At 33.0% G+C, this 230686-nt stretch carries 200 protein-coding genes, 6 tRNA genes, 2 pseudogenes and 1 riboswitch (2 of these 209 cut by a window edge); of the genes and pseudogenes, 124 read left to right on the forward strand and 84 right to left on the reverse strand.

What is annotated here, in order from left to right:
* The 4 genes in view from MYRA21_RS11745 to MYRA21_RS11760 are tightly spaced (at most 3 nt apart) and all read right to left on the reverse strand, a layout consistent with a single transcriptional unit that may run on beyond the window.
* Positions 1–654: the 5' portion of a hypothetical protein gene (locus MYRA21_RS11745; RefSeq protein WP_039329119.1), read on the reverse strand. It extends 552 nt beyond the left edge of the window; 654 of the gene's 1206 nt are visible here — the first part of the coding sequence; it begins with the start codon at positions 652–654; the stop codon falls past the left edge of the window.
* 1 nt (position 655) lies between these two features.
* Positions 656–1483, reverse strand: coding sequence for a DUF4129 domain-containing protein (locus MYRA21_RS11750; RefSeq protein WP_039329121.1), 828 nt, complete (start codon positions 1481–1483; stop codon positions 656–658).
* Positions 1483–2403: a hypothetical protein gene (locus MYRA21_RS11755; protein ID WP_025125461.1), complete on the reverse strand. Its 921-nt coding sequence runs from the start codon at positions 2401–2403 to the stop codon at positions 1483–1485. Before MYRA21_RS11755 ends, MYRA21_RS11750 begins: the two co-directional genes overlap by 1 nt.
* A 3-nt stretch (positions 2404–2406) precedes the next feature.
* Positions 2407–3372: a stage II sporulation protein M gene (locus MYRA21_RS11760; RefSeq protein WP_039329125.1), complete on the reverse strand. Its 966-nt coding sequence runs from the start codon at positions 3370–3372 to the stop codon at positions 2407–2409.
* A gap of 17 nt (positions 3373–3389) precedes the next feature.
* Between MYRA21_RS11760 and MYRA21_RS11765 the strand changes: the two genes are divergently transcribed.
* Together MYRA21_RS11765 and MYRA21_RS11770 are read left to right on the forward strand one after the other, a co-directional pair.
* Positions 3390–4127: an RDD family protein gene (locus MYRA21_RS11765; protein ID WP_016649653.1), complete on the forward strand. Its 738-nt coding sequence runs from the start codon at positions 3390–3392 to the stop codon at positions 4125–4127.
* Positions 4128–4149: 22 nt separating this feature from the next.
* A complete protein-coding gene (locus MYRA21_RS11770; RefSeq protein ID WP_006259425.1) occupies positions 4150–4758 on the forward strand; it encodes a trimeric intracellular cation channel family protein in 609 nt (202 codons plus the stop codon).
* Positions 4759–5233: 475 nt separating this feature from the next.
* Here the strand turns inward: MYRA21_RS11770 and MYRA21_RS11775 are convergent, their stop codons facing one another.
* The 5 genes from MYRA21_RS11775 to MYRA21_RS11795 all read right to left on the reverse strand — a co-directional run bounded on the left by MYRA21_RS11775 (position 5234) and on the right by MYRA21_RS11795 (position 9575).
* The gene (locus MYRA21_RS11775) at positions 5234–6922 is read right to left on the reverse strand and encodes a hypothetical protein (RefSeq protein WP_039329127.1); all 1689 of its coding nucleotides are present in this window, start codon (positions 6920–6922) and stop codon (positions 5234–5236) included.
* Positions 6923–7175: 253 nt separating this feature from the next.
* Positions 7176–7700 carry a mechanosensitive ion channel domain-containing protein gene (locus MYRA21_RS11780; protein WP_006263195.1) on the reverse strand — a complete coding sequence of 175 codons (525 nt, stop codon included), beginning with the start codon at positions 7698–7700 and terminating at the stop codon, positions 7176–7178.
* A gap of 2 nt (positions 7701–7702) precedes the next feature.
* Positions 7703–8290: a Maf family nucleotide pyrophosphatase gene (locus tag MYRA21_RS11785; RefSeq protein ID WP_006263196.1), complete on the reverse strand. Its 588-nt coding sequence runs from the start codon at positions 8288–8290 to the stop codon at positions 7703–7705.
* An 8-nt stretch (positions 8291–8298) separates the two neighbouring features.
* Positions 8299–8826, reverse strand: a complete 528-nt coding sequence (locus MYRA21_RS11790) for an HAD family hydrolase (protein WP_006263197.1) — start codon at positions 8824–8826, stop codon at positions 8299–8301.
* Positions 8826–9575, reverse strand: a complete 750-nt coding sequence (locus tag MYRA21_RS11795; protein ID WP_006263198.1) for a Rossmann-like and DUF2520 domain-containing protein — start codon at positions 9573–9575, stop codon at positions 8826–8828. The genes MYRA21_RS11790 and MYRA21_RS11795 overlap by 1 nt, the downstream gene beginning before the upstream one ends.
* Positions 9576–9633: 58 nt before the next feature.
* Between MYRA21_RS11795 and MYRA21_RS11800 the strand changes: the two genes are divergently transcribed.
* From MYRA21_RS11800 to MYRA21_RS11845, 10 genes are all read left to right on the forward strand, one after another.
* Positions 9634–10023 carry a group III truncated hemoglobin gene (locus tag MYRA21_RS11800; RefSeq protein ID WP_006259418.1) on the forward strand — a complete coding sequence of 130 codons (390 nt, stop codon included), beginning with the start codon at positions 9634–9636 and terminating at the stop codon, positions 10021–10023.
* Between the two features lie 146 nt (positions 10024–10169).
* On the forward strand, positions 10170–10790 hold the full coding sequence (locus MYRA21_RS11805; protein WP_006263199.1) for an alpha-ketoglutarate-dependent dioxygenase AlkB: 621 nt from the start codon (positions 10170–10172) through the stop codon (positions 10788–10790).
* A complete protein-coding gene (locus tag MYRA21_RS11810) occupies positions 10790–11359 on the forward strand; it encodes a Crp/Fnr family transcriptional regulator (RefSeq protein WP_006263200.1) in 570 nt (189 codons plus the stop codon). Before MYRA21_RS11805 ends, MYRA21_RS11810 begins: the two co-directional genes overlap by 1 nt.
* Before the next feature lie 65 nt (positions 11360–11424).
* Positions 11425–12369, forward strand: coding sequence for an alpha/beta hydrolase (locus MYRA21_RS11815; protein WP_006263202.1), 945 nt, complete (start codon positions 11425–11427; stop codon positions 12367–12369).
* A gap of 27 nt (positions 12370–12396) precedes the next feature.
* On the forward strand, positions 12397–12972 hold the full coding sequence (locus MYRA21_RS11820; RefSeq protein ID WP_006263203.1) for a Crp/Fnr family transcriptional regulator: 576 nt from the start codon (positions 12397–12399) through the stop codon (positions 12970–12972).
* A gap of 69 nt (positions 12973–13041) precedes the next feature.
* Positions 13042–13473 (forward strand): carboxymuconolactone decarboxylase family protein, encoded by a 432-nt coding sequence (locus tag MYRA21_RS11825; protein WP_006259413.1) that lies wholly within the window; start codon positions 13042–13044, stop codon positions 13471–13473.
* A 319-nt stretch (positions 13474–13792) separates the two neighbouring features.
* On the forward strand, positions 13793–14317 hold the full coding sequence (locus MYRA21_RS11830) for a hypothetical protein (RefSeq protein ID WP_006259412.1): 525 nt from the start codon (positions 13793–13795) through the stop codon (positions 14315–14317).
* Between the two features lie 106 nt (positions 14318–14423).
* Positions 14424–15146 carry a DUF4397 domain-containing protein gene (locus MYRA21_RS11835; RefSeq protein WP_039329130.1) on the forward strand — a complete coding sequence of 241 codons (723 nt, stop codon included), beginning with the start codon at positions 14424–14426 and terminating at the stop codon, positions 15144–15146.
* 145 nt (positions 15147–15291) lie between these two features.
* Entirely contained in the window at positions 15292–15888 is a 597-nt protein-coding gene (locus MYRA21_RS11840; protein WP_039329132.1) for a PH domain-containing protein, read from the forward strand.
* On the forward strand, positions 15881–17401 hold the full coding sequence (locus MYRA21_RS11845; RefSeq protein ID WP_039329134.1) for a PH domain-containing protein: 1521 nt from the start codon (positions 15881–15883) through the stop codon (positions 17399–17401). Before MYRA21_RS11840 ends, MYRA21_RS11845 begins: the two co-directional genes overlap by 8 nt.
* Positions 17402–17444: 43 nt before the next feature.
* Here MYRA21_RS11845 and MYRA21_RS11850 read toward each other — a convergent pair whose 3' ends face one another.
* Both MYRA21_RS11850 and MYRA21_RS11855 read right to left on the reverse strand, forming a co-directional pair.
* Positions 17445–18017, reverse strand: coding sequence for a Crp/Fnr family transcriptional regulator (locus MYRA21_RS11850; protein ID WP_006259408.1), 573 nt, complete (start codon positions 18015–18017; stop codon positions 17445–17447).
* Positions 18018–18408: 391 nt separating this feature from the next.
* Positions 18409–20490, reverse strand: a complete 2082-nt coding sequence (locus tag MYRA21_RS11855) for an LTA synthase family protein (protein WP_039329136.1) — start codon at positions 20488–20490, stop codon at positions 18409–18411.
* A gap of 315 nt (positions 20491–20805) precedes the next feature.
* Between MYRA21_RS11855 and bioB the strand changes: the two genes are divergently transcribed.
* The 3 genes from bioB to MYRA21_RS11870 all read left to right on the forward strand — a co-directional run bounded on the left by bioB (position 20806) and on the right by MYRA21_RS11870 (position 23830).
* A complete protein-coding gene (gene bioB / locus MYRA21_RS11860) occupies positions 20806–21780 on the forward strand; it encodes a biotin synthase BioB (RefSeq protein WP_006259406.1) in 975 nt (324 codons plus the stop codon).
* Between the two features lie 1079 nt (positions 21781–22859).
* Entirely contained in the window at positions 22860–23303 is a 444-nt protein-coding gene (locus MYRA21_RS11865; RefSeq protein WP_006263210.1) for a hypothetical protein, read from the forward strand.
* A gap of 254 nt (positions 23304–23557) precedes the next feature.
* Positions 23558–23830: a TM2 domain-containing protein gene (locus tag MYRA21_RS11870; RefSeq protein ID WP_006263211.1), complete on the forward strand. Its 273-nt coding sequence runs from the start codon at positions 23558–23560 to the stop codon at positions 23828–23830.
* 28 nt (positions 23831–23858) lie between these two features.
* Here the strand turns inward: MYRA21_RS11870 and MYRA21_RS11875 are convergent, their stop codons facing one another.
* Positions 23859–25085: an MFS transporter gene (locus MYRA21_RS11875; RefSeq protein WP_039329139.1), complete on the reverse strand. Its 1227-nt coding sequence runs from the start codon at positions 25083–25085 to the stop codon at positions 23859–23861.
* 89 nt (positions 25086–25174) lie between these two features.
* Between MYRA21_RS11875 and MYRA21_RS11880 the strand changes: the two genes are divergently transcribed.
* The 5 genes from MYRA21_RS11880 (at position 25175) to MYRA21_RS11900 (ending at position 29979) form a co-directional block, all read left to right on the forward strand.
* Complete coding sequence (locus MYRA21_RS11880; protein ID WP_006263213.1) at positions 25175–26068, forward strand: LysR substrate-binding domain-containing protein; 894 nt, start codon at positions 25175–25177, stop codon at positions 26066–26068.
* A gap of 309 nt (positions 26069–26377) precedes the next feature.
* Positions 26378–27328, forward strand: coding sequence for an ABC transporter permease (locus MYRA21_RS11885; RefSeq protein ID WP_006259399.1), 951 nt, complete (start codon positions 26378–26380; stop codon positions 27326–27328).
* Positions 27321–28268, forward strand: coding sequence for an iron chelate uptake ABC transporter family permease subunit (locus MYRA21_RS11890; protein WP_006259398.1), 948 nt, complete (start codon positions 27321–27323; stop codon positions 28266–28268). The genes MYRA21_RS11885 and MYRA21_RS11890 overlap by 8 nt, the downstream gene beginning before the upstream one ends.
* Positions 28265–29023 (forward strand): ABC transporter ATP-binding protein, encoded by a 759-nt coding sequence (locus tag MYRA21_RS11895; RefSeq protein WP_006259395.1) that lies wholly within the window; start codon positions 28265–28267, stop codon positions 29021–29023. The genes MYRA21_RS11890 and MYRA21_RS11895 overlap by 4 nt, the downstream gene beginning before the upstream one ends.
* 20 nt (positions 29024–29043) lie before the next feature.
* Entirely contained in the window at positions 29044–29979 is a 936-nt protein-coding gene (locus MYRA21_RS11900) for a siderophore ABC transporter substrate-binding protein (RefSeq protein WP_039329140.1), read from the forward strand.
* Between the two features lie 192 nt (positions 29980–30171).
* Here MYRA21_RS11900 and MYRA21_RS11905 read toward each other — a convergent pair whose 3' ends face one another.
* Complete coding sequence (locus MYRA21_RS11905) at positions 30172–30597, reverse strand: acyl-CoA thioesterase (RefSeq protein WP_006259391.1); 426 nt, start codon at positions 30595–30597, stop codon at positions 30172–30174.
* A gap of 167 nt (positions 30598–30764) precedes the next feature.
* Positions 30765–30910, reverse strand: a riboswitch (cobalamin riboswitch).
* A 541-nt stretch (positions 30911–31451) separates the two neighbouring features.
* On the opposite strand from MYRA21_RS11905, the gene MYRA21_RS11910 reads away from it, so the two are divergent.
* Positions 31452–32432: an IS30 family transposase gene (locus MYRA21_RS11910; protein ID WP_039328002.1), complete on the forward strand. Its 981-nt coding sequence runs from the start codon at positions 31452–31454 to the stop codon at positions 32430–32432.
* 123 nt (positions 32433–32555) lie between these two features.
* Positions 32556–32879, forward strand: coding sequence for a Bor family protein (locus MYRA21_RS11915; protein ID WP_039329141.1), 324 nt, complete (start codon positions 32556–32558; stop codon positions 32877–32879).
* A 248-nt stretch (positions 32880–33127) separates the two neighbouring features.
* Here the strand turns inward: MYRA21_RS11915 and MYRA21_RS11920 are convergent, their stop codons facing one another.
* Positions 33128–33778 (reverse strand): DUF6266 family protein, encoded by a 651-nt coding sequence (locus MYRA21_RS11920; protein ID WP_006265023.1) that lies wholly within the window; start codon positions 33776–33778, stop codon positions 33128–33130.
* 607 nt (positions 33779–34385) lie between these two features.
* Here MYRA21_RS11920 and MYRA21_RS11925 point away from each other — a divergent pair.
* The 5 genes from MYRA21_RS11925 to MYRA21_RS11945 all read left to right on the forward strand — a co-directional run bounded on the left by MYRA21_RS11925 (position 34386) and on the right by MYRA21_RS11945 (position 42131).
* Complete coding sequence (locus MYRA21_RS11925; protein ID WP_039329142.1) at positions 34386–36371, forward strand: thiamine pyrophosphate-dependent enzyme; 1986 nt, start codon at positions 34386–34388, stop codon at positions 36369–36371.
* Positions 36372–36404: 33 nt separating this feature from the next.
* A complete protein-coding gene (locus MYRA21_RS11930) occupies positions 36405–37358 on the forward strand; it encodes a phosphoribosylaminoimidazolesuccinocarboxamide synthase (protein ID WP_039329143.1) in 954 nt (317 codons plus the stop codon).
* A gap of 10 nt (positions 37359–37368) precedes the next feature.
* A complete protein-coding gene (locus tag MYRA21_RS11935; protein ID WP_006263219.1) occupies positions 37369–38004 on the forward strand; it encodes a nitroreductase family protein in 636 nt (211 codons plus the stop codon).
* Positions 38005–38230: 226 nt separating this feature from the next.
* The gene (locus tag MYRA21_RS11940; RefSeq protein WP_039329144.1) at positions 38231–40627 is read left to right on the forward strand and encodes a thiamine pyrophosphate-dependent enzyme; all 2397 of its coding nucleotides are present in this window, start codon (positions 38231–38233) and stop codon (positions 40625–40627) included.
* A 238-nt stretch (positions 40628–40865) separates the two neighbouring features.
* On the forward strand, positions 40866–42131 hold the full coding sequence (locus MYRA21_RS11945) for an aminotransferase class I/II-fold pyridoxal phosphate-dependent enzyme (RefSeq protein ID WP_006259382.1): 1266 nt from the start codon (positions 40866–40868) through the stop codon (positions 42129–42131).
* A 61-nt stretch (positions 42132–42192) separates the two neighbouring features.
* On the opposite strand, the gene punC is transcribed toward MYRA21_RS11945, so the two are convergent.
* The 4 genes from punC to MYRA21_RS11965 form a co-directional block, all read right to left on the reverse strand.
* The gene (gene punC / locus MYRA21_RS11950) at positions 42193–43368 is read right to left on the reverse strand and encodes a purine nucleoside transporter PunC (protein WP_016649634.1); all 1176 of its coding nucleotides are present in this window, start codon (positions 43366–43368) and stop codon (positions 42193–42195) included.
* A 181-nt stretch (positions 43369–43549) separates the two neighbouring features.
* The gene (locus MYRA21_RS11955; protein ID WP_039329146.1) at positions 43550–44212 is read right to left on the reverse strand and encodes a CatA-like O-acetyltransferase; all 663 of its coding nucleotides are present in this window, start codon (positions 44210–44212) and stop codon (positions 43550–43552) included.
* A 6-nt stretch (positions 44213–44218) separates the two neighbouring features.
* The gene (locus MYRA21_RS11960; RefSeq protein ID WP_006259379.1) at positions 44219–44998 is read right to left on the reverse strand and encodes an enhanced serine sensitivity protein SseB; all 780 of its coding nucleotides are present in this window, start codon (positions 44996–44998) and stop codon (positions 44219–44221) included.
* A gap of 117 nt (positions 44999–45115) precedes the next feature.
* Positions 45116–46207 carry a M42 family metallopeptidase gene (locus tag MYRA21_RS11965; protein ID WP_006259378.1) on the reverse strand — a complete coding sequence of 364 codons (1092 nt, stop codon included), beginning with the start codon at positions 46205–46207 and terminating at the stop codon, positions 45116–45118.
* Positions 46208–46288: 81 nt separating this feature from the next.
* On the opposite strand from MYRA21_RS11965, the gene MYRA21_RS11970 reads away from it, so the two are divergent.
* The 5 genes from MYRA21_RS11970 to MYRA21_RS11990 all read left to right on the forward strand — a co-directional run bounded on the left by MYRA21_RS11970 (position 46289) and on the right by MYRA21_RS11990 (position 51349).
* Complete coding sequence (locus MYRA21_RS11970) at positions 46289–46984, forward strand: DUF4294 domain-containing protein (RefSeq protein WP_039329148.1); 696 nt, start codon at positions 46289–46291, stop codon at positions 46982–46984.
* A 47-nt stretch (positions 46985–47031) separates the two neighbouring features.
* Positions 47032–48117: a DNA polymerase III subunit gamma/tau gene (gene dnaX / locus MYRA21_RS11975; protein ID WP_006265032.1), complete on the forward strand. Its 1086-nt coding sequence runs from the start codon at positions 47032–47034 to the stop codon at positions 48115–48117.
* 71 nt (positions 48118–48188) lie between these two features.
* Positions 48189–48920, forward strand: a complete 732-nt coding sequence (locus MYRA21_RS11980; RefSeq protein ID WP_006259375.1) for a hypothetical protein — start codon at positions 48189–48191, stop codon at positions 48918–48920.
* Between the two features lie 40 nt (positions 48921–48960).
* On the forward strand, positions 48961–49791 hold the full coding sequence (locus MYRA21_RS11985) for a S1 RNA-binding domain-containing protein (RefSeq protein ID WP_006259374.1): 831 nt from the start codon (positions 48961–48963) through the stop codon (positions 49789–49791).
* Between the two features lie 649 nt (positions 49792–50440).
* On the forward strand, positions 50441–51349 hold the full coding sequence (locus MYRA21_RS11990) for a YafY family protein (protein ID WP_039329150.1): 909 nt from the start codon (positions 50441–50443) through the stop codon (positions 51347–51349).
* A gap of 199 nt (positions 51350–51548) precedes the next feature.
* Here the strand turns inward: MYRA21_RS11990 and MYRA21_RS11995 are convergent, their stop codons facing one another.
* Positions 51549–52925: a RagB/SusD family nutrient uptake outer membrane protein gene (locus tag MYRA21_RS11995; protein WP_235279903.1), complete on the reverse strand. Its 1377-nt coding sequence runs from the start codon at positions 52923–52925 to the stop codon at positions 51549–51551.
* A 10-nt stretch (positions 52926–52935) separates the two neighbouring features.
* A pseudogene (locus tag MYRA21_RS12000) lies at positions 52936–55191 on the reverse strand (SusC/RagA family TonB-linked outer membrane protein); the annotation flags it as partial.
* A gap of 3 nt (positions 55192–55194) precedes the next feature.
* On the opposite strand from MYRA21_RS12000, the pseudogene MYRA21_RS12005 reads away from it, so the two are divergent.
* From MYRA21_RS12005 to MYRA21_RS12015, 3 genes and pseudogenes are all read left to right on the forward strand, one after another.
* Positions 55195–55809 (forward strand): annotated as a pseudogene (locus MYRA21_RS12005) (relaxase/mobilization nuclease domain-containing protein); the annotation flags it as partial.
* Positions 55810–55811: 2 nt separating this feature from the next.
* A complete protein-coding gene (locus MYRA21_RS12010) occupies positions 55812–56159 on the forward strand; it encodes a hypothetical protein (RefSeq protein WP_039329155.1) in 348 nt (115 codons plus the stop codon).
* 114 nt (positions 56160–56273) lie between these two features.
* A complete protein-coding gene (locus MYRA21_RS12015; RefSeq protein ID WP_039329157.1) occupies positions 56274–56669 on the forward strand; it encodes a helix-turn-helix domain-containing protein in 396 nt (131 codons plus the stop codon).
* 255 nt (positions 56670–56924) lie between these two features.
* On the opposite strand, the gene MYRA21_RS12020 is transcribed toward MYRA21_RS12015, so the two are convergent.
* The 3 genes from MYRA21_RS12020 to MYRA21_RS12030 form a co-directional block, all read right to left on the reverse strand.
* Positions 56925–57467, reverse strand: a complete 543-nt coding sequence (locus MYRA21_RS12020; RefSeq protein ID WP_039329159.1) for a hypothetical protein — start codon at positions 57465–57467, stop codon at positions 56925–56927.
* Positions 57468–57469: 2 nt separating this feature from the next.
* The gene (locus tag MYRA21_RS12025) at positions 57470–58000 is read right to left on the reverse strand and encodes a hypothetical protein (protein WP_039329161.1); all 531 of its coding nucleotides are present in this window, start codon (positions 57998–58000) and stop codon (positions 57470–57472) included.
* An 81-nt stretch (positions 58001–58081) separates the two neighbouring features.
* Positions 58082–58741, reverse strand: coding sequence for a hypothetical protein (locus MYRA21_RS12030; RefSeq protein ID WP_039329163.1), 660 nt, complete (start codon positions 58739–58741; stop codon positions 58082–58084).
* A gap of 142 nt (positions 58742–58883) precedes the next feature.
* Here MYRA21_RS12030 and MYRA21_RS12035 point away from each other — a divergent pair, with 142 nt between their 5' ends.
* The 5 genes from MYRA21_RS12035 (at position 58884) to MYRA21_RS12055 (ending at position 63928) form a co-directional block, all read left to right on the forward strand.
* Positions 58884–60554 (forward strand): hypothetical protein, encoded by a 1671-nt coding sequence (locus tag MYRA21_RS12035; protein ID WP_039329164.1) that lies wholly within the window; start codon positions 58884–58886, stop codon positions 60552–60554.
* Between the two features lie 184 nt (positions 60555–60738).
* Positions 60739–61209: a RadC family protein gene (locus tag MYRA21_RS12040; protein ID WP_039329167.1), complete on the forward strand. Its 471-nt coding sequence runs from the start codon at positions 60739–60741 to the stop codon at positions 61207–61209.
* Positions 61210–61678: 469 nt separating this feature from the next.
* Positions 61679–61966 carry a hypothetical protein gene (locus MYRA21_RS12045; RefSeq protein ID WP_006258245.1) on the forward strand — a complete coding sequence of 96 codons (288 nt, stop codon included), beginning with the start codon at positions 61679–61681 and terminating at the stop codon, positions 61964–61966.
* A complete protein-coding gene (gene tnpB, locus MYRA21_RS12050) occupies positions 61966–62304 on the forward strand; it encodes an IS66 family insertion sequence element accessory protein TnpB (protein WP_081316899.1) in 339 nt (112 codons plus the stop codon). Before MYRA21_RS12045 ends, tnpB (MYRA21_RS12050) begins: the two co-directional genes overlap by 1 nt.
* Positions 62305–62353: 49 nt before the next feature.
* Positions 62354–63928, forward strand: a complete 1575-nt coding sequence (locus MYRA21_RS12055; RefSeq protein ID WP_039329170.1) for an IS66 family transposase — start codon at positions 62354–62356, stop codon at positions 63926–63928.
* Between the two features lie 319 nt (positions 63929–64247).
* Here the strand turns inward: MYRA21_RS12055 and MYRA21_RS12060 are convergent, their stop codons facing one another.
* The 3 genes from MYRA21_RS12060 to MYRA21_RS12070 all read right to left on the reverse strand — a co-directional run bounded on the left by MYRA21_RS12060 (position 64248) and on the right by MYRA21_RS12070 (position 68627).
* Positions 64248–66488 (reverse strand): DUF262 domain-containing protein, encoded by a 2241-nt coding sequence (locus MYRA21_RS12060; protein WP_039329172.1) that lies wholly within the window; start codon positions 66486–66488, stop codon positions 64248–64250.
* Positions 66478–68307 carry a DUF262 domain-containing protein gene (locus MYRA21_RS12065; RefSeq protein WP_039329174.1) on the reverse strand — a complete coding sequence of 610 codons (1830 nt, stop codon included), beginning with the start codon at positions 68305–68307 and terminating at the stop codon, positions 66478–66480. Before MYRA21_RS12065 ends, MYRA21_RS12060 begins: the two co-directional genes overlap by 11 nt.
* A gap of 235 nt (positions 68308–68542) precedes the next feature.
* A tRNA-Ser gene (locus MYRA21_RS12070) sits at positions 68543–68627 on the reverse strand.
* A 497-nt stretch (positions 68628–69124) separates the two neighbouring features.
* On the opposite strand from MYRA21_RS12070, the gene thrS reads away from it, so the two are divergent.
* The 5 genes from thrS to MYRA21_RS12095 all read left to right on the forward strand — a co-directional run bounded on the left by thrS (position 69125) and on the right by MYRA21_RS12095 (position 73015).
* On the forward strand, positions 69125–71077 hold the full coding sequence (gene thrS / locus MYRA21_RS12075; RefSeq protein ID WP_006259290.1) for a threonine--tRNA ligase: 1953 nt from the start codon (positions 69125–69127) through the stop codon (positions 71075–71077).
* Positions 71078–71122: 45 nt separating this feature from the next.
* Positions 71123–71677: a translation initiation factor IF-3 gene (gene infC / locus MYRA21_RS12080; RefSeq protein ID WP_198032310.1), complete on the forward strand. Its 555-nt coding sequence runs from the start codon at positions 71123–71125 to the stop codon at positions 71675–71677.
* A 54-nt stretch (positions 71678–71731) separates the two neighbouring features.
* On the forward strand, positions 71732–71929 hold the full coding sequence (gene rpmI / locus MYRA21_RS12085; protein ID WP_016361612.1) for a 50S ribosomal protein L35: 198 nt from the start codon (positions 71732–71734) through the stop codon (positions 71927–71929).
* 105 nt (positions 71930–72034) lie between these two features.
* Positions 72035–72379 carry a 50S ribosomal protein L20 gene (rplT, locus tag MYRA21_RS12090; RefSeq protein ID WP_006259287.1) on the forward strand — a complete coding sequence of 115 codons (345 nt, stop codon included), beginning with the start codon at positions 72035–72037 and terminating at the stop codon, positions 72377–72379.
* 114 nt (positions 72380–72493) lie between these two features.
* Complete coding sequence (locus tag MYRA21_RS12095) at positions 72494–73015, forward strand: class IV adenylate cyclase (RefSeq protein ID WP_039329179.1); 522 nt, start codon at positions 72494–72496, stop codon at positions 73013–73015.
* A 91-nt stretch (positions 73016–73106) separates the two neighbouring features.
* On the opposite strand, the gene MYRA21_RS12100 is transcribed toward MYRA21_RS12095, so the two are convergent.
* Positions 73107–73796, reverse strand: coding sequence for a cell division ATP-binding protein FtsE (locus MYRA21_RS12100; protein ID WP_006259285.1), 690 nt, complete (start codon positions 73794–73796; stop codon positions 73107–73109).
* Positions 73797–74244: 448 nt separating this feature from the next.
* On the opposite strand from MYRA21_RS12100, the gene MYRA21_RS12105 reads away from it, so the two are divergent.
* The 8 genes from MYRA21_RS12105 (at position 74245) to secDF (ending at position 87221) form a co-directional block, all read left to right on the forward strand.
* On the forward strand, positions 74245–74589 hold the full coding sequence (locus tag MYRA21_RS12105) for a CidA/LrgA family protein (RefSeq protein ID WP_006263275.1): 345 nt from the start codon (positions 74245–74247) through the stop codon (positions 74587–74589).
* On the forward strand, positions 74586–75284 hold the full coding sequence (locus MYRA21_RS12110) for an LrgB family protein (RefSeq protein ID WP_016649605.1): 699 nt from the start codon (positions 74586–74588) through the stop codon (positions 75282–75284). Before MYRA21_RS12105 ends, MYRA21_RS12110 begins: the two co-directional genes overlap by 4 nt.
* 271 nt (positions 75285–75555) lie before the next feature.
* A complete protein-coding gene (locus tag MYRA21_RS12115) occupies positions 75556–78579 on the forward strand; it encodes a tetratricopeptide repeat protein (RefSeq protein ID WP_016649604.1) in 3024 nt (1007 codons plus the stop codon).
* A 22-nt stretch (positions 78580–78601) separates the two neighbouring features.
* Positions 78602–80365 (forward strand): TonB-dependent receptor, encoded by a 1764-nt coding sequence (locus tag MYRA21_RS12120; RefSeq protein WP_016649603.1) that lies wholly within the window; start codon positions 78602–78604, stop codon positions 80363–80365.
* A gap of 169 nt (positions 80366–80534) precedes the next feature.
* Complete coding sequence (locus MYRA21_RS12125) at positions 80535–80987, forward strand: hypothetical protein (RefSeq protein WP_006259280.1); 453 nt, start codon at positions 80535–80537, stop codon at positions 80985–80987.
* A gap of 153 nt (positions 80988–81140) precedes the next feature.
* Complete coding sequence (gene gyrB / locus MYRA21_RS12130) at positions 81141–83081, forward strand: DNA topoisomerase (ATP-hydrolyzing) subunit B (RefSeq protein ID WP_006259279.1); 1941 nt, start codon at positions 81141–81143, stop codon at positions 83079–83081.
* A 76-nt stretch (positions 83082–83157) separates the two neighbouring features.
* On the forward strand, positions 83158–84087 hold the full coding sequence (locus MYRA21_RS12135; RefSeq protein WP_006259278.1) for a malate dehydrogenase: 930 nt from the start codon (positions 83158–83160) through the stop codon (positions 84085–84087).
* A gap of 143 nt (positions 84088–84230) precedes the next feature.
* Positions 84231–87221, forward strand: coding sequence for a protein translocase subunit SecDF (gene secDF / locus MYRA21_RS12140; RefSeq protein WP_039329182.1), 2991 nt, complete (start codon positions 84231–84233; stop codon positions 87219–87221).
* Between the two features lie 110 nt (positions 87222–87331).
* On the opposite strand, the gene MYRA21_RS12145 is transcribed toward secDF, so the two are convergent.
* Positions 87332–89464 (reverse strand): class I SAM-dependent methyltransferase, encoded by a 2133-nt coding sequence (locus MYRA21_RS12145; protein WP_006263281.1) that lies wholly within the window; start codon positions 89462–89464, stop codon positions 87332–87334.
* A gap of 213 nt (positions 89465–89677) precedes the next feature.
* On the opposite strand from MYRA21_RS12145, the gene MYRA21_RS12150 reads away from it, so the two are divergent.
* Positions 89678–89866 carry a DUF4177 domain-containing protein gene (locus MYRA21_RS12150; protein ID WP_006260888.1) on the forward strand — a complete coding sequence of 63 codons (189 nt, stop codon included), beginning with the start codon at positions 89678–89680 and terminating at the stop codon, positions 89864–89866.
* Positions 89867–89907: 41 nt separating this feature from the next.
* On the opposite strand, the gene lgt is transcribed toward MYRA21_RS12150, so the two are convergent.
* The 8 genes from lgt to MYRA21_RS12190 form a co-directional block, all read right to left on the reverse strand.
* Complete coding sequence (gene lgt / locus MYRA21_RS12155; protein ID WP_006259274.1) at positions 89908–90840, reverse strand: prolipoprotein diacylglyceryl transferase; 933 nt, start codon at positions 90838–90840, stop codon at positions 89908–89910.
* A gap of 161 nt (positions 90841–91001) precedes the next feature.
* Positions 91002–91226: a membrane protein insertion efficiency factor YidD gene (gene yidD, locus MYRA21_RS12160; RefSeq protein WP_006259273.1), complete on the reverse strand. Its 225-nt coding sequence runs from the start codon at positions 91224–91226 to the stop codon at positions 91002–91004.
* Positions 91227–91425: 199 nt separating this feature from the next.
* The gene (gene cysS / locus MYRA21_RS12165; RefSeq protein WP_006263282.1) at positions 91426–92904 is read right to left on the reverse strand and encodes a cysteine--tRNA ligase; all 1479 of its coding nucleotides are present in this window, start codon (positions 92902–92904) and stop codon (positions 91426–91428) included.
* 17 nt (positions 92905–92921) lie between these two features.
* Positions 92922–93593, reverse strand: a complete 672-nt coding sequence (gene folE / locus MYRA21_RS12170; RefSeq protein WP_006259271.1) for a GTP cyclohydrolase I FolE — start codon at positions 93591–93593, stop codon at positions 92922–92924.
* Between the two features lie 660 nt (positions 93594–94253).
* The gene (locus tag MYRA21_RS12175; RefSeq protein ID WP_039329185.1) at positions 94254–95300 is read right to left on the reverse strand and encodes a DUF6266 family protein; all 1047 of its coding nucleotides are present in this window, start codon (positions 95298–95300) and stop codon (positions 94254–94256) included.
* A gap of 918 nt (positions 95301–96218) precedes the next feature.
* Entirely contained in the window at positions 96219–104588 is an 8370-nt protein-coding gene (locus tag MYRA21_RS12180) for a T9SS type A sorting domain-containing protein (RefSeq protein WP_144246096.1), read from the reverse strand.
* A 71-nt stretch (positions 104589–104659) separates the two neighbouring features.
* Positions 104660–105070 carry a hypothetical protein gene (locus MYRA21_RS12185; protein ID WP_144246097.1) on the reverse strand — a complete coding sequence of 137 codons (411 nt, stop codon included), beginning with the start codon at positions 105068–105070 and terminating at the stop codon, positions 104660–104662.
* Positions 105071–105341: 271 nt separating this feature from the next.
* Positions 105342–105809, reverse strand: a complete 468-nt coding sequence (locus tag MYRA21_RS12190) for a hypothetical protein (protein WP_006259265.1) — start codon at positions 105807–105809, stop codon at positions 105342–105344.
* A 303-nt stretch (positions 105810–106112) separates the two neighbouring features.
* Between MYRA21_RS12190 and MYRA21_RS12195 the strand changes: the two genes are divergently transcribed.
* A complete protein-coding gene (locus tag MYRA21_RS12195) occupies positions 106113–106649 on the forward strand; it encodes a chromate transporter (protein ID WP_006263287.1) in 537 nt (178 codons plus the stop codon).
* 3 nt (positions 106650–106652) lie between these two features.
* Positions 106653–107201, forward strand: a complete 549-nt coding sequence (locus MYRA21_RS12200; RefSeq protein ID WP_006259263.1) for a chromate transporter — start codon at positions 106653–106655, stop codon at positions 107199–107201.
* Between the two features lie 15 nt (positions 107202–107216).
* On the opposite strand, the gene MYRA21_RS12205 is transcribed toward MYRA21_RS12200, so the two are convergent.
* Genes MYRA21_RS12205 through MYRA21_RS12220 form a run of 4 tightly spaced genes read right to left on the reverse strand, consistent with a single transcriptional unit; the run spans position 107217 to position 113969 of the window.
* Complete coding sequence (locus tag MYRA21_RS12205; protein WP_006259262.1) at positions 107217–108350, reverse strand: cytochrome-c peroxidase; 1134 nt, start codon at positions 108348–108350, stop codon at positions 107217–107219.
* On the reverse strand, positions 108350–109837 hold the full coding sequence (locus MYRA21_RS12210) for a DUF6850 family outer membrane beta-barrel protein (protein WP_006259261.1): 1488 nt from the start codon (positions 109835–109837) through the stop codon (positions 108350–108352). Before MYRA21_RS12210 ends, MYRA21_RS12205 begins: the two co-directional genes overlap by 1 nt.
* 4 nt (positions 109838–109841) lie before the next feature.
* Positions 109842–111233 (reverse strand): DUF4876 domain-containing protein, encoded by a 1392-nt coding sequence (locus MYRA21_RS12215; protein WP_006259260.1) that lies wholly within the window; start codon positions 111231–111233, stop codon positions 109842–109844.
* Positions 111234–111239: 6 nt separating this feature from the next.
* Complete coding sequence (locus MYRA21_RS12220) at positions 111240–113969, reverse strand: TonB-dependent receptor (RefSeq protein ID WP_006259259.1); 2730 nt, start codon at positions 113967–113969, stop codon at positions 111240–111242.
* Positions 113970–114409: 440 nt separating this feature from the next.
* Here MYRA21_RS12220 and hmpA point away from each other — a divergent pair, with 440 nt between their 5' ends.
* The 5 genes from hmpA (at position 114410) to MYRA21_RS12245 (ending at position 118429) form a co-directional block, all read left to right on the forward strand.
* Positions 114410–115615, forward strand: a complete 1206-nt coding sequence (hmpA, locus tag MYRA21_RS12225) for an NO-inducible flavohemoprotein (protein ID WP_006259258.1) — start codon at positions 114410–114412, stop codon at positions 115613–115615.
* Between the two features lie 157 nt (positions 115616–115772).
* The gene (locus tag MYRA21_RS12230) at positions 115773–116372 is read left to right on the forward strand and encodes a Crp/Fnr family transcriptional regulator (RefSeq protein ID WP_016649591.1); all 600 of its coding nucleotides are present in this window, start codon (positions 115773–115775) and stop codon (positions 116370–116372) included.
* A 189-nt stretch (positions 116373–116561) separates the two neighbouring features.
* A complete protein-coding gene (locus tag MYRA21_RS18660) occupies positions 116562–116825 on the forward strand; it encodes an AraC family transcriptional regulator (protein ID WP_051130910.1) in 264 nt (87 codons plus the stop codon).
* A 323-nt stretch (positions 116826–117148) separates the two neighbouring features.
* Positions 117149–117955 (forward strand): PhzF family phenazine biosynthesis protein, encoded by an 807-nt coding sequence (locus MYRA21_RS12240; RefSeq protein WP_016649589.1) that lies wholly within the window; start codon positions 117149–117151, stop codon positions 117953–117955.
* A gap of 12 nt (positions 117956–117967) precedes the next feature.
* Complete coding sequence (locus MYRA21_RS12245; protein ID WP_016649588.1) at positions 117968–118429, forward strand: N-acetyltransferase; 462 nt, start codon at positions 117968–117970, stop codon at positions 118427–118429.
* Here the strand turns inward: MYRA21_RS12245 and MYRA21_RS12250 are convergent, their stop codons facing one another.
* Positions 118430–119083 (reverse strand): hypothetical protein, encoded by a 654-nt coding sequence (locus tag MYRA21_RS12250; protein WP_230493105.1) that lies wholly within the window; start codon positions 119081–119083, stop codon positions 118430–118432.
* A 601-nt stretch (positions 119084–119684) separates the two neighbouring features.
* Between MYRA21_RS12250 and MYRA21_RS12255 the strand changes: the two genes are divergently transcribed.
* The 7 genes from MYRA21_RS12255 (at position 119685) to MYRA21_RS12260 (ending at position 122235) form a co-directional block, all read left to right on the forward strand.
* Positions 119685–120809, forward strand: a complete 1125-nt coding sequence (locus MYRA21_RS12255) for a DegT/DnrJ/EryC1/StrS aminotransferase family protein (RefSeq protein ID WP_006259252.1) — start codon at positions 119685–119687, stop codon at positions 120807–120809.
* 20 nt (positions 120810–120829) lie between these two features.
* A tRNA-Cys gene (locus MYRA21_RS19045) sits at positions 120830–120900 on the forward strand.
* Between the two features lie 22 nt (positions 120901–120922).
* Positions 120923–120993 (forward strand) — tRNA-Cys (locus MYRA21_RS19050).
* 22 nt (positions 120994–121015) lie between these two features.
* A tRNA-Cys gene (locus MYRA21_RS19055) sits at positions 121016–121086 on the forward strand.
* A 22-nt stretch (positions 121087–121108) separates the two neighbouring features.
* Positions 121109–121179 (forward strand) — tRNA-Cys (locus MYRA21_RS19060).
* A 22-nt stretch (positions 121180–121201) separates the two neighbouring features.
* Positions 121202–121272: transfer RNA gene (locus MYRA21_RS19065), tRNA-Cys, on the forward strand.
* 294 nt (positions 121273–121566) lie between these two features.
* Complete coding sequence (locus MYRA21_RS12260; RefSeq protein WP_006259251.1) at positions 121567–122235, forward strand: phosphatidylserine decarboxylase family protein; 669 nt, start codon at positions 121567–121569, stop codon at positions 122233–122235.
* Here MYRA21_RS12260 and chrA read toward each other — a convergent pair.
* The 3 genes from chrA to MYRA21_RS12275 all read right to left on the reverse strand — a co-directional run bounded on the left by chrA (position 122232) and on the right by MYRA21_RS12275 (position 125687).
* The gene (chrA, locus tag MYRA21_RS12265; protein WP_006259250.1) at positions 122232–123371 is read right to left on the reverse strand and encodes a chromate efflux transporter; all 1140 of its coding nucleotides are present in this window, start codon (positions 123369–123371) and stop codon (positions 122232–122234) included. The two genes, MYRA21_RS12260 and chrA, sit on opposite strands and share 4 nt — an antisense overlap.
* Positions 123372–123450: 79 nt before the next feature.
* Positions 123451–124239, reverse strand: a complete 789-nt coding sequence (locus tag MYRA21_RS12270) for a helix-turn-helix domain-containing protein (protein ID WP_006259249.1) — start codon at positions 124237–124239, stop codon at positions 123451–123453.
* An 89-nt stretch (positions 124240–124328) separates the two neighbouring features.
* Complete coding sequence (locus MYRA21_RS12275) at positions 124329–125687, reverse strand: hydroxymethylglutaryl-CoA synthase family protein (protein WP_006259248.1); 1359 nt, start codon at positions 125685–125687, stop codon at positions 124329–124331.
* Positions 125688–125861: 174 nt separating this feature from the next.
* On the opposite strand from MYRA21_RS12275, the gene MYRA21_RS12280 reads away from it, so the two are divergent.
* Positions 125862–127595 (forward strand): SWIM zinc finger domain-containing protein, encoded by a 1734-nt coding sequence (locus MYRA21_RS12280; protein WP_006259247.1) that lies wholly within the window; start codon positions 125862–125864, stop codon positions 127593–127595.
* A gap of 65 nt (positions 127596–127660) precedes the next feature.
* Positions 127661–128569 (forward strand): 23S rRNA (adenine(1618)-N(6))-methyltransferase RlmF, encoded by a 909-nt coding sequence (gene rlmF / locus MYRA21_RS12285; RefSeq protein WP_006259246.1) that lies wholly within the window; start codon positions 127661–127663, stop codon positions 128567–128569.
* A 35-nt stretch (positions 128570–128604) separates the two neighbouring features.
* Here rlmF and MYRA21_RS12290 read toward each other — a convergent pair whose 3' ends face one another.
* On the reverse strand, positions 128605–129168 hold the full coding sequence (locus MYRA21_RS12290) for an NADAR family protein (RefSeq protein ID WP_006259245.1): 564 nt from the start codon (positions 129166–129168) through the stop codon (positions 128605–128607).
* Positions 129169–129310: 142 nt separating this feature from the next.
* Here MYRA21_RS12290 and MYRA21_RS12295 point away from each other — a divergent pair, with 142 nt between their 5' ends.
* The 7 genes from MYRA21_RS12295 to MYRA21_RS12325 all read left to right on the forward strand — a co-directional run bounded on the left by MYRA21_RS12295 (position 129311) and on the right by MYRA21_RS12325 (position 135913).
* Positions 129311–129619, forward strand: a complete 309-nt coding sequence (locus MYRA21_RS12295; protein ID WP_006259244.1) for a DUF4377 domain-containing protein — start codon at positions 129311–129313, stop codon at positions 129617–129619.
* Between the two features lie 178 nt (positions 129620–129797).
* Positions 129798–131447, forward strand: a complete 1650-nt coding sequence (locus tag MYRA21_RS12300; protein WP_039329196.1) for a mechanosensitive ion channel family protein — start codon at positions 129798–129800, stop codon at positions 131445–131447.
* A gap of 128 nt (positions 131448–131575) precedes the next feature.
* Positions 131576–132703: an FAD-dependent monooxygenase gene (locus MYRA21_RS12305; protein WP_235279905.1), complete on the forward strand. Its 1128-nt coding sequence runs from the start codon at positions 131576–131578 to the stop codon at positions 132701–132703.
* 281 nt (positions 132704–132984) lie between these two features.
* Complete coding sequence (locus MYRA21_RS19340) at positions 132985–133203, forward strand: topoisomerase C-terminal repeat-containing protein (RefSeq protein WP_006263299.1); 219 nt, start codon at positions 132985–132987, stop codon at positions 133201–133203.
* A gap of 138 nt (positions 133204–133341) precedes the next feature.
* Positions 133342–134163 carry a helix-turn-helix domain-containing protein gene (locus MYRA21_RS12315; RefSeq protein WP_039329200.1) on the forward strand — a complete coding sequence of 274 codons (822 nt, stop codon included), beginning with the start codon at positions 133342–133344 and terminating at the stop codon, positions 134161–134163.
* A gap of 95 nt (positions 134164–134258) precedes the next feature.
* Positions 134259–134825: a sugar O-acetyltransferase gene (locus MYRA21_RS12320; RefSeq protein WP_039329202.1), complete on the forward strand. Its 567-nt coding sequence runs from the start codon at positions 134259–134261 to the stop codon at positions 134823–134825.
* A gap of 29 nt (positions 134826–134854) precedes the next feature.
* Positions 134855–135913: an NAD(P)-dependent alcohol dehydrogenase gene (locus MYRA21_RS12325; protein WP_039329204.1), complete on the forward strand. Its 1059-nt coding sequence runs from the start codon at positions 134855–134857 to the stop codon at positions 135911–135913.
* A 525-nt stretch (positions 135914–136438) separates the two neighbouring features.
* Here MYRA21_RS12325 and MYRA21_RS18945 read toward each other — a convergent pair.
* Together MYRA21_RS18945 and MYRA21_RS19175 are read right to left on the reverse strand one after the other, a co-directional pair.
* Entirely contained in the window at positions 136439–137302 is an 864-nt protein-coding gene (locus MYRA21_RS18945; RefSeq protein ID WP_200888303.1) for an IS3 family transposase, read from the reverse strand.
* A gap of 14 nt (positions 137303–137316) precedes the next feature.
* A complete protein-coding gene (locus tag MYRA21_RS19175) occupies positions 137317–137583 on the reverse strand; it encodes a transposase (RefSeq protein ID WP_006261795.1) in 267 nt (88 codons plus the stop codon).
* A gap of 127 nt (positions 137584–137710) precedes the next feature.
* Between MYRA21_RS19175 and MYRA21_RS12340 the strand changes: the two genes are divergently transcribed.
* Positions 137711–138055 carry a GIY-YIG nuclease family protein gene (locus tag MYRA21_RS12340; protein WP_235279907.1) on the forward strand — a complete coding sequence of 115 codons (345 nt, stop codon included), beginning with the start codon at positions 137711–137713 and terminating at the stop codon, positions 138053–138055.
* Between the two features lie 144 nt (positions 138056–138199).
* On the opposite strand, the gene MYRA21_RS12345 is transcribed toward MYRA21_RS12340, so the two are convergent.
* The 6 genes from MYRA21_RS12345 to MYRA21_RS12370 form a co-directional block, all read right to left on the reverse strand.
* A complete protein-coding gene (locus MYRA21_RS12345) occupies positions 138200–139285 on the reverse strand; it encodes a hypothetical protein (RefSeq protein ID WP_039329206.1) in 1086 nt (361 codons plus the stop codon).
* On the reverse strand, positions 139285–141180 hold the full coding sequence (locus MYRA21_RS12350) for a class I SAM-dependent DNA methyltransferase (RefSeq protein ID WP_039329208.1): 1896 nt from the start codon (positions 141178–141180) through the stop codon (positions 139285–139287). The genes MYRA21_RS12345 and MYRA21_RS12350 overlap by 1 nt, the downstream gene beginning before the upstream one ends.
* 3 nt (positions 141181–141183) lie before the next feature.
* Positions 141184–141894, reverse strand: a complete 711-nt coding sequence (locus MYRA21_RS12355) for a hypothetical protein (protein WP_039329209.1) — start codon at positions 141892–141894, stop codon at positions 141184–141186.
* A gap of 3 nt (positions 141895–141897) precedes the next feature.
* Positions 141898–142950, reverse strand: a complete 1053-nt coding sequence (locus MYRA21_RS12360; RefSeq protein ID WP_039329211.1) for a hypothetical protein — start codon at positions 142948–142950, stop codon at positions 141898–141900.
* Positions 142940–145282: a sensor histidine kinase gene (locus MYRA21_RS12365; protein ID WP_039329213.1), complete on the reverse strand. Its 2343-nt coding sequence runs from the start codon at positions 145280–145282 to the stop codon at positions 142940–142942. Before MYRA21_RS12365 ends, MYRA21_RS12360 begins: the two co-directional genes overlap by 11 nt.
* Positions 145283–145373: 91 nt before the next feature.
* Complete coding sequence (locus MYRA21_RS12370; protein WP_039329214.1) at positions 145374–145661, reverse strand: helix-turn-helix domain-containing protein; 288 nt, start codon at positions 145659–145661, stop codon at positions 145374–145376.
* A gap of 327 nt (positions 145662–145988) precedes the next feature.
* On the opposite strand from MYRA21_RS12370, the gene MYRA21_RS12375 reads away from it, so the two are divergent.
* Positions 145989–146189, forward strand: a complete 201-nt coding sequence (locus MYRA21_RS12375) for a hypothetical protein (RefSeq protein WP_039329216.1) — start codon at positions 145989–145991, stop codon at positions 146187–146189.
* Positions 146190–146216: 27 nt separating this feature from the next.
* Here the strand turns inward: MYRA21_RS12375 and MYRA21_RS12380 are convergent, their stop codons facing one another.
* From MYRA21_RS12380 to mnmE, 7 genes are all read right to left on the reverse strand, one after another.
* A complete protein-coding gene (locus MYRA21_RS12380; protein ID WP_039329218.1) occupies positions 146217–146822 on the reverse strand; it encodes a BfmA/BtgA family mobilization protein in 606 nt (201 codons plus the stop codon).
* A gap of 266 nt (positions 146823–147088) precedes the next feature.
* The gene (locus tag MYRA21_RS12385) at positions 147089–147937 is read right to left on the reverse strand and encodes a toprim domain-containing protein (protein ID WP_039329220.1); all 849 of its coding nucleotides are present in this window, start codon (positions 147935–147937) and stop codon (positions 147089–147091) included.
* A gap of 203 nt (positions 147938–148140) precedes the next feature.
* On the reverse strand, positions 148141–149379 hold the full coding sequence (locus MYRA21_RS12390) for a primase-helicase family protein (protein ID WP_039329222.1): 1239 nt from the start codon (positions 149377–149379) through the stop codon (positions 148141–148143).
* Between the two features lie 102 nt (positions 149380–149481).
* Positions 149482–149772 (reverse strand): AlpA family transcriptional regulator, encoded by a 291-nt coding sequence (locus tag MYRA21_RS12395; RefSeq protein ID WP_039329224.1) that lies wholly within the window; start codon positions 149770–149772, stop codon positions 149482–149484.
* A 90-nt stretch (positions 149773–149862) separates the two neighbouring features.
* Positions 149863–150636, reverse strand: coding sequence for a hypothetical protein (locus MYRA21_RS12400; protein ID WP_039329225.1), 774 nt, complete (start codon positions 150634–150636; stop codon positions 149863–149865).
* Positions 150637–150640: 4 nt separating this feature from the next.
* Positions 150641–151768, reverse strand: a complete 1128-nt coding sequence (locus MYRA21_RS12405; protein WP_039329227.1) for a site-specific integrase — start codon at positions 151766–151768, stop codon at positions 150641–150643.
* A gap of 149 nt (positions 151769–151917) precedes the next feature.
* Complete coding sequence (gene mnmE, locus MYRA21_RS12410; protein WP_006259236.1) at positions 151918–153309, reverse strand: tRNA uridine-5-carboxymethylaminomethyl(34) synthesis GTPase MnmE; 1392 nt, start codon at positions 153307–153309, stop codon at positions 151918–151920.
* Positions 153310–153628: 319 nt separating this feature from the next.
* Between mnmE and MYRA21_RS12415 the strand changes: the two genes are divergently transcribed.
* The 3 genes from MYRA21_RS12415 (at position 153629) to MYRA21_RS12425 (ending at position 156509) form a co-directional block, all read left to right on the forward strand.
* Positions 153629–154462: a universal stress protein gene (locus MYRA21_RS12415; protein ID WP_006259235.1), complete on the forward strand. Its 834-nt coding sequence runs from the start codon at positions 153629–153631 to the stop codon at positions 154460–154462.
* A gap of 996 nt (positions 154463–155458) precedes the next feature.
* Entirely contained in the window at positions 155459–155728 is a 270-nt protein-coding gene (locus MYRA21_RS12420; protein WP_225581900.1) for a hypothetical protein, read from the forward strand.
* Positions 155712–156509, forward strand: a complete 798-nt coding sequence (locus MYRA21_RS12425) for a HEAT repeat domain-containing protein (RefSeq protein WP_039329230.1) — start codon at positions 155712–155714, stop codon at positions 156507–156509. Before MYRA21_RS12420 ends, MYRA21_RS12425 begins: the two co-directional genes overlap by 17 nt.
* A 10-nt stretch (positions 156510–156519) precedes the next feature.
* Here MYRA21_RS12425 and MYRA21_RS12430 read toward each other — a convergent pair whose 3' ends face one another.
* From MYRA21_RS12430 to MYRA21_RS12440, 3 genes are read right to left on the reverse strand one after another with little or no spacing between them, the layout of a single operon-like run.
* On the reverse strand, positions 156520–158037 hold the full coding sequence (locus MYRA21_RS12430; protein ID WP_039328444.1) for an IS66 family transposase: 1518 nt from the start codon (positions 158035–158037) through the stop codon (positions 156520–156522).
* Positions 158038–158086: 49 nt separating this feature from the next.
* The gene (gene tnpB, locus MYRA21_RS12435) at positions 158087–158425 is read right to left on the reverse strand and encodes an IS66 family insertion sequence element accessory protein TnpB (protein WP_082013829.1); all 339 of its coding nucleotides are present in this window, start codon (positions 158423–158425) and stop codon (positions 158087–158089) included.
* Positions 158425–158712, reverse strand: a complete 288-nt coding sequence (locus tag MYRA21_RS12440; protein WP_039328445.1) for a hypothetical protein — start codon at positions 158710–158712, stop codon at positions 158425–158427. Before MYRA21_RS12440 ends, tnpB (MYRA21_RS12435) begins: the two co-directional genes overlap by 1 nt.
* Positions 158713–158986: 274 nt before the next feature.
* On the opposite strand from MYRA21_RS12440, the gene MYRA21_RS12445 reads away from it, so the two are divergent.
* The 6 genes from MYRA21_RS12445 to MYRA21_RS12470 all read left to right on the forward strand — a co-directional run bounded on the left by MYRA21_RS12445 (position 158987) and on the right by MYRA21_RS12470 (position 168109).
* A complete protein-coding gene (locus MYRA21_RS12445; protein ID WP_039329232.1) occupies positions 158987–160435 on the forward strand; it encodes a glycosyltransferase in 1449 nt (482 codons plus the stop codon).
* Between the two features lie 12 nt (positions 160436–160447).
* Positions 160448–163237 (forward strand): YaiO family outer membrane beta-barrel protein, encoded by a 2790-nt coding sequence (locus tag MYRA21_RS12450; RefSeq protein WP_039329234.1) that lies wholly within the window; start codon positions 160448–160450, stop codon positions 163235–163237.
* Complete coding sequence (locus MYRA21_RS12455) at positions 163224–165377, forward strand: DUF4838 domain-containing protein (protein ID WP_006263357.1); 2154 nt, start codon at positions 163224–163226, stop codon at positions 165375–165377. The genes MYRA21_RS12450 and MYRA21_RS12455 overlap by 14 nt, the downstream gene beginning before the upstream one ends.
* A 6-nt stretch (positions 165378–165383) precedes the next feature.
* A complete protein-coding gene (locus MYRA21_RS12460) occupies positions 165384–165893 on the forward strand; it encodes a DUF1573 domain-containing protein (RefSeq protein WP_006259229.1) in 510 nt (169 codons plus the stop codon).
* 8 nt (positions 165894–165901) lie between these two features.
* Complete coding sequence (galE, locus tag MYRA21_RS12465; protein ID WP_039329237.1) at positions 165902–166909, forward strand: UDP-glucose 4-epimerase GalE; 1008 nt, start codon at positions 165902–165904, stop codon at positions 166907–166909.
* Between the two features lie 447 nt (positions 166910–167356).
* Positions 167357–168109 carry an AraC family transcriptional regulator gene (locus MYRA21_RS12470; protein ID WP_039329239.1) on the forward strand — a complete coding sequence of 251 codons (753 nt, stop codon included), beginning with the start codon at positions 167357–167359 and terminating at the stop codon, positions 168107–168109.
* A gap of 573 nt (positions 168110–168682) precedes the next feature.
* Here MYRA21_RS12470 and MYRA21_RS12475 read toward each other — a convergent pair.
* From MYRA21_RS12475 to MYRA21_RS12485, 3 genes are all read right to left on the reverse strand, one after another.
* Positions 168683–169330, reverse strand: a complete 648-nt coding sequence (locus tag MYRA21_RS12475) for a hypothetical protein (RefSeq protein WP_039329241.1) — start codon at positions 169328–169330, stop codon at positions 168683–168685.
* 2 nt (positions 169331–169332) lie between these two features.
* Positions 169333–170442 (reverse strand): enoyl-CoA hydratase/isomerase family protein, encoded by a 1110-nt coding sequence (locus MYRA21_RS12480; RefSeq protein WP_039329243.1) that lies wholly within the window; start codon positions 170440–170442, stop codon positions 169333–169335.
* A gap of 210 nt (positions 170443–170652) precedes the next feature.
* Entirely contained in the window at positions 170653–171693 is a 1041-nt protein-coding gene (locus tag MYRA21_RS12485) for a DUF6266 family protein (RefSeq protein ID WP_039330428.1), read from the reverse strand.
* Positions 171694–172485: 792 nt separating this feature from the next.
* Here MYRA21_RS12485 and MYRA21_RS12490 point away from each other — a divergent pair.
* Positions 172486–173394 (forward strand): DUF6268 family outer membrane beta-barrel protein, encoded by a 909-nt coding sequence (locus MYRA21_RS12490; protein ID WP_006259223.1) that lies wholly within the window; start codon positions 172486–172488, stop codon positions 173392–173394.
* Positions 173395–173533: 139 nt separating this feature from the next.
* Here MYRA21_RS12490 and MYRA21_RS19465 read toward each other — a convergent pair whose 3' ends face one another.
* The 4 genes from MYRA21_RS19465 to MYRA21_RS12500 form a co-directional block, all read right to left on the reverse strand.
* Entirely contained in the window at positions 173534–173662 is a 129-nt protein-coding gene (locus MYRA21_RS19465) for a hypothetical protein (RefSeq protein WP_006259222.1), read from the reverse strand.
* The gene (locus tag MYRA21_RS19345) at positions 173640–173762 is read right to left on the reverse strand and encodes a type II toxin-antitoxin system ParD family antitoxin (protein ID WP_230456718.1); all 123 of its coding nucleotides are present in this window, start codon (positions 173760–173762) and stop codon (positions 173640–173642) included. The genes MYRA21_RS19465 and MYRA21_RS19345 overlap by 23 nt, the downstream gene beginning before the upstream one ends.
* A gap of 178 nt (positions 173763–173940) precedes the next feature.
* The gene (locus MYRA21_RS12495) at positions 173941–174684 is read right to left on the reverse strand and encodes a LytTR family DNA-binding domain-containing protein (protein WP_006259221.1); all 744 of its coding nucleotides are present in this window, start codon (positions 174682–174684) and stop codon (positions 173941–173943) included.
* Positions 174675–175742 carry a sensor histidine kinase gene (locus MYRA21_RS12500; protein WP_006259220.1) on the reverse strand — a complete coding sequence of 356 codons (1068 nt, stop codon included), beginning with the start codon at positions 175740–175742 and terminating at the stop codon, positions 174675–174677. Before MYRA21_RS12500 ends, MYRA21_RS12495 begins: the two co-directional genes overlap by 10 nt.
* Before the next feature lie 817 nt (positions 175743–176559).
* Here MYRA21_RS12500 and MYRA21_RS12505 point away from each other — a divergent pair.
* Positions 176560–177024: a copper resistance protein NlpE gene (locus MYRA21_RS12505; RefSeq protein WP_006259219.1), complete on the forward strand. Its 465-nt coding sequence runs from the start codon at positions 176560–176562 to the stop codon at positions 177022–177024.
* A 535-nt stretch (positions 177025–177559) separates the two neighbouring features.
* Here the strand turns inward: MYRA21_RS12505 and MYRA21_RS12515 are convergent.
* The 7 genes from MYRA21_RS12515 to tsaD form a co-directional block, all read right to left on the reverse strand.
* Positions 177560–177853 carry a hypothetical protein gene (locus MYRA21_RS12515; RefSeq protein WP_235279910.1) on the reverse strand — a complete coding sequence of 98 codons (294 nt, stop codon included), beginning with the start codon at positions 177851–177853 and terminating at the stop codon, positions 177560–177562.
* Positions 177854–178000, reverse strand: a complete 147-nt coding sequence (locus tag MYRA21_RS19350) for a hypothetical protein (protein ID WP_235279912.1) — start codon at positions 177998–178000, stop codon at positions 177854–177856.
* Positions 178001–178288: 288 nt separating this feature from the next.
* Positions 178289–178867, reverse strand: coding sequence for a hypothetical protein (locus tag MYRA21_RS12520; protein WP_039329246.1), 579 nt, complete (start codon positions 178865–178867; stop codon positions 178289–178291).
* 331 nt (positions 178868–179198) lie between these two features.
* Positions 179199–180377 (reverse strand): class I SAM-dependent methyltransferase, encoded by a 1179-nt coding sequence (locus tag MYRA21_RS12525; RefSeq protein ID WP_006259214.1) that lies wholly within the window; start codon positions 180375–180377, stop codon positions 179199–179201.
* Positions 180378–181469, reverse strand: a complete 1092-nt coding sequence (locus MYRA21_RS12530; RefSeq protein ID WP_006259213.1) for an AI-2E family transporter — start codon at positions 181467–181469, stop codon at positions 180378–180380.
* An 11-nt stretch (positions 181470–181480) separates the two neighbouring features.
* Entirely contained in the window at positions 181481–182185 is a 705-nt protein-coding gene (locus MYRA21_RS12535) for a 16S rRNA (uracil(1498)-N(3))-methyltransferase (RefSeq protein WP_006259212.1), read from the reverse strand.
* Between the two features lie 9 nt (positions 182186–182194).
* Positions 182195–183217, reverse strand: coding sequence for a tRNA (adenosine(37)-N6)-threonylcarbamoyltransferase complex transferase subunit TsaD (tsaD, locus tag MYRA21_RS12540; RefSeq protein WP_006259211.1), 1023 nt, complete (start codon positions 183215–183217; stop codon positions 182195–182197).
* Positions 183218–183410: 193 nt separating this feature from the next.
* Between tsaD and MYRA21_RS12545 the strand changes: the two genes are divergently transcribed.
* The 6 genes from MYRA21_RS12545 (at position 183411) to MYRA21_RS12570 (ending at position 192898) form a co-directional block, all read left to right on the forward strand.
* Positions 183411–187856 (forward strand): translocation/assembly module TamB domain-containing protein, encoded by a 4446-nt coding sequence (locus MYRA21_RS12545; RefSeq protein WP_235279914.1) that lies wholly within the window; start codon positions 183411–183413, stop codon positions 187854–187856.
* Positions 187857–187927: 71 nt separating this feature from the next.
* Positions 187928–188914 (forward strand): 6-phosphofructokinase, encoded by a 987-nt coding sequence (gene pfkA, locus MYRA21_RS12550; protein WP_006259209.1) that lies wholly within the window; start codon positions 187928–187930, stop codon positions 188912–188914.
* A gap of 26 nt (positions 188915–188940) precedes the next feature.
* Positions 188941–189942, forward strand: coding sequence for a type I glyceraldehyde-3-phosphate dehydrogenase (gap, locus tag MYRA21_RS12555; RefSeq protein ID WP_006259208.1), 1002 nt, complete (start codon positions 188941–188943; stop codon positions 189940–189942).
* 13 nt (positions 189943–189955) lie between these two features.
* Positions 189956–190801 (forward strand): BadF/BadG/BcrA/BcrD ATPase family protein, encoded by an 846-nt coding sequence (locus MYRA21_RS12560; protein WP_006259207.1) that lies wholly within the window; start codon positions 189956–189958, stop codon positions 190799–190801.
* A gap of 8 nt (positions 190802–190809) precedes the next feature.
* Positions 190810–191184, forward strand: coding sequence for a methylglyoxal synthase (locus tag MYRA21_RS12565; RefSeq protein ID WP_006259206.1), 375 nt, complete (start codon positions 190810–190812; stop codon positions 191182–191184).
* A gap of 658 nt (positions 191185–191842) precedes the next feature.
* Positions 191843–192898: a linear amide C-N hydrolase gene (locus tag MYRA21_RS12570; RefSeq protein WP_006260977.1), complete on the forward strand. Its 1056-nt coding sequence runs from the start codon at positions 191843–191845 to the stop codon at positions 192896–192898.
* 75 nt (positions 192899–192973) lie between these two features.
* On the opposite strand, the gene MYRA21_RS12575 is transcribed toward MYRA21_RS12570, so the two are convergent.
* Positions 192974–193354 (reverse strand): RidA family protein, encoded by a 381-nt coding sequence (locus tag MYRA21_RS12575; protein ID WP_006259204.1) that lies wholly within the window; start codon positions 193352–193354, stop codon positions 192974–192976.
* Positions 193355–193414: 60 nt separating this feature from the next.
* On the reverse strand, positions 193415–196114 hold the full coding sequence (locus MYRA21_RS12580) for a putative LPS assembly protein LptD (protein WP_039329251.1): 2700 nt from the start codon (positions 196112–196114) through the stop codon (positions 193415–193417).
* Positions 196115–196235: 121 nt separating this feature from the next.
* On the opposite strand from MYRA21_RS12580, the gene MYRA21_RS12585 reads away from it, so the two are divergent.
* From MYRA21_RS12585 to MYRA21_RS12620, 8 genes are all read left to right on the forward strand, one after another.
* Positions 196236–197381 (forward strand): N-acetylmuramoyl-L-alanine amidase, encoded by a 1146-nt coding sequence (locus MYRA21_RS12585; RefSeq protein WP_006259202.1) that lies wholly within the window; start codon positions 196236–196238, stop codon positions 197379–197381.
* Positions 197382–197437: 56 nt separating this feature from the next.
* Positions 197438–198403, forward strand: a complete 966-nt coding sequence (locus tag MYRA21_RS12590) for an MlaD family protein (protein WP_006259201.1) — start codon at positions 197438–197440, stop codon at positions 198401–198403.
* Between the two features lie 65 nt (positions 198404–198468).
* Entirely contained in the window at positions 198469–199794 is a 1326-nt protein-coding gene (locus tag MYRA21_RS12595; protein WP_006259200.1) for a (Fe-S)-binding protein, read from the forward strand.
* A 51-nt stretch (positions 199795–199845) separates the two neighbouring features.
* On the forward strand, positions 199846–200637 hold the full coding sequence (locus MYRA21_RS12600) for a (Fe-S)-binding protein (protein ID WP_006259199.1): 792 nt from the start codon (positions 199846–199848) through the stop codon (positions 200635–200637).
* Between the two features lie 3 nt (positions 200638–200640).
* Positions 200641–201126 carry a hypothetical protein gene (locus MYRA21_RS12605; RefSeq protein ID WP_006260980.1) on the forward strand — a complete coding sequence of 162 codons (486 nt, stop codon included), beginning with the start codon at positions 200641–200643 and terminating at the stop codon, positions 201124–201126.
* An 85-nt stretch (positions 201127–201211) separates the two neighbouring features.
* Positions 201212–204082, forward strand: a complete 2871-nt coding sequence (locus MYRA21_RS12610) for a glycoside hydrolase family 3 N-terminal domain-containing protein (RefSeq protein WP_039329255.1) — start codon at positions 201212–201214, stop codon at positions 204080–204082.
* Between the two features lie 278 nt (positions 204083–204360).
* On the forward strand, positions 204361–206721 hold the full coding sequence (locus MYRA21_RS12615; protein WP_006265115.1) for a TonB-dependent receptor: 2361 nt from the start codon (positions 204361–204363) through the stop codon (positions 206719–206721).
* A gap of 9 nt (positions 206722–206730) precedes the next feature.
* A complete protein-coding gene (locus MYRA21_RS12620; protein WP_006265116.1) occupies positions 206731–207933 on the forward strand; it encodes a hypothetical protein in 1203 nt (400 codons plus the stop codon).
* A gap of 93 nt (positions 207934–208026) precedes the next feature.
* On the opposite strand, the gene MYRA21_RS12625 is transcribed toward MYRA21_RS12620, so the two are convergent.
* Positions 208027–208803, reverse strand: coding sequence for a hypothetical protein (locus tag MYRA21_RS12625; RefSeq protein ID WP_039329257.1), 777 nt, complete (start codon positions 208801–208803; stop codon positions 208027–208029).
* 226 nt (positions 208804–209029) lie between these two features.
* On the opposite strand from MYRA21_RS12625, the gene MYRA21_RS12630 reads away from it, so the two are divergent.
* Positions 209030–209650 carry a hypothetical protein gene (locus MYRA21_RS12630; protein WP_039329259.1) on the forward strand — a complete coding sequence of 207 codons (621 nt, stop codon included), beginning with the start codon at positions 209030–209032 and terminating at the stop codon, positions 209648–209650.
* A 31-nt stretch (positions 209651–209681) separates the two neighbouring features.
* Here MYRA21_RS12630 and MYRA21_RS12635 read toward each other — a convergent pair whose 3' ends face one another.
* Positions 209682–210269, reverse strand: a complete 588-nt coding sequence (locus MYRA21_RS12635; protein ID WP_039329261.1) for a thioredoxin family protein — start codon at positions 210267–210269, stop codon at positions 209682–209684.
* A gap of 94 nt (positions 210270–210363) precedes the next feature.
* Here MYRA21_RS12635 and MYRA21_RS12640 point away from each other — a divergent pair, with 94 nt between their 5' ends.
* From MYRA21_RS12640 to MYRA21_RS12665, 6 genes are all read left to right on the forward strand, one after another.
* Positions 210364–210948: a Crp/Fnr family transcriptional regulator gene (locus MYRA21_RS12640; protein ID WP_025125607.1), complete on the forward strand. Its 585-nt coding sequence runs from the start codon at positions 210364–210366 to the stop codon at positions 210946–210948.
* Between the two features lie 61 nt (positions 210949–211009).
* Positions 211010–212035, forward strand: a complete 1026-nt coding sequence (locus MYRA21_RS12645) for a saccharopine dehydrogenase NADP-binding domain-containing protein (protein WP_039329262.1) — start codon at positions 211010–211012, stop codon at positions 212033–212035.
* Positions 212035–212613 (forward strand): NAD(P)H-dependent oxidoreductase, encoded by a 579-nt coding sequence (locus MYRA21_RS12650; protein ID WP_006260988.1) that lies wholly within the window; start codon positions 212035–212037, stop codon positions 212611–212613. The genes MYRA21_RS12645 and MYRA21_RS12650 overlap by 1 nt, the downstream gene beginning before the upstream one ends.
* A gap of 207 nt (positions 212614–212820) precedes the next feature.
* Complete coding sequence (locus MYRA21_RS12655) at positions 212821–213126, forward strand: co-chaperone YbbN (protein ID WP_006260989.1); 306 nt, start codon at positions 212821–212823, stop codon at positions 213124–213126.
* Positions 213127–213143: 17 nt separating this feature from the next.
* Positions 213144–213644 (forward strand): DUF2938 domain-containing protein, encoded by a 501-nt coding sequence (locus tag MYRA21_RS12660; RefSeq protein WP_039329265.1) that lies wholly within the window; start codon positions 213144–213146, stop codon positions 213642–213644.
* A 15-nt stretch (positions 213645–213659) separates the two neighbouring features.
* Positions 213660–214616: a helix-turn-helix domain-containing protein gene (locus tag MYRA21_RS12665; RefSeq protein ID WP_039329267.1), complete on the forward strand. Its 957-nt coding sequence runs from the start codon at positions 213660–213662 to the stop codon at positions 214614–214616.
* Positions 214617–214683: 67 nt separating this feature from the next.
* Here the strand turns inward: MYRA21_RS12665 and MYRA21_RS12670 are convergent, their stop codons facing one another.
* Positions 214684–214923, reverse strand: coding sequence for a hypothetical protein (locus MYRA21_RS12670; protein WP_230486150.1), 240 nt, complete (start codon positions 214921–214923; stop codon positions 214684–214686).
* Between the two features lie 292 nt (positions 214924–215215).
* Here MYRA21_RS12670 and MYRA21_RS12675 point away from each other — a divergent pair, with 292 nt between their 5' ends.
* Positions 215216–216052, forward strand: a complete 837-nt coding sequence (locus MYRA21_RS12675) for a methylated-DNA--[protein]-cysteine S-methyltransferase (RefSeq protein WP_016649558.1) — start codon at positions 215216–215218, stop codon at positions 216050–216052.
* Between the two features lie 757 nt (positions 216053–216809).
* On the opposite strand, the gene MYRA21_RS12680 is transcribed toward MYRA21_RS12675, so the two are convergent.
* Positions 216810–217175, reverse strand: coding sequence for a DoxX family protein (locus MYRA21_RS12680; protein WP_006259183.1), 366 nt, complete (start codon positions 217173–217175; stop codon positions 216810–216812).
* Between the two features lie 165 nt (positions 217176–217340).
* On the opposite strand from MYRA21_RS12680, the gene MYRA21_RS12685 reads away from it, so the two are divergent.
* Together MYRA21_RS12685 and MYRA21_RS12690 are read left to right on the forward strand one after the other, a co-directional pair.
* Positions 217341–217706 (forward strand): helix-turn-helix domain-containing protein, encoded by a 366-nt coding sequence (locus tag MYRA21_RS12685; protein ID WP_006259182.1) that lies wholly within the window; start codon positions 217341–217343, stop codon positions 217704–217706.
* A gap of 111 nt (positions 217707–217817) precedes the next feature.
* Positions 217818–218330, forward strand: coding sequence for a hypothetical protein (locus MYRA21_RS12690; RefSeq protein WP_039329270.1), 513 nt, complete (start codon positions 217818–217820; stop codon positions 218328–218330).
* 67 nt (positions 218331–218397) lie between these two features.
* On the opposite strand, the gene MYRA21_RS12695 is transcribed toward MYRA21_RS12690, so the two are convergent.
* Positions 218398–218895: a GNAT family N-acetyltransferase gene (locus MYRA21_RS12695; RefSeq protein WP_006259180.1), complete on the reverse strand. Its 498-nt coding sequence runs from the start codon at positions 218893–218895 to the stop codon at positions 218398–218400.
* 155 nt (positions 218896–219050) lie between these two features.
* Here MYRA21_RS12695 and MYRA21_RS12700 point away from each other — a divergent pair, with 155 nt between their 5' ends.
* The 10 genes from MYRA21_RS12700 to MYRA21_RS12745 form a co-directional block, all read left to right on the forward strand.
* Complete coding sequence (locus tag MYRA21_RS12700; RefSeq protein ID WP_036474227.1) at positions 219051–219518, forward strand: YbaK/EbsC family protein; 468 nt, start codon at positions 219051–219053, stop codon at positions 219516–219518.
* A 147-nt stretch (positions 219519–219665) separates the two neighbouring features.
* Positions 219666–220079, forward strand: a complete 414-nt coding sequence (locus tag MYRA21_RS12705; protein WP_016649555.1) for a hypothetical protein — start codon at positions 219666–219668, stop codon at positions 220077–220079.
* An 85-nt stretch (positions 220080–220164) separates the two neighbouring features.
* The gene (locus tag MYRA21_RS12710) at positions 220165–221556 is read left to right on the forward strand and encodes a TolC family protein (RefSeq protein WP_016649554.1); all 1392 of its coding nucleotides are present in this window, start codon (positions 220165–220167) and stop codon (positions 221554–221556) included.
* A gap of 6 nt (positions 221557–221562) precedes the next feature.
* Positions 221563–224721, forward strand: a complete 3159-nt coding sequence (locus MYRA21_RS12715) for an efflux RND transporter permease subunit (protein ID WP_016649553.1) — start codon at positions 221563–221565, stop codon at positions 224719–224721.
* A 5-nt stretch (positions 224722–224726) separates the two neighbouring features.
* Positions 224727–225818 carry an efflux RND transporter periplasmic adaptor subunit gene (locus MYRA21_RS12720; protein WP_039329273.1) on the forward strand — a complete coding sequence of 364 codons (1092 nt, stop codon included), beginning with the start codon at positions 224727–224729 and terminating at the stop codon, positions 225816–225818.
* A 14-nt stretch (positions 225819–225832) separates the two neighbouring features.
* Entirely contained in the window at positions 225833–226303 is a 471-nt protein-coding gene (locus tag MYRA21_RS12725; protein WP_016649551.1) for a hypothetical protein, read from the forward strand.
* Between the two features lie 138 nt (positions 226304–226441).
* Positions 226442–227017, forward strand: coding sequence for a helix-turn-helix domain-containing protein (locus MYRA21_RS12730; RefSeq protein WP_006263402.1), 576 nt, complete (start codon positions 226442–226444; stop codon positions 227015–227017).
* A gap of 953 nt (positions 227018–227970) precedes the next feature.
* Entirely contained in the window at positions 227971–228603 is a 633-nt protein-coding gene (locus MYRA21_RS12735; RefSeq protein ID WP_006259172.1) for a helix-turn-helix domain-containing protein, read from the forward strand.
* Positions 228604–228939: 336 nt separating this feature from the next.
* Entirely contained in the window at positions 228940–230412 is a 1473-nt protein-coding gene (locus tag MYRA21_RS12740) for an aminoacyl-histidine dipeptidase (protein ID WP_006259171.1), read from the forward strand.
* A 149-nt stretch (positions 230413–230561) separates the two neighbouring features.
* A protein-coding gene (locus tag MYRA21_RS12745) for an aspartyl protease family protein (RefSeq protein WP_039329277.1) crosses the window boundary here: on the forward strand, positions 230562–230686 show its start. It continues 1060 nt past the right edge of the window; only the first 125 of its 1185 coding nucleotides appear in the window; it begins with the start codon at positions 230562–230564; its stop codon lies off the right edge, out of view.

Here is a 230686-nt window from a genome sequence, read left to right on the forward strand (position 1 = left end):
ATAGTTTGTAAATGCAATAGGTTGAAGTCCTAATATAAGTTGACCTGATCCCTCTTTATAACGAATGAGGTTAGGATATTTGACTCCTTTATACTTTAAGTATCCTAGCACTTCTACTTTTGTACGTAGAGAATCTGGAATATCGAAGTAGTTTGTATTTAAGTCTTTTAACTGAAACGAATAGGTAGAAATATTCGGATTAGCCAATGTCACTGACACCTTATCCTGATCTAATAATTCTTCTCTTAACGTATATTGTAGATAGTCTGTCTCTATCCCCTCTATTAACCCATCTATATTATCTTGAAAGATAACAGCAGTGTTTCCCTTTGCGATATAGTGATGTAGATTTACTCTAGCGAAAGAGTCTATATACCCATAGTTCTTTAAAGAGAACAGTGTGTTAGTGTGTATACTATCATACTTTTTATCTTTAAAGAAGTCATAGACATTTCCAGTGATTCTGATTACACTATCATTAGGAAACACTTTGTCTATTTCCTGATCTAGTATATATGTCCCAAAGGGAATTTTATGTGTATTATCTAAAGTTTCGCGCCAATCTATCGGATCTACTTTATTAGACTCTATAAAATAAACAAAGCCCATAATCACGATAAAAAGGAACAACATTGTTTTTGTTGATTTACTCATTTTAGCTTTGTTTTAGTATAGTGTCAAATGACTGTTTTGCACGGTTAAACTCAGATTCTTCTATTTCAAATTCTCCATACCATATATTGTTATATAGATAAGAAAGATACCTAAAATCCTCTTTTAGTTTACTATCTTTTATTTCGTTTTGATAGTCAGAGTTCGTTTTTTCGATATGCCATTCGATCTCCTCTTTTTCTTGTAATCTCTGTAGTAGCCATAGGTAATAGTAACGAATACTTAAACGGTATTGTTGCTCCGCAATGGTCTTGTTTAATAGAGAAGGGAAGTCCACTACTTTAAGGTTTAACTCAATTTCATCGACCTGTATCTCCATCTTTTTAGCGCTCTTCTTGAATAGCCAATAGGCATCTTTCTGAATAACAGCTCTTATGATATAATAAATTAAAAGAAAGATAACTAGTATCCCTGCTATTCTATAAAAAACTTGTAAACGGCTACTTGTTTCATAGTCAATATCAAATTGTCTAAAGAAGTCAGTTAGTTGCTGATTTAACCATCGCTTGAAGCGCTTCCAGATAGAGTCTTTGTTAAGTTCTTCTTTATAATCGAAGTCAGGATCTTTCTTGTATTTCTTTTTATAATCTGTCTCAAATTTAGTAGGTACTATATCTGTACTCGTCTCTTCTAAGTACGGAAGTACATTGACAGGCTTAGCCTTGATAACTCCAGCTTCATGAGCAGTCGCAGAGCTGTCTTCTTCATCTTGTGAAGACTCTACATTAGATACAATAGTATCCTGCTCTACCTGCCCAAAATGAGGAGTAGCAAATGATAAAAATAATAGTATAAATAAGAATCTCTTCATTAGTTTTTTCCAATCATATCAATGTCTGCATGAGACTGTGTATTTTCTTTTTGCTCTCTGATGCTGTAGTAAACTAATCCTTGATTAATCAACATTATATTATTCATCACAAAAGATACTAGGGTACTCAAGATAATTATACCGATGAGCATTAGTTTAAAACCTTGTGTCTCTTCTAGATCATAAGAACTTTTTTCACTGAATATTGTTCCTCCATAGAACATGATTTGAGTGATAATGTTTAGCGTCATTGTAACGATTTGTATTACTAGATATACTAAGAAAGTGTTCCCTATGATAATCCAGAATTTACTTTTCAGCATATAGTAAGCTGTTTGATAAGACTCATAGATTCCACTTCTATTGGTCACATATTCATAATAAGCCAAGTTTATCCATGAAGCAACAGCAGGCATCATAATCAGTAAAAGGGGAATCCCTATTAATAAAAAGATTAAAACAGCCGCGATAGAGAAAGCAATTATAATTAAGGGAAATATAGTAAAAAAAGAAGCAAGTGCGAAACCAAGTAATCTCCAAATATCCTTTTTTAGAGGATTAATCACATGCTTTATATCTTGGTAATCCTTAGGGTGTTCTACCATCGCTTTTAGATAGTATGCAGGATATGACATAGCTATAATACTTATAAGAATAGTAACAACCGCCGCTACTAAGATAATTAAGAAGAATAGCCCTGCGTTATTGTCTATAAATGCATCTATTGCTGAATTTTTTGCACTACTAGATGCTGCAAATACCATATCAAATAAAAAGTAAGTACATACAAATAAGACTAGTAATAATATACCACATAGGGTAAAGTAATTTTTGAAGAATGGTTTTCCTTCTATTTTAAAGAATGAAATCGTATCATTCATTAAGTCACTAAAATCTCTTTTTTTAAAAACAACAAACATAGATTATAATTTAATAAGTTTTGAATACACTCTTCTCGGATAGATGAAGAAGTAATAAATAATGATAGAGAATGTACCTAGTATAATAATATAGTTTAGAACATCAGGCATCTCTTTAGCATAGCGCGTTATAAAGCCCTCTATAAAAGCAGCTGTGATAACGAATGGTACCATCGCTAAGAATATTTTAAATCCATTCTTAAACCCTCGAATAAAGGAGTTTTTTCTCGAGAAGGTCTTAGGAAATAGAAGACTTCCCCCAAATACAAAGCCTGCAAATGCCTCAATGATAATCCCTGTAATCTCTATAGCACCGTGTAACCATATTCCTCTAAAGCTATCCATAAAAGCATTTTCTTTGATAAACATATATTGGAATGCCCCTACCATAATACCGTTATAGAGTAGATAGAATAGTGTACCTAATCCAGCGAAGATTCCGTATATAAAAAATTGTAGAGACACATATAGATTGTTAAACGCTATACCTATAAAGCTTCCCCAGTTACTACCAGACTTATAGATACCCATCGCGTCATCATTCTGTATATTATCTAATGTTAGATTAACATAATGATCTCCTAATATTAAACGAATAAACTCTAAATCATAATGAGCAGAAACAAAACCGATACCTACAATAATCAGAAAGGTTAGTACAGAAAAGTAAAGATAATTTCGATTTTCATGCACAACTAGAGGAACTTCTGTCTTAAAGAAATAAATAAGTCTATTTTCTTCAATACGTTTTGTTTTGTAAATTTTTTGATAAGTTTGCGCTGCTAAAATATTGAGATATTGTGTAACTTTACTCTTGGGATAATAAGTTTGCGCATAGGATAAATCATTCATTAACTGAATGTACATATCGGCCAAGTAATCAGGTTTATGAATTGAGTTAGAATATATTGTATGTTCATATTCAATCCATTTTTCTTTATTATATTTGATAAAAGCGACTTCTCTCATTTAAAAGCAGATAATTTATGGCTAATTTAACAATAAATACAACACAAAATATCAAAATAGAATTTAAAACTGCATCTATTGGTGAAAGAATGATTGCTTCTATTTTAGATCTTATTTTTAAGGGATTGTATTTGATTCTGATTTTTTATATTGTAAGTCAACTAAGAATAGTTAATGCTTTTATAGATGAGTGGTCTAAAATCGCGGTTATGATTCTCATCGCTTCTCCTGCTTTGTTTTATACTCTATTTTTTGAGACGATTATGCAGGGAGCTACTCCTGGTAAGAAGATTATGAGGCTTAAGGTGATTAAGATAGACGGGTATGAAGCTTCTGTAGTAGACTATGCTAGCCGTTGGGTAATGAGATTAGTAGATTTTTGGATAGGTTCAGCAGCAGTTGGTTTGATTACTATTATATGTACAGATAAGAGTCAGCGATTAGGTGATATTTTAGCAGGTACAGCAGTGATATCTGTTAAAGAAAGATTACTTTTGTCATCCACTATTTTTCAGGAAGTAGAGGAGGAGTACACCCCATTATTTGCGCAGGTGTTAAGTTTGACAGATAAAGATGTTTATATTATAAAAGAAGCTTTAACTACTTTTAAAGCAAATAGAGATCACGAGTTATTACAGAAGCTAGTCGTTAAACTTAAGAGCGTACTAGGTATAGGTGAGCTGAAGACACTCTCTGATCAGGAGTTTATAGAAACCGTATTAAAAGACTACAATTATTTAACAGCTAAGGTTTAGCGCATTATTTTTATACTATTTAATGTTTAATTTTTTCGATATTTTAGATTTGCTCGGAACATTAGCTTTTGCAATTTCGGGAGCATTAGCAGGGCGCGAAAGAAGGTTAGACCTGTTTGGGATGACTATTTTAGCATTCGCGACAGCTATTGGAGGAGGGACTATCAGAGATATGATGATCGGATGGACACCTGTGATGTGGCTTACTAATCTTAGCTATTTTTATGTAACCTTATTAGGGGTAGCTATGGCTATTGTGTTCTATAAGAAGTTTAACTTCTTGCGTTATTCTCTTTTCCTATTTGATACCATAGGTATCGCTGTGTTCACACTAATCGGTATAGAGAAAGGGATGACAGTAGGCTTACACCCGATTATCTGTGTTACCTTAGGTACGATTACTGCTTGTTTTGGAGGGGTTATTCGCGATATTTTAGCGAATAAGATTCCACTTATTTTTAAACAAGAGATCTATGCCACAGCATGTATCCTTGGAGGTTTAGTTTATTATTTACTAAACTATTTTGAGCTGAGTAAGGATATCTTATACGTAGGTACAGCAGGTATTATTATTCTGATTAGAGTATTAGCTGTGAAGTATAAGTGGAGTTTGCCATTTGCGAATGTGTAAGCTTGCTTTCTTAGAATAAATAACTAAAGAAAGAATATAAAGTGTATAGTACATATCATGATGTAGTATACACTTTTTTTTATTGAGTATATTAGCGATGAGTAAACAGGGATAAATGTACTAGACTAGAAGGCTTCATATTAGTAATAGTGTATTGTAGAACAATCTGTTAATTATGATATAGTCAATAGTGAATCAATATAATTTAGTTAAGTTCGGTAGTTCGAATTTTGTCTTACTCTGGGAGCATTCTTGTTCTTGTTTCCCTTGATTTGAGTCCGTAGTGAGTCCGTTATGAGTCCGTAGTGAGTCCGTTAAATCAAGTAAAATAACGGACACAATATAGACTTATAGCATTATCATATAGTTTTTATACAAAACGAGACTAGAATATCATACGTACTTCAGTGCAATAGAGCGCTAATCCGAATCTTTGGATGATATGCGTTAGAAACTAAGTGTGGTTAATCTAATGCTAAGATAAAACATGAGATCTATTATGATTAGAAAATAGTTTACTAATTAGGTTAGCGATAGGTACTAATATAAGGATAGTAGCTAACCCAATAGTGTTATACCATAGATAATGAATAGGAGTAGTGATGTATAGGGTAATAATAGTGATTTGAGTTAGTAAAATGGTGTAAAACAAAGCTTTATTATTGTTTTTAAAGTACATGGTCACTAGTAAAATACCAAGTAGAGTTCCTGAAAACAGAGAAGAGTACGCCCATAGTATTTGGATAAGATTTAAAAATACGGGAATATTATATACTATAATCAGAGCAAGGATAATAATAATAAGCGTAATGATATCATGATATCTTTTGTTATCTGGATGAGGCAGAGCACTTGACTTGGTCTGAGATAACAGTTTTTTTGTTTTTTTTGATAGCCAATTTATTTCGTGAAATCCTATCGAAAGTAAACAGATAAAAAATAAAGCCATGATAACACCTGCTATCCCTGTGGGTACATGAAAGTTGATGAAGTGAAGAAGTATAAAGTCAGAATCATTCACTTCTACATTATGATTCGCCTTTTTAATTAATTTTTTTGCTTCTAGTTGAAGTTTATTTGCATTTTCTGTTAAGCTTAGTATTTGATCTTTTAGTATTTGATTACTATAGTTCTGATAGATTTGCCCACTATATAAGAAGCTAGCTTCTTTCTTTAAGTTCAATATTTTTTGATACTCTTGTTTGATTTGATCGTATTGTTCAGCATATTCAGATTGATAGACTGTGTGCACGTTATGAGGGTTATAATGTAAAGGTGCATCGTTAAACTGGTAAAATGTAAATAACACACACCCTGTCAATAGAATAAAGAAATGAAAAGGGACATTGAATAACCCATTGATAATCAATCCATCCTTAGTCTTATCAGAGTATTTACTCTGTCTATATATCTGTAGAATCTTTGTATCTATAGATAATAGGGCGACGAATAGTATAGTACCATTTACTAAACATTTAAGCAAGTCAAACTTATCTTTTAGAGCAAGATCGCTATCGATCACAGTAAGTTTATCAAAAGAGGCGGTGAAGCTTAATGTATCTTCTAGATACATACCTTCTGGTAGTTTGTATAATATGGTCAGAAAGATGATAGTCGTTATTATAATGGCGTATAATAACTGGTTTCGTCTAGGGAATAAATTGGTTTTGTTTTTAAAAAGAATGTTCAGAACGATAAAAATTGCACTTATGATTAAGAGTAAGATTTTGAAATCTATTTTTAATAAAATAGAGAGTATCATAGCCGTAGCATAGAATGTAATAGTAAGAACAAGTAATCTTAGGATTAGATAAATAATGCTGGTTAAGTAATAGACTCTTTTATTAGACTTCGCCTTGATGTATTCAAATGCGCTTTTAGTATTGTGTTTTTTGTATTTTGGGATAATTAAGAATATAACTATAAATACAGCTAAGGGAATACCTAGATACAGCTGTAGGAATGTCATTCCCTGTGAATAAGCTTGTCCTGGAAGAGAGATAAAAGTGTATATAAAAGATTGTACCGCTATAATCTTGAAACCATAGTGTAGTGTTGACTTTTCGTAAATAGAGTTGTTATCTGCTTTATTAAGTTTAAAGTGCTTAATGGTGATAACGATAAATAAAATTAGTATAAAAATACTCCAATCAATTGCATTCATTTCAACGAAATTAAGAAGGGATAAATAACAAATGATATTGTGGTACTGGCCTTTATATAGCTAGAATAGAATCTATGATCTTCTATAAAGAGTACAGTATAGATAAGTGTTTGTGTTCTGAAGTAGTTTTATTGATTAGTTTTAACTTTATAAAAAAAAGACTAGTAAAACCTATAAATAGGTTAACTAGCCTTTCTTCTACTACCATTTGACTATTTAAACCGAAATGGTAAATACAAAATTTGTGCCACTATTATATTGTAGGATTGTCTATATCCTCTTTTTTATTGACTATAACAATTCCCTTTTGTAATAATAAACTGTTAGGATAAGAGATCTTCTCGTTCTCTGTAGTGAGTAATATAGTACAGAATGCTTTGATATCAATGATTTTAGCTTCTATAGGGAAATCTTTGTCTTGTAATCTGATGGTATCTCCTATTCTAAATGGAAATGAGAAGAATAATAAGATTCCTGCTGTGATATTACTTAATAAAGACCACTGAGCGAACATCGCTACCCCTATTACTGTAAATACAGATGTAAGTGTAACCATAAAATTCTCTGGTTGAACTCCCCAAATCGTTAGTACGAGAATTAAAAAAATAACCGATAAAAGTGTATTAAATAATCTGATAATCAGTAGTACTCGGCTATCTTTACGCTGCTCTTTAGTAGAGAAAGATCGGATGATATATCCTATTAACTTTCTACAAGGAATATATAGAACTAATGTAATTACAGTTGCTATAATTTCTGTGTAATATTCTTTTAGCATATTTAGTTTTTAATGAATTTTAGTAATTCCTCTACAAGTTCTTTAGTAGGTAAGCCTACTATATTAGTATAAGAACCATCTATTTTATCTATGCCTACTAATCCTATCCATTCTTGTATACCATAAGCCCCAGCCTTGTCATAAGGTTTGTATTGGTCTATATAGAAATAAAGGGCTTCATCAGATAGATCAGAGAAACTCACTTTAGTAATACAGTGGAATACACTTACGCTCTCCTTGCTCTTTAAACATACAGAACTGATTACTTCATGCTCATGACCACATAAGCTCTTTAGCATGGTATAGGCTTCATCTCTATTTTCAGGTTTGCCTAGTGAAGTATGATTATTCCACACAGTAGTATCACTGGTAATGATGATTTCGTTATCGTGTAATATTTCTATAGCATCAGCCTTTGCTTTTGCAATATAGTCAGTGATTTGTTCTCTTACCAACTCTTCAGGATAAGACTCATCTATATCCGAAGCTCGGACTGTAAAAGAGAACCCTAAGTCCGTTAAATATTGTTTACGTCTAGGGGAGTTAGATCCTAGTACGATGTTATAATCCTTAAATAGCTTATTAAGCATAATATTTATTAGTCAAATTTAGCGTTAAAGTGTTGAAACCACTTTTGTTGTGTTTTCATGACTTGTTCGATCACATCTCTAACAGCCCCTCTGCCACCGTTAAGATGAGAGATATACTTAGAGATTCTTTTTATTTCTGGTGCAGCGTCCTGTGGAGCAGTAGGCAGTGCTACTTCTTGCATGATATGATAGTCTGGTATATCATCTCCCATGTATAATACGTTATCAGGATTGATATTATTAGCTGCTATATATTCTTTAAATACTTTTACTTTATCAGGTACCCCTAAGTAGATGTCTTTCACACCAAGGTTAGCAAACCTCGTACGCACACCTTCATTACTACCTCCTGAGATAATACATACATTATATCCATTTTCGATAGCAGCTTTCATCGCATATCCATCTCTAATGTACATATCTCTTAGTAAATTTCCTTCTTGTGTTACGTGAACAGTACCATCTGTTAATACACCATCTACATCAAATATGAACGTAGTGATGTCATTCATTATCTCTTTAAAATGTTTAGACATTAGTTATTTTGTATTGAATTAGTTATGAGTTGATATATTTCTTTTTTTATAGGGTCATTTAGCGCTTCTAGATGACGGTCTATAGTTCCTTGATCATTACGTGCAGCTGGTCCTGTCTGTGCTTCTCTAGGCGATAAGGTCTGTACCTTAGTCGCTGTCTCTAAGATAAGAGGCTTTAGAATGTCAAAGGGCACCATATTCTCTTTACAAATATCTTCACCTAGTTTAAAAAGATGATTGGTGAAGTTGTTTACAAATACTGCTGCTAGGTGTATAGACTGTCTCTGGTCAGTAGAGATTTTATATACTCTTTCAGAAAAAGATAAAGCTAACTTTTCTAAAAGTTCAAAATCTTGTTTGTTACTAGCTTCGATACAATAAGGGATAAGGCTGAAATCAACCTCCTTATCGATAGAGAAAGTCTGTAGCATATAGAAGACTCCTTTTCTACTTGTGGTAGCAATAGAGTTCATCGGCATTGTCCCAGAAGTATGAACCACAAAGGCATCTTTTAAAGGGATGGTAGAGGATACTTCTTCTATAGCATCATCACTAACAGCAATGATAAAAATATCTGCAGGTTTTAGCTCATTGATATCTGAAATAATTTGATTGTGAGAGACTAAGTCCTTAACTTTGTTAGGAGTTCGTGCATACACTTGTTGTAAACAAATATTGTCGTGTTCTAAAAAGTTTAGTATCAAGTGATGAGCAACTTTGCCAGAACCTAAAATGGATATTGTAATCATAGCAGTAAAGTTTAGCATTTATTTGTAAACAGATAGTGTGTAAAAATAATAATTTGTAATGAGAAAAGATATAGAAAACATAGAAGATATTAAGGTATTAGTAGATACCTTTTATGGAAGAGTACAGGAGAATGAGTTTATCGGCCCTATTTTTAATAGTAAACTAGAGGGGAGATGGCCTGAGCATTTAGAGAAAATGTACGCCTTCTGGCAAACTATTCTATTAGAAGAGTATACATATAGAGGAAAACCTTTTCCTCCTCATGCACAGCTACCTGTAGAAGGCGAGCATTTTGAAGAATGGAAGAGAATCTTTAATGGTACGGTGGATGAACTATATGAAGGAAAAATAGCTGATGAAGCGAAGTGGCGAGCAGAGCGTATGGCTGCGATGTTCTTAAGTAAAATAGAATACTTTAGAGAAGCAGGGATGAAGCCATTGGAGTAAAGAAGAATATAGTGTTATCATAAAACGGGGTTGCTTTGAATAGTAACTCCGTTTTTTTGTTAGTATCATATTGCTTTAATTTATCGCATTACTTTTTTTATTCTGTGTTAGATAATCTATAAACTTGTAGTATTAAATCAGTGCTTATGGATTTGTTTAGTGATTATAGTCAGGAGTTTACGAATATTCTTCCTTATGATGGAGAAGTAGATTACTATGGTATCGTATTTAATAAAGAGCAGTGTGACTATTATTACAATCAACTTTTGACTCATGTAGCTTGGCAATGTGATCAAGCTATCATCTTTGGGAAGAAAGTAACTACTAAGCGCAAAGTGGCTTGGTATGGCGATATTCCATTTAGTTATACTTATTCAAATATTACTAAGACTGCCTTGGTTTGGACGGAAGAGTTATTAGCATTAAAGAAAATAGTAGAAGAGAGGACAGGGGAGACTTATAATTCATGTCTTTTAAATTTATATCACACAGGAGAAGAGGGAATGGCGTGGCATAGCGATGGAGAGAAGGATTTAAAAAAACATGGAGCTATAGCTTCTCTGAGCTTTGGAGCAGTTCGTAAATTTGCTTTTAAACACAAAGAGAATGGTGTGAAAATAGATGTTATTTTGGATAATGGAAGCCTATTAGTAATGAAAGGGACTACTCAAGAAAATTGGCTACATAGATTACCTCCTACAAAAGTGGTTCATACTCCACGTATTAATCTTACCTTTAGAACCATCGAAATAAAAGAGTCTGTCTGATGAGAAAGGAGTCATTTAGTATACTGTCTAATGTGATAAAACAAGACTTGTGGAAGTCATTATCACTATTAGTACAAGAGCAGGTATTAGAAAATAAAGAAATGCTAATCTGCGAAGGAGAGGTAGCTGATAAGATAGTGTGGATAAAAAAGGGTGTTTTACGTTCTTATTTTCTATTAGAAAGTGGAGAAGAGCGTACATACTGTATCACCTTCGACGAAAGTATGATGACAGCGATGACTTCCTTTATATCAGGACAACCATCTAAAGAGAATATACAGTCTATAGGCAAAACAGAATTATATGTCCTCTATAAAGCAGATGTAGATAAACTATGTGTAGATAGTATAGTATGGACAAACTTCTTTAAACAGTTATTAGAAGAGCAGTTTATGGAATTAGAAGAAAAACTCTTCGATATCCAACGTCTAGATGCTAAAGATAGGTACCTGAAGTTACTTCAGAACTATCCTCACTATATTCAACAGATACCTGGTATATACTTAGCTTCATTTTTAAATATTACCCCAAGGCATTTGAGTAGAATACGCAAGGAAGTGAATTTATAGACCTATGTCCTCTAGGATGTGGTAAAAAGACAAGACTTTTGTTCTTTACAGTAATCATTTAAGATATGAATATAGATAAAGAACTATTAATAGCACTGTCTTTAAGTGCTTGGACACAGATACCTTATGATTCTCTTTTAGAGTCTAATCCTCAACAAATACGCATCACAGAAGAACGATTAATGCTAGAGGAGGGAGCTATAACTATACCTCATGATATCAGTGTATATAATCAAGTAATTTCTACAGCATATAATACTTCTCTTAAAATAAGAATATATAAGCCAAGAGAAATAGATAAACCCTTGCCTGTAGTCTTGTTCTTACATGGAGGAGCTTTTATTTTTGGAAGTCCAGAGCAGTATGATTTTCAGTTGCTAGATCTAGTGAGAGAGGCGCAGGTGATTATAGTATCTGTTGATTATCGATTAGCGCCAGAGCATCCTTTTCCGGCTGCTTTAGAAGATAGTGTAAGTGCTCTAGAATGGTGTTATAGCAATATAGAAGCAATAGGAGGAAATAAACAGAATATCAGTGTGATGGGAAGTAGTGCAGGGGGCACAATAGCTCTATCTCTTTTACACTTAAATAGAGATAGTAATATTATCCCTATAAGCAATGCTCTCATCCTATATCCTCCTACATCAGATGAGCTGAATACTCCTTCTATGCAGACTTATGCTCACGCACCTATGCAATCTAAGAAAAGTGCAACTTATATGTGGAAACATTATTTGTCAGGGGATAAGAATAAGTGGAGGGAATATGCAGTGCCTAATAAGATGCAGAACTACCAATCACTACCGTCTATGACAATGGTACTAGCAGAATATGATCCTCTAATAGATGAAGCAAAAGAGTATGTGACTTCTGTAGAGAGCAATGGAGGAAAAGTCACAGTCTTAGAAGTAAAAGGTGCTGTGCATACTTTTGATTTCTTTGAGTGTAAACTAACAGATGATTTTACAAAGTATAAGATAACGTATTATAAACAATTACACTTGAAGTAATTATCTTTGTTTTATAACTTATATTCAATGAACAAACTTATACAACATATCGAAAAATTCGTAGGGACTTTATCAGTACCTGAAGCAGATTCTATTTTATCTTATTTTGAGCTGATCAAGGTCAAAAAGAAAGAGATTCTTTTAGAAGCAGATATGCTTTGTGATAAGTTATTCTTTGTGGAAGTAGGGTGCTTGAGAAGTTATTATATGAAGAGTAATGGTGTAGAACAAACTATTGATTTTGCTATAGAGAATTGGTGGTTAACGGATAATATGGCTTTTGAACAGCATACGAATAGTAACTTCTATATTCAAGCAGTAGAGCAGTCAGAAGTAATCGTGATTACTAGAGAACAATTTGTTTTACTATTAGAGAAACACCCAATTATGGAGAAGTACTATAGACAAGTTTTTCAACGTGCATATGCTGCTGCTCAATATAGAGTGAAGTATTTGTACGAGTTTAGTAGAGAAGAGTTGTACTTCCACTTCGAAGAGAGATTTCCAGAGTTTATACAACGTATTCCTCAGTATTTAATGGCTTCTTATTTAGGGTTTAGCCCAGAGTATTTAAGTGAGATAAAGAAGAAGAGATTTTCTTAAACCTGTTTAAGTTTATTGATTAATCATAGCTTTAGATTTGTTGAAATTAAAAACAATAAAGTTACGATTATGAGAAAGACAATTTATGGTGTACAGCCTAAGGCGTATGAAGGAATGTTATTATTAGAAAAATACTTAAACGAATCAGAATTAACACCAATACATAAAGAGCTAATAAAGATTAGGGCATCTCAGTTAAATGGATGTGGGTACTGTTTAGATATTCATACACAAGACGCTTTAAAGCATGGAGAATCTGTTAGAAGATTATTAGTGTTAGCAGGGTGGCAAGAAACAGAGCTGTTTACAGAAGAAGAACGTGTGATTCTGGAGATGACTGAAGCGGTTACATTTATTCATCAAGGAGGAATTAGTGATACATTATATGCGCAAGCAGAAGAATTATTTGGTGAAGTGTATTTAGCGCAACTTATTATGTGCATGGTTACTATAAACGCATGGAATAGAATAGGTGTAGCTACTCATCTTAAAGCAAAATAGTAATTATAGAATAGAAGCGGGATAGTATATCCTGCTTTTTTATTATACAGAAGTATTTGTTTTTAGTCAAATATGCTTTCTTTTAGAGGGGAATAGAAAAAATAAATATCAAAAAAAGTAATATTGATTTACTTATTTAAGTATATCTATTTGATTAATAGAATGTTGATTCACTTCTGTTTTGTGGTTAAAAAAGAGGGATTATTTGTGAATAATTGTCGAAATATTCATAATTTTAGTAAAGACCTATTGAGAATAGGGAGTAGAGAGCGCAAAATTCTCTCATTACGTATTACCTAATTCATTAATATCTATTACTATGATAAAAGATTACTTGAATAAATTAGTAGGCATTCGCTTAAAAGGTAGAAAGAAAGAATTAATACTAGGTATAGTATTAGCTTATAATGATAAGTGGTTATTAACGAAGTGTAATTCGGTCGATTATATTATAGATGGGTATGAGTTGATAGCTGTGGATAAAATATCTACTATAGAGCGTGGAGAAAATATTGCTTTTATTGAAGAAGTACTGAAAGCAAAACATGTTGACTTTTATAGTAGCCCTATTCAGTTAAAAGACAATATTTTTGATACTTTAAAAGCTATTGGGAATAAATATGGTGCTTTTGGATTAGAATTTAAGGAAGAGGATTGTGTCTATGTAGGGAAGTATATGGATAGTGATGATAGTGAGTATTTTGCATTCGAAGAGTTATCTGCTTCAGGTGAATGGTTTGAGGAGATAGAGGAATTTAAGGTGTCTAAAATTTATAAGATTGACTTTGATGGAGACTATGTAGAGTCTTTATTATTGTATGCGAATAGAAAACTAAGTGAATAAGAGTATTAGAAAATTTTAATGGTAGTTCATACATAGACTTGCATGATTATTGCATGTCGTTATAAGTAATTAAAGATGATGAGAAACTAATTTAAAAAGATCTATTATGAAAAGAGTTTTAAGTTTATTGACAGTATTGCTTCTAAGTTTTGCAGTGTTTAGTTGTAGCAGTGATGACGATTATATTGATTTGTCAGAACATGCAGGTGGTTTTACTATGGTAAATGCCTATGAGAGTGAAGATGTGCTTATTTATGTTGCAGATGGTCGCCCTATTCAGAGTCCATATTATCCTCTGTTTTATCAGAGTGTAGGTTATGTGAATCTATGGCAAGGAAATAGATTAATAGACATCTATGGAGGTAATAAGGTCAAGCCAATTACTACAACTACGAAGAAGATAACTAGTGGGCAGTTTTATACTTCTTTTATAGGAGGGAACGAATCGAAGGTAATCCACTTTATAACAGAGGATAATGTTAAGAAAGCAACTCCTTTAAATGAAGTTAAGCAGTCAGGAGTTCGTTTCTTTAATTTGAGTTCGGATAATGTAGTAGCTACTGTTCAGTTTAATGATAAGACAGTAGTAAAAGAATTTGAAAATAGAGTTCAAGACAGTGAAACGACTGCTTTGAAAACACAGGAGTTTAACGCTTTAGATTCTAATACTTATGCTATTACGATTAAAGATAAGGATGGTAAGGTACTGGCAACTAGAAAAGATGTTGTGTTTAAACCTTCACAGTTTTATTCTATTATCTTGATTGGTGCAAAAGATAATGCGAAAAAGCCTTACTATATAGGTGTTGTAAATCAAGCTGTAAAGTAATAAAATAGTAACTTGTAATAAGAAGTCCTTTAAAGGTGTATTACTTTTAAAGGATTTTTTTTATGGATTGCATACAACAGTATCTCTTTTTAAATGATATATTTACTAGTAGAATCAATGTCTGTATAAACAGAAGGACAAGAGTATGAATAGTATGTTTGAAAATAAACAAATTGATATAGATACATTACCTCAAGTAGAGCAAGTAATGTTTAAAAACTTAGACTCTAGGTATCGAACAGTAGTTGGGGTAAGATTAATAATAATTTCTATTATTATCTTACTAATTGCTTTTACACCTTATATTTTTCAGTATTTGACGAGTGAGTCTTTGTTGAGTGAAACTTTACTATACTCACTTATGGGATTAGGAGTTGTATTGATTATTCTTATCTGTATTATCTCTATGAAGGGAGTAGCTATGAAAGGTTATGCACTACGTGAGCACGATATTATTTATAAAACAGGTATTATAAATAGAAATCAGACTGTTATCCCTTTTAATAGAGTCCAGCATGTAGGAGTATATGAAGGAGCCTTACTTCGAATGTTTAACTTATGTACGGTAGAGTTTTTTACTGCGGGAGGAGCTTTAGGTGATCTAAAAATCACAGGGATATCTAAAGAGGAGGGAGAGCGACTAAAAGCGTATGTTATACAGAAGATAACGAAGTCTCCTCAACAGGTTTTAAAGACTAATCTAGATATTGTAGAACACTCACAGGAATCTGTTCATGGATAAGAATAGTTTTTATCAACCTACTAGACAAGCTACAATAGGAATCATTGCTAACTTTCTGAATGCCTTACAGAAAATAGTAAGAGCTTTTGTTCCTCTTATAGTGCTATTTTTAGTGAATAAGCGCATAGAACTACCCATTAGTATCTGGGGGATTGTGATAGGAGGAAGTGTTTTAAGTCTTGGAATAGCGTATCTGAGTTATCGCAACTTCTTGTTTTATATTGATGAAGAAACTAATTCATTTATCATTCAAAAAGGGATTATCAATAAATCGAAAGTTACTATTCAACTAGAGAAAATACAGCAGGTGAATCTCAATCAGAGTTTTATTAATAAAATAATCAATGTGTACTCTGTAGAAATAGACTCTGCAGGTAGTAAAGATAAAGAAGCTACTATCCCTTCTATGGCTTTATCAGATGCTGATGCATTGAAACAGATACTGCTAAATTATAAGAATGAACAAGTAATAGACGATACTTCAACAGATACAATAGATAGAGAACAGAAGCTTATAGAGCAACAAAAAAACACAAAACAAATAAGTATACTTACACTTCTAAAAGTTGGTATTACTTCTAATTACTTATATACATTAGGGTTGATACTTGTATTCTTTAATATGGTGTATGATTCGATTGTGAGAAGCATCTCTATAGAAGAGTATATCGATAAAGAAGAGGTGACAAGCTATATAGAGGGAGGGATGTCTTTGGTCGCTTTTTTATATTTAATTGTGTTTTTAGTTATCACTGTGTTAGTAGTGAATGTGATCCGTACATTATTAAAATTCTGGGACTTTAAAGTTACATTTTCGAATAAGACTTTGTTATTATCTCATGGATTACTGTCTACTAGGAATACGATTATTAGGCCAGAACGAGTTCAAAAGGTTGAAATAGAACAGAATTATTTTCAGAAGTTATTTGATATCTGCAGTCTAAAGATAAGTCAGGTGGCAGGAGAAGAGGGAGATAATAAAAAGTCTGGGTTACAAATACCTGGTTGTTCTACTCAGGAGAGAGAAGACCTATTTAAAATAGTAATGTCTAAAGAAGAGAAAAAAGAGTATACTACTGTTCTAAAGTATAATTATAGATACCTAGGTTTTAGAGTATTCTTATTTATAGTTCTTCCTTTAGTCTTTTTAACCTTGTTTTTTAGATCAAATTTTAGTTCTGCTATGTTTATAGGAACAGTAGTGAGTTATAGTGTGATTATGCTACTAGCACTGTATAGACTTTATAGTGTAGGGAGGTTAAGAGTAAGTGAAGATTTTATAATGATAAGAAGGGGGATATGGGATATCTCTTATATTTATATAGAACCACATAAGGTACAGAAGATTGTCTTGTCTCAGTTATGGTGGCAACAGTCAGCAGATGTAGGTAGCTTAAAGCTTTATACTGCTGGAGGAACAGTGTCTTTTAGTACTACTCAGTATAGTGAGTTAGTGAAGTTAAGAGATAAATGGCTTTATCAGGTAGAATCATCAGCATTACACTGGATGTAATAAGTATAAAAAAACGAGGGAATACATACTATTCCCTCGTTTTTTATTCCTCTTCTTGTACTTTTTTTAAAGCACGGTTTAAGGTACGTGTAGTGATACCTAGATAAGAAGCCATATCTTCTTTAGAGATATGTACTTGTTCTTTCTCTTGTAGCTCTAACAGTTTTTCTAGTGCGTGTTCTACTGTATAAAGTTGTTGAAAAGAAGCTCTTTCACTAGTGTGAAATACTCTTAATGCTTCTACTTCGAGTAGGGTGTTATTAAAGGTTATATCTGTTTTTAATAAATGTTCAAATACGGATAGAGGAATGATATAAGCACTTACGGGTGTTATAGCTTCTACTGAGCATAGACAGTTTTTTTTACCAATAAACTCTATCTCTCCCATTATCTCTCCTGTACTTAAGAACTCAGGGATATATTCCTTACCATTTTCTTCTGTGATATAGCATTTAGTAATCCCTTCTTTAATAACAATAACCTTAGTAACAGGATCACCCTGATGTAGTAGAACTTCTTTAGGCTTATAAGGTTGCAATAAAATTTTGTCATTAAAAACATCAGTCTGTGCCAATGATTCAATGTATGATAGAAAGTCAATATTTATTCTTAACATTTTTTTATAGCATTAAGGACAAATGTCCTATGTGAGTTATACAATAATAGTGATTTTTGCAGTATCAAAATTAAGTATTAATACTTATTAATTTAAATGAATTAAGGAGTTTTATACTAAGATTAAGAAGAATGCTGTGCTAGTGTTTTCATTAATTAAATTTGATAAGTTTTTTTCAATTATATATTACAAAGTGATAAGTGTTTTTTAAAATTAAAACGGGAGAGCAAGGTAAGTGGTGTTTTCCCGTTTTCTTATGTAAATGTAGAATTGAATTATTTTAGAACAATTTTGTGTTGTTTATTTGTTGTAGACAGCATTCATATAAATAATTGTGTTACGTGTGTTTAAAAAAGCAGGGAGAGTAGTGTGCACTACTCTCCCTGCTTTTTTATTGATTATAACTCTTTGATTCTAGCTGTTTAGCTGTAAATTGATAAAATGAAATAGCTTCATCTACATACTTAGATTGTAATTCATCTAGTGTAGTAAGTGGAGTTATTAGATTATTTACTGCTTGAGTATTGAATGCATATTGTCTTACCTTCTGATTAGGACTAAGAATGGTTAATGTGTTGTCTCGGATATAGCCTAAATCTTGATATGTTGCTATAAAGGCTCTTGGTTTATAATCTGCTTGTAAAACATTAGTCCCAAAAAATTTAGAGTCATATTTAAAGTTAAGTATACCTAATAAGGTAGGCATGACATCTATCTGTGAGATCATTTGATCAAACTGTTGTGGAGCAAGCCCTTTAGGAGCATATATCATAGCAGGTATTCTATATTTATCTAAAGGTAGCTGTGTCTTACCCGCACTAGAAGCACAGTGGTCAGCTAAGATTACAAAGATGGTATTATCATACCATGGCTGTTGTTTAGCAAGTAAAAAGAATTCTTTAATAGCATAGTCAGTGTATCTAACTCCTTTATCTCTAGCACTAGTAAGGTCTGAGGTGTCTAATACTCCATCAGGATAAGTGAAGGGTCTATGATTACTTACAGTCATGATATGGTTAAAGAAAGGTTTGCCTTGCTGATATTCCTCATTCATTACTTCTATAGCTTTCTTAGCCATATCTCCATCAGCTACACCCCATACATTCTGAAAGGTAATCTGATCAGGTCTAAAATCACACTTATCTACAATGTTGTAATTATTGCCTTCGAAGAAGTCTTGCATATTGTCAAAATAAGCATCTCCTCCGTATAGGTACTTGACTGTGTATCCATTTTTAGCAAATACACTTCCTGTTGTAAACTTGTCTTTATTGTCTTTGCGCTTTACAACGCTTTCACCAGGAGAAGGTGGTATAGACATCGTTATAGCTTCTAGTCCACGTACAGTTCTGTTACCAGTAGCATATGTAGAGGTAAAGAATAAGCTTTTCATCGCTAGGCTGTCTAAGAAAGGAGTAAGTCTATTGGTATTGCCATAAAATTCCATAAAGTCCGCACTAAGACTCTCTATGCTTATGAGGACTACATTTTTTTTGATAGTTGTACTATCACTATTGATATGTCTAAGAAGTGAAGGAGCTCCGTTATATTGAGGGTAGAATTGTTTAATATTTTTAGCTAGTTCATCATCAGGCAGTGTATTGTAGAACTTAAAATAATCAATGACACTGTTATTAAAAGCTTGATAGAATTTAAAAACCCCATTACTTTCTAATTCTTCAGCGAATATATTATCTGTATTTAGAGGAGTCATTACCTTAGTAATAGCAGATAAAGAAATTCCAAATACAAGTAAATAAACAATACTAAGTATAACCTTATTTTTCAATGGAGCAAGATGTTCTATAACATACTCTGTTTTTTTGAAAATGTAATATGTAGTTAATAATGTGATTAAAGCGATGATGCTAAATAATGGAACCACTGGATAAGACTCCATAATATTACCAATGACCTCATTAGTATATACGAGATAATCAACTGCGATAAAGTTATATCTAACACCAAACTCATTCCAAAAAAAGAATTCACTCACTGTGTTTTGCACAAGGATTAATACGAAGATAAATAATGTAAGAGCATAACTTATTTTTCGAACGGTTGTTCTATGTTGAGGTAAGAAAAGACAGATGCCGAATAACACTGTTTTTATAGATAAGAAGGTAATAGCTATCTCAGGAAGTACATCGCCATATTCTGATATAATAGTTTTGCCAAAGGTAACCCATCCCCATAAACCTAATAGGATAGCGAATATGATATATCCATAGGGGTTATTATACTTCTGATTTGAAAAGAAAATAAAGTAGAGCCAAAATATAAAATATCCTATACTGAATATGAGAATATCACGGATAAAACCTAGCACAAATACAGATAATACTTCTCCTGAGGTAAAAGTAGAAGTGGTTATAGGGTGATTAATTAATACAATGCGGAGTACAAAATTCAGTAATAAGTAAAAATAAAGTAAGTATTTATACGGAATAAAGAATGATGGATTGTTTGACATAGTGATTGAGTTTTTTGTGTAATCTGTTTTGTGTTTTTCTCTATAACAATAAAGTAATATGTCTTATTGTGTTTTTAATGTTATTATTTTGATAATAATTGATTGAATGTGTGTTTATTTTTAATTTAACATGTTAATGATTTGCTTTAATTGGATTTAATATAATCATCTTGATGTTGTATATGAAATATAACGAGTATAGAGTGGTTGGTATAAAATTAGAAGTGGAATAGGTCTAAATCTAAAAGTGGACTAGTCTTTCCTTTTTCTTTCCTTCTATTTTTGAAATATCTATCATAAATAAACAAAGAGAAAATGGAAATTAGACACAACTGGACTAAAGCTGAGATTCAATCAATATATGATACTCCTTTATTAGAATTAATTCATCAAGCTTCTTTAGTACATCGTCAATATCACAATCCAGAGGAAGTACAAGTAAGTACTTTATTGTCTATTAAAACAGGAGGGTGTGTAGAGGATTGTTCTTACTGTGGACAGGCAGCTAGATATCATACAGATATAAAGGTACAGCGACTACTGCCTTTAGAGACTGTATTAGGCACTGCTAAAAAAGCAAAGGAAGCAGGGTCTTCTCGATTTTGTATGGCAGCTGCATGGAGAGAGGTAAGAGATAACAAAGACTTCGATAAAGTACTTGATATGGTTAAAGGTGTAAATGAAATGGGATTAGAAGTCTGTTGTACTTTAGGAATGTTAACAGAGGAACAAGCTAAAAGATTACAAGAGGCTGGCTTATATGCTTATAATCACAATTTAGACACCTCAGAAGATCACTATGACAAGGTTATCTCTACTCGTACATTTTCTAATCGTATTAATACTATTGATAATGTGCGCAAGGCAGGTATAACAGTATGTTCAGGAGGTATAATTGGTTTAGGAGAAAATGATGTAGATAGAATATCTATGTTGCATACCTTAGCTACTATGGATACACATCCAGAATCTGTACCTATTAATGCTTTAGTACGTGTAAAAGGGACACCTATGGAAGAAATGCCTAAAGTAGAAACTTGGGATATGATCAGAATGATTGCTACAGCTCGTATTGTGATGCCTACTACTATGGTGAGGTTAAGTGCTGGGCGTATAGAAATGTCTGATTATGAACAGGCAATGTGTTTTATGGCTGGAGCTAACTCAATGTTTTCAGGAGATAACGAAACATTATTAGTGACTCCTAATCCTAGTCTATCATCAGACCAAAGATTATTGAATAACTTAGGGTTGAAACCAATGCTATCTAAAAAAGAAGTAGAAGTATAAAAGATATTTTTATTTATAATATGTACTGAGAGTCTTAATCAATGTGATTAAGGCTCTTTTTGGTTAAAAAGTAGAATAATTGTTTAAAGTAGCTATTTAGGAATAGTTTTTGTCTGTAAAAATATTGATAATGTGTTTAGAGTATAGATAAGGTTTTATAAGTATTGAAAAGGGTTTTTTGAAATACTTAGGTGTTATATCGTGTTTTAGGTGAGATATGATGTATTTTATTGATGTAGAGTGAGTTATTGTGTTTGTAGATTCCAGAGCTAGTGACGGTGGGGACTGTTGTTTTGTAAGCTCTGGAATCTCTTTTTTAAAGCTAATACTCATGTCATGGCTTTTACTGTATTTGTATATTGCTAAGGTGTTTTATTAATGAGGTTTGAGATATTATAACGTTTTTGTTGATGTGATCTCTAGTTTTAATAAAAATAGTAGATGCCTTTTATGAAAAAAGAGGTATTAGGAGTTAAAAATAATTTGCGATATATAGTGGAAATAGAGGTCGAAAAGATATAAAAGTTAAAAAAACATATCAAAATGTAGAATTATAATCTTTTATGTCTTTAAAAAAGCAACAAAAAATTAAGGTAATTCTTGTTGTTATTTTTTATTGTATTTCTTATTATTCGTAATTTGTTTGTGGATATTAGTGTTAATAAGGTTAAAGTACTGTGTTTAGTTTGTTATATTATAAATGTTAACTTTTTGTATTGCTAAAAAAGTTTCTAATATTAGAATAAGATTAGGGTTATTCCATTAAGTTAGAAGTTAATATGTAGAATTTTTATGATTTATGTCATATTGATGCGAAAACTACGGTTATACATTTGTCTCAGAAAATAAAAGATAAGGTAACAATGTCGGAGTTACCTAGTATTTAAAAACGTTCTTTTTTAGTCTGTTTTTTATTATGTAAACTTAATTGTGTTTATTTTATTTACAGTGATTTTATATACCTGTAAAACGTCGAAAAGGGGAATGCAAGGCAGTTGATGTATTAATACCTCCAGAGGGAGAGGAGGTGTACACGGATTAAAAAAGATTATTATTAATTTTTTTTAATTATTTACATTATGAGACGATGTGCGCAAGTTTTAATTGGAGTTTTGATTATTGGTATGAGTTCATTATTAGCTAGTTGCAGTGCAGACGATAATAATAACTTAGAAATTGACAAAGCATTAAGTGTTAACAGTATTAATATTGAAAAAACATGGATTGTAGCTCATTTCGACTTCCAAGAAGGAGTGAGTAGAAGTCATAAAGAAAGATACCAAAAATCACTAATTGAAATTGATATCATGAAAGGTGGAAAGTACCAGGCAATTGACAAATACAGTTTAGAGGAATCTAAAGGAAATTGGGTACTAGAAGGTGAGATGATAAGTCTAGAAAATGATGCCGACGGAGAAGTGAAGAGATACAGAATCATTGATTTGAGTAGAGCAGAAGCTCTAGTTAGTCCAATTAATGTGAAAGAGATCTCACAAATGGAATTAGTGAGCTTTAAGAAATAGCTTCGGATAAGTTCACCTTATTGACAAAAGAGCAATCTATATTTTATAGGTTGCTTTTTTTATTGTATTGAAGTTTAAGTATTGGTGTTTTTTATTTTATTTTGAGAGTTAGTGGTTTTTGTAAAATAGTTATGTTAAGTAGCTGTTTTGTAGTAGTATTATTTGTGTTTGTTGTTTATATTTAAAATATTGTTATATTTTTCTTGTTTGTTCATTAAACAATTTTAATTTTGCAAAAAAAATAATATAAAAAGATGGAACAATTTACTACACAGAAAAGTGCAACTACACCTCCTCAAGAGAATAAGAAAGTAGTAGCTGGTATTTTAGGAATTTTATTACCTATTTTCGCTATCCATAAATTCTACTTAGGGTATACTAAAGAAGGTGTTATCCAATTAATCTTAGGATTAGTTACTTGTGGATTTGCTGGAATCATTGGACTTATTGAAGGAATTATCTATTTAACTAAAACAGATGAGGAGTTCTATAATACATACCAAGCAAACAAAAAAGGTTGGTTCTAATACATAGAAACATATAAACAAAAAGCCACTATTCAGTGGCTTTTTTCGTTTGTCTTGTACTTAGATAAGTCGCAAGAAGGGCTATTATAGTCATGCCTATAAGCGTATAGAAGAACCCATTCCAATTGCCTTTATTCACAAAGACTCCTGTAGAACTGCCTATAATACTTGAGCCTATATAATAAAAGAACCAATACAAGGCTGTAGCGGAACTTTTAGCTTCCTTACCTAGAGTTGTAACTACTCTGCTAGCGACGGTGTGTCCACTAAAGAATGAGATGGTGAAGAAAGTCAATCCTAATAGGATAATAACAAGATTGTCCATATACATACCTATTACACCTATTAACATTAACCCTAAAGCGATTAGGAGTATTTTACGAGATGAATATCTATCTGATAAAGATCCGGCAACCATATTACCAAAAATACCAAATGCGTACATTAAGAATATCATAGCGATAAGATAATGTGGTAAGTTATAAGGAGCTGATTCAAGTTTAAAACCTAAAAAGTTATATACACTTACGAACGCCCCCATTAGACAGATCGCGACGAGATACATAGCCATTATCTTATAGTTCTTAAATATAGACTTCATCTGTCGTAGTTTGTGTTTTATTTTTAGCTTTTTAGGAGTGAAGAATCTAGACTCTGGAAATAAGATATAAAAAGCAACGGCAATAACTACAGCGAGTATACCTATAGTAAATACTGCTGCTTGCCAACCAAGCCACCCAGATACTAATGCGGCAACAATTCTTCCAAACATTCCTCCAAAAGTATTTCCTGCCAAGTAAAAACTTATGGCTGTTCCGATGTACTTAGGGTCTATTTCTTCTGCTAAGTAGGCTAATGTCACTGCTGATACCCCAGATATGCACATTCCTTTTATAAAGTTAATATTGACTAAGATAGAAAAATCACTAGCCCATACAGATAAGAGGGTGAGCATCGTAGAGGTGACTAGAGAGAAGAGCATGATGTCTTTACGTGGATAACTATCTGCGATAAATGCAAAAAGTAATAGACCAATAGCCATACCTAAAGTACTAGCAGATACTAGATAGCTACTTTCAGAAGGTGTTACTTTAAAGTATTGTGTGATTTCAGATAATATAGGTTGGAAATTATATAATTGAGCGAATACAGAAACTCCTACTAAAAATATACTCCATTTAATCTTTTTGTACGTAGTGGTTCCTTTAACAGCTTTTATATGAACGACTTCTTCTGTATAGGTGGTGGTATTCATATTCTTTATTTTTTGTAAAGTTACGAGGAAGCTCTATATTAGTAAAACGGTATTTTTCTATTACATCAATCGGTAAAAACGATCAACTCATGGAACTAAGACAACTAAGGTATTTCTTAAAAGCAAAAGAATTACTCAATTTTACGGAAGCTTCTAAGCATTTATTTATTACACAGAGTACATTATCTCAACAAATAAAACAGTTAGAAGAAGAAATAGGCCAACCACTATTTGATAGAATAGGAAAGCGTATAGCACTGACAGAAGCAGGAGAGTTATTCTCTTTTTATGCTGAGAGAAGTATAAGAGCTGCAGAAGATGGAAAGCTCTTATTAGAGGATTTAGAGGGGCTAAAGACAGGAGTATTGCGTATAGGGCTTACGTGGGGACTAAAGTCTTTAGTTCTGTCTTCACTTACTCTTTTTACACAGACATATCCAGAAGTGAAGATAGAGGTGACATTTGGTACGACCAATGAGTTAATGCAGTATCTAGAGAAGCAGTATATTGATTTTGCTCTGACTTTTTTTGATGGAGCACATGAAGAGAATTTCATTTATAAGACTGTATTGATATCAGATATGGCTTTTATGGTTGCTAGAGATTCTGAATTAGCACTTCTAAAAGAGATTAGGCTAAAGGAGATAGAACAGTATAGACTAGCCTTGCCTGTACAGGGATTCAGTACACGTAACTTTTTAGACAGGGAGTTCGAAAAGTATAATATCCGACCTAATATCGCCATAGAGACTAATCAAACTTCTATGATTATTGACCTTGTCAAAAAAGGAGCTTATCAAACTGTTCTTACTTACGCAACTGTACATGGAGAAAAAGACCTTTATGCTATCCCGATTATAGATAGTGATATGAAGCGAGAAGCTGTTATTATTCAATTAAAAGACAGTTATCTCAAAAAGTCCGTGAGAGTATTTGTCGATTTATTAATGAATGAGAATAAAGATGAGTTAAACACATTATAACTGTATGTTTCAGCCTCTGTTTAGGTAATAAATGAGCTGTTATTTACCATGAAATAGAACTTAATGAGATTTATTTTAAAAAAGGCCGAATTGTGATTACTTTAATTTTAACGTTATAAAATTTAATTAATTAAAAAATGAAGAGTTAATACTTGTGTTTGTTTGATAAAATCCGTGTATACATTAGTATACCGATAATCTAACTAATTGAGTTTACATAAATTGATAAGTTTTTTTCTTTTGTTAGCCACTTTACTTTTTTATATTTGCGATTATTTAATTTGATTCTAAATAAAAACAAACGAGTAAATGATAAGAATATTATTAATTCTTATACTGATTATAGTTTCTTTCATCTCTGTATTTGTTGGCGTAAAAGATATATCTGTATTTGATATACACCGACTAGATCAGGATGAGATATTGGTTATGTTAGTAAGTAGATTACCCCGTATGATATCTGTATTAATAGCAGGTATTGGTATGAGTATTTCTGGATTGATTGTACAACAGATTTCTCTTAACAAATTTGTCTCACCGACTACGATGGGGACTTTAGACGCTTGTAAGATGGGAATATTATTTAGTATGATATTATTTCCAGGAGGAGGGATGGTCTATAAGATGATCTTATCATTTACAATAGCTTTATTAGCAAGTGTTATTTTCTTAAAGATCTCGAGTAAGATAAAAATGCGCAATATCATTTTTATTCCATTAGTAGGGATAGTTTTTGGAAATATCCTTAATGCGATATCTACGTTCTTTGCTTATAAAACGAACTTGGTTCAGAATATGGAAGGTTGGCTGATAGGAGACTTTTCATCTATTATCAAAGGGAACTATGAGATTTTATACTTAGGAGTTCCGATTGTGTTCTTGAGCTATTTATACGCTAATAAGTTTACTATCGTAGGTTTAGGAGAAGACACCGCGAGTAGTTTAGGATTAGACCATAAGAAGATTACTTATCTAGGATTGATATTTGTAGCTATTACTTCTACTGTAGTGGTTCTGACAGCAGGTGTGATTCCTTTTTTAGGATTGATTATTCCTAATATTGTGAGTTTGATGTTTGGAGATAATCTTAAGAAGACGATTAGTTATACAGCATTGATAGGAGCGATCTTTTTAATGGTATGTGATATAATAAGCAGAATGTTAATAGCACCTTATGAGATTCCGATAGGATTAACAGTAAGTATCATTGGTGGATTAATATTTTTAATACTAATATTTAAACGCGCTAAACATGTTTAAGAACAAGATTATTACAGTTTTAGCAGTTGTTTTATTATTATTCATTGCTATATATATGTTCACCTTTACGGGAACCAAATTAGATTATGTATTACCTAGAAGAGGATATAAGGTTATTGCGATGATTTTAATATCGTTTGCTATAGGGTATTCCTCTATTATATTTCAGACAATATCAGCTAATAGAATCTTGACACCTTCTATTATGGGGTTTGATTCATTCTATTTGTTGTTACAGTCTTTGCTAGTGTTTGCTTATGGAGATAGAACATTTCAGGTTCTTAATTCAGAAACCAACTTTGCGATATCTGTAGTATTAATGTTAGGATTCTCTTTAGTGATGTACTATTTAGTATTCAGAAGAGAGAGTAAGAGTATGTATTTATTACTATTAGTGGGACTGTTAATGGGAACACTGTTTAGGAGTTTCTCTTCTTTTATAGTAATGCTTATTGATCCTAATGAATTCTTAATCATACAGTCGGCAATGTTTGCTTCGTTTGATAAGATAAACCTAAATCTATTGACTATATCCGCTGTCTTATTAATAGCCTCTATGCTAGTGGGGATTAAATATTTTAGACAGTTAGATGTACTTAGTTTAGGTAGGGAGAATGCCATAAGTCTTGGGGTAGACTATCATAAAGTGATCAAAGCTAATTTGCTTATTATCTCTGTGATGGTAGCTATTTCTACAGCATTGGTAGGACCTATTACGTTTTTAGGAATATTAGTTGCCAATTTGACTTACGAGCTTGTGAAGAGCAGTAAGCATAGTTATATGGTACTAGCATGTTGTTTGCTAACAGCGGTTACTGTTGTAGGAGGACAATATCTAGTGGAGCATCTCTTTAATATGAGTACTACTATTAGTATTATTATCAATTTTGTAGGAGGGGTGTATTTTATTTATTTATTATTAAAAAGTAACAAAGGATGATAGAAGTAAAGAATGTATCTAAGACGTATGGTGAGAAGATGATTCTAAATGATGTGTCAGTTTCTTTTCCAAAAGGGAAAATCACATGTCTAGTAGGAGGGAACGGAACAGGTAAGAGTACTCTGTTATCTATTATTAGTCGTTTAGTCGCTAAAGACTCAGGACTTATCAATTTATTAGATCAAGATATTGTCAATTTTAAGAATAGAGATTTCGCAAAAAGATTATCAATCTTAAAACAAGCAAATCATCCTAATGTAAGGTTAACAGTTAAAGAGTTAGTGGAGTTTGGGCGCTTTCCACATTCTCAAGGTAGAATGAACGCTATCGATCATGAGAAGGTAGAGGAGAGTATTGCTTTTATGGGACTAACAGATATTCAAGAACAATACATAGATGAATTAAGTGGAGGACAGCGTCAACGTACTTTCTTAGCGATGGTGTTGGCTCAGGATACAGAGTATATTCTGTTAGACGAACCACTTAATAATTTAGATATGAAACACTCTGTCGAGATTATGAAGATTCTTCGAATTTTGGCAGATGATTATGGAAAGACCATAATTATTGTAGTGCACGACATTAATTATGCTTCTTCGTATGCAGACTATATTGCAGCAGTTAAAGATCATAAGATTATCCATTTCGGATTAACGGATGATATTATTCGCGAGGATATTATGAAAGAAGTTTTCGATATAGATATGACTATTGTAGATAACTGTAATAATAAGGTGTGTATATACTTTAAATAATTTTAACTAATCGAGTTGTTATGAGTAAATTTTTAATAAGCTGCGTGGCAGCTTCAGCTTTAATCTTTACGTCTTGTAAAGAAACGAAGACAGAGACTACAGAGGAGAATGTAGCAAAAGTGACAGTTGAGCACTTGTCAGGAACTACTGAAGTAAAAGAAAACCCTAAAAACACTGTTATTCTTAGTTATGGAATGATAGATACTTTTGAGGATTTAGGTATAGAATTTAAAGGAGCTCCTAAAGGTAATATGCCTGCTTACTTATCTAAGTATGCAGATGATGCTAACTTAGTAGATGTAGGTGGTATTAAAGAACCTAATATGGAAAAAATAAATGCAGCTGAACCAGAACTTATCATTATCGCAGCTCGTACTGCTGCTATGTATGATGAGTTTAGTAAAATAGCTCCTACTATTAATCTTGATATTGATATTAAAGATTATATGAATTCTTTTAAAGCTAGCCAACGTACAGTAGGTAAGTTGTTTGGTAAAGAAGAGTTGGTAGAGAAAGAGTTAAAAGTAATCGATGAGCGTGTGGCTAAGATTAACGAGACTACTGCTAAATCTGAGAAAAGAGGTTTAGTTGTGCTTGCTAACGAAGGACGTTTAAGTGCTTATGGAAAAGGATCTCGTTTCGGGATTATCCATGATGTATTCGGATTAAAACCTGCTGATCAAAACATCGAAGCTGCTACACATGGTCAAGCGATCTCTAATGAGTTCATTAAAGAATTAAACCCAGATTACATCTTCGTAATCGATAGAGGAGCTGCTATTAAGAGAGCTACTATGGGTAAAGAGGAGTTTGCTAATGCATTAGTAAAACAAACAAACGCATATAAAAATGATAAAATCATTTTCTTAAACCCAGAAATATGGTATTTATCAGGAGGAGGACTTAAGTCTATCAAAATGATGTTAGACGAAGTTGAGCAAGCAATTGCTGAATAATCTTTAATTTTTTTGCGATAAAAGCTATCTGAATAAGGTAGCTTTTATTGTGAAATAGTGTTGTGGCTTGAGCAAATTCTTGTTAGAAGACGCCAAGCGTGTGCTGTTTTTAGAATAGAAATCAAAACAGTGTGTATAAAAAAATCCCTAATGATTATTCGTTAGGGATTTTTTGTATGATATAAAGATTTACTATTCTTCTACTTCGTCAAATACAGGAACAGGGCGTTTGCTCTCATTGATCGCTACTAAAGTAAATGTACCAGTCATCGCTTTTTCTCTTCCTTCTCTGTACATACTTTCTACGAATACATCTACGCGTACATCTAGGCTCGTTCTTCCTACACGTACTACTGTCCCGATAAGCTCTACTAGTGTTCCTGCAGGGATAGGATGATTAAAATCAATCTTATCACTAGATACAGTTACAATAGGTTTACGACAGAAACGTGTAGCTGTCATGAATGCTATCTCATCCATAATGTACATTACCGCTCCACCGAACATGGTGTTGTGGTGATTAGTTTGTCCTGGGAATACAGCTTTAAATACGTGTGTTTCCGAATCCTTTATTTTTTTTTGGATACGTAACTCTCTGTTTGTTAATTGACCTTCCATATTGTTGTAATGATTCTTTTTTTGAGTTAGTTATTACTTTTAATATTCATAAATTATGGAATAGCTATTTTGGCTTTTAGTTGTTTAGTATACTATTCTTTCTAAAATGTCATAAGGGAAAGATATTAGTATAACTATGTTGCTTCAAATCGCGAAAGCAATACCATAATATTATACTTCTACTGTGTAGGTGATCTGACTTATAATTAGTTCTAATTACTTACAGTTGCGCGACAGCTCGTGAGTTTCACACGATTCCCCTGACAGAGTAGTTTATTCAATGTATAACCTTGCAAATATAAGTACTATAAATGGGAAATGATTAATCTAGTGTAAATCTTAGTTCATTTTTAACCCAGATTATGTATTTGGCATCTAAACGAATAGTTATTATACAAAACAGGTCTACATGAGTGATTTCACTTAGAGTAAGGTTATATCGCTAATGAAAGAACCAGGGGGCAGAATTGCTTTGTAGTATTGGGTTAATATGTAAGGTGATTCTGAGGGGGATAAAGCTTTTAGGGGGAGTTATTTGTTGTATTAATCAGTGTATATTTCGCCTTGATTTGTATGTAAAAAAAACTTATTTAGATCTAATTAGCGATACGTAATCTGATTTATAAAGTGAATAGCTTAAATTGACTATTTATGTCTTTATTTATTACAGTTCTAAATAGTAGTATTTTTAAATTACATTTCTGTTTTTAATATTTTTTATAAGTCTTAGATTCAACAAATAAATGCAACAGCATTTAAAAGAACAGCGGGGAACATTTGCCCCATGGGGCAAATGTTCCCCGCTGTTGGCGAAAAAAAACATCTACTTTTGAAGTTCCTACACAATCAAAAAGATGTCACATTTAACGTTAGAACAAAGATACAAAATAGAAGCATATAAAAATTTAGGTAGATCACTTAGTGAAATAGGTGATTATATAGGCAAAGACAGATCAGTTGTTAGCAGAGAGCTTAAACGTAATTCAGATGGTAGAAACGGTGTTTATAAAGCCGATCTTGCTCAAAAAAAGACAACACTTCGTCATAAAGAAAAACCTAAGCATAAACGCTTAAATAAAAGTGTCAAAGCAACCATTTTGTCGCTGCTCAATAAAGATTATAGCCCTGAACAAATAGTAGGAAGATGTAAAATAGAGAAGATAGAAATGGTTTCAGTAGAATGTATTTATCAGTTTATTTGGAAGGATAAAAAGCAAGGAGGAAAGCTTTATAAGCATCTACGAAATAAAGGGAAAAAATATCGTAAAAGAGGAAGCAATAAAGATAGTAGAGGGGTAATATCGAACAGATTAGATATAGATGAAAGACCTGGTATTGTTGACAAAAAAGAAAGAATAGGAGACTTAGAAATTGATTTGATAATAGGAAAAAATCATAATGGAGCCTTATTAACTATTAACGATAGAGCCACAGGGATTTTACTAATGGGGAAGGTTGAATCTAAACAAGCTCATGCGATAGAGGCTAAAACAATAGAGCTATTAAAGGATTACAAACCTCTTCTACATACAATCACTTCTGATAATGGAAAAGAGTTTGCAAACCATCAAAATATAGCTAATGCGTTACAGATTGCCTATTATTTTGCAAAACCTTATCACAGTTGGGAAAGAGGCGCTAATGAAAATTTAAATGGTTTAGTCAGACAATATTTCCCGAAAATGAGTAACTTCGATTTAATTACACAACAACAAATAGATAGAGTTGTAAATATTTTAAACAATAGACCAAGAAAGAGATTTGGTTTTAAATCGCCTAATGAAGTTTTTGCAGATAAATTAGACAAAATAGCAACTGTTGCATTTATAACTTGAATTCACGAGTTATTTATTTGATAATCTATATTATCTATGATATTGTTATAATACTGTCTCTCTATTTTTAATATACTTCAAGGGGTAGTATATTTAGAATCATTAAAAATAAGAATAGTAAAAATGAAGACAATTAAATTAGCCTTGATGGGTTGTGTAGTTGCAATAACTATGACATCTTGTTATACAGCAAAAGTAGCAGTAGGTGATACTGATCTAACAATGCCTGTGGTAGAAGTAAACAAAAAGAAGAATCATGCGCTTATAGCAGGTTTAATTCCTTTAAACAAAGGGTATAAAGGAAGTGAACTAGCAGATAAGAAAACGAACTATGTTGTGAAGACTCAAATGAGCTTTGTAGATGGTCTATTAGGATGTATTACTTTTGGTATTTACACTCCTACGACTACCACTATCTATGTACCTATGGAGGACTTTAAGAAATAGTTGTTGCTCTTAGAAGTATTAAAAAGGATTAGATAATCAGTAGGTTATCTAATCCTTTTTTTGTTTTAAGCGTTACATCAGTTATCATCATCAGATTATATAGTTCATTATTCTACCTAATGTACTATGAAATGAATCTGATAGATAATATAAAAGTTCTATTAGGTATAATAGCATAGTGTATCTACTTCATTTCTATCGGTTGTTTAGGCAGGAATGAAGTAGAGTACTACACTGTATCTGATCAGCTAATCTAGAGCTATTTCTTCGTGATATAAACTTGTGCTATTCAGTGTCTCTTCTTTGTTTTTCCACATTGTCCAGATATGGATTGTACCGTAAGTCCATTGTTCTTTCAGTGTGATCAGTCCTATTTTATCCATTCGTTGTCCTACCGTATCATAGATCTGAAATTCCTCTTCTTCATTGTGAAAGATTACGACGCTTAGCAGGTCAGATTCTGCTGTCATGCTGTTATAGCTATTGTCTTCCCATTCTAGTTTGATTTGCTTATCTTCTGTAAGTTGTATTTTATGGATATGTGCTACAGGAAGTGTTCCTATAGATACAGTGACTAGATTGAGTTGTAAGTACCCTCTATTGTCTTCATAGCCGATACCATGTCTGAGTAAAAACGAAGATTGTTGTTCTGTACCATTGATGAGTGATTTTTCACCTTGTCTCATTGGTGTGTATTGATTAATAAATCCTCTTATTTTGGCTAAAAAAGAAGATACAAGTGCCATTTTCTCCTGCTGTATCCGCTGTTTTTCTGAAAAAGGTTTAGTGCTTTTCCTCGCTTTAGATCGCCAGAAATAGCGACCTCGCCATCTTACGCCTATTACGGGACCTACCTTACCAGATACGCCACCTAACATTCCGTTCATTGCTTCTGCCATAATATTGATTTTTAAATGGTTGATTTACTTCTTGTAAAATTAAGATATCAGAAGGGTACTTTTCTTCTAGTTCACTTCTCGTCCATTTATTGAACCCTTGATGAAGCCAGTAAATACGTTTTTAGAGGCAAAAAAAGTTAAAAATACTTTGAATACTATCAGCATTTTATTTACATCTGTCTTTATTGAAAGTTGATTAGACATTTGAGTTTAGCTTATATTTCTATGGTATTGCTAGAGGGTTGCTAGAGGTATCCTTGCACATTCCTTCGAGAAAATGCCTCTCTAGGCAAGTAAACTGCAAGAAAACCCCTAGAATACTCCTAGAATCAGCAAGCGAGATGGTGTAGAGAATATGTCAGCACAAGTAGGATAGATGATTTTTTTAAATTTGTCATGTAAGATATTATGAAGTATAGAATGGTGGAGAGATTGCAATATCAGGGAATGAATTTGAGAGATTATACAGTAAGAATGTTTTAAAGTTTTTTGAAAGTAAGTATTGTTATGAGTTGTAAAAGTGATTATAGAATAATGTAATTACTTGTTTAGAATTAATTTGTTTAGTAGGGGCAAATGCTTATTTTTAGAGTCTATTAAACCAATTATGAAACAATTACATTACGATCGAAAAAACTTAACAGACCAAGAGTTACTTGGACTTTATAAAAAATTACTCAAACCTAGAATGGTAGAGGAAAAGATGCTTATCCTGATCAGACAGGGCAAAGTATCTAAATGGTTCTCCGGAATAGGGCAAGAGGCTATCAGTGTAGGAGTGACTGCTAGTTTAGAGCAGGACGAATACATTCTGCCTATGCACCGAAACTTAGGGGTGTTTACCTCTAGAGATATTCCTTTACACCGCTTGTTCTCTCAATGGCAAGGAAAGGCAAATGGGTTCACTAAGGGACGTGAGCGTTCTTTTCACTTCGGTACACAAGAATATCATATAGTGGGGATGATTTCTCACTTAGGTCCCCAGTTGGGTGTAGCAGATGGTATCGCTCTAGCGCATACCTTGAGAAATGAGAATAAGATAACAGCAGTATTTACAGGTGAAGGAGCTACTTCTGAAGGAGACTTCCACGAGGCGCTGAATATTGCTTCTGTGTGGGACTTACCTGTTCTTTTTGTAATCGAGAATAATGGTTATGGACTGTCGACTCCTACGAATGAGCAGTATAGATGTGAGCATCTAGCAGATCGTGCGATAGGATATGGGATGGAAAGTCATATTATAGATGGGAATAATATCTTAGAAGTATACCAGCGGATCAGTGCACTGGCACAATCTATGCGTGAGAATCCTCGTCCTGTATTGATAGAGTTCTTGACCTTTAGAATGCGTGGGCACGAAGAAGCTAGTGGTACAAAGTATGTGCCTCAAGAACTGATGGATATGTGGCAACTAAAAGACCCTGTGGAGAATTACAGAGCTTATCTAAAAGAAATAGGCGTACTGACAGATGCTTTAGACGAACAGATTAGAGAAGAGTTTAAACAAGAGATAGACAAGGACTGGAAGGCAACACAAGAAGAGCCTGCTATAGTAGCTGACTTGGTTACGGAGCTAAATGATATGTATGCTCCTTATCAGTATGAAGATATACAACCAACAGCAGAAGTAGCTAATATTCGACTGATAGATGCGATATCAGAAGGGTTAAAACAATCTTTTGAACGCCATGATAACTTAATCATCATGGGGCAAGATATTGCAGAATACGGAGGTGCATTTAAAGTAACAGATGGTTTCGTAGAGCAGTTTGGCAAAGGGCGTATTCGCAATACACCTATCTGTGAGAGCGCAGTAGTCTCTGCCGCGATGGGGTATTCTATCAATGGAGGAAAAGCGATTATGGAGATGCAGTTTGGCGATTTTGTATCTACTGGGTTTAATCCGATTGTAAACTATTTGGCAAAGATACATTACAGATGGAATGAGAAGGCAGATGTGGTCGTGCGTATGCCGTGTGGTGGTGGTACACAAGCAGGCCCATTCCACTCACAGACCAATGAAGCTTGGTTTACAAAAACACCAGGACTTAAGGTAGTGTACCCTGCTTTTCCGTATGATGCAAAAGGGCTAATGGCTACTGCTATTAATGACCCTAATCCTGTGATCTTCTTTGAGCACAAACTGTTGTATAGGAGTATTTATCAGGATGTACCTAAGGATTATTATACACTGCCGTTTGGAAAGGCGAGTGTGTTGAGAGAAGGGGCAGATGTGACCGTAGTGACCTTTGGAGCAGGAGTGCATTGGGCGATGGAAGTGCTAGACAAGCACCCTGATATTAAGGCTGATTTGATAGATTTACGAACTTTACAACCTTTAGATGAGGAAACTGTATTTAAATCAGTGAAAAAAACAAATAAAGTTATAATTTTGCAGGAAGATTCCTTATTCGGAGGAATTGCAAGTGATATGTCGGCGATGATTATGGAGAATTGTTTTGAAGACTTAGATGCACCTGTAAGAAGGGTAGCCAGTTTAGAGACAGCCATACCATTTGTGAAAGCTTTAGAAGATCAATATCTGCCTAAGGACAGATTTGAAACAGCGCTATTAGATTTGATAGCCTACTAGAATAGAAAAGAACTACACAACTATAACAAGAATATGAATAACACAATCACAAAAACGGGTTTTGAGTTTCCAAATCAAAAGTCAGTTTACCGCGGAAAAGTAAGAGAAGTTTATAATATAGCAGACGACTTATTAGTTATGGTTGCTACAGATAGATTATCGGCTTTTGACGTTATTATGCCTAAGGGAATTCCCTTTAAAGGACAAATCCTAAATCAGATAGCAACCAAGTTTATGGAGATGACAAGTGACATCGTTCCTAACTGGTTAGTAGCTACACCTGATCCTAATGTAGCGGTGGGGCATGTATGTGAGCCGTTTAAGGTGGAGATGGTGATCAGAGGTTATCTAGCTGGGCATGCTGCTCGTGAGTATGCAGAAGGAAAGAGAGTGTTATGCGGAGTGACTTTGCCAGAAGGGTTAAAAGAGAATGATCAATTGCCATCACCTATTATCACTCCATCTACTAAAGAAGATTTAGGAGCTCATGATGTAGATATCTCGAGAGAAGATATCTTGGCAAGAGGGATTGTCTCTGAAGAAGATTATTTGGTATTAGAGCAATACACATACGCACTGTATCAGAGAGGAAGTGAGATAGCAGCAGAGCGCGGTTTGATCTTAGTGGATACTAAATATGAATTTGGGAAGACTAAAGACGGAAAGATTGTGTTAATCGATGAGATACATACGCCAGATTCTTCTAGATACTTCTATGCAGAGGGCTATGAAGAAAGACAAGCAAAAGGGGAGGCTCAAAAGCAATTGTCTAAAGAGTTCGTCAGACAATGGTTAATCAGCAATGGCTTTCAAGGAAAAGAAGGACAGGCAATACCAGAGATGACGGATGAGTATATCAATAGTGTATCAGATAGATATATAGAGCTATATGAGAAGATTATAGGAGAACCATTTGTGAAGGCTGATATCTCTAATATTAATGAACGTATAGAGAATAATGTTTTAGCTTTTTTGGCTAAGAGATAATTAATAAATTATGGAGTTACTAAAGAGTTTACAGTGGCGTTATGCTACTAAGAAATATAATAGTTCAGTTAAGATAGCAGACGAAAAAGTAATGCAGATCATCGAGGCAGCTCGTATGGCACCTACTTCTTCTGGATTACAACCTTTCGAGATGATCTTAATCAAGAATCAAGAGTTAAAAGAGAAGCTATTACCTGTGATTATGAATCAAAGTCAGGTGGTGGATAGTTCACATGTTTTGGTTTTTGCCGCTTGGGATGCTTATACAGAAGAGCGCATTGATGCTGTGTTTGATAATGTAGAGAAGACGAGAGAGTTAGCTCCTGGTGCTATGAATGATTATAAAGGATTTATCAAAGGTAACTTTGCAGCAATGTCACAAGAGAAGCAAGCAGAGCATGCAGCTCGTCAGGCTTATATTGCTTTTGGTATGGCTATCGCAGCAGCAGCTGAGTTAAGAGTAGATGCTTCGCCTATGGAGGGCTTCTACAATGATCAGTTAGATGAGGCATTAGGTTTAGATAAGAAAGGACTGAAAAGTGTAACTATTTTAGCGATAGGAGAAAGAGATCATGAAAATGATTGGTTATTACCTATGAAGAAAGTACGTTTTGCACTAGAAGATATTTTAACAATTATCGAATAATAGATATCCCCTCTTGGTAGGGGATATTTTTTTATATGTGATTACGAAATTCATAATATCGTTTTGTTAAAAATACTTTAATTTTTACTTAGTGTAATTTTTTTACTGTTTTTTTGATTGATTATCAAAAGATGTATGTATTAATTCAATATAATGAAGAAGTATGTACTAGCTTTTTTAGTGATATTATTTTATATTCGTAACAAGTAAATTAGTGTATTTTACAATGAGTCAAAAAGAAACAAAAACGGCTCTTTCTTACGATGATTTTAAGAAAGAAGTAATTCAAGATTATAAGATTGCGAAACTAAGTAGAGAATGTAGTTTACTTGGTAGACGTGAAGTGCTTACAGGAAAAGCGAAGTTTGGAATTTTTGGAGATGGAAAAGAGGTGCCACAGCTTGCTATGGCGAAGGCTTTTCAGAATGGAGACTTTAGATCTGGATATTACCGCGATCAGACTTTTATGATGGCGATAGGACAATTGACAGTAGAACAATTTTTTGCAGGACTTTTTGGACATGCTGATTTAGAGAATGATCCGATGTCTGGAGGTCGTCAGATGGGAGGGCACTTCGCTACTCACAGCTTAGACGAGAACGGAAATTGGAAAAAATTAGTTGACCAAAAAAACTCAAGTGCAGATATATCACCTACAGCTGGGCAAATGCCTAGATTATTAGGATTAGCTCAAGCTTCTAAATTTTATAGAGAGTTTGCAGATGCTGATAAAGAAGGAAACTTCTCTGTAAATGGTAATGAGGTAGCATGGGGTACGATAGGTAATGCTTCTACTTCAGAAGGATTATTCTTCGAGACAATCAATGCTGCTGGGGTATTACAAGTACCTATGGTAATGAATGTATGGGATGACCAATACGGTATCTCTGTACACGCAAAATACCAAACTACAAAAGAGAATATCTCTGAGATATTAAAAGGATTCCAAAGAGATGAACACGGTAAAGGATATGAAATCCTACGTGTAAAAGGATGGGATTATGTAGCTTTAGTAGATACTTATAACCAAGCTTCTAAAATAGCTAGAGAAGAACACGTGCCTGTATTAGTACACGTACAAGAGTTAACTCAACCTCAAGGACACTCTACATCGGGTTCTCATGAGAGATATAAGAGCCCAGAGCGTTTAGCTTGGGAAGTAGAGCACGACTGTATCGTTCAGATGAGAAACTGGATGATTACTTCTGATATTGCTACTGCGGAAGAGTTAGATGAGCTAGATAAACAACTTAAAAAAGAAGTTTTAGAAGGCAAAAAAGCAGCTTGGAAAGCTTATGTAGATCCAATCATCGCTGAGCGTAATGAATTAGTAGCTTTATTAGGTACTGTAGCTGCATCTAGTGCAAATAGAGTATTTATAGAGAAAATGGCTAATGATTTAGCTGGTATTAAAGAGCCAATCAGAAGAGATGTAATCACTACAGCTCGTAAGGTACTGAGAATGGTGATTAAAGAATCAGGTAAAGGTGCATTAGTGCAGTATATCGATGATTTCTTCGCTAAGAACCAACCTAGATATAGCTCTCACCTAATGACGGGTACAGCTACAGCTATTGAAGAGGTACTGCCTACTTATGATGCAGATGCTACAGAAGTAGATGCTCGTGTAGTACTAAGAGATAACTTCGATACTATCTTAGAAAATCATAAAAATGTGATGATCTTCGGAGAGGATTCTGGTAATATCGGTGACGTAAACCAAGGATTAGAAGGACTTCAAGAGAAACATGGATTAAATAGAGTAACAGATACTGGTATTAGAGAGGCTACTATCTTAGGTCAAGGTATCGGTATGGCAATGCGTGGGCTAAGACCTATCGCTGAGATTCAGTACTTAGATTACTTATTATATGCTATCCAAATCATGAGTGATGATTTAGCTACTCTTCAATATAGAACAGTAGGTCGCCAAAAAGCTCCATTGATTGTTAGAACACGTGGTCATAGATTAGAAGGTATCTGGCATTCAGGATCTCCTATGGGGATGATTATAAATGCAATCAGAGGAATGCATGTATTAGTTCCAAGAGATATGACAAAAGCAGCAGGATTCTACAATACTTTATTAGAGAGTGATGAGCCTGCTTTATTAATCGAGTGTCTTAATGGATACCGCTTAAAAGAGAAAATGCCTAATAACTTAGGGCAGTTTAAAACTCCTATCGGTGTAGTAGAGACCATCAAAGAAGGAAAAGATATGACAATCGTATCTTATGGTTCTACCTTAAGAATTATAGAGCAAGCTGCAAAAGAGTTGTTAGAAGTAGGAATAGATGTTGAGATTATAGATGCTCAGTCTTTATTGCCATTTGACTTGAACCACGATATCGTGAAGAGTCTTGCTAAAACAAATCGCCTGTTAGTTATCGATGAAGATGTACCAGGTGGTGCTTCTGCTTATATCCTTCAAAAAGTGTTAGAAGAACAAAAAGGATACCGTCACTTAGATAGCGATCCTCAAACATTGACTTCTAAAGCACACAGACCTGCTTATGGTACAGACGGAGATTACTTCTCTAAGCCATCAGCAGAAGATGTTTTTGAAAAAGTTTATGCAATGATGAATGAGGTAAATCCTAATTTATACCCTGCATTATATTAAAAATATGAAGTAAAAACCTCCCATATTGGGAGGTTTTTATTTTAAAAACACTTTTCATTAGATGTTTTGTGAAAAAAATGGTCATTTTGTTCGCGTTTTTATATTGAGATATTATATGTAAAATGCATTTAATACTATCACAGTTAGAGGGGTTTCGGTTCAAATAGTTCCCTATTTATTATGAAAGCATACAAAATATCATTATTTTTGCAATTGTTTTTTTAAACATAGTTATATTATGGTAAACGATTTATTTGACAGAATACAGAAAAATAAAGGGCCTTTAGGAAAATGGGCATCTCAAGCGGAAGGATATTATGTGTTTCCTAAGCTAGAGGGACCTTTGTCAAATCGTATGATGTTTCATGGAAAAGAAGTTATTAACTGGAGTATCAATGATTATTTAGGTTTATCTAATCACCCAGAAGTTAGAAAAGTAGATGCTGAAGCAGCTGCTGAATATGGAGCAGCTTATCCAATGGGTGCTCGTATGATGTCTGGACATACTACAATGCACGAGCAATTACAAAATGAATTAGCAGCATTCGTACAAAAAGAAGCAGCTTATTTATTAAACTTTGGTTACCAAGGGATGGTTTCTATCATCGACGCTTTAGTAACGAAGAATGATGTAATCGTATACGATGTAGATTCTCACGCTTGTATTATTGATGGTGTTCGTTTACATATGGGTAAACGTTTTACTTATAAACACAATGATATCGAAAGTATCGAAAAGAACTTAGAGAGAGCAACTAAAATGGCTGAAACTACAGGTGGAGGTATCTTAGTGATCACTGAGGGGGTATTCGGTATGAGAGGTCAACAAGGTAAATTAAAAGAAATAGTAGCTCTTAAAGAGAAATACAACTTCCGTTTATTAGTTGATGATGCTCATGGATTCGGTACTCTAGGTGCTACAGGAGCAGGAGCAGGTGAGGAGCAAGGATGTCAAGATGGTATCGATGTGTACTTCTCTACTTTTGCTAAGTCTATGGCTTCTATCGGAGCTTTCGTAGCAGCAGATAAAGATATTATTGATTATTTAAAATATAATTTACGTTCTCAAATGTTCGCAAAATCATTACCAATGATTTTCACTAAAGGAGCATTAAAACGTTTAGAGCTTTTAAGAACTAATCCTGAGTTAAAAGCGAAGTTATGGGAGAATGTAAACTTACTTCAGAATGGATTAAAAGACAGAGGATTCAACATCGGTGATACAAATACTTGTGTTACTCCTGTGTACTTAGAAGGAAGTATTCCTGAGGCAATGGTTATGGTAAATGACTTGAGAGAGAACTATAATATTTTCTTATCAATCGTTGTTTATCCAGTTATTCCTAAAGGAATTATCTTATTGAGAATGATTCCTACAGCAACTCATACTAAAGAGGATATCGATGAGACATTAAAAGCTTATGAAGCTATCCGCGAGAAGTTAGAGAATGGTACTTACAAACAAATTGCAGAAGCAACTACTGTAGATGTATCTAACGCATAATATGTAGATAGAATATATAAAAAAAGGAACCTAAATATTTAGGTTCCTTTTTTTGTGTCTATTATTTTGAACTTTTTGTCAATCGGTAGGCTATGTATATTAATGGAATAGTTCCGGTCATAACTAATACAGTAGTAAATAGAGCATCTTCTGTAAATAGAGAAACTATGGAGCTGGCGATAAAACACATCCCTAACTGAATAGTGTTTTGCAGAGCAGCAGCTTTACCTGAGTTATTAGGATATAGCTTTAAAGCTTCTGAGACTACAATAGGGTATGATGCTCCATTGACAAAAGCCATTAAACAAAATGGGATTAATAAGGTCGTCAAGGTAGGAGTGGTAAATACTGCTAATGCAGTAAGTGAACTAATAGCAATAACAAATAATGCAATAAAGAAAGGCATTAATACATCTCCATTTACTCTAGAAGATAGTGTTCTGTATCCAAAACCACCTACTAAGAAGGCAATAGTCTGAGGTACGAAACTAAAGCCTATTTCGCTTTCATTGTATCCCATCTCTTTTAAGAAGAAAGGTGACCCTGTCAACCATGCAAAGAAAGCAGCAGAGCACAATGCATAGATAAGTACATTACCTACGTATTTTTTTGACTTAAGTATTTCGAAATAAGAAATACTCTTTGCTTCAACTTGTACTGTTTCTTCTACTTTCTTTTCTTCTTTTATAGTGAAAGTGTATAAAATCAGAAGAACAGATATGATCGCTAATGTGATAAAGATAGATCTCCATCCGAAATGATCTAATAAGTATACTCCTAATAAAGGCGCTAGAGCGGGTGATAGAGCTACTAAAGGCATAATAGATGCAAATACCTTATTCGTCTCGCTAGAAGGATATTTTTCTATAACTAAGGCTTGCCAGCTAACAGCAGCAGCACATACTCCGATAGCTTGTATTAGTCTTAATACGATAAAGACGATTACGCTATCTGTAAAGAAAATTGCTAAAGAGGAAATAGTGAATATACTAAGACCTATTATAATGGTTTTTGGTTTACCGACTTTGTCAGATATTGGTCCCCACATTAGTTGTGCGATAGCGTATCCAGCAAGGAATAAACTTAAGGTAGCGCTAATATTACTTTTAGTGGTGTCAAGATCAATACGCATCTTGTCAAATGCTGGTAAGTACATATCTGTTGCTAAAAACCCTATGATACTTAACCCTACTAGATATACTAAAAAGAAAAAACTATTCTTATGTTGTTGTGGCATATATTAAAAATTTTAGAATCGGCAAAAGTACACTAATTATATACGCGACAAGGGGGTTATTTGTCTAAGAAGGATAAATTAACAGAGACTATGAAGGGATTGATAGGGTAGTTGTTTGATAATGAGGTTTATTGAAGTAGGGAGGAAATAAAAAAAGGATTACCTCTTGTAGAGATAATCCTTATAATATCCAGTTTCTAGCATCGTTTGCAATATCTTGTATGTCTTGTAAGAACATGGAAGTGTGATATCCGTCTGCTATAGCATGATTGACGTAAATAGATAATGGTATTAAAACCTTATCATGCTCTTGATAATACTTGCCAAAACGAATAATTGGCTTTAAAAAATCAGAGTCATGAGAAGTATCTTGACTAATGCTCTCAAAGCTAATCCAGGGGACGCAAGAGATGGGAACAAAATTAGCAGGTAGACCTGCTTTTATCTTTATTCCTTTAACATCCTTGTACTTCTCGATATCAGAGATGATATTGTGGTGAAAAGCTTTAAAGTCATCAGCGTGTTCACTCCATAAATCAGAAAATGTTTTGTCATCTTCGTGAAAGAGGGTGTATTGTGGGGCTAAAAAATTCCATGTGCCTAGTTGACCTTCATGTATACAAGTGCGAAGCTCCTCACTGTTGTTAAGTGCTTTCATGATGATATATAAGAAGGTAGGAAAGAACTTGTATCCTTTACTTTTGTATAGACTGAATACTTCTGTAATTTCTATTTTAATACTTACCGTATATTTTGTCTTTAGAATATTTCGGTAATATTCATAGTAAGGAGTCCTGTTCCACGATTCTAAGTCGATAGGGGTGAATTTAGCTTCCTTTGTCATTGTTTGTTATTTTGTGTAGAAAGGAGTGGCGTGATTATAGAAATAATCGCTAAAGTTTCCATTCTTTTCTAACTTGATAATATCTATATATTCCTCTTTCGTTAAATGAGGTTTACAGAAGTTAGAGATTAAATCTGCTACTTCTTTAAAATCAGTTAATTCTTTAGCGCACTCTATCGCGAATACATAATGAGCATTTTTATCTAAGATCTCATTAAATGTCCAACCGATATAAGCTGCGTTAATAAGTTCGTGCTCAGAAAAGGCAGTTTTTAACTCTTCTAATAAAACAGTAGGTTCAGTCTCTGGTGCTCCTATTTTTACATTCATCTGAGCTTTTAATACAGGGCTACTTAAGGTGTTGAATATACTACCGTTCAGCATTTCTGCTATTTCTTCTACGACTAATTCTTTGTATACTTTAGAAAAAGGATTGACAATGATAGTAGCTCCTAGTGTCATTTCTAAGAAGTCATTTCCTCTTACTTTCATATAATCCATTTCTTGATGTATAGCACTAGCATCGTATATTCTATCTGGATGTGTAAATACAGGAATACAGTTGTTCTCAAAAGCAATAATAGGAGGTGTAGGATCCATGCTACCATCAGTCTTACCTTCTAAAGCTCCTTTTTCAACGAGCACATAAATATCATCTTTTAAGAAACGATTGTAAAATACAATTCTATATTCTGGATTAGTACCTGCTTGCTCAATGATTTGTGCAAGAGTTAAGTTTGTATTTAGTTTTGCAACTTTATTTTTGTTGCGATTGTAATTGGACATTATCTAAATGTATTTTTATTCAAAGATAGAGGATTTAATCATATTCCTTTGATTTGTTTGTATAAAATTGGTAGATAATTCATAAAAAATAAGGCAGCGAATGGCTGCCTTACTATGTTATTTAAAGTACGAAAAAGTTTCGTTATTCTCTATTTTAAGTAGTGTTTCGTAGATTAGTTTGATTGTGTTTTCAACATCATCTCTGTGAACCATCTCTACTGTAGTATGCATATATCTTAGAGGAAGAGAGATAAGTGCTGAAGCAACACCTCCATTGCTATAAGCAAAGGCATCTGTATCTGTACCTGTTACTCTGCTCATGGCATTGCGTTGGAAAGGAATATTGTTATACTCAGCTGTTTCTTCGATTAACTCTCTTAAGTTATTTTGGATAGCAGGAGCATATCCTACTACAGGACCTCTACCAATCTTATTATCCCCTTCGATATTCTTGTCTACCATCGGTGTATTAGAATCATGACAAACATCTGTTACGATAGCTACATTAGGTTTAATCGTTTGTGTGATCATTTCAGCACCTCTTAATCCTACTTCTTCTTGAACTGCGTTTACGATATAAAGTCCAAAAGGTAGTGCCTTGTTATTCTCCTTTAATAAACGAGCTACTTGTGCAATCATAAAACCACCCATTCTGTTGTCAATAGCACGACATACAAAACGATTATTGTTTAAGATAGTGAAAGTGTCAGGGTATGTAATCACACAACCTACATGTACTCCTAATGCTTCTACTTCAGCCTTAGAGTCACATCCTAGGTCAATAAAGTTTGTTTCTATTTTTGGAGATTCTTCTTTTCCAGCTCTATTTCTGATGTGTATAGCAGGCCATCCGAATACACCTTCTACAATTCCTTTTTTAGTATGGATATGTACTCGTTTAGAAGGGGCGATCATGTGATCACTACCACCATTTCTAACTACGTGAATAAAACCTTCTTCAGTGATATACTTAACGTACCAAGAGATTTCGTCAGCGTGTCCTTCTATCACAACTTTATAAGGAGCATCAGGATTGATTATTCCTACAGCAGTACCATAAGTGTCTGTAATAAAAGTGTCTACATAAGGTTTTAGATATTCCATCCAAGTCTTTTGGTTATTTGACTCATGTCCAGTAGGAGATGGGTTATTTAAATATGTTTCTAAAAAAGCTAGTGAACTGTCATCTAGAATTGTCTTTGTACTCATGATTTTATTTTTTTGCTAATTTACCTAATACTATTATTATTACTCAACAAAAAGAGATAATTTTGGAGTATAATTTAGGTTATGAAAAAGCTTTTAGTAATTAGTTTTGTGTTTTTTGTGCAATACCTTATTGCACAAGATAAAAAGCTAGTTGAAGTACCAGAGATACCGCATGAACTCATTATAGAAGGAGATACGATACAGGAATATACTATTCCTGAGATTTATATTGGGGTGGATATTAAAGACGAGAAGTATAGACGTGATATGATTATTCTGCGCAATAGATTGCGTAGAGTGTATCCTTATGCAAAGGCTACAGCAGAGAATCTAGTGATTCTGAATGCAAACCTAGATAAGATGACTAGTAATAGTGATAAGCGTAAGTATATAAAACGCTCTCAGAAATATCTAGAAGAACAGTTTACAGCGAGATTAAAGAAACTGTCTCGTAATGATGGAAAAGTGCTGATTAAACTTATTGATCGTCAGACAGGACAGACTGTATATAAATTAATTAAGGAGTTTAAAAGTGGTTGGAAGGCTTTTTGGTCTAATACTGCTGCTCGAACTTTTAGTTTAGACTTGAAATCGGAGTATCGTCCTGAACTTTATTTGGATGACTTTTATATAGAAGTACAGTTACAGTATTTGTTTTATACTTTTGAGTTAGAAAGCAGAGAACCTCATAGCCCTATTCATCTAAATGAACTTAGAAAACAGTGGTCAAATAAGATAGGTAAAGATGAGTTTTTCCCTGCTGAGTTAAGAGAATAATTTCTGTATTCTAAAAAATAAACTACCTTTGCGATAATAAGAGACCTATGGAACAATTTATCGTATCTGCCCGAAAATATAGACCCCAAACATTTAGAGATGTAGTAGGCCAACAAGCTATTACAAGTACTCTAGTTAATGCTATTGAGAGTAATCACTTAGCACAGGCTTTGTTGTTTACAGGACCTAGAGGAGTAGGTAAGACGACATGTGCTCGTATTTTAGCTAGAAAGATAAACCAAGAGGGATATGATGATCCGAATGAGGACTTTGCATTTAATGTATTTGAATTAGATGCTGCGTCTAATAACTCAGTGGATGATATCAGAAGTCTTATTGATCAAGTGCGTATACCACCACAGACTGGAAAGTATAAGGTGTATATTATAGATGAGGTGCATATGCTGTCTTCTGCAGCGTTTAATGCTTTCTTAAAAACATTAGAAGAACCACCTCGTCATGCTATTTTTATATTAGCAACTACCGAGAAGCATAAGATCATACCAACTATCTTATCTAGATGTCAGATATTTGATTTTAAACGAATCACTATTGCTGATGCGGCTAATCACTTAGCTGATGTTGCTAGAAGTCAAGGAATCAACTTTGAGGATGATGCCTTGCGTATTATAGCGCAGAAAGCTGATGGTGCTATGCGTGATGCATTATCTATATTTGATAGAGTTGTTTCTTATTGTGGTAGAAACTTAACAAGACAAGCTGTTGCTGAAAATCTTAATGTATTAGACTTTGAATATTATATTCGTATCACTGATTTTGTTTTACAGAATAATATTCCTGCATTATTACTAGCGTATAATGATATCTTATCTAAAGGATTTGATGGACATCATTTTGTTTCTGGACTGGCTTCTCATTTTAGAGATTTGATGGTTTGTAAAACACCTGAGACAATCAATCTATTAGAGATTGGAGATCATGGCAAACAATTGTTTTACAATCAGTCACAACAAACTTCAATGCCTTTCTTGTTACAAGCTATAGAGATAGCGAATGATTGTGATCTGAAGTATAAATCAAGTCAAAACCAGAGATTACTAGTAGAATTGTGTCTAATGCAGTTAGCGTCTTTATCTTTTGAAGGCGAAAAAAAAAAGATAAACAATTTATAATACCAGCTTTAGCGCTTAAAGAATTACTTCATAATAGACAATTTACAAGTAATTTAGATGAGTTAAATGCTTTGGCAAGTGTAAGTAAAAACACATCTGTACAAGAGGTAAATAGTATTCACCAATCAGCTCAAAACATACAAGTGCCTAATAATGTACCTGTAGTAGAGCAAGGTGGTTATGCTCAAAGTGTAAATAATCAATATGATAATACAGTTGCTCCTCAAGGAGCTCAAACTGTTGAGTCAAATCATCTAGTACAACCTCAGGCAAGTGAGTCATTAAATAATCAGTCACTCAATATAGAAAGTAATACTAATCCTATAGCAGAACAACCTAAAAGAGCTTCTGCCTTATCGTTGACTAGTATTCGAAACAGAAAAGAGTTGGCTTCGTCTCTAGAAAAAGTTGTAATTAACCCTGATGACTTACCTAAACAGGCTTTTACCTATGATCAGTTAATGGGAGAATGGAACTATTATATAGATCGTTTGACTAGAGCAGGATTAATGCTAATGGCTTCTTTAATGCGAATGGCTCAACCTACTTTGTATGAAGCTCGTATTGAATTAGAATTGCCAAATGAGGGTTCTAAATTGAGTTTTGAAGAGAATAAGTATGACTTGGTTAATTACCTTCGCAAAAAATTACAGAACTTTGCAATTGAATTAAATATTACTGTTAACGAAGAGATTAAGCTAGTTAAGAGAGTATTAGACTCAAAAGATAAGTACCAACATTTTATAGAAATTAATCCTGAAGTAGAGGTATTGAAGGACATTTTTGACTTAGAATTAAAGTAAAAGTGAACTTAAGTTCACAATATAAAAGATATACAAGAATATGATTAAAATAGGAGATGATAATAAATTAAAGGTTGCTCGTTTAGCGGGTATTGGACTTTATTTAACAGATGGTGAAACAGATATTCTTTTACCTAGTAAATACGAACCTGAGAATATTAGAGTTGGAGATGAGATGATTGTCTTTGTTTACTTAGATCAAGAAGAAAGACCAGTAGCTACTACTTTAGAGCCTAAAATATATGTAAATGAGTTTGCGTTATTAAAAGTAAGCTACATTAATGAATATGGAGCCTTTATGGATATGGGGTTAGAAAAGGACTTATTCGTTCCGTTTAGAGAACAAGCGCGTCCTATGAAAGAAGGGAATAGATATCTGATCTATATGTATCTTGATGATCAAAGTAAACGATTGGTAGGTTCTAGTAAATTAAAGCAGTTTGTCGATAATAAGGATATTACTGTAGAAGAAGGAGAAGAAGTAGAACTAGTTGTATCTCATATTACAGATTTAGGTATTAATGTAATTATCAATGAAAAACACGCTGGTCTTATGTATAAGAATGAAGTGTTTGAAGAGTTACACACAGGAGATCGTATCATAGGGTATATTAAATCTATTCGTCCTGATGGAAAAATAGACGTTAGTAGAAACAAATTAGGTTTTGATGGAGTAGTAGACAGTGCTACAATTATTATCAGAGAATTAGAGCACAACAGAGGATTCTTAGGGCTAAATGACAATAGTCATCCAGAAGACATCAAGACTGTTCTAAACATGAGTAAAAAGACCTTTAAAAAGGCAATAGGAACTCTTTATAAAGAGAAGAAGATAGAGATAAAAGAAGATGGTATTTATCTAGTGAGATAGTATCTGAGTGAGATAGTACAAGAGGGAGTCATGGGTAAAGTGGCTCCTTTTTTTGTACCTGTATATTGTGGCTAGTGGTTTCTTTACTCAATAAATTACTTGCTTTACTTTTTTTTAGATTATGAAGATTGGTAAATTAATATGTTTGTAATGTTCTTTTAGATGAGCGAATTGTTTTTTAATTAGGAGCGAACATTGTATAGAAGTATCATTACTATCAACCATACTTAGTATAGAGCATGTGTATTCTGAGTTGTATAACTTGTGATGCAATAGAATAACTATTTCTAGTATAGTGTTGGCTAGCTAAGAATTTAGAGTGTCCCCATAGCGTCTATATTTTAAATAGACGCTATTTTTTTAATAAAGGTGTAATCAAATAACCTTAGCATTATTTGATTTTTACTATTTATAAATGTGTCAAAACAGAAGCGAAGTAGCTGGTTATGAATAAATATTTCAACTCTTCTCAAATTGAGATTACGCAGCTTAACTAAGAAAAAAGACACTTTCACCCAATTTTTTAATACCTTCTATTATATAGGATTACTTTTGTATCCCAATTAGATAGTTTTTTTTATTAGAGAAAAAAGCTAATTTAGTTATTTATAAAAAACACAACTATCACTTAATTTTAATTGGGGTTAAAATGAAGAAATTACGCTATTATTTTTTGGTATTAAATTACCTGAATCAAAATCATTATCCTTCGCGGGAAAAGCTTTTAGAGTACTTAGCAAGTTATGATATTGATATTAGTGAACGTACACTGTATCGCGCACTTAGTGACTTGTCTACAGAGTTTGGGGTAGAGGTATCACTAGATAATGCTAAAAAAGGGTATTATATTGCTCCTAAATATTTAGCAAGAGCAAATCAAGTTTTATTACATTTAAAAGATCTGGTAACTACAGATATACTTAATTCGAGTAATGGGTCTAGGGCGTCAGCTTCTACTTATATCGATCCAGTATCTAAGAAAGGAGTATTGCCAATAGATACGATTAGAATGATCTATACAGCAATGACGAAAAATCAAAAAATATCTTTTACTTATACTAATCAGTCAGAAGGAGAGCCACATCGTGTGAAAATAGCACCTATACTGTTTAAAGAATTTGAAGATGCGTGGTATGTTGTTGCGTTAGAAGATAATGAGTACCATACTTACTTTTTAGATACTATATCAGATGTGATGATTGAGAACGAACGTTTTAAAGGATGCTCAGAGTCAGCTAGAACTAAGTTTAGTGAAATTATAGGCTTAAACTTTACCAATCAAGATGTTCACGAAGTAGTCCTTTCATTTGATAAGAGTCAAAGAGCTGTTTTAAATTCTTGCCCACTTCACTCATCTCAGGTAATTACAGAGAGTGTATGTGGAGAACGTATTTTAGCTACTTTATTAGTTAAACCAAATTATGAGTTGAAGCAACAAATCATGAAATTTGGTAAATATGTGAAAGTTGTTTCACCAGAAAGACTAAAGGAAGAAGTTATTGAAGAATTGCGTTTTGCTTTAGAGCAACACCAAGACGAATATATAAAAATACATTAGTTTGGGGGAATTAATGTAGAAGTTGTAACTGTATATGATAAGTTATTATTAAGTCAAAATATACAGATATAACGGTTAGTTTGTTTCGAAAACAATAGCAGGTGGGGGCCTGCTATTGTTGATTTATACTTTAGAGTATGAATCGAGGTTTATTGTAAATGAAAAAGGCTATTCTGTTTAAGAATAGCCTTTTTTAGTATTAGTATTTTAACGCTGGATTAGCTTGTACTTCTTTTTGTGGAATAGGTAGTTGATAGTATTCATCAAAAGCATTAATTATCGTGTTATCAGTATCTACTGCTAGATCACGTGAATCTCTTTCTAATGGTAAGCCTAATCTTTTTAAATCAAAATAGCGATGTCCTTCGAAGGATAATTCTAAGAAACGTTCTTGTAATACATCCTGTAGCGTCACAGTAGTAAAGTGAGTATTATCTTTAATTCTATTATCTCTAAGTGTATTAATATCATTAGTAGCACTGGTATTGTTACCTAGTTTTAGATATGCTTCTGCGCGTATAAGGTACATTTCACTGATGCGGAATACTTTGTAATCATTAATACGATCGTTGAATGCGCTACCATCATATTTACTGATGACTGCATCATCTTCTATACCGAAGAAGTGTTCATATCTTTGGTCATTTTCTGAGTCAAATTGATCTCTTAGCTTCTGTGAAGCATAGTACAATGTTTTACCATTGCTGAAGTCATACCAGAATATGTTGGGTCTAATGTTGTCATCATTGTTGCGCTTCAGTTTAAAAATAACCTCAGCATTAGAAGTGTCCTCCCATATTCCTTCAAACTCTTTTGCCGTTGCTAGTGGATATTTATTAATTAGCAGAGTACTATATCTTTCTGCTTTTGTATAGTCATGCGCATATAGTGCCACACGTGCAGTTAAAGCTAAGATAGCATCCTCACTTAAGCGAATAGAGGTATCTTTATTAATATACTGCTCTGCTTCCATTAGATCGCTATCTAGTTGTTTATAGAAGTTTTGTATTGTCTGTTTACCTGGCTTCTCATATACATCAGAACTCGTCTTATAGGGGGTTGTATAAGCTGTCATCCCTAAGTATTCAGATTGTCCAAACATACGGTGTAGTTCGAAGTGTATTAAAGCTCTTAGACCGTGTAATTCACTCTTTAGTTGCTTTAGTTTTTCTACTTCAGCCTCATTGTTAGTAGGTACTTTATGGATGTTTTCTAGTAGTCTGTTAATCTTGTACACGCTGTGGTAGTAATCTATCCATATCTGTTGTAGAAGGTCATCGTCTGCGCTAAAAGTCCATCGGTTAAGATTGACAGCATAAGAGTTTACCCCAGCATTGCCAGGAGCTAATTTACAATCATCCGCCATGATCGAACCGATTAAGGTATTGTATTCTAAGTTTAGCTCTGTATAAGCTCCTAGTACTCCAAACTCAAATTGCTTAACCGAACTGTAAATATGTTCTTCATTTACAGCATCTTTTGGGTCTATATCTAGCATACTATCACAACTCTGGAAACTAATAGCTCCTAATGCTAAGCATAGTATTGCACTTATTTTATATATGGTTGTTTTCATTGACATTGCTTTAAAAAATTACTTTTACACCTGCTGTGATGGTACGTGGTAATGGGTATTCATATTGGTACCAGTTATTGTCATCTTCAGGATCTTGTCCTTTGAAATTTGTCCAAGTCAATAGGTTTTGCCCTTGAGCGAATATATTGACCTCTTTTACTATTTTATTCCATTTACCGAAGTCTTTAAATCTATAGTTTACACTTAAGTTTCTAAGTTTTAAGTAATCTGCTTTTTGTAGCTCTCTATCAGTCATATAACGAGCGTATTTTGCACTAGGATTATCGCTGACATCACCAGGGTTTTGCCACATATCTAACATACTTGTAGACTGGTTATAGATACGGTAAGTTTGGTCTGCGGATGTTCTGTAAAACTCTCCTGTGTTAAGTCTATACATTCCTTTAATAAAAGAGAATAAGGCGCTTACTTCTAAGTTTTTGTATTTAAAGTTAGTTGTAAACCCTCCTTTGATAGCAGGGTCAAACCCTCCTTTAACTAATACAGCATTATCAGGATCATAAGTAGTCGTGATATTACCTTCTTTGTCATAATAGAGTGGAGCACCTGTTTGCTGATCTACACCAGCCCATTTCACCATATAGAAATGTCCTATTTGCTTGCCGACTTGATGGATAGAGTAGTCTTCTGTGATGATTTCATCCTCATCTCCTAGGCTCAAGATTTTATTCTTGTTATAAGCAAAGTTAACTCCTAAGTTAAAGGTGAAGTCTCCACTTTTTACCACATCTCCAGACAGTTTTAATTCAATACCACGGTTTCTGATTTTACCCATATTATCTGCTATGGATTCAAACCCCGATGTACTAGAAAGAGATCTATCTAAGAATAAATCACTCGTAATACGGTTATAGAAGTCTATTTCTCCAATTAATCTATTTTCAAATAAACCGAACTCTAACCCTAAGTCTAGAATCTTATTCATCTCCCAGTTGTACTGATTGTTCCCTGGTGTTATAGGGTTAAGGGCAGTACCTCCGTTGTATTGACCAGGGCCATAAAGACGGCGGTACCCGAAGTCACTAGCGAAGCCATTAGCATTACCTGTTAATCCATAGCTAGCTCTTAAACGTGCCATAGAGATAACATCTATATTCTGCATAAAGTCTTCTGTCTTCATATTCCAACTACCTCCCACAGCATAGAAGTACTTATATCTGTTATTACGAGGTACACGTGATGAACCATCTCTTCTTAAACTAGTAGACAACGTAAATCTGTTCTCGTATGAATATCTCACTAAAGCGACTTGAGAAAGTAACAAGTTCTCAGAAGCTCTACCTTCTATCTTAGGAATGAAGTCATTCTCAGGTGTACCTGGTGTGATACCACCTGCAGTATGGTCTAGCCCATCTATTAACCCATATCCTGTAAAGCCGTGATAGTTATACTTCTGTCTATTCATCTCCATTAAGGCTATCGCTTCTATCTCGTGTGCATCCCATCTGTATTTATAGTTAGCCCCGAAGTTAGCCATTAGCCCGATGTTAGTCTGATCACCTTGACTATACATTCCTTTACCACCTTCTTCTACTAGGTCTCCGAAGTACGTATCAGGTTTGATGATATGTGTATTACTTAGCTTAGTATAATCAACCCCTATTGTACTAGTAAGTTTAAAGTCATCTGTAATATCAAAAGCAAAGTTACCTGCTAATACACCTTTCTGCTGTTTTTCTCTTCGGCTAACATCGTTATACATTGCTAAAGCATTTGTACCAAATCTATTCGTACCAGGAGTAAGTTTTCCATCTTCATCATACGGATTCTCATAAGGTAACGCGAAGTACATAGAAGCTACAGGATTTGTCTCGCTTACATCAAAGTCAGACTCTGAAGTTTGACTATTAATATTCGCTAAGTTGATGAAGAAGTTAGTACTCAATCTACCAGACTTATGGTGAATATTACTATTCACATTGAACTTTTCTATACCTGAGTTGTATAATACACCATCTTGTTTGAAGTAGTTTAATGAAGTATAGTGTTGAGTCTTATCATCGCCCCCTTGGAAGCTTAAGTTATGAGATTGATTAATCCCTCTTCTCATTAACTTCTTTTTCCAATCAATATTAGTCTGTCTAATCTCAGCTAATCGTCTATCTCCTTCTATATAATCAACATCTGTCTTAGCTACCTGTACACCATTTACTGTCTTATAAGGGTTGTTTCTAGAATATGCCCATCCAGGTAAGTCTTGGTCTTGAAGCATTTCTTCGAACTGAAGACGTTGGTTCGTATTCATCCTTTTGTTCACACTGAAAAAGAGCACAAGCACATTCACATATTGGCTAACCGCATTGATGAAAAAGGAAAAACATTAAAGGATAATTATATCGGATTTCAAGCGCAACGCATCGCTCATGAGATAGCTTTAAAATATGGTTGGACTTCTATAAGACAAGAAAACGAAAACAAAAAAGAACAAGTAAAAGCTAATCAAAAGCAAGTAGCACAAGAGATTAAAAAAGCACATTATCTTGTTTTAAAAGAGCGTCCTAAAAGTTTACAGCAGTATATCGATATGATGCGTATGTATCAAATAGAAGTGAAACCGAGTGTAAACAAACAAGGCAATATTCAAGGGTATCGATTTATTCATTTACCCACAAGCACAAACTTAAAAGCAAGTGAAGTTGACCGTAATCTAAAACTAAGTGAACTGTTTGAAAATAACACTCCCAAACGTAGTGACGATTTATTTCACGCTGTCCTGTTCAAAGACCAAGACAAACAAATTTCATTTGAGAATTGGAACATCAATACTGTAAGCCTGTTTAGTTTTCTAAACTCCTACGGAAATTACTATGAAGACTATACTCCTGATATCACTAAAAAGAAAAAACGAACAATAAGACGATAGTTATGGCAAAGCAACAACCAACACTTACAGAACTCACTGAGCTACTCTTCCAACAAGTAGTTTACTTGCAAGAAACAATGAAGCAGAATATCGCTCAGCAAACTGAGCTTTCATACAAATTAAACAGTATTGAGGTTAAAGTAAACCTATCTGAGCTTAAAAAAGTAGAAGAGCAACAAACAGAACGGCTTGCTTCTTATCTTGATCACTTTTGTATTAGATTACAAGCAATTAATGAACAGCATTACAAGGTGAATAAGTCAATCAACTCGAAGAAGATTCTATACCTAATATTACTTAATATCTTCTTTTTCTTGGTTACTTGTTTGTGCATATACAAACTGAAATAGCAACATTGTTAGTTGAAGTATTTCAAATATTAGTTTTTTGTGTAACTTTACGATTCAATCTTTTTTAAATCAATGGCTTTATCTTTTGAGCCTTCTTAAACTAAGCTATTAATTATGGAACATAAAATACACCAAGGTAGAAATGTAAAGCGTTTTAGAGAAATGCTTGGAATCAAACAAGAGGTTCTTGCTTTTGATTTGGGTGAAGATTGGAATCAAAAGAAGATATCTGTATTGGAACAAAAAGAAGTAATTGATAATTCATTACTGCAACAGATTTCTAAGGTACTTAAGATACCTGTTGAAGCAATTGAGAATTTTGATGAACAGCAAGCTATTAATATAATATCAAGTACATTTAATGATATTAATTATAATCCTATTTTCAATAATAGTCCTATTGATGCAATTGTGAAGCTTCACGAAGAAAAGATTGCTTTGTATGAGCGTATGCTTAAAGAGAAAGAAGAAATGATGAATCGTTTAGAAAAGCTTATTCAAAGTAAGTAGGCATTAGATGATATCGTATATAATAGAAAAAAGGTAGAATTACTATAAAGGGTATTCTACCTTTTTCTTTTTTAGATAAATATTAATGTATCTCCGTTTAGTGTCATATTGATGATTTAGTATGGAAAAAGCAGTTCTTGAAAAATCATAAGTAACTAATATACAGCCTTTATAGAAAGTGCTTGTATACTATTTAATTTGATAAATATTAACTTACTTCTCTTTATTACATCAGACGGACATACATTTAAATATTTATTTATAAGTAGTTTTATCCCTTTGTTGAATGAGTTTACAAGCATCCAACATTTTATGAAAGTTCAGCATTGATACATTGCAACAATAGTCTTTATGATATAAACTATCAGCCATTGTAGCTAAAATTAAATCAAAGAATGATTTATTTACCTGTTCAATAGTAAATCGATTAAAGATATTCTCAAATACTATATAAGGATTCTTATATTCATCTTTATTCAAATATTTAATCCTCTTTAGTTCTTCATCAGATATTTCAGCAACAGTAAGCCCTTTTTTATAAAATTTCTTTGGTTTTAGATATATCCTATATCCTGCTTTAAATATGGATTGTAAAACAGTTGCATCATAGATAACCTCTGAGGCACTTATTTTATCATACATCTTATGACTTAAAGTATAGCAACAATAACTTCGTAACTGTTCTTGAAAATATTCAATATCTGCAAGTTCTCTAAGCCAATTGAATAGTTCGTATGGACATTTAACATTGTCTTTTGTCCAATAGTATGATTCTAATGAATGTTCTTGTTTTGCCATGACTACTCAGTTCTTTCGCAGATTAGCCAACATGCCTCAATCAATCTATTGACATTGATAAAAGAAATATTAATTTCTGTAGAAGGCGGTTCTATAAAATTACCAAGTGCAAACTCTACAATTTCAAACAAATCAATCTCTATATCTATTACTGATTGTTTTTCAAAAACATCCTCAAATACCATGTAAGGGTTTAAATACTCATCTAATGACAATGAACCCAAAAAAACTTTAGACTTAGCAACTGTTGATTTCTTTAATGGATTAAGAATATAATACTTATCTGAGTTACTTCGTATTTTATAACTACCGCGAACTACTGAACGTAGTATAGAATAAATTAAAAAAACGACATGAGGACTCTGTTGTTGATATATTTCGCTTTTATGAGTATAGACCATTAATTCGCTTAAATATTGTTTTAATTCAGAAGGAATTACAACTTCAAACAAACGAGATAACATATCATAAGGATTTTTAATAGGCTCTCTATACCATATATGAGCTTCTAAGGGAATTTTTACTTTTTTCATAATTCAGGTCTTTTAAAGTTTATATAAAAATACCTTCCCTTGTATTGGTAAACTATTCTATATCAAGGATAAAATATGCATTTAATAATCCTGAGTATTATCTTGGTCTGTATTTAGTTCAACAATACAAGTCATTAAATCAATAAATATGCGTATCATCCCAAACCAAATAATAACTTCCTTATTATATTGCATAATAGGATTATCATCAAGTACATTCTCCTTTTCTATCATAGATATATCTTGACTGGAAAACAAGTCAGTTATTGTCTTGTAATTCTCTTTACCGACTACAAGAATAACAAGATTGTAAATGTGAGCCATAAAATACTCGAAACCCATTATATTTATAATCTTTTCTATGGCATATATTCTAAAGCTATTTTTCTCTAATACTTCTTTTTCATGTTTTTTATAATCAACTAACTTACCCTCTTTGATTAGTTCAAAAGCACAACATATAAGTAATTGTAAAGCCATTAGTGTATTTACAACTTCAAACTCAAACTTACTAGTATCTTCGAATTCAACTTCCCGTTTTAAAAGTTTTTCAATCCCGTATTCTTCAATATATTTTGGGTAATTGTTGTAATGCTCCATTACAATTGGATTATTTAATACAAGTAAGATATTATCTATCATTTGCAATAAAACCATTTCATCTTCACTTATAATAGTCACCACATTAACTACTTGCTCTCGAGTGATTATAAGCCTTTTAATATTCTCTTTATTAGTCATAATAATATAATTTTAGGTTCATAAATTTGATCTCTTTACACAGGATAAACTATTCGTTTAGAAACTATAATATCCTTTATTCGAATAGATTACCGTAAATCAAGGTAAGACCTTGCAGTAGTTAACCTTAAATACTGTAATTATGAAATCAATCATTAACAACCTTTCAAGCTTGAAACTATCAAGCGAATTAAGATACGAACTTGAAGGTTTAATCGAAAAAAATTTAGTAGGGTTTATTTTTTATTCGCAGAAGAACTTGCTCAATCATCCTATTATTACTCTTTGTTTTTATGATGCTGATGAACTAAATAATATCCGTAGAAGCAAATGGATTACTAAGGGGATTAATCACTACCAAGCAAATATTTACTGTTTGTGTATCAAGGACTTTTATCAATCTGATTCTTTTCAGAATATAATGTATTCAACATTAAATTGCCAAAAAGAAAATCTCGTTTATGGTTCTTTACACGATAGTGAACCATTATTTAGTTTGCACCAATCTAAACAGAAAGAAAATGATTTTGAAAGCTTTATTTCTAAATGGTTTGCTAAGCATTACAAAAGAAACACTAAGTTTTTAAAGTCTTTAAAAAAGGAGCTGAAAGCTAATCACATAGATGAACAATCTGCTATACTTGGTATAAAGCAAGTGATACAAGATACTAAAGAAAGAGTTCAACCTATATTATCAGGGAGCATTCAGTGTAGTACTGCTTCTTTTCTAAATTTCGTATTTAGCCATTGCTCTACTGTTCAAGATGTTTTTAAACAAGACTTTGATTTTTATGCGAGAGATATGACTTCATTATTCAGAGAAGAGCTAAAACCAAAGAAAAATGCTGAACAGATAGAACCCTATGAAAAACCATTAGTAGGATATTTACTTAACATAGCTCAGGATTTTTTAGAAGCGATGTACGTAGAAATACCACATAGAATCCTCACTAAATATAAGCTCATGGTAAACAAGCAAAAGCTACTTTCTTTAAATAATCCCAATGAGATAACAGAAATACAAGAAGAACTTGAAGAACGGACAAGAAAAATACTTTTGAAGTATAAGAAAGTAGAGTCATTTTATCTAATAAAAAGACGAACTAACGATCAAGTACTCTTAAACTCTGATGATTCTACTTCTCATAAGCTACATTTACTATTACTAGCAAGTATTGAGACGTTGCACATTAATGAAGAGGGTAATATAAGACAATACGTTTCTTTTCATACTGAGGATTTAGTTGATGTAACCGTAATCCTGATTAAAAAATCAAATTGGTATTTGCATATACCTGTTTATCATTCTTTCTTTAAACAGAATATAACAGAGGATAAGCTATGGATTGGAAAGCCACTAATAGCAGAGAATCCAGATTTAGAAACGTTTCCACTAAATGAACTTAAATTAAAGTTTTGGGTAGAGTGCAAATCAATGCTTAAACCTATTGTGAAAAGACTCAGCTATCAAATAGAAGGCTGTCAGAGCGATGCAGATGTAATTTTCTATAAGTATGCCTTACAGCAACTTTCAATGGCTATACTCTTTGCTAAAATGGATTATATGCCACAAGTACACACTACAAGTTACCTATGGCGTTTAATTCAATGGTATGCTCCTGAATTAGGTCTTGTTATTGACTGTAATAAGGAGATAAAGGAAATGTTATTTGAGAATTATACATGTCTTAGAAATTATCCTAATATCAAATACCCAACGGTTAAATACACAGAAGAACAATGGAACAGAGTTTATTATTTCATTTGTAAGCTTTACGAGTGTGCTAAAGAATGTTATCAGATTAAAGATTAAGACACATTGATTATAGTTTTATTTTTATTAATAATTGCACAAAGTTAGGCAATGCCTAGCGGTTCGCTAGCAAGAAATTCCCCCATAAATGCTTGACTAAAGTCTGCGCTTTATTGCGTTGCTTCTTGCGCTTGCTAAGCCATTACCAATTGTGGCTCCATAATTAATTTAAAAATTTAATAGTATGGAAACTACAGTTTTAAACACAGAATGGCTTATTGCCTCAGAAGTAGAATTAATTTACAAATCAAAAGTAAAAGCTTCGCAGAGACCTCAGATTACATCTTCTTATAGTGCATATCAAATAGCATTAAAAGCATGGGATAGTAATAAGATTGAATTATTAGAACAGTTTAAAGTACTTATGCTTTCAAACAACAACAAAGTACTTGGAGTATTAGAAGTTTCCTCAGGAGGAATAACAGGTACAATAGTAGATTTGAGAATCATTTTCTCCGCTCTTTTAAAAGCGCATGCAGTGGGATTTTTGATTATACATAACCATCCGTCAGGAAAATTAGCACCAAGTGATGCTGATAGACAAATCACAAGAAAGATTAAAGAAGCAAGTAAAATACTTGATATTAATCTTTTAGATCATTTAATTATAACAGCAGAGAGTTACTACTCTTTTGCAGATGAAGGCATCTTATAAGGTGCCTTTGTTTTTTAAAAGAAGTAAAACTGTAAAGGTGCTTTTACAGTTTTACTTCGTTATTTTTTTATATGTCTAATTATTAATGTACAATTTAACACAAGTATTTATATAGATGCGTATGTACGTAAATAAATATCAAAGTAACAGTAAATGTTGCTGAACTACGACAGATAGAAAAAGAGCAACTACAACGATTCCAAAATGACTTTGAAGAGTTTCATCGAGAGATAACAAAAAATAATGAGGAGCTTTTAAAGGTTCATAAGGCTGTTAGCTCTAAAAGGTTGTTGTACTTGATACTGCTGAACATATTCTTAGTTTTGACAACAGGTTTTTCGATGTATTTAGCGGTTAAAAGTACTGTTGATAAATCGAGGTACGAGATTCTAGCTAATGTATGCACCCCAGCAAGTGCATGTTTCATAATATAATGTAAGGAAGTAAGTTTGCTTTAAATAATAAAGAGATGAGCAAACAAGAAATTATGTACTCTCATGTAGAGGATTGGCAAGCAAGTGGATTAACACAATCAAAGTATTGTGAAAGTGTTGGAATTAAGCTGGCGACATTTAGTTATTGGGTAGTAAAGTTTAAGAGTGAAACAGAGCAAGAAGGCTCAAGTAACTTTATAGCAATAGGTGAAACATCTAAAACCGACAGTAAAGAATACGAAATCGTGTATCCTAATGGAGTGAAGTTACGTTTAGAAACGAAAGATTTGGGTGAACTCTATTCATTAGTAAACCTTGTGTAATGTTTAGTCTGAGTAGTAGCCATCAATTCTACTTGTATAAATCAGCTTGTGATATGCGCAAGAGTTTCGATAGTCTATGTGGTCTTGTTCAAAACGAGCTTAATCAAGTCGCTCATAATGGAAGTGTCTACGTCTTTATCAATCGTCGATGTAATCAGATTAAACTCTTACACTGGGAAACAGGTGGTTTTGTGTTATATCACAAGCGATTAGAACAAGGTACTTTTGCTTTTCCTATTCATAATCGGACTCAAATCAGTTGGAGTGATTTGGTACTTATGATTGAAGGAATACAAGTGATAAAAAGTAGTCAAAAAAGGCGGTTTTCCATGAGATAAAACAGCCTTAATCCTTGTATAAATAAGGCTTTTGACGTATATTTACTTCATGGAAATAGACTTAGAAAACTTATCGAAACAAGAACTTTTGGCACTTTTAACCAAAGCCCAAAAGACTATTTCCAAACAAGAAAAAGTAAATACTAAGTTAGAGAAGAAAACTACTAGCTTAGAAGAAAAGACCTCTAAACTAGAAGAAAAAAATACAGAACTGGAATATCGTGTAAAGCTACTTGAGCGCATGAAGTTCGGTCAAAGCCGAGAACGTTTTGAGGATCCCAATCAAACTCAATTACCTTTAGATGTTGAACAAGCAGTCTTAGAGGAACAAGAAGAAGTAATCAAACAAGAGATTACCTACTCTCGTGAGAAAAAGAAACATCCAGGACGAGCTAAACTACCAGATCATTTACCCGTAGAAGAAATAGAAATACATCCTGAGGGAGATTTATCTGATATGATTTGCATTGGTAAAGAAACTACAGATGTGTTAGATTATGTTCCAGGTTACTTTAAAATCAAGCGTTACATCCGATATAAATACGCTACTAAAGATAAAGACAATACTAAAATTAGTATTGGCGATCTTCCAGAGCGAATTATAGATAAAGGAATCCCTTCAGAGGGATTATTATCCACAATACTTGTAGATAAATATGTTGACCACCTTCCTCTTTATAGACAAAAGCAACGCTTTTCAAGAGAAAATATCGATATAGCTTCTTCTACAATAGATGGTTGGGCTGCTCAAAGTATGGATGCTTTAAAACCACTATACCAAAAGCTGGTGATGGACATCAAAAATGAAGGTTATCTCCAAGTTGATGAAACCACCATCAAAGTCTTAGATGAGAAAAAGAAAGACAAAACTCATCTTGGCTACTATTGGGTGTATCATGCACCTATATCCAAGCTTGTAATGTTTAATTACAGTCCTACTCGTAGCGGTAGTGCTGCACTACCTATATTAAAAAACTTCAAAGGATATCTGCAAACTGATGGATTTAGCGGCTACCAAGCCTATGGAAATAAGTCAGATGTAACGCATCTTGCTTGTTGGGCACATGCTCGACGTGAATTTGAAAAAGCTTTAGATAACGATAGAAAAAGGGCGCAGCATGTACTAGTAGAAATACAGAAGTTATATGCTATAGAGAGAAAAGCTAAAGAACAAAACTTAGCTCCTGACCAAATCAAAGAACTTCGTCTAGATGAAAGTTTACCAATCATCAACAAGCTTGGTAAATATATGATTGCTCAGATGAATCTTACCTTACCTCAAAGTAGAATAGGTAAAGCTTTTGCGTACTCTCAAAAAAGATGGAGTAATCTAAGTGATTACTTACACAATGGAAACTTGCAGATAGACAATAATCTTGTTGAAAATGTAATCAGACCTGTAGCAATTGGTCGTAAAAACTATCTCTTTGCCGGTTCTCATGATGCAGCACAAAGAGCAGCTATGGCCTATACGTTTTTTGCTAACTGCAAAAAGCATGACATTAATCCATATCAATGGCTAAAGTATGTTCTTGAAAATATTCAATCCATCAACCACAAGAATATCGCTGACTTATATCCTCATAATTACAAGAAACTTATCCTGGATAATGTAGAAGAATAATTAGATCTCACAAGATGTACTTGCTCGGGTGCATACTAGCTAATGAAAAAGTTAAATTAATCAATCAATTAGAAAATGTAAATCAGTTTTTCATTGAAAATCCTAAAACAGCCAAGTTTTTCAAAGAGTGGAAAAAAAATGCATAAAATGCTAAACAAAGTTATTCTGTGAAATTTTTAGAGCAATAAGGGCTCAAAATTTCACAGAATAACTTTGTTGAATAGGTTCATTCTATTTAAAAAACACTTACTAATATTTGTAGGTTTTGTAGAACAGTAATGCTTTTACTAAAGCAAAGACTTTATTATAGGCTACATGGTTATTTTTTTTCAAATTCTTTTAGCATTAGTTCAAGTAGTTGTATTCTATCTTGCAAATCAATTTCATTACTATTTTGTGGTACTACATAATGTCCCTCGTTGTTAATTATCCCTTTTTCTTCTAACTCATCTAATAATGTATTTGCCCTTCTATCCGTCATACCATTTTCAATTAAAAAACCGTTTGGTAATGATGAAATCAATATCTTTTTACGGTTATATGAGAAAACAAGTTTTGCTCCATAATTTTCAAGATTGATGTTTTTAATTCTTTCTGAGTTTTTAATTTCGTAAAAAAATGGGTTCCAATGATGACCATTAAATTGTTTTTCTTTCATTTTCCAAATACAATAATCATTACCCTTCCAAAAAAAATAATATCCTTGATTGCAACTTTCTCTGAAAAATGAATATTTCATAAAGTAATATTTCCAATCTTTTGGGTTGTTAGAATAATTTGAAAGAGTTTCTTGAATTTTATGCTGAATTGAAATCGATTGATTGGCAATAAAAAAATCTAGACATTGTAAAACAACCTTTCTTGTCTTTTCGTAAAAATGTATTTTATTATAACCTGGAGTTGTTAGAAAATTTCTAATGACACGACTTTTATCACACATTAAGTTCTTCAATGTACCATCGTCTTGTGAATAGTCTCCAAAGCTCAATAAAAGATTGCTCTTGGTATTAAAATCTGAAATAATATCATCTTCGTCAAATAGTTCTAAAAATTTTTTAGCTCTATTTTTAAAGTTACTTTCCAAAGGAAACAAAGAAATACTACCTCTCAATATTTCACTATCTTCAAGTTTTTGTAGTGTTTCTCTATTTGTTGGTGATTGATTTAAATATTCCTTTTTGGATTTTTCTTCTTCAATTTGGTCAGTTTTAAATGTTTTGAAAATCTCCAAATCTCCATTTTTTATAAAATGTTCAGCTTCTTCAAAAACATTTCCTAAAACAGATTCACGAAGTTCATTTTCAGAGTTTACAACTAAGTTTCTTAAGGTTCTGATTTGTTCATTAAAACTGCTACTTGGTGTTTTAAGCTGTGTAAAACAACCTAATAACAAAATTTGTTCAGGTAAAGATAATCCTCTATAATCTGAATAGTGAAATAAGCAACGTCTTAAAAGATTTGTGTCTTTGTGTTGAAAAAATAATCTTGTCTTATGAATATCAAAGTTTTCTTTTTCAATATAGAACAAGTTATTCCAAAATGTAGGTTCTTGTTGTTCTTGATTACATATAGCGTCTAAGGTGTCAAACAGAAAATTTTGGTTTTCAATATCACTGTAGATAATTTTGAGCAAATCAGCAGATTCAACTGTATTTGTATATCGTCTATCATTTGAGTCTTTCAAATCTTTTTTGAAAGAAATAATTGAAGTAATAAAGTTGAAAAGATTAAGAAATGAATTATCAACTGTTAAAGCAATGTCCTCATTCTGGGATAATGACCCAAATTCAAAAATGATATGCCAAACTGTATCAATCCATATTCCATCAATTGATTCTTCAAAACGTTTTTTTTGTTTTGGTTCAGATATTATTTCAGCAAACCCTGCCTTAAAATATTCAAACTCCGTTAAAGGTTTTCCACGAGAATTCATTTTTATGTACAGATCGTCTGTTAAACCAACTTTCTCCATATCTAACTTGTAGAAATAAAATGGTGAGTTCTCGATTATTTTCCATACAGAATTTATATCTAAATTTCTATATCTTACCTCAATATCTTTTAATACAACAAGCATTGCCTGAATACTTGGGTCGAAATCCCAAGTTTCAAAATACCAAGGTTGATTTGTAATTTCCTCATTGATATGTTTATGTGAAAATTCGGGTTTAAAATGAATCAAATTTCTATAAAACTCTGTAGTACTGTGTCTTGTTTCATATAGAAAGTAAGAAAGAAAAGTTACATCTTCATCTGAAATATTTTCTTTTACTGAAACAAACCAATATAACAACCAAAGTGTAGTTAATCTTTGTTGCCCATCAATGGGTATAAAAGTTGTTTGATTATTAGTATCTTTTTCATTGAATCCATAAATAAAATCTAATTCAATCTCCATATCTGGATTGAACTGTTTTTTAGAAATAAAGTCAAATAAAATATCTAAAAAATCTTTTCTGATTCTATTGGTTTTTTTATCTGTTCGGCCTTGTGCATAATCTCGCTGGATAATTGGTATTTCAACCTTATTACGCAATATTTCAATATAATTAGTTCTCATTTTCTTCAACGATTTCAGGTTTGTATAGTTTTACACATTTACGAATTTCATTTAAGTAAGCATCTCGTTCGTCTTTAGTCCAAACAGAATAATGTTGACCATTTTCAGATGCGTAATACTTCAGAAAAATTCTTTTGGTAGCCAGTGGAATAAAAGCTCCAATTCTGTCCAATTCAATAAGTTTTCTACGTTTTACTTCAAAAACAGAATTGCTTAATGAAATGTTTTCAGTAAGTCCAAGCAATGCCATATTTTGAATTTTATGTAAATATTCATTTTCATTACTTTCATCAGACGGAATTAGTTTTAAAATCTTTTCACTTAACAGTTTAAAGCTTTCATATCTGTATGTTTTCTCGTCAATTGAATCAACCTCTGCAATAATCTTTTTTGCCCTTTCTTTATCAATTGCTACATTTAATAATATGTTAGAATGCGAACGAAGCCAATTAAACCATTCTTCTCTTTTATTTTCGTTTATTCCCTCAATATTTTGTGCGTGAATATGCTCTAAGCTTTTTGTAATGCTTTTATATATTTCAAAAGGGAAAAACTCATTACTATTTTTATTGGCTCTCGTCAGTTCAATATTGGTTAAAAGTAAAACTTTAATAATTTTATCATGGTCGCTTCTTTTGTCGTAACTCAAATCTTCCCAATTATCATCAATTCCATTTGAAATTAGTTGATCTATTTCTTTTTCAAAATTTAGTTTTGTGTTGTTTTTTTTGATTTGTATTAAATTGCCAATCGGTGTTCCTGTAGAAATGAGATATCCAATTTTATGATAAAAATTTTTGTTAGAATACCAATAAGCTAATGAACGGTAGATTTCTTCTACCTCAATCCATTTTCTCCAAAGTGAATCAGCAGTTTCATTTTCTTCAAAAAAGTGAATAAAGCTGAATAAAGGGTCTTTTTCATTAGGTTTTTTATTAGCAATAATGTCAAACAAATATTCAATTTTATTGCTATACTTATCTAGTTTTTCATTTGAAACAAAAGCCCAAAACTTTGGGTTGTTAAGTTGGTTTTCAATTTCATCCCAAATTTGTATTAATTGTGTTCTACGTTTAATTTTATCATCATTTGACATTTCATTAAAACTGTCAGAGTTAACAAATTTTGCTTTAATCAACTCAGCACTTGTAAGTGGTATTTTTCCACGGTTTAAACGAGTAAATAATTCTTCACTTTTTTGTTCTGTATCTTTTATTTCATACCAAATTACTTGTACACTCCATTCAGGAAGCTGATTTCCTCCTTTATCGTCTGTCAAGATACTTGGTAAAATGATTTTCAACATTTCATCTTTAACTTGCCTTGGTATTCCCTTATTTCCATCTTCAAACCATTCTTTAATACATTTATAAGCCTCGCTCATATAATATAAATCTGGTTTAGTATTATTAACTTGGTTTGATTCCAAAAATGTTTTGGATTCGAGTCTTGTTTTGTAATAAATAGAATATAAGTTATCGGGATATCCTTCGGATTTTAGATTGTTTTGAAGATACTCTAATGTTAAATAAGTAACAATTCGATGAAGAGTAGTTAAGCGTTGTTGTCCGTCAATAAGTTCAAAACCATGTATGTTATTTCCTTGTATGTCTTGCCAATCTGCTTTTCTTACGACTACTGGCTGTAAGCAATAGAATGTGTTTCTATTATTAGGTTCTTGTCTATATTCCCAAATGTCATTTAGCAACTGTAATACGTTTATTTTTGTCCATCTGTAACCTCTCTGGTACTCAGGAATATAAAAGTTATTCCCTAAAAGCTCAGTAATACTTAATGTTTTAATTTGATTCACCTTCATAATTATCAAATTTTATATTTTTATTGACATAAGTGAAAATATGTCATTTTTTGTCTTAATATTGTTTTTAATCCTACATAAGATATATTCTGTTTCATAAAAAAACAGATATACCTGTATTTCGTAATATCAAACTAATTTACATAAATAAAAGGCATAAAAAAACCCAATCTTACATTTTTGGGTGTAAAATTGGGTGTTATACTTATAATTACCTGATAATCAAGGTAAACTGCGGAGAAAGAGGGATTCGAACCCCCGGACCTGTTACAGTCAACGGTTTTCAAGACCGCCGCATTCGACCACTCTGCCATTTCTCCAGAGGTCTACATTACTTCCGTATTGCGAGTGCAAATATACTGCAAAGTCTGATGTTTGCAAGCGTTTTGAATGAAAAAAATAAGTTTTTTGAAGTGTGTTTTTGTAACTAATTTATTTTGAGTTGGTAATGAATGAAAAAAAGTGTATATTATTTGAGATAGATATAAATCTTGATGGTCAATTTTTAAATAAGAGAGGGAAGATGTGTGTCAGGATTGGTGTTAGTAGGATTGATGTCAATCTAAACAAATGTTTTAGATAGGGAAGAAGGAACTTTAGTCTGCTTTATAGATAGCTAAGATGAGTGATTGTTTTTGCTTAAAGGTATTAAGAGTAGCGCCGAAATAATGAGATTGATAAAGTATTCTTTTTTTAATGAGGTAAGTATTAGATGCACTTTATTATTTTACTGTTAAAAAAAATGAGTTAAGCAGTGCTAAATGTTGCGATTCTATGGTAAAACCCGTATATTTGCATTTTATTTTTTAAAATTATTATGATAAAAATTACATTACCAGACGGTTCAGTGAAAGAGTTTGCTTCAGGCATAACTCCTTTCGATGTTGCAAAAAGTATAAGCGAAGGTTTAGCTAGAAATATTATTTCTGCAAACTTCAATGGTACCACCATCGAAACCACGACATCTATGACCACGGATGGTAGTCTAGTTTTATATTCATGGAATGATGATGAAGGGAAAAAAGCTTTTTGGCACTCTACTTCACACGTAATGGCGCAAGCTTTACAAGATCTATACCCTGGAATCAAGTTAACAATAGGTCCAGCTATCGCTAATGGATTCTATTATGATGTAGATTTCATGGATTATAAAGTAACAGATGCTGACTTTAAGAAAATAGAGGATAAGGTTTTAGAGATAGCGCGTGGGAAGCATGATTTTACTATGCGTTCTGCTACTAAGGCTGAAGCTTTAGAGTTTTATAAAAAAGAAGAAAATCCTTATAAAGTTGAGTTAATAGAGAACCTAGCTGATGGTACGATTACTTTCTGTGATCATGATACTTTTACAGACTTATGTCGTGGAGGTCATATTCCTAATACAGGAATTATTAAGGCATTTAAGGTATTATCTATTGCTGGTGCATACTGGAGAGGAGATGAGAAGAATAAACAGTTAACTCGTGTTTATGGTATTTCATTCCCTAAACAAAAGGATTTAACTGAGTATTTAGCTTTATTAGAAGAAGCTAAAAAACGTGATCACCGTAAATTAGGTAAAGAATTAGAATTGTTTACATTCTCTCAAAAAGTAGGACAAGGGTTACCATTATGGTTGCCAAAAGGTGCTGCGTTAAGAGATAGATTAGAGCAGTTCTTGCGTAAAGCACAGAAGAAAGCTGGATATGAGCAAGTAGTTACTCCTCATATTGGACAAAAAGAATTATATGTTACTTCTGGGCACTATGCAAAATATGGAGCAGATAGTTTCCAACCAATTCATACTCCAGTAGAGGGAGAAGAGTTCTTGTTAAAACCAATGAACTGTCCTCACCACTGTGAGATTTATAATGCAAAACCATGGTCTTATAAAGATTTACCTAAGCGTTTTGCTGAGTTTGGAACAGTGTATCGTTATGAGCAATCAGGAGAATTACACGGATTAACTCGTGTAAGAGGGTTTACTCAAGATGATGCACATATTTTCTGTACACCAGAACAATTAGATGAAGAGTTTAAAAAAGTAATTGATTTAGTGTTATATGTATTCGGGTCGTTAGGATTTGAGAACTTTACAGCACAAGTATCAGTACGTGATTTAAGTAACCCTGATAAGTATATCGGTAGTGTAGAGAATTGGGAAAAAGCTGAGAATGCTATTATCAATGCAGCTAAAGATAAAGGACTTAATTATGTGATCGAGAGTGGAGAAGCTGCTTTCTATGGACCTAAATTAGACTTTATGGTAAAAGATGCATTAGGTAGAAGCTGGCAGTTAGGAACCATTCAGGTTGACTATAACTTACCAGAGCGATTTGAGTTAAGTTATAAAGGATCAGATAATGAGTTGCATCGTCCAGTGATGATCCACAGAGCACCATTTGGTTCTATGGAGCGTTTTATAGCGATACTTTTAGAGCATACAGGAGGTAATTTCCCACTATGGTTAATGCCAGAGCAGGCTATAATCCTGTCTTTGAGTGAGAAATATGAAAAATATGCCGAAAAAGTTTTAAATTTGCTAGAAAATAGCGAAATTCGCGCGCTGGTAGATAACCGTAATGAGACTATCGGTAAAAAGATTAGAGAAGCTGAAGTACAAAAATTCCCTTACATGTTAATTGTAGGAGAAGATGAAGAGAAAAACGGTACGATTTCTGTAAGAAGACACGGTGATTCTGGTAAATCTAATCAGACAATGAAGATAGAAGATTTTATCGCTCAAGTACAAGAAGAGGTAAATAGTTCTATTAAACAATTTGGAGAGTAAAAATAGTATAACGCTTGGTGAACAAGCACATAAAATTTTATAGCCATAGCAATAAGACAAAACAGAGGAAGAAATCCTCGCGAAGAAAAGAAAGATGCGCATAGAATTAATAATGCCATCCGCGTTCCTGAAGTTCGTCTTGTAGGAGACAACGTCGAAACAGGTGTATATAAACTTGCTGACGCAATGCGTTTAGCAGAGGAGTTAGAATTGGATTTAGTTGAGATTTCACCAAATGCTGAACCTCCTGTTTGTAAAATTACTGATTACAACAAATTCCTTTACGAACAGAAGAAGCGTGAAAAAATGCTAAAGGCTAAATCGACTCAAATCACTGTAAAAGAGATTCGTTTCGGTCCTCAAACAGATGAGCACGATTATGAGTTCAAAAAGAAGAATGCAATGAAATTCTTGAAAGAGGGTTCTAAGTTAAAAGCATTCGTATTCTTTAAAGGACGTTCGATTATTTATAAAGATCAAGGACAAATCTTATTATTAAGATTAGCTCAAGATCTTGAGGAATTCGGGAAAGTGGAAACTATGCCAGTTTTAGAGGGTAAACGTATGACTATGTTTATCGCACCTAAAAAGAAAAAATAGTATTTAAGTATATTAAGATAGTTAAGTAAGATAATCATTAATACCTAGGAAATAATGCCTAAAATGAAAACTAAATCTAGTGCTAAGAAACGTTTCAAGTTGACTGGTTCTGGAAAAATCAAAAGAAAACACGCTTTCAAAAGTCACATTTTGACTAAAAAATCTAAAAAGCGTAAATTAGCTTTAACACACTCTGGATTAGTGTCTAAAGCAGATACAAATAGTATCAAAGATCAATTAAGATTAATCTAATCTTAATTTCGGTTAAAATTATTTAATAACCCTGGAGTGGAGCAAATGAAAGTTTAGAAGTGTTTGAAACATAACCGCCCACTACAAAAAACACATTTTTAAGAAATGGCAAGATCAGTAAACTCAGTAGCTTCAAGAGCAAGAAGAAAAAGAATTTTGAAGCAAGCCAAAGGATTCTTTGGAAGACGTAAAAACGTTTGGACAGTAGCTAAAAACGCGGTAGAAAAAGCAATGGTATATGCTTACCGTGATAGAAAACAAAAGAAAAGAAACTTCCGTTCATTATGGATCATGCGTATCAACGCTGGTGCTAGATTACACGGAATGAGCTATTCTCAATTCATGGGTAAATTAAAAGCTAACAATATCGAATTGAACCGTAAAGTTCTTGCAGATTTAGCTATGAATCACCCAGAAGCTTTCGCAGCTATCGTTAATAAAGTAAAATAATAAACGTTTGTCAAATCTGATTTATCTTACTTAATATATTTAAAAGCCTTACTGTATGCAGTGAGGCTTTTTTATTTTAATCGGTTATATTTGCTAGAACCTAAAAAGAGATAGATGGAATTACAGAATGTGGAATTTAAAGCACGTGTAGCTGACTTAGATAGTATAGAAGATAAATTAAAAGGAGTAGAACTCATTCTAGATGGGGTATATAAGCAAGTGGATACTTATTATAACGTCCCTATTGGAAGAGTGAAGCTTCGTGAGTATGATGAGTATAGTTCTTTGATTTATTATAATCGTGTAAATGGGGAGGAAGCGAAGAGTTCGGATGTTATTTATTATAAACATGAGAAAGATGCTGCGTTAGGTGCAATATTAGAATTGCAGTTTGGTATAAAAGTAAAGGTATCTAAAGTGCGTAAGGTCTTAAAGTATAAGAACGTTAGTATTCACTTGGATCAAGTGGATGGATTGGGGTGTTTTGTGGAAGTAGAAGCTTGTAATATCGCAGTAGAAGAGGGTGTTGATTTAAAGCAACAATGTGATTATTTTTTTAATCTAATGGAGTTGACTAAAGAGGATTTAGTTGCGGTATCGTATAGTGATCTTATTCTTCAGTTGAATAAAAAATAGTAGTGACTTGTCTTTTACTTTTGATTTAAATGGAGTAGATTGAGTTAGGATAAAACAAAAAGACTATCAGCAATGATAGTCTTTTTGTATATTAATTTTGTGATGTTCTGTGTACTACTTCGAATAGGGTGCCATCGTCACATTTTAATGTTTTAGCAGGGAATTTTAATAACAAGGCATAATCATGTGTTACCATGATAATGGTTCTACCATTCTTATTAATTTTAAGTAGAAGTTCCATTACTTCAGCACTAGTCTGAGGGTCTAAGTTACCTGTTGGTTCATCAGCTAGGATTAGATCAGGATCATTTAGCAATGCTCTAGCTATAGCGATACGTTGTTGTTCCCCTCCTGATAGTTGGTGAGGCATTTTTTCGATATGTGCTAGCATATTTACATTGTCTAATACTTCGTGTATTTTTCTATCCATCGCTTCTTTTTCTGACCAACCAGTTGCTTTTAAAGCAAAGTGTAAGTTTCCATAGACTGTTCTGTCAGGAAGTAGTTTAAAGTCTTGGAATACGATTCCTAGAGATCTTCTTAGGTATGGAATATCTTTTTCTTTTAAGGTCTTCAAGTCATAGTCTACGATAGAGCCTTCGCCTACTTCCAAAGGAAGGTCTGCATACAGCGTTTTCATAAAGCTACTTTTACCTGCACCTGTCTTTCCGATTATATATAAAAATTCTCCCTTATTTACTTCTAAGTTAACATTAGAAAGTACTTTATGCTTGTTCTGGTAGATATCAACTCCTTGTAGGGATAAAACTGTTTTAGACATAATAATCGTGTATTTTGTGGTAAAAATACTAAGATAAACAATAATAAAGTATAGTTGAGCTGAAAATATCTATATCGAATGTCATTTTTAAGAAAAAAATAGATTGAGGTCTTATTGTGGAGTGTAAATAATGTAAAATAAACTGATGTAGTAAGTAGTTAAATCAAAAGGAGAGATCTGCTGTAGACCTCTCCTTTTGTTCTAACTAACCAATTTAATCTATATTTTATTTACATATTTTTCTTTTTGTTTACATGACAAAGTTGCTCTAATTTTTTGAATATAAGATTAAGTAAAAGTTACCAAAAAGCTAATTGATTGATTCTTTTTTATTGTTGAAGTGATGTCTTTAGGCTAGGTGTGTAGTTGTTAAATAATTTATATTTATCTGTTTTGTTTCTTTCATAGAGATTGTATTTAGTAATTTTGTGATAAATATTTAAACAAAATGAATTTAATTAAGCAGGTAGCAATCGTGATAGGTTGTCTAGCCTTTGGAGAGTTAGTGGTGTATCTCACAGGATTAAAATTACCATCAAGTATCATCGGTCTAATCACATTATGGACAATGTTAAAATTGAGGTGGGTAAAAGTAGAATCAATAGGTGGTATTACTAACTTCTTAATTAAAAACATGGGGATATTCTTTGTTCCGCCTTGTGTGGCTATGTTGAACTATTTCGGAATTCTTAGTCAGTCGATTGTACCTATTGTTGTGGCTACACTGGTAAGTACAGTGATAGTGATTTTTGTAACTGGATTTACTCATCAATTATTAAGAAGAAAGAAATGAGTTTTTTAGCCAATCCAACATTTTTATTATTCCTAACTTTAGCTTTATATGCTTTAGGAATAGCTTTGAGTGAAAAGAAAAAATGGATTATATTTAATCCTATTATCTTGTCTATGGTTGTCTTGATGGGGTATTTATATTTTTTAAAAATCCCTTACCAAAATTATGAAGAGGCAGGTAAGTATATTGATTTCTTTTTAAAGCCCTCTATTGTAGCGTTAGCAGTTCCTTTATATGTACAGTGGGAAAAAATTAAAAAACAGTTGTTGCCTATTTTAATTAGTCAATTAATAGGATGTGTTGTGGGGGTAGTGTCAGTAGTGATACTAGCTAAGATGACAGGCGCAGATCAAGAGATTATTTTATCACTAGCTCCTAAGTCAGTTAGTACACCTATAGCCTTAGAGATATCTAAGTCAGTTAATGGTATTCCGTCTGTAACTGCCGCTGCTGTTATGATAGCCGGGATATTTGGGAGTATGGTGGGATTTAAGGTGCTTAACCTTACTCGTATAAGTAATCCTATGTCACAAGGTATTGCTATGGGGACTTCTTCTCATGCAATGGGTACGATGAAGGCAATGGAGGTGAGTAATAAGTATGGAGCCTTCGCTAGTGTGGGGATGATTTTTAATGGAATTTTTACGGCTGTATTAGCTCCTATTATCTTAGGATTGTTATCCTCTTATTTGTAATAAAGACTTTTTTATATGATCCCAATTCTTTTGAATTGGGATTTTTTGTATCAAGGAGTGTTTCTTTATTATGTTTTTTGCTATTTTCTTGTGAAATGCGATTTATTAAATCTCAAAAAGATATAATTTATCATGTTTTTTTATTGCTATGGAAGAGGTGTAATTTCAATTTAAATATATTTTTGATAACAATTAGGGCAATATATTGCTGAAAAATAAGTTTAAAAGAGTATAAAATGATATATTTGACGTTATATAAATCTGAATGGAAATGCACAAAAATAATAGGTTAACTTTATTAACTCTTGCACTGGGGAGTATAACTGCAAGTGCTCAACAATCAGCTGCTTATGTAGAGAGATTGGCTGATTATAATCATGCTGTAGCATTGTATAATGAAGAACAATATTTAGCTGCGCAATTGTTATTCACGAAAGTAAAACAAGCTCATGTAGGCGAAAATACGGAGGTAGAGGCTGATTGTGCTTATTATATCGCGTATTGTGCTATTAAGTTGAATCAAGAAGGAGCTGAAGATAAGATAGATGAATTTGTGAAGAAGTACCCTACTAGTTCTAAGCAAAATCAGGCTTATGTAGAGGTTACAGATTATTATTTCAGCAAAGGAGATTTTCCTAAAGCCCTGCAGTATGCTGTAAAAGTGAAAGAAAACGCAATTACTAATGAGAAGAAGTTAGATCGTTTTAACTTTCAGAAGGGATATAGTTACTTCTATACAAAAAATAAAAAAGAAGCAGAACGCTATTTAAAGAAAGTAAATACTCGTGGAGAATGGGGGGAGCAAGCAACATATTATCTAGGATATATTGCTTATGACTCAGATAATTTTGACGATGCAAAAAAATTGTTTGACAAAGTAGAAACTAAGTCTTCTTACCAAGAGAAGATGGGGTACTATCAAGCAGACATGAGCTTTAAGACAGGAAACTTTCAAACGGCTATAGAACAAGGAACTTCTCAAATGACAAAAGCGACTCCTGAAGAGAAATCAGAGTTGTCTAAAATAGTTGGGGAGAGTTATTTTAACTTAAAGCAATATGATAAAGCGCTACCTCATTTATTAGCTTATCAAGGTAAAGGAGGAAAGTGGAGTAATACTGACTTCTATCAATTAGGGTACACTTATTATAAATCAAAAGATTATCCTAAGGCTATTGAGCAGTTTAATAAAATTATCAGTGGAGATAATGGTATTGCGCAGAATGCATATTACCACTTAGGGGAAAGTTACCTTCAAACACATAAAAAAACGCAAGCTCTAAATGCTTTTAAGAATGCTTCTGAAATGCGTTTTGACGCAGGTATCCAAGAAGACGCTTTCTTAAACTATGCAAAACTTAGTTATGATATCGGGAATGCTTATGAGAGTACACCTGCTGTATTAAATGCTTATATTAGTAAATATCCTAATTCGTCTTATCGCGGAGAGATAGAAGGTCTTTTAATCGACTCATATGTTTCTTCTAAAAACTATAAAGAGGCTTTAGTTCTATTAGAAAAGAATCGTTCTGTAGGAAATAAAGAGGTGTATCAACAAGTGACATTCTTGCGTGGTCAAGAATTGTTCAATGAAGGGAATTATAAGGAAGCATTAAGTCTTTTTGATAAATCTCTAGCAGAGAAGCAAAATTTAAAATATACTGCAAAGGCTCAATATTGGAAGGGAGAGACATTGTTTTACTTAAATGACTTTAACGAGTCTATCACTCAGTTCAAAGCATTTGATCAAAATATAGCGTCTAAGGGATTGTCTGAACGTAATAATTTGTATTATAATCTAGCGTATTCATACTTCAAATTGAAAGACTATGCTACAGCAGCGGATTATTTTAAAAAATACACAGATGAAAATCCTAAAGATGAGGCGCGTCGTCTAGATGCCTATCTAAGACAAGGAGATTGTAATTTTGTTACTGGGAAGTATTGGCCTGCGATGGAGGCTTATAATAAAGTTATTGAGGCAAATAAAGCTGATGTAGAATATGCACGTTTTCAAAAGGCAATTAGCTATGGATTCGTAGATCGTAATCCTCGTAAAATAGAAGACTTAACGAAGTTTGTGAAAGATTACCCAACTTCTAATTTGGCTGATGATGCTCAATATGAGATAGGGGTGACTTATGACGTTATGAATCAAAGTCAAAAGGCGTTAAGTGCTTTTGATAAGATGTTGAAAGATTATCCTACATCAAGTTATAAAGCAAGAGCTATCTTGAGACAAGGTTTGATTAACTATAACGACAATAAACCTGATCAAGCGTTAGCTAAATTTAAACAAGTAGTAAAAGAGTCTCCAGAATCTTCTGAGGCTATCGAAGCGGTTCAAAATGCACGACTAATCTATGTGGATAATGGAAAGGTAGATGAATATGCTGCATGGGTTAAAGGTCTTTCTTTTATCCAAGTAAGCGATGCTGAACTAGATAAAGATACTTATGAGTCGGCTGAAAAACAGTATATTCAAAATAATACACAATCGGCTATAGATGGATATGAGAAATACCTGAAAAGTTTTCCAACGGGACAGAAGGCGTTACAAGCTCATTTCTATTTAGGACAAATGTATTTTGCAGAGAATAATCTAGATAAGGCTACTGCTCATTATGAAGTAGTAATCTCTAAGGATAAGAATGAGTTTTCAGAGATTTCTCTTGCTCGTTTGGCTGAGATTTATTTGAAAAATAAAAATACTGCTAAGGCTATAACTACTTTAAAACGTTTAGATGCAGAGGCTGCACAAGAACAGAATGTAGTGTTCGCTAAGTCTAATCTAATGAAGTTGAGCTATGAGCAAAATAGCTATAGTGAAGCTCTTCAATATGCTGAAGCTGTATTAAAAATGGCTAAAACAGATAATAAAGTAAAAGGTGATGCACAAATAGTTATTGCTAGAACGGCTATGGCTACTAATGATGAAGCTAAAGCTAAGAAAGCTTATCAAGAGGTATTGAAGATAGCAAAAGGAGAGTTAGCTGCAGAGGCAATGTATTATGATGCTTACTTTAAGAATAAAGAGGCTAAGTATGAAGCGTCTAATGAGAGTGTACAGAAATTAGCAAAAGACTATTCAGGTTATAAGTATTATGGTGCTAAAGGATTAGTATTAATGGCAAAGAACTTCTATCAATTAAAAGATAGTTATCAGGCTACTTATATTTTAGAAAGCGTTACTAAGAACTTTACTGACTATCCAGATGTGGTAAAAGAAGCTAAAGATGAACTTCAAAAAATAACAGCGCAAGAGGCTAAACGAAACTCTTCGATTGCTCAATAATTTTAATATAGAAGATATTATAATGAACAATAAGAATATATATACGATATTATCTGTTTTAACTCTAGGGGGAATAGCAGGTTATGCTCAAGATAAAAATACGGAAGCAAGTAAATTAGGTACAGAGGTTGTTAATGTAGTAAGGGCTTATGATGCAACAATTTCGGATGCTTTTAAGGTTCGTACTACAGCTAATAATGACGATGAAACTACAGGTAATAAGAAAGATGTAATTTATACGATTAGTTCTTTTCCTGTAGCATCTACTTTTGTACCTGAGAAAGGAAAAGCAGCAGAAGTAGAAAGAACAAGTAGGCTGAAAAGCTTTAATAATTATGCTCTTTTTTCTGCAGGTAATTATACTAATCTGAATGGAGAGGTGTTCTTAAGTCAACACTTAAATAAGAATAGTTTTTTAGCAGGATATGCTAGTCACTTTTCTTCTCAAGGAGGGATTAAGAATTTACTTCTAGATGATAGTTTCTCTAATACAAAAGGAGGTTTGGTTTATGGTGGACAATTAAAGAATTTTGGTTGGACAGTAGAAGCAGGTGCTAGATACCAATTGAGTAATTATTATGGATTACCAACGAAACAAATCGACTTCAATCAAGGTGATATTTCTGGAATAGACGAATCTCAACACTATAAGAATGTTTTTGTAAATGGAGCTTTAGAGTTTAGAAATAGCCCTTTTACTGGATTGGATTTTAGATATGATTATTTTTGGGATGATTTTGGAACAGTAGAAAATCGTTTTAAGATTAGACCAAATGTAAAAACAGCTTTGGACTTTGGAGAATTGAATGTTGGGGTTGTTGTTGATTATGTAGGAACATCATATAAAAACTCATTTGTAGGGGAAACAACGAAGTATAATCATTTAAATCTTGGAGCTCAACCTAGTCTTACATTTAGAGATGACAACTATTCTGTACAAGTGGGAGTTGGTGTTTTCTTTAACAATGGAGAATTAGCTGGTAAATCAGAGAATAACTTTTATATCTATCCACAAGTTAAAGCATCTTATGATTTAGTTCCTGGATTATTAGTGACTTATGCAGGAATAGAGGGAGGGGTGCAACAAAACTCTTTTCAACAGTTTTCAGAAGAAAACCCTTTCATTTCCCCAGATATTCTAATTACGCCTACTGATAAGAAGTATGATATTTATCTTGGATTAAAAGGAAAATTAGATAATAATATCTCTTATAACATCAAGGGGTCTTACAAAAGAGAGAAAGACAAAGCGATGTTTTTGCACAATGAATATACTTTGAATAGAAGTAGAATACCATATATGTTTGGAAACTCATTTGGAGTGCAATATGGAGATGTTAAAACATTGAATTTATTTGGTGAATTGCGTTTTGACTTCGAAGAGAATGTTTCTATAGGAGTTCATGGAGAGTATAATAACTATAATACAAATTCTTTAGAAGCTTGGAATTTACCAAAAGTAAAAGCAGGAGCTGATTTTAAATTTGATTTTACAGAACAATGGTTTGCAGGTGTAGATGTGTTTTATGTAGGTAAGCGTAAAGATGTTTTTGTAATTGATTCTACTGGGCTTATAGGAGACTATAATACTTGGGAAGATCCATCAGTTGTAGAATTGAAAGATTATGTTGATTTAAATATGAAAGTAGGGTATAGGCCAACTAAAAATTGGACTCTATTCTTAAAAGCCAATAACTTATTTAATCAGAAATATAATCAATGGGATAACTTTAAGGTGCAAGGTGTACAGATTATGGGAGGAGCAATGTATAAATTCGATTTTTGAGATTTTGTAATCAGAAAAAAAGCTAAAAACTGATAATTTATGACTAAAATTCGCTAAAAGGTGCACAATACTGTTTTTTTTCATTGATTAATAACTTACTTTTGTCGTTACAAACAACAAAACATGTATTTTCTTTCGATTTCGCAAAGAAAGAAATTTTAAAGACGTAATGATGACATTAAAAAAGAAGTTAAAAACAATTTGTTTAGAACGGTTAAATGACAAGGTGGAAGCGTTGCAAGGAATTGTAGAAGATTTGACAATCGACGCGCAGAACGACGCCAAAAGTTCTGCAGGAGACAAACACGAGACAGGCTTGTCAATGATGCATTTAGAACAAGAAAACTTGAGTAAGAAGATTTTAGAAAACATAGCTATGCGAGATATAGTTGCTAAAATAGATGATGAAAAAGTGAGTTCTGTAGTAGAATTTGGAAGTTTAGTACAAGTAAATTCAGTGTATTTATTTTTCTCAGCAGCTTTGCCAAAAATTGTTTTAGACGACCGTTCTGTATTAGCCGTTTCTATGGATGCTCCAATCGCCAAGGAGTTATTAGGAAGAAAAGTACATGAGAGATTTACATTTAACAATTGTGAATTTACAATTCATGAATTAATGTAAAAGTCCTTTATAAAAAAGTATGAAACGCAGGTGTGAAAACATCTGCGTTTTTTTGTTTTTATTTGTGAGATATATGTATTTTAGGCTTGTTTAGAGTTGATAAAGTCTTTGATAATTGTTATATTTGTACGTTAGATATTTTAGATTATTATTATGAGCCAAGAAACAAATAAGAATAATTATTCAGCGGATAGCATTCAAGCTCTTGAGGGAATGGAACACGTAAGGATGCGTCCTTCGATGTATATTGGTGATGTAGGAGTAAGAGGATTACACCATTTAGTATATGAAGTGGTTGATAACTCAATTGATGAGGCTTTAGCTGGTTATTGTGATACAATAAGCGTTACTATAAACGAGGATAACTCTATTACTGTAGAAGATAATGGACGTGGTATCCCTGTGGACATCCACAAAAAAGAAGGAGTGTCTGCATTAGAAGTAGTAATGACAAAGATTGGTGCTGGAGGGAAGTTTGACAAGGATTCTTATAAGGTATCTGGAGGTCTTCACGGAGTAGGGGTATCGTGTGTGAACGCACTATCTGATTTGTTAAGAGCAACTGTTTATCGTGAAGGTAAAATTTACGAACAAGAATATTCGCGTGGTAAAGCTTTATTTCCAGTAAAAGTTATTGGTGAAACAGATAAACGAGGAACATCGGTTACATTTAAACCTGACCATACTATCTTTACACAGACTCTAGAGTTTTCTTATGATACTTTAGCTGGGCGTTTAAGAGAGTTATCTTTCTTGAATAAAGGATTAAAGATAACACTTACTGATAAAAGAGTAATTGAAGAAAATGGTGAGCCTAAACATGAAGTATTTTTTTCTAAAGAAGGATTAAAAGAGTTTATTAAATTTTTAGATGGTAGTCGTGTGCCGATTATTGAAGATGTAATCTCTATGGAACTTGACAAAGGAGAAATCCCTGTTGAAGTTGCATTAGTTTATAATGATACTTATGCAGAGAATATTTATTCTTATGTGAATAATATTAATACGCATGAGGGAGGAACACACCTACAAGGATTCCGTATGGGGCTTACTAGAACATTGAAGAAATATGCAGATGCTTCAGGAATGTTAGATAAGCTTAAGTTCGAAATTACAGGTGATGACTTTAGAGAAGGGTTGACTGCAATTGTCTCTGTGAAGGTAATGGAGCCTCAATTCGAAGGACAAACAAAGACAAAACTAGGAAATAGAGAGGTTGTATCCCCTGTGAGTCAGGCTGTAGCAGAAATGCTAGAGAACTACTTAGAGGAACATCCAAATGATGCTAAGATTATTGTTCAAAAGGTTATTTTAGCTGCTCAGGCTAGACATGCTGCTAAGAAAGCACGTGAGATGGTTCAACGTAAGACTGTTATGGTCGGTGGTGGACTACCTGGAAAGTTGTCTGATTGTTCTGAACAAGACGCTTCTAAATGTGAAGTATTCCTAGTGGAGGGAGATTCTGCGGGTGGTACAGCAAAACAAGGACGTGATCGTAACTTCCAAGCAATTCTGCCATTAAGAGGTAAGATTCTTAACGTAGAAAAAGCAATGGGGCACAAAGTATTCGAAAACGAAGAGATTAAGAATATCTTTACTGCTTTAGGTGTTACGATGGGAACAGAAGAGGATAGTAAAGCATTAAACCTTGAGAAATTACGTTATCATAAAGTAGTAATCATGTGTGATGCCGATGTGGACGGTAGCCACATCGCAACGTTGATTTTAACTTTCTTCTTCCGTTATATGAGAGGGTTAATAGAGAATGGATATGTTTATATTGCTACACCTCCATTATATATGGTTAAAAAAGGGCAACGTAAAGAATATGCATGGACAGATGAAGAACGTCTTGAGTTAATGGAGAAAATGGGAAGTGGATCAAGTGTTCAGCGTTATAAAGGTCTTGGAGAGATGAATGCTGAGCAATTATGGGATACTACAATGAATCCAGAACATAGAATTCTTAGACAAGTAACAATAGATAGTTTACAAGAAGCAGATAGAGTATTCTCTATGTTGATGGGAGACGAAGTTCCACCACGTAGAGATTTTATTGAGAAAAATGCTACTTATGCTAAAATTGATGCTTAGTATTTAAATATGTAAAATTATAAAGGTCAAGCATATTATATGCCTTGACCTTTTTTTAATAAAAAGATATAAAGTTATGAAAGTTACAATTATTGGAGCAGGAAATGTTGGGGCTACATGTGCTGACGTTATTGCTAATAGAAGAATCGCTAGTGAAGTAGTTTTAGTGGATATTGCAGAAGGATATGCAGAAGGTAAAGCAATGGATATCATGCAATGTGCAGCTAACTCTAAATTTGATACTATTGTTAAGGGAAGTACTAATGACTATAGTTTAACAGCTAATAGTGAGGTAGTAGTAGTTACTTCAGGAATTCCAAGAAAACCAGGGATGACTCGTGAGGAATTAATAGGTACTAATGCATCTGTAGTAAAATCGGTGATGGAAAGTGCTTTAAAATACTCTCCTAATGCTGTTTTTGTGATAGTGACTAACCCTCTTGATACAATGACTCTAGCAGCTTTAAAAATATCAGGATTAGATCGTAAGAAAGTAATAGGTATGGGAGGGGCTTTAGACTCTTCACGTTTTAAATATTTCTTATCTCAAAAACTAAACAAACCTGTTGGAGATATTGAAGGAATGGTTATTGGAGGACATGGGGATACTACAATGATTCCATTAATCAGATTAGCTACTTATAAAGGTATTCCTGTAAGTGAGATGTTGACAGCAGCAGAACAAGAAGAGGTGTGTAAATCAACAATGGTTGGTGGAGCTACTCTAACGAAGTTATTAGGAACTTCTGCATGGTATGCACCTGGAGCAGCTGTAGCTAACGTTGTGGATAGTATCTTAAATGATTTTAAGAAGTTAATCCCTTGTTCTGTATATTTACAAGGTGAATACGGGCAAGAAGGATTGTGTATAGGAGTTCCTTGTGTTATAGGAAAAGGAGGAATAGAAGAGATAGTAGAATTAAAATTAAATGAGCAAGAATCTCAGAAATTTGTAGATAGTGCAAATGCTGTTAGGGATACAAATAAGGAATTAACAATTGAATAGTAAAAGATTGTTTAATTGTTAAAATATATGTAATAGAAAAAAGCTCTTTTTGCTGATATTCTTAGTGAAAGAATTGCTTAATCATTGTCTATATCATATATTTGCTCGTTTTAAAAAAAGTAAATAATTAATTTTTAGTAATAATGCAAAACAAAGGACTCGTTAAATTTTTTGCAATTATCTTTGCATTGGTAAGTATTTACCAACTGTCATTTACCTTTGTTACCAACCATTATGAGGATAAAGCGAAAGCTTTTGCTGGTGGAGATTCGACAAAAGAATTACAATACCTTGATTCAATTGGTAACCAAACGGTATTTTTAGGACAAACATTCAATGAAGTGAGAGCTAAGCAAATCAATAAAGGATTAGACTTAGAAGGAGGTATTAATGTTACGTTGCAAATATCAATCAAAGACATTTTAAAAGGTTTAGCTAATAATTCAAAGAACGCTACGTTCAATAAAGCGTTAGCAGAAGCTGAATCACAAAGACAAGGTAATCAAAGTTACTTAGATGCTTTTTACACTGCTTTTGATAAAGAATCAAAAGGGAATGTAAAATTAGCAGCTGCAGATATTTTTGCAAACAGAAACTTAAGTGAGATTACTGTTGGAATGTCTGATAGCCAAGTAAAGTCTATCTTAGATAAAAAAGTAAAAGAATCTATAGAGAGTGCTTACCGTGTATTCAGAGAGCGTATCGACAAGTTCGGTGTTTCTCAGCCAAATATTCAAATGTTAGGGGATACAGGGCGTATCTTAGTTGAGCTTCCTGGAGCAAAAGACGTAGATCGTATTAAAAATTTATTACAAAGTACTGCTCAGTTAGAGTTTTGGGAAACTTATAAAGTAGATGAAATAGGAAACTATATCATGGCTGCTAATGAGTACTTAAAAACAACTGAAAAGCAAGCTAATCAAAAAGAGACTGTTACTGATAATACAACAACTAACTCAGATGTTGAAGCATTATTAGGTACTGTAGCAAAAGACTCTATGGGGAATGCAGCTAATAAAGAATTCAATCCTTTATTAGACTTATTCGCAATGGGTGGACAACAAGGAAGCCCAATCTTAGGATATTTCCAAACGAAAGATACAGTTAAAGTAAATGCTTATTTAAACAGAGCTGATGTACGTAACTTATTACCAGCAGATCAAAAATATGCTCGTTTTGCATGGGGTAAACCAAGTAAAAAAGCTCCTGATTTAGTTGAGTTATATGCTTTAAAAACAAATAGAGAAGGTATTCCTCCTTTAAGTGGAAGCGTTATTACTGGTGCTCAAGATGAGTATGATCAATTTAGCCGTCCTGTAGTAGGGATGACAATGAGTCCTAAGGGAGCTAAAGTATGGGAAGAGTTAACAGGAAAAGCTTATACAGAGCACTCTAATATTGCTATTGTATTAGATAATATCGTTTATTCAGCTCCAGGTGTTACTAGTGGACCTATCTCTGGTGGTAGATCATCTATCTCAGGGGACTTTACTGTTGCTGATGCGAAAGACTTAGCGAATATCTTACGTGCTGGTAAATTACCTGCAGGTGCAGATATCGTCCAATCTGAAATCGTAGGACCATCATTAGGGCAACAAGCTATTGATGCTGGTATGTTATCTGCTGTGGCTGGTTTAATTATTGTTGCTGCTTGGATGGCATTCTACTACGGTAGAGCTGGATGGTATGCAAATATTGCTTTATTAGCGAACTTATTATTCTTATTTGGTATCCTTGCTAGTTTAGGTGCTGTATTGACATTACCAGGTATTGCAGGTATCGTATTAACGATGGGTACTGCAGTGGATGCGAATATTATTATTTCTGAACGAGCAAAAGAATGTTTGCGCAAGGGAATGAATCTTGCAGATACGATTAAAGAATCTTATAGCTGGCATGGTGCTATGCGTCCGATTGTTGATGCAAACGTTACACATATCTTAACAGGGGTTATCTTATTCGCTTTTGGATCAGGACCTATTAAAGGATTTGCTACGACATTGTTAATCGGTATTGCTACTTCATTATTTACTTCAATCTTTATCGCTCGTATCTTTATGGATAGAGACGTTAAAGCTGGTAGAACTTTAGCATTCAGTACAAGTATTACTAAAAATTGGTTTACAAACTTCAACTTTGATTTCTTAAAAATGAAGAAAGCTACTTATGGTTTATCATTAATCATTGTAGTGGTTTCTTTTGCTTCATTTGCAATCAACGGATTTGACCAAGGAACTGACTTTGTAGGAGGTAGAACTTTCCAAGTTAAGTTTGATAAAGAAGTTACAGCTAACGAAGTAAGTGATAAGCTAGGAGAAGTATTTGGTGTAAATGTTGAAGCGAAAGTATTCGGAAATAAACAACAGTTAAAACTTACTACTAAATATAAAGTAGAAGAAGAAGGTGCTGCAGTAGACCAAGAAGTAAACGAGAAGTTATACGAAGGGTTAAAAGGGTACTATTCATCTCCTATGACTTATGAAGAGTTCGTTAATGCTACAGAAGGAAAAACATTAGGAGTTATCCAAGCTTCTAAAGTTGGACCAAGTATGGCAAAAGACGTTAAACAGAATGCATATTGGGCTGTATTAGGGTCTATGGCTGCTATCTTTATTTACTTAGTTATTTCTTTTAGAAAATGGCAGTATTCATTAGGAGCTATTGTTTCTGTTGCGCACGACGTTATCTTTGTATTAGGTATTTACTCATTAACATATAAGTTTATGCCTTGGCATATGGAGATTGACCAGCACTTCATCGCTGCGATCTTAACTGTTATTGGTTATTCTATGAATGATACCGTAATTGTATTTGACCGTGTACGTGAGTACATCGCTGGTAAAACAAAAGGTGATTTCAATAAGATCGTTAATGATTCAGTAAATACTACATTATCTAGAACTATTAATACTTCGCTTACTTTAATCCTAGTATTATTAATCATGTTCGTATTCGGAGGTGATTCAATCAGAGGATTTATCTTTGCGATGTTAATCGGTATTATTGTAGGTACTTATTCTTCATTATTCTTAGCTACTCCAGTATTAGTGGATACTATGCCAAGAAAAGATAAAGAAGAAATCGAAAGAAGACATAGAGAAGCTCAAGAGGAAATGTTAGTTGAGAAAAACTAATTCTATCTTAGAACTTGTATTTATAAAAAAAGCCACTCCGCAAGGAGTGGCTTTTTTATTTTAGGACTAGTCAATGAGTAGTGTTAATTAGGCTAGTAATCTAATCGTTATTATTGTTGACTATGATGTAAGCGACATAATGCTATTAAAAGATGAGCATCAACTATCTTGTCTAGGTTATTCATCAGGTCATTTATTTCTACCCAATGTAGTGTATCAGTAAGCTGGTCTAGATGGATAATATATGGATATACTTGTTCGGGTGTAATGCCTATAGTAGGAAAGTACTTTTCTCCTAACTTTGAATATCCAATTACATTGCTATTGCCAAACTTCAGGGTATTCAGATATTGTTCTAGGTCATAGTAGTTTCTAACCTCTTTAGATAGCCGAAATGCTGGTGCCGTTATAATCGTACTATTGTTAGTGAATATTTGTGGTACAGGAAGGCTTCTAGTTTCTAGACCTACATAAAGGGTACCATTGTTTTTAAATACAGGAAGAGTCACTACAGTATTAGTACTATAATGAGTAGGGGATACATATTCTAGTATCGCAGCGTCTTTATCAATACCTGTTGCTTCAAAAGAAGCTCTGTGTGTCTTTAAGAAACCAGCTTGACTGTCATTATGGATGTATTCTTTTGTATTTAACTGTAATAGTTTTTCTAAATCAGTTGCATGAATCTTCTCTACATTTTGTATAGCTGTTTTTTGTCCTAACCATTTAGGTAATGGTATAGCTAACTTTAAAAATAGATTATAGATATTCAATTCTAATCTAGCTTCTACTAATGCACCTGTTTGGGCAGTATTAAGGAGTTGTACAGCATCGTATTCATGTAAATAACCAGAATCTTTAAAACCTGAATACCCTTCGTTTAATGGAGTATTTAATGAAATAGGTGAGTGTAGTTCTATGAATATAGAAGTTACCTTTTCATTGATACCACCTGGAGAGGTGTAGTAATTTAGGGAAGTACAAGTAGTTTCATATTCCCCAAGTTTTATATTAAATCTGTTCTCTATTTCTGTTTTTATATTATCTGTTTCAGCTATTGCTAGCCCTTCGGGTATATAGCCACTATATTGTTTATTATCTAAGATAGAGCTATCTGTTTTGACATTAGCTAATGGACGAGGATATCCATGTTTTGCGATTACCTTTAAGCCACTATCACTATTTCTGTAAGGGATAATATCAATTACTTTATTTGGTCGTTTTACAATATCATATAACCTATTTGTGTTTATATTTTTAAAGGTAGATAAGGTTAAGAATGGTGTATTGTTTTTTGGTAAATGTCTAGTTAATTGTAACTGTTTTCCACCAGATACTTTTTCTCCTGCAATCAAATAATTTGTGGGAGGAAAGCCTATTTCTTCTCCTGCTAAGTTATAGATTGTAAACTGGTCTTCATAGCGATTATTAATGATCCATTGATTGTAGATAGGAGTAGATATAATGATTCGCAATCCTAATTCCTTAAAGATTGTTTCAAATTCTTGTTGTGTATAATATCCATACTCTTCTTGTAACTCAATGTCCCAATTCGCATAATAATCTTTGCGACGAATAAACTCTACTACATCAGTATAAAATGCATGAAATCGCCTTGTATTAGGTTTTAGAGGCTCTATTTCTTCAATCGGAAAACCTTTTTCTGTTGCTAATGATCTAGCCGTTTGAGAAAATTGAATGAACAACTCTGCATCACTAGGATTGTCCTCTTTAGCTAAAGTAGATAGCTCTAGTATAACCTCTTGTTGTTCTACTTTGACAAAATCGCGGATGACAAGCACTCCTTTATCTTTCAATAACTCTACTTGTCTGCGAAGTGTATTATATGCTCTGTTATTGTCATAGTCGTTATATGAAGTAATATGGTGAATGGCAGAACAATTAAAGAATCCACTAATTGTATTCTTTTCAAAAGTCAATAGTTTTTCGCCATCATCTTCTTGGAATGAGAGATTCGGAAGGTTATACGTTTCTTCAGCGATTTGAACCATTTTAGGATTGATATCAATACCTATTATTTGAAGGTTAGGAAATAGTTGAGCTAATATAGCTGTACTCGTCCCTGAGGCCATTCCTACATCTACTAAAACATTTCCCTCTTTGGCCTCAAAGAACACACTTGCAGAAGCCACCTTCTCGATAGCTATCGTGTCCATTGCTTCTAAATATTGCTGGTAGTCTTTTTTATTTCCTCTATCCTGAGTCGTATAGTTCTTATCCATTGAATGCCTTGTTTACATTCAGAAAAGTAGTGATTTTATCTGTGAAATCGTTCGTTAAAAAGAAAAGAATATCCAATAATATTGATGTTACTAACTAAAACATTTTTATCCTTAGTTAAAAATAGGGTACGTTAGAATCAGCCAAAACAATAGGAAATTATTTCCAGAGGTAATGTTTAATTGATTATCTTAGAATGAACTAATTACAATATTATGAAACGATTTGAATATAAAACAATTGAAGTAGTGACTAGTGGATTCTTTGCAAAAATGGAAATGAAGGAGACCGATGATACACTAAATGATCTAGGGAGTCAAGGATGGGAGCTAGTGTCTACAGCTCCTTGTATTATGGGGAGTACAACACAAAGGATCTATTATACTTTCAAGAGAGAAATATAAAAAAAAGAGAGCTAATCTAGATTGATTAGCTCTCTGTATATTTATGATTCGTATACTCTATTCTTGGCAGTAACCCATAAGTAAATCCCTACGATGATAAATGGAATACTTAACCATTGTCCTGTTGATAAAATATTGCCTAGTTGATCTTCAAAACCTCCTTGACTTTCTTTCATATATTCTACTATAAATCTTACCATCCACAGTAGTACTAAGAACACTCCAAAGATATAACCTAACTTTTTGCGTGCATCTGTCTTCCAATACATATAGTAAACAATAATGAACACAAGTATATATCCAAATGCCTCATAAAGTTGAGTAGGGTGTTTAGCTACCACTAGGTTTAAAGCTTCTGCAAACTGTGGATTATGAGCTATCGCGTCATAAGCTTGGTTATAATCAGGAATTCCTGTAATCTCCATTGCTTCTCTAGGTGAGAATTTATCTCTTAAAAATCGAATACCTAAAGCATTTGTAGTTTCATGTCCTATAATTTCTGAGTTAAAGAAGTTTCCTAAACGAACAAAAACTCCCCCTATTGCTACAGGGATAATTACTCTATCTAGTATCCAAAGTACAGGTTTTTGAATAATCTTTTTACTGTAAAAATACATAACAGTGATAATAGCAATAGCTGCACCATGACTTGCTAATCCACTAAAACCAACGATTTCAAACTTAGGAGTGAAACGCACTGGTGATATAATCTCAAATAAGTGATCTTTATAATAATCCCAATCGTAAAAGAATACATGCCCTAGACGAGCTCCTATTAAAGTTGCTAATACAGTATAGATAAATAATTTGTCTAGTTTCTCAACACTTAGTCCTTCGCGATCATATATCTTTTTCATTAAGAACCATCCTAAACCAAATGCGATTACAAACATAAGACTGTAATATCTCAGTTTAATAAATCCTAAATCTAACCCTTCTGACGGGTTCCAAATCATATGTAATGAATGTATCATAGTTTTTTATACTGTTAGATGATAAATGTATGAAATAATCTTTATTCTCAAAAGAGTAATTGTGGTTTACACCCAAGAGTACTTCATTGTTTTTTGTTTTCTATTTCAGTTACTAGCTCCCTGTTTTGTGTTCCTCAGTTCCTAGTTTACTTAAATAATAATTAAGGCACTGGATCATATCCTTTACCTCCCCATGGTCCACAACTAGCGATTCGCTTTATAGCTAACCAACCACCTTTAAAAAGTCCATGTTTTTTTAGTGCTTCTAAGGTGTATTGTGAGCAAGTAGGACTGTATCGACAAGCAGGAGGGAAGAATGGTGAAATAGCCAGCTGATAAAAACGGACTAATATTACAAATGGGAATATTAATATTTTCTTTAGCATAGTAACAGAAATATGAAAGTGTACAAATGTACGATGAGTTTAATTATAGTGCTAAAAGTAAGAAATTCTAGGTTAGAAATGAGTAGAAGGAATTAGTTTTAGCAAGACTATTTTATAATCACAAAAAATAAACTTAACTATTGTAGGTGAGGTATGTATAAAAAAAGAGGCTATTCATAGAATAACCTCTTTTGTGTATTTATAGAGAGAAAGAAGTACCTTCTTTACCATCTTTTAGTTGAATACCGATTTTAGCTAGTTCATCTCGAATGTGGTCTGACATTGCGAAATCTTTGTTTGCTCTAGCCTCGTTGCGCATTCCGATAAGCATATTGACTACACCTTCTAGTTTTTCGTTATTAGCACTTGCTGTTTCAGTGTTTTCTAAACCTAATACATCAAATACAAATGCGCTCATACTATTAATTAAAGTATCTAAATCTGTAGCCGAAATAGTCTCTTTATTATCCTTAATTAGGTTAATGAATTTAACTGCTTCAAATAAGTTTGCAATTAAAATCGGACTGTTAAAGTCGTCATTCATTGCATCATAGCACGATTGTCTCCATTTTGTGATATCAACAGAAGAGTTGCTAGAAGTTTTCAAATCTTTTAGAGATTTGATAGCTTCCATTAATCTTTGATATCCTCTTTCAGACGCTAAGATAGCATCATCAGAGAAGTCTAAGATACTTCTATAGTGCGCTTGTAAGATAAAGAATCTTGCTACAGCAGGAGCAAACCCTTTGCTAAGGATATTGTTCTCGCCAGAGAATAATTCATCAGGAAGAATATTATTCCCTGTAGATTTAGCCATTTTCTTACCGTTTAGAGTAAGCATATTAGCATGCATCCAGTAGTTTACAGGTGAGTTACCTGTAGAAGCTTCATTCTGTGCAATCTCACATTCGTGGTGAGGGAATTTTAAATCCATTCCACCTCCGTGTATATCGAAGTGTTTACCTAAGTATTTTGTACTCATAGCAGTACACTCTAGATGCCATCCAGGGAATCCATCTCCCCATGGTGAAGGCCATCTCATGATATGCTGAGGCTCTGCATTTTTCCAAAGTGCAAAGTCTAGTGGATTGCGCTTGTCAGATTGTCCATCTAAATCTCTTGTATTAGATAACATATCTTCTATCTTACGGCCACTTAATATTCCATAGTTATGAGACTGATTGTATTTCTCTACATCGAAGTACACAGATCCATTCACCTCATAAGCAAAACCATTGTTGATGATCGCTTGTATGATTTCTATTTGCTCAATGATATGCCCAGTAGCCGTTGGTTCAATGCTAGGAGGTAGGTTATTGAACTGTTTTAGAATATTGTGAAAGTTCAAAGTATATTTTTGAACAATCTCCATTGGTTCTATCTGCTCAATACGCGCTCTTTTAGCGATTTTATCTTCTCCTTCATCTACATCGTCTACCATATGTCCTACGTCAGTAATATTACGAACGTAACGCACAGCATATCCTAAGTGTTTTAAATAACGATATACCAAGTCAAAAGATATAAAAGTACGACAGTTCCCAAGGTGTACATAGTTGTAGACTGTTGGTCCACATACATACATACCCACTTTACCCTCATGGATAGGTTTGAAAACTTCTTTCTCTCCAGTGATGGAGTTGTACATTTTTAATTGCTGTTCTTGATATAAAGGCATAATATAATTTGTAATGTTTAGAACTTAGTCTCTAATTGGATATAGTTTAAGAACTCCTTACGAACGTTCTCATCTTGGAATTTTCCTCCGAACTCAGCAGTTACAGTACTACTTTCGATATCGCGGATTCCTCTTGAGTTTACACATAAGTGTTTTGCATCGATGATACATGCCACATCTTCTGTGTTTAATACACGTTTTAATTCATTTACAATCTGAATAGTTAAACGCTCTTGTACCTGAGGTCTCTTTGCATAAAAATCAACGATACGGTTCATCTTAGAAAGACCTACTACAGTACCATTAGATATATATGCTACGTGAGCACGCCCAACGATAGGTAGTAAGTGATGTTCACAAGTAGAATAAACTACAATGTTCTTTTCTACCAACATCTCGTTGTATTTATATTTATTGTCAAATGTAGAAGCACTTGGCTTTTTAGCAGGATTTAATCCTCCAAACATCTCTTTTACAAACATTTTAGCTACACGGTTAGGTGTACCCTTAAGACTGTCATCTGTTAAGTCTAATCCTAAAGTGTTAAGAATGTTTTCTACATCTTTTTTTATCAATTCTATTTTTTCGTCATCTGTGCGGTCAAATGCATCACTTCTAAGTGGAGTTGCATCACTAGATGCGATGTGGTTGTCTCCCATTTCGTCGTGAAACTTTTCGTCTGTATTCATTCTATTTCTTTTTAATACATATTGTTATAACTCGCTACAAATATAAATAATAATTATAGATAAACTCTGACACTTATTTATAAATAATCTACCTCTAAGTGCTGGAATTAGTTAAAGTTTGTCACTTCTGATTTTTAAGGAGTAGGTGAGGAGAGAGAATGTAAAACCTCTAGTAATAAAGAGTTCTAAATTAGAACAAGAAATCGAATCAATACAAAATCTAATTTATAGCAATTCAATATGATGTAACTTTAAAGATCATCAGTAAACCACTCTTCTTCTAAATCATCATCTTCATCATGTATTGTATTTCTATCCCTCCCAGCTTGTTTAGTTTATCCTCCCAGTTCATAAGTGACTTTATATATGTAAGTATGGTATAATTAGCGTCTGTTGATTTAGAAGATATTCGCTATTTAGACAATGTGTAAGTGCTTTTAACCCACATTACGCATTAGCCAAATACTACAAAGCAATTCTACTTCATAGTTCTTTCATTAGCTCTAAAACCATACTATAGTATGCTTTTATCACTAATTCAAACCTATTTTGTATAATTACTTTTCGTTTATATGTCTATTGCATAATCTGGGTTAAAATTATTATGATATATTCTGCTAGATTTAAAGAATAACGTGCTGTGAATTAACCTCTGGTATTTCACTCTCTCTGTTCCTTTTCAGCCTTTAGTGCTTCTAAGACAGACCGCGCTCCATACATCGTCGCTTCATCTGTATTATCTTTAGTAGAATACTCTCTTGACTTTATTTCTTTTATGATTTTCTTTCTGACTTGACGGATGAGCCCAGGTGGTAGTTCTTTTTTAGTTGTGGACTCTTCTTCCATAAGAGAGATAGAAGGTGAGGATTCACTTACACTATCCGTTATAGGTACAAGTGTTCCCTCGTTTCCAGTCTCCATGTTATCTGTTTCTCTGTTTTCAGTTTCTCTGTTTTCAGTTTCCTCATTTTCCGTTCCCTTGTTACTTGTTCCACGGTTCCCAGTTCCCTTGTTCCCTGTTCCTCGGTTCCCTGTTCCCTCATATCCAGCCCCCTCAATATCCATTTCTAATGTTCCATGAAAGCAACTTGTACTATGTACACTACCATCTTCTGCTTTCCACATACTCCACAGATAGACTTTCCCCTCTTGCCATTCCTTAGGTAAAGAGAAGTGAGTATATCTATCTTTGCGTTGCCCGATATTAGAGATGGTCGTGAATTTATCTAATTCTTCGTGATACGCCATAATCGTTAGTACGTCTGTATCTAGCGTCAGGGGATTGATCAGATGATTATCCCATTGTACTTTTAGCTTACCTGTTTTGAGTGTGCTGATTTTCTTAATCACAGCAGGAGCTAGGGTTCCAATAGAGAGCAGCACCTTGTCTATTTGTACATATTGCTCTCCTTCATGTATTGCGATGCCTTGTTTCATCAGTCTAGAAATCATTTGTTCTTTTCCTGTCATCCATTTCTCTCCGTTGTAGACCGCAGGGCAATGCGCATTGACAAAATCCTTGAACTTACTAGCGAAGGTAGAGACGAGACTCATCTTATTCCATTGTTTTAGCTGAGCCTCTGTCGCTTTTTTACTTGATTTTAGCGGCTTAGCGCGGAGTATATTTCTCCCTCTCCACAGTACGCCCACTACGGTTCCTACTTTTCCTACTACAGCACCTAATATTCCTTCTTTGATTTCTGCCATGATTATCTCGTTTTTTGGTTATTACAAGATATAAAATACTGATATATGATTATTTAACTGTTCAAACAATCGATAAAAGAAGTTGTCCTAATGTACATCACACTTTATAAAAATGAGGACATGAAATGAAGAATATCAAAGCGAATGATTTCGCCTTCTATAGAGCTTATTTTTAATGCTGTATGATCATATTAAGTTTTCATAAAAGAAGAGTAGAAGAAGTATAAAAGGAGTATTATTGGGCAAAAGTTGCTTTAACCCCGTTATTGTCCTAGTATTCTCCAACTATTGTCCAAGGAAAGGCTCTTGTAGTGTATTTTTACTGACCTTGTCAAGTAGTTGGTATAATTAGGATTTCTAATAAATAACTGATATACAACTTATAATGTTTTTGTGCAATTAAAAAAAATTAGAAAAAAGGAACCTTTTAGCAGGATTGGTTTTCTTCAAGAGGAGACAAGTGAAGGAAAGAAGAGAAATTAGAGAGGGTATTCTTATTTTTTGACTGTAATCAGAACGAAAAGAAGAAAAAGTGTTTTTAAGTTTTGGGGTAATTCTGTGAGGGTAGTGTATGTAATTATCTCACTAGTATTTCTCTATAGGATGAGATTCTTCGCAGGCTCAGAATGGACATTAGGAGTGGATGTATAGGATGGTATTCTTCGTAGACTCAGAATGATTACAACTGGAAATATTAATTGTTAATCATATAACACGGAACTACTAATCCGTTATCTATGTCATACTTACGATAGGAAGGGTCTCACAGGTAACTCTACAATCATGTAGGATGGGATTCTTCGCAAGCTCAGAATGACAAAAGAGGTGTAGTAGGATTTACTGAGATTATTAAAAAAAGAAAGGTTGAACTCAGTGATGAGATTCAACCTTTCGGAAGTATAAACAGAAAGTAAAAAATTATTTGATGATGAAGTTGATAATTTTCTTTTCGTTATTGATTAGAATAACTGCGATGTATTTACCACTTTGTAAATGTGGTGGGAGGTGAACACTGTTCTCTCGGTTGGGAAGTTCTGCCTCTAATACCTTGTTTCCTAGTATAGAATATATTTCTAGTCTAGCAGGACTAAAAGTGGTTCTATCCATATCAAAAACAATATTGATTATTTTGTTCTGATCTACTGGATTTGGGAACAGTTTGACCTTGTTTGTATTATTGATCTCTATAATTTGTTTACAGGTATAGACTTTTTCTCCTTTATCCGTTGTCAGTATTAAGTGATGTTTGACTTGATTATTGTTATTGATATCACTGTACGCCCCTGCTACATAATAGTTATTTGTACTCACTAGCATATCATCTCTATACCAATTAAATGAGGTGAAGTTAAAACCTCCGTTTGTGGCTGAGTTCATATTAATGACAAAAGAATTATCAGGCTTCATTATCGCTACTTTTTCGAAAGGTACGGGTCTGATTAGTTCTATTGTGTATTCTCTAGTGAGTGTCTGTGATTCAGATTTAACTGTTACAGGAATTGTAAACGTACCTGCATAATGTAATAAGTATTCCTCTTTTATGTTGTTAGTGATAAAAGCTCCTGCACTTAATTCATTAAACTCTATTCGAGCATATTTTTCTCCACAAGGCAAGATGTATGTTATCTTATTGGTTGGGTTTTTAAACACTTGTTCATTAATAGATAATTCAACTATATCAGCTGCTTCATCATCACTTCTGATGACCAAAGTTGCTGTTATTACATAAGGCATTGGAGCATAATTACTACTTCCTTCAATGGTCGCTTTTACTTGATATTTCCCTATTTCTGTATGTGTATTGTTTTCATAAGTCACTTTTAGAGGATGGGGTAAGTTTCCTGTCAAGGTAAGTGTTTTAGGTTGACCGTCATATACAAAAGCTTGGTTAGGAAATGAAATGAATTTGTGTATATCAAGTGGCTTGATTGTAAGATTAGCTGTGCGTTTGCTAGTAATATAATTATCGCCTTCTAGTGTAACACTAGCTTTGTAAATGCCTGCGTCTGTGTGAATATTATTTTCGTAAGTGGCAGTCACTCCTTTAGGCAGTTTTCCTTTGATTAAGATCTTCTGAGGTTTACCTGTATAATCCACTATAAGTTTGCTAAATGTGATATTAGTTAGTTTAGCTTTCTCTATTGTTAATTTGGCTGTTTTAGTACCAATAAGTATTGATTTATAATAGAAAGAAGCTTTTATACTATATTCTCCTGCGTTGTCATAGTAGTTTCTGTCATATTCTACATTGACTTCATTAGGAATATTGTATGCTTCTAGTTTATGAGAGTTACCATTGTAAGTAACTGATTTGTTCTCAAATATAACGTTGTCCAGCATTGGTAGAGTTTCGCCTTCGTGGCTTATGGCTAATATTGCCGTCATTGTATAAGGCATAGGAGTGTAGTTACTACTTCCTTCTAATGTGGCTGTAACTGTATAGTGTCCAATGTCTGTATGCGTATTGTTTTGATAAGTAATACGTAGCCCTTGAGGTATATGCCCTTCTATATTTAAAGATTTTGGCTGTCCATCATACTTGAACGATTGATTCTTTAAGCTCACTAATCTAGTCAGATCTGCTGGTCGAATGATCAATAGATTTGTACGAGTACTTGTGATATAATTGTCTCCTTCTAGTTTTACGGAAGCTTTATATTCTCCTGCATCAATGTGTTTATTGTTTTGATAGGTTGCTTTTACTCCTTGAGGTAACTCTCCTTCTAGTAGGAGCTGATGTGCTGTACCTGTATAATTAACTTCTTTTTTACTGAACTTTACACTAGTGATGGGAGCTTTCTCTATAGTAAGCGTTGCTCTTTTATGTCCTAATAAAATATCTTGATAATAGAAGTCTGCAGTGATGATATAAACACCTGAATTAGTAAAGGAGTTATCACTGTATTTTACAGTTACATCCTGAGGAAGGTTTGTAGCAATAATCTTGTAGGGTTGACCACTGTAAATAGCAACTATATCTTTAAAAATTATATTATCTAATGTAGGGAGTTCTTCCTGCTCTTCAGTAATCGATAATGTAGCAGACAGAGTATAAGGTATTGGTGTATAGTTATCACTACCACTAAGTATAGCTGTTACCATATGATTGCCTATTTCTGTATGCTTGTTGTTTTGATAAGTAAGCGTCAATTCTTGTGGTACTTCACCTGTAATGACTAATGACTTTGGTTTACCGTCATAAATAAATGATTTGCTTTTTAGCTTGACTAATTGAGTGATATCAGCAGGTAATATGACTAGCTCGTTTGATCTAGTACTTGTGATATAATTGTCTCCTTCTAATTTTACAGAAGCTTTATACGTACCTGCATTCTTATGAATATTGTTTTTATAAGTTGCTGTTACGCCTAAAGGCAGATCCCCTTCTAATAGTAACTCATGTTCCTTACCATCGTAGGTTACTTCTTTCTTACTAAATTTGACTCCAGTAATACGTGCTTTTTCGATAGTCAGTGTAGCTGATTTAGTGCCAAGTAGGATATTTTTGAAGTAGAATGATGCTATGATTTGATATGTACCTGTGTTTATGTACTCATTTTGGTTGTATTTTACAGTAACTAGATTAGGAAGGTTAGTCGCTTCTATAGCAATTACTTCACTAGTGTACGTTTCTGTTTTGTGTTCAAAAATCACTTTGTCTAAAGAAGGTAATTCTTCTTGTACTTTAGTAATTGATAAAGTCGCAGATACTCTATATGGCATTGGTGTATAATTACTACTACCACTTAGTGTGGCTGTGACAGTATGGTTACCTACTTCTGTGTGTGTATTGTTAGTATAAGTAAGTGTTAGTTCTTGTGGAACTTCACCTGATATTATAAGTGACTTTGGCTTACCATCATATATAAAGGATTTACTTTTTAGCTCGACAAGTTGAGTGATATCAGCAGGTAGTATGATGAGCTCATTTGATCTGGTACTTGTGATATAATTGTCTCCTTCTAATTTTACCGAAGCTTTATAAGTACCTGCATTCTTATGAATATTGTTTTTATAAGTTGCTGTTATACCTAGAGGTAGTTCTCCTTCTAGTAGAAGCTCATGTTCTTTGCCATCATAAGTTACTTCTTTCTTACTAAACTTCACTCCTGTAATACGTGCTTTCTCGATAGTCAGTGTAGCTGACTTAGTTCCTAGTAAGATGTCCTTGAAATAGAATGACGCTACTACTTGATATGTACCCGTGTTGATGTACTTATTTAGGTTGTATTTTACAGTTACTAAGTCAGGAAGATTAGTTGCTTCAATCGAGATTACTTCTCCAGTGTACGTTTCTGTTTTGTGTTCAAAAATCACTTTGTCTAAAGAAGGTAATTCTTCTTGTACTTTAGTAATTGATAAAGTCGCAGATACTCTATATGGCATTGGTGTATAATTACTACTACCACTTAGTGTGGCTGTGACAGTATGGTTACCTACTTCTGTGTGTGTATTGTTAGTATAAGTAAGTGTTAGTTCTTGTGGAACTTCACCTGATATTATAAGTGACTTTGGCTTACCATCATATATAAAGGATTTACTTTTTAGCTCGACAAGTTGAGTGATATCAGCAGGTAGTATGATGAGCTCATTTGATCTGGTACTTGTGATATAATTGTCTCCTTCTAATTTTACAGAAGCTTTATAAGTACCTGCATTCTTATGAATATTGTTTTTATAAGTTGCTGTTATACCTAGAGGTAGTTCTCCTTCTAGTAGAAGCTCATGTTCTTTGCCATCATAAGTTACTTCTTTCTTACTAAACTTGACTCCTGTGATACGTGCTTTCTCGATAGTCAGTGTAGCTGACTTAGTTCCTAGTAAGATGTCCTTGAAATAGAATGACGCTATGACTTGATAAACACCAGCATCAGTATACTGGTTCTTATCATAAGAGACTCTTACGTTATTTGTTAAATTAGTTGCTTCTATAGTAATTACTTCTCCAGTGTATGTTTCTGTTTTATGTTCAAAGATTACACTATCAAGAGAAGGTAATTCTTCTTGTGCTTCAGTAATCGATAATGTAGCAGACAGAGAGTAAGGCATCGGCGTATAATTACTACTACCACTTAGTGTGGCTGTGACAGTATGGTTACCTACTTCTGTGTGTGTATTGTTAGTATAAGTAAGTGTTAGTTCTTGTGGAACTTCACCTGATATTATAAGTGACTTTGGCTTACCATCATATATAAACGATTGGCTTTTTAGCTCGACAAGTTGAGTGATATCAGCTGGTAGTATGATGAGCTCATTTGATCTGGTACTTGAGATATAGTTGTCTCCTTCTAATTTTACAGATGCTTTATATGTACCTGCGTTAGTAGCTTTGTTGTTTTTATAGGTAGCAGTTACTCCTAGAGGTAGTTCTCCTTCTAATAGTAGTTCGTGTTCTTGACCATCGTAGATTACTTCTTTCTTACTAAATTTGACTCCCGTAATACGTGCTTTCTCGATAGTCAGTGTAGTAGACTTAGTTCCTAATAAAATGCCCTTGAAGTAGAATGAAGCTATTACTTGGTAAACACCAATGTCAGTATACTGGTTCTTATCATAAGAGACTCTTACGTTATTAGGAAGGTTAGTAGCTTCAATTGAGATTGTCTCTCCTGTATATGTTTCTGTTTTATGTTCAAAGATTACACCCTCTAAAGAAGGTAACTCTTCCTCTTTTTGTGTAATGGATAAAGTCGCAGACAGCGTATAAGGCATCGGAGTGTAGTTAGAGCTACCACTTAATGTTGCTGTTACTATGTGATTGCCTATTGCTGTATGTGTATTATTAGCATAAGTAAGTGTTAGTTCTTGAGGGACTTCGCCTGTAACAGCTAGTGACTTCGGTTTACCATCATATATAAACGACTGGCTTTTTAGCTCGACAAGTTGAGTGATATCAGCAGGAAGTATGATGAGCTCGTTTGATCTCGTACTTGTGATGTAATTGTCTCCTTCTAATTTTACCGAAGCTTTATAGATACCTGCATTAGTAGCCTTATTATTTTTATAAGTAGCGGTTACGCCTAGAGGCAATTCACCTTCTAATAGAAGTTCATGTTCTTGACCATTATAGGTTACTTCTTTCTTACTAAATTTCACTCTAGTGATACGTGCTTTTTCGATAGTCAGTGTAGCAGACTTAGTTCCTAGTAAGATGTCCTTGAAATAGAAGGAAGCTATTACTTGGTAAATACCAGCATCAGTATACTGGTTCTTATCATAAGAGACTCTTACGTTATTAGGAAGGTTAGTAGCTTCAATTGAGATTGTCTCTCCTGTATATGTTTCTGTTTTATGTTCAAAGATTACACCCTCTAAAGAAGGTAACTCTTCCTCTTTTTGTGTAATGGATAAAGTCGCAGACAGCGTATAAGGCATCGGAGTGTAGTTAGAGCTACCACTTAATGTTGCTGTTACTGTGTGGTTCCCTATTTCTGTATGTTTGTTGTTTTGATAAGTAAGTGTTAGTTCTTTAGGTACTTCACCTGTAAAGGTTAGCGATTTTGGCTTACCGTCATAGATAAATGATTGGCTTTTAAATTCCACTAATTGAGTTATATCAGCAGGTAGTATGATGAGCTCGTTTGACCTCGTACTTGTGATATAGTTATCTCCCTCTAATTTTACAGAAGCTTTATATGTACCTGCATTAGTCGCTCTGTTGTTTTTATAGGTAACAATTACTCCTTTAGGTAGTTCTCCTTCTAATAGCAGTTCGTGTTCTTTACCACCGTAGGTTACTTCTTTTTTACTAAACTTGACTCCCGTGATACGTGCTTTCTCGATAGTCAGTGTAGCTGACTTAGTTCCTAGTAAGATATTTTTAAAGTAGAATGAAGCTACTACTTGATAAACACCAGCATCAGTATATTGGTTCTTATCATAAGAAACTCTTACGTTATTTGGTAAATTAGTCGCTTCTATAGCAATTACTTCACCAGTATACGTTTCTGTTTTGTGTTCAAAGAATACATTATCAAGGGATGGTAGTTCTACTTGTTTTTTAGTAATTGATAGTGTAGCAGATAGGGTATAAGGCATCGGCGTATAGTTAGAGCTACCACTTAATGTTGCTGTGACAGTGTAATTGCCTATTTCTGTATGTTTGTTGTTTTGATAAGTAAGCGTTAGTTCTTGAGGTATTTCACCTGTAACAGCTAGTGACTTCGGTTTACCGTCATATATAAACGACTCACTTTTTAGTTCCACTAATTGAGTTATATCAGCAGGTAGTATGATGAGCTCGTTTGATCTGGTACTTGTGATATAATTGTCTCCTGTTAAGGTAACGGAAGCTTTATATGTACCTGCATCCTTATGAATATTGTTTTTATAAGTAACTGTTACGCCTAGAGGTAGTTCACCTTCTAGTAATAATTCGTGTTCTTTGCCATCATAGGTTACTTCTTTTTTACTAAATGTTACTCCAGTGATACGTGCTTTTTCGATCGTAAGAGTTGCTAATTTTGTTCCTAGTAAGATGTCTTTGAAGTAGAAGGAAGCGACTACTTGATAAACACCAGCATCAGTATATTGGTTCTTATCATAAGAGACTCTTACGTTATTTGGTAAATTAGTCGCTTCTATAGTAATTACTTCTCCAGTGTACGTCTCTGTTTTATGCTCAAAAATCACTTTGTCTAAAGAAGGTAATTCTTCCTCTTTCTTTGTAATTGATAAAGTTGCGGATAGGGTATAAGGCATCGGAGTGTAGTTAGAACTACCATCTAATGTCGCTGTTACTGTGTGGTTCCCTATTTCTGTATGTTTGTTGTTTTGATAACTAAGTGTTAGTTCTTGAGGGACTTCCCCTGATATAGTAAGTGACTTCGGTTTACCATCATATATAAAAGACTCACTTTTTAGCTCGACTAATTGAGTGATATCAGTAGGTAATATGATTAGCTCGTTTGATCTCGTACTTGAGATATAGTTGTCTCCTGTTAAGGTAACGGAAGCTTTATATATACCTGCGTTAGTAGCTTTATTATTTTTATAAGTAGCGGTTACCCCTAGAGGTAGTTCACCCTCTAATAATAGCTCGTGCTCTTTACCATCGTAGGTTACTTCTTTCTTGCTAAACTTCACTCCCGTAATACGTGCTTTTTCGATAGTTAGTGTAGCAGATTTAGTTCCTAATAAGATGTCTTTATAGTAGAATGAAGCGACTACTTGATAAACACCTGTATTGATGTACTCATTTTGGTTATATTTTACAGTAACTAAGTTTGGAAGGTTCGTTGCGTCAATCGAGATGACCTCTCCTGTATATGTTTCTGTTTTATGTTCAAAGATTACACTATCAAGAGATGGTAATTCTTCTTGTGCTTTAGTAATTGATAAAGTTGCAGATACTCTATATGGCATTGGTGTGTAGTTATCACTACCAGTAATAGTAGCTTCTATTTGATGGTTTCCTATAGCATTCTGTCCATTATTTTTATAGGATACTTTTAGTTCTTTAGGTAAAGGAGAGGTGATTTTTAAGAACCTAACAATCCCATCATATTTAAAAGTTTGACTTTTAAATTCAATAATTTGAGTTAAGTCAATTGGCGTTATTGTTAAAGTGTTTGTTCTAGTACTTGTAATATAATTTTCTCCTGTAAGTTTTACTGTTGCTTTGTAAGTACCAGCATTAGTGTGTTTGTTATTAGAGTAAATAGCAGTCACTCCATTAGGTAAATCTCCTTTTAGTAATAGAGTATGAGGTTCTCCATTATATAAAACAGATGTTTTATTAAAGGTAACTCCTGTAATTCTAGCCTTTTCGATTGTAAGAAAAGCTGTTTTGGTACCAAGGAGAATGTTTTTAAAATAGAAAGAAGCCTTTATTTGATAATGACCAACTTCTCGATAGTCATTTTTACTGTATTTTACAATAACATTATCAGGTAGATTATTAGCTAATATAGATATAGTTGATCCAGTGTATGGAGTGGTAAGGTTTTCAAAAGTAATATTTTCTATACCAGGAAGCTCTTCTGATACTTCCTCTTTAGTAATTGTTATAGTAGCTTTGAGTTCTAGAGGAATTGGTGTGTAATTTTTACTACCTGTTATTGTAGCAGTCACTAAGTGGGAGCCTATTTCTGATTGATTATTACCTTTATAAGATATATAAAGACCAGAAGGTAGTTTTTGATTTAGGAAAATAGACTTTGATTGTCCATCATAAACAAACATCTGACTAGTTAAGGTATATTTACTCGATATATCTATTGGGAGTATAGTAAGGGTGTTAGAACGAGTACTAGTAATGTGATTTTTTCCTGCTAGTCGAACGCTCATTTTATACACTCCTGCATTGGTATGAGAGTTATTTTGATAAGTAGCAGTGACTCCTTCAGGTAATTCTCCACTTATTTCAGAGAATGTTTAGAACCATCATATACAACTTCTTTTTTTCGTAAAGTAACACCTGTAATTCTAGCTTTGTCAATATTAAGCCTAGCGGATTTTGTTGTAATTAAAATATTGTTTTCATTGTAAAAGTAAGCTTTTACAATATATGAACCAGCATTAACGAAGCCATTTTTATCATACTTCACCGTTACATTATGAGGAACATTAGTTGGTTCATGATAAAATGTCTCTCCTGTATAGGTTACAGTTTTTTCTTTAAAAACGAAGTTATAATATTTGTAGTTAGAGTTATTTGTTTGGGAGATATGGGAGGAGGAATTATCAGATTTCGAATAGATATTACTATAATAACGTTGTGAAAAAACACATAATAGAGCACACAACAAGGGGAATAATTTTTTAACCATAGTAAACATGTATTAACTTAAATTATTATATAAAATATAGTATATCAGATGGATATATATAAATATACAGTCAGTGCCTACATGTTTAAAAGTTAATATATTAAGTTGTTGTTACGTCAAGGTTATCAGGAGGTAAATATTTGTTTGATTAATTGTATTAGAAGGTACTTTGTTTGTTTCTATTAATATTTAGTTTTTACGTGAAAGAGAATTATAAGATATAAGAGGTGATTTAAAGCAAAAAAGCGATGGAGATCTCCATCGCTTTTTTTTATTTCTTGGTAATTTCATTTTGTGTTTGTACTTCTTTAGCTTTCACTACTTCTTTAGCCTTTGTCCATTTAGAAGGGTCTTCTTTTAAGTCTAGGTAGTATTCATAGAGCATCTTAGTTAGTTCTACTTCTACGCGCTTACCTACGAAGTGTTTATTGGTACTGAAGTATCCATATATAATCCCGTCTTTCTTTACGATAGGAGGTTTATCTGCATGTATATTCCAGGGAGAGTAGCTACTGGTCTGGTCTCCATAGATGCCATATTTATTCCAAATTGACTTTTGGCTGTATAAGTTCCCATACGTTCCATAGGTATTCCATATAGAGTTAGCCTCTTTGGCATCACAGCTTAGGCAACCTAGATATTCTTCTTTACCATCATTGGTATATAACTCAAGCTTTTGGGCATAGGTGCCAACACTTAGTAGAATAAGAAATAGTATATAATGGAATTGTCTTTTCATGTGTTCTTTTGTTTGTCGGCAAATTACAAAAAATTTCAAAATAAGAAATGTCAAATTTTAGCAATATTCTTAAAAATGCTGTAAACTGTAATATTATTTTGATGAACGGCTTTTATGTTGTGTTTTTTACACTTTATACACAGGATTAGAAGGGATGTTGTTATTCGATTTTTAAGGTAATAAAAAGGAATTGTTGCTTAAATGAAGTGGTTTTTGGAAGGGATTTAGAACTGTTTTATTAGGTGAAAAAAGAGAGATTTTGTATATTGTAAGCTTTGTTTTGTATTAAAAAACTTCTTAATCATGCTTTTCAAATTATTTTATCTCTTTACTAAAATAGGACTTTTTACCATTGGTGGGGGGTATGCTGTGATTCCATTAATCGAAAAAGAAATAGTTTCTCGCGATTGGTTAACTCAGGACGAGTTTTATGAACTTCTAGCTATAACTGAGTCTCTTCCTGGTGTGTTTGCTACCAATATAGCCGCCTTAGTGGGGTTTAAGATTAACGGGGTAAAAGGGGGAGTAGTCGCAGCACTAGGCACTATATTAGCTCCCTTTACTATTATACTTCTCATAGCAGTTTTTTTTAGTCGATTTCAAGAAAATGTTTATGTGATAAAGGCGTTTAAAGCCCTCAGACCTGTAGTAGTAGCTCTCATCGCGGCACCGTGTTATACTGCTATTAAGGCTAATAATATGACAGCAAAGACGTTGATATTTCCCTTAGTAGCTCTAGGCATGATGTGGGGATTAGGTGTGTCTCCAATTTGGATTGTAATAGGGGGATGTGTAGGAGGAATTGTATATCATAGTATAAGAGAAAAAAGTAAAGCATAAGATATGATATTTTTAAAATTGTTTTGGGTATTCATAAAAATCGGTACTTTTGGGTTTGGTGGAGGATATGCTATGCTGTCTCTTATTCAAGAAGAAGTTGTAGAGAAGAATCAGTGGATCAGTAGAGGAGAGTTTACAGACCTTATAGCAGTTTCTCAGATGACACCTGGTCCTATAGGGATTAATTCGGCTACTTATGTTGGTTATAGTGCATTACATGGTGCGGGATATTCTCCTATGGTAGCTATACTCGGGTCTGTCATTGCTACTATTGCCCTTTGTCTACCTTCTTTTATGATGATTTGTTTGATTTCATATTTCTATTTAAAGTTTCGATCTAATAAGTATTTTTCATATGCCTTAATGGGGATTAAGCCATTGAGTATAGCTTTGATTGCCCTAGCAGCTGTATCACTAATAGATCGAGAGAGCTTCTCTGATTATTACAGTATAGGCTTATTTATTCTGGCTCTTATCTGTTCTATCAGGTTTAAGATACATCCTATCCTTATTCTTTTTGTTACAGCTGTCGTAGGGATATTGATTTATTGAGAGAATAAAATAAAATTATTTCTCAGGTAGTTTAGGCTTATCTATTAACATAGGTTTAGATGATAAGGCTTGTAAAAAAGCAATTATAGCAAGTTGTTCTTCTTTTGTTAGTCCTAACTTTTTAATTAAAGGGGATGTAATAGGAAATAATGAATCGTTTTTGTATTCTTCTCTTCTGTAAGGAGTGTTCATCCCAACATTATACATTCCAATCACACTCTCTATAGTAGGAAATATACCTTGATGAAACCAAGGGCCTGTATGTAAGACATTGCGAAGACCTGGTGTTTTCATTTTACCAACATCAGCAGCTTTATGAGTTACATTATATCTTCCTAAATCTTCTCTTTTCCTCTTATAAAAAGTAAAACCTTCATTGTGGTATTGTAAATCTGTAAAGTAAGGTCCATTATGACAATTAATACATCTAGCTTTGGTTCGAAATAGATGTAATCCATGTACTTGTTGATCAGATAAACTTTGATAATCCCCATTTACAAAGTTGTCAAAGGGTGTTGGGTTAGAAACAATAGTCTTTTGAAATAGAGCAATAGCATCCAATATTCTGTCTTTAGTGATAACGGTTGTACCATAGGTTTTCTTGAAGTGTTTTTGATATCCTTTTATAGTTGCTATTTTGACAGGCAAAGAGTCTATGTCTTGGAACATTTCGACATGGTTCTCAATAGACATCATCTGTTGTTCTTGTAAACTATTCGCTCTTCCATCCCAAAACAGTTCTTTTTGTATCCATACATTTTCTATAGTAGGAGTGTTTCTAGTTCCGACTAATCCTTCATGACCTATAGCTAAAGTTTCTTTATCTGCCCAATGTTCTGAATCTATATGGCAGGTAGCACAGGCTATTTTATTAGAAGAAGATAGTCTAGGGTCATAAAAAAGAAGTTTCCCTAACTCGACTTTATTTCTATCTTTTTTATCAATCAGAGGAGGAGATAGGAGAGCCCCTAGTTCTGTAAATACAGCTGTACTGTCAAGAGTAGGAGTTGGCCAAAGAGAAGCAGGACGCTCATAAGCATGACGCAACTCTTCAATAGAGTGGTAAGTAGAAGATGATGTGTCTAAACGATGAAAACTTAAGAATAAAATGGTCAGTAGTAGTGTAGCTAGATAGATAGCCTTATTCATTATAAATATAATTTTAAACTTAGATTAATACTGTTACGATCTCTGTCCTTTGATTTTAAAAAGTGACCTGAAATTGCAAAATATAAACTGTATTGGTTCAACAAGGTTCTATTGCCATAGCCTAATTCTCCTTGTACTCCCCAAGCATTATTATTGTAATAGTGATAATCAGGAATGATTACCTGATCTGTAAAATTAGTGTGTTGTGTATCAGGAATGGTTAAATCATTGGTTAGTTTGAATCTGTATAAAGGGGTAATATTAACTTGATAGAAATGTTTGTGTTGATTGAATATAGTGTTTAGTATTACCTTGTTTAATAATTGTTTCTCATCTCTATAGACACCGATAGCATAGTCTTTACGGACTGTAGAGTATAATGTGTGATCTAATCCTACTTGTAAATCTGTATCTTTCCAAAGATTAGAGAATGAACCTATAAATTGAGCATTGATATTGTAGTGATCTACTTTGTAATTTAACCCTTCTATTAGTCTCAAGTTTTTTCCATCATAGTTACTGTATTTTAGATTGACTTGATACTGATTTTGAACTGAAGAAGTATAAGTTAACATTCCTTGTAGAAGTAATTGCTCTTGTTTAAATCTATTTGTTATATCAAACCCTTGTTTATATTTATTAAGCTCTGCATTTTCGTCATAATAACTTTTTTGAGCTAATGCTGCTATTTTTATTTTTTCTCCAGAATATTGATATGCAAACTTGTAAGCATTTTCTTTTGCTTTTCGATCTAACAGAAGATTCTGATCGCTAAGAACAATATCTCCATACCCTAAACTGATATTAAGAAAGCGTTCTTTGTATTTGTTGCTACTTTTGTATTCATTGTTTTTATACATGATATTGTTTTCTTCTGTCATCTTTCCATAAGATAGACCAATACCGATAGCATGTTTATGAATATGCCAAGCTACATCTGCTTTATAACGGATAAAATAGTTAACTACATCTGGTCTAGGGTCATTGTTACCTGTAGTCCAATTGTAATCAAAGTCTAAACCGAACCCAATGAATAGTTTTTGTTTGACTAGTTCATAACTCATCATTGTATTGGCTAAATACTGTTGATTCTGAAAATTATTAGGGTGATTAGCATAGAAATAAAAGGGATTAAAGCCTTCTTTTTTTCTTCTAAGATCATTCGCTAAGTGGTTCTCAAATGTTTTGTCATAAGCAAAGTTGCCATATACTTTAAATCTATGAATATCTGTAAAGCCTTCTGCTGAGAACTTAAAGTCTTTACTATTTTCTGCTTCTTGACTTTTTCTGTAGTCACCTTTTGCCTTGTTGTAGTCTAAGGCTAACTTTCCAAATTCTTCTGTTTGATCATTTAAGAAAAGTATGTGTTTAGGGACATAAGCACGTTGATTCTTCTGAATATACCAAAGATCTAAGTACTCAGAATGATTCTGAGCACTTAAAATCTGGCTAAAAAGTAGACTTATAAAGATTGATAATTTTCTCATGGGATTAATTAGTAAAAGAGTCTTCTCCTTTAGATACTATTGGTTTTTCTATCACTACGAAATCTTCTGTAGAGTTATCAGTGTCTTGCAGTACACGACGACCATTCTTTAATTTATATCTCGTTTTTCTCAATAAAGATTGACTAGAGTAAGTTCCGTTTGGTACGAAAGTACTTCCTTTATCTACAGATTCAGGTACTTTACGTGGAGCTACACGACTGTCTTTAGAGTGTCTAACCTGTACTCCGTCAATAATGTATTCAACAGGAATTCTTAGGCACTGTGTTGAGTCATTCTTTTTAGGAGCTTTGACTGTAGGGAATGATTCTACTGCTATATCTTTTGGTAACTGTACTAGTAATATTCCATCATCAGTAGCAAAACGCATAGCTAAGTCACTATTTTGAGCTTTAATGACTTTCATTTTAGCAATACCTACAGTATTAAGGTTATAGCGATACTTCGCTTGTGTAATATCAATGCCATATTCTTTTTGTAAATAATCTAAAACATAAACATCAAAATCAGCCTTGCTTAAATCGACTGTCTTATTAGGATCTACAAACTCTGATGGCTTACCAATGACGAAGTTTTTAGTGTGGTCAATAGCTGTAGAAGCAATAATCATACTTTTACCTGGCTCTATTGGATATTGTGAACCTCCGCCTGGAAATTGAAGTACTTTTTTAGCATATACATAGTCCTTGTTTAAATCTCCTTTTCCTGTGTTTTCAGCTGCTTTTGTCCAATCGTATTGACGAGAAGGTAAGTAGCTTGAATCATCAGAACCTGTAGCTTGACTGTTAGTAGTATTGTGGAGCATTACTAATAATATTCCATCAGCATATAAGGTTTCGGTACTGTTATTATAGATTTCTAAAAATTGATCTCTATACCCGGAGCCATCTTGTAAACTAGAACCAGCGTAGAATATTTGTTTAAAGATTAGACCAGATTGACTAGTCTTGTTCATCTGTAATTCTATTTTGATTTCATTAGCATCAGTCACTGCTAGATTGTCAATATTAGCAGTGAAAGTAATAGAATCTTCTTCTATTTTTTCTTCATTGCTTTGAGAAGAGTCGATTAATTGATTATAGGCTTGTTTACTCATCGTTAGTTTAGCGATGATATTATAATTTCCTACTCTTAAGTTTGCTGTTGCAATACCTTGATTGTCTAGTGTTACTGTGTTTTTATTCCCATTAGCTCTATTGGTAAACTCTATTGTTGTACCTTCTAGAGGAATATTAAGATTGGTGTTTTCTTGTGATACTGAAGCGACAAATTTAACATTAAGAGTATTGGCAAAGTCACTAGAGTTGTCATCTTTACTACAGCTAATTGCGAATAGGGTGCAGACTACGGAGATGATTAAAAGTAAAGTATTTCTCATTTTGTTTTAAAATTTAATTGATATCGATCCTGTTATACTAAATGGAGCGTTATAGTTAATAATAGACCTTGTTCCATCAGATAACTTTTTTTCTTTGTTTATTCTGATATTAAAGAAGTTATAGGTGTTGATTCCTATTCTTATGTTTTTACGTATTTCTTTTGTGGCATTTAGATTAATGACATAAAATGTAGGTTGTTCATAGTTGCTACCAGCAGTAGAAATAGTCTGTTTAATATCTTCAGGAAGTTCTACTTGGATAGGTTGCATGGCAATGTCTAAATATTCATTAGCGTATTTCTGTTCTGTATTTAAGCTTTTTCTAAACCAAAAAATATCACTGTTCATCGTTACTATAAAACCTATTTTAGGAATGTGGTAAGTCAATCTTAGTTTGCTCATTAAGGATAGCGATTTAGTTTTTGCAGGATAAAAAACAGTGTAATACACTCCATAATCTTGTTTGTAGCTTTCTTCAGAGACTTCGTTATAAGTTGGGTTTTGATCATAATATTCACTATAAGAAAGACTATTAGACAAAGACAAATACATGTTTAAAGGTTTGATCTTTTGAGTAGCAATAGTCCAATCAAAACCATAAGATTTAGAGCGTACACTATTAGTCATATGACGTATACTATAGTTTGTTAAGGTTTTATAGTTTCCTGTAGCTTCATATTGAATAGTTTTTCCTTTCTCTAATTCTCCAATTATTTTGTATTCAGGTACATCGATTGGGAAGTATTCCTTTTTAACTCCAAAACCATTTTTATTATCCTTAAAATACCCAAAGAAGCTATTAGTTAAGAATTTATTACTAAAGGTATATCCCAATTCGAACTGTGTAGATTGAGACGGTTTAAGGTGATTGTTATTATTTTCTATTTTTACTGTTTTAACCAAGTATAAACTATTGTTGATATTAGAATCATCAAAGAAGTTTAGCAGCGGGAAGTCTAACCAGATTGGAGCAGGATAGCGGTGCGCTAGAGATGGTGCCTTAGTAGCTATTCCATATCCCATAGTAATCCTACTGCTAGGAGAAACCTGATATGCTAAGTTTATTCTAGGTTGATAACTAGCTTTGCTATTTTGTACATCCATACGGAATCCAAGATTCCCTTCTAATGGTTTATCGAATAAATACCATTTAAAGTTGTCCATAATGTAGGCTCCATAGTTAGCTTGACCTTCATTTTTTCTGAAATCATAAGGACGTTCGTTCTGGTTGTTATTTTGAAACCATCTAGGCTGATCAGCTTTATAAATAGTTCCTTTACCCAAGTTATCGTGATAGTTAATAGATACTCCTGCTGTGATTAAGTGTTCAAATTTATTTCCAAAAGCATCAGAGGAAATGTTTAAGGTAGATCCTAAACTAAGAGGTCTTCCTTGTATTTCTTCAATAGCAATATATCTACCATCTACATAATAGCCTTCATACACACCTGTAGTATCTCTGTTGGCTATAGGAAAAGGGCCTTTGTTTATTCTTTCTTGGTTGTAAGTATTACTTATTCCATAAGAACCATTAATATTGAGGTTAAGAGATTTAATAGCTCTAGAATTGAATTGTATATTCGTTCTATTAGACCATCTAAAGAACTCATCTGTTGCTTTTAGTTTTCGACTTTGTTGATCATCAGGATCTTCTCTAACACCGTCTAGTCGTTTGCTAAAGCTTAGACTTAAATTATTTTTGACACGTGGTGAGAATGATTTAGTCCAAAGAATACTTTGATTGATTCGATTATATTCTTTAATGTTATCTCTAGGGTCATTGTTACTTTTAGAGTAATTCATAGATAGGTTTAAAGCCCCCCATTTGTTAGGAAGTCCAAAACCTTTAGATAAGCTATATGAAGTGGCTCCTCTATTAATGTTAGTTGTAAAACTATAAGGTGTTTTCCCAGCTTGTTTATTGATGATAATAGCTCCGTCAGTTAATTCCCCATATTTAGCAGAGGCAACACCTTGTACCACTTCTATACTTTCAATATTTTCTACTGGAATTTCACGTAAGTCAACCCCTTGATAAGTAAGATTGGCAATACTACCTGTATTAGAAGAATTTGTTAATCCAAATTGATTTAAACTACGCGTTTGCATATTGGCATCGTTGGAGATAGTTACATCATCTACGATAATAGCTACTCCAAAAGAGTTGTTCATTTGCTGAAGTGTTCCTCCCGTTAATTTATCAAAGCTAGCGCCTCTAAGGTTTATGGTCTGTGCAGTATTTAGGTTTGGCGCCACTGTAGCATGACCAGGTAATGTATTTAATACATCTTTTAAACTGAATGCTTGTACTTCACTAATTTTCTCTTTGTCTATTACTATTGCTGAGTTCGATCCAGACTGTGCTTTAAGTATAGGTGCTGTTATATTAATCTCGTCTAGTGTAATAGATAAATCAACTAATAGAAAACGATTATTGTAAGTAGTAAAAGTTTTGAGGTCTTTAATGTAAATAGACTTCTTATTGGCGTAGTTAATACTGAATGGCTCAAAGTCTTTTTTAGTAGAAAAAGAGAATGTTCCTTGATTATTAGTGTAGTAAACTTCATTGTTATCTAATATAACAGTAGCGAATTCTAAAGGTTGATTATTAGAATCAACAACAGTTCCTTTAAATACTTTAGAACTCTGGGCGACACTATTTCCTGCTAGTAAAAGAAGAAATATGTAGATAAAGTGATGTGAGAGCGACTTTTCTACATTAGATAGTAGTTTCATTATTTGGACTTAATTTAAATAGTGATGCAAATGTATATATTATATCAGTATATAAAATTTAGTTAAATAGTAGGGTTGTGCGTCTTTTGGCTAATGTGTTGATAGTTAGTAGTATTATTTTTCTTAACTAATTTGAGTTATGAATAATTAATATATAGCTATTTAATTATAATGATTCTAAATAGAGTTATATTATTTAGAATTATTCTATTATATAGCTTTGTAAATTAAATAATTCATAAAAATGAAGCGCTATTGTCTTTTTATGTCAAATGAGCAGGGATTAGCCATCGATTATATTCTATTCATTCTTTAAATCTTCTCTACAAACTTTAATCTTAGGAGAAAAAGAATAAACTCTATTTCTTATGACTGCAGTCATAAAATGCGTAGTAGGTAAGCTTCTATATTTGGCTGTAACATTATAAAACAACGAAGACATGTTAACAGGTGAGCAAAAACAATTAATCTTGGCAACAGTACCTTTGCTAAGAGAGAAGGGATTAGAACTAACAAAACATTTTTACTTGAGAATGTTCGAATATCACCCAGAATTAAAGAATGTATTTAATATGGGGAATCAACGTGCTGGCAAACAACAGATGGCTTTAGCGATGGCAGTACTTGGCTATGCAGAAAATATTTCACAGCCAGAGCGATTAATGCCTGTAGTTGATCTAATAGGGCATAAGCACGCCAGCTTATCAATACAGCCAGAACAGTATGAAATAGTAGGAACTCATCTACTAGCGTCTATAAAAGAGGTACTAGGTGAAGCAGCGACAGAAGATATCGTACAAGCCTGGGCAGTGGCTTATCAACAATTAGCAGATATCATGATAGGACACGAACATAAGATTTATCAAGCTAAGGAGAATGAAGCGAATAACTGGATAGGGTGGAAAGCATTCACTGTGAAGAGTAAGGTAGTAGAGTCTGGAGAGATTACTTCCTTTTATTTGGTACCAGCAGATGGGAGTGCTGTTGTACAGCATCAACCAGGACAATATATCAGTATTAAAGTCTTTTTAGAACGAATAGGCCTAGAGCAGATCAGACAATATTCTATATCATGTGCTCCTAATAACGAGTACTATAGAATATCTATCAAACGCGAACTAGGAAAAGAGATCGATATGAATGGTATGATTAGTAATCATCTGCATGACCATATTAATGAAGGAGATACTGTAGAAATTAGTTCTCCGTCAGGAAACTTTGTGCTAAAGGAGAACCAGAGAGATAAAGTGTTTATCAGTGGAGGAATAGGGCAGACGCCTTTATTATCAATGCTAGAGGCATTAGAATTAAGTGGAGTGGTAAATCACAATATTGTGTGGATTCACGGGTGTAGAAATCAAGAGGTACAGGCATTTAGAAATAAACTAAGCTATATTACGAATAACTGTTCTCAGGTGAAGCCAATCTTCTTTTACGACAGTCTAGATCAGGTGGCTGAAGATATAGAAACTTATCAAGGAGTTGTTGATTTATCTACGATTAAGGGATATGAGTTTACGAATGAAGCAGATTACTATTTATGTGGACCACATCCTTTCTTAGAGAAGCAACTTCGTGATTTAAAAGCTCTAAATATCAGTGCAGATCAGATCTTCTATGAAGAGTTTACACCAGCATCTGTTTAACTCGAAATAGTTAATTGACAATATTGGATGTAAGTCTATATTTTTTTAAGCGAAAATACTAAGTGTATTTTCGCTTTTTTTTAGCGTTTGCATCTATAGTTTATTAGTAGCTTTGGATATCAATATAAGTATATAAGGTAGATATTTAAAAGGCAATATGATTACGATAGAACTGTTAATGCAATATGGAGCTGAAATAAGAGAAGTGAAGAAGAATGAAATTATCTTTCAAGAAGGGAATTACCCTAGTCATTATTATCAAGTTGTGTCAGGCAAGGTAAAGATGAATAACTTTAGTGCTGATGGGAGAGAGTTTATACAGAATATTTTTACATCTGGACAGAGCTTCGGAGAGCCACCTCTATTTATAGAAGAGCGTTATCCTGCCAATGCAATAGCCGTGAGCAATGCGAAGATTATTCAATTGCCTAAAGGTGATTTTTATGAAATGATGAGACAAAATAATGAGGTGTCTTTAGCTATGAATAAGAGTTTGTCTAGACGCTTATATTATAAGTCTATTATGGCACCTGATATCGCTTCACAAGATCCTGATAATCGTATTATGACACTGCTAAACTATCTAAAGTCTCATCAACAAGCTGTGGAAGAAACTTCTCGTCCACTGACCATTGATCTGACTAGACAACAAATTGCAGATTTGACTGGGTTAAGAGTAGAAACAGTTATTCGTACCTTAAAAAGATTAGAGAGTGATAGCAAAGTACAAATTATCAATAGCAAAGTCGTAATTTAATCAAGAACAATACAGAGGTCTTAGATAAGCTTATTATTTATCCTAATAAACAAGATAGCGAACTGATTGAAGACTTGTCTTTACTTATCAGAAAAACAGTATAGTCTACTTAAGACTCATTTGTTAGAACAGATGCTACAGTATCTTATTTACTCCTTGATTACAGTAGTGTCAAAGTCGTATTATTCTATGACTTTAAAAGAAAACTTACAGAAGAATAGAGTTAATGATATTATGGATTGTTTCTTTGAACTTCTCGATGAATATGGAGTGGTAGAACGCAATGTTTCTTTTTATGCCACACATCTACACTTAACACTACAGCATCTAAGTTCACTAATCAAGAAGAGAACTGGTAAGTCAGTTAAGTCATGGATAGGTTTTGCAGTTATAAACAAAGCTAAAGAGTATTTAAACACCACTTTTCTGTCTGTTAAACACGTGATCAGCTAGAGTTTGCAGATGCATCCTTGTTCTGTAGGTATTTTAAGCGCTATATTGGACAGATACCTAATGAGTATAGAAAGAGTTGAGGTTAACGAACTTTGTTTCTATAACAAGACTATTTCTGTTATGTGTAGTTGACTTTTGACTTTTTGAGGTACTCAATAAGCTTATTGAATCAGCTTTTTAGTTGACTCAGTAGCTTTTAGTATATAGAATAATAGAAACTTTATACTTTCGTTGCATATTGAGCGTTATTGGAGAAAGGAGGCTTAGAGAGGACTATATCTCTATTGGCTCATTCTTAGTTAATTATCGAAAGTACAATATTCATGAAAATAAAATCATTTATAGTAGACGCATTTACAACAGAACTTTTTAAAGGAAACCAAGCTGGAGTATGTTTATTAGAACAACCTATTTCTGAGGAAAAAATGATCCTTATCGCTAAAGAATTTGGTTTTTCAGAGACGGCATTTGTGATGCCTCTTACAGATAATAAGTATAGCATTCGTTACTTCTCTCCTAAGATGGAGATTCCACTGTGTGGACACGCTACTATGGCTTCTGCCAAAGCACTTTTTAGTGGAGAAGAGCAGTTACATAAGATTATATTTAATACACACTCAGGCTATACAGTAGAAGTGTACAAGCAAGGAGTGAATATAGAAATGTCTTTTCCGCTTCTAGAGGTAGAGAACACGACTTTATCAAAAGAGATAGTAGATGCACTAGGTATAAAAGAGGTGTTGAGCTGTGGATATAATAAAGAACATAATATCGTCATGGTAGAGATACAAGATGGTGTAGAACTAGCAGCCTTGTCTCCTGATTTTAATAGATTAAGAAATATTGATACAGGGATTAATGGAGTGGTGGTCACTGCGAGTTCTTGTATAGAGGGATATGATTATGAATATAGATATTTTTGGCCTTGGTCAGGTACAGATGAAGATCCAGTGACTGGGGCTGTTCAGAGTTTTTTAGCACCGTATTGGTACATCAGATTAGACAAAAAGGTACTGAAAGCATTTCAGTGTTCTGAAAGAACTGGTAGTATGGAAGTAGAGTTGACAGAGGATAAAGTGATTATTAAGAGTTGTGCTGTTATCTTTAGTGAAGGAATAATTACAGTATAGAAGACCATATATATGCGAATCACATTAAGAGAAGTAACAGCAGATAACTACTATGAAGTAGGTCTGCTAACGACTAATAAAGATGGTAAACCTACTTTTGATGAGGAGTATATCTGTGGCAATGCAGTATCTATAGCAGAGTCTAAGTTTTATCCTAATTTAGAGCCACAGGCTATTTATAGTGATGAAGAATTAATAGGCTTTATTATGTCGGGCCCTTATGATCGTGACCATGACAATTATTGGATCATGCGATTTATGATTGATTACCAACATCAAGGTAAGGGATATGGGAAGAAAGCATTTGAAGTTTTTTTAGAACAAATACGACTTAGAGAACTTGTCCAAGAGCTTTATCTCGGATTAGATGAGAGTAATGTGAGAGCGATCCAACTGTATACCTCTTGTGGCTTTGTCAATACGGGGGTTGTAAAAGACGGCGAACAGGTCTATGTACTTCATTTATCACAATAATCACTGTTCTCTATAACCATTCATAATAGAGCGAAATAGTTCTCCATTAGATGGAGGAGTAAGAATGATAGCATTTACCTTTTTTTGTGCTATATTTTGAAGTGATTCATTTGTTTTACCTCCAGTAGAGATCACAGCTATATTAGGATAGGTTGTTTTAATATAATCTACTATTTTTAGAGTGTCTGCTCCACCTGTAACATTAAAACAGCTTACCCCTGCTTCAATACGTGATTTAAAATCAAAATTGAGGGTTGATACACTAGAGATAATAGGAATATTGATATGCTTCTTTACTTCAGCGATATCTTCATTTTTAAACGGTTGATTGACTATGACTGCAGCGGCGCCTAAAGCTTCTGCTTTTTTAGCCATGGTAATGGCAAAGTCCCCTTGAGTAATACCTCCACCGATTCCACAAATAACAGGTTTCTTAGAAAACTCAATTAAGGTTTTAATAATATTCTGTGAGGGAGCAAATGGGTACACTGCAAGAATAGCATCTGCATCGTTATTTTCTATTAAGGCAATATCTGTTGAAAATAGAATAGACTTGACCTTCAGGTTGTTTAATACTAATCCTTTACACGACTCTATAAGGTGTAGGGGAGTAGGGAGTTTGACATGTGGACAAGGTCTTTTTTTCCAAAACATAAGGAAATCCAGTAGGCTTCTTTTGTGCCGATTATTCACCCAAATAGAACTTATATTATTTGTAGTAGTCATCACTATAGATTTAGAATTAACAAGACAAAGATTTGTTTTTATCCCTTTAGAAGAAGGTGGAGTGTAATTAAACTTTGAAGAATTGTAATCAAATTAGGTTTTTATGTAAGGAAGTAGGTGAGATAAAGTGTTATAATGTCTAAATATTGATCTTTAGGCTATGTAGATGAAGTAAATAGTAGTTGTTGGATGATTCTGTGTAGTAAGTATTTTGTAGGAGTATTGTTTTGTATAAGAGTGAATTGGTAAAGAGATGAATCAGTATTTAGTCCGTTGTTTTGTTTAGAATAACGGACTCACTACGGACTCATAACGGACACAGTACGGACTCACCCCAAATCAATCTAGTTCAAAAATCTATAGAAACCAAGAGATAGATTATAGGGAGTATTTGTAAAAACTGGACTAGGTAGGTGTGTTATTATCAATATACATTTGTATCACAGAATAAGGCTTAGAATAGCAATTGAAATGATAGAATTTTAATTGGATTGGAGCTGCAAGAGGATAAACAATGAGTACTATACAAATGGTTGACTTACAACGTCAATATGAAAAAATAAAGGAAGAAATAGATAAGGGAATTGAGCAAGTGATTAGAACGAGTACCTTTATCAATGGACCAGCTGTGAAGGAGTTTACAGATAATCTAGCAACCTATACAGGTGTGAAGCATGTGATCCCGTGTGCTAATGGTACAGATGCATTACAGATCGCCTTGATGGCATTAGGCTTGAAGCCAGGTGATGAAGTGATAACTCCATCCTTTACTTTTGTTGCAACGGTAGAAGTAGTTGCTCTATTAGGATTAACACCAGTATTCGTAGATGTAGATAAAGATACATTTACTATTAATAAAGAGAGCCTGGAGGCAGCGATAACTGAGAGAACGAAAGCTATTATACCTGTTCATCTGTATGGTCAATGTTCTAATATGGGAGAGATTATGCCAATAGCAGATAAGTATAATCTTGCAGTGATAGAGGATAACGCTCAGAGTATAGGAGGAAGTTATAAACAAGGAAGTACTTCTTATAAAACAGGAACAATGGGAACAATCAGTTGTATTTCTTTTTTTCCTTCTAAGAACTTAGGTGCTTATGGCGATGGTGGAGTGATTATGACTAATGATGATTCATTAGCTCATACTATGCGTAAGATTTGTAATCATGGTTCGGAGAGACGTTATTATCATGAAATAGTAGGAGTGAATAGTCGTTTAGACTCTATTCAAGCAGCAGTTTTAAATGTGAAATTAAAATATTTGGATGACTACTGCAATAAAAGGAGAGAAGCAGCTGCTTATTATAACCAAACTTTTAAGGCTAGTTCTAATATCATTACTCCTTATGTACCAGATTATAGTCACCATGTTTTTCATCAATATACGATGATTCTAGAAGGGGTGAATAGAGATGAGGTACATGAAGAACTAGCAAAGTTAGGCATTCCTAGTATGATATATTATCCTGTGCCTTGTCATGAACAAGAGATGTTTAAAACATTAAAAGATAGAGAGTATAATTTGCCTAATACAATGTATTTGACTTCTAGGGTATTGTCATTACCTATACATACGGAGTTGACTGAGGAAGAATTGATTTTCATAACAGAAGGAGTATTAAGTGTAATTGAAAAACTGAAGAAAAGGTAAGATACATTGATAGTATTAAAGGTTCTGTGGCCGAGAGGATAGGCATGACTACGCAATGGTCATTAGATTGGTTCGAATCCAGTCAGAACCTCAATATAAGAGGATAAACAAAAGGTTCTGTGGCCGAGAGGATAGGCATGACTACGCAATGGTCATTAGATTGGTTCGAATCCAGTCAGAACCTCAATATAAGAGGGTAAACAAAAGGTTCTGTGGCCGAGAGGATAGGCATGACTACGCAATAGTCATTAGATTGGTTCGAATCCAGTCGGAACCTCAATATAAGAGGGTAAACAAAAGGTTCTGTGGCCGAGAGGATAGGCATGACTACGCAATGGTCATTAGATTGGTTCGAATCCAGTCAGAACCTCAATATAAGAGGGTAAACAAAAGGTTCTGTGGCCGAGAGGATAGGCATGACTACGCAATAGTCATTAGATTGGTTCGAATCCAGTCAGAACCTCAACTCAGTAATAGAACTTGTTTTGTCAATTAGTGAATTAGTTATGTTGTTACTAGTACAATACTAGTTCTCTAATTATTGAATTTTACTTGTGGAATGAAGATGTATTTACTTAAAAACAGTTTACTAGCATAATCAAGATGATTTTTTCTTTACAACTTTATTATTACTAATCGCAAGTGAAGTTATGTACTTGACTACACTGTTGGGTAGTCAAGTACTCTTTTTAGATAAATATATATAGTACTTTATCTATTAAAAACAATAATATCAATTTTAAAAATCAATATACTTATGAGAATACACAAAGAAGGAAAAGGATCTATCCTGATAGGAGTATGTACTTTTATCATGGTTAATATATTGTCTTATGAATTGATTAGTCCTCGTTTTTGGTTGTTACAATTAGCTATTTTTATAGTCACATTGATTCTTATAGCATTGGTTATTTCTTTCTTTAGAATCCCGTCAAGAGTGTTGATACAAGACGACAACTTGGTCTTAGCTCCTTGTGATGGAAAAGTGGTTGTAATAGAAGAAGTAGAAGCAGATGAGTATTTTAAAGATAAGCGTATTCAAGTTTCTATTTTTATGAGTGTCTTGAATGTTCATGTCAATAGAAATCCAATAGAAGGGGAGGTGTTATATAGTATGTATCACAAGGGAAAACACCTAGTGGCTTGGCATCCGAAGTCTTCAACAGCTAATGAACGTCATACTGTGGTGTATAAGCATAAAAGTGGAAGAGAGGTCTTGGCTAAACAGATAGCAGGTGCCTTAGCCAATCGTATTGTCAATTATCTTACGATAGGTAAGATTGCTAAACAAAGTGAGGAAATGGGATTTATTAAGTTCGGTTCTAGAGTTGATCTACTATTACCTTTAGATGCTAAGATTAAAGTAAAGTTAGGAGATATCGCTCAGAGTGGTATTACAACTATAGCAGAGTGGGAGTCGTGCTAGAAGTAGGGAGCAAGGAATAGGAGTAGCTTTCCTAGAATTAATCCTATGAGTAAAAGTATGCCAGTGTTTATCTTTTTGAAAAAAAGACTGATAGATAATATAGTGAGAGCGATTATAAAGTCGTTTTTATCCCTAATACTCTCTGAAGTTAGACTAATACAGACAGAAGCAATAAGAGCAATAGAGGTGATGTTCACTGCTTTTAGTATTAGCTGAAAAAGATTAGATCTCTTTAGGTAATGCACGATAGGAGTAATTAACAAAATCAAGAGGAATGAAGGGATAAATACTGCAATAGTAGAAAAAACAGCACCTGACCAACCTCCTATTTGATAACCAACGAAGGTTACTGAAGAAAAGACAGGGCCAGGTGTTATCTGACCTGCTGTAATAGCATCTATGAGTTGAGTTCTTGTCAATAAACCTTTATGAACTAGTTCTGTTTCAATAAACGAAAATAAGACGTAACCACTTCCGTATAATACACTACCTATCTTTAAAAAGATCCAAAAGAGTTTTATATTCACATCAGCGTGATATCCCGTGTAAGGGATTGCTAATAAGGGGATAAAAGAAGGAAGGTGGTTTCTACTTACTCGGCAGTATGTATAGTATAATAGAGATAAGGCTAAAGTAAGTAATAGTAAGGTCATTTCGCTATACCCAGCTAAAGAAAGTACAAACACTCCACAAGTGAGTATTATCGATTTGGGTTTAGTGATAAATTGAGTCGTTAATTTAAATACAAGTAGAAGGATGATAATAGTGATGGAGGGCTTTAATCCATATAAATAGGTTTCTACTTCAGGAAGTTGTCCATATTGTTTATAAAAATAGGCTAGTATGCAAGTCAGTACTACTGCAGGAAATATGAAGCATATACCAGCGATAAACAGTCCTTTCCAGCCTCTGGTGGTGTAACCAATATGGATGGCAAGCTCTGTACTATTAGGTCCAGGGATTAGATGAGTGATACTAATTAATTCTAGAAATTCCTGTGGATTTAGCCATTTTCTCTTTTCAACTATTTCTCGTTGCATCATTGCAATATGTGCAGCGGGTCCACCAAAGCCTAAGCAACCCAGTTTAAAAAATACTTTTGCCAATTCCTTTAATCCAATAGTATTGTTTTCCATAATGTACACGCTATAAGAGCAAAGGTGGATAATTTAATAGGAGTTTATCTGGTATATTTGAAAATAGAATGGTATGAGATTAAAGTTTCCTAAAGTTATTTGGTGTATAAGTAGTATGTTTTTTAAAATATTTAGTAAAGTGTGATGCATCTGTAAAATTGAGTTGTAAACTAATTTCATTGATAGAGAAATCTGTGTAGATCAATAGTCTCTTTGCTTCTGCAATGATGTGTTGTGCTAGTACTGCAGCAGCTGATAGTCCAATGTTTTTTTGGCAACTGGCATTTAGATTTTGAGGGGTGGTATGGAGGAGTTTAGCATAGTGATTTACTTTGTTGATCGGTGTGTGATCTATGTTTAATAAGTGTAGATAAGCACTGTATATACCTGATTTAAGAGGGAGTTGTTCTGTTATCGTAGAATTGCGTATTTTGATAAATAAAGCCTTGAGTAAAGCCTCTTGAGCAGTTTGATCTTCTTCTGTAAGTAGTAACGCAAAGAGGAGATCAATATTAGTATCTTCAGGTAAGTCTATTTGAGTCAGTTGGGTAATGTCAAAAAAGAATTGTTTTAAAGTGCTGTCTATATTCTGTAAAAAGAAGTCTCGTTTAATTAAAATTACATATCCAAAAGGTTCTGAAGTTATGTTCCAATAGTGAACTTGCTCCTTTTTTATGATAAATAGGTTGTGTGTACTAAGCTGGTATTGTTGTTCATCTATACAGTGGTATCCTGTTGTATTCTTTAGATATATGAGTTCAAAATAACCTTGGTGTTTATGCGGTTTTGTCGTTCTGATTTCTTTTTTAAATATGGCTATTTTGATTAATTTTTGTTCTTCTATTTTATTGTTGATTGGAATACTCATTTTGTGTTTACTTAGGTAATACAAGTATAATGAAAAAAACCTCTTTCTATTGGTTAGAAAGAGGTGAGTATAGTGAATTTCTTTTATTCTTATTTTACAAACTTATAGTAGCGTGCTCCTATTAGATGAGGTATTGCCGACTCGATATAGTCTATTACAAATTCATTATTAGCAGGCTGTATTGGTGTTTTTTGCTCTTTCTTATGAAGGGCGATATAAGTACTGAAGTCTATTGCTGTTGACTGTTTTAAAGTTTCGAAGATAGATACTTTAGGCATACCTTCTTGCCATGTACTTTGTACTTCGGCTTCGAATACTTTAGATTTAGATCCTGAACCATAAGCAATAAATCCTAGTGTAGTATCTACTAAACTTTCTTTTGTATTGTTAAAATGAGACAGAGTAGATAGCAAACCTAAGAATATAGACCCTGTATAGATATTACCTACTTCACCAGAAGCTATCTCTGATGGGGCAATCTTAGTATTAACCAATTCCATATACGCTTCTGACTTAGCAAATGCTTTGATCTGGTCTTTTGCATCAGCAGCTGTTCTGTCTACTAGTTCAGGGTTCTCTTGTAATACTATTTCATGGAAAGTTCTACGTCCTTGGAAGCAATAAGGTAAATGCATCAAGACAGCCTTCCAATCTTGGTATACTTTCAAGTCTTTTTTATTGTTTAACTCTTTGAAGTGAGTGTATGCTTCTGTGATTCTATTGATATAACATTCGTTAGAGTATTGTCCTTCGAATACAGGTTGGTCTTTGTGTATAGAGATTTCTGCTTCTTCTATACCATGCCATGCCTCATTAATAGAGTTTCCTGTGATGCTTTTTTTCTCTATCGAACGATGAGGTTTAAAGAAGTCAAATACACTTTCTGTAGCTACTCCAGTCTGTCCTGTGAAAGCTAACATACGAGGATTAGCACTAATTAATAAAGCAATAGCACCTGCACCTTGTGTGTATTCTCCTGTAGAAGCTAGGTCATACTTAGCGTAGTCTGTTGCGATAACAATAGCTTTCTTGGTAGGGTTAGCTTTTATGAAGTCAATAGCATTCTGCATAGCATCTACTGCCCCTATACAAGCGAAAGTATGATCTACAGCATCACAATTTCTAAAAATACCTTGTCCATAGATTTGCTCTAATAATCCTAAGGTATAAGAAGCAATAGGTTTAGAGTTGTCTAATCCGCTCTCTGTACCTACGTATATTTTAGCAATGTCTTGAGGAGCAATAGTAGTATTGTCTTGGAGTAAGCTATACGCAGCATTAGCAGCCATTGTGATTACATCTTGGTAAGTATCTAATAACGCCATCTTTTGTAATCCAAGTCCCTTAGTTAATTTTAGAGGTTCGATATTTCGCTCGATAGCTAATGTTTCTATAGGTAAGTGAATTTTAGGGATAAAGTATGCAATACTATCTATTCCGACTTTCATAATCTTTACTAATTTAAATGAAGGGTAAAATTAAAGTCATTTGTTAGAAATAACTAACTAAATTGAATAAAATTTATGTAATAATGCTATGTTATTGGTTTAATGTTATTAATACATAGTTTTTATGTTTATAAAAGATTATAGTATTTTTACGATATAGTTAATTTAGAAGAGATGAACAATTTATTCAATTTTGAAACAAATGTTAGCAATATTATCTTGAAGCGCGGATTTGAGTATTATGAGCAAGGGATGGTGAGGGATATTACTAAACTAGGTGATTATATCTACGAGGGTGAAGTAGAGGGGAATGATGATTATACTGTTGTTATAGAATTAGATAAATCACAGAGTATCAAAGATTATAATTGTGACTGTCCTTATGATGGAGCTGTCTGTAAACATGTTGTTGCTGTATTGTATCAATTGAGAGATGATATGACAATAGAGGTTGTACCAAAGAAAACAAAGAAGGTAAAAAGGATGAGTTTTAAAGATTTAGTCGAACAATTAAGCATAGAAGATTTAAGAGAGTTTATTTTTATAAGTGCAAAAAAAGACGCAAGACTAAAAGTGTCTTTAGAAGCTTATTTTGTAGATAGGGATGATACAGTCGATATAAAAGAGAAGTATAAAGAGGTTTTTAGAAAAATAATTAAACAGCATACTTCACGAGGTTTTGTCAGTTATACAGAAACAAAAAAATTAAGTAAAGAATTAGAAATATACTTAGGTAGAGTAAATGAACTTATAGCTGAAAGAAATTATAGAGATGCGTGTAGTATAATACAAATATTTATAGAAGAAGCTATTGATGTGATTACCTTTTCTGATGATAGTAATGGATATTTTAGTGATTTAATCTTTAAAGCTATTGAAATATTGGATAGTATCATAGAAGCAGATATAACTATTGAGTTTAAAGAGTCTTTAATTTCATTCTTTGAAGAAGAATTAGCAAAAGAGGTTTATTTTGATTACGGAGATTTTGGTTATGAGTTATTAGGTTCTTTCGAATTATTGTGTTTGAAGATATTTAAGGAAGAATTTTACCTCACATTTTTAGATAAAAAGATAAAAGAAAGTAATTCTGAGGAATATAGAATAAGACATTTTACTAACGTTAGATTATCCTTTTTAGGAAAAATAGGAAGAGAAGAACAGTTGAATCAAGAGATGTTGGATAATATATCTATTCCAGAAGTTAGAAGAAACTTAGTTCAACGAGAGATGATGCATGGAGAGTATGAGAAAGCAAAAATATTACTTATTGAAGGAATAAAAATAGCAGAAGAATTAAAACATCCCGGAACTGTTAACCAATGGGAACTTATCTTATTAGAGATTGCAGAATCAGAAAAAGATGTTGAACGTATGCGTTATTTCTACAATAAACAAGTCTTTTTTGGTTGGCAAATCAATAAAACCTATTATAGTAAGTTAAAAGCAACATTTACAAAAGAAGAATGGACAGTAATCATCGAAGAAAAAATAGACAGTTTAATCAGTGAAGCTAAGAGTAAAGTGAAACAACACAGTATGTTTAATAGTAATCCATATGATGGTTTAGTTAATTCAGTAGGTGTTCTATATTCTTTAGAGGGGTATGTAGATAGGTTATTTGACTTGTTAAAAAAAGTAAGTAGATTAGATTTAGTATTGCCTTATCTAAAATACATTAAAAAAGAGTATACTGTTGATGTAATATTTGATGTTTTAAGACCTCTCATTGTTTTAGAAGCAGATAGAGCTAATAATCGTTCAGATTATAAGAATATTGGTAATCTATTAATTTCTCTTAAAAAAGAGTTTCCGCAAGCTGTAGGAATTATTGATTCTATAGTAGATGAGATGAAGAAGAAGTATCCTAAGAGACCTGCTATGCTAGATGAGTTTAATAAAGTTTAGAGTATTGAGATTTTATGTAGTAGAACCCACTTAAATACCCTAATTTTGCATGAAATATAAAGATAATGAAAGAAGCAAAGAAAACGCAGAAGAAACTACACCCACGTAATAAACATCAGGATTTATATGACTTTGATAAGTTAAAACAAGTGGTGCCTGAGTTGGCAACTTTTATTATCAAGAACCCGTCAGGGGTAGATACAATTGACTTTGCAAAACCTGAAGCAGTGGTTTTATTGAATAAAGCCATACTGATGAAGGACTATAAGATGACGTATTGGGAAATGCCTAAGACGAATCTATGTCCACCTATCCCTGGGAGAGCTGATTATATCCACTATATAGCAGATCTACTGGCAGAGGGGAACAATGGAAAAGTACCTACAGGAAAGGGAGTAAAGATATTAGATCTTGGAATAGGAGCTAATGTGATATATCCTATTATAGGTGTGGCTGAGTATGGATGGGAATTTGTGGGGTCTGAAGTAGATGTAGTGTCTGTAAAGACAGCTAGTCATATCGTAGAGCACAACCCTCATCTAAAGAGTCATATCAGTATCCGTCAGCAACCTACTAAGCGAAATATATTAAAGAATATAATAGGAGAGAAAGAGTATTTCGATGTGGTGATTTGTAACCCTCCTTTCTTTAAGTCAAGAGCTGAGGTGTTGGCGAAGACAACACAGAAGTTGAGAAACCTAGGTAAAGAAGTGGTGGGTAAACCAGTACAGAACTTCAGTGGGCAGAACAATGAGTTGTGGTGTGATGGTGGAGAACTTGCCTTTATCACTAATTACATTTATGAGAGTAAGCATTTTAAAAGACAGGCAGTATGGTTCACCACTTTAGTGTCTAATAAAGATAACCTTAAACCTCTGCAATCACTATTAAAACGAAGTGAAACTAAAGAGGTTCGTATTATAAATATGGAACAAGGGAATAAGATAAGCCGCATTTTGGCGTGGAGGTATTAATAACAAAGGATGCTGTATCAGCATCCTTTGTTATTTTATTTATTCATTATCATCTCTCTTACTTCCATTAAGGCAAAACCGAGTAAGTTCAATCCATTCCATTTGACAGGAATATTTATTTTTTCATTATCTGCTGCTAATCCTACTCCCCATATCGTATCTACTGGACTAGCTTCTACTAGTACTCTTTTTTTAGTATTGATTAGAAAGGTTTGAAGTTCTTTGTTTTGAGTAAACTTATGATAGTTACCTTCTACCACGATACGATAACGATTAGCTATCCATATATCTTCTCTAAATCCGCGTACTTCTCTTCCTAGGGCTTTCATCTCCATAGGACTTTTGGCATTCATAATGCGTTTATAGATTTCTTGATCATTGAATAACAAAGCTTTTTGTGCCATCATCCAATGTTCTGTAGAAGCATAAGACTGTCCATTGACCTCAAATCGACTAGGCCACCATTGGCTAAAGCACGCTGCTGTAATCTCTCCACTTTTGCTTTTTTGATGCCCCCAAAAGAAGATGTACTTTGATTTCTTTCCACTTTGGTACTCTTTTATATGTTTGTCTAGACTATACTGTTGTTCGAACTTCATTGTTATTCTGAATTATGCTGTGTAAAAATAAAGAATCCTATTCTTTATTAAATTGTTTATTTTAGCCGAAACCCAATCAACTAATTATTAAAAAATGAAATTAAAGAAAATAGTACAGTATTTTGCGATTTGAACTTTATTGATGAGCTTTTTAGTAGCTTGTAGTAGTGATGATAATTCGTCTATCACAAGAGAAAATAAGCGTGTAAAAGTAGAGTCTTATACCCTGATGAAACCCATAGAGCCTTTTAAAGGACAAGATGTGGAACATTTAATATTATATACCATGTCTGGTGAGATCTTAGATTATACACCATCTATAGAAGGATTTAAATATGAAGAAGGATATACGTACGTATTAGATATTACAAGAACTCACAATAAAGAGTTAATGGATAGTAATTTTGAATATGTGTTAGTCAAATTAATTTCTAAAGAGAAAAAAGAATAAATAAGTGTATATAGACATACTAGTAAGGATGCCGCAGAGCATCCTTTTTTTGTTCAGTTAACTTTTTTGTTAGGAGTACTCTTTCCGCTATTAAAATAAAGAAAACAATATTTTAGGTACGGTATAGTTTTTGTTATTTTAAAAGTTAAATTTACTTCAACTTTTATAGATTGTTTTTATGCGATTTTATATGATGAACATTCGTTTGTTTATACTATTGACAGCCCTTATTATGGGTGGGTCTACTTGGGCTAAAAATAAGAAGCCCTCTTCTAAAATTCCTGAACCAGTTGAGACTGTTCGCACTGTTGTCGTAGTGATGGAGAAAACACCAGTGATTAACTTTAATGATACTTTATTTAATGTTTATGGTAATATAGGTTCTTTTACTTCTAAGCAACGTGCTAAATCAATAGAAGGGAAGATCGCTATGTTAGCTGAGGATTATTTATTCGAAGGAGATTCTATCAAATTAGCGGATACTGGAAACTATCTTAATCTGATGTATCAAAATGAGATACTGATGAGTGTGGATAGTATACAAGCTGCACAAGAAAGCAAAAGTAAATTAGAAGCTGCACAGTACTATAAAAAACAGATAATCTCTGCTGTAGAATTACAACAACACAATACGAGTTGGCAGCAAATCTTAATACAAGTAGCAGGGACAATAGCTATTATCATTGTAGAGTATTTTATCCTCAAAGGGATACGATATGTTTATAGACGCTGTAAAGTGGCTATCTGGAGACAGAGAGGAAAGAAAATAAAAGGGATATTTGGTATCATAGATGATCAAAGAGCTATGCTGACAACTATATCAATAGCGAAAGTTATTAAGCTAATTGTGGTGTTGATATTCTTATATATTGGGTTGTTAGCTATATTTAAATTATTTCCTTATACAAAACATATTTCTGATCAATTGTTAGAATATGTATTGACTCCTTTAAAATCAGTAGGAAAAAGTATTAAGGCTTATATGCCCAAGCTGTTTACTATTATCGTTATTGTTGCAATATTTAAGTATGTACAGAAGTTTGTTAGATCTTTAGCAGAAAAGATAGCTACTAATAAAATTACGATTAAAGGGTTCTATCCTGATTGGGCTTTTCCGACTTATAATTTGATCAGTGGATTGCTATTTATCTTTATGTTTATTTTGATATTCCCTTATCTGCCTAATTCTGATTCTCAGATATTCCAAGGGGTATCTGTATTTGCAGGTATTATGTTATCTCTAGGGTCTACATCTGTTATAGGAAACTTGGTAGCAGGTTTAGTAATTACTTATATGAGACCTTTTAAATTAGGAGATCGTATTAAGTTAGGTGAGTTCACTGGGGATGTGTTAGAAAAGACAGCGTTAGTGACGAGAATTAAGACACCTAAAAATGAAGTGATCACAATTCCGAACTCTAATATCATGTCCGCTCAAACGGTTAATTATACGCAGTCAGCTAAAGAGCATGGACTGATTCTATATTTGACAATAGGGGCTGGTTATCACGTACCATGGCAAAAAGTTCATGAAATGCTATACGAGGTGGCAAATAGAACAGAACATGTATTAAAACGCCAGAAACCATTTATCTTACAAGATCAGTTTAGGGATTTTTATGTTGACTATCAATTGAATGTATATATCAAAGAGGCGAAGTTATCAGCAAAGGTATATTCTGATTTGCGTCAACATGCACAAGATGTTTTTGCAGAAAATAATATTGAGATGGTCGCTCCACATTATAGTGTAAATAGAGTGGTAGATGGAGAAGACTCTACAGTTCCACCAAAGTATGTGAAGGAACAACCAGAAACAAAGAATTAAAAGTAAATGATAGATAAGAGCACTGAGATAATTATTTCGGTGCTTTTGTTTTTTATAAGTGTGTTTAGAGGGGATTAGGTAGTGTTTTTGTATATTCGTTAGATAAAGTATAAGCAACTATGGAAGATATGAAAGTAGCAATAATAGGAGCAGGTATAGCTGGGCTGACTATGGGAATAGCTTTAAAAAAGGCTAATATTCCTTTTGTTATCTATGAGTCTACAGAGAAAATTAAACCTGTAGGAGCGGGGATTGCTATCGCTAATAATGCCATGCAGGTTTATCGACACTTAGGCGTATCTGATCAATTAACTCAAAGAGGTACACGTATCTCTAAAGTGAGATTAACGGATATGAATTTGAATATACTGACACAATCAGATTTGATTGCTTTTGAACAGAAATATCAGTTGGTTAATATTGCAATACATAGAAGCGATTTGCACCATGTTTTGTTAGAAGAGGTGGGAATGGAGCATGTTGTACTAAATAAGCGTTTAGAAGACATTAGTTTGGATGAAGTAGGACTTTATACACTTCGGTTTACAGATGGAAGTACTGCGACTCATGAATATGTAGTAGGTGCTGATGGTATTCGATCTCAAGTGAGACAAAAGATATTTGGTGATTATCCTTTGAGAGATGCTAAGCAGGTATGTTGGCGTGGTGTATTAGATATAGATTTATCTACGGATTATGACCATATAGCATTAGAAGGATGGGGAAGGGGAGAACGCTTTGGTTTTGTCAAACTTGAAGGAAAGCAGGTGTATTGGTATTTTCTAGTCAACGAGGATAAATATCTTAAAAATCAAGATCTTTCTGTTCTTATTAAAGATTGTAGTCCGTTAGTTAAGGATATGATTATGCAGACTGCTGAGGCTGATATCTTTTTAAATAAGATATATGATTTGCCTCTTATCCAGGAGTGGTCTAAGGATAAAGTGTGTATAATAGGAGATGCTGCTCATGCTACTACACCGAACCTTGGACAAGGTGCTTGTCAAGCGATAGAGGATGTATATATTATCAGCAAACTATTAGAGAAGCATTCTTTAGTCGATGCTTTTCATAAATTTACTTCTATTCGCCGTGAGAAAGTAACTCAGATTGTTCGTGATAGTTGGCGTATGGGACAAGTATCCCAGTTTAGTAATCCATTAATTACTTCTGTTCGAAATATGGCTTTTCGATTTGCTCCTTCTTTCTTAAAAGATAAACAGATCAGCATGATGTTTGAATTGCAAGAGGTATAAAAGCGTTATAGGATGTATAACGCTTTTAGTTTTTTTACTTGCCGATACAATTGTAAATAGTCAAAGACAAACTTATTTCGGACGTTTTATTAACGGCTAAATGGGAATCAGCCTTTAAAGACATTGAAGAGAACAAAACTGATATGGAAGATTTTCATAGGCAGATAGAAGATTATACTTCAGAGATAACAAATGAGCTTCTATCGATTAAATCAAGCAATGAAATAGATCATTTATCTTGTCCAAAGTGTAAACAACATACACTTCAACTAAGATAGAAGGTGGTCAAATGTTTAAATACGGATTGTAATTGGATCTTGTTTAAAGAGGTGTGTGGAGTTAAACTCTTCGTTGAGGATATTGCTGATTTACTTGAACAAGGGGAAACCAAACTGCAAAAAGGACTAATTAGTAAAGCAGGTAAGAAGTATGATGCTTACCTTATTTTAAAAGAAGACTATACAACAGGGTTTGAATTTAGTACTAATAAGAATAAATAGGATTAAAATAATAGAAGCTACCTCAACAAATAGGTGGCTTTTATTATTAAATGAGCTTTTGAGAAAGTATAAATGAGCTTTACAACAAAATAGTTCATTGGATGTTGTGTATCTTTATAAATAGTAAAATAAAGAAAAATGAAAGTAAGTAACGCTTTACAAACCATTAGTTATTCAGGTATATTTCTTTCTTGTTATACGGATAACAATGAGAAGTGTATTCATGCCACACCAGAGCATGTACTTGTCTATGTATATTCAGGAGAGCAAATTATAGAAGATAGAAATAAGAAAATAAGAGTTAATGCGGGAGAGTGTGTTTTTATAAGACGCAATCATCAGCTAACGATGTATAAAAATAGTAAAGGCAAAGAGAACTATAAAGGGATTTCGTTGACCTTTAACCGAAATGTACTTAGGGAGTTTTATAGTAAATTAAAAAAGAGTGATCTTCCTAAAGATATTACTATATCAGATAAGAACGTATTTCTTATTGAACAAAAAGTAGATATAACAAGTTTGTTTGAATCACTAACCCCTTATTTCAATGAGAAAGTAAAGCCTTCTGAACATGTGGTGCACTTAAAGTTACTAGAGGGGATTTATGCCTTACTGAATAACTCAGAGATATTTTATCCTTTGTTATTTGATTTTACTCAGCCTTGGAAAATTGATATTTTAGAGTTTCTAAAAGACCACTATATGGATGAATTAAGTATAGAAGAGATTGCTTCTTATACAGGTCGAAGTTTAGCTACTTTTAAAAGGGACTTTAAAAAGATAAGTAATCTTACACCTCAAAAATGGATTATTCAAAAACGATTAGAAGCAGCTTATTTAAAATTAAAAGAAGAAAGAGGTAAAGTTCAGGATGTTTATTTAGAAGTAGGTTTTAAAAACTCGTCTCATTTTTCTACAGCTTTTAAAAAGCAATATGGAGTTTCTCCAACTGAAGTATAAATTAAAAAATGAGCTTGACAGTAACGTAAAATGAGCTTTGTAGTAAAACTATTATTCTTTATCAGCTTTAATTTTACCAAAAATAAATCAAGTATATGTTAGAGAATAATAATGATGTTTTTAAAAGATTACGTAGTGGACAAACTATCAAGCCAGATGATCTTCAATGGAATAAAATAACAGAGGAATGTTATATTACTAAAGATTTAGTACTCAAGTTGAACAACTGTCTTGATCCCATTGAAAAAAGAAAACTACTAAGTGAGATTACAAATCTACCAATAGATGATACAGTAGAGATATTTACTCCCTTTTATATTAATTATGGAAAGAACACAAAATTAGGAAAGAATGTTTTTATCAACTTTGATTGTGTTTTCCTTGATTTGGGAGGAATAACAATAGAGGATAATGTTCTTATTGCGCCTAAGGTTAGTTTGTTATCTGAGGGGCATCCAGTTAATCCTAAGGATAGAAGTTCACTAGTACCATCGCCAATTCATATTAAAAAAGGAGCATGGATTGGAGCAAATGCAACGATATTACCAGGGGTAACAATTGGTGAAAATGCTATTGTAGCTGCAGGAGCAGTAGTTTCTAAAGATGTTGCAGACAATACTATTGTAGGAGGAATACCTGCAAAAATTATAAAAACCTTTTAAAACTATATTAATTAAAAAATTTTGAAAAAATGAATACAAAAAATGTAAAAGCATTTGGAACAGAAGCCCCTGAGGCGGATTTAAAACAAATGAATATAAGTCGTAGAGAAGTGACGCCAAAAGATGTGGAGATTGATATTTTATATTGTGGCGTATGTCACTCGGATCTTCATACAGCTAGAAATGAGTGGGGAGGTACACAATATCCGAACGTACCTGGGCATGAGATTGTAGGAAAGGTAGTAAAAGTAGGTAGTGAAGTTACTAAATATAAAGTAGGAGATTTAGTTGGAGTGGGATGTATGGTAGATAGTTGTCGCGAGTGTGATAGCTGTAAAGAAGGCCTTGAACAGTACTGTGAACATGATAATATTCAAACTTACAATAGTCATGACAAGCACTTAAATATGCAAACTTTTGGAGGATATTCAGAGAGTGTTGTAGTGGATGAAGACTTTGTACTAAGTGTTCCAAAGAATTTAGATTTAGCGGCAACAGCACCATTACTATGTGCGGGTATTACAACTTTTTCACCTTTAAGACACGCCAATGTAGGTCCTGGTAAAAAAGTAGGGATTGTTGGAATAGGCGGATTAGGACATATGGCTGTTAAAATAGCTAAGGCAATGGGAGCTTATGTAGTTGTTATTACAACTTCTCAATCAAAAGTAGAAGATGCAAAGCGCTTAGGTGCTGATGATGTTGTTTTATCTACAGATCAGAATCAAATGAAAAACAATGCTAGAACCTTAGACTTTATTTTAGACTGTGTTTCTGCTCAACATGATATAAATGCATATTTATCACTAATTAAGAGAGATGGTGCTTTAACTCTTGTTGGAGCTCCTGAGCATCCACTTCCTGTATCTGCTTTTAGTTTGATTTTAAATAGAATTAGTTTCTCAGGATCACTAATTGGAGGTATTAAAGAAACACAAGAAATGCTTGATTTCTGTGGTAAGCACAATATTACATCTGATATTGAATTAATTCAAATGCAGGATATCAATAAGGCTTATGACCGTTTATTAAAAGGAGATGTAAAGTATCGTTTTGTAATTGATATGGCATCACTTAAAAACAATTAAGATAATGTAAAAAGGGAGATTTATAAAGTTTCCCTTTTTTTTATGTGTGCCCAGCATGGGCGATAACTCTAGGGTGTAAGTCCTGAACACGCCATTGCAGCAGGAAGTGTTAACCGACAGCAAGGGTATCCATCGTGAGTTGGAATCTGAAGGAAGCTTTAATTTTTGAACCAATTAATTCAAATTGAATCTTGGATTCGAATAAATCACGCTTTTGCGTACCTATAGAACCTATTTGTTCTTCAATAATTTGATCTAAAGGTATTGTTCTTATTTGAAGAAGAGATTATTAGATATCAAAAGTACTTAAAATACACTTTTTTTAGCTAAGTAAAACATACGTTACTAGTGAAAAGAAAGACATGATAGTTTATTCCCTATATTTGTGTATGTTATAATGATTATTAGCTTATTACTTTTTAGAAAATTAAGATGAGGATTAATTTTACAGAGGAGAATCACCAAGAAATCGCGAATCTTTTAGATTCTGTAGAGAACGAGAGAGATGCTGTAGGCTTCCCCATTTTAGGACACCTCTAAATTCGATAAATAATTCTTATTATGTTCAGATTTGATGAAGAATTTAAATTCTTCATCAAATCTGGGCTTATATTCTTTAGGAGATTTATTTCCTAATGCTTTATGAGGATGGTTAAAATTGTAATCCTCTCTCCATTTATCAGCCAATCTTTGTAACTGGTAGATATCATTGAAGTAAAAAGCATCTAATATATCCTCTCTAAAAAATCGATTAAAACGTTCTATATATCCATTCTGCATTGGTTTGCCAGGCTGGGTATATTTAATTTCTATAAAATTCTTCTCACACCAATTTACAAAGGTTTTAGAGATAAATTCAGGACCGTTATCACATCTAATGTACTTTGGAGTACCTATTTCTTGTTTTAGGTTTTCTAATGTTTCTATTACTGCTCTTGCAGGATAGCTTAATCCAGCTTCAATAGCTATTGCTTCTCTATTACAGTCGTCTAATACATTAAAAACTCTTACTTTTCTGCCATCTGTAAGTAAGTCACTCATAAAGTCCATACTCCAACACTCATTGAGCACTTTTGGCGTTTCTAAAGGCTGTTTAACTCTTGTTATTAAACGTTTCTTATGTTTTCTTCTTAGACTTAGTTTCATTAAGCGATAAACGCGTAGAACTCTTTTTCTGTTCCATATAAGTCCTTCTCTGCGTATCTTATGATAGTACTCATCAAAGCCACGAGTAGGGTATTGTTCTGCTAATTCACTTAGTTTATCAATGACTTCTGTATCATCTTTTTTACTTTGGTAATACCACATTGATCGGCATAGTCCAACTAATGAACAAATACGAACAATGGATAACTTATATTGCTCTAACAGATACTTTACCCTTTCTATTTTATCTGCTGAGCTTAGAACTTTTTTGACAGAATATCTTTGAGCATTTTATTGTCTAAACTAACATCAGCATACATCTGTTTGAGCTTGCGATTCTCTTCTTCAAGTTCTTTTAAACGTTTCAGCTCTTGTTTTTCCATTCCACCATACTTCTTTCTCCAATAGTAAAACGTGCTCTTGTCAATTCCTAATTCTCGAGAAATTTCACTTACTGATCTTCCTTGTTCATTTTCTTTGAGAGCTTTAATTATTTGACTCTCACTAAAATTACTTGTTTTCATATTTGACAGTTTTGTTTAAAGTTAATAATTTCGAATTAACAACTGTCCGATTTTTAGGGAAGCCTACAATGCTACTTTAATTTTTGAAAAAAATGTATTGTATGGTATTGTTCCTCGCTTTCTATATTTGTTAAAAGCGAAAGATTCTTCATTTTATAAAATTGGTATTACTAATGATTTAGAAAAACGAAAAAGAGAATTACAAACTGGTTGTCCATTAGAATTACATTATATATTTGCCGTTGAGGCAGATTTAATTGATTATTATAGAAAAGAAATAATCTATCTCGAAAGATTTTTACATCAAAACTATAAAGAGTGTAAGGTTTTAGGTGAATGGTATAAACTCAGTAATATAGATGTGTGCAAAGTTTATTTATTTTTAACGTCTCCTATTTATGCTAGAGATTTATGTCCTGTAGCATACATTAATTATGAATTAGAAGGTGTACTTATTAGTTGTTCTATATAGAAAAAGCGTTGTAGTACTTCACCACAACGCTCTTTAAAAGTCTTTATTTATAAGGGATTATTCTATTTACCGATACAATATCTTATATCTATTGATTTACAAGAGTTTGTGATATGAATGTGATGCAGATGTGGTGAATTATAACTATAATTTTTCTTCTAGAAGCTCAATAAGTTCTTCTTTATCTATAGAGTTAAGTTTTTCTTTTATTAGTTTGTAGAAAATAGGATCTTTAATTAGATCAATGTAGTCCTCATTTACATCAACTGCTATATCAAAATATTCATTAGATTCATCTATTTTTTTTAACATTTCATTAAGAGTAGATTCGTCTTTACGATCAAAACTAACCGTATCCACCAATTCAATAAAATTATTCTTTAAGGTATGTTTTATGTTTAGCAATCTGTATTCTGTTTGCAGATCACTTTCATTTTCAGAAAGAAAATTAATTGACCCATATAAATGAGTTCTTCCTTCTTTATTCTTAGCATTCCAATTAAATCTATTATCTCGTAAAAGCCTACGAGCTAGTTTTAATCGTTCTTTCGTTAATTTAATCCTATCATCAAGCTTTAAAAATTCATAATAGTTTTTGTCATCTTTAAAGTCCATATCAGTAAAATAATACCATCTAAATTCATCATAAACAGAAAAGTCGTTGTAATTATATGAAGGATTAACTAATCTGGGGTAATATTTATTATAAAAAAAAGGAGACATTTTAATGAATTCATCAGCAAAACTAATATCACAGTTTATTCTGCACCCTTTCGCAATACCTTCTGCACGGACAGCATTAGTTACAGCATTTCCAACTATAAATCTACCTAGGTTTTCATGTTCCTGTGTTGTTTCAATAATTTCACCATAACTTAAACCTCCTCTGCAAAAAACTCCTTTGCGAATGGCTTCACACATAAAGTTATTTGCAAATATCATTACTGTTTCAAGAGATTCTCCCCAAACAAATGCACAGTCTGATAGTTGCGTTACATTTATATCTTTATCTAACTTTTCAAACCGTGTTTTAATATCCACTAAGATTTGTCTAAATTGAGTAAGTAAAACAGCAGCTAGAAATTGGTTGTTTTTCTTTTCGAAAGGGAAGTTACGCTCCCAGCCTATAAAATCGCTTTCATCTAAAACAATTTTATTTTGAGTTAATGCGCCAATTCCAAGTAAATCGACGAAGAAAACAGCTCCATTGTATGTTTTTGAAAATTCCATTATATATTTATATTATACTTTTTTTGAAGATAAGTTTCAATATATCGTTTATTTGTTAGTTTCATGAATTTCTTACGTTCACTATTTGTAAAATCAGGTATACTAAAGTTTTTGATATAATTTTTAGCTAAAGCGTAATAATTATTTGCATAAGGTTTACTGGTATGTTTGATGTAGTACCAAAAAACTTCTGTCTTTAAAATCTTCTGAATAAATTTTAAGTCATCTTCAGATTCAGAGACTAAAGCATAGCCATTATAAAATAATAGTTCTCTATTATCAGTATACACAAAATAAGGAACATCTGAAATATATGGTAAAAGTAACTTGAGTCCTGAAATATTTAAAGCTTGATTTCTACCATATGCATACCATGCTTCATATTCTCTTTGCCCCTTATCTCTTTTGGCTAGTTCTTTTTTTTGAAAACAAAGATACTTATATGCATTAGGAAAATTTCTTTGAAAAATTTCTTCTTCGATAACTTTAACCAAACGATTAGTTTGATTTTGAAATAAATCCAGATCGTTTTGTTCAATTATAGTATAAGGGAAAATAATCTTTTCCATTAATCTATTTAAATCAACTTCTTCTTTTAGAATATTTGGTTTTATTACATCTCTACAAATACTTTTTTCAACTTTAAATTGATGACCTTGTTTCTCAAAGTAATAAAAATGATCATCTTCATTTATGGGAGTAAATATGTAAATATTATTCCTTAGTGTTGCAAATCCATTCCTGATATTAAACAAATTGCCAAGTTTTTCTCCTGCATTTTCTAATCTGTGTAAATTAAGTTTTGTTTTAGCATCTTCTAATTGCCAACCATCAACATCATTCAATTGTTCATAATGAAATTCAATAAAGTCTTTTTCCTCTAATAAATTTAGTTTTTGAGGTGTGGTATTTGTATATATTAGTTTTCCCTGACTTTTTCTTATTTGACAAATGCATGTGTATGTTAATCTTGACTTAAAAACCTGTTCACCACCAAAATCAATTAATTTAAAAGAGTATCTATTGTCGGAAAAGAAATTTCTTAAAGCTCTTCCGTTTAGACTACGATAAAAATTATTTACAGTAATATATGCTAATATACCATTGTCTTTTAACCATCTTAACCCAATTTGAAAAAATGGAATATATAGATCTAATTTACCAGTTGAAGCAACCGACCAATTTTTCATAAGTTTTTTTGTTCGGTCATCTAGATTTGAAGAACCTACATAAGGTGGATTGCCAACGATAACATCAAGTCCTTTGTTGTTTTTTATGACCGGAACTTCATTCCAATCAAATTGTAAAGCGTCTCCTTGATATAGATTGAATTTAAATACTTGTCTATCTTCTCCATTAATAATAGCATGAAGTGTTAACAGGATTTTAGTTCTAATAATACTATAGTTTTGAATATCTAAACCAAATATATTTTCACTGTAGATATCAAAATAACTTTTTCCTAGTTTAATTCGATACTCTTCTGCTATTGTTTTAAAAAATCCTCCACATCCACAGGCAATATCACCAATCTTTAAATTATTGATGTTTATGACTTCTTTATCAGATATATGTAATACTTGTTGGACAATATATTCTCTAATATATTCAGGTGTAAAAACAGCGCCATTTACTTCTTTATCTTCAGGAGAAATGACGAATTCAAACAACTCAAGTAATAATTCAATATCAAATTTTGAATCAAAAAATGTTATAAACTTTTCTAATTGTTCTTCTTCTAGTTTATCTTGAGTATTAATAATAAAGCTATTTATAAACAGATTGTTAATCTTTTTAATCTTATTAATGCGTAAGAATGTAGAGACTAGTAACTTGTTTATATCTTTTTCTTTATAAGAATATTCCCTAAGGTATTTTAAGATATTTTGATTCATTTGTTAAGTGTAGAGAGGAAATAACCTATTTAATTTGTAATCATCATGATCATAATCAGATGTAAATCCATTAAAATATGATTCCCATAACCTCTTTTTAGAATTTTGTAGTATTCTTAAATATCTAATATCCATTAAGATCTTATCTACGTAATTATGTTTTTTTCGATCAATAAAATTGTTTAATACAAAATGAAATGCTAGAATTATATCCATGGGAGGATGTGGGATTCTAGGGCTACTAAGTATAGCCATATCTGCATATAGATACTCATGTTTTCTACCACCAAATTGGATATGATAATAAGGATGTACATAAGAAAAATCTAATTCTTTATCTTCCTTATCAAGATGCCAAGTACAACAATGTTCTTTAGTTTGATTTTGTTCTGATTTAAAAAGACTTATTTTCAAATCTAAAGTATATTTAAAAAGAGGGTCTGTTTTTTCATTGAAATTGTCTTTTAAAGCAAGTCTATTCTCTAAATCAATTTTACAAAAATGCATTTCATTTGGTTTGGCTCCAGCAATTGCTCCTTTCAAATATATACTAAAATTTGATAATTTATAATCAACTAAATCTGTAGGGGTGTTTTCTATTGATTCAATCAAAGTATTCAAACCTGTAAAATCCCCAAGAATATTATTTTCTGTTATTATATCTTTTAGAAACTTAACATCTTTAATATAATTTATTTTATTCCAAATCTCCATGATTTAACTATATTGGCGCATTTCTTTTCTATCTAAATCACTAACTATTTTGCTATATTTATCAATATTTTGTAAATATCCATCAATTGAAATATAATCTTTATCTTGCCAAGGCTTAAATTCTTCCTCTAATAATTCTATGCCATCGAAAGGATCTAAAGGTAGTTTAGTCTCTTTACAGATTGTCCAATAATGTGAACTCATATTTTTATCGCTAGATTGAACTTGTATTAAATCTAGTTGTAATTTTTCTTTAAAAATTTGTACTCTTTCTTCTGCGGAAAAATTTCTAAGTGATAATCTTTCAGAAGTTATGGAATACCACCAACTTTCAATTTTAGTCATCCACCATCGATTGTAAACTTCAGAAAAAACCCCAGTATATTTATAATCAGATAATAAATCTTTAAGTTTCTCCCAATCACGAGATTCTTTACTAATACCTAATCTAGCAGATAATAAGTCTTCGCCTATTAACAATCCAGAACATCTAATTACATGTTCAAAAATAAATCTACTATACTCATATTTAGATTTGTTATTTTCATTTAAATAAAAGAATATCTTAGAATGAATTAACTCTTTTTCTGTACTTAAGATTGCTGTTAAATTAAATTTATTTTCTTCTATATTTTTATAAGTAGAAATAAAGGCTATACATTTATTTATGAATTTTTCAGTACAATACTTTGTCGCATTTTCTTTAGTAATAGCATAGTCAAATAAATCATGACTAGTATAATCTTTTCGGTATTTATTGATGATATTATCCTCATTTGACATCAAGATAATTGGAATTTCCTCTATACCTTTAGTTGCAATAAGCGACCTCCAAGTTGAAGCAATAGTAGGTGCATTGCAATATTCTAATTCGGATCCTACTGTTAAAATATAATCCAATAATAATAGATCAGGTTTTTTGTTTTTTATATCATCTATAATCTTTTCAACTTCATTAGAAGGTTGAATTTGATCTATAATAAAATATGCTCTTTCTAAAGTAGCTTTTCTTGTTTGCCCGTCTAAGTCTTCTATATATAATATTTTATAAGCCATATTTATCTAACTCTTTATCTGTTGCTTTTGGTACTTCAATATGTAATGTGGTAGAAAAACCTTCTTTTGGTTCATCAACAAAAATTCTTCCTCTATAACTCGTTAATATATCTTTTACTATTTTTAACCCTAAACCAGTCCCTTCAGATTCATTTGTAGAATCGATATTTTCTAAAGATTTTGGTGAAGATGTAGTGAAAAACTCTTCAAAAATACGGTCTTTTATATCTTCACTAATACCATCACCAGTGTCTGAAAATTTAATAAATACTTTACTATCTGTTTTACCACATTCAATAATAATTTTCCCCCTCTTATTAGTTCTTTTAATAGCCTTTTTAGAATTGGTAAAAAGATTAAAAAGTATACTAGACCATTCTGAAGGATGCATTGGACATGTGAATAAATAATTACCATTAATCACAGGTTCTAATAATACAATATTATTTTTAATCAGATCATTTTCTACTGCTCTATAAAAATTCTCAATAGAAATTTTTAAATCGATTGGTTTTAAATTACGAACAACATTTTGAGAAATCACTGAATCAAAATAAGCAGTATAAGAATTAAAAGACTCAACATTAGCTTGTAATAAATGAAGACGATGTAATAATACTTCTTCATTTTTTAATTTTTCAATTAAAAAGGTAACGTTATTATCCATATTTAGTACAAAATCTCTAACTTCATGAATAAAAAGACCAATAGTTAAACCTACACTACTTAATACACGTAACATCGATCTTTCTTTTAAGGATTCCTCTTTTTCTTCTTCTTGAGCTTTTCGTAATTCTTCTATCTCTTTCTTTGCTTGATCAATCTTTTTCTTTCGTCTTCTTTTAATCTCAATATTACCAGATTCTTTCTCTAATTCTCTGTCTAATTCCTCTAATGTAAAAGCGATATTTTTTATACGTACTTCAATAGTTTCATAAATTTTATTCGTCATCTTTTGACCAGATAGAATTTTAACATTTCTAATTTCTGCGATTTTAATTACCGCCGTCATAATTGTTCTATATACAAAATTCCTAAGTTCAATTAAGGCCTCGTTTTCTACTAAGCCTTCGCGACTAGATGTTTCATTAAAATCATTATTATTATCTTTTAATTCTATAAACCCAAAAATATTTAAATTTCCATGGACAGGTAAAATAGAACGGCGTTTTACTGATTCATCTAGACCTATCCAATCATTATAAGGCTCTCCATATGGTAAAACTCTAAATCCATTTCTATATAGTCTAATACCTCCCTGTTTCCTAGCAAGTTTTTTAATACTTGTTTCTTGCATTTTAGGAACTAGACCAGAGTTATATATGAAATAATATGCTTTAAATTTTACATTTTTCAAATACTTAAAGGGAATACCATCTTGATCAGGATCACTACTAATTTCTCCAAGCTCCGCATAATTTAATTTTGAACTTTCTACTGTAAATAACCCAAATCCTTTGCTGTTAATCTCACCATCAATAGTTGCTGTTGCATGATTATAAACCATTGTTTTCTCATCAGCAATATTAATTGATTTACCATGTATTACTTTTGAAAAATTTACTTTAAAACCAGGATCGACAACATCTACTTCTTTTTTATCTAATACAATTTTTACTAATGAATCTTCTTTATTAATAGATGATAATGGGAAAGGCTGTAATATATCTCCTACATAATTGTAAATTCTTTTTATAGAAGCTTCTGACCATTTATCTTTTAAAAATTCAATTTTCAAAATAGTTCCACATTCCTGAGTTTTATCTGATTTGGTATGAATTTTATTATTTACCGCTAATAGATCAATGTCATTTGAATAGTCATTCCAATTTATTGTTACGACTAAAGCATCTTCACAATCTGCAGTTTGGGTTGTAATTGTAAGTTTTTCACCCAATCTTTGAACAGCGAATCTACCGATACCTTTTTGTCCTGCTCTTTTTCGTTTATAAGTATCAGATAAAGGATTATGAATTTTAGAAGTCGAGGAAATTCTCATAAAACCATTAATTAATTGTTCGCGAGTCATTCCCGTACCATTATCAATTATATATAAAGTTCCCCCAACGCTATCTGAATTCTCAAATCTTATATTTACAATAGTTGCATCTGCATCGTAAGCATTTTTAACAAGTTCTGATACTGCAGTTTCTTGTCTTGCTACAAGTTCACTACCTAATCTATCAATTACACCAGCATCGACACTAAAACGAATATTATCATTATCAAAACTTGATAACTTTGTAGATAGTTCTAAAATTCGCCCATAATTATTAGGATCTATTTTTAAAACTTCTTCAAGCTCCTTACGTATTTCTTCTTCTTGTACCATAAAATTGAATAAAATGTAAAAATACCAAAACTAAAAATAAGAAACTAAAAGAAAATGGTTAGGTAATCAATATTTTGAGTACAAGACAAGATTAACCTTCAATCTCCCAAGTTAATTTAACGCCCAAAGTATTCAATAATTTTAAAACCGTAATAATCTTTACATTACAGTTATCACCTTCTACCTTAGTAACCTCTGCTTTCGATACTCCAGCTACTTGAGCTAGTTCTTTTTTAGTTAATCCTCTTGCTTTACGGAGTTCATAGATTTTGTAACCAAGTCTTTCTATCTCAACTTGAGCATCAAAAAGACTACAGTCTCTAGTTTCCTTTTTACCAATTTGTTCATCTATTACTTGGGCTAATGGTATTTTTTTCATTTGAATAAGAGATTAGGTTAGATATCAAAAGTACTTAAAAGATACCTGTTTCAGCCAAGTAAAACATATCTTACTAGTTAAAAGAAAGTGATGTGGGTTTTATGATTATAGTTTATTCCCTAACTTTGCACTTGAAAATATTACAAACAAGCGTAAGCTGTCATTTTAGGTAACAGAAAACTAGGAATCTTCTAAAAGACCATAGAATCGACAGACTTACGCCCGTGCCTTATATTGGCGTGGGCTAAGTCGTCGTGGTCTTTAGGTATCCTAGTACCTCTGTTTCCGATTGATTTTAGTTTCACGCCTTTTTTAATTTATAAGGCTATGGCAAAGAATTTATTCGATAAAATAGGACAATTAGAGTCACTAAAAAAGAATGAAGTGTGTAATGATTATGAAGTACTTTTTAACTGTCATATACCGAAATCATTACGTGAGAATTTAAAGATCAAATCTGCTAAAGAAGGTGTTTCGATGAAGGAATTAGTTATAAATGCTTTAAAAGGGTTTTATACTGATTTATAGTGTTTAAGTACTTTCTCTAAACACGATTTAAAATACTAGTCTTTGTAAATCTTCTAGTTCTTCTTTATTCAATTTAATAATGTATGAACTACTAAAACTTGATTTTTTTTCAACTTTATCTAGTAGTAGTTTTAATCTTTGAGTTAGTAGTCTATTGGTTTCTTCTTCTCTCTTAATAGTTTCGTTTTTACTATCTAAAAGTTTATAATATGAATCTTTGTCTTTGACAGAACTGTCTTTTAATAGTTTGTTTTCTTCAACTTTTTCTAAAGCCATTTCTTCACGTAATTCCTCAATAAGGTGACCTTTAGCAATATCTAATAAAACAGAAGCTTGACCAGCTATATTTTCGTTTTGTGTTATCAGTCGATTGATTTTTTTAAAATATAAATCACCAAACCACTTGCGAAAACTATCGTCTCTTTTGATAAAATCTCGATTTATTTTATCAAGACTGGCTTGTAAATTAAGATTGATATCTGACTGAGGACTTAATCCATTTTGGATAAAAAAATCAACCATATCTAAAATACAATCATTGATCTTTTTATATTGATACTCTTTACAAATTTTATCTATTTTGTTTTTAGTTGAGCCTTTAATTCTTATTGAAGTGTCTTTAAAATCCTGCATACATGTATATTTTTGAAAATTAGATGGTTATGTGTTTTTTATTCGTTTTTGTACTATTGAGTTATAAAATATTGTATGCATTTAATATTTGTAACAATTTGTAATACAGTATCTTATGTTTTTAAGTATACAAATGTTTCTATTTTACTATTTTTAAATCAGTTTTAAGTTACTTATATACAGGAGTTTATATTTTGTACTGCGATTTAGCGCAGTACCCTCTTGCTATATTGACACAGTAAGTAAAATCTTAATAGAGAGTATCATTATTCATTAATTTTAGAGACTAAATATTCGTTCAAATCTTTATATCCTTTGAATAGATAACGTATATCTTTTGCCTGTACTTTATAGTTGTTTTGGAAGTAAATAGTTGTTTCATTACCTGATAAATCATTATCGAAACACAAATAAATCTTACTGTATCTTTCGTTTAAATTTGAAACAGATTCTTTCTGAGAAGTACTGTTTAGAATTATAAAATCAAAACGATATTCAATACTAGGGTAGAGGACAAGCAGACTTAAAAAATCTATCCATCCTTCAAATAAAATTGCTTGTTTAGTTTGATTTTCTATTAGAGTATAACTCTTTTTACCTATACATCCTTTGAAGTATTTATTTCTAATTTCAAAACCTTCTAACACGTTTTTAAACCCTATTCCGTAGTAAGTTTTATTATCTCTTTTGTAGTGTACTTCTCTACAATATTTGCATAGTAGAGTAAGATTTAAACCTCTTTTTTCGACATAATGGATTAATGATTTGTTCTTTATTGAACTAATTTTTTTAAGTTCAATACTCTTTTCTTTTTCAATAGCAATATCTTGAAAAATGGGCTGGTGAAAAGAAAAAGATTTATTATCTAAAATCCGTAATGCTTCTTTTAAATCACAATTGTAGTATCTCATTACAAAATCTAAAACGTTACCACCTTTTCCTTCTCCATGATCGAACCAAATGTTTTTTTCGAGATCTATTTTAAAAGATGCCGTTGTCTCATTTCTGAGAGGGCTTATATACCAAACTTCTCGATTATTCTGTTTGATTTTTTTAGCTCCAATTTTATCTAGAATAGAAACTAAACTTATCTTTTTTGCTTCATTACATGTCATAATTCTGAGCGACTTAAATTTTAGTGTTTTTTTGATGATTTGATGACAGAAGATTTTAATTTATTGATAATTAGTAAAATACACTGTCATCAAACTTGTCATCAGTCATCAAACTTGATTAAAAACCGTCATCAAACTTATTTTGATGACGGTTTGATGACGAGTTTGATGATGTATAACTTATTGAAAACAAATAAGATACATTACCTGTCATCACTGTCATCAAAAAATAGAGCAATTTTGCTCAGTTCAATTTCATAATAGCGTCCTTTTCTATCTAATCTTGTAAATTCTCCATATGATTGATAATCATATCCAGAATATTTATTTGAATTTTTAGAAGGTAAGAATCCCCATTTTTTAAATATGCTTCTCACATCATTCGGTTCTATGATACTTCTTTTGTTTAGTTTTTTGATCATAGCACAAGCTTCAATTGGAGTCATACAGATTGTCTTTTCTTCAAACCTTTCAGATAGTTCTTTAAGTAGTTGTAAAACATCTTGTTGTAATTTATTATTCTCAGAGTTCATTAGTTTTATCAATGCCTCAGTACGTATTTGTTCTGGGGTAAACCACATACGTGTTTTCTTAGTTGTAGAATAAGGTATTGTATGTAGGTAATTAAGGAAGTCTGGGATTTCTTTAAAGAGTAAGTCTAAGAAATCGGGATTCTTTTCTATCTGTGGAATTTTACGTACCCAAAAACGTATTTCTTCTCTATCTATCTTCATAAACGAATCTTCGAAGTTACTTGTCATTACAAACTTGTAAAAAGATTCTACTTCTTCTTTGTCTCTACCTTTTCGTTCAATCTTATTTCTATCAGCAGTACTTAAAAATTTGATGCGTTCTGTGATTTGTTGGTTATCAGTAACGACTTCATCTATGAGCACTAATAATTTACCATCTAGATCAGAGTTAAAGTTATTTACAAACGATTCTGCATTAATGTAAGTAGCATTAAAAGAAAATATCTTTCTTAGGTATTTAAGCATTGTTGATTTACCTGTTTCTCTAGCTTTAGAAACTAACACAAGCACAGGTAAAACTTGAGTAGGGTATTCCAATAGAATTTTAAAATAGTCAAGACCTAAGTGGTATTGCTCTCCAAAAATATGACGTATAAAATCTAAAGTGTATTTTAGTTTACTTTCTAAGAAAGTTAAGTCATCATTACATCTTTTTATTTTGTAATCTATAGGGTGGTAAATATTGTAGAAATCATCTATCTCTCTGTTGTAATTGATATGTTGAGGAATACAACAGAAGCCATAATACTTCTTAATATTGGAAATAAAGTCTTTTCCAAAATCATTTACAATAGTCTCCTTATTCCAAGGAAGCATGATCTTTTCTGTTGTCTTGTTGAGTGTAGGGCGTTCTGTAATTGCATAGTAAGCTGTACCCACTCGAATAAATTCGGCAGAATCTAAGTTCATAATAAATAATAGATTATAATCCTTATATTTGCGCTATAAGGATTTGATTAAAAAAATCGGACAATATTAATTTGAAGCGTTCAAACTGCAATTTTGAACGCTTTATTTTTTTCTGTTTTTTAGAGAATAGTCTAATGCTTGTTGTTGTATCTGAGATACTGACTGACTTTTATTCTGAAGTAACCATTCGTCTATTTCTGACTTTAAAAAGAACAGAAATTTACCATTGGGTTTTGAATAAGGGATTACATTTTTGTGTACTAGTTTGTAAATATGCGAGCGTGTGAAGCCTGTGTAGTTGATTAGGTCATCTACATTAAAAATTTCTTTTGTTGAGTCAATAATCAATCGTTCTAATCGATTTAGTTTTTCTAGGATAATTTGATTTTCCATTGCTTTCTGTTATTAAGTTTATTAAAACAAAGGAATCTAAATAAATGTAACCTGTAAATAAGCTAACACCTAATAATCCATTATTTTAAGCTATAATTTATCTATTAGGATATATTGATTTATCCAACTTGAATAAGCCGTATTTAAACTTTGGTAATTAACGTATTCTCCATCGAATTTCATCCCTTCCATTATGCTTGTCAAAAATATTTTTCTACTCCTTTCTGTAAATGCCTTTTTCTTACTAAATATAATATTGTGCATAAGGTCGAATAAAAGAGGATAACAGACTCTCTTTGATTTGTTATTATAACCTTTGGTGTCAATCCAATTTAAATTATATTTTCCACCATACATCTTACAGAAACTCCTAAAATGATCAAAACTTCCTTCTATCATTTTGTTTGTGATTAAGTAATCATAAATTTCTATAAATCTGTTTTCATTAAGCTTGTGTTTAGGTATTGCCTTAAGATAGGCATCTTGTTTATCCTGTTCATTCTGTTGGAATTCTCTCATTTCTTGGTATTCTTGCTTAATTTCAATTAGTTTATTTTGATGTTCTAATGCTAATTCTTCGTTCATTTCTGTTTGAAATGTCTGTATTTTATAGCATTCAATTTCTCTCGCTATATAGTAAAAATAATCATCTAATTGATTTTGAATACTATTTTCATTCTCTATAGGTATCTTATGAAAATTTGCGTCACACTCTGCTTCATATTTTGCTCTTGCTCTTTCTATAAATATATCTACAAATCGGTTTTCAATTTCTTGCATAGCAATATCAGAAACTAATGAACGTACTTCTTCATCAGTCTTTAGTAAAGTGAGTAATTGTTCTTTAAATTTTTTATCAGTCATAACCTTAAAAGTGTAGTTCAGGGATTAAATTAGAGGCTTCTTTCATTTTCTCATCTACTATTTTTGCATAGATGGCAGTAGTACGGATTTCACGATGTCCTAAGCGTTTAGATACAGTATAAATATCCGCTCCGTTCTCGAGTAGTAGGACAGCGTTTGTATGTCTTGCACTATGGAAAGTAATATGCTTTGAAATACCAGCCTTATTACACCATAATACAATGGCATTATTATATACAGCAGAATACTTTAATCCTATAAATACACGATCCATATTACCTTTACGCTCTCCTAATAACTCTCGAGCTTGTTTAGATATGTAAAGGTATTCGACTCCATCTGTTTTTTCTTGTCTGAAGTTTACACGACTTGTATTATCTTCATCACGAACCTCAGACCAGGTCATAGTATTGATATCTGACCAACGTAAGCCTGTAAGGCAAGAAAACAAGAAAGCGCGCTTTAATACCTCGTACTTACATTCAGTATTGGCTAATTCTTGTAATTCATTAAAAGTTAGGTATTCTCTTTGGCTTTCTGCTTGTTCAAATGATTTAGCTTTAGAAGCATAGTTTATAGCTAAGTAGCCTTCATCAAATGCAGCACGCAAACAAGCTTTAAATTTGTTGAAATAGGAGTATTTAGAGTTAAGAGATAGAGGGAGATCGCTCTTAGTGCGAGCTTCTTTATCGAAGTAAGTACGCACTCGTTTTACAAACTTCTCATCTATATCGTCAAAGATTATGTTAGGGGAGATACATCGCTTTAAATGAATTATTGTCGCAGTCCAATTACCATAATTTTTTGGGCTATCAATCTTCTCTTCTGTTTTCTCGTGAAAGTAGTCTAAAAAGGTTCTTTTGCCTTTGGTGGTATTCTTTAGTTCAAAGCGACCTTGGTAAAACTCAGCTTCTCTAATAGCTAAGATTTGCTTGGCAAGTGCCATTGTTTCTTTATTCTCTTTTCTTTCACCAGCATTCTTAGGTTCACTATGTAAAAAGAGTTTTAAGTTTTCGTAATCTCTAACGGTTTTGCGTTTACCATTAGGTTGCTGTATTGTGCCTTTATAGTATTCTATAGATAGGTTAATCTTACCGCTGGGTAATAGACGTTCTCTTAGTGTTATTTTCATTATGTGATGCAATTTGCTACATATCTAAAATATGTGATGATTTTGTTGCAACGAATATACTAAGAAAAGAACATAAAAGAAAAGACTATCAGTGTTAATTTACTGATAGTCAATTAAAAGAAAGTATGTCTTACTAAGGGAAAGGTAATTTATTTACCGATACAAAAGTTCGCAAAAATATTCCCTAATAATTCATCATTCGTAACTTGTCCAGTTATTTCACCGAAGAAGTATAATGCTTGGCGGATATCTATGGCCATTAAGTCAGCAGATAAGTTAGTCTGAAGTCCCCACTTAACCTTTTCGATTTCTTCTAGAGCTTTTAATAGGGAGTCGTAGTGACGAGTATTCGTTACGATTGTCTCATTATTGCGTAGAGCACCAGTATTAACGAAGCCTAATAGAGCCTCTTTTAGTTCTTCTACGCCCATATTTTCTTTTGCAGACATCAGCATAAGGTTGTCGATATTTGCTTGGTATAAACCAATCTGTTCCTCTGATAACAAATCTCTCTTGTTACATACTACAAGAAGTGGTTTTAGAGGGTATTTGTTTTTTAGTTTCTCTAACTCAACTTTAATCTGATCAAGAGAACTACTATTTAGCTTAGCTCCATCTATTAGGTAGATAACAACTTGAGCCGCTTCGATTTTCTCGAATGTCTTTTGGATACCGATACTTTCTACTACATCTTTTGTTTCGCGGATACCAGCAGTATCTATGAATCTAAATCCAATACCATCTATTACTAATTCATCTTCGATTGTATCACGTGTTGTACCAGCGATGTCTGATACAATAGCACGTTCTTCATTTAATAAAGCATTCAGTAGAGTAGATTTTCCTACGTTTGGCTCTCCAACGATAGCTACAGGAATACCATTCTTAATTACATTACCAACAGCGAAAGAGTCAATAAGACGTTTAAGTACAAACTCTATTCGGTCGATTAGTTCTCTAAACTGTGTACGATCAGCAAACTCAACATCTTCTTCTGAGAAGTCTAACTCTAATTCAATAAGAGAAGCAAAGTTTAATAGTTGCTCACGAAGCTTAGCAATCTCACTTGAGAAACCACCACGCATTTGTTGCATAGCGATTTGATGACTTGCTTCATTGTCAGAGGCAATTAAGTCAGCTACCGCTTCTGCTTGAGATAGGTCTAGCTTTCCATTTAAGAAGGCGCGCATAGTGAATTCTCCTGCTTGCGCCATTTTAGCACCTTTACGCAGACATAATTGGATGATCTGTTGTTGAATAAAGGTTGAACCATGACAAGAAATTTCAATTGTATTCTCTCCTGTGTATGAATTAGGTCCTTTAAAAACAGACACTAATACCTGATCCAATACACGCTCTCCATCTACAATATGACCTAAGTGTAAAGTATGTGTTTTTTGTGTCGTTAAATCTTTATTCTTGATCGATTTAAAAATGCCATTGACTAGTGTAATTGCATCTTTACCCGAAACTCTTATTATAGCTACAGCACCTGCTCCTGAAGGAGTAGCTAAAGCGACAATAGTATCTTGTAATATCATATCTTTTCTAAATATGAGGCAAAGATACTATTAATTCATTTAATCTAATGATGTCTATGATGGGGAAGAAAAGTTCTTTGTATTGCTACTACTAGTGTGGTTAGGCACATGGTATTTAAGTAGAAATATTTATTACTATAAGGCTAATTAAAGGTAGAGTAGTGTCCTAATTTGTCTGTTTATACCTAATAGGTATAAAAGTAAGTCTTTACATGCTATTTAAGCTCTCTATCGCATATTTTACAACTTTTAGCCTTTAAAATACTATAAAAACATAAAGATTATTCATATCTTTATACAAATAAAACAATTGGATACCATGAAAAAAATACTATTCCCTACAGATTTTTCAGAAACAGCTAACAATGCTCTAGTATATGCGTTAAGAATGGCAGAAAACCAAAATGCAACTCTTTTTGTACTACATGCTTATGAGATGCCTGTGATTTCTGCAACAGCTAATCCTGTAATGGTACAGGATGTATATAAATCTATTGAGTTGAGCAATTTTGAGAATTTCAAAGATCAAGTACCTCAAATTAGAGATATAGCAAAACAACATAACTTAGACCACGTTCCAATGCACTTCATTTTAGAAGAAGGCTTTTTGAACACTATCTTGAAGAAAAGAGTTAAAGAAGAAGAGATTGATTTAGTAGTAATGGGTACAAATGGTAACTCAGGATTAGATAAGAAAATCTTAGGTTCTAATACTGCTAATGCAATAGGTTCTTTAGGTATTCCAGTATTGAGTATTCCTCATGATGCTATTTTTGATGGAATTAATTCTATTGCATTTACAACGTTGTTCAGTTCACAAGATAAAACTACTTTAGAGACTATTGTTCAAATGGCTAAAGGGTTTAATGCAACTGTAAAATGTATTCACGTTGCAACTGCAAAAGATAAAGCAGATCCTGCTGTAATTAATAGTTGGAAAGAGAACTTTAAGAATGACAATGTGAAATTCTATATTGTAGAAAGCAGTGATGTAGAAAAAGCAGTATTTGATTTCTTAGACGAAGAGAATATTGACCTTTTAGTTTCAGTAAAAAGAAATAGAGGTTTCTTCGAAAAACTATTTACAAGTAGTATGACTAAGAAATTAAGTTACCACAACTATGTTCCTGTGTTAGCTTTCCACGAAGAATAAGATTTTTTCTTTATTAAGTATATAGAGGTGTCCTTTTAGGGCACCTTTTTTTGTTGTAGTTAATCTAGTACTGTATAACGTGTTTTTTGATTTCAAGAGTGATCATCATTTAATAGTTAAATGGCCTCATAAAAGATAGTGAGCTTTTTTTACCCTATAGTAGGTTCGTACGGGATGTTTTAGCCTAAAACATGTATAAGTGTAGTTCTTATTAAAACTAACTCCTAAAAACCAATTAAAATAGTTAAAAACACATAGAGTATGGTTAATGATAGTTTTAACGATTACTAACGGATAAAATAAACATCTCTGTTAGTATTTGTTAGTTAGTAACTTATGCAGAATTTTTAATTATAGAAGACTATTAAAGTCTAGTTTTTGTCTTTTTAAGTCAATCTTAAAGGAAGATTACTACTCACCATAACGGGTAGGAGACATAGATAAAGAAAACATAATAATTATAGTAGAATGAATAATGTTTACAAGAGTATGAGAAAATGAAACATTCTTTTTTATAAAATATGGAGAAGGACTTCTACTGTATTGGAATGCAGTGTATCTATTGTATATAAGTGTCTAAACTATAAAATTAGGGCCCGTTTTAATTGTAGTTATCATTAAGTATTAGAAAACTGATTTAGCCTTTTGAGTAGGGCGTTTCATTTTTTAAACGTACAGTTTAGATGTTTCATAAAGCAATATACGAAAGACTAGTTATTATTTAAATTGATATTTATCAGTATATAGCTTTATAATTGCTTAACTATTTTGTTTTTAGGTGTTTATGGTGTTTATGTTTTACGTAAAAGAGTTAGTTTTTGAGTAGTTTATTGCGTCAAACATAAAAGTATTGGGTAGTTGTAATTCAATATAAAGGTAAAACTTTGTAGAAATAAAAATATTATAGCTATGGATACACTCTTGTATTACTTTTACTATTTAAGCTCACATTTTGAGAGCTTTTCCCCAGTAGTAAGGCTAACTGTTTTTTTAACTATGCTACTTGGGGGAGTTTATATTTATTCTTTATTGAGAATTGGCGCTGTTGCTTATAGAAATAAAGTAGAGAAGCAGCGATACTCTAAAGTTAAAGAAAAATATGAAGAACCTCTTTATGCTTTATTACAAACTAAAGAAAACATTTCATCTAATCAAGTACTACAGAGTTTAGGCTTAGAAAATAATGAGCTTAAGAATTGGGAGAAAGCTTGTATAACAGACTTATTAGTGAATCTAATCAAAAAAGGAAATGGAGTACAACACTAATAATTATAACGAGATTCTTAAAGCTCTAGATTTACCTAACTATTGGGAGAACCGTTTAAAGAGTAAGGTAAATAAGAAGAGCGTACATTCTCTTAGAATGCTAGAGCATTTGGGAGACAATGTATCAGGTACTGCTATTGCTCAGAAATTGTACTCAGAGAATACACATATTAGAAAGCATGCAAAGAGCATTTTTATGAAGTTTTCGTCTCATGATTCTTTTAAGTTTTTAGAGAATGACTTTGATCGTGATTTTAATGCTTTTGATGAAGTTCGTATTCATACTTCTTTAGTGAAAAGAGCATCTACTAAACCTTTGCCATTGTTAATGAGATGGGTGAATGTAGCGAAGAATGATAAGTATCAAGCCTTCTTGATCTATGAAATAGCTTTCTTTAAACAAGTAGAGAGCGCAGCTGATTTGTTGAGGTTGTATAAACAGACTAATTCAACAGTGGTAAAGAAAGCAATTGTAGAAGCATTGGGTGACTTTGCTTATCGAGATGCTATATCTGTGTTTATAGAGGAGTTTAGTTATGTAGAACAACTTATTCAAAATGAAATTGTTATTGCCTTTGGTAAAATTGGAGGTATAGACGCTTTGTCATTTTTAGAACAGTTGTATTATGAAACTGAGAATAAAGAGTTGTTAGTAAATATTCTTTCTACAATTTATCTTTTAGATAAGAGTAAAGTGACCTATAATAAAATTAAAGAACAAGCAATTACTGATTTTGAAAGACAGATTATTGGTATCCACCCGAGCAAGTACATCTTGTAGTGTATGAAAATTATCCTATAAGGTCTTTGTAATTATGAGGATATAGGTCTGTAATGTTCTTGTGGTTGATGGATTGAATATTTTCAAGAACATATTTTAACCATTGGTATGGATTAACGTCGTGCTTTTTACAGTTAGCAAAAAACGTATAGGCCATAGCAGCTCTTTGTGCAGCATCATGAGAACCAGCAAAGAGATAGTTTTTACGCCCAAGTGCTACAGGTCTGATTGCGTTTTCTACAAGGTTGTTATCTATCTGTAAGTTCCCATTGTATAAATATGCACTTAGGTTATCCCATCTAGTTTGTGAGTAAGCAAAAGCTTTACCTATTTGACTTTTAGGTAAAGTTAATTTCATCTGAGTAAACATATATTTACCAAGTTCATTGATGATTGGTAAACTCTCTTTCAGACGAAGCTCTTTGATTTGATCAGGAGTTAAGTTTTGTTCTTTAACCTGTCGTTCCACAGCATATAGCTTCTGTATTTCTACAAGTACATGTTGAGCTCTTGTTTTATCATTGTCTAAAGCTCTTTCAAATTCACGACGAGCGTGTGCCCAACAGCCAAGATGTGTGACACCTGACTTATTCCCATAGGCTTTATATCCCGCGTAACCATCGGTTTGCAGATATCCTTTGAAGTTTTCTAATATAGGTAATGCAGCACTACTGGCACGAGTAGGACTGTAATTAAACATCACGAGTTTGGATATAGGTGCGTGATATACCCAGTAATAGCCTAAATGAGATTTGTCTTTCTTTTTCTCATCTAAGACTTTGATGGTGGTTTCATCAACTTGAAGATAACCTTCATTTTTGATGTCCATCACAAGCTTTTCATATAGTGGTTTTAAAGCATCCATACATTGAGCTGCCCAGCCATCTATAGTAGAAGAAGCTATATCGATATTTTCTCTTGAAAAGCGTTGCTTCTGACGGTGTAGTGGAAGATGATCTACATACTTGTCAACAAGTATTGTAGATAATAATCCTTCAGAAGGTATTCCTTTATCTATAATTCGCTCTGGAAGCAGTGCAATACTGATTTGCGTATTGTCTTTGTCTTTCGTGGCGTATTTATATCGGATGTAACGTTTTATTTTAAAGTAACCTGGAACATAATCTAAGACATCTGTAGTTTCTTTGCCAATACAAATCTTATCAGAAAAATCTCCCTCTGGGTAGATTTCTATTTCTTCTACAGGTAAATGATCGGGTAGTTTAGCTCTTCCTGGATGTTTTTTCTTCTGGCGAGAATAAGTGATCTCTTGTTTGATTACCTCTTCTTGTTCTTGCATAACTTCTGGCTCAACATCTAAAGGTAATTGAGTCTGATTAGGATCTTCAAAGCGCTCTCTGCTTTGACCAAACTTCATGCGTTGAAGTTGTTTGAACAAATATTCATACTTAGTAGCTTTTTCCTCTAACTTAATGTTCTCTTGTTCTTGTTTAGAAATAGTTTTTGACTGCTGTTTTATAAGCGTCAAAAGTTCTTGTTTTGATAAGTTTTCAAGGTCTATTTCCATGAAGTAAATATACGACAAAAGCCACATTTACACAAGGATTCAAGAGTATTTACTTCATAGAAAACCGTCTTTTTTGACTACTTTTTATTACTTGGATTCCTTCAATCATAAGCACCAAATCACTCCAACTTATTTGTGACTTGTTATGAGAAGGAAAGGCAAAAGTTCCTTGTTCTAATCGCTTGTGATATAACACAAATCTGCCTGTTTCCCAATGCAAAAGCTTCATTTGGTTACAGCGACGATTGATAAAGACATAGACACTTCCATTGTGAGCTACTTGATTCAATTCGTTTTGAACAAGACCACAAAGACTATCGAAACTCTTGCGCATATCGCATGCTGATTTATATAAATAGAATTGGTGGCTACTACTCAGACTAAACATTACACAAGGTTTACTAATGAATAAAGATCACTTAAGTCTTTCGTTTTTACACGAAGCTTCACTCCATTAGGATACACGATTTCGTATTCTGTACCTTCTGTTTTCGATGTTTTACCTATTGCTATAAAGTTACTTGCTCCATCTTCAACTGTCTTATTCTTATATTTTACTACCCAATAGCTAAATGTCGCCAGGTTAATTCCTGCACTTTCACAATACTTTGATTGTGTTAATCCACTTGCTTTCCAATCCTCTACATGAGAGTACATAATTTCTTGTTTGCTCATCTCTTTATTATTTCAAGCAAACTTACTATCTTACATCATGTTATGAAACATGTAGTTGCTCGGGCGGATACGATTATTGGGTATGTTGAGTTGCGCTAGGAAGCAATATACTTGTTAATATACCTCTAACTGGTTAAGTACTTTTTTATTAATCGCCTTTGTGATTTTATTTGTACAATAGACTAGAAGAAGATGATTTGAATGACTGTCTTCTTTTTAGCTTTTAGAGAGTGCAGAATATTGGCTTAATCCCCACAACCTTACTAAAATTAATATGGAAGAATTATTCTATTTTTATCAATACCTAGTTTATTTTTACGCTTGTTTAATTACGTTAATTTACTTCTTTTTAGCAGTATTTGGATACTTTAAGATTATTAAAAATAAAGTAAAATATACGGCTAGAGAAGAACATACTTTAAGAACACATCCAGAGATAGCACCTGCTATTTCAGTAGTAGCACCTGCTTATAATGAAGAGGTAATTATTATTGCTAATGTTCAATCTCTTTTAAATCTAGATTACCCTAATTTTGAGGTAATCATTGTGAATGACGGAAGTAAAGATCAAACTTTAGAATTACTTGTTGACAATTTTGATCTACAGGAAGTTCCTTACCCTTATATTCAGAAGGTTAGAAGTAAGCCTGTCAAACGTATTTTTAAATCTACTAACCCAGACTATAAGCGACTAACAGTAGTAGATAAAGAGAATGGAGGTACTAAAGCAGACGCTATGAATGCTGGTATTAATGTTGCTCAATATGATTATTTTATCAATACAGATGTCGATTGTATTTTAAGTAAGGACACCCTAACCAAAATCATATTACCTGTACTAGATTCTAAAGTTCCTGTTATAGCAGTAGGGGCTACCATGAGAATGGCTAATGGGTGTGAGGTAAAAGATGGTCAGATTGTTAAAGTAAAAGCACCTAATCGTTTAATCCCCTTATTTCAGGAGACAGAATATCTTCGTTCGTATTTATTGGCAAAAATGGGATGGTCTAGTTTTAACTTGATTCCTAATGTATCTGGTGGTTTTGGACTTTTTGATAGAAATATTGTAGTAGAAGCAGGGGGGTATGACTCTTCTTCTCATGCAGAAGATATGGATATGACTTTTAGAATGATCGCTTATATGTGTGACCAGAAGAAAGAATACCGTATCGAACAGATTGCTGATACATGCTGTTGGACAGAAGGCCCACCTAATCTTAAAGTACTCGGTAGACAGCGTACTAGATGGGGACGAGGATTGTTGCAGATTTTTATAGTACACAGAAGATTAATGCTTAATCCTAAATATGGAAGACTTGGGTTATTAGTTATGCCGTATGCCTTATTATTTGAATTTATGGCACCTATCGTAGAGCTGATAGGAATAGCGTTTCTAATCTTTCTATTTTTTACAGATCAGGTAAACCTAGAGACTTTCTGGCTAATGTTATTGTTTGTTTACATGGTAGGGGCGACGATGTCTCTAGTATCTATTTCTTTTGATGTTATTGTCAAGAAACAGTACGACTCCTATATAGATTACCTAAAACTTATTTTCTTATCTGCTTTTGAAGCTATTTTTTATCATCCTTTCATTGTGTTTTTTAGCCTTAGAGGATACTGGCAGTTTATGACTAAAAAGAATTTTAAATGGGGAGAAATGACACGTCAAGGCTTTTCTCAAGAAACTAAAGCAGAACCAATAGAGACTACTCTATCTTAATTTGTAAACGAAATGAACAGAATAAAAAGACACCTGATACAGTTAAGTGTATTGTTAGTTTCTACTTATAATTATGCGCAAGTACAGGCAACTAAAGAAGAGCGTGAAGATTATGTCTTACTTGCTAATCGTGAGTTTAACGAGAATAAATGGGAATCTGGAAAGAAGATTGTAGATAAAGGGATGTTAGAAGACCCTAAAGATGCAGATTTGCGCATGTTATTAGGAAAGTACTATCACCATATTAAACAATATGATAAAGCGAGGTATGAGTTAGTTAAGGCTATCGAATTAGATCCAGGACAAATAGATGCTAGACATATCTTAATCAATGTAGAAACAGAGACGAAGCGCTATTCTAGTGCGATATGTTATGTCAATGAGATATTGGAAGTACAGCCATACTTGAAAAGTCTATGGAAGAGAAAAATACACTTATTTGAACTACAAGGCAATCATGTAGAAGCAGATCGACTGAGAAAGAGATTGTATCAGATATACCCGTCTGATCAAAATCTAAAGAATGAATATGCTTATAGTATAGAACTAGAGTTAGCAAAGAATCAAACATTAGGAGATTTTGATAAAGCGATTTCTTTAAATAAAGAATTGATTAAGAATGACCCAAAAAATGTAGAGTATCATTTAGTACTGATTAATGATTATATCAAAACAGCAGATTGGAATAATGCTCTTATTCAAATAGAGAGAGCACTTACTTTGTTTCCAAATAATACAACCCTACAGAATAAGAAGATAGGTGTATTATCAGATCAGAAGAGATATGACCTATTATTGCCATTTTTACAACAGTCTAAATTGACACAACAATATAATTACTACACCTTAGAGGCAGCTAGACACGCTAAGGTAACAGCTCCTTTTGACTTGTATAGTAATGTATTGAATAGCACCCCTCGTAATGAAGAAGCTTTTAATTATGTATTTAACCAACTTATTGCTCAGCAGCAATATGAGGAGGCATTGTATCAGCTAAATAAGTATAAAAAGGCATCAGGAGCTACTAAAGAGTTAGCACTAAAAGAACTACAAGTCTATACTCGTATGGGGAATACAGCAAAAGCAAAAGCTTTAGTCAAACAACTATATACTAGTTATCCTGGCGATATGGAAGTACAAGATTCTTATTATCAGATTACACTAGAAGAAGCTAAAGGTTTTATGCTAGAAGAGCAGTATGAATATGCTATTGATAGGTGGCATATTCTATTAAGGTCATCAGATAAGGAGATTACCTCATTAGGTTATATGGGACTGTATAGAGCTTATGTAGCGAAGGGAGACTATACTAGTGCACTACATACATTGAATCAATATGAACTAAACGCAAATGAGTCTATTCATCTAGGCTTTAAAAAAGCAGATTTATATTTTAAACTACATAAGTATAATGAAGCTTTAGCAGCCTATGAAGAAGAGCTTATTGCTTTAGATTTAGATCAGCGAAAATCGTATCTACCAGGTTATGAGGAGTTGTGTGTAGCTATTGTCAAGAATCAAAGTGAACATTTTTTATATAGCGAAAGCTTGTATTATGTTAAACGTTGGCTAGCTCATGACCCTACTAATAAAACAGCACTTGTGTATGCAGTTAACTTATCTCATCAGTTAAAGAGAGAAGAAGAAATGGAAGCCTATTTACAAAGAGGAGTAGAGGTGTATCCAGAAGAAGTCTTCTTTCAGGTGAAGTTAGCAGAGTATCAAGGAAACGTAGCAACAGACTATGGTCCTATTTACAATGCTATATTATCGCAAGTAATACAACAACCTTATCATGAGCTAGCACTTACCACTTATGAAGGGATCAGTGAAAAGTATGCTTTACAGTTGATCAAAGAGAATCAGACTGATCAGGCTCTAAGCGTATTAGACGAAACCTTAGCATACTTACCTAATAGTAGAGTTATAAAATATACTAAAGGATTAGTATTAGAAAAGCAAAAGAAATATGCAGAGGCTTATGCTTATCAGCTTTTCTATGACCTATCACCTATAGAGTTAGAAGAGTATAAAAAGCACTTACAGTTCTTAGCTTATAAATCATTGAGAAATGAGATAGGTATAGAGTATTTGCGCAGTCACTTTGATGATAAGTCTAGTAAGAAGCACTCTATAGCTTCAGTTCATTACACTTATCATGCGCTAAAGAATAGTTATACTATCGGAACGAATTATACCGCTAGAGAAGCAGGTCGTGGTATTCAAGGTCATTTTGATTGGGCTAGAACCTGGAGTGATAAGTGGAGCAGTAATGCTAATATAGCTTTTGCAGATGCTTACTTCCCTAAGTTCTCTATTAATGGATCTGTGTTCAGAGACTTTAACTTTTTAGGCGGTGTAGAATTAGAACTAGGAGCAGGGTATCGAATATTCCAAAAGGATAAAGAGGTATCGAATACTAGTGATAATATGTTTAATATAGTTCTAGGAGCTACTAAGCAGACAGATCAATACAGTCTAAATGTGAAGCTAAACAATTTTTTTAGTAATCATAAGTGGATGTATAATCTATCTGTAAATGCAAGGTATTTCTTATCGTCTCCTAAGCATTTTATAGCGGCTAATGCAGGCGTGGGATCATCTCCTGATGTTGAGTTAATCGATTATCAGCTGTATGATACATTTGATGTGTTGAATACCAATGTAGGAGCAGGATACGGAACAGTATTGTTCAAGAATGTTACAGGTAGTATTATGGGAAGTTGGTATAACTACAAGGATAATCAGTTGAAGTATAAGAATTTTTACAATCTATATTTTGCAATAAATGTGGTTTTCTAATATAATTAAATACTCGTTGTTATCTGTCTTATGCTGTATCTATGGCTGTAAGGCGAATACTTCAGAAAAATTGAGCAGTGAATATTACGTTATTCATGCAGATGATGTGTTTGAGAGCAAGTTGTGGGCAGATTATTTATACAAGCATCTGATGAGACGTACTTCTACTCATCCCATTGTAGAAATGGCTACAGGGAATGAAGAACAAGATAGTGCCAAACATATTTATATAACAATGGATGAGACTCTAGAGCATGATTATTGCATTCAGCATGATCATCAAGGCTTGCGTATTAAGGCTAGAGATGGACAGACTATAAAATGGGTAATATATCAGCTAATAGAAGCGATATCAGAAGAGGATTCTCGTTTTCTAACAGCAGATTTGCCACCAGCTATATTAGATTTTGTCACAGGGTGTAGTACAAATGACTTTACTTATAGAGAACCTCATTACCTAGAGAATTTGTTATTAGATCAGTCTGGTGTATTGGGAAATAATAATGTGGAAGAAGATTGGGGTATTTGGGGGCATAACATTGCTAAAGCGATTCCTTCTGAGCCTAAATCTATAATCTATGCGAGAGTAAATGAACAAGTAAACAGAGATCAGTTCTGTTTCACTTCAGGGGATTTATATGCTTATCTATCAGAATACATTATTGATAACTATGGTTATGGGGTGGAGGGCTCAGAGGATTATCGTTTTGTGATTGCACCTAATGACAACGCCATTGTGTGTAACTGTGGAGGATGTCTTGATTTGAATAAGTCTACTACTCAGGCTTCAGAGTCTGTCGCTCACCTGATTAATAAATTAGCTAGACGATTTCCGAAGTATGAGTTCTATATGTTAGCTTATTTATCTACTAAGACAGTGCCTAATATGGCTTTAGAGCCTAATGTAGGTGTGATGATAAGTACGATAGATATCCCTAAAGGAGTAGCTCTAAAAGAGAAGTACCTAGCTCAGAAGGATGTACAAGGTTTTATATCTGATATCAAGACATGGCGTACGAAGACCAATAGGGTTCTCTTATGGGATTATAGCTCTAATTTTGACGACTATCTAAGTCCAATACCAGTTCTTTACGGATTACAACACCAATTAAAGTTTTTTAAAAATCTTGGTGTACAAGGGATCTTTTTAAATGCTAGTGGATATGATTATTCCTCTTTTTCGGATGTGCAAACTTATGTAGCTACCACTTTGATGAAGGACATTCATGCAGATGTAGAAGAGTTAATTAGAAGCTACTTTAAGAAGGTATATCCTAAGAGTAGAGATTTGCTCAGCACTTATTATATCCGCCTAGAGAAGCGTTACAATCAAGCCAATAAACCATATAATATGTATGGTTCTCCAGAAGATAACTTTAATAACTACTTAGATCCACAAGAGTTTATTGCTTTCTATCAGTCTTTAGCCAAACAAGTTTTACTTACAAATGGAGAAGAGAGAAAGAAGTTAGATAAACTATATACTGCACTTACTTTTACTCGCTTACAATTAGCTTATTATCGTGCCTCTGATCATCTAGGAGCTATTGATGTAAAAGGAAATTCAATCACCTTTAAACAAGAACTCAAAAATGGTTTAGAGGTATTAAATCTAGCTAAAGAACGAGGAATACTGAAGTATAAAGAAGCAGAAGGTAATGTAGACAATTATCTAACTAGTTGGAGAGAAATCGTAGCTAAAGAAGGACAAGAAAGCTTTCTTCTCCTAAAACCTATAATAGTTAAAAACAGCACAGGCAAAGTGATAACCTCGAGTACGCTATTAAGTAATGGATTGCTAGGCTTTAGAACAGATTATCACTTAGGATGGTATATATCTCCAGAGAATAAGTGGTCTGTAGAGTTTAATACAGCTCATATAGAAGGTGTGAAGACACTTGGTTTGCGCTTTTTATTACATAAAAAGCATCAGTTTGAGTCACCTGCTCTCATAGAGTTACGACTAGATGGTAAGTTAGTCAAGACTATTGATTCAGCTTCTTACCACCTGACAGATAGTATAGCAGAGTTCTCGACTTATATTGATTTTAATCAAAGTGAGAAAATGGAGATTGTCTTTACAAAGAAGGAAGGAAGTAGAGTGACTATAGCTCTTGATGAAATACAAATAACTAATTAAAATATAATGAGTAGAATAAAATATACACTCTTCATTCTATTGTTCTTTACACTATTAGTGGGATGTAAAGGAGGAGAAGGAGAGACAACCAGTTTAGAAATTGTTGATAACGACAGACATTATTATCCAGTTATTCAAGGAGAAGAGAAGACAATGGTATTTCCTTTAGTGAATAAAGGAGATAACCCATTTGTTCTAAAAGATATTATAGTGTCTTGTGGTTGCATAGTTGCCCATACAGCTTCGTTAAAACATATTCCAGCAGGAGGAGAAGGAAAACTTGTATTAAAGTTTGATACGACTAAAAACATAGGCTATGTAAAGCATTATGTCACACTATATGGAAACTTTGATACCGTAGAGAATATAGAAGTCACTTTTGACTTAAATGTAGTGCCAGATGCACATTATACTAAAGATTATGAAGAGTTGTATAGCTTACATAAGGGAAGTACAGCAGAAGACCTAGTAGATGGTACTATAGATCGTGATTATTATTTAGATGTAAAACAATAAAATAGAACATGAAAAAGATATTAGTGACTGGAGGACTAGGATATATAGGGTCTCATACGGTAGTGGAGTTATTAGAGAATAATTATGAGGTAGTGATAGTGGATGACTTATCTAATTCTGAAGAAGATGTCTTACAGAATATTAAGAAGCTTACAGGGGTAGAACCTGAGTATTATTGTATAGATTTAAAAGATAGTCATCAAGTAGCTCAGCTATTTGATAAGCACAGATTTGATGGTATTATTCATTTTGCAGCATATAAATCAGTAGGAGAGAGCCAAGTATTTCCTTTAGAGTATTATGGTAATAATATAGGTTCACTACTGAACATTCTAAAAGAAATGAAGAGACAGAATCTCTCTAATTTTATCTTTAGTTCTTCTTGTACAGTATATGGACAGGCTGATATCATGCCTATCAGTGAAAGTACTCCTCTAAAGATGCCAGAATCGTGCTATGGAAGGACTAAGCAAATGGGAGAAGAGATTATACGTGATTATGTTGAGGCAGAGCAGAAGAGAGCAACTTTGTTGAGGTATTTTAATCCTATAGGCGCTCATCCATCAGGATTACTAGGAGAAATGCCAAAGGGAATTCCTAATAACTTAATTCCTTATGTAGTACAGACAGCAGCAGGTGTCAGAGAATGTTTGAATATATTCGGAGATGATTACAAGACAGAAGATGGAACAGCTATTCGCGATTATATCTACGTAATAGACTTAGCTAAAGCCCATGTCGCTGCACTTAAAAAGCTGTTGTTAAGCAGTGAAAACACAGTCTTAGATATATTCAACTTAGGGACGGGGAAAGGAACTTCTGTTTTAGAAATTGTAAAGAGTTTCGAAAAAATAAATAATATAAAAGTACCTTTTAAAATCTGTGATAGAAGAGCAGGAGATATCGAAATCGCTTATGCAGATGCCTCTAAAGCAGAACAGGAACTCCAGTGGCAAGCAAGGACTACAATTGAAGAATCGTTAAGAACAGCATGGAATTGGCAGCAGAATTTGTAATGTAATAATTTGGCGGTGTATCTGTATTTATACGCAAAACAAATTGAAGTTTTTTGGCAATTAATAGGCTTGTTTCACGTATTATAAGGAACTGAGATTTTGTTTTAGAGGTGAAAAAAGTTATTTTTGCAGGATTGTGTAAAAGAGAATAATATAAATATTTAACTGTTTTTAAAGAGGACTTTGTATTTTAGTTTCCATACAACTATAGATAAAAGTTTGAAAAAATATAAGTAAAGTAAATAGTAATTAAGCATAAAGAATACGAAGTGTTTTAATATCAAGTAGATTAAAGTCCCCCCATAAGTTTAGTCGTATTTGATTTCTCCCCCTTTTAAGAATAGGTTATATATCACCTATAGCATTTGGTATGCTTATATATGAATACTTCTGTATTTGTTAGAATGTTTTGTTTTAATAAACAGTATTTAAATTAAGAGTAAAAAAATGAATGTCATATTAGCTTTATTTTTAGCTATGTTTTGTGGGGGAAATGTAGCTTTAGCAGTAAATAAAGAACAAGTCGTAAGTGAATTAAATAATAACATTTACAGAGCTAAGGTTAGAGTCTTAGGGCAGATAGAGGATTTAGATGTTTTATTAGAAAATAATGATGAGGTATATACTAGATCAGAAGAGAGATCAGAAGACAAACTGTATAATATCTTTTATCTATTTAATGCCATAGCGCTTTTTTTAGTGGCCTCTGCAGGTGTTTTTTATCTAAAGTATGTTCGGGGATTAAGAAGAACAGTAAAGCAATTTATGGAGTCTGCTGAAGACCTAGAAGAACAAGGTAATGAAGAAGATAATGCAGAAGAAAAGAGATATATCACAGAAGAGAAAGAGCAGGATATACTACATAAGATAACCTACTTCGAGAAAGAGCAGGGATATTTAGATAAAGACATCTCTCTTAATGTACTCGCAGGGAATATAGGAGTTAATCATCGATACTTATCTTATGTAATCAATAAGAATAAAGAATGCGACTTCGCTACTTATGTCAATGAACTGAGAATAGGATATATCGTCTCTTGCTTAAAACAAGATCCTAAATTTTTAAAGTATAAGATCAGTTATTTAGCAGAACAATGTGGTTTTGCTTCTCACAGCAGATTCACTGTCACTTTCAAAAAAGTGACTGGAGATTCTCCGTCAGTTTTTATCAGTAAACTAAAGGCTAAGGATACAGCTTAAGGAAAATAAAAAACTCTCTATAAGGGAGTTATAGAGAGTGAAAAAATTGAACTGTAACTCTTATTTAGATTTGAATGAAAGAGAAGTTGTATAATTGTGCGCTATCATACAGTTCTGTCATACTATGATCTGTCGGATTAAGTACAGGTAATTGTTATAAGGTTACCTGTCGGTCTAAATAAACAGTTTTTTTGTGATTATATGGGTGCTTTGCTTCTATCACAAAGGTAATTTTAAAGATAATTTATTGATATACTTTTTTCTCTTAGTGAGAATATTGATTCATATTTTGTCATCAATTATTTATGAGATAGCATAGTCAAACCTATTCTGAATATACCTATATTACTAGTGTAATAATTATTCTATTTGTTTATTGTTTTATTTCTTATAACAAATTTAAGTGGTTTAATAGGTTGAAAACATGATAAATAACATGTTTTTTAAAAAACATTCTCATTATTTACTTATATTCATACTGTGTACTACTATAGCTAATGGAGTAAGAATTGACTATTACGGATAAGATGTAAAAAAGATGAGTAGTACGTATCGTACTACTCATTTTTAAAGTTATATCGTTTTAAGAAGTTTCTCAGCTACTGAATCGTAATCTAATAATAGGGCATTTTCTGGTTTATAAGCTTGTTGCCACGCAAAGTTTAAGATAGTGATCTTTTGTGTAGCAGTACCATCCCATTCTGTTTTAAACCCATTTTCTTGTAAGGTTTGAACAATTTTTTTACCTACTGCGATGGAGTCTTCCTCTTTTTCAGAGTGCATATCTTGGAAAGCAAGAGTCAAATATGGTTCTTTTTCTCTAAAAGCACGTTGAAGGTCTTGTTCGTTATAAAAACAGATACCTTTAGACTTTTTTCCTTTTGCCTGTAGTTGTTCTTCTATTTGATCTACCTCATAGTATCCATCATCTATAGTATATCCAGCATAATGAAGTGCAATGATGTGTTGATCTACTAGTTGGTCAAAAGCTTTTACTAACTTTTGTGTTGTGGTTGGTACATGCCAATTTTTACTTGCTTTAAGCAGTGCTCTTTCCTCTTTTAGAATAGTTTCTTTCACCCACTTTTCGTTGATTTTACCTTGTAAATCATTCTCATTGATTTCTTCAGTAATAAACTCTTCTACATCTTCACTGTCCCAAAAACCAGATTTAATGAGATAACTAATAGACTCAGCAATGAATTTTTGTTCTTCCGTCATGATTATGCTTGTTTTATATTTTTAAAAGGATGCTCTTCTGTAGACCACAGAGGAGTGAAGTGGCTTTCTATCCATTCGTTACTCACTTGCTCTAATGTACTAGGTGTCCATTTAGGGGATTGGTCTTTATCTATTAATAGGGCTCTTACTCCCTCAGAGAAGTCTGGATGTACTGTAAACTGACACGTTAGATTAAGCTCTGATCTAAAGACTTCTTCTAAGCTGTAGTGTTTACTCTCTGTAAGCTGTCTAAAGATAACGTGGACAGAGGTAGGAGAACCTTTAGTAAAGAATGAGTACCCTGCTGCCACCCATGCATCAGATTTAGCTACTGGCTCTACGATAGCGATAAATTCGGCTACAGAGCGTATCGGTTCTAATGCTGCTATAAGAGACTTGTGTAACATCGCCTGTGATATAGGCAAGTCTGTACTAGGAGTACTGCGCTGTGCTAATAGGGTATTAAGCTTATCTGATAGCTGATCACTACTACTAATCTGTACTAACTCATTCAGAACATTATCTTTCACAGTAGAAGGTATAAAGTAGTCTGCAATACCTAGAAATAAGGCATCGGCTCCATCAAAGCGAGTCCCCGTTAACCCTAAGTATAATCCATAAGCAGAAGGCATCTTATTTAAAAAATAAGAAGCTCCAACATCTGGATATAATCCGATACTAATCTCAGGCATAGCTAGTAGACTGCGCTCTGTGACAATGCGGTGTGAGGCTCCTGCTAATAATCCTAAACCTCCTCCCATCACTATACCATCTCCCCAGACAACTATCGGCTTAGGATACGTATGGATTAAGTAATCTACACTGTACTCTGTAATAAAGTATTCTTCACAGATAGGAGGAACCTGAGTAGGGTCTATAGTTTTATAGTCTTCTATTGCTTTCCTTACCTGGCGGATGTCCCCACCAGCACAGAATGCTTTCTCACCAGCTCCTTGTAGAAAAATACATTTTATATTGCTATCATCTCTCCATTGTTCTAAAATCCTTTTTAATTCGCTCACGATTTCAAGTGATAGCGCATTAAGTGATTTTTCTGAATTAATGGTGATAATTCCTAAGTTCTCTTTTATGTCTGTTAGTACTATACTCATAGTTGACCTGTTTTGATTGTTTAAAGTTATGAATAATAATCAAACGGTAGGTATATCACAAAGATAGTCATACTACACAGAATAAAATAGAGTCTGTATAGGGTAGGACTGTAAATTATAATAGTATACCAATAGATTATAAACAGGTATAATGTACATAAAATTTAATTATTTATGGAGTTTTATAAAGCAGATTGCTTATTTATTAGTTCATTCTCGTTGTTCGTCATCAGGAAGTAATAGCTTTAGAATAGAGTAAGCTTCATTCATTGTATCTGGAATGAGTAACTTATCGGGATCACTTATTCTTCTGATCAGTTCCTTGCTGACTTTTCTTATATAGCCAGGAGGACAGACTTGGCTATTGTCTAGTTCTACTTGTTTATCGAGAGGATATTCCTCCATAGGAGGTATAACATCGTTTTTAGGATGAATAGGCATAGCTGGTTCTATCTCTTGTTTTGCTTGTGATATAGACTTTTCTTGTACAGTAGAAGATGAGGTGATTGGTTTATCTTCTTTTGTGCTAGGAGTGTCTGTATGAACAGATCTAGGTTGTTGTGCTATAGGTTGGTTATTCTCCACTATTGTATCCTCTTGCTCAGCAAGTTCTAAAACTCCGTGAAAACAACTAGTACTGTTGATACTATTGTCTGCTGATTTCCACATGCTCCATAGGTATATCCTACCTTTATCCCAATAGGCAGGTAGGCAGAAGTGTGCATACCTGTCTGCTCGTGTACCTATATTTGGGATATCGATGAATTCATCTAGCTCTTCATTATACGCCATCATCGTAAGGGTATCAGTATGGAGAGTAAGGGCATTGACTAGTGTATTATCCCATTGTACCTTAATCTTCCCAGTTTTGAGGCGATTGATCTTTTTTATTACAGCAGGGGCTAGTGTACCTATAGAGAGTAATACCTGTTCTATATTGATATATTGTACACCATTGTAGAGTTCGATTCCTTGTTTCATTAATCTGGAAATCATCTGTTCTTTACCTGTCATCCATTTGCCTTCTTTAAAAATAGTAGGGCAGTACATATTCACAAAGTCCTTGAATTTAGCAGTAAACGTAGAGACTAAGCTCATCTTATCCCATTGTCTCAACTGTGCTTCTGTTGCTTTTTTACGTGATTTATGAGGCTTAGCACGGATGATATTTCTACCTCTCCATCTAACGCCTACTATGGTCCCTACTTTTCCTATTACTTCACTTAATATTCCTTGTTTAATCTCTGCCATAACAACGCTGTTTTTAGGATGATTTATTTCTTTATACAAGATATAAAATACAGGAATACAAATGTTTAAGTATTGTGCGAAAATAAATAGCTCTTGGAGGTAGTAGCTGTATACGACCATGGCTATATGAGAATATATTTATGTATGTGTAAAGAGTAGAAAACGGCATATTTGGTTAAATAACGCTGTTTAAATAATCATTTTTTACCAACATTATTATGACATCTAAGTATAGTAAAAAGAGAATAGAAGGAGTATTCTTGGGCAAAAGAGGCTTTTAGCCAGTTATAGTCCTAGTATCCTCCTAGAATTGTCCAAGGAATACCGTGTATAGGCTATATATACTGAGGTCGTAAGGTGTTGGTTATGTTACGTTATATTGAGTGGTTTGAATTTAATGTATTGCTTATCAGTGTATTGTAATTTAATGTAACTAAAAAAAATAATAAGATTTTATGGCTTAACTCTTTAGGAGACTCTTTATTAACATGTAAATAGACATAAAAGAGCTCTATAATAGCTTAAAAAGTAATTTATTATTAGTTTTTAGAGGTCTTATCATAAGAAAACACGATTTTTTTGTACTTGATAATGTGTATTTGTCTAAGACAAAGTTCAGAGTGCTTAGATATAAAGAGGGGAAGGTATAGAAATGATATTGGTCTAAAAAGCACTGACATAGGATTACAGAAGTAGTCGCATGCATTATGTATATCACCTGTAACGAGTCAGTCGTCAAATAGTTTTTACCATGTAATAGAGGTATTGTTTTTTTGTGCCAAAATAGAATAGATGAGAATAGTAACACATTTGTTGACTTTAGGTTTGGTATTTATGAGTATTTATACTGTACAAGCTCAAAGTAAGATACAAGGGGAATTTAAGGTAGATTATGTCCCTATGTCTAATTATATTAGGCCGATAGATAGTCTAAAGACGGATTCAAAAAGTGATTTTAAAAAGGTAGAACTTGCTTTAGAAATCCCTCTTTCTATGAAAATGGACCATCGAGATAAGCCAAGGATATGGTCTGTGATGGCTTATGGAGGGTATGCTAGGATGAATCATAAAGATTATGAAGAACAGCTGTTCCCGTCAGAATTATTAAATGCTTCTGTAGGTGTAAAGCACTTTCGATCGATAAGTGATTCGTGGTCATTATTGTTGATGGGGTCTGTGGGGGTGTATACAGATATGGAGAATATAAATAAAGAGGCTATCCTTGGGCAGGGAGCAGTATTTTTTATCAAGCATTTTAGACCTAATTTTTCACTAGGAGGTGGGCCTGTATTGACGAATAGCTTTGGGGTACCTATGGTGTTACCAGGTATTTATCTGAATTGGGAGACGAGTGGTGATTTCTTTGTTAAGGTGACTTTCCCTAAAGGCGCTGAGCTGGGATACAAGTTTACAGATCACTTTTCATTAAGTGCAGCTGTTGACCTTCAAGGAATGACCGCTATCGTCAAACAGGATAATGAAACCAAGATTTTAGGATTTCAGCAGATCGTAGCTGGTCTGCGTCCTGTGATTAAGTTTTCTGATAATATGACTTTATCGTTTACGGCAGGTAGTACTTTAGTAAGGTCATTCTCTTATAATGAGAGAAAAATCAAGAGTATCTTTAAGGAGAAAAAAGTAGCTGATCCTAAATTCTCTACTACATTCTATGGTGGAATGTCTCTGAAGTGGAGCTTATAGATGAGTAACAAAAAACGTTTTAAAAGAAGGGTATCGTTGACCTTCTTTTAAAACGTTTTTTGTTTAAAGGGATATGGAAAGAAAGAGTTTAGTGAAATGTTTTCCAAGTTAATTTCAGTTTGTTTACTGATTTTGTACTTCATTCTTTGGTTGCATATTTTTGATGTAAGTCTTCCTTGAAAGTATCACGGTTAAAATCTGAAGAGAACCCTGATTTCTCTCCTTTTTTGATTTCTTCTATTAATTTAGTTTTTTTTAGCTTCTTCATACTCAAACATTCTTAGAGCGGTTCTTATAACTTCACTTGCAGAAGAATATTTTCCACTTTTAATTTGTAAATTAATAAAATTGTCGAAATAATCGTTCAATAAAATCGAAGTATTTTTTGCTATAACTTATTGATTTAATTATCAGTATAAAAAATACCATAATTTGGTATTTCGCCAAATTTATTTAAGTGATATCTGTCAAATGTGGATTTTTTCTTAGCATAGTGTAGGTTACAGAAGGATGTATGTCAAGGAATATTTGATGTTCTTTTTTGAGTTATTTACTTAGTAGGTTTTTATATACTACTTCATTAAGTAAGGCTTCTTTTCTCATTCTAGAGATAGGTAGTTCTGTTTCTTTAATAAATACTCGACCACCAGATATGGATTCGATATGATTGATATTGATCAAGAAGGATTTGTGAATTCTGTAGAAGTGTTCTTTAGGTAATAATTCTTCTATGGCAATCATGGTCTGATGAATGATTAAACAACGGTGGTTTAGATGAAGTTTTAGGTAGTTCTGCATTGCTTCAATGTACATAATATCTTTCCAATCTATTTTTACGAAACTATCTTCATGCTTGACATATACTGTAGAGTCAATACTATTAGTCATTTCATTCTGATCTGCATTTCTTAAGTCGAATAATTCTTTTGCTTTTAAGGTTGCTTGATAGAATCGTTTAAACGAGATAGGCTTAAGTAGATAATCAACTACTTGTAGTCTAAAACCGTCTAAAGCATGTTCTGAATAAGCCGTTGTAAAAATAACAAGAGGAGGCTGTTTTATAGATTCTAGGAACTCAATACCAGTGAGGTAAGGCATATTAATGTCTAAAAAGAGTAAATCATAAGAGGTATCTTGTATTAGCTCTAGTGCTTCAATAGCAGATGCGCATGAGTCTTCTACTGTTAAGAAATCAATCTTAGCGATATAGTCAATAATTGCTTTTCTAGCTAAGGGTTCGTCATCAACTACTAAGCATTTTAACGGGGAATTCTTTTTATCTATGGACATACTTCTTCTTTTAGTTGAATGGTTAGTTCTACAATATGTTTGTCATCTGTATGCTCTATCTGTAGGGTATGCATATCAGGGTATTGCATAAGTAAGCGTTCTTTTATGTTGTTTTCTCCAATACCTCCTTCTTTTTTAGGCAGTTTATACTTTATACTATTAGAGTTTTCGATATATAAATGTAGTGTATTATTTGATTCAGTACAGTTGATTATTATATATCCTTTTGTGTGAGGTAATCTCGAAACATGTTTAAATGCGTTCTCGATAAGAGGTACTAATAGCAAGGGAGCAATTACTAACTTTTGATTGGTCATATTCCATTTGCAGTTCACATCTAGTTCATCTCCCCATCTAATTTGTTCTATAGCGACTAGATCTTTTAGATATTGAATTTCTCTGTATAATAGAACCATCTTATGATTGCATTCATATAACTGATATCTTAAGATATCTGAGAACTTAAGTAGGACTGTAGAGGCAAGTTCTACATCGTTTTGCATTAAGGTATAGATATGATTCAATACATTGAACATCAAGTGAGGATTGATTTGATCTTGTAACAGTTTGATCTGTGCTTCTAAGTGTTCTTGTTTCAACTTCGTATTTATTTTCTCTATACGATGGTGTTCTTCATAGAAGCGTATTCCGCAGGTAGTTGTAATAATGGCCATAGCGGATGGAATGGTTTTATATAACTGGTTAAAGAATAAATCTCTTGGGTTGAGAAGTGCATCTTGTACAAATAAATTACTACTACTCAAAAAATAAGGAAATAGTGTAAAGCAAGTAGCTAATAATATAGATAACAAAATAATAAAGAATAAAGCGAATAGTAAAAAGCTCTTTATAGAACCTTTTTTGAGGGCTTTAGGTAGTAAAAAATCACTTACAAAATGGGAAATACTTATTGTGAATGTCATAACAATCAAAGTAGGTAGTAACCAAATATTGTGATCGTGTGGCGATAGTATCTGTGGGTAAACTGAGAAAGTAAGGGTAGTCCAAAAAACGACAAAGAATAGTCGTTTCGGCTTAGAAAGAAATTTATTTATCATAGTTAAATTACAATCAATTTTAGAAGGTCTATTATTAATACTATGCGAAATACAGTTTTATTATGTGATTATACTCATTTATTTGACTAAGGGTGGATAAGCTTTGATGAATGAAAAAACTCCCTCGTTTTTTAAACAATTATTATTCCAATTTTTGTAAATAAAAAAATCCGAGTATTAGTGTACTCGGATTAAAAAGCGCTAGTAAGAAAATTAAAATACTCTTTATCGTTATTAAAATTATTTACCGTTAGTTGTTATAAATAACTTATTTGAATTACTGTTTGTATAATGTATGCAACAACAAATAACTATTATAATCAATTCAAATATAAGCTTTTTTATAATAGGGTGATAAAAGAATCTTAAAGTAGTTAGGGCTAATAGCTTGTTTTTGAATAATAAAGTGATTATATAAATGTTAAATAAGTTTTAAAAAGACATTAAAAATAAGAAAAGTGACATCTAATGACATCTCGTTTTGATACAAGAAAATGAAAAATATAATAATATCAGGTATAATGTAGAAGTTCTCTTTTATGGAGGGGGTGGCTGTGATTGTGTAAATAGTGAAAGCTTATTTAGTTACTACTGACTATATAGAAAAGAAGGTAAGGGGAGTTTATAGATTTAGCTTATTGACATTTATAGTCCAAGCTGTTTAGAATGTTAAAAATAATAAGGTTTGAGAGGCAAATATTTGTATTGTATATTAATTACCTATCATATCTTTCTTTTTTATATAAAAAAAGAATTGGTTCTTGTTCGTTCTATTATTTGTTGTAATTTTATTCTCTCAAATAATAAAAACAAAGTTATGAAAGGAAAAAAAATGTTAGCATTAGCTGTATTACTTACAGGTATTGCATTTGTTGGTTGTAAAGATACTAAAGCAACAGAAACAACAGAGACAGAGCAAACAGCTACAACAACTGAAACAGAAACTGCTGTTAAGGATGAGCACACTTCAGAAAACTCATTAGACTGGGCAGGTACTTACGAAGGAACTTTACCAGGTGCTAATAGTGATATTAAAACTACTGTAGTTTTAAATCAAGATAAAACTTACGCTAAGACTACAATCTATGTAGACAAAGCAGAAGAGAAGTTTGAAGAAAAAGGTACTTTTACTTGGAACGCTGAAGGAACAATCGTTACTTTAGTTGCTGAGGGTGAATCTACACAATATAAAGTGCAAGAAGGAAGCCTTTTAATGTTAGACCAAGAAGGTAAAGAAGTTACTGGACCTCTAGCTGATAAATATGTTTTAGCTAAAAAATAGTAACATAAGATAAAAAAGAAAAACCTTTCGTAAGAAAGGTTTTTTTATACCATTATTTTAAATACTTAGTAGATTGCTTAGCAATCTATCTTCTTAATATCTTCTTATTCTTTTATTCTTCTAGACCTGATATACATGGTTATACCAATAAGGAAAGTTAGAACACTAAAGAATATTTCTTTATCGTATTCATGTACTTTAAAAGCTTCTAATTGTTGTAAGGTTTCTATATGTATGTTATACATATAAAGTTGGTGGCCTAAAATGAGTAAGGAAGCAATAATGATAAAGCTACTAGTGATTTTTAGTTTCTGTTTCATAGTACTTTTCTTTTTTTATTACATGATCTAATATATTAAAAATATGTGAGTATTTTAGTTTTGTCATATTAAAAAGACTAAAATAGTTCATATTGTGTATTCTTAGGTAGTTGCTTTTAATAAATACCTCTTCAATACATATATTTAAAAACAAGAATTAGGCCAAAAAAAAGACTCATATTTTGAATACAAGTCTTTTATATAATTATATGTTGTTACTTAATTACAATTAATTCAACTGAAGTTAAGTGTTTATGATTAATTACAGTTAAGTCAATTTCATTTTGAGTTAATTTGTTTATTTTGAAATTGATATTCTCATTTACAACTGATGATTTTAGAGCTAATGAACTGCCATTTAGTGTATAAGTGCCTTTGTCGCTCTTCTCACTATATCTATCAAATAAGGTGTATTCACCATTTTTTAAAGTAATTTCTACAGAGGATACTTGATATGCTGTTTTCACAGCTTTATTAATATCTGCTGTAAAAGTATAGTACGTAGTCAACTACTTTCTCTCTATATTACTATGAGTAGCTGTTAGAGTTTGTGGTTCATTTAGTGTGTTATTATCATCAGAAGATGAACAGCCTTGAAGTATTGTAATCGTCAATATCGATAATAAGGCAACGGAAAAAGCGATAAATTTCTTCATAGTTTGTTAGATTTAGCTGAGTAAAGTGTGGTGGTCTAAACTCGTAATTTTAATTAAAAATATGGTAAAATATTAATAAAAACAAATTATTTTCTGATAAATTTTAGTAAAAATATCACACTAAGGTTAAATGAAGGGATAGTGGATGTATAATCACTTATCGCTTAATATATTATAATGTCAAAAGCTGACGTATAAAGGTATAAAAAAAGGCTTTTAGTTTTACTAAAAACCTTTTAAAATATGATGTTTTGTGTGTTTATTTTGATTTTAAATCGCAAAATACATTTATTCTATGCATGGAATGTTATCAATGAAGAATTGTGTTGGTTTTGTTTGAAGATCTACAATAGTTGATTTTAACTCATTCCTAATAATAAAAAGCTCTGAAGTACCTGGAAAGCGTATTTGAACCATTGATATAGGGGAAGCTTTTAATAGTGCTAAGTGCTCTTTCTTTATATAGAAATCAGCATCTAGTATTCTGATATTATTCTTCTTTTCTTGATCATAGGTATAAGTTCCGCAAACATCATCTCCTAGGTAATGTGCTGTAATGGTTGTTCCATTAACTAACTTTATTGAAACCATACTTTTTTTAGCTACACAAGTGATAGGAATAAAGTCAGGACTTTTTTGTAGATATTGCAAGTTTAGAAAGGGGTGTCCATTGTTATTTACTAAAGAAAAGAACAATGAGCTAGTGGTGGATACTCTGTCAAATTCATAAACAAGTACATTGTTTGTTTTTCTGTAATTAATTGTATCGTTAACTTCTTCATAGTCAATAGAACAATTTCTCTCTTGTGCATGTATCGAAGTGGTGATGTCAAGAGTAAAGATCAGTAAGAGTGCTAGTTTTTTCATTTGTTATTAGTTTGGTGACAAATTATCATTATTTTTTTAATAAGGCAATAGTATTATTGTAAATAGTGTGATAAACGTATGTGTTGTTTAAACCCAAATTACGCATTAGCCAAATACTACAAAGCAATTCTACTTCATAGTTCTTTCATTAGCTCTCAAACCATACTATAGTATGCTTTAATCACTAATTCAGACCTATTTTGTATAATTACTTTTCGTTTATATGTCTATTGCATAATTCGGGTTTAAATATCCCTATTGCTTAAATAATTTAAGTGTCCTTATGATATAAAAAAAGGCCATATTAAATACTATATGACCTTTAGAGGAGTTATGTTCGTGAGCAAATAATAAAGATTCGTTCACTTTTGATATTTGTAGTGAAAAAGATGTACGTATCTCCTCCGTCTTTTATTTTCCATTTCTTTCTAATTTCCTCAACTTTTATAGGGAAATTTCTAGTCGTGACATTTGCTTTTGTATTTAGCAAGTGTTTTTTTGCTTCTTGTTTATTATATGGAATGATTTGTTCTATTGTAAATCTTCTTCCAGGAAAATCAATTAATGCATCACTAGTATAGAGATGACTATGTGGGTGTAGTTTGTGTAAATTAAACTGTTTACTTATTGCGTCAAATCTACCTGTCTTTAATATAGCTGCATTGGGCTCATATAGATATTGTTTAGGTTCACTGAATAGTGATGTACTATTATCGTCTAATGAAGAAATAAATAGTTGTGTATCGTCTTTTGTAAGATTAACAGCATTAAGTTCAACAGATCCTGTATAGTCTTTTTCTAATATCCATAATAGTTCTTTAACTTCATTATGAAGAGCTACGATATGAATGCTTTTTACATGTTTTAATTCGTTTAGACCAGCCTGTATGTCTAGTAGAGGAGAAGTCTTAATCAAGATATTAGTACTTCTAGAAAATAATAAATCTAGATGCTCAGGTACATTAGGGGCGCAATCACTTAAGAAAAACACTTTTTCTTTAGAGTCATTTCTTCTATGTGGATCTACATAGATATAATCCCATGGTTGATTATGTTGAGCCAAGTAGTCTAAACTATCACCAGTATGGCACTTAATATTATCAACTCCTAATGCCTGATTATTAAGACGAACTATTTCGCTAAGGTCTTCTTGCATCTCACAATGCAATACTTGCTTTATGTTTTTACTAAAATAATAACAGTCTATACCAAAACCACCTGTTAGATCTATCAAAGTGTCACCAGATATTAGTGAAGCTTTATAAGATGCACAAGGTTCGGATGAGGTTTGTTCTATAGAAAGCTTTTTTGGGAATAGGATATTTTCTGTTTCAAACCAAGTTGGTAGTTTGTCTTTAGTTTTCTTTTTTGATTCTATTTGAGTTAATAAGTCACTCATAGAGATATCTTCAAAAGGGCTCTTTTTAAATGCTATTTTAGTTAGATCACTATTTAAATGATCTTGTATATATTGTTGTACTTCTTGTGATAAGAATAGTTCTGTTTTCAATTATAATTTCTTTGTGAGTAATTGTACAAATTTATTGTTTGGCAAGAATTCTTTAGCAATTACTTTGATACAAGTGTAAATAGGTACTGCTGCTATCATACCAAATATTCCTCCAAACATGCCGCTTGCAAGAATAACAATAAATATTTCTAATGGATGTGATTTAACGCTATTAGAGAAGATTAAAGGTTGGTTAATAATATTATCTATTAGTTGTATAAATAAGAAGCCAAGCATTACGGTAATTGCCTTAGGTAAGGTAACTTCACTAAAGTTATCCCCTATAAAACTCAACATCGTAAACAGGACAGATAATATATTACCAATAAGAGGTCCAATGTATGGAATGATATTCAATATAGCGACTAAGAAGGCGATCATTAGACTTCCTTTTACACCTACTACAGCTAATAGGATAAAAGCGAGTACAAATATTATAGACATCTGTGCAACTAGCCCTAAAAAGTAACGTGATAGAAGGTTGTTTATCTTATCGATTGATTTCAAAACTTTAATCTCGTGCTTGCTAGGGAATAGCTTTTTGAATTGATATTCAAGTAAAACTTGATCTTTTAAAAAGAAGAAGGTGATAAATAGAATAGCAAAAACTCCCATTCCAAATTCACTTAGCAAACCTAGTATGGTATTAAATAGGTTAGGTACAAAGTCTAACTTTAAATGAGATCGGAAATTAGCTCCTTCTATTATTTTATCTAAGCTGAATCCTTTTGTGTCTAAATAGAAGTCTATCTTGCGTATAAGGCCATTGAAATCTTCTTGTAGGTGTGATGTATTCAATACAGACAAGTTTTGAGCTTGTGTAGTGAATAAAGGGATAAACATGAATATGAAGCTTAGGAAGAAGGCTAAGAAAAGGATAACTGTCAAAGTAACAGCAAATACTTTAGATAGACGAAGTTTTCTTCTTAAAAATTCTACAATAGGCTTGCCAATTAAAGCCAATACAAAGGCAAATCCAGTATATATAAATATTGAACTAATTTGCAAAAGCATTTGACCTAATACAGCAAGAGAAAATAGAATTATAACTGCACGTATTATTCCTTTAGAAATCGTCTTAGCATCCACCATAATAATGATTTTTATTCATTTGTAAATACGAAACTATGCACGGCTACTAAAGCGGCTGTTTCTGTTCTTAATCTTGTATGTCCTAGTGATACTGGTCGATATCCTTTTGCTAATGCTAAGTTAATTTCATTGGTAGAGAAGTCTCCCTCTGGACCTACTAAAAGTAAATAATTTTTGTGAATATCTATACTGTCTTTTAGCAAGACTTTTTCGGTTTCTTCACAATGAGCAATATATTTTTCTCCTTGATGGTCTTGATTTAAAAAGTCTTTTAAGCTTATGGGGTCGTTTAGAATAGGTAAATGATATTGTAAAGATTGTTTCATTGCGGATTGAATAATTTTTTCAAATCGCTCTGTCTTTACTATTTTTCTCTCAGAATGGTCGCAAATAATTGGCGTTATCTCGTGTATCCCTATTTCTGTTGCTTTCTCTAAAAACCATTCGTAACGTTCGTTCATTTTCGTTGGTGCAACGGCTAAGTGTAGGCGAAATGGAGTAGGTGCTTGATCTTCAGAATCGATAATCTCAGTAACACATTTTTTGTCCGAGTCTAAAGTAATTTTAGTTGTAAACAATGTGCCTTTACCATTGGTAACATATAGGAGATCTCCCATTTTACGTCTTAGTACTTTGATGATATGTTTACTTTCATCTTTATCAAAAGTGAAAGATGTTTGTCCTTTTTCGATTTCTGGCGAATAAAATAATTGCATACTTAAGTTTTAGAATTCAATACGTGCTTTAGAAACTACTGAAGAATCAGCAAAAATAGATTCTTTGTATTTATAGTACCCTACTATTCCAATCATAGCAGCATTATCTGTTGTATATTCAAATTTAGGGATGAATGCTTTCCACTTATATTTTTTCTCTCCTTCTTTAAGTGCTTGTCTAATACCAGAGTTAGCAGATACACCACCACCAATGACGATTTGCTTAATCCCTGTTTCTTTAACTGCAAGTTTAAGTTTGTCTAGTAAGATTTGGATAATGGTATACTGAATAGAGGCACATATATCAGCTTTGTTTTCTTCAATAAAATTAGGGTTAGTGGCTACATTTTTTTGAATAAAATAAAGAAACTGTGTTTTTAAACCACTGAAACTAAAGTTCAGTCCGTCTACTTTAGGTTTAGTGAAAGCAAATGCTTTGGGATTACCTTCTTTAGCATATTTATCAATTAAAGGACCTCCAGGGTAAGGGAATCCCAAAACTTTAGCAGATTTGTCAAAAGCTTCTCCTACAGCGTCATCTGTGGTTTCTCCTAGTATTTCTAAGTCAAAGAAACTATTTACCTTCACGATTTGGGTATGTCCACCTGAGATGGTCATTGCTAAGAAAGGAAACTCAGGTTTGTCATATCCTTCTTCATCTATAAAATGACATAAGATATGGGCGTGCATATGATTTACAGCCACTAATGGAATATCAAGAGCTAGAGATAAACTCTTGGCAAATGATCCGCCTACTAATAGTGACCCCATTAGTCCAGGGCCTTGTGTAAAGGCAATACCATCTAAGTCATCCTTCGTTATTCCTGCTTTTTTAAGAGCAATGTCAACCACAGGAACGATGTTTTGTTGATGAGCACGAGATGCTAGTTCAGGAACAACACCTCCATACTCTTCGTGTATTTCCTGTCTTGCGACTATGTTTGACAATACTTTGTTGTCAGCCATGATTGCGGCAGAAGTATCATCACATGAGCTCTCTATGGCTAAAATATAGGTAGGTTTTAAAGACATTTTAATATTCTATAATTGTATAATTTATTAAGGTAAAATCTACCCAACCCTATGGAAAATTATATAAATTTGCTTATTGTTTGGTTTTTATAAGAAACCACGAGTAGATTGGGGCAAATTTAAAACATTAATAGTTATCAAAAAATTTAATAAAATACTTTTTCGCCTATTATTGGCTGTCTTTAGCTTGGTTGTGATCATTGCAGGGGCACTGTCTTTGCCTGTGGTTCAAACCTTTCTGGCTCAGCAAGCTATGGAGAAGATTAATAGCCAGTTTGGTACTAAGTTAGAGATAGAAAGACTAGCAGTCAGTGTATTTGGTCGAGTTACATTGAAAGAGGTTACTGCAAAGGATAATCACGATACTAATTTTATAGAAATAAAAGCCTTTACAACGAGTATTTTAGATTTTAATGAACTTATTCAAGGAAGACTATATTTTGGTAAAACTAAGGTGGATGGACTGTATTTAAGAATACATAAATACAAAGGAGAAGAGTTTACAACCTTAGATCAGTTGATTAATGCATTTGATGATGGAAAAGAGGGAGAAGGTAAGTTTAGGCTGAAATCTTCTCATCTAACAATTAAAAATACTCATTTGATCATTTCTGACGATGAAGCAGAAACACCAGTAGCAATAGATTTTAAAAATATTAATGGGGAAGTAGAAGACTTCTTTATTAAAGGACCTGATATTTATGCTAATGTTTTGAAATCTAGTTTTGAGGATAATTGGGGTATGGGCGTGACAAATCTGTCAGGTAATTTTACTCATACTAAAACTAGTATCTCTATGGAGAAGCTAGATTTACAAACGAAAAAGTCGGCTATAGAAGGAGATATTAAGTTCACTTATGCTTTAGGAGATATGAAGTACTTCGTAGATAAGGTGAATTGGGATTTTGAGATTAGAAAAGCAGTATTGAATTCCTCAGATTTAAATGCCTTTACAGGTATTTTTGCAGAGAATAAGATGGTGTATGTTACAGGGCATATTAATGGTGTGATGAACGATTTTACAATGAAAAATGTAAATTTAGTAGATGACAATATGTCTAATGTGAGAGGGTTATTTAGTTTTAGAAATGTATTCGATAAAGTAAAGCCGTTCTGGATGAAGGCTAATGTGGATCGACTATTTATTACTCGTGATCACATTGTAGGGTTAATGCCTGAGTTATTGCATGAACTATTACCTACGGAATTAACTAATCTTGGACAAGTAGATATCAAAGGAGATATCGAGATGACGAAGCGCACCCTAAAAACAGATATTGATTTATTGACGTCTATTGGAAAAGGAAAAGCTGTTATAGATATAGAAAACCTTGATAATCCCAATCTAGCTGCTTATAAAGGGGATATTGTTTTAGAGAAGTTTGACTTAGGAGAATTTATAAAGAACCAGAATTTTGGTTTGACTTCTGTAGATTTAGAGGTTGATGGAGTTGGTTTTAATCAAAAATCTTTAAACACAAGTATTAAGGGAGATGTGTTCTCTTTTGACTTTGCTAAGTATAAGTACACGAATATTGCGGTAGATGGATTGTTAAAGATGCCTTATTATCGCGGTTTAGTACACAGCCAAGACCCTAATTTGCAGTTAGACTTTAATGGGATGATAGATTTGAGTTCAGAAGTTAAGAACTATGATTTCATTGCAGATGTTGACTACGCAGATTTATATGCATTACATTTAGTAAATGATACACTTTCTAAATTTAAAGGACAGTTTGAGTTTAAAGCTTCAGGTAATACTCTTGATGATTTAGCAGGTACATTTACAATGCGTAATACTACTTATATCAATAGTAAAGATGAGTATGTATTCGGTCATTTTACATTAAATTCGGAATTTAATCCAGAGAATGAACGTCTTATTTCTTTTGTGTCACAGGAGGCAATAGAGGGGTATATTAAAGGTAAATTCTTGTTTAAGGATTTAAGAGCATTGTTTACTAATGCACTAGGAAGTTTATATACTAACTACTCACCTTATAAGATTAAAGAAGAACAATATCTCGATTTTGACATTACAGTACACAATAGGTTAATAGAGGTGTTTTTGCCACAATTGACTTTAAGTGCATCAACACATGTTGAGGGAAATATAGATAACGATGATAATATTTTTAAACTGAACTTCTCTTCACCAAGTATTGGTATTGAAGATTTCAATTTTTACAATGTATTGTTAGATGTAAATAACTCTAACCCTTTATATAATACTTATGTTTCACTGGATAGTATGAAATCTAAGTTTTATCGTATCACAGATTTTAATTTATTAAACTTGACTCATAATGATACACTATTTGTTCGTTCTGAGTTTAAAGGAGGAACGCATGGTAAGGATAAGTTTAATCTGAACTTATACCACACTATTAATGAGGAAAACCTATCTGTAGTAGGGTTTAAGAAGTCAGATATCTTCCTAAAAGACTTCTTGTGGAGTATTAATGAAAGTGATAATAAGAAGAATAAAGTTATTTTTAATAAGAAGTTAGAGGACTTTACTATTGATGATTTATCATTATCACATAATGGACAAGAGGTCAATCTGACAGGCGCAGTAAGAGATTCAACTTACAAACATTTTGATTTAGAGTTTAAGCAAGTAGACTTAGCTAAGTTTGCCCCTGATATTTCTAATCTAGAGTTCGCTGGTAATATAGATGGTGATTTACATTTCTCTCAGGTTAAAGATGTGTTCCAACCTAAGGTAAATATCAATATAGATGAACTAGCTGTCAATAAGGTTAGGCTAGGAGATTTAGCTTTCCATGTTGACGGAGATGAGCGTTTAAAGAACTTTAAAGTTCAGTCTAGCATTGTGGATAATGAGAAAGAAAAGTTCTATTTAAATGGTGATTTAGCTATTGTCAATAAACAGATGCAATTAAATCTAGAATCAGGATTTAAAGATTTTTCTGTTAAACCGATAGAACCTTTACTTAAAACAATTGTTTCTGATGTAAGAGGAACTACATCAGGAAAAATTAATATTCAGGGTACAGCGAAGAAACCTGAGGTGAATGGACGATTACACCTAAATAAGGCAGGTATGAAGTCTAAGTTCACTGGAGTAGATTATAATTTTGAAGAAGATGCTGCTTTAGATTTAACAGAGCGTCAGTTTATCTTGCGTAAAGTACGTATTATAGATTCTAAGCATAAAACAGAAGGAATTATAGACGGAGATATTTCTCATAAGGCGTTTAATGATTGGGCATTGAATTTAGTGCTTTCTTCTCCTAATTTATTAGCCTTAGATACTAAATTCGAAGAGGGAAGTATCTATTATGGTAAAGCCTTTATTAATGGAATGGCTAAGTTAAGTGGGCCAGTAGAGATGTTAGCTATTAATATTAATGCGACATCTAATAAAGGAACCGCTATTAAGATTCCGTTGAAAGAAGCGCAAGGTACTGGTGAGAATAACTTTATACACTTCTTATCACCTCAAGAAAAGGCATTGCGTCTCAAAGGAAAAGAGTATGATATGTATAGATATCGAAACAGTGGTATAGAGCTTGACTTTGAGTTTGTATTAACTCCTGATGCAGAGATTGAAATTATACTAGATCGTGAGTCTGGACATGCTATGCGAGGTAGAGGAGCAGGTTTTATTACTATGGAGATAAATACCTTAGGTAAGTTTAACATGTGGGGGGATTTCCAAGCGTATGAAGGAGAGTATAACTTCCGATATGGTGGGTTGATTGATAAGAAATTTGTTGTGAAGAAGTATGGTACGATTCGTTGGGATGGAGACCCTATGAATGCAATGTTAGACTTGCAGGCAATTTATCATACAGATGCAAATCCAAGTGTAATCATAGATAACTCTATTATCAATAGAAAAGTACCTACAGATGTTGCTATTGTCTTAAATGGTAGTTTAAGTAATCCTGAGGTAGACTTTGAAATCAACTTCCCAACAGTGAGTTCTGTAGTGAAGTCAGAATTAGATTATAGGCTGAGTGAACGTGATATGCGTGAGCGTCAAGCGATGGCTCTGTTAGCTACAGGAGCATTCTTCTCTTCTGATAACTCTTCTTCTACATTAGCAGGAAGTTTATTTGAGCGTGCTAGTAGTATTTTTGATGAGATATTTTCGGATGAGGACGATAAGTTTAAAGTAGGGTTAAACTATGCACAAGGAGAGCGAAATCCTTATACACAAACGGAAGGACGTGTAGGGGTAACCTTCTCGACTAAAGTTAACGATCGTATTTCTGTCAATGGTAAACTGGGTGTACCTGTAGGAGGAGTGGAGCAGTCTGTGATCGTAGGGGATGTAGAGGTGATGTTACGCCTTAATGAAGAAGGGTCTTTAAGTGCAAGAGTATTTAATCGCAAAAATGATATTAACTATATCGGTGAAGGGATTGGATATACGCAAGGTGTAGGATTGTCTTATGAAGTAGATTTTGATACTTTTAAAGAATTGATCTCAAAAATCTTAAATAGGGCTAAAACAAGAGAGAAAGACCAAAGTAAGAATAAAAAGCAAGATACTAACCGATCAGAAGAGTTACCAGACTCTGACTTTAATAGGGATTTTATCAAGTTTTATGAGAATAGAAGGAAGTCATCTACAGCTCCGTCAGACACTTATAATTTAACAAAATAGAGGTGGAATAAGGGGCTTCTATTTTTGTTAAAATGGTCTATTATTCGTAAATTTACTCAAAACGATAAAATATGAGTAAGGCGATTAAAAAGATCGGTGTCTTAACTTCTGGAGGAGATGCTCCAGGGATGAACGCAGCAATTAGGGCAATTGTTCGTACTTGTTCTTTTCACGATGTAATGTGTGTAGGAATATTTAGAGGATTTCAAGGATTAGTTGAAGGTGATTTTGAAGTATTGGGACCTCGTGATGTAAATTACATTATTAATAAAGGAGGTACTATCCTTAAAACAGCTCGAAGCGTAGCTTTCCGTTCTGAGGAAGGTCGTAAAACAGCTTATGAGAACTTAAAGAATGCAGGTATTGATGCATTGATTGTTATTGGTGGAGACGGAAGTTTTACAGGAGCTATGATATTGAGCAAGGAGTATGACATTCCAGTAATGGGAATTCCAGGTACTATTGATAATGATATACACGGTACAAGTCATACTATTGGGTTTGACACTGCCTTAAATACAGTAGTAGATGCTGTAGATAAAATTAGAGATACTGCCAGCTCACATAAACGTTTATTCTTTGTAGAAGTTATGGGGAGAGATGCAGGTCATATCGCACTGAATGCAGGTATTGGAGCTGGAGCAGAAGAGATTCTTATTCCAGAAGAGAATATGGGAATGGAGCGTCTACTAGAATCTCTAAAGAAAAGTAAAAAATCAGGAAAATCATCTAGTATAGTTATCGTAGCAGAAGGTGAAAAATTAGGTAAAAATGTATTTGAAATAGGAGAATACGTAGAAACTAATTTGCCAGAATACGAGGTACGTGTGTCTGTATTAGGGCATATGCAAAGAGGAGGAGCACCATCTTGCTTCGACCGTGTATTAGCAAGTAGATTGAGTGTGAAAGCGGTTGAAACGTTATTAGCAGGAGAACGCAACTATATGGTTGGTTTGATCAATGATCAAGTAGCGCTTACACCATTAGAACAAGCAGTAAAAGGTCATTCTCCAATAGATCAGGAACTACTTAGAGTATCTGATATCATCACAATTTAAAAGAAATAATAAAACGAAATAGAATTATGAAAACAAGAATTGGTATTAACGGTTTTGGACGTATTGGACGTTTAATGTTAAGAGAAGCTGTAAAGAATCCTAATGTTGAGATAGTAGCAGTTAATGATTTAATGGCAGTAGAGCACTTAGCTTATTTAATTAAGTTTGACTCTGTTCACGGTCGTTTTGATGGAACTGTAGAAGTAAAAGATGGTCATTTAGTAGTGAATGGACAAACAATCCGTGTAACAGCTGAGAAAGATCCTTCTTTATTAAAATGGGGTGAAGTAAAAGTAGATGTAGTAGCTGACTGTACAGGTATCTTTAAAGAATTAGATAGCGCGCAAAAACATATCGATGCAGGAGCTAAGAAAGTATTAATCTCTGCTCCATCAGGAACTGCTCCAATGTATGTTATGGGAGTGAATGAGAAAGATATGAAAGCTACAGATACAATCGTTTCTAATGCTTCTTGTACTACTAACTGTTTAGCGCCATTAGCTAAAGTTATTAATGATAATTTTGGTATTGTAGAGGCTTTAATGACTACAGTACACGCTGTAACAGCTACACAGTTTACAGTAGATGGTCCTTCTAAGAAAGATTTTAGAGGTGGACGTTCTGCTATGAATAATATTATTCCTGCTTCTACAGGTGCTGCTAAAGCTGTAGGTAAAGTTATTCCAGAATTAAAAGGAAAACTTACAGGGATGTCTATGCGTGTTCCTACTGCTGACGTATCTGCTGTAGATTTAACAGTTAAAGTAGCTAAAGAAACATCTTATGAAGAAGTATTAGCTGTATTGAAGAAAGCAAGTGAGAACGAACTAAAAGGGGTGATGGCTTATACAGAAGAGGATGTTGTGTCTCAAGATTTCGTATCTGATACGCATACTTGTATTGTAGATGCTAAAGCAGGTATCGGATTAAACAGTACTTTCTTTAAGATTGTAGCTTGGTATGATAACGAGTATGGTTATTCTGCTAAGATGGTTGATATGGCTATCTTAATGAATAATTTAAAATAATTAAATAGTTTAAATGAAAATAATCGTCGATAGTGGTTCCACTAAGGCTGATTGGATTTTCTTTGACCAGAATAATAATGTTATAACTTCGGTGACTAGTTTAGGACTAAATCCCGAAGTTATTACTTTAGATGAGTTCTTTACCCGTGTTAATACAGTGCCTGATATCTGTAAGAATAAAGACGAGGTTAAAGAACTTTATTTTTATGGTTCAGGGTGTGGGTCTGATCGTACAAAAAATATCGTTAAAAGATTTGCTGAAGATTACTTTGCGAATTGTAAAAACATTAATGTTCACGAAGATACTTATGCGGCTATTTACGCGACTGTAGGAAAAGGAGAAAAAGGAATAGTCTGTATTAATGGTACAGGATCTAATGTCTCTTATTTTGATGGAGAGAAAGTATATCAAAGAATAGAGTCTTTAGGTTTTATGGCTATGGATGATTGTAGTGGAAGTGCACTCGGTAGATTAATGATCAAGAGTTTCTTTTTAAAAATGATGCCTAAAGAATTAGCAGATTTATTTAAAAGTAAATACGATGTAGATGCTGATGTAGTGAAGTACAATTTTTATAAGAAAGAAAACCCTAATGCTTATATGGCTTCTTTTTTGCCTTTTTTGATTGAGCATAAGGATAAAGCTTTTTTTCAAGAAATGATTAGAGAGCAAATATCTTTTTTTGTAAATCACTATATAAAGAATAACCCAGAGTATACTAGTGTACCTGTACACTTTGTGGGTTCTGTGGCATATTTTTTACAAGATGAGTTTAGAGAAGTGATGGCTGAACATAATATTCAGGTTGGAAAAATAATTCAAAAGCCATTAGACGGATTAATCGAATATCATAAATAATAACAAGTATGGAAATAGCAATTGTAGCACATGATGCTAAGAAGAAAGAAATGTTAGAGTTTATCAAAAAAAACAGAGAAATTCTATCAAGTGAAGGAATATCATTGATTGGTACAGGAACTACAGGAAGTATGGCAGAGGATGCGGGCTTTAAGGTAAAGCGTATGCTTTCTGGACCATTAGGGGGAGATGCTCAGATTGCTGCAAGAGTAGCGGAAGGAAAGACTGCCATGGTGCTATTCTTTAAAGATCCTCTAGGAAAACACCCTCATGAGCCAGACATTAATATGTTATTACGAGTATGTGATGTACACAATGTACCTTTGGCAACAAATGAAGCTTCAGCTCAGTTGTTGTTAAATGCTATCAGTACAATTAAGTAAGGAAATTCTAGAAAAAAACTAGACAAATATAAAGGGAATAGGCGCATAGGTATTATGTGCCTTTTTTTGTAGGTAAAAACTTGCGTACGTGTGACAATTAGTTTTTAGCAATTACAAATGGGAAAAATATTTAAATAGCTCATTTACAGAGTTGTTAGCAAGAACTCCATTTCTTCTCAATATTACTTGAGATGCTAAAGATAGTTTTGTATTGACTTGCTAGGGGTTTGCTTGCGGGTTTCTTGCACATTTCTTCGAGAAAGACACCTTCTGGGCAAGGAAAGCCCTAGAAAACCCCTAGTAATCCCCTAGAAAGTGCAAGCTGAACGTTCTGATTATTCATAAATATCGAAGTTGTAATTTATGTTTTAATTTAAAAATATTAATTACTGTTACGTTTGTTGGTTGAATCTAAGATTCGCTAAAGATTGATTTCAATAAGATTAGAATACTCTCGTCTGTATTAGATTAAAAAGAACACCTAAAAATAAATAGGCATGGTGTTTGGAACAACCTAGTATATTTTTAAAGTAAAAATCGTTTATTTTAAAAATAGTAATTTATTTAAGAAGGAAGATAAAAGATGTTATATTTTGTTTAATTGCTTTTGAGTGATTAATTAAATAGCTAATTTAGTAGGAACTTAACTATGTTTATTATGAAAAGAATAAAAAGAGTGTTTACAGGAGCTTTTGTTTTGGGAGCATTTATCTTTGGATTGACTGAAGCTGATGCATGTACAAGAGTTGTTTATAAAGGGCCAAATAATACTGTTATCACAGCGCGTTCGATGGACTGGAAAGAAGAGATTATGCCTAATATATGGGTGTTTCCAAGAGGGATGGAGCGCAATGGAGAAGTAGGGCAGGCTTCAATAAAATGGAAGTCTAAGTACGGAAGTGTTATAACTTCTGCATTTGATATTGCAACTACCGATGGAATGAATGAAAAAGGGTTGGTGGCTAATATTCTTTGGTTAGTAGAATCTCAATATCCAGAGTACAACCCTGATGGGAAGGACAAAGGAATTAGCTTGGCAGCATGGGCTCAGTATGTGTTAGATAATTATGCAGATGTAAATGAAGCTGTAACTGACTTACAGAAGAACCCTTTGATTGTAGTTACGGCTAATACACCAGGACGTACTTCATTGGCAACTGTACATTTAACAATATCTGATGCAAAAGGAGATAATGCTATTTTTGAGTTTATTGATGGAAAGTTAAAAATTTATCACGATCCTTCTTATACTGTGGTAGCGAATTCACCTACATATGATAAGCAGTTAGCTATTAGAGATTATTGGAACTATTTGCCTGGTAATAAAGTGTTACCTGGTACAGGTAGATCTGAAGATCGTTTTGCACGTGCTTCATATTATGCAAAAGCAGTAGAACAAAGTGATGATGAAAAAGTATCTATAGGAGCAGCTTTTAGTATTATTAGAAATGTTTCTGTTCCATATGGAGTGCATATAGATGGAGAACCAAACTTGTCTTCTACTAAGTGGAGAACAGTGTCTGATCAAAAGAACTTAGTATACTATTATGAGGATCCAATTGCGTTAACTCCAATGTGGCTAGATTTAAAATCAATTGACTTTAGTGATAAGTCAGGCGTTAGAAAGTTAGATGTTTCTAAAAAACAACAATATGCAGGTTTAGTTAATAATAAATTAGAGAAAGCAAAAGCTTTTCAATTTATGGGAATCTAGAAGTAAAAAATAAGAGTATTAAAAAGGGGTGATTATTAATTAATAATCACCCCTTTTTAATACTGTGCTTTCTACTTATTTAGAAGCTATCATAGATATTTCTACATTTACATTTCTAGGTAATTTTACTACCTGCATACATTCTCTGGCAGGCGCTGTAGCAGCTGTAAAGAAGCTTCCGTATATTTCATTTACTTTAGCGAAGTCATTCATGTCTGTTAAGAAAATAGTTGCTTTAACAACGTTTTCGAATGTCATATTTGCTGCTTCTAGTATCGCTTGTAGATTAGCCATTACTTGTTTTGCTTCGTCTTCAATACCTGTTGTTACAAGCGTTTCTGTTGCTTGATTAAAAGGAATTTGACCTGAGATGAATAATAGATCACCAGTCATTACTGAGTGATTGTATGGTCCGATAGGGGCAGGTGCCTTGTCTGAATTGATAATTTTCTTCATAAAGTATAGTTTTAAAAAAAGAGGAGGAGTAAAAATACGCCTCCTCTTTCTGAATTATTTTTATCTGTATATTTTGTCTGGAGCTTTACGTTTTTCCCATTTGATATCGCTTAACATTGATGAGCGTATACCAATAAAGAATCCCCAACTTGTATAGGTTCCGATAGGTACCCAAGAGAAGTCCATTCTCCAACTCTTCAAATCACGTTCAAATCTTAATTGAGTAAAGGTAACTCCTTTCTGAACAAAGTCATAACCTGTAGAGAAACCTACTTTCCAATTAGGTGTGACATCTACATTTCCAGATACCATGACGGAGTTATTGACTATCTCGTTCTGTCTCGATGAGTTGTTATAAGTCATGGAGTAGGCAAAGGTTAAATCCCAAGGTAGTTTAGCATTAAAGAAACCACCAAAAGGTTTGTCTTCATCATCGTCACTCAGTGTACTTCTTTTTTGATTACCTAACTCTACAGCTCTACCAAATAAATCATCAGCACGTCCACCATTGTCTAAAGAGTTTTGATTCTTTTTGTCTTCAGCATTACCGAACATGGCATCTTTACTAGATAGAGACCAGTTTACAGTCATATTAGCACTTGTCAGACGGAATAAACTTCCTCCGTTGTTAATGTTGTAAGTATCTATACGTCTATTGTTATTGTCTAAAGCATAAGGGTCAAGTGTTGCTCCAAAGTTAATTTGCATTTTATCTTTAAATAGAGCTGTACCAGCACTTACACGTACAGGAGACCACTTAAGTGAATCAGCAGACATATTATAACTCGTAGAGAAGTTTAAGCTATTTAGAAGCATTACTTTTCTCGGTTCACCTTTCTCATTATCATCATCTCTAACTTTAGCTTCAAAAGTGTTACTTAAGTTAAAGTTCATCATATTGGAGTTATATCTACCAGGGGCTCCAAAAATACCGTTTTGGAAGCGAGTATAATCTTGGAAGGTCTGTCCTGTAGCATCTATGGCATAGGTGTCATAGTACTGTTCAAAACTAGGTGTATAAGAATACCCAATGCTTGGACGCATTACGTGACGTATAGCTTGGATTCGTTTGTCTTCTCCAAAGTTGAATGTACCATAAATAGTTGTCCCAATACTAGCATTAGCATTATATGTTCTAAAGCTGTCGAATCCATTTACTCTAATGTCATCAACTTTATTAGTTTGTGCGTTGTATTTTTTCTCTATGGTATTGAAGTACCAAACTTCATTATATGAAGCACCTGCCGTTACAGAGAAGTGCTTGAATATTTTAAAGTTTGTTGCAATCGGAATACTGTGTTGGAATGCTGTGTTTAAACTGTCGAACATTTCTCTTTTAAAGAAATAATCTTCGTGTGTTTTTACACGGTTTTCTCCACGTACAGAATACGAGAAGTTTAAGTTTTTAATAATACCTTTTTTAGAACCGTATTTTGGTGCAAAAGGGAATACACGATCTACGTTTACTTGTAATGTAGGAAGAGTCATGTTAATCTCCTTCGTATTTGTTGATTGAGAGTGAGTAGCAGTAAGTGACATATTCACTTGTGGTACACTTTCGAAAGTACGTTGGTAACTAACAGATGAGCTCATGGTGTTATTCATAGAAGCTCCTACGTTATAGGTATTGTTTGATTGTCTGAAGTACTGGCTACTACCTAAGTTAACAGACGCAGAGAATCGCGAGTTAGGATTAGCTTTACCATCTTGACTGTGATTCCACTGAATATTATATAGCTTACTAGATGCGTAATCTGGAAGTCCTTTTTCAGAGAAGATATTGTTTTCATAACGGATTAAAACACGTCCGTTATATTTATAACGTTGAGCATAAGAACTGTTAAGTCTCAATCCCCAGCTACCATTGGTATAATAATCCCCTAATACGTTTAAATCCATTTTATCACTTATCGCAAAGTAATAACCACCATTCTGAATATAGTATCCTTGTTGATTGGTATCACCAAAGCTTGGTATGATAAATCCTGATTCGGCTTTTTCTGACATCGGGAAAAAGGCGAAAGGCAACCCTAGTGGTGTAGGTACATCAGCAATCACCATATTGGTAACTCCTGTAACTACTTTTTTGCCAGGTACTAACTTAACCTTATTGGTACGGAAGTAGTATTCTGGATCATCTAAATCTTTAGCAGTAGTAAAGATTACATCTTTCATGAAGTAAACAGAGTCATTCTCCTTTTTACTCACTTCTGCTTTAATTCTAAATTCACCTTGTGAAGTACGAGATTTAAAGACTAATGCTTTTTTAGTTTTTGTATTGAAGCGGATAGAATCTGGCTCTACGATCTGTGACCCTTGTTTAAAAACAGGATATTGCGACATATTACCAACACTATCTTTAATACCTCCTGCATAGATTTCGTTTTTTTCATAATTGAAAATGATTTTACCTGCAGTTAGTTCATAATCTTGATAGCGTATTTCAGCTTCATTATATAACGTAATTTCTTTTTTTGCTAAGTTTAGAGCTTCGTAGTCTTTTGCTTTTCTATAAACCATCTCTTCGAGAAGAGGTTTATTAGCAGGAACTATGGTGTCTTTTTGTTTTTTAAGTGTATCCTGGATAGAGGGTACAGCAAGTTTGTCTATAGTGTCTGAGGAGGTAACTATAGAATCTCTTTTTAGTGTAGTATTTACAGCTGTAAATTTCTTATTGTTGTCTTGTGCAATCCCTTTTTGTGTTAAAGTTGCTCCAAAAACCAATAAAATGAAAACGATATTAAAAATATTTGTTCGCAAACCTATATATATGCTATTTTTGTAAAATTAAGCGCGTTGTTTTTAACGTGTCAAACTTACATATATTTTTTTTGAAAATGTATTTTTATTTAAATTATAAAACGTTATAAATATCATTTATATGAATTACAGTCGTTCTAAACTGTTTGCCTTACTAGCTATTCTTTTCCTGAGTTTCTCTATACAAGCACAGAATGGGAAAAAATTTAAAGTTGTATTAGATCCTGGACATGGAGGAAAAGATACTGGTACTAACCATAAGAAGAATGTAGAAAAGGATATTGTATTAGCAGTAGCTTTAGAGGTAGGTAAGATATTAGAAAAACAATCTGATATAGAAGTGTTCTATACTCGTAAGACAGATGTGTTCGTTCCAGTAAAGGAGAGATCTGTATTAGCTAATGATAACAATGGAAATGTATTTGTATCTATTCACTGTAATGGTGTTAATAGTGAATCTGCTTCTGGTACTGAGACTTATGTAATGGGGCTTAGTAAGAATAAATCTAACCTAGATGTAGCTAAGACGGAGAACTCCGTGATTATGATGGAGGATGATTATAAGACTAAGTATGCAGGCTTTGACCCGTCATCGCCTGAATCTATTATAGGATTAACGCTATTACAAGAAGATTATATTCATCAGAGTATTGACTTAGCAAGTAGAGTACAGGATGGTTTTACAAATGATCTGAAGAGAAAGAATAGAGGAGTAAAACAAGGTCCGTTCTGGGTATTACACGGGGCTTTTATGCCTAGTATATTGATAGAGTTAGGGTTTGTTTCTAATACAGCAGAAGGGAATTATTTGACTTCAAGTAAAGGACAGAAAGAATTAGCTCGTTCTATAGCACAAGGGATTATTGATTATAAAGCAGCTTATTATGGAGGTAGTAAAACTCTAGTATTAGCAGATTCTAATGATAAAGCAACGGCTAAAGTTGATAATAGTAGAAAGACTACAACTAACGAGACAACTACTAATTCTCGAAAAGAAAGTAGTTCAAACACTAAAAAAGTTGTTTTTAAAGTGCAAATTGCAGCAGGATCAAAAGTGTTAGCTTTAAAACCTGAGAATTTTAAAGGACTAAGAGGAGTGACGACAATGCGCGTGGGAAATCTTAGTAAATATTATTACGGGGAGACAAGTGACTATGAGACAGCGAAACAAAATCAGAAAGTAGCAAAGGATAAAGGACACAGTTCTGCATTTATTGTAGCATTCAAGGATGGTAAAGTGATTACAGTAGAGGAAGCATTAAAATAATATCAAGCGCTTTAGAAATAAAAGTTTATTTTTGCGTGTTATAAAAATGAAAAGTTTTGAAAATATCAAGAGAAATTAAAACAGCGATTTTAGTATTAGGAGCTATTGCTTTGTTCATTTGGGGTTACTCATTTTTAAAAGGGAGAAACATATTTGATAACAGTACTAGATTTTATGTAGAATACGATAATGTAGAAGGATTGACTACTTCTTCAACGGTTACCATTAATGGTTTAGTCGTAGGGAAAGTATCTAAGATCGATTTAGATAATACTTCAGGAAAATTAAAAGTTGAGTTATTGATGACTCAAAAAATAAATATATCTAAGAATAGTGTAGCTAAGATTTACTCTCCTGGATTATTAGGAGGTAAAGGAATTATGATAGATCCTTTATTTGGAGATACAAATTTCGCTGAGTCTGGACAAACGCTTAAAGGAGAGGTAGTTTTAGATATGACTGAGAAGTTGACAAAACAAATTGAACCTTTACAGTTAAAAGTAGAAGAGGCTTTAGCCAATTTAAATACAATGTTAGCTTCTGTTAATAATATAATGGATGAGAATACACAGCAGAGTTTAAAAAGCGCAATGACTCAATTAGATGGTACTTTAGCAGGTGCTAATAAGTTAATGGCAGCTACTAATCAGATGGTTGCAGCGACTCAGCCTAAGTTAGACGGTACGTTGACTAACTTAAACACGATGAGTAGCAACTTTGCTTCTATTTCTACAGATTTAAAGGCTTTGGATATCAAATCTACTTTTACTAACTTAGATAACGCTACTGCAAGTATGGATAAAATCATGGGAGATATCCAAGGCGGTAAGGGATCAGTTGGTAAATTATTGAAAGACGAACAATTATATAGTAACTTAGAAGGAGCAAGTAAAGAATTAGAAGCTTTACTACGCGACTTAAAAGAACATCCAAAACGTTATGTACATTTCTCTTTATTTGGTAAGAAAGCGACACCTTATCAAGCAACAGAAGAAGAGAAAACTGCAGAGGTTAAGGAATAATAAACTAAACAGCTAAACCAACTAACAAGAAAAACTAACAATTACTGAAAACAATTATTACGACTATGGAGTATTTAGGCCAAGTATTATTTTTACTTCTTTTAGTTGTTGGGTTTGGATTCTTTATCAAAAATATAAAGAAGCTAATCCGCAACATCAAAATAGGAAGAGATATCGATCGAACAGATAATCCTTCAGCTCGTTGGAAAAACATGATCCGCGTAGCTTTAGGACAGTCTAAGATGGTGAAAAGACCTATCCCAGCTATCTTACATATTTTTGTATATGTAGGTTTTGTGATTATTAATATTGAGATGTTAGAAATCATCGTTGATGGTTTGTTTGGTACACATCGAGTGTTTAGCTTCTTAGGTGTAGGCTATGATGCATTAATTGGAATTTTTGAAGTACTAGCTTTCTTAGTTATCTTTGGAGTTGTTGTATTCTGGATTCGTAGAAATATAATTAAACTTAGACGTTTTAATCAACCAGAAATGGAAGGTTGGGCTAAGCGCGATGCGAATAATATTATCTACATTGAGACAGTGTTGATGTGTTTCTTTTTAATCATGAATGCTGCAGATTATTATCTTCAGAGTATTGGTTATACACATTATACAGCAGTAGGATCATTTCCTATTTCTAGTTTTATCAGCCCTATATTTGACGGAGTTAATCCTGCAACAGTTGCATTCATTGAGCGTTTTTGTTGGTGGGGACACATAGTAGGGGTGATGTTGTTCATGAATTATTTATATTATTCAAAACACTTACACATCTTCTTAGCATTCCCAAATACATATTATGCTAATTTACAACCTCAAGGAGAGTTTAATAACTTAGAGTCTGTTAAGAAAGAAGTTTCTTTAATGATGGATCCTAATGCAGACCCATACGCTGCACCAGCAGAACCTGTAGGAGAACCAGAGAAATTTGGTGCTCAAGATGTAATGGATTTAAATTGGGTACAGTTATTAAATGCTTATTCTTGTACTGAGTGTGGTCGTTGTACATCTTCTTGTCCTCAGAATATAACAGGTAAAAAACTATCTCCGCGTAAGATAATGATGTCTACTCGTGATCGTTTAGAGGATGTAAGTAAGATATTAGATGCGAATAATGGTCAGTTTGTTGATGATGGTAAGACATTATTAAATGACTATATTACACCAGAAGAATTGTGGGCTTGTAATACATGTAATGCATGTGTTGAAGAATGTCCTATAGACATTAGTCCACTTTCTATTATTATGGATATGCGTCGTTTCTTAGTGATGGAACAAAGTGCCGCTCCTGTAGAGTTAAACAACATGATGCAAAATGTTGAGAATAATGCTGCTCCTTGGCAATATAGCCAAATGGACAGATTAAACTGGAAAGACGAAAACTAAACATTAACTATCATAATCCTTTTTTAGGATTATCTCAATAAACACAAGATTATGTCAGCAAATTTAGTAGTGCCTACCATGGCGGAAATGATGGCAAAAGGAGAACAACCAGAAGTGTTATTCTGGGTAGGTTGTTCAGGAAGTTTTGACGATAGAGCAAAAAAGATTACAAAAGCATTCGTAAAGATATTAAATAAAGCAAACGTATCATTTGCTGTACTTGGTACAGAAGAAGGTTGTACTGGGGATCCAGCAAAGAGAGCGGGGAATGAATTTGCATTCCAAATGCAAGCAATGATGAATATCCAAGTATTAGATGGATATGAAATTAAAAAAATCGTAACTGCTTGTCCTCACTGCTTTAATACACTTAAGAATGAGTACCCTGATTTGGGGGGTAAATATGAAGTTGTACACCATACTCAATTTTTGAAATCACTTTTAGATGATGGAAGATTGACTATAGAAGGTGGGCAATTTAAAGGAAAGAGAATTACTTTCCACGATCCATGTTATTTAGGACGTGCTAATCAAGTTTATGAAGCTCCGCGTCAATTGATTGAAAAATTAGATGCAGAGTTAGTAGAAATGAAGCGTTCTAGACAAAATGGTTTCTGCTGTGGTGCTGGAGGTGCTCAACTTTTTAAAGAACCAGAACACGGTGATAAAGAAGTACACGTAGAGCGTACAGAGGAGGCTATAGGAACTAATGCAGAGATTATCGCTGCTGGATGTCCTTTCTGTAACACAATGCTTACAGATGGGGTTAAGTTTAAAGAAAAAGAAAGCTCAGTAAAAGTGTTAGATGTAGCTGAGTTAATTGCAAACGCAGAAGATTTATAAAATATGTTTAAACCATTTGAAGAAATGCCTGATCATTCGAGAGTTTGGATTTACCAATCTAATCGTAAGTTCTCAGATGAAGAGGTTCAAGATATAGATAAGGAGTTAGCAGCTTTTACAGAAGAATGGGCTGCCCATGCTACACCATTAGCATCTTCTTATAAGATTTTTTACAATAGATTTATAGTGCTAGCAGTGGATCAAGATATACACCCTGCTTCAGGATGTTCAATAGATGCTTCAGTTCGTGTGATTCAAGATATTGAACAAAAGTATAATGTGGACTTACTAGATAAGATGAATGTTACTTATAAAACCGGAGAATTCATTGCTTTTAAAACTTTATTAGAATTTAAAGATTTAGTAAAGTCTAAGTCTGTATCAGCTAATACGATTGTATTCAATAATTTAGTGAATGATTTAGGAGAGTTTAGAGAATTTTGGGAAGTTCCAGCATCTGAAAGTTGGCATTCACGTTTTTTTAAATAGATTCTAATATTTATATTTACGATATCAAAATCACCATCAAATAGACTTTTGATGGTGATTTTTTTTTGACCTAAAATAAAAACTAATGAAAAGATTGACTGTTGTACTACTTCTTGTGGCTTCTAGTGCGTTTGGACAGGTTAAGTTTAATCAAGCTAGACAGAAACAATGGGTAGATAGTGTATATAATACGTTGAATTTAGAGGAGCGAATAGGACAGCTGTTTATGGTTGCAGCTTACTCTAATAAAAATGAGGCTCATGTACAGAGTTTAGAGAAACTTGTGCAAGAACAGCATATTGGAGGGTTAATTTTCTTTCAAGGTGGACCTGTTCGTCAAGCAGAAATGACTAATCGTTTACAGACTTTAAGTAGGGTACCTATGTTAGTGGGTATAGATGGAGAGTGGGGACTGAGTATGCGTTTAGAAGATACTTATCGTTTCCCTTATAATATGACATTGGGTGCTGTTCAAGATATGGACTTGATTTATCAAGTGGGAGAAGCGATGGCTAAACAAACCAAACGCTTAGGTATGCAGTTTAACTTTGGGCCTGTATTAGATATTAATATTAATCCAAAGAATCCTATTATCGGAGTGCGTTCTTTTGGGGAGACGAGAGAGATAGTAACAGATCGCGCTAGTGCCTTTATGCAGGGATATCAGAGTCAAGATATTTTCGCAACAGGAAAACACTTTCCAGGACACGGTGATACTTCTACAGATTCACATCACAAATTGCCTGTAATAGACTTTGATAAAGGGCGCTTAAATAGAGTTGAATTTTATCCGTATAAAAAGTTATTTGAAGAAGGGCTATCTAGTGTGATGATAGGTCACTTAAATCTACCCGCTTATGAACCTAATGATATTCCTACTTCGTTATCTCATAATATTGTAACGAAGTTGTTGAAAGAGGAGTTAGGTTTTGAAGGACTGATCTTTACTGATGCTTTAAATATGAAAGCTGCAACAAGTTTTTTAAAACCCGGAGAAGTAGATTTAGCCGCTTTTAAAGCAGGAAATGACTTATTACTTTTCTCTGAAGATGTACCTACTGCGTTAACGAATATATTAGCTGCTTATAATGCAGGAGAAATATCAGAAGAACGCCTTTCTCATTCAGTAAAGAAGGTTTTGGCATATAAGTACAAGTCAGGTATGACGAAGTTCTCTGCTATTGAAACAGGTAGCTTAGTTAAGGATTTGAATGCTCCAGTTTACGATGATTTAAATCAGAAGTTGTACGAAGAAGCAATGACTTTAACGAAGAATGAAGATAGGTTAGTTCCTTTTAAACATTTAGAAAAACAAAAGATAGCTTATGTAAAGTTAGGAGATGATGATGGTAGTCACTTCTTAAGTATGTTACAAAATTATGATGATGTAACAGAAATTACAGGAGATAGCTTAGAAGATCTTTCTGCGTTTACAACTATTATTGTAGGATATCACAAGGTTGATAATCCATGGCGTAAGCACGATATGTCAGACACAGAGAAGGCTACTTTACGTAATTTAGCCGCTAGAAAGAATACTGTGTTAGTATCTTTTGCTAAACCGTATGCGCTTGAGTCAATGCCTTTAGATAAAGTAAATACTGTGTTAGTAGGGTATCAGAATAATAAATTTGCTCAGCAAGCTGCCGCTCAAGTATTATTTGGGGCTATAGGAGCTAAAGGAAAGTTACCAGTTTCTATCAGTGGTTCTTTCACTGTTGGTACAGGACTTAAAACGAAAGCTATTGATCGCTTAGGTTTTTCTACTGCAGCAAATGAAGGGATGGATCCTGATGTGTTAAATGGAATTGATGTCATTGCTCAAGGAGCAATAGATAAACAATATACACCAGGTATTCAGGTAGTAGTGGCTCGTCATGGCAAAGTAGTATACCAAAAAGCTTTTGGATATCATAATTATGATGGTAGTACAAAGGTCTTAAATACAGACTTATATGATTTAGCTTCTTTAACTAAGATCTTAGGAACGTTGCCAGTATTGGTAAAGATGTATGATGATCATAAAGTGAGAATGGAGACTAAACTAGGACAGATGTTACCGATGTTTAAACATACAGATAAAGAAGATATTACCTTTAAAGATTTGTTGACACATCAGTCAGGTTTACCAGCTTGGATTCCTTTTTATAAACGTACACTAGCAGAGAATAATCGACCTGATCCGAGTTTATATAGTTTCTTTTACACTCCAGAGTATCCTACTCAAGTGTCAGAGAATTTATATATTAAAAAAGGGTATACAAATGAAATCCTACAACAAATAGCAGATTCTAAATTATCTAAAAAGGAGTATAAATATAGTGATTTAGGGTTTATTATGATGAAGGAATTTGTGGAGAGTAAATATCACAAGACACTTGATCAAGTAGTGCAAAGTGAGTATTATAATAAGATGGGAGCTTGGCGTTTAACTTATTTACCATTGCGTAAATTTGACTTGAATGTAATTCCTCCTACTGAAATAGATAATTATTACCGTTACACTACTGTACAAGGATATGTGCATGATATGGGAGCAGCTATGCAAGGTGGAGTTGCTGGACATGCAGGGTTGTTTGGATCAGCGTTAGATGTAGCTAAAATGATGCAGTTATATCTGAATAAAGGGGAATACGGAGGAGATCGTTTCTTCTCGGAAGATACTTTTAATACATTTAATGAGTGTGCTTATTGTAGTAAAGGTAGTAGAAGGGGAATAGGATTCGATAAACCGCAAAAGCCAGGTTCTCCTGGTCCAACATGTGGATGTGCTTCAATGTCTAGTTTTGGACATACAGGGTTTACTGGAACAATGGCTTGGGCTGATCCTGATAAAGATTTAGTATTTGTATTTTTATCAAATAGAACTTATCCTGATAGTAATGTGAATAATCTATCTAAGGCTAATATTAGAGAAGATATTCAGAAGGTAATTTATGAGTCGATAGTAAAATAAACTTAGATATGACGTAAAAGCGTAGCGATGGCTACGCTTTTTTTATGAACTGTATTTAGTGCTTAGTTGTTATCTAGTTTGTTATGAGAAAGTTGAATAATTATGTCATTATGTTCTTAAGATAGAAATGATGGTGTCTTTATTTGGTAATTTGTTGATATTATGATTATTATGATTTAATACAAATAATCTAATTAGACTCGTTAAAAATAAAGTTGTATTTCTTTGGTTTTTATTAACATGACCAATACTTTTGTTATTTAAAATTAATTTAAATAATGAGACCGTTTAAGGAAGTATTTTTTTGTTTTTTACTACTTCTGTTACCTTGTTTAGTAAATGCTCAAGGAACTGTAGGTAAAGTAAAAGGAATCGTTTATGATTCACAGAAAACTCCCATTATAGGAGTATCTGTTTCTATTAAAGGAAGTACAATTGGTGTTCAGACAGATCTAGATGGGAAGTTTGAATTACAGCACACAACAGGACAACATACAATACTGTTTAATTACGTAGGTATGGTTGAAGAGAGCAGAACTGTTCAATTTAATACAAGCCCAAAATCATTGAGTATTACTATGCAAGATGAGCCTTCTGTATTAGATGATGTTGTGGTTAGTGTAAAAGGTAAAGTAGATGCTTTAAAAGAGCAAGCTTTTACAGTAAGTGCTGTGGATATGCAAAAGATAGCTAATAGTACTTATGATTTAAATCAAATACTGAATAAAAGTAGCGGTATCAAAGTTAGACAACAAGGTGGTGTAGGGTCTGATTATAATTTTTCTGTAAACGGGATGTCCGGAAAAGCAGTTAAGTTTTTTGTAGATGGAGTTCCGTTAGAGATGTTAGGTAAAGGAGTGGATATGAATACACTTCCTATTAATATGGCTCAACGTGTAGAGATATATAAAGGAGTTGTTCCTGTTCATTTGAGTACTGATGCCATGGGAGGTGCAGTGGATATTATTACGAATGGTAGTTCTAAAGATTATTTAGATGCAAGTTATATGACAGGATCTTTTAATACCCATAAAGTTAATTTAAATGGACAATTAAAAGATAAGGGTACTGGAATTATCATGAGACTGAATAGTGCTTATAATTACTCAGATAATGATTATAAGATGCGTGATATGAAGATCTATAATCCCCAAGCTGAGAAGTATGAGTATAGAGATGTAAAACGTTTCAATGATCGCTACAAATCTTTATTTGTAATGGCAGAGTTGGGAATAGAGGATAAGTCATGGGCAGATATGTTATTCGTAGGAGTGTCACATTCTTTATTTGATAAACAAATTCAGACAGGATCTAATCAAGAGATTGTGTATGGAGGAGTGAAGAGAGAAGGAGATGCGAATAATTACTTTTTAAAATATAAGAAGAAAGATCTATTGAACGATCGCTTTGATATCAATTATTATTTAGGGTATTCTAAGAGTCTAGAAAAAGGAACGGATACTTTAATGAGAAAATACAGTTGGGACGGAAGTTATGTTCCTGCTGCAGGAAGTGAACTTTCTAACCCTTCTTTAAGTAGACAACACAGAGATCGTGTATTCTCTCAATTAACTACAGAGTATAGATTAAGTGATTCTCACAAGTTTAACTTTAATTATATGTTAGATTATGTGAAGAATCAATCTTATAATTTATTATACGATAAGAGAGAAGATGCTTATCCTACGAAAATGACAAAACAGATTTTCTCTATTAACTATCAACAAGATTGGTTTGATAAGAGATGGACTAATGTGTTTTTTGGAAAGTATTACTTAGTTGATTTAGATAAGACTGTCTTTGACTCTTCTACACGTAAGGATGTACCTGTTAAAAATCAATCAGGAGATTGGGGATATGGTGTAGCGAGTACTTTTAAAATTACCAATGAACTAGGTTTAAAAGCTTCTTTTGAAAAGTCATTCCGTTTATTAGAACCAGAAGAAATATTTGGTGATGGTGTGTCTATTACTAGTAACTTAGCTCTACGCCCTGAGAGTAGTAATAACTTTAACTTAGGGGTGTATTATAGCCAACGTTTTGACGATCACTTCGTACGTTTTGATGCAGCTGGCTATATTAGAGATACGAAGGATTATATTTATACAGTTCCTAATTTATTCAATAGTACTTTTAAATACGAGAACTTATCTAATATCTTCACTAGAGGAGTTGAAGGAGAATTTAACTATCAGTATAAGAATATCCTTAATATTATGGCGAATATTACTTATAACTATGCTTATGACAATACGAAATACGCTAATAATAGTGATAATGTAGAGTCTGCTACCTATAAAAAAGAAGTACCAAATCAGCCTTGGTTATATGGTAATATAGATGTGAGTATAGGGCAAGATGATTGGTTCCAAAAAGATTCTCGTATTGAGTTAACTTATGGGGTATCTATGACAGAATGGTTCTATAAAAACTGGCAGTCTTATGGAAATAAAAAGAATATTCCAACGATTCCTCGCCAGACATTACACGATGTAGGAATCAATTATTCGATAGCAAAAGGGAAGTATAACTTTGCTTTGAATTGTACTAATATTGGAAATGCTCTTGCTTATGACAACTTTAAGCTTCAAAAACAAGGTAGAGCATTTTATTTCAAATTCAGATATTCTTTAAAATAGACATTACAGATGAAAAATAAATCATATACAATCTTATCTATGATCTTATTGCTTTTTACAGTGATAGGATGTAGTAAAGAACCATCTCAGAGTGGTGGTTTTGAAGGAGAAAAAGATTATAAGTATTTCTTATTATCAGCATTGGGAAGTTGGCCTAATACGGTTCATTATATTACAGCTACCAATGATGTGACACAAGGAGTTATGGATCTGAATAGAGAAGGTGATGAAATTAACTCTAAAGGAACGTATTCTTATATCGTTAAGAATGGGTATATCTATAACTATAAAACAGATCAAGGAGTATTTAAAAAGTTTAAATATACAAATGATAAGCTAGTTACAGAGATAGAAGTGCCTTTCTCTTATATTAATGACGTGAGTGCTTATACATGGGCTGATGATAACACTTTGATTCTTTTTGGAGATACAAGTGATATAGAGCGCATCCGATATACAGTTTTTAATACAACAAATCTTAAAATAGTAAAACAAGGAGAAGTGTCTGGTCTAGAGCCTTTCCCTCAAGGATATGACCATTATTCAATAGGTTCTGCAGCTTATATAGATGGAGTGCTGTATTTACAGTACGGTTTTAGAAATGCAAAATGGTTGACACCTAATTTCTATAATTTAGCCTCTATTTCATATCCAGACTTTAAAGTAATCAAATCAGAAGCAGACACTCGTAGTAGTGGAGCTAGTAATGGTTCTCCTTATTTTAAAACTTCTTTTGTAAAGGATAATGACAGCTTCTACTATAGTTGTTTTACACGTACGAATTCAGAAAGTAATGATATTTATTTGTTTAGAATTAAGACAGCAGAGGGAGTGATAGATAGATCTTACGAAATTAATTTGACGCAAGTATTAGGTGGATTAAAGCCTGAAACAGCGATGAATTATATCGGAGACAATAAAATGATTATTGGGTATAGAGACCCTGCTAAAGGAGGAAGTTATAATGGAAAATACGCTATTATAGATTTGGAGACTAGATCAGTTGTAAGACAGCTGACAGAATTACCTTTAGATGAACCGTATGAACTAGGTTTCTTTGTTCAAGATAAGAAAGTATACTTAGCGATTAATAGTGCAGAAGAAGGAAACTATGTTTGGATTTATGATCTAAAAACAGACAAGGTTACTAAGGGAATGACACTTCCTGATAAGATATCAGGATTTGCACGTTTCGATAAATTCTATGATTAATAAATTAGAATAATAAGTTTGATTTTTTATAGGAAGGAATATCTTTCTATTAGTTTGGTTAGGTTTGAAGCCACTTCCTTGGGAGTGGCTTTTTTATTTAGGATATTCTTCATAAGCTTTGAATAAGTTTCGGAGCATCTTGAACAGAGTCGTACTGTTTTCTTTGGTGCTTTCGAGTTTACTTTTTCGCTTAGCAGTGAAGGTGAATGATTCATTGGGTGTAAGGATAGTTCCTTCTAAGTAATTAGTATCGATTAGGGAAGTTTGAAGAAGAGTAGGTCTATCTTTAGACATAGAAGAACAGATAAAGCCATCTTGAGTCATTACACCTTCAAAACCTTCATTTCTTGTTGTACGTGCGATTAGAGTACCTTCATTTTGGAATAAATGGAAGTTCTCTATTTTATAGTATTCTGTAAATTTAATTGGAGAATCTTGTTCTGAGAAGGTAAACTCCCACTGACCAGTTACATTAATAGTTGTATATGTTGTTGGAATAGAGAAGCGAGGTTCTTCTGTCTTATAGGCTATAAAAGGGATGGTAACTAAAGTATTTTCACCTTTCTTATCTTCAAATATTCCTTTAATCGTATCGCTTTGTATAATTCCTTTTAGATGGATATGACCGCTGTAATCTAAAGGGTTGATAAAACTATCACGAGCTATTTTGGTATATTCTTTTTGATTTGTAATTGGACCATCTGTAAAGACAGTGCGGTAACCATGAATATTAAGTGGAATGCTATCTAGTGTGAAAATAACAGGAACATTGATTCCTTTTATAGTAAAATAGGCTTTCCATCGGATAGAAGAATCAGTGTAATCTTGATTGCTTAATTTATCTGTACAACCATTCAAGAGTAAGATCATTAGAAAAGAGATAAAAAGAGATCGAATAACAAACATGGATAGAAAATGTAGTGAAACAATAGGTTATAAACACTAAAACCTTTGCATAGAATGAACTATTTATCCAAAGGTAAGCTTTTATAGTTAGCTTCTATATCATCTATATATTACTTCTATTATTTTGATATAAATAAGAATTTAAATAGAAGTTTTTTTATCATTTATTCTAGGCCAAAAAAGTATATATTTGATAGGAACAGAGAAGTTGTTTTGTGTTATTCTTATAACTCTTTTTATGGATGAAAATATAGTAAAAACGCTTGTTAATAAATTAATGAAGTCAGCACAGCTTATACTGACTTTTGCTTATTTATTGGCTATAGGGATAGGGATGTTGTTTAATAATCAGAAGTACAATGCTTTTGGTATTAATATTTTTGATTACTCTTCTATTTTTGATTTTTTGATAGCTCCTTTTGCAGACTTTAGAATAGTAGCTTTTGCTATTATGACAATGATTATTACTTATCTATTGTTTAAAGGTGATGCATATTGGAAAGAGAAATTTCCTGCTAATTATAGTAAATCAATATTTAATCTTGAACAATATTCTTGGTATAGAAAGATAAAAGGAGGTGTGTTTATCTTTATTTTTATCTGGTATCTTATACTGATGGCACAGTATTATGGCAAGCGAACTTATGTTGAAACACTACAACAAGAAACGACTAAAATAGAGTATATAGGAGGAGATGTGATAGAAGGAATCCTTATAGGGAAGACCAGTGATATGTTGTTTTTATATGTAAATCAAGAAGTAAAAGCCATACCTATATCTGCGAATCTAAAGACTATACAGATTAAATGATAAAGGCTGTCCATTGGACAGCCTTTTGCTTTTATTTCTTCGGAGCATTGTCTATGAACATCTGCTTTACTTTAGCTACGTCATAGCTTTTATCTGCTTCTAATTCACCAGAGGAAATTACATTAGTTGTTTTTCCTTCTCCATTGATTACGATGAAGAATGGATAACCTAATTTTTGTCCTTCAGGAGCATATTTTTCAAATGCTTTAGCATTTTTGTGTTTAGCTGTATAATTTAAATGATAATAAACATAGTTCGCATCAACTACAGTTTTTATATCTTGATTTTTTTGTACAAAATCATTAAAACGAAGACACCAGATACACCAGTTACCACCAGCTTGTACAAAAACGTTTTTGCCTTCAGCTTTAGCCTTTGCGATTAGTTCTGTTATTTTAGCATCACCATCTTCTTCCTCATTATATGGTTTTGCTAATGCCTCTTTTTCTTTGGCAATAGCTTGTTTAGCAGCTGCTGTATCTATTGCAGTAGTAGGTGTATTATCAGAGGTAGTTGCCTCTGTATCTGTTGCTACTTGTTCTGTTTTAACCTCTTGTTTACAGCTTACTAATGTTAATACTGTTGCTAGTACTAGAGATGATAAAACTAATTTTTTCATATTTGTTAGGTTTATGTATTGTTGTTTCTAAATGAAATTCTGCGAAATGTAATAAAAATTAATAAGATATTGCATATATAGGATTACATTTACCATGAATATGGTATCTGTTATGCTCAATATATTTTTTCAACGTTTTAATCTATTCTCAGAAGAAGAGATAGGTGATATTGTTGCTTTATTTGTACAACGCAATATCGCTAAGAATGACTATCTCGTAAAGGAAAATGACTATTGTGAAGAAATAGCCTTTATTGAATCAGGCGTATTTCGCTCCTTTTATACAAACGAAAAAGGAGATGAATTGACTTACTGCTTTCGTTTTCCAGATGATTTAATAGGAGCTTATTCTGCATTTATCACTGGAGGTAAGAGTATAGAGAGTATTCAGGCGATTGTTAATGCGGTAGTTTGGTCTATTCAGAAGAAAGATCTCGATGCCTTAGTAGATAGATTACCTCAGTGGACTACTTTTTTAAAGATCATTGCTGAGCAACAGTATTTAGAATTAGAACGCAGAGTAATACAGTTTCAGCGAGAGACTGCCTCTGAACGCTATAAGAATCTATTGATACATCACCCTAATTTTGTACAGTATATTCCGTTACAGTATTTGGCTTCTTATTTAGGAATTACCCAAAGACATTTGAGTCGTATTAGAAAAGAGATTACTTTTTAGACATTTGTCCAGTATTTAGACCTCTATAGGTTATTAGTTTTGTCTGTAAATCAAATCAATTATGCAGAACAATGTTTTAATCATAGGAGGTAAGGGGTTAGTAGGGAGTACTATAGCTCGTATCTTAAAAGAGCGAAACCCTCAATACAATATAATCTTAGGAACTAGAGCTCCTAAAGATCTACAGAAAGAAGTACAGATAGATGTCAATAGCCCATCTTCATTAGAAGTTATTCTATCTAGAAGTATCGATTTAATTATTTTATCTGTTAATGACCAGAAGGATCATGTACTTCGTTTTGCGATAGAGCATGGAATAGATTATTTGGATATCACTAAACCAACACCAGCTTTACATAAGGCATTACAGATTACTACAGAATATACTAAGTTTAATAGCCGTATTGTATTTGGCTCAGGTTGGATGGGAGGGATTGTTCCTGGATTAGTCAAATCTGCTGTACCTGCTACAGAAAAAATAGAGAGTGTACAGCTGATGGTGTATTACTCTATAAAAGATAAAGCAGGCGAAAGTTCAGCTCATTTTATGGCAGAACATGTAGCAACCCCTTTTGTTCAGTATCAAAAGAATCAACCTAAGGAAGTTTTACACTTTTTAGATAGTGAATCTTATTGTTTCTCTTTTGGGTTGAGAAATAGGCAAGTTTACAACTTTGATACTCCTGATTTATATATTTTGAATCAAGTAGAAGCTGTACCTACCGTAAGTGTGAAGATGACTTACAATTCTAAGTTTGTAACTCGTGTATTAGGTTGGATGCAGCAGTTCGGTGTATTTAAAAGAATGTCTTTAAAGGCAAGGAGAAAGACATTTGGAGGTAGTGGAGCAGGAGATATCTCAGTATTCGAAATCATTATTAAAGGCTCTCAGCAAGTAAGGAGAATTTTATTAAAGAGTGATAGAGGACAGGCAGAATTGACTGCTTTATCAGCCGTATTACATACAGAGGTATTATTTAGTAATGAAGTTCTACCTGGACAGTATTTTGCACATCAACTTCACGAAGAAAAAGCACTTTTCACAGGCCTACAACAATATGACTCTATAACAGTAAAAGAGATATAATGAAGAGAATAATAGTTATCAATGGACATCCTAATAAGGATTCTTTAAATTTTGGGATAGTAGAAGCTTATGTAAAAGGGGCAAAGAACAGTGGAGCAGAAGTGAGAGAAATCACAGTAGCGAAGATAAACTTTAATGCGAACTTGCAGTTTGGTTATCAGAAACGCATGGAACTAGAACCAGATTTAGTAAAGGCGATAGATGATATTAAATGGGCTGATCATCTTGTATGGGTACATCCTGTATGGTGGGGTGGACTTCCCGCTTTATTAAAAGGGTTTATCGATAGAATATTTCTACCAGGTATTATGTATCAGTATAGAGAGAATAGTTTGTTATGGGACAAATTACTGAAAGGCAAAACAGCTCATATTATTACTACACTAGACCAGCCAGGATGGTATTATCGCTTGATGTATGGAAGACCTAGTGTTAATCAATTAAAGAAGTCAACACTACAGTTCTGTGGTGTATCTCCCGTAAAAGTGACTTATATTGGGATTGTTAGAAACTCTAAAGAAGAGCAGAGAGTGAAGTGGATTGCCAAAGCAGAGCAGCTAGGGAAACAATTGAAGTAAGAGTAATCTTGATTTTTGTTTTTATAGATAGTATAAGAACTATAAAGATGAGAAGAGATAAATCTGTACTTTGTCCTATAAAATCTCCTATAAGAGTAAGAATAAAGAATAAGAACGCTATTAGTTTTGTAATGTCAAAATAATAGCGTTTTTTTATTCTATATAAATATCAACGTTATTATTCAATTTTAAAAAAGACAACAAAAAATGGAAGAGTTTATAGACTTTGACAATTTAAAACGTCCTGTTTTAGTTCAATTTTATGCTGATTGGTGTGCTCCATGTAGAACACTATCAGGTATAATAGATCATATAGAGGAGGATATAGAAGCCAAAGTAGATTTGATAAGAGCAAATATAGATCAGTGTAAGGACTTAAAAGAAGAGTTTTTTGTGCGCTCTGTACCCACGATGATTTTATTAAATAAGCAGGGAGATATCTATTGGCGTCAGACAGGTGTTGTTGCTCCACAAGAGATTATGAAGCACGTGTGGCAAGTAGATAAAGAATAATTTAAAGAATTGAAATAATGAATAACGTTGTATTATTAATTGAGTATGCTTTATTATTAGGCATAGGAGCTACTATATTTATGGATATTTATGCAGTAGCGATTAAGAAACTATTTAATATTCCATCATTGGACTATGCGATGGTGGGGAGATGGATAGGATCTTTTACGAAAGGAGTGTTTAGTCACCCTAATATTATGCAGGCTACTCCAGTGAAGAATGAGAGAGTATTAGGATGGATAGCACATTACTTCATTGGTATAAGTTTTGCTTTTGTATTATTGTTAATTTGTGGTGTAGAGTGGCTTATAGCACCTACATTTTTACCTGCACTAGTGATAGGAGTGGCTACGACAGTGTTTCCATTCTTTATAATGCAACCAGCCTTTGGGTTTGGAATAGCAGCTTCTAAAACACCTAAACCGAATACAGTGAGGTTGAGAAGCCTTCAAGCACACACTATTTACGGGATAGGGTTATATGTAGCAGGATGGGTATTATCTCTAATTATTAGATAAAAAGTAAGGATATAAATGAGTCAAAGTAATAAAGATATAAAGGAAATAGAATCAATAGAAGATTTTAAGAATCATTTTTTGGTTTCTGAAGGAGGCATTTGTGGTGAGTGCAATAAACTGCGTTATAAAGAAGGGGCAGGTTATATGGAGGTCTTGTCTTTAGCTGATTTGAGACAGCACAATGATTTGTTTTTAGGCAGTCGTACGCGCAAGCGATTTTATAGTATGGTGTTAGTCACTAAAGGTGCAGTTACCGAAGTCATAGGACATAAAGAATACCGATTAGGTGAGCAGATGATGTACTTTATTTCTGATAACCAATTACACCAAATAAAAGAATGGACGAATGACCTAGAAGGGTTTATGTGTCTATTTGATTCAGATTATTTTTTACTTTGTATCAAACATCAAATCAAATTGAATAGCTTTCCTTTTTTTCAATTGGACAAGGCTCCTTATGTTGAGCTTACAGAACGTGAGGTAGAGATGATGAGTCATCTGTTTTGGAAGTTAAATCAAGAGCAATGTCAAAAAGAAACTTTTAATGATGATTTGTTAGTGCGTATGTTCTTGAATATTATCTTAATAGAGGCAGAGCGAATATACAATCAACAGACTACATCAACTCCTTTTGTATTGTCTAGAAAAGAGCAGTTAGTAGCCAAGTACCAACTATTGGTGACCCAAAATGCTATTGAGTTAAAGCAAGTAAATCAGTATGCAGAGTTGTTACATGTACATCCTCATTACCTTAATGATATTGTTAAAGAAATTACTAATCAGCCTGCTAGTTATTTTATACACAAGTATCTGATAGAAGAAGCTAAATCAAGACTGATACAGACGAATGATACAGTTGCTCAGATAGCTATAGATTTAAATTTTACAGAGGAATCTTATTTTGGTCGTTTCTTTAAAAAGAAAACTGATTTAACCCCTCTTCAATATAGAAAGCAGCACAAACAGCATTAATAACTTACCTATATAAAACCAAAATAGAGACCCTAAGGTCTCTATTTTTATACATAATTGATTCTTATTAATGTCCTGCACCAGCAATGATCTTACCAGCTCCTTTTTTAATCAATAAGAGTATAAAAGGAATACAAATAAGAAATAGTACCCCTAAGAACATAAATACATCCATATAGGTTAATACTGTTGCTTGTTTAGTCACTCCTAGGTCTAGTAGGGTGTATGCCTTCTGAAGTGCTTCATCTGTAGGGAATCCTTTCGCTATAAAGCTTTGTTGTAGGGCAATTACACGATTCCCACCCAATCTATATCCACAATACACATCATGACATTAGCACGGATTTAAGGTTGTAATCCGGGCCATATATTTGCCCAATCTATATCCACAACGGTAGAGCTGTATTACATACAGTCTCCATCCAGTATCCGCAATATATATTACCTCATGCCCGAAGGGCGCCCATTCCTAATTCCTAATTATTAATTCCTAATTAGGAATTAGGGGATACTTCTATTTTTAAAAGAATAGCAAGAAATGGATTGTGAGAAAAAAGCAGAATCTATTTCTTTGTATACTTGTATTAAAGAAGTTAGTCATGGAAGTAAGTAAACAATATGAAAAGGCAAGACAAGCTATAGCGTATATCGTAGCTAACCATTACGCACAACCTAATTTATCAGAGATAGCAACAGCAGTTGGGTTAAGCGAATATCATTTTCAAAGATTATTTACAGAATGGGTAGGAAGTAGTCCTAAGCAGTTTTTGAGATATATAACCTTAAACTATGCTAAGTATGTTATCAAAGAGCGATTAGAACAGACCTTGTTTGACGTTGCAGATGAGGTAGGGTTGAGCAGCAGTAGTCGTTTACATGATATGTTTGTCTCTATAGAAGGCATGACTCCTAATGAGTACGCAAATAAAGGAGCGTCTTTAGAGATTGCCTATAGTTATTGGGATACCTTGTTTGGACAGGTGGTAGTAGCTTCTACACCTAAAGGGATTTGTCATATCGCTTTTACTTCTGAGCATAGTGATGGATTAGAGCGTATTCATGCAGATTTTTCTAATGCTGTATTAGTAGAAGAAAGGAAGGGTATACACCAGGCTGTGATCGATATATTAAACAGAGAAGGAGATCTGACACAAGTCAAATTACACCTTAAAGGAACTCCTTTTCAGCTTAAGGTATGGGAAGCTTTATTACAAATTCCAGAAGGACAATTAACAACTTATGGTGGTCTAGCAGACAGATTAAATAATGCAGGAGCGAGTAGAGCTGTAGGTACTGCTATTGGTCGGAATCCTGTAGCAGTATTAATACCTTGTCACCGCGTGATACAGCAGACAGGTTTGTTAGGAGGATATATGTGGGGAGCAGAGAAGAAGCAGTTAATTGTGGGTTGGGAATTAAGTAAAACACATGAATAAATTACATTCACAGTAGAAAATATACTGTATAGAAGAGTGTCCATAGTGGATGCTCTTTTTGCTTTATGGTAGTTCCATACTAAAACTGATAGAATAATTTATTTTTTGAAAAATAATCCCAAAAAAGTAGATTATTTTTTTGATTTTGTCTCTTATTTTTCTCTGAAAAAATCAAAATAGACCTCTTTTTACTCTCTTTTTTTAGCTATTTGCCCTCTTTTTTAGCCTTTTACTCCTACTAAGTGAATTTTTAGAATCATTTTTTTTAATTTAAAAATGATGTAATGTGTTGATACATAGTTGTTTGTTTGGGTTTTAATAAGAATTGAAGTTATTCTGGATTACTTGTAATCCCAGTAAATAAGGGGCTTCATAGCAGATCCTTGGACAATTATAGGAGTATAGTAGGACAATACTTGGGTATAGCGGGCTTTTGTCCAAGGATAGTCCTTTTATTGATCTAGTATTCTTTTAGGATGTGACTTGAAGGATAAATCTAGAATTTGTGGTAGTCAAATACTGCAATGCAATTCTATCTTATGGTTCCTTCATTAGTTCTAAAACCATACTATCGTAGGCTTATATCTTTAATTCAGACCTATTTTGTATTTATATGCTTATCGGATAGTTTGGGTTAAAATGCGCATATAGGATAGTGAGGGAGAGGAATAATCATAGAGGTTCTAAGCGATATGTATATAAATGTATTGAGGCGAAACTGTGTAAGCTCGCCTCAATGTATTAGGGTTAGGTTTGATTAACGTTGATTTAGGGTTAATGAACTCCAGTATGACAGAGCTAATAGCACACCTGCTATGAATATAAAACCTAGTGATGTGATAGGCTCTCCCATCCCTAAGTGTGCGATAGCGGCAGAGATAATATTAATGGTAAACCCTGCGTAAGCAAAACCTCTTATCGTAGAAGATAAGAAAGGGAGTAATATCACTATAGCTCCTAAAGCCTTAGCTATAGCGAGTTCTACTCTGAAATAATCAGGAAAACCTAGGTAAACAAAGGCCTCTTTCATCTCTTCTGTTGCTACATAGTTATAGGCACTAAATAACATAAATAAAGAAAATAGACTTGTAGATACCCAGAATGTAATTTTAGAATTCTTCATTTTTAAGTGTTTTTATGGCCTATCTAAACAGATAGGTTCTTTTGTGGGTGCAAACATAACTGACTTTAAGGTGGTCTTCTCTATTAGTTTCCTTTTGGGAAGTGGTTTCCTTTTGCACACTACTGTAGAATAAAGTAATTTTAGGGTGAATTAAAAATAGAGCAGATGAAGAAAAAACCAGTGTTGAATAATACAGAACAATGTCAAGTACGTATAGTAGCTATAAAAGATACGATGAGCTTATTATCTGGTAAATGGAAGGTATATATTATCGGAACATTATTACATGGAGGCAAAATGAGGTTTATGGATCTAATGCGAGAAGTAGAAGGGATAGGCACAAAAATGTTGTCAAAAGAATTACATGATTTAGAAGCAAATCATTTGATAAAAAGAACAGTGTTAAATACCAAGCCTATTTCTGTAGAATATGAATTGACAGAGTATGGAAAAACACTAGAAAGAGTGATCGAGGAGATTATGATTTGGGGACAGAAGTACCGTCAAACAGTCTTTAATGAGGGGAAATAGACTGAATATTTATTTTATACTCCTTGTATTTTGTATCTAAAAAGAGCGTAAATTTAATAAGTAATCGTACAGATAGATAAAGTAATGTATTAATACTTATAAAGATAGGATATGACATCACAAGAGGGTAAATCGATAATAAGACAGGCAGTGATTAAAGGCAAAACAGAGTACTGTCATCTCATCTTAGAACCCAAACCTAAGATTGTGTTTACTATAGATGGAAAAATAAGTTCTCATCAGACTACTATTTTAGGCAAGGAGAATGGCTTTTTTTCATGGATGCAGTTTGTAGTGATTATCATGTTTATACTTAGTCTATTGACTTATTATTATGTGGGCTTTTATTATGCACTGATTCCAAGTATTATTACAGCTTATTTGTTGTATGTTATTTATAGTAGTTGGGATATGACTACTGTTCATGTTATAGATAAGCAGGATGTTATAGAAGTTAATTTGGTCAAAAGAACATATCTCTCTGCTACAGGTTTTGATATTCGTTTTAAAGATAGTAAGGGCAACAGAAAAGTGAGAAGATTTTTATTAGCTAATCAAGGAGCTGGTAGAGAGGAGTTTTATGAGATGGCAAAGGAATTGTTTAGAAACTATGGTTATATGTAATATAAAATAGGGAGATTCAAAAAAGAGATCTCCCTATTCAGTTTATAAGCTAAGTATTATATGATCATTATTTCCACCAATGATAGTAGTTGTGTCCTCCATCGTATACGAACCCGCATCTAGGGTATAATACATTCCCTATGTCATTTGTCTTTTCTGTTTCTAGCATTAGTCCACATGCATTGGTTTCTTCACACCATTGTTTTGAACGGTCGATGATTGCTACAGATAACCCTATCCCTCTGTAGTCTGGATGTACAAATAAGTCACTTAATAACCATTGTTTTTCTAATTTGATGTAATGGAATAATTCATAAAGTTGAACGAATCCAACTGCTTGTCCATCTACATATGCTAAGAAGATATGAGACTGGTCATTAGACAGCCGATCAAGTAAGAACTGTTTTCCTTTTTCATAATTTGATTCTTGTCTGTAGAATACTCTATACATATCGAATAGCATAGAGGCATCTTCTAGGTGTTCTAAAGTCGCTTTTACTAAAGTCGCAGTTGTGTTTTTTAGAGTTACTTGTTGTCTTGTTACCCCAGTGTTCGTTGTAGTCATAAATACTTATTGGTTTAAAATTTCGAGGCAAATGTCTCGTAAAAATGGAAAGGGGTTATAGACCAGTTTTAAAATAGTTTAGTAGTCCAAAAGATGGCTTTTGTATTTCAAATTTGTTATTTACTTCTTAGTTTTAAAATTTAATAACAATGATGATGGATTATTTAAAAGTAAAAGATTATTTGAAGAGTAAAGGATTTGATGATCGCTTTATTGAATTTGCAGAGAGTACAGCTACAGTGGAAGAAGCTGCTATTGCAATTGGTTGTGAAAGCGACCAAATTGCCAAAAGTATTACATTATACGCTTTAGAAGAAGGATGTGCTATTCTTGTCGTTGCTTCAGGTAATAGTAAAATAGATAATAGATTGTTTAAAGATACTTTTGGTGTCAAAGCTAAAATGCTTAAATATGATGATGTACAAGAATTAGTGGGACACAGGGTGGGAGGTGTCTGTCCATTTGAGATTAAGAAATCAACTAAGGTTTATTTAGATGAATCACTTAAAAAACATCAAGTGTTGTACCCAGCTGGAGGTAGTGCTAATACAGTTGTACGATTAAAACAAGATGAATTGATTGATTTATGTGATTTTATTTCTTGGGTATCAGTTACTAAATAAAGATAAATTAGCATTCCTTACAGTCTCAATAACTATAAGGGATGTGTAAGTTTCTTAAAAAGTACAAAATCCAAAAATTATACAACAAGTACTCGGAATGGTATAACAAATGAGAATCTCTAGTGTAGTACTTTTGGCGTAGAGATTATGAAAAAATTATTCGTCATATTATTCGCATTTTTGTACACAGGCTTGGCTTCAGGCTTTAGTACATATCAGCACATCTGCCAAGGATTAGTGCAAGAGACGAATATACCTAAATCTCAAGCAAATGAAAAGAACTGCGGTTTCTGTGCTTTAACAGGTAGAACCGTAGAAGAACCTAAGAAGAACTGCTGCCAAGATAAAGTAGAGGTAGTTAAAGTAAAATCAGAGGTTCAGAATAGTTCATTTAAAGTTTTAAAGATTTCTTTCTTTACAGATGCGATATTGCACCGTTATTTCGGAGCAGTATACGAGTATGTGCATACAGTAAGAGATAATTTCACTACTTATACTTATTATTTATACAGAGTCAAAGAAGTACCTCTGTACATTAAGCATTGCGTCTATAGACTTTGATTCATACGATATCATTGAGCTTATCTATTCTTGTAATAGGAATAGATACATCAACAATATTGTATAATTAAACGCATACTTTTACATGAAAATTAATAGGATAGCACTGTTTGTCCTATTGGGTGTGGCATCTATGTCTTATGGACAAAAACTTACCTTAGATGCTGCGTTAAAACAGGCTATAGAACGATATGACCTTATCAAGGTTAAAGAAGCAAAACTTGCTGCTTCTCAAGAAAACACAATTAATCAAAAAGGGAATTACTTCCCAGACTTAACATTCGGTGCCCAACAAAGTTATGGGACGATCAATGCACAGAACGGGCCTCTGTATGCTTATGGAGGACTGGGATCTGCAGCTACCTCTATGCCTTTAGCAGAACAAAATTGGAATGCAGCCTTTGGTTCATTGTATTTTGCTAATGTCAATTGGAATATTTTTTCTTTTGGAAAGACAAAGGAAGGAATCGGTATGGCAAAAGCTCAACAAGAAGTGACGCTTAAGGACTTAGAACAAGAGATTTTCCAACAACAAATAAAAGTAAGTGCTACCTACTTAAATCTTTTGGCTTCTCAGCGTATAAAATATGTGCAACAAAAGAATTTAGAACGCGCGAGAGTATTTCATGAAGTTACAGCTGCCAAGGCAAAGAGTGGCTTGTTACCTCAAGTAGATGAGCGATTAGCTATGGCTGAGGTAGCGAATGCAGAAGCATTGCATATTAAAGCGTATGACAAGGAAATAGAGTTTAATAAGCACTTAGCTGTATTATTAGATGAAGAGGCTAAAGCGTATGCACTAGATGAGGTATTTGTAAATGCTAAACCAGAAGTATTAGACGAGACTTTAGTCAATAGAGATCAGCATCCTATACTATTATGGCAAGAGAGCAAAATAGCACAAAGCGAATCTATGGAACGCCTAGTAACCAAAGGTAGTCTGCCTAGTTTAAATGCTTTTGGGGTGTTGCAAGGTAGAGGATCAGGTTTTAACTGGAATTATGTACAAGACAATAGTGCTTACTCTTCATCTTATGGTGATGGAGTGGGTATTGATAGAAGTAATTATTTAGTAGGGCTTCAATTGACATGGAATATATCTAACTTTTTTAGAACGACTTATAAGCGTAAACAACAAGAGTATATCACAAAGAGCTATGAACATGAATTCGCTCAGATGGACAAAGATTTGGCTAACCAAGTTACTTTGACCAAAGAGAAGTATGTCAATGCTCAGGCTGTGTGGACACAGTCAAAAATACAGTTAGAGGCGGCTGATGTAGCCTTTAAACAGCAAAAAGCTTTATACGATAATGGGTTGAGCAACTTAGTTGATTTCACTCAAGCGCTGTATACTTTACAACGTGCAGAGATAGACTATGAAATAGCTCAAAACAATGTATGGCAATCTTTATTGTTACAGGCTTCTGCTTTCGGTGATATTCAATATTTGTTAAACGCTATTCCCCTAAAATAAGATAGTATGAATTTAATTCGATTTGCCTTGCGCAAGCCAATATCTATTATGGTATTGGTAATAGGACTATTATTCTTTGGAATAAAGTCATCTAAAGAGATTCCAGTAGATATTCTTCCAGAGATGAACTTACCAGTGGTTTATATCGCCCATTCTTTTAATGGGTATACTCCACAACAAATGGAAGGTTACTTCACGAAGATGTATGTAAATATGATGCTTTTTGCCAATGGGATAAAAAGTATTGACACTAAAAATACACAAGGGTTGACCTTGATGAAAATAGAGTTTTATGAAGGGACAGATATGGGAGAGGCGATCGCGTCTATCTCAGCGCTGTCTAATCGTTCGGTAATTTTCTTACCGCCAGGAGCTCCACCACCATTCATTATTCGCTTTGATGCTTCTTCTCAACCAGTAGGACAATTAGTGTTCCGCTCAGAAACGAAGACGAATAATGAGCTTCAAGATATCGCGAACTTTGCTGCGCGCCCTTTCTTGATTAAGATTCCTGGATTGACTACAGCTCCACCATTTGGAGGGTCACCACGTACGATAGAGATCAATATAGATCCAAATAAACTTCGTACGCATCATATGAGCCCAGAGCAAGTGGTAGAGGCAATTAGTAGACAAAACGTAACAATGCCTTCAGGGAACGTGTATGTAGGAGATAAGAACTATCTGACACCGACTAATAACACTTTAAAAACGGTAGAAGAGTTTGGAGATATTCCTTTGTTTAAAGGGCAGGTAGATAATGTGTACTTACGCGATGTGGCTACTGTAAAAGATGGTGCTGATATTACGACTGGTTATGCATTAGTAGACGGTAAACGTTCTGTGTATATCAATATTGCTAAATCTGGTAAGGCTTCTACTTATGATGTGGTAGAACAATTGAAAAAATCTATTCCTCATATACAGAATAACTTACCTGATGATGTAAAGATTTCGTATGAGTTTGACCAATCTGTAAATGTTATTAATGCAGTAAAGAGTTTAATCGTAGAGGGAGTACTAGGAGCCTTATTGACAGGACTTATGGTAATGTTATTCTTAAGAGATCCTAGAGGAGCTTTGATTGTAATTATGACTATTCCGATTGCGATTATTTCAGCAGTCTTGTTTTTAAAGATGTTTGGTCAGACGATTAATATTATGACACTATCAGGATTAGCCTTAGCGATAGGTATTTTGGTAGATGAGAGTACAGTGACGATAGAGAATATACACCAGCACTTTGCCCTCGGTAAGAATAAGGTACAGGCTATCTGGGACGCGTGTAAGGAGATAGCTTTCCCTAAGTTATTAATCTTGTTTAGCATCTTGGCAGTATTCGCACCAGCCTTTATGATGACAGGTATCCCAGGAGCACTATTTATGCCTCTAGCGATGGCAATTGGTTTTGCGATGACGGTTTCGTTCTTACTGTCTCAAACGTTTGTACCGATTATGGCTAACTGGCTGATGAAGTACAATCCTGAGAAACATGCTATTCCTGAAGAAGCTAAAGGTTTCGATAAGTTTAAGAATAGAGTAGTGGCAGGGATTGAGAAAGTGATGCCTATGAAGAAGATCATTGTTATAGGCTCTATTCTAGCTGCTTTCTTAGCTGTAGCAGTAATGTACCAAAATATAGGGAAGGATGTACTGCCAACTGTAAATTCAAGTCAAGTGCAAATGCGTATTACTGCTCCTGAAGGGACACGTATAGAGCATACTGAAATGAAAGTGAAGAAGGTACTGGGTGAATTAGAAGATTTATTTGGTAAAGAGAAGATTGCGATTTCATCAGCGTTTGTGGGACAACACCCTTCATCATTTGCAGTAAGTCCGATCTACTTATATAATGCAGGACCACATGAAGCGTCTATGCAAGTAGCTTTTAAAGATTTTGATGGTAACACAGATGAATTAAAAGACCAAATACGAGGGCGTATTGCAGAGAAGCTACCAGAGTTAAAATTGACTTTTGAGCCAATCGAATTGACTGAAAAGATCTTAAGTCAAGGAACCAATACACCTATTGAGATTCGCGTATCAGGTATGATGCGTAAGATGAATATGATGACTGCTAATAAATTGTTGGCAAAGTTGAAAGAAATCGACTATATGCGTGATCAGAAAATGCCTATCTCGATGAATTATCCATCTTATGAAATTAATATAGACCGCGTACGCGCTGCTCAATTAGGATTAGATGCAATGGATATTGCAAAATCACTAGTGGCGACAACAGCTTCTTCTCGTTACACCAATAGAAATATGTGGGTAGGAGGTATGATGGGAATTGCTTATGACGTACAAGTACAGATGCCACAAAATCAACTGGGAAGTAAGGAAGAATTAGAGAATATCCCACTGAGTAAAAATTCAGATAGACCAGTGCTAAGCGATGTAGCTACTGTAACAGAGTCAAAGGCATTAGCAGAGAGCTATAATGAAGGGACGATGGGATATGTATCTGTAGTAGCTAACGTACACAAAACAGATTTGAATAAAGCAAAAGAAGATGTACAACAAGCTATCGCAGAATTAGGAGAATTACCAAAAGGGGTAAATGTGGAGTTAAAAGGTATGGCTCCTGTATTAGATGATACCATGCAGAGTTTAGCTAACGGTTTATTGATTGCTATTGTGGTTATATTCTTAATGCTAACAGCTAACTTCCAGTCGTTTAAAGTATCGTTTGTGATCCTGACTACAGTACCGTTCGTAATGCTTGGATCACTGTTATTATTAAAAGCAACAGGCTCTACAGTTAACTTACAGTCTTATATGGGAATCATTATGTCGGTCGGAGTATCCATAGCCAATGCAGTATTATTAATTAATAATGCGGAGACGTTGAGAAAGACAGGATGGACATCTACTGCAGCGGCAATAGAAGCTACGAAGTTACGTATCAGACCGATTGCGATGACTACGATAGCGATGATTGCGGGGATGTTACCAATGGCGATAGGACATGGAGAAGGAAGTGAGCAAGTAGCTCCTTTAGGAAGAGCAGTAATTGGAGGATTATTAGCATCGACAGTGTCTGTATTGATTATTTTACCAATGGTATTTGCTTGGGTAATGAATAAAGTAACGAGAGACTCTCCATCATTAGACCCAGAAGACGAAGAAAGTATCCACTATTTACCTATAGATAATAAATAAGAAAGATGAAAAGAATATATATAGCATTAGTTAGTCTAGTAGTATTAACTGCATGTGCAGATAAAAAAACTCCTGAAGTAAAAGAAGTGAAAGATGAAAAAGGAGGGATGAATATGGCAATGAATAAGATGGAGACTATTGGCATAGAGCCAACAAATCCTATCGTTCCATTACAATTACCAGGAGAGTTAAGAGCTGATCAACGTACAGAGCTGTTTGCTAAAGTGAATAGTTATGTAACTGATTTACGTGTAGATATAGGTGATCACGTAAAGAAAGGACAAGTGCTAATGGTATTAGATGCGCCTGAGATTCAGGCGCAAGTATCAAGTGCGCAAGCTAAATGGAAAGCACAAGAGGCAATCTATATCTCAACTAAAGCTACTTATGATAGAACAATAAAAGCGAATGAGACAGAGGGAGCTATCGCACCTGATTATTTGGAGCAAGTGACTGCTAAGATGTTAGCAGATAAAGCACAATTAGCTTCTTCAAAGTCTTCGTATGAAGAAATGAAAAATATAGATCAATATCTAGTGATTAGAGCGCCTTTTGATGGAGTGATTACAGATAGACAGGTAGATAAAGGGGCTTATGTAGGGCCGATGAGTAAAATGCCTTTACTAATCGTAGAGGACACTTCTACACTACGTTTAAACCTATCTATCTCAGAAGCAAATACGCCTTATGTACAAGAGGGAGATACAGTGAAGTTTAAAGTGCGTACACTTCCCCAAAAAGAGTTTACAGGTGTAGTCACTAGAAAGGCGGGTAGTCTAGATTTAAAGTTGCGTTCAGAGCAGATTCAAGCAGATATTAATAATAAAGAACAGTTGTTAAAGCCTAATATGATAGCAGATGCTACTGTAAGCTTAAAAAGTACAGAGCCAACATTCTTTATACTTAAGTCAGCTTTAGTAGAGAGTAATCTTGGGCTGTATGTCATTGAAGTTAGAAATGGTACAGCGTATCATATTAAGGTAGCTAAAGGACGTGCTATGCCTATGATGGTTGAGGTTTTTGGAGAGCTAAGACCAGGTATGAAGATCTTAAAAATGGCAACAGAAGAAATAATGAATGAACAAAAATTAATGTAATAAAAATGATGATTATGAGAACATTTGCAATTAGAAGTTTAGCAGTAGTGGGAGTTAGTTTACTTACTATCGCTTGTGGAGAAACGAAAAAAGAGCCTGTAGCAACAGCTCCAACACATGAAAACCATGCTAATCACGATATGCATTCTATGCATAAAGAAAGTGAGTCAGTAGCAGCTAGAGGACAGTACAAAAGAGGAGATGCTGTACCAAGTGACCTAGTATGTATGGTAAATGATGCTTATATGGGGAATAAACAGTTAGAAGTAGAGCATGAAGGAAAAATGTACTATGGATGTTGTGAAATGTGTAAAACAAGAATCCCTCAAGATGCAACTGTGCGTGCAGCTATAGATCCATATTCTTTAAAATCAGTAGATAAAGCAGAAGCGTATATCGTGATAGTAGGGAATAATGGTGAGGTAGCTTATTTTGAGAATGAAGGGAATTACCAAAAATTCGTTGCAGAACACAAACAGAGTTAATAAAAAGAAATCAGGAGTACTGATATAGTCAGTACTCCTTTTTAAAAACAAAGATTGTATCGAGTTACCATACTATATAGTGAAAGTTTAAAACGAGATATGATCAATCTATTGTTTATTAGGATAAAAAAATGAGATATGGAGTATTCAGTAGTTTTACATATTAAGAATATGGTTTGTCACCGTTGTGTTTTAATGATAGAACAAGAATTAAAAAAAATAGGTGTATTAGAAGCTAAAGTTGAATTGGGAAAAGTATCGCTTTTATATAATTTAAGTGAACATACTTTTAAGGTGTTTAAAGAGAGATTATATATACTTGGTTTTGAATTAATAGTAGAGAAACAAGATATACTAATAGAAAGTATTAAACAGCTAATAATAGACTTAGTACAAACGGATAGTCGCTTATCTACCAACCTATCTTATTTAATATCGGATAATTTAGCAATAGACTATAGTTATGCAAGTAAGTTGTTTTCAGAGCGAGAATCCGTTACAATAGAGAAGTTTTATATCCATCAGCGCATTGAACGTGTGAAGGAATATATTTCGTATGGTGAAATGACACTATTAGAAATAGCTAGTAAAATGTATTATAATGATTTAAGTCATTTGAGTAAACAGTTTAAAAGTGTGGTGGGAGTGTCTCCATCTCAGTATAAGAAAGAACAGAAATTTAATAGAAATTATATTGATAAGATAATTACTTAGTTTGATGCGCTATGCAGGTGAGAGTGCATAGTATTTTTTTATTTGTACTTGTAAAAGAGGACGTCGAGAGATGCTCCTCTTTTTTTGTGATATTTTATAATGATTAAAGTGACTTTATTTACTATTTGACTGTTTTTGACATGAATCACTCAATGTATTAGTTTTATCATGCTGAAAAAAGAATAAGAAATTAGCAATATGTGATTTAATCACTAAATGTGACAGAGTCTTGTAGGAGAAAAATCTAATATTATGATAATCACTATATGTGATGAAATAAGAAGTGTAACTTGTTTATATGTGTTTTATACTACAAGTATTTCTTGATGCTATGTGTTGAATATTAGTTAAATATTGATATAAAAGTAGTTATAATTCTTTTATTTGTTGATTTTAGTGAATAATAGTATGTGTGTTTGATGTATTGTTGAATATTATATGTTTGTATTGAGTTGTTTAAATAAAAAAATAACCATCCTACAGAAGTTGAAATTACGATTTAGATATGTATAACTTACCATTGATAATATGAAAAACAAGTGTGTTGTTTCTTTTGTATCAATGGAGTAGTCGTCAATCTAATTGACTTAATAAACTGGAAAAGTTGTTTTAACTAATTGTTTTCTAGAAAATAGTTACAGTGAAATATTCATTTGAACTATACGTTATTTATTCTTTTTTTGTGATTTAATAAATAGGTTTAGATCACTTGATTTTAAATACTTTGAATAGTAAATATTTGAATATTTACATTAATATAGAATTATTTAATATTTTTTATTTTTATATAATGTATTGTTTATAAGTATTTTAATTTTGTTTTTGTTGGTTTGGTATTCTTTTTTTAAACAATTTTTTTTCTGTTTTTAAATATTGGCAAGATAATTGTTTTATTGTCGATATATGCGAATAAAGCAGTAGTTAGTAAAGTGAAATAATAAATTGTGAAAAGTATGAAAAGTAGTGAAAGCGTAATTAAAAAGTTGAAACAGTTGTTAGGAATAAAAACCGATCTAGAATTAGCAAATATTTTAGAAGTAAAACCTAATACAGTATCATCATGGAAGTCGAGAGAGACTTTGCAGTATGAAAAAATCATGAATTTGTGTAAAGAACACAAAATTGATTTGAATGAGTTATTCTTTTCAAATACACATAAAGTTTTTAATACAGATTTACAAAAAAGAAAAGTGAAAATGATATCGGTAGATCATCATTTCGAGTATTTTTTAAACCCAGAAAGAACATGGGCTACTTCACCTAGTTTTGTATTTCCTACAGAAGAAGAGGTAGATACAGCATTTCAGATTTCAGCAGATAATATGTATCCTACTGTAAAAGTATCGTCTTATGTCTTAACTAAGAAAATAGATGTAGAAGAAATAAAACCATGGGGTATTTATGTGGTGGTTATAGAAGGAAAAGGTGTACTGTGTTATCGATTTAAAAGATATACTGAAAATGGTGAGTTAGCATTTATATGTGATAATGAAACATATGAGAACATTGTAGTTAGACCTCAAGATATTAGAGAAGTATTTTGTGTAAGAGGGGCATTTCTAGGAAATATTAAGAATCTTTCATAATTTTTATATTTAGTTATAAAAGCGGGTTTTTGCATTTGTGAAAGCCCGTTTTTTTATGGTCTTTAAACATTGCTTTTAGGGATCGACTCTAGTTTAAAACAGGAATAAGTTAATCTTGATTTTTGAAAATAATGAACATGATGTTGTTCTTATTTGATGAAGGATTGAAATTGTTATACTTAGCAAGTCACAAAAAGGAAAACTAAGTGTTTAGGGGATGTTGATTAAGGAAGAGATAAATTGGATTTAACCGAATTTTATTAAGGAATAACTGTTTATTTATTTAGAATGTCCTAAATTTGAAGGAATATTTTGAATAATTAAAGAGATTAAGATATGAGTCAAGAAGTTAGAGGGTTAGAACCTAAGAACTTATGGAACAAGTTCGCAGATCTAAACGCAGTACCTCGTCCATCTAAGAAGGAAGAGCGTGTGATTGAGTTCATGATGAACTTTGGTAAGTCTTTAGGTTTAGAAACTATAAAAGATGAGGTAGGTAACGTTATTATTAAAAAACCTGCTACTAAAGGATTGGAGAACAGAAAAGTGGTTGTAATGCAATCTCACTTAGATATGGTTCACCAAAAGAATAACGATACTGTATTTGACTTCGATACTCAAGGAATCGATATGTATGTAGAGGATGGATGGGTAAGAGCTAGAGGTACTACTTTAGGGGCTGATAATGGTCTAGGAGTAGCAGCTATTATGGCTATCTTAGAAAGCAATGAAATTCCACACCCTGCTATTGAGGCTTTATTTACAATAGACGAAGAAACTGGAATGACTGGTGCTAAAGGTCTTCAGGGAGGAATGTTAGAAGGAGAGATTCTTTTAAACTTAGATACAGAAGAGGATGACGAAATCGATATCGGATGTGCTGGTGGTGTAGATGTAACTGCATCTGCTGAGTATGATGAAGAAGATACACCTGAAGGATCTATCGGATACAGAATTACTGTAAAAGGATTAAACGGAGGACACTCTGGTATGGATATCCACAAAGGATTAGGAAACGCAAATAAAATCATGAATAGATTGTTATTTGATGCTTTTGATAACTTTGGATTACAGATATCTAAAATCAAAGGAGGAAGTTTAAGAAATGCTATTCCTAGAGAAAGTGTGGCTGAGGTAATTATCGCAAATACTTTTGATGAGGCATTCGTATTTGATATGACTTCCATTGTAGATGAGATTAAAGCAGAGTTACATACTGTAGATCCTAACTTTGAAGTCGTATTTGAGAAATTAGAAGCAGCTGATACTCCAAAGAAAGTAATGCCTTCTATGGCGCAATATTTCTTCGTAAGATCTATGTATACTGCTCATAATGGTGTATTCCGTATGAGTCCAGATTTCGATGACTTAGTAGAAGCTTCTAATAATATCGCTAAAGTAGATTTAGGAGAAGGTAAATTAGTAGTTAAGTGTTTAACTCGTTCTTCTGTAGAATCATCTAAATTTGATGTAGCAAATAGTCTTCGTTCTGCATTTGAATTAATGGGATGTGAAGTAGAATTCTCTGGATCTTACCCAGGATGGACACCTAATTCAGAGTCTGAAATATTAGACGTATTAGTAGATATCTATGAAAAACAAGTAGGTGAGAAGCCAAATGTAGTAGCATGTCACGCAGGATTAGAGTGTGGTATCTTAGGAACAAACTATCCTGATATGGATATGATTTCTTTTGGACCAACTATTCGCGGAGCTCACTCTCCTGTAGAGCGCGCTAATATTGCTTCTGTACAAAAATTCTGGAAATTCTTATTAGAGATCTTAACTCAGATTCCTGAGAAAAAGTAATCCAATAGATTAAAATAATGAAAAGGGTGTCCTATATTAGGATGCCCTTTTTTTGTTGCTATAATTTTTTTGATAATAAATTTTGTTTTCTGATATGTTTTTATTTTAGCGTTAAAATGTTTTATTTTTGCCTTTAAATTAACTTAATTATGTTTAGAAAAGGGTTGTTGTTATTATTGTTAAGTGTAAATTGTTTTTTTGCACAAAAAGTCAAATTGCCATTTGAATTGTCAAAAGATCACAGTACTATTTTTTTGAGGTTGCCAATGGAGAA

The sequence above is a fragment of the Myroides sp. A21 genome, assembly GCF_000807225.1.
Lineage (GTDB): Bacteria > Bacteroidota > Bacteroidia > Flavobacteriales > Flavobacteriaceae > Flavobacterium > Flavobacterium odoratimimum.

Coding starts and splice junctions, on each gene's coding strand:
- MYRA21_RS11905 (WP_006259391.1), bottom strand. CDS start 30,597: ATGGAAGGTCAATTAACAAACAGAGAGTTACGTATCCAAAAAAAAATA.
- MYRA21_RS11830 (WP_006259412.1), top strand. CDS start 13,793: ATGATAAAAGATTACTTGAATAAATTAGTAGGCATTCGCTTAAAAGGT.
- MYRA21_RS12115 (WP_016649604.1), top strand. CDS start 75,556: ATGCACAAAAATAATAGGTTAACTTTATTAACTCTTGCACTGGGGAGT.
- MYRA21_RS12110 (WP_016649605.1), top strand. CDS start 74,586: ATGAGTTTTTTAGCCAATCCAACATTTTTATTATTCCTAACTTTAGCT.
- MYRA21_RS11765 (WP_016649653.1), top strand. CDS start 3,390: ATGGCTAATTTAACAATAAATACAACACAAAATATCAAAATAGAATTT.
- MYRA21_RS12420 (WP_225581900.1), top strand. CDS start 155,459: ATGCTACTTGGGGGAGTTTATATTTATTCTTTATTGAGAATTGGCGCT.
- MYRA21_RS11825 (WP_006259413.1), top strand. CDS start 13,042: ATGAGAAAGACAATTTATGGTGTACAGCCTAAGGCGTATGAAGGAATG.
- MYRA21_RS12715 (WP_016649553.1), top strand. CDS start 221,563: ATGAATTTAATTCGATTTGCCTTGCGCAAGCCAATATCTATTATGGTA.
- MYRA21_RS12215 (WP_006259260.1), bottom strand. CDS start 111,233: ATGAGAAATACTTTACTTTTAATCATCTCCGTAGTCTGCACCCTATTC.
- MYRA21_RS12675 (WP_016649558.1), top strand. CDS start 215,216: ATGGAAGTAAGTAAACAATATGAAAAGGCAAGACAAGCTATAGCGTAT.
- MYRA21_RS11890 (WP_006259398.1), top strand. CDS start 27,321: ATGTTTAAGAACAAGATTATTACAGTTTTAGCAGTTGTTTTATTATTA.
- rplT (WP_006259287.1), top strand. CDS start 72,035: ATGGCAAGATCAGTAAACTCAGTAGCTTCAAGAGCAAGAAGAAAAAGA.
- MYRA21_RS12455 (WP_006263357.1), top strand. CDS start 163,224: ATGTGGTTTTCTAATATAATTAAATACTCGTTGTTATCTGTCTTATGC.
- MYRA21_RS12485 (WP_039330428.1), bottom strand. CDS start 171,693: ATGGCAGAGATTAAACAAGGAATATTAAGTGAAGTAATAGGAAAAGTA.
- MYRA21_RS12645 (WP_039329262.1), top strand. CDS start 211,010: ATGCAGAACAATGTTTTAATCATAGGAGGTAAGGGGTTAGTAGGGAGT.
- galE (WP_039329237.1), top strand. CDS start 165,902: ATGAAAAAGATATTAGTGACTGGAGGACTAGGATATATAGGGTCTCAT.
- MYRA21_RS12020 (WP_039329159.1), bottom strand. CDS start 57,467: ATGGCAAAACAAGAACATTCATTAGAATCATACTATTGGACAAAAGAC.
- MYRA21_RS12240 (WP_016649589.1), top strand. CDS start 117,149: ATGAAAATAAAATCATTTATAGTAGACGCATTTACAACAGAACTTTTT.
- MYRA21_RS12720 (WP_039329273.1), top strand. CDS start 224,727: ATGAAAAGAATATATATAGCATTAGTTAGTCTAGTAGTATTAACTGCA.
- MYRA21_RS12710 (WP_016649554.1), top strand. CDS start 220,165: ATGAAAATTAATAGGATAGCACTGTTTGTCCTATTGGGTGTGGCATCT.
- MYRA21_RS19465 (WP_006259222.1), bottom strand. CDS start 173,662: ATGAAGAAGCTAAAAAAAACTAAATTAATAGAAGAAATCAAAAAAGGA.
- MYRA21_RS11780 (WP_006263195.1), bottom strand. CDS start 7,700: ATGCTAAAAGAATATTACACAGAAATTATAGCAACTGTAATTACATTA.
- MYRA21_RS12430 (WP_039328444.1), bottom strand. CDS start 158,037: ATGGAAATAGACCTTGAAAACTTATCAAAACAAGAACTTTTGACGCTT.
- MYRA21_RS11910 (WP_039328002.1), top strand. CDS start 31,452: ATGTCACATTTAACGTTAGAACAAAGATACAAAATAGAAGCATATAAA.
- MYRA21_RS12680 (WP_006259183.1), bottom strand. CDS start 217,175: ATGAAGAATTCTAAAATTACATTCTGGGTATCTACAAGTCTATTTTCT.
- dnaX (WP_006265032.1), top strand. CDS start 47,032: ATGGAACAATTTATCGTATCTGCCCGAAAATATAGACCCCAAACATTT.
- MYRA21_RS12205 (WP_006259262.1), bottom strand. CDS start 108,350: ATGAATAAGGCTATCTATCTAGCTACACTACTACTGACCATTTTATTC.
- thrS (WP_006259290.1), top strand. CDS start 69,125: ATGATAAAAATTACATTACCAGACGGTTCAGTGAAAGAGTTTGCTTCA.
- MYRA21_RS12730 (WP_006263402.1), top strand. CDS start 226,442: ATGGAGTATTCAGTAGTTTTACATATTAAGAATATGGTTTGTCACCGT.
- MYRA21_RS11930 (WP_039329143.1), top strand. CDS start 36,405: ATGAATAACACAATCACAAAAACGGGTTTTGAGTTTCCAAATCAAAAG.
- MYRA21_RS12495 (WP_006259221.1), bottom strand. CDS start 174,684: ATGTCCATAGATAAAAAGAATTCCCCGTTAAAATGCTTAGTAGTTGAT.
- tsaD (WP_006259211.1), bottom strand. CDS start 183,217: ATGTCTTTAAAACCTACCTATATTTTAGCCATAGAGAGCTCATGTGAT.
- MYRA21_RS12175 (WP_039329185.1), bottom strand. CDS start 95,300: ATGGCAGAAATCAAAGAAGGAATATTAGGTGCTGTAGTAGGAAAAGTA.
- MYRA21_RS12530 (WP_006259213.1), bottom strand. CDS start 181,469: ATGGTGGATGCTAAGACGATTTCTAAAGGAATAATACGTGCAGTTATA.
- MYRA21_RS12625 (WP_039329257.1), bottom strand. CDS start 208,803: ATGATCTTACTCTTGAATGGTTGTACAGATAAATTAAGCAATCAAGAT.
- MYRA21_RS12520 (WP_039329246.1), bottom strand. CDS start 178,867: ATGAAAAAACTAGCACTCTTACTGATCTTTACTCTTGACATCACCACT.
- MYRA21_RS12045 (WP_006258245.1), top strand. CDS start 61,679: ATGAGCAAACAAGAAATTATGTACTCTCATGTAGAGGATTGGCAAGCA.
- MYRA21_RS11835 (WP_039329130.1), top strand. CDS start 14,424: ATGAAAAGAGTTTTAAGTTTATTGACAGTATTGCTTCTAAGTTTTGCA.
- MYRA21_RS11855 (WP_039329136.1), bottom strand. CDS start 20,490: ATGTCAAACAATCCATCATTCTTTATTCCGTATAAATACTTACTTTAT.
- MYRA21_RS12065 (WP_039329174.1), bottom strand. CDS start 68,307: ATGAAGGTGAATCAAATTAAAACATTAAGTATTACTGAGCTTTTAGGG.
- yidD (WP_006259273.1), bottom strand. CDS start 91,226: ATGCTAAAGAAAATATTAATATTCCCATTTGTAATATTAGTCCGTTTT.
- MYRA21_RS12120 (WP_016649603.1), top strand. CDS start 78,602: ATGAACAATAAGAATATATATACGATATTATCTGTTTTAACTCTAGGG.
- MYRA21_RS19350 (WP_235279912.1), bottom strand. CDS start 178,000: ATGAAGAAATTTATCGCTTTTTCCGTTGCCTTATTATCGATATTGACG.
- MYRA21_RS12230 (WP_016649591.1), top strand. CDS start 115,773: ATGATTACGATAGAACTGTTAATGCAATATGGAGCTGAAATAAGAGAA.
- MYRA21_RS12125 (WP_006259280.1), top strand. CDS start 80,535: ATGATGACATTAAAAAAGAAGTTAAAAACAATTTGTTTAGAACGGTTA.
- MYRA21_RS12595 (WP_006259200.1), top strand. CDS start 198,469: ATGGAGTATTTAGGCCAAGTATTATTTTTACTTCTTTTAGTTGTTGGG.
- MYRA21_RS12105 (WP_006263275.1), top strand. CDS start 74,245: ATGAATTTAATTAAGCAGGTAGCAATCGTGATAGGTTGTCTAGCCTTT.
- MYRA21_RS12200 (WP_006259263.1), top strand. CDS start 106,653: ATGATATTTTTAAAATTGTTTTGGGTATTCATAAAAATCGGTACTTTT.
- MYRA21_RS12655 (WP_006260989.1), top strand. CDS start 212,821: ATGGAAGAGTTTATAGACTTTGACAATTTAAAACGTCCTGTTTTAGTT.
- MYRA21_RS12490 (WP_006259223.1), top strand. CDS start 172,486: ATGAGAATAGTAACACATTTGTTGACTTTAGGTTTGGTATTTATGAGT.
- tnpB (WP_082013829.1), bottom strand. CDS start 158,425: ATGTTTAGTCTGAGTAGTAGCCACCAATTCTATTTATATAAATCAGCA.
- MYRA21_RS11770 (WP_006259425.1), top strand. CDS start 4,150: ATGTTTAATTTTTTCGATATTTTAGATTTGCTCGGAACATTAGCTTTT.
- MYRA21_RS12460 (WP_006259229.1), top strand. CDS start 165,384: ATGAGTAGAATAAAATATACACTCTTCATTCTATTGTTCTTTACACTA.
- MYRA21_RS12660 (WP_039329265.1), top strand. CDS start 213,144: ATGAATAACGTTGTATTATTAATTGAGTATGCTTTATTATTAGGCATA.
- MYRA21_RS12015 (WP_039329157.1), top strand. CDS start 56,274: ATGGAACATAAAATACACCAAGGTAGAAATGTAAAGCGTTTTAGAGAA.
- rlmF (WP_006259246.1), top strand. CDS start 127,661: ATGAAAGAAGCAAAGAAAACGCAGAAGAAACTACACCCACGTAATAAA.
- pfkA (WP_006259209.1), top strand. CDS start 187,928: ATGAGTAAGGCGATTAAAAAGATCGGTGTCTTAACTTCTGGAGGAGAT.
- MYRA21_RS11990 (WP_039329150.1), top strand. CDS start 50,441: ATGAAGAAATTACGCTATTATTTTTTGGTATTAAATTACCTGAATCAA.
- MYRA21_RS12320 (WP_039329202.1), top strand. CDS start 134,259: ATGTTAGAGAATAATAATGATGTTTTTAAAAGATTACGTAGTGGACAA.
- MYRA21_RS12615 (WP_006265115.1), top strand. CDS start 204,361: ATGAGACCGTTTAAGGAAGTATTTTTTTGTTTTTTACTACTTCTGTTA.
- MYRA21_RS11805 (WP_006263199.1), top strand. CDS start 10,170: ATGGATTTGTTTAGTGATTATAGTCAGGAGTTTACGAATATTCTTCCT.
- MYRA21_RS18660 (WP_051130910.1), top strand. CDS start 116,562: ATGACTTTAAAAGAAAACTTACAGAAGAATAGAGTTAATGATATTATG.
- MYRA21_RS11755 (WP_025125461.1), bottom strand. CDS start 2,403: ATGTTTGTTGTTTTTAAAAAAAGAGATTTTAGTGACTTAATGAATGAT.
- MYRA21_RS11800 (WP_006259418.1), top strand. CDS start 9,634: ATGAGAAAAGATATAGAAAACATAGAAGATATTAAGGTATTAGTAGAT.
- MYRA21_RS12095 (WP_039329179.1), top strand. CDS start 72,494: ATGGAATTACAGAATGTGGAATTTAAAGCACGTGTAGCTGACTTAGAT.
- MYRA21_RS11840 (WP_039329132.1), top strand. CDS start 15,292: ATGAATAGTATGTTTGAAAATAAACAAATTGATATAGATACATTACCT.
- MYRA21_RS12250 (WP_230493105.1), bottom strand. CDS start 119,083: ATGTTTTGGAAAAAAAGACCTTGTCCACATGTCAAACTCCCTACTCCC.
- MYRA21_RS12565 (WP_006259206.1), top strand. CDS start 190,810: ATGGAAATAGCAATTGTAGCACATGATGCTAAGAAGAAAGAAATGTTA.
- MYRA21_RS11915 (WP_039329141.1), top strand. CDS start 32,556: ATGAAGACAATTAAATTAGCCTTGATGGGTTGTGTAGTTGCAATAACT.
- MYRA21_RS12350 (WP_039329208.1), bottom strand. CDS start 141,180: ATGAATCAAAATATCTTAAAATACCTTAGGGAATATTCTTATAAAGAA.
- MYRA21_RS12705 (WP_016649555.1), top strand. CDS start 219,666: ATGAAAAAATTATTCGTCATATTATTCGCATTTTTGTACACAGGCTTG.
- MYRA21_RS12380 (WP_039329218.1), bottom strand. CDS start 146,822: ATGCAGGATTTTAAAGACACTTCAATAAGAATTAAAGGCTCAACTAAA.
- MYRA21_RS12370 (WP_039329214.1), bottom strand. CDS start 145,661: ATGAAAAAAATACCATTAGCCCAAGTAATAGATGAACAAATTGGTAAA.
- MYRA21_RS12570 (WP_006260977.1), top strand. CDS start 191,843: ATGAAAAGAATAAAAAGAGTGTTTACAGGAGCTTTTGTTTTGGGAGCA.
- bioB (WP_006259406.1), top strand. CDS start 20,806: ATGGAAATTAGACACAACTGGACTAAAGCTGAGATTCAATCAATATAT.
- MYRA21_RS11885 (WP_006259399.1), top strand. CDS start 26,378: ATGATAAGAATATTATTAATTCTTATACTGATTATAGTTTCTTTCATC.
- MYRA21_RS12665 (WP_039329267.1), top strand. CDS start 213,660: ATGAGTCAAAGTAATAAAGATATAAAGGAAATAGAATCAATAGAAGAT.
- chrA (WP_006259250.1), bottom strand. CDS start 123,371: ATGGAAAACAATACTATTGGATTAAAGGAATTGGCAAAAGTATTTTTT.
- MYRA21_RS11920 (WP_006265023.1), bottom strand. CDS start 33,778: ATGGCAGAAGCAATGAACGGAATGTTAGGTGGCGTATCTGGTAAGGTA.
- MYRA21_RS12180 (WP_144246096.1), bottom strand. CDS start 104,588: ATGAGCGTTCGACTAGCAGGAAAAAATCACATTACTAGTACTCGTTCT.
- MYRA21_RS12245 (WP_016649588.1), top strand. CDS start 117,968: ATGCGAATCACATTAAGAGAAGTAACAGCAGATAACTACTATGAAGTA.
- hmpA (WP_006259258.1), top strand. CDS start 114,410: ATGTTAACAGGTGAGCAAAAACAATTAATCTTGGCAACAGTACCTTTG.
- MYRA21_RS11795 (WP_006263198.1), bottom strand. CDS start 9,575: ATGATTACAATATCCATTTTAGGTTCTGGCAAAGTTGCTCATCACTTG.
- MYRA21_RS12405 (WP_039329227.1), bottom strand. CDS start 151,768: ATGAAAATAACACTAAGAGAACGTCTATTACCCAGCGGTAAGATTAAC.
- MYRA21_RS12640 (WP_025125607.1), top strand. CDS start 210,364: ATGAATATGGTATCTGTTATGCTCAATATATTTTTTCAACGTTTTAAT.
- MYRA21_RS12185 (WP_144246097.1), bottom strand. CDS start 105,070: ATGGTTAAAAAATTATTCCCCTTGTTGTGTGCTCTATTATGTGTTTTT.
- secDF (WP_039329182.1), top strand. CDS start 84,231: ATGCAAAACAAAGGACTCGTTAAATTTTTTGCAATTATCTTTGCATTG.
- MYRA21_RS12360 (WP_039329211.1), bottom strand. CDS start 142,950: ATGGCTTATAAAATATTATATATAGAAGACTTAGACGGGCAAACAAGA.
- MYRA21_RS12060 (WP_039329172.1), bottom strand. CDS start 66,488: ATGAGAACTAATTATATTGAAATATTGCGTAATAAGGTTGAAATACCA.
- MYRA21_RS12415 (WP_006259235.1), top strand. CDS start 153,629: ATGAAAAAAATACTATTCCCTACAGATTTTTCAGAAACAGCTAACAAT.
- MYRA21_RS12280 (WP_006259247.1), top strand. CDS start 125,862: ATGAACAATTTATTCAATTTTGAAACAAATGTTAGCAATATTATCTTG.
- MYRA21_RS11965 (WP_006259378.1), bottom strand. CDS start 46,207: ATGAGTACAAAGACAATTCTAGATGACAGTTCACTAGCTTTTTTAGAA.
- MYRA21_RS12375 (WP_039329216.1), top strand. CDS start 145,989: ATGGCAAAGAATTTATTCGATAAAATAGGACAATTAGAGTCACTAAAA.
- MYRA21_RS12560 (WP_006259207.1), top strand. CDS start 189,956: ATGAAAATAATCGTCGATAGTGGTTCCACTAAGGCTGATTGGATTTTC.
- MYRA21_RS12695 (WP_006259180.1), bottom strand. CDS start 218,895: ATGACTACAACGAACACTGGGGTAACAAGACAACAAGTAACTCTAAAA.
- MYRA21_RS12610 (WP_039329255.1), top strand. CDS start 201,212: ATGAAAAGATTGACTGTTGTACTACTTCTTGTGGCTTCTAGTGCGTTT.
- MYRA21_RS12325 (WP_039329204.1), top strand. CDS start 134,855: ATGAATACAAAAAATGTAAAAGCATTTGGAACAGAAGCCCCTGAGGCG.
- MYRA21_RS12395 (WP_039329224.1), bottom strand. CDS start 149,772: ATGGAAAATCAAATTATCCTAGAAAAACTAAATCGATTAGAACGATTG.
- MYRA21_RS12275 (WP_006259248.1), bottom strand. CDS start 125,687: ATGAAAGTCGGAATAGATAGTATTGCATACTTTATCCCTAAAATTCAC.
- MYRA21_RS12210 (WP_006259261.1), bottom strand. CDS start 109,837: ATGAGAAAATTATCAATCTTTATAAGTCTACTTTTTAGCCAGATTTTA.
- MYRA21_RS11760 (WP_039329125.1), bottom strand. CDS start 3,372: ATGAGAGAAGTCGCTTTTATCAAATATAATAAAGAAAAATGGATTGAA.
- MYRA21_RS11870 (WP_006263211.1), top strand. CDS start 23,558: ATGGAACAATTTACTACACAGAAAAGTGCAACTACACCTCCTCAAGAG.
- MYRA21_RS19175 (WP_006261795.1), bottom strand. CDS start 137,583: ATGAAAACAAGTAATTTTAGTGAGAGTCAAATAATTAAAGCTCTCAAA.
- MYRA21_RS12475 (WP_039329241.1), bottom strand. CDS start 169,330: ATGACGGAAGAACAAAAATTCATTGCTGAGTCTATTAGTTATCTCATT.
- MYRA21_RS11790 (WP_006263197.1), bottom strand. CDS start 8,826: ATGTCTAAACATTTTAAAGAGATAATGAATGACATCACTACGTTCATA.
- MYRA21_RS12725 (WP_016649551.1), top strand. CDS start 225,833: ATGAGAACATTTGCAATTAGAAGTTTAGCAGTAGTGGGAGTTAGTTTA.
- gap (WP_006259208.1), top strand. CDS start 188,941: ATGAAAACAAGAATTGGTATTAACGGTTTTGGACGTATTGGACGTTTA.
- MYRA21_RS12700 (WP_036474227.1), top strand. CDS start 219,051: ATGGATTATTTAAAAGTAAAAGATTATTTGAAGAGTAAAGGATTTGAT.
- folE (WP_006259271.1), bottom strand. CDS start 93,593: ATGAATACAGACGAAAAGTTTCACGACGAAATGGGAGACAACCACATC.
- MYRA21_RS11940 (WP_039329144.1), top strand. CDS start 38,231: ATGAGTCAAAAAGAAACAAAAACGGCTCTTTCTTACGATGATTTTAAG.
- MYRA21_RS11995 (WP_235279903.1), bottom strand. CDS start 52,925: ATGAAAACAACCATATATAAAATAAGTGCAATACTATGCTTAGCATTA.
- MYRA21_RS12035 (WP_039329164.1), top strand. CDS start 58,884: ATGAAATCAATCATTAACAACCTTTCAAGCTTGAAACTATCAAGCGAA.
- MYRA21_RS12145 (WP_006263281.1), bottom strand. CDS start 89,464: ATGGATAAGAACTATACGACTCAGGATAGAGGAAATAAAAAAGACTAC.
- MYRA21_RS12255 (WP_006259252.1), top strand. CDS start 119,685: ATGGTTGACTTACAACGTCAATATGAAAAAATAAAGGAAGAAATAGAT.
- MYRA21_RS12480 (WP_039329243.1), bottom strand. CDS start 170,442: ATGAGTATAGTACTAACAGACATAAAAGAGAACTTAGGAATTATCACC.
- MYRA21_RS12620 (WP_006265116.1), top strand. CDS start 206,731: ATGAAAAATAAATCATATACAATCTTATCTATGATCTTATTGCTTTTT.
- MYRA21_RS12040 (WP_039329167.1), top strand. CDS start 60,739: ATGGAAACTACAGTTTTAAACACAGAATGGCTTATTGCCTCAGAAGTA.
- MYRA21_RS12600 (WP_006259199.1), top strand. CDS start 199,846: ATGTCAGCAAATTTAGTAGTGCCTACCATGGCGGAAATGATGGCAAAA.
- MYRA21_RS11875 (WP_039329139.1), bottom strand. CDS start 25,085: ATGAATACCACCACCTATACAGAAGAAGTCGTTCATATAAAAGCTGTT.
- MYRA21_RS11895 (WP_006259395.1), top strand. CDS start 28,265: ATGATAGAAGTAAAGAATGTATCTAAGACGTATGGTGAGAAGATGATT.
- mnmE (WP_006259236.1), bottom strand. CDS start 153,309: ATGATATTACAAGATACTATTGTCGCTTTAGCTACTCCTTCAGGAGCA.
- MYRA21_RS11815 (WP_006263202.1), top strand. CDS start 11,425: ATGAATATAGATAAAGAACTATTAATAGCACTGTCTTTAAGTGCTTGG.
- MYRA21_RS12220 (WP_006259259.1), bottom strand. CDS start 113,969: ATGAAACTACTATCTAATGTAGAAAAGTCGCTCTCACATCACTTTATC.
- MYRA21_RS12650 (WP_006260988.1), top strand. CDS start 212,035: ATGAAGAGAATAATAGTTATCAATGGACATCCTAATAAGGATTCTTTA.
- MYRA21_RS12500 (WP_006259220.1), bottom strand. CDS start 175,742: ATGATAAATAAATTTCTTTCTAAGCCGAAACGACTATTCTTTGTCGTT.
- MYRA21_RS12025 (WP_039329161.1), bottom strand. CDS start 58,000: ATGAAAAAAGTAAAAATTCCCTTAGAAGCTCATATATGGTATAGAGAG.
- MYRA21_RS12735 (WP_006259172.1), top strand. CDS start 227,971: ATGAAAAGTAGTGAAAGCGTAATTAAAAAGTTGAAACAGTTGTTAGGA.
- gyrB (WP_006259279.1), top strand. CDS start 81,141: ATGAGCCAAGAAACAAATAAGAATAATTATTCAGCGGATAGCATTCAA.
- MYRA21_RS12355 (WP_039329209.1), bottom strand. CDS start 141,894: ATGGAGATTTGGAATAAAATAAATTATATTAAAGATGTTAAGTTTCTA.
- MYRA21_RS11880 (WP_006263213.1), top strand. CDS start 25,175: ATGGAACTAAGACAACTAAGGTATTTCTTAAAAGCAAAAGAATTACTC.
- MYRA21_RS12690 (WP_039329270.1), top strand. CDS start 217,818: ATGACATCACAAGAGGGTAAATCGATAATAAGACAGGCAGTGATTAAA.
- MYRA21_RS12390 (WP_039329222.1), bottom strand. CDS start 149,379: ATGAACTTAGATTCTGCCGAATTTATTCGAGTGGGTACAGCTTACTAT.
- MYRA21_RS11985 (WP_006259374.1), top strand. CDS start 48,961: ATGATTAAAATAGGAGATGATAATAAATTAAAGGTTGCTCGTTTAGCG.
- MYRA21_RS11775 (WP_039329127.1), bottom strand. CDS start 6,922: ATGAATGCAATTGATTGGAGTATTTTTATACTAATTTTATTTATCGTT.
- MYRA21_RS11865 (WP_006263210.1), top strand. CDS start 22,860: ATGAGACGATGTGCGCAAGTTTTAATTGGAGTTTTGATTATTGGTATG.
- MYRA21_RS12190 (WP_006259265.1), bottom strand. CDS start 105,809: ATGAAAAGACAATTCCATTATATACTATTTCTTATTCTACTAAGTGTT.
- MYRA21_RS11750 (WP_039329121.1), bottom strand. CDS start 1,483: ATGAAGAGATTCTTATTTATACTATTATTTTTATCATTTGCTACTCCT.
- MYRA21_RS12365 (WP_039329213.1), bottom strand. CDS start 145,282: ATGGTACAAGAAGAAGAAATACGTAAGGAGCTTGAAGAAGTTTTAAAA.
- MYRA21_RS11925 (WP_039329142.1), top strand. CDS start 34,386: ATGAAACAATTACATTACGATCGAAAAAACTTAACAGACCAAGAGTTA.
- MYRA21_RS12685 (WP_006259182.1), top strand. CDS start 217,341: ATGAAGAAAAAACCAGTGTTGAATAATACAGAACAATGTCAAGTACGT.
- MYRA21_RS12135 (WP_006259278.1), top strand. CDS start 83,158: ATGAAAGTTACAATTATTGGAGCAGGAAATGTTGGGGCTACATGTGCT.
- MYRA21_RS11810 (WP_006263200.1), top strand. CDS start 10,790: ATGAGAAAGGAGTCATTTAGTATACTGTCTAATGTGATAAAACAAGAC.
- MYRA21_RS12055 (WP_039329170.1), top strand. CDS start 62,354: ATGGAAATAGACTTAGAAAACTTATCGAAACAAGAACTTTTGGCACTT.
- MYRA21_RS12150 (WP_006260888.1), top strand. CDS start 89,678: ATGAAACGATTTGAATATAAAACAATTGAAGTAGTGACTAGTGGATTC.
- MYRA21_RS12295 (WP_006259244.1), top strand. CDS start 129,311: ATGAGCTTTTTAGTAGCTTGTAGTAGTGATGATAATTCGTCTATCACA.
- MYRA21_RS11820 (WP_006263203.1), top strand. CDS start 12,397: ATGAACAAACTTATACAACATATCGAAAAATTCGTAGGGACTTTATCA.
- MYRA21_RS11955 (WP_039329146.1), bottom strand. CDS start 44,212: ATGACAAAGGAAGCTAAATTCACCCCTATCGACTTAGAATCGTGGAAC.
- MYRA21_RS12290 (WP_006259245.1), bottom strand. CDS start 129,168: ATGAAGTTCGAACAACAGTATAGTCTAGACAAACATATAAAAGAGTAC.
- MYRA21_RS12425 (WP_039329230.1), top strand. CDS start 155,712: ATGGAGTACAACACTAATAATTATAACGAGATTCTTAAAGCTCTAGAT.
- MYRA21_RS12535 (WP_006259212.1), bottom strand. CDS start 182,185: ATGCAATTATTTTATTCGCCAGAAATCGAAAAAGGACAAACATCTTTC.
- MYRA21_RS12575 (WP_006259204.1), bottom strand. CDS start 193,354: ATGAAGAAAATTATCAATTCAGACAAGGCACCTGCCCCTATCGGACCA.
- MYRA21_RS11970 (WP_039329148.1), top strand. CDS start 46,289: ATGAAAAAGCTTTTAGTAATTAGTTTTGTGTTTTTTGTGCAATACCTT.
- MYRA21_RS12635 (WP_039329261.1), bottom strand. CDS start 210,269: ATGAAAAAATTAGTTTTATCATCTCTAGTACTAGCAACAGTATTAACA.
- MYRA21_RS12385 (WP_039329220.1), bottom strand. CDS start 147,937: ATGACATGTAATGAAGCAAAAAAGATAAGTTTAGTTTCTATTCTAGAT.
- MYRA21_RS11900 (WP_039329140.1), top strand. CDS start 29,044: ATGAGTAAATTTTTAATAAGCTGCGTGGCAGCTTCAGCTTTAATCTTT.
- MYRA21_RS12100 (WP_006259285.1), bottom strand. CDS start 73,796: ATGTCTAAAACAGTTTTATCCCTACAAGGAGTTGATATCTACCAGAAC.
- MYRA21_RS11945 (WP_006259382.1), top strand. CDS start 40,866: ATGGTAAACGATTTATTTGACAGAATACAGAAAAATAAAGGGCCTTTA.
- MYRA21_RS11845 (WP_039329134.1), top strand. CDS start 15,881: ATGGATAAGAATAGTTTTTATCAACCTACTAGACAAGCTACAATAGGA.
- MYRA21_RS12505 (WP_006259219.1), top strand. CDS start 176,560: ATGAAAGGAAAAAAAATGTTAGCATTAGCTGTATTACTTACAGGTATT.
- tnpB (WP_081316899.1), top strand. CDS start 61,966: ATGTTTAGTCTGAGTAGTAGCCATCAATTCTACTTGTATAAATCAGCT.
- MYRA21_RS12470 (WP_039329239.1), top strand. CDS start 167,357: ATGAATGTCATATTAGCTTTATTTTTAGCTATGTTTTGTGGGGGAAAT.
- MYRA21_RS12260 (WP_006259251.1), top strand. CDS start 121,567: ATGAGAATACACAAAGAAGGAAAAGGATCTATCCTGATAGGAGTATGT.
- MYRA21_RS12270 (WP_006259249.1), bottom strand. CDS start 124,239: ATGAGTATTCCAATCAACAATAAAATAGAAGAACAAAAATTAATCAAA.
- MYRA21_RS12740 (WP_006259171.1), top strand. CDS start 228,940: ATGAGTCAAGAAGTTAGAGGGTTAGAACCTAAGAACTTATGGAACAAG.
- MYRA21_RS12440 (WP_039328445.1), bottom strand. CDS start 158,712: ATGAGCAAACAAGAAATTATGTACTCTCATGTAGAGGATTGGAAAGCA.
- MYRA21_RS12315 (WP_039329200.1), top strand. CDS start 133,342: ATGAAAGTAAGTAACGCTTTACAAACCATTAGTTATTCAGGTATATTT.
- MYRA21_RS11850 (WP_006259408.1), bottom strand. CDS start 18,017: ATGTTAAGAATAAATATTGACTTTCTATCATACATTGAATCATTGGCA.
- MYRA21_RS12450 (WP_039329234.1), top strand. CDS start 160,448: ATGAACAGAATAAAAAGACACCTGATACAGTTAAGTGTATTGTTAGTT.
- MYRA21_RS12010 (WP_039329155.1), top strand. CDS start 55,812: ATGGCAAAGCAACAACCAACACTTACAGAACTCACTGAGCTACTCTTC.
- MYRA21_RS12400 (WP_039329225.1), bottom strand. CDS start 150,636: ATGACTGATAAAAAATTTAAAGAACAATTACTCACTTTACTAAAGACT.
- MYRA21_RS11960 (WP_006259379.1), bottom strand. CDS start 44,998: ATGTCCAATTACAATCGCAACAAAAATAAAGTTGCAAAACTAAATACA.
- rpmI (WP_016361612.1), top strand. CDS start 71,732: ATGCCTAAAATGAAAACTAAATCTAGTGCTAAGAAACGTTTCAAGTTG.
- cysS (WP_006263282.1), bottom strand. CDS start 92,904: ATGCCTTTATATCAAGAACAGCAATTAAAAATGTACAACTCCATCACT.
- MYRA21_RS12030 (WP_039329163.1), bottom strand. CDS start 58,741: ATGACTAATAAAGAGAATATTAAAAGGCTTATAATCACTCGAGAGCAA.
- MYRA21_RS12300 (WP_039329196.1), top strand. CDS start 129,798: ATGCGATTTTATATGATGAACATTCGTTTGTTTATACTATTGACAGCC.
- MYRA21_RS11935 (WP_006263219.1), top strand. CDS start 37,369: ATGGAGTTACTAAAGAGTTTACAGTGGCGTTATGCTACTAAGAAATAT.
- MYRA21_RS11785 (WP_006263196.1), bottom strand. CDS start 8,290: ATGCTTAATAAGCTATTTAAGGATTATAACATCGTACTAGGATCTAAC.
- MYRA21_RS12195 (WP_006263287.1), top strand. CDS start 106,113: ATGCTTTTCAAATTATTTTATCTCTTTACTAAAATAGGACTTTTTACC.
- punC (WP_016649634.1), bottom strand. CDS start 43,368: ATGCCACAACAACATAAGAATAGTTTTTTCTTTTTAGTATATCTAGTA.
- MYRA21_RS12445 (WP_039329232.1), top strand. CDS start 158,987: ATGGAAGAATTATTCTATTTTTATCAATACCTAGTTTATTTTTACGCT.
- MYRA21_RS12345 (WP_039329206.1), bottom strand. CDS start 139,285: ATGGAATTTTCAAAAACATACAATGGAGCTGTTTTCTTCGTCGATTTA.
- MYRA21_RS12585 (WP_006259202.1), top strand. CDS start 196,236: ATGAATTACAGTCGTTCTAAACTGTTTGCCTTACTAGCTATTCTTTTC.
- MYRA21_RS12305 (WP_235279905.1), top strand. CDS start 131,576: ATGAAAGTAGCAATAATAGGAGCAGGTATAGCTGGGCTGACTATGGGA.
- MYRA21_RS12605 (WP_006260980.1), top strand. CDS start 200,641: ATGTTTAAACCATTTGAAGAAATGCCTGATCATTCGAGAGTTTGGATT.
- lgt (WP_006259274.1), bottom strand. CDS start 90,840: ATGATACATTCATTACATATGATTTGGAACCCGTCAGAAGGGTTAGAT.